This is a genomic window from Leclercia sp. EC_58 (genome assembly GCF_019584355.1).
Taxonomy (GTDB): Bacteria; Pseudomonadota; Gammaproteobacteria; order Enterobacterales; family Enterobacteriaceae; genus Enterobacter.
Map to the genome: position 1 here is coordinate 662,801 of NZ_VDAM01000001.1, position 205,844 is coordinate 868,644.

213 protein-coding genes, 2 tRNA genes, 2 rRNA genes, 4 pseudogenes and 1 other annotated feature are annotated in these 205,844 nt (G+C 55.6%); of the genes and pseudogenes, 63 read left to right on the forward strand and 158 right to left on the reverse strand.

What is annotated here, in order from left to right:
* From FHC51_RS03270 to FHC51_RS03290, 5 genes are all read left to right on the forward strand, one after another.
* Positions 1-96 (forward strand): IS1 family transposase (locus FHC51_RS03270; protein WP_000851394.1); only part of this gene is annotated, 96 nt, incomplete at its 5' end.
* A 57-nt stretch (positions 97-153) separates the two neighbouring features.
* Positions 154-1,179 carry an amino acid ABC transporter substrate-binding protein gene (locus tag FHC51_RS03275; protein ID WP_114316554.1) on the forward strand — a complete coding sequence of 342 codons (1,026 nt, stop codon included), beginning with the start codon at positions 154-156 and terminating at the stop codon, positions 1,177-1,179.
* 68 nt (positions 1,180-1,247) lie between these two features.
* Positions 1,248-2,429: an amino acid ABC transporter permease gene (locus FHC51_RS03280; protein WP_220434892.1), complete on the forward strand. Its 1,182-nt coding sequence runs from the start codon at positions 1,248-1,250 to the stop codon at positions 2,427-2,429.
* A gap of 9 nt (positions 2,430-2,438) precedes the next feature.
* On the forward strand, positions 2,439-3,542 hold the full coding sequence (locus FHC51_RS03285; protein WP_220434893.1) for an amino acid ABC transporter permease: 1,104 nt from the start codon (positions 2,439-2,441) through the stop codon (positions 3,540-3,542).
* A 7-nt stretch (positions 3,543-3,549) separates the two neighbouring features.
* Positions 3,550-4,308, forward strand: a complete 759-nt coding sequence (locus FHC51_RS03290) for an amino acid ABC transporter ATP-binding protein (protein ID WP_156239843.1) — start codon at positions 3,550-3,552, stop codon at positions 4,306-4,308.
* A 101-nt stretch (positions 4,309-4,409) separates the two neighbouring features.
* On the opposite strand, the gene rrf (FHC51_RS03295) is transcribed toward FHC51_RS03290, so the two are convergent.
* The 4 genes from rrf (FHC51_RS03295) to FHC51_RS03310 all read right to left on the reverse strand — a co-directional run bounded on the left by rrf (FHC51_RS03295) (position 4,410) and on the right by FHC51_RS03310 (position 5,014).
* Positions 4,410-4,525, reverse strand: a 5S ribosomal RNA gene (gene rrf, locus FHC51_RS03295).
* A gap of 43 nt (positions 4,526-4,568) precedes the next feature.
* A tRNA-Thr gene (locus FHC51_RS03300) sits at positions 4,569-4,644 on the reverse strand.
* A gap of 14 nt (positions 4,645-4,658) precedes the next feature.
* Positions 4,659-4,774 (reverse strand): 5S ribosomal RNA (gene rrf / locus FHC51_RS03305).
* A 164-nt stretch (positions 4,775-4,938) separates the two neighbouring features.
* Positions 4,939-5,014 (reverse strand) — tRNA-Ala (locus FHC51_RS03310).
* 152 nt (positions 5,015-5,166) lie between these two features.
* Positions 5,167-5,677 (reverse strand) — a sequence feature (16S ribosomal RNA rRNA prediction is too short).
* Positions 5,678-6,154: 477 nt separating this feature from the next.
* Here FHC51_RS03310 and FHC51_RS03315 point away from each other — a divergent pair.
* Positions 6,155-6,709 (forward strand): gamma carbonic anhydrase family protein, encoded by a 555-nt coding sequence (locus FHC51_RS03315; RefSeq protein WP_220434894.1) that lies wholly within the window; start codon positions 6,155-6,157, stop codon positions 6,707-6,709.
* Here FHC51_RS03315 and FHC51_RS03320 read toward each other — a convergent pair.
* From FHC51_RS03320 to dprA, 6 genes are read right to left on the reverse strand one after another with little or no spacing between them, the layout of a single operon-like run.
* Positions 6,685-6,933 carry a DUF1488 domain-containing protein gene (locus FHC51_RS03320; RefSeq protein ID WP_103177254.1) on the reverse strand — a complete coding sequence of 83 codons (249 nt, stop codon included), beginning with the start codon at positions 6,931-6,933 and terminating at the stop codon, positions 6,685-6,687. The two genes, FHC51_RS03315 and FHC51_RS03320, sit on opposite strands and share 25 nt — an antisense overlap.
* Positions 6,930-7,748: a shikimate dehydrogenase gene (gene aroE, locus FHC51_RS03325; RefSeq protein ID WP_220434895.1), complete on the reverse strand. Its 819-nt coding sequence runs from the start codon at positions 7,746-7,748 to the stop codon at positions 6,930-6,932. The genes FHC51_RS03320 and aroE overlap by 4 nt, the downstream gene beginning before the upstream one ends.
* Before the next feature lie 4 nt (positions 7,749-7,752).
* On the reverse strand, positions 7,753-8,325 hold the full coding sequence (gene tsaC / locus FHC51_RS03330; protein ID WP_103825486.1) for an L-threonylcarbamoyladenylate synthase type 1 TsaC: 573 nt from the start codon (positions 8,323-8,325) through the stop codon (positions 7,753-7,755).
* A gap of 4 nt (positions 8,326-8,329) precedes the next feature.
* The gene (locus FHC51_RS03335) at positions 8,330-8,872 is read right to left on the reverse strand and encodes a type I DNA topoisomerase (protein ID WP_103177257.1); all 543 of its coding nucleotides are present in this window, start codon (positions 8,870-8,872) and stop codon (positions 8,330-8,332) included.
* 26 nt (positions 8,873-8,898) lie between these two features.
* Positions 8,899-9,372 (reverse strand): DUF494 family protein Smg, encoded by a 474-nt coding sequence (gene smg / locus FHC51_RS03340; protein ID WP_039032055.1) that lies wholly within the window; start codon positions 9,370-9,372, stop codon positions 8,899-8,901.
* Complete coding sequence (dprA, locus tag FHC51_RS03345; RefSeq protein WP_220434896.1) at positions 9,344-10,468, reverse strand: DNA-protecting protein DprA; 1,125 nt, start codon at positions 10,466-10,468, stop codon at positions 9,344-9,346. Before dprA ends, smg begins: the two co-directional genes overlap by 29 nt.
* Positions 10,469-10,595: 127 nt before the next feature.
* Here dprA and def point away from each other — a divergent pair, with 127 nt between their 5' ends.
* The 5 genes from def (at position 10,596) to mscL (ending at position 15,381) form a co-directional block, all read left to right on the forward strand.
* A complete protein-coding gene (gene def / locus FHC51_RS03350) occupies positions 10,596-11,105 on the forward strand; it encodes a peptide deformylase (protein WP_220434897.1) in 510 nt (169 codons plus the stop codon).
* Between the two features lie 25 nt (positions 11,106-11,130).
* The gene (gene fmt / locus FHC51_RS03355) at positions 11,131-12,078 is read left to right on the forward strand and encodes a methionyl-tRNA formyltransferase (protein ID WP_114385634.1); all 948 of its coding nucleotides are present in this window, start codon (positions 11,131-11,133) and stop codon (positions 12,076-12,078) included.
* Between the two features lie 52 nt (positions 12,079-12,130).
* Positions 12,131-13,417: a 16S rRNA (cytosine(967)-C(5))-methyltransferase RsmB gene (gene rsmB, locus FHC51_RS03360; RefSeq protein ID WP_220434898.1), complete on the forward strand. Its 1,287-nt coding sequence runs from the start codon at positions 12,131-12,133 to the stop codon at positions 13,415-13,417.
* A 22-nt stretch (positions 13,418-13,439) separates the two neighbouring features.
* The gene (trkA, locus tag FHC51_RS03365; protein WP_103177260.1) at positions 13,440-14,816 is read left to right on the forward strand and encodes a Trk system potassium transporter TrkA; all 1,377 of its coding nucleotides are present in this window, start codon (positions 13,440-13,442) and stop codon (positions 14,814-14,816) included.
* Positions 14,817-14,964: 148 nt separating this feature from the next.
* Positions 14,965-15,381, forward strand: coding sequence for a large-conductance mechanosensitive channel protein MscL (mscL, locus tag FHC51_RS03370; protein WP_103177261.1), 417 nt, complete (start codon positions 14,965-14,967; stop codon positions 15,379-15,381).
* Here the strand turns inward: mscL and FHC51_RS03375 are convergent.
* The 31 genes from FHC51_RS03375 to rpsJ form a co-directional block, all read right to left on the reverse strand.
* Positions 15,349-15,594, reverse strand: coding sequence for an alternative ribosome-rescue factor A (locus FHC51_RS03375; protein WP_220434899.1), 246 nt, complete (start codon positions 15,592-15,594; stop codon positions 15,349-15,351). The two genes, mscL and FHC51_RS03375, sit on opposite strands and share 33 nt — an antisense overlap.
* Before the next feature lie 55 nt (positions 15,595-15,649).
* The gene (gene zntR / locus FHC51_RS03380) at positions 15,650-16,075 is read right to left on the reverse strand and encodes a Zn(2+)-responsive transcriptional regulator (protein WP_103825482.1); all 426 of its coding nucleotides are present in this window, start codon (positions 16,073-16,075) and stop codon (positions 15,650-15,652) included.
* A 2-nt stretch (positions 16,076-16,077) separates the two neighbouring features.
* Complete coding sequence (locus tag FHC51_RS03385) at positions 16,078-16,446, reverse strand: DUF1992 domain-containing protein (protein ID WP_114316547.1); 369 nt, start codon at positions 16,444-16,446, stop codon at positions 16,078-16,080.
* 105 nt (positions 16,447-16,551) lie between these two features.
* Positions 16,552-16,935 carry a 50S ribosomal protein L17 gene (gene rplQ / locus FHC51_RS03390; protein WP_001216368.1) on the reverse strand — a complete coding sequence of 128 codons (384 nt, stop codon included), beginning with the start codon at positions 16,933-16,935 and terminating at the stop codon, positions 16,552-16,554.
* A gap of 40 nt (positions 16,936-16,975) precedes the next feature.
* Positions 16,976-17,965 carry a DNA-directed RNA polymerase subunit alpha gene (locus FHC51_RS03395; protein WP_002919219.1) on the reverse strand — a complete coding sequence of 330 codons (990 nt, stop codon included), beginning with the start codon at positions 17,963-17,965 and terminating at the stop codon, positions 16,976-16,978.
* A 25-nt stretch (positions 17,966-17,990) separates the two neighbouring features.
* Positions 17,991-18,611, reverse strand: a complete 621-nt coding sequence (gene rpsD, locus FHC51_RS03400) for a 30S ribosomal protein S4 (protein WP_032614687.1) — start codon at positions 18,609-18,611, stop codon at positions 17,991-17,993.
* A 34-nt stretch (positions 18,612-18,645) separates the two neighbouring features.
* Positions 18,646-19,035, reverse strand: coding sequence for a 30S ribosomal protein S11 (rpsK, locus tag FHC51_RS03405; RefSeq protein WP_003863312.1), 390 nt, complete (start codon positions 19,033-19,035; stop codon positions 18,646-18,648).
* Positions 19,036-19,051: 16 nt separating this feature from the next.
* Positions 19,052-19,408, reverse strand: a complete 357-nt coding sequence (gene rpsM / locus FHC51_RS03410) for a 30S ribosomal protein S13 (RefSeq protein WP_003031135.1) — start codon at positions 19,406-19,408, stop codon at positions 19,052-19,054.
* Between the two features lie 146 nt (positions 19,409-19,554).
* Positions 19,555-19,671, reverse strand: a complete 117-nt coding sequence (gene rpmJ / locus FHC51_RS03415) for a 50S ribosomal protein L36 (protein ID WP_000868187.1) — start codon at positions 19,669-19,671, stop codon at positions 19,555-19,557.
* 31 nt (positions 19,672-19,702) lie between these two features.
* Positions 19,703-21,034 carry a preprotein translocase subunit SecY gene (secY, locus tag FHC51_RS03420; protein ID WP_103177265.1) on the reverse strand — a complete coding sequence of 444 codons (1,332 nt, stop codon included), beginning with the start codon at positions 21,032-21,034 and terminating at the stop codon, positions 19,703-19,705.
* Between the two features lie 7 nt (positions 21,035-21,041).
* Positions 21,042-21,476 (reverse strand): 50S ribosomal protein L15, encoded by a 435-nt coding sequence (rplO, locus tag FHC51_RS03425; RefSeq protein ID WP_039032065.1) that lies wholly within the window; start codon positions 21,474-21,476, stop codon positions 21,042-21,044.
* 3 nt (positions 21,477-21,479) lie between these two features.
* Entirely contained in the window at positions 21,480-21,659 is a 180-nt protein-coding gene (gene rpmD / locus FHC51_RS03430; RefSeq protein WP_003863301.1) for a 50S ribosomal protein L30, read from the reverse strand.
* A gap of 6 nt (positions 21,660-21,665) precedes the next feature.
* Entirely contained in the window at positions 21,666-22,166 is a 501-nt protein-coding gene (gene rpsE, locus FHC51_RS03435; protein ID WP_007369821.1) for a 30S ribosomal protein S5, read from the reverse strand.
* Between the two features lie 14 nt (positions 22,167-22,180).
* On the reverse strand, positions 22,181-22,534 hold the full coding sequence (gene rplR, locus FHC51_RS03440) for a 50S ribosomal protein L18 (RefSeq protein WP_039076817.1): 354 nt from the start codon (positions 22,532-22,534) through the stop codon (positions 22,181-22,183).
* A gap of 9 nt (positions 22,535-22,543) precedes the next feature.
* Positions 22,544-23,077 (reverse strand): 50S ribosomal protein L6, encoded by a 534-nt coding sequence (rplF, locus tag FHC51_RS03445; RefSeq protein ID WP_103177266.1) that lies wholly within the window; start codon positions 23,075-23,077, stop codon positions 22,544-22,546.
* A 12-nt stretch (positions 23,078-23,089) separates the two neighbouring features.
* Entirely contained in the window at positions 23,090-23,482 is a 393-nt protein-coding gene (gene rpsH / locus FHC51_RS03450; protein ID WP_003031127.1) for a 30S ribosomal protein S8, read from the reverse strand.
* 33 nt (positions 23,483-23,515) lie between these two features.
* Positions 23,516-23,821: a 30S ribosomal protein S14 gene (gene rpsN / locus FHC51_RS03455; protein ID WP_042396030.1), complete on the reverse strand. Its 306-nt coding sequence runs from the start codon at positions 23,819-23,821 to the stop codon at positions 23,516-23,518.
* A 14-nt stretch (positions 23,822-23,835) separates the two neighbouring features.
* Complete coding sequence (rplE, locus tag FHC51_RS03460) at positions 23,836-24,375, reverse strand: 50S ribosomal protein L5 (protein ID WP_007702494.1); 540 nt, start codon at positions 24,373-24,375, stop codon at positions 23,836-23,838.
* A 14-nt stretch (positions 24,376-24,389) separates the two neighbouring features.
* Complete coding sequence (rplX, locus tag FHC51_RS03465; protein WP_000729185.1) at positions 24,390-24,704, reverse strand: 50S ribosomal protein L24; 315 nt, start codon at positions 24,702-24,704, stop codon at positions 24,390-24,392.
* 10 nt (positions 24,705-24,714) lie between these two features.
* The gene (gene rplN, locus FHC51_RS03470) at positions 24,715-25,086 is read right to left on the reverse strand and encodes a 50S ribosomal protein L14 (protein ID WP_002919748.1); all 372 of its coding nucleotides are present in this window, start codon (positions 25,084-25,086) and stop codon (positions 24,715-24,717) included.
* 165 nt (positions 25,087-25,251) lie between these two features.
* Complete coding sequence (gene rpsQ, locus FHC51_RS03475; RefSeq protein WP_008457160.1) at positions 25,252-25,506, reverse strand: 30S ribosomal protein S17; 255 nt, start codon at positions 25,504-25,506, stop codon at positions 25,252-25,254.
* A complete protein-coding gene (rpmC, locus tag FHC51_RS03480; RefSeq protein WP_032614707.1) occupies positions 25,506-25,697 on the reverse strand; it encodes a 50S ribosomal protein L29 in 192 nt (63 codons plus the stop codon). The genes rpsQ and rpmC overlap by 1 nt, the downstream gene beginning before the upstream one ends.
* Positions 25,697-26,107 (reverse strand): 50S ribosomal protein L16, encoded by a 411-nt coding sequence (gene rplP / locus FHC51_RS03485; RefSeq protein WP_002919759.1) that lies wholly within the window; start codon positions 26,105-26,107, stop codon positions 25,697-25,699. The genes rpmC and rplP overlap by 1 nt, the downstream gene beginning before the upstream one ends.
* A 12-nt stretch (positions 26,108-26,119) precedes the next feature.
* A complete protein-coding gene (gene rpsC, locus FHC51_RS03490) occupies positions 26,120-26,821 on the reverse strand; it encodes a 30S ribosomal protein S3 (protein ID WP_000529945.1) in 702 nt (233 codons plus the stop codon).
* A 17-nt stretch (positions 26,822-26,838) separates the two neighbouring features.
* Positions 26,839-27,171 (reverse strand): 50S ribosomal protein L22, encoded by a 333-nt coding sequence (rplV, locus tag FHC51_RS03495; RefSeq protein ID WP_002919773.1) that lies wholly within the window; start codon positions 27,169-27,171, stop codon positions 26,839-26,841.
* Positions 27,172-27,185: 14 nt separating this feature from the next.
* The gene (gene rpsS / locus FHC51_RS03500; RefSeq protein WP_001138115.1) at positions 27,186-27,464 is read right to left on the reverse strand and encodes a 30S ribosomal protein S19; all 279 of its coding nucleotides are present in this window, start codon (positions 27,462-27,464) and stop codon (positions 27,186-27,188) included.
* A 16-nt stretch (positions 27,465-27,480) separates the two neighbouring features.
* Positions 27,481-28,302, reverse strand: coding sequence for a 50S ribosomal protein L2 (gene rplB / locus FHC51_RS03505; RefSeq protein WP_000301859.1), 822 nt, complete (start codon positions 28,300-28,302; stop codon positions 27,481-27,483).
* Positions 28,303-28,319: 17 nt separating this feature from the next.
* Positions 28,320-28,622 (reverse strand): 50S ribosomal protein L23, encoded by a 303-nt coding sequence (gene rplW, locus FHC51_RS03510; protein ID WP_000617546.1) that lies wholly within the window; start codon positions 28,620-28,622, stop codon positions 28,320-28,322.
* Positions 28,619-29,224 (reverse strand): 50S ribosomal protein L4, encoded by a 606-nt coding sequence (gene rplD, locus FHC51_RS03515; RefSeq protein WP_003031119.1) that lies wholly within the window; start codon positions 29,222-29,224, stop codon positions 28,619-28,621. Before rplD ends, rplW begins: the two co-directional genes overlap by 4 nt.
* Positions 29,225-29,234: 10 nt before the next feature.
* Positions 29,235-29,864, reverse strand: a complete 630-nt coding sequence (gene rplC, locus FHC51_RS03520) for a 50S ribosomal protein L3 (protein WP_006817279.1) — start codon at positions 29,862-29,864, stop codon at positions 29,235-29,237.
* A 32-nt stretch (positions 29,865-29,896) separates the two neighbouring features.
* Positions 29,897-30,208 (reverse strand): 30S ribosomal protein S10, encoded by a 312-nt coding sequence (rpsJ, locus tag FHC51_RS03525; protein WP_001181005.1) that lies wholly within the window; start codon positions 30,206-30,208, stop codon positions 29,897-29,899.
* Positions 30,209-30,596: 388 nt separating this feature from the next.
* Between rpsJ and FHC51_RS03530 the strand changes: the two genes are divergently transcribed.
* On the forward strand, positions 30,597-31,070 hold the full coding sequence (locus FHC51_RS03530) for an A24 family peptidase (RefSeq protein ID WP_220436644.1): 474 nt from the start codon (positions 30,597-30,599) through the stop codon (positions 31,068-31,070).
* On the opposite strand, the gene bfr is transcribed toward FHC51_RS03530, so the two are convergent.
* The 11 genes from bfr to fkpA all read right to left on the reverse strand — a co-directional run bounded on the left by bfr (position 31,054) and on the right by fkpA (position 39,247).
* Positions 31,054-31,530, reverse strand: a complete 477-nt coding sequence (bfr, locus tag FHC51_RS03535; protein ID WP_103177268.1) for a bacterioferritin — start codon at positions 31,528-31,530, stop codon at positions 31,054-31,056. The two genes, FHC51_RS03530 and bfr, sit on opposite strands and share 17 nt — an antisense overlap.
* Before the next feature lie 71 nt (positions 31,531-31,601).
* Positions 31,602-31,796 carry a bacterioferritin-associated ferredoxin gene (bfd, locus tag FHC51_RS03540; protein ID WP_059180778.1) on the reverse strand — a complete coding sequence of 65 codons (195 nt, stop codon included), beginning with the start codon at positions 31,794-31,796 and terminating at the stop codon, positions 31,602-31,604.
* Positions 31,797-31,972: 176 nt separating this feature from the next.
* Complete coding sequence (gene tuf, locus FHC51_RS03545) at positions 31,973-33,157, reverse strand: elongation factor Tu (protein WP_114316183.1); 1,185 nt, start codon at positions 33,155-33,157, stop codon at positions 31,973-31,975.
* Positions 33,158-33,224: 67 nt separating this feature from the next.
* The gene (gene fusA / locus FHC51_RS03550) at positions 33,225-35,339 is read right to left on the reverse strand and encodes an elongation factor G (protein ID WP_103824850.1); all 2,115 of its coding nucleotides are present in this window, start codon (positions 35,337-35,339) and stop codon (positions 33,225-33,227) included.
* Between the two features lie 96 nt (positions 35,340-35,435).
* Positions 35,436-35,906, reverse strand: coding sequence for a 30S ribosomal protein S7 (gene rpsG, locus FHC51_RS03555; protein ID WP_004106370.1), 471 nt, complete (start codon positions 35,904-35,906; stop codon positions 35,436-35,438).
* Between the two features lie 96 nt (positions 35,907-36,002).
* On the reverse strand, positions 36,003-36,377 hold the full coding sequence (rpsL, locus tag FHC51_RS03560) for a 30S ribosomal protein S12 (RefSeq protein WP_003023654.1): 375 nt from the start codon (positions 36,375-36,377) through the stop codon (positions 36,003-36,005).
* Between the two features lie 124 nt (positions 36,378-36,501).
* Complete coding sequence (gene tusB / locus FHC51_RS03565; RefSeq protein WP_220434900.1) at positions 36,502-36,789, reverse strand: sulfurtransferase complex subunit TusB; 288 nt, start codon at positions 36,787-36,789, stop codon at positions 36,502-36,504.
* A gap of 7 nt (positions 36,790-36,796) precedes the next feature.
* Positions 36,797-37,156 carry a sulfurtransferase complex subunit TusC gene (gene tusC, locus FHC51_RS03570; protein WP_220434901.1) on the reverse strand — a complete coding sequence of 120 codons (360 nt, stop codon included), beginning with the start codon at positions 37,154-37,156 and terminating at the stop codon, positions 36,797-36,799.
* A complete protein-coding gene (gene tusD / locus FHC51_RS03575; RefSeq protein WP_220434902.1) occupies positions 37,156-37,542 on the reverse strand; it encodes a sulfurtransferase complex subunit TusD in 387 nt (128 codons plus the stop codon). Before tusD ends, tusC begins: the two co-directional genes overlap by 1 nt.
* Positions 37,542-38,264, reverse strand: a complete 723-nt coding sequence (locus FHC51_RS03580; protein ID WP_103824847.1) for a transcriptional regulator — start codon at positions 38,262-38,264, stop codon at positions 37,542-37,544. The genes tusD and FHC51_RS03580 overlap by 1 nt, the downstream gene beginning before the upstream one ends.
* Positions 38,265-38,428: 164 nt before the next feature.
* Entirely contained in the window at positions 38,429-39,247 is an 819-nt protein-coding gene (gene fkpA, locus FHC51_RS03585) for an FKBP-type peptidyl-prolyl cis-trans isomerase (RefSeq protein ID WP_103824846.1), read from the reverse strand.
* Positions 39,248-39,483: 236 nt separating this feature from the next.
* Between fkpA and FHC51_RS03590 the strand changes: the two genes are divergently transcribed.
* Positions 39,484-39,702, forward strand: a complete 219-nt coding sequence (locus FHC51_RS03590; RefSeq protein ID WP_103177275.1) for a protein SlyX — start codon at positions 39,484-39,486, stop codon at positions 39,700-39,702.
* Positions 39,703-39,754: 52 nt separating this feature from the next.
* On the opposite strand, the gene slyD is transcribed toward FHC51_RS03590, so the two are convergent.
* The 4 genes from slyD to kefG all read right to left on the reverse strand — a co-directional run bounded on the left by slyD (position 39,755) and on the right by kefG (position 43,008).
* Positions 39,755-40,342 carry a peptidylprolyl isomerase gene (gene slyD, locus FHC51_RS03595; RefSeq protein WP_103177276.1) on the reverse strand — a complete coding sequence of 196 codons (588 nt, stop codon included), beginning with the start codon at positions 40,340-40,342 and terminating at the stop codon, positions 39,755-39,757.
* Between the two features lie 94 nt (positions 40,343-40,436).
* On the reverse strand, positions 40,437-40,637 hold the full coding sequence (locus tag FHC51_RS03600; RefSeq protein WP_220434903.1) for a YheV family putative zinc ribbon protein: 201 nt from the start codon (positions 40,635-40,637) through the stop codon (positions 40,437-40,439).
* A gap of 11 nt (positions 40,638-40,648) precedes the next feature.
* Entirely contained in the window at positions 40,649-42,454 is a 1,806-nt protein-coding gene (kefB, locus tag FHC51_RS03605) for a glutathione-regulated potassium-efflux system protein KefB (protein ID WP_103824845.1), read from the reverse strand.
* Positions 42,454-43,008 (reverse strand): glutathione-regulated potassium-efflux system ancillary protein KefG, encoded by a 555-nt coding sequence (gene kefG / locus FHC51_RS03610; protein ID WP_114385629.1) that lies wholly within the window; start codon positions 43,006-43,008, stop codon positions 42,454-42,456. The genes kefB and kefG overlap by 1 nt, the downstream gene beginning before the upstream one ends.
* 121 nt (positions 43,009-43,129) lie before the next feature.
* Between kefG and FHC51_RS03615 the strand changes: the two genes are divergently transcribed.
* A complete protein-coding gene (locus FHC51_RS03615) occupies positions 43,130-45,034 on the forward strand; it encodes an ABC transporter ATP-binding protein (protein WP_220434904.1) in 1,905 nt (634 codons plus the stop codon).
* A 20-nt stretch (positions 45,035-45,054) separates the two neighbouring features.
* A complete protein-coding gene (locus FHC51_RS03620) occupies positions 45,055-45,981 on the forward strand; it encodes a LysR family transcriptional regulator (RefSeq protein ID WP_255584978.1) in 927 nt (308 codons plus the stop codon).
* On the opposite strand, the gene mdcH is transcribed toward FHC51_RS03620, so the two are convergent.
* From mdcH to mdcA, 8 genes are all read right to left on the reverse strand, one after another.
* Entirely contained in the window at positions 45,971-46,870 is a 900-nt protein-coding gene (gene mdcH, locus FHC51_RS03625) for a malonate decarboxylase subunit epsilon (RefSeq protein ID WP_220434906.1), read from the reverse strand. The genes FHC51_RS03620 and mdcH overlap by 11 nt on opposite strands.
* A complete protein-coding gene (locus FHC51_RS03630; protein WP_220434907.1) occupies positions 46,867-47,487 on the reverse strand; it encodes a malonate decarboxylase holo-ACP synthase in 621 nt (206 codons plus the stop codon). The genes mdcH and FHC51_RS03630 overlap by 4 nt, the downstream gene beginning before the upstream one ends.
* Before the next feature lie 2 nt (positions 47,488-47,489).
* The gene (locus FHC51_RS03635) at positions 47,490-48,449 is read right to left on the reverse strand and encodes an AEC family transporter (RefSeq protein ID WP_220434908.1); all 960 of its coding nucleotides are present in this window, start codon (positions 48,447-48,449) and stop codon (positions 47,490-47,492) included.
* Between the two features lie 128 nt (positions 48,450-48,577).
* Complete coding sequence (mdcE, locus tag FHC51_RS03640) at positions 48,578-49,378, reverse strand: biotin-independent malonate decarboxylase subunit gamma (protein WP_220436645.1); 801 nt, start codon at positions 49,376-49,378, stop codon at positions 48,578-48,580.
* Positions 49,378-50,211 carry a biotin-independent malonate decarboxylase subunit beta gene (locus FHC51_RS03645; RefSeq protein WP_103824838.1) on the reverse strand — a complete coding sequence of 278 codons (834 nt, stop codon included), beginning with the start codon at positions 50,209-50,211 and terminating at the stop codon, positions 49,378-49,380. Before FHC51_RS03645 ends, mdcE begins: the two co-directional genes overlap by 1 nt.
* Positions 50,204-50,503 carry a malonate decarboxylase acyl carrier protein gene (gene mdcC, locus FHC51_RS03650; protein ID WP_103824837.1) on the reverse strand — a complete coding sequence of 100 codons (300 nt, stop codon included), beginning with the start codon at positions 50,501-50,503 and terminating at the stop codon, positions 50,204-50,206. Before mdcC ends, FHC51_RS03645 begins: the two co-directional genes overlap by 8 nt.
* 9 nt (positions 50,504-50,512) lie before the next feature.
* The gene (locus tag FHC51_RS03655; protein ID WP_220434909.1) at positions 50,513-51,370 is read right to left on the reverse strand and encodes a triphosphoribosyl-dephospho-CoA synthase; all 858 of its coding nucleotides are present in this window, start codon (positions 51,368-51,370) and stop codon (positions 50,513-50,515) included.
* The gene (gene mdcA, locus FHC51_RS03660) at positions 51,370-53,025 is read right to left on the reverse strand and encodes a malonate decarboxylase subunit alpha (protein WP_220434910.1); all 1,656 of its coding nucleotides are present in this window, start codon (positions 53,023-53,025) and stop codon (positions 51,370-51,372) included. The genes FHC51_RS03655 and mdcA overlap by 1 nt, the downstream gene beginning before the upstream one ends.
* Positions 53,026-53,312: 287 nt before the next feature.
* Between mdcA and FHC51_RS03665 the strand changes: the two are divergent.
* The 3 genes and pseudogenes from FHC51_RS03665 (at position 53,313) to FHC51_RS03675 (ending at position 55,451) form a co-directional block, all read left to right on the forward strand.
* Positions 53,313-54,330 (forward strand): annotated as a pseudogene (locus FHC51_RS03665) (hydrolase).
* Positions 54,331-54,332: 2 nt separating this feature from the next.
* Entirely contained in the window at positions 54,333-54,551 is a 219-nt protein-coding gene (locus FHC51_RS03670) for a YheU family protein (RefSeq protein ID WP_103824833.1), read from the forward strand.
* 30 nt (positions 54,552-54,581) lie between these two features.
* Positions 54,582-55,451: a phosphoribulokinase gene (locus FHC51_RS03675; protein ID WP_103824832.1), complete on the forward strand. Its 870-nt coding sequence runs from the start codon at positions 54,582-54,584 to the stop codon at positions 55,449-55,451.
* Positions 55,452-55,541: 90 nt separating this feature from the next.
* On the opposite strand, the gene FHC51_RS03680 is transcribed toward FHC51_RS03675, so the two are convergent.
* Positions 55,542-55,946 (reverse strand): OsmC family protein, encoded by a 405-nt coding sequence (locus FHC51_RS03680; protein WP_103824831.1) that lies wholly within the window; start codon positions 55,944-55,946, stop codon positions 55,542-55,544.
* Positions 55,947-56,255: 309 nt separating this feature from the next.
* Here FHC51_RS03680 and crp point away from each other — a divergent pair, with 309 nt between their 5' ends.
* The gene (gene crp, locus FHC51_RS03685; RefSeq protein WP_000242758.1) at positions 56,256-56,888 is read left to right on the forward strand and encodes a cAMP-activated global transcriptional regulator CRP; all 633 of its coding nucleotides are present in this window, start codon (positions 56,256-56,258) and stop codon (positions 56,886-56,888) included.
* 57 nt (positions 56,889-56,945) lie between these two features.
* Positions 56,946-59,033, forward strand: a complete 2,088-nt coding sequence (locus FHC51_RS03690; protein WP_103824830.1) for a YccS/YhfK family putative transporter — start codon at positions 56,946-56,948, stop codon at positions 59,031-59,033.
* A gap of 76 nt (positions 59,034-59,109) precedes the next feature.
* Here FHC51_RS03690 and FHC51_RS03695 read toward each other — a convergent pair whose 3' ends face one another.
* From FHC51_RS03695 to ppiA, 5 genes are all read right to left on the reverse strand, one after another.
* On the reverse strand, positions 59,110-60,330 hold the full coding sequence (locus FHC51_RS03695; protein WP_220434911.1) for an aspartate aminotransferase family protein: 1,221 nt from the start codon (positions 60,328-60,330) through the stop codon (positions 59,110-59,112).
* 87 nt (positions 60,331-60,417) lie between these two features.
* A complete protein-coding gene (pabA, locus tag FHC51_RS03700) occupies positions 60,418-60,981 on the reverse strand; it encodes an aminodeoxychorismate synthase component 2 (RefSeq protein ID WP_220434912.1) in 564 nt (187 codons plus the stop codon).
* 30 nt (positions 60,982-61,011) lie between these two features.
* A complete protein-coding gene (locus FHC51_RS03705; protein ID WP_220434913.1) occupies positions 61,012-61,614 on the reverse strand; it encodes a putative adenosine monophosphate-protein transferase Fic in 603 nt (200 codons plus the stop codon).
* On the reverse strand, positions 61,604-61,771 hold the full coding sequence (locus tag FHC51_RS03710; RefSeq protein ID WP_103177289.1) for a YhfG family protein: 168 nt from the start codon (positions 61,769-61,771) through the stop codon (positions 61,604-61,606). Before FHC51_RS03710 ends, FHC51_RS03705 begins: the two co-directional genes overlap by 11 nt.
* Before the next feature lie 108 nt (positions 61,772-61,879).
* Positions 61,880-62,452, reverse strand: coding sequence for a peptidylprolyl isomerase A (ppiA, locus tag FHC51_RS03715; RefSeq protein ID WP_220434914.1), 573 nt, complete (start codon positions 62,450-62,452; stop codon positions 61,880-61,882).
* Positions 62,453-62,730: 278 nt separating this feature from the next.
* On the opposite strand from ppiA, the gene tsgA reads away from it, so the two are divergent.
* Positions 62,731-63,915 carry an MFS transporter TsgA gene (gene tsgA / locus FHC51_RS03720; RefSeq protein WP_220434915.1) on the forward strand — a complete coding sequence of 395 codons (1,185 nt, stop codon included), beginning with the start codon at positions 62,731-62,733 and terminating at the stop codon, positions 63,913-63,915.
* A gap of 3 nt (positions 63,916-63,918) precedes the next feature.
* Here the strand turns inward: tsgA and FHC51_RS03725 are convergent, their stop codons facing one another.
* Complete coding sequence (locus tag FHC51_RS03725) at positions 63,919-65,235, reverse strand: cytosine deaminase (RefSeq protein WP_220434916.1); 1,317 nt, start codon at positions 65,233-65,235, stop codon at positions 63,919-63,921.
* Positions 65,236-65,475: 240 nt separating this feature from the next.
* On the opposite strand from FHC51_RS03725, the gene nirB reads away from it, so the two are divergent.
* From nirB to FHC51_RS03750, 5 genes are all read left to right on the forward strand, one after another.
* Positions 65,476-68,019: a nitrite reductase large subunit NirB gene (nirB, locus tag FHC51_RS03730; protein ID WP_103177293.1), complete on the forward strand. Its 2,544-nt coding sequence runs from the start codon at positions 65,476-65,478 to the stop codon at positions 68,017-68,019.
* Positions 68,016-68,342, forward strand: a complete 327-nt coding sequence (nirD, locus tag FHC51_RS03735) for a nitrite reductase small subunit NirD (RefSeq protein WP_103177294.1) — start codon at positions 68,016-68,018, stop codon at positions 68,340-68,342. Before nirB ends, nirD begins: the two co-directional genes overlap by 4 nt.
* A gap of 159 nt (positions 68,343-68,501) precedes the next feature.
* Positions 68,502-69,311, forward strand: coding sequence for a nitrite transporter NirC (gene nirC / locus FHC51_RS03740; protein WP_103177295.1), 810 nt, complete (start codon positions 68,502-68,504; stop codon positions 69,309-69,311).
* Between the two features lie 11 nt (positions 69,312-69,322).
* A complete protein-coding gene (gene cysG, locus FHC51_RS03745) occupies positions 69,323-70,696 on the forward strand; it encodes a siroheme synthase CysG (protein ID WP_220434917.1) in 1,374 nt (457 codons plus the stop codon).
* 134 nt (positions 70,697-70,830) lie between these two features.
* Entirely contained in the window at positions 70,831-71,001 is a 171-nt protein-coding gene (locus FHC51_RS03750) for a YhfL family protein (protein WP_032614785.1), read from the forward strand.
* Positions 71,002-71,093: 92 nt separating this feature from the next.
* Here FHC51_RS03750 and trpS read toward each other — a convergent pair whose 3' ends face one another.
* From trpS to FHC51_RS03810, 12 genes are all read right to left on the reverse strand, one after another.
* On the reverse strand, positions 71,094-72,098 hold the full coding sequence (trpS, locus tag FHC51_RS03755; RefSeq protein WP_103824821.1) for a tryptophan--tRNA ligase: 1,005 nt from the start codon (positions 72,096-72,098) through the stop codon (positions 71,094-71,096).
* Positions 72,091-72,852, reverse strand: coding sequence for a phosphoglycolate phosphatase (gene gph, locus FHC51_RS03760; RefSeq protein ID WP_103824820.1), 762 nt, complete (start codon positions 72,850-72,852; stop codon positions 72,091-72,093). Before gph ends, trpS begins: the two co-directional genes overlap by 8 nt.
* Complete coding sequence (rpe, locus tag FHC51_RS03765) at positions 72,845-73,522, reverse strand: ribulose-phosphate 3-epimerase (protein WP_103824819.1); 678 nt, start codon at positions 73,520-73,522, stop codon at positions 72,845-72,847. The genes gph and rpe overlap by 8 nt, the downstream gene beginning before the upstream one ends.
* 41 nt (positions 73,523-73,563) lie before the next feature.
* Positions 73,564-74,376: an adenine-specific DNA-methyltransferase gene (gene dam / locus FHC51_RS03770; RefSeq protein ID WP_114316525.1), complete on the reverse strand. Its 813-nt coding sequence runs from the start codon at positions 74,374-74,376 to the stop codon at positions 73,564-73,566.
* Between the two features lie 67 nt (positions 74,377-74,443).
* Positions 74,444-75,712, reverse strand: a complete 1,269-nt coding sequence (gene damX / locus FHC51_RS03775) for a cell division protein DamX (protein ID WP_220434918.1) — start codon at positions 75,710-75,712, stop codon at positions 74,444-74,446.
* Between the two features lie 92 nt (positions 75,713-75,804).
* Positions 75,805-76,893: a 3-dehydroquinate synthase gene (aroB, locus tag FHC51_RS03780; RefSeq protein WP_103177302.1), complete on the reverse strand. Its 1,089-nt coding sequence runs from the start codon at positions 76,891-76,893 to the stop codon at positions 75,805-75,807.
* Positions 76,894-76,951: 58 nt separating this feature from the next.
* Positions 76,952-77,473 (reverse strand): shikimate kinase AroK, encoded by a 522-nt coding sequence (gene aroK / locus FHC51_RS03785; protein ID WP_003861630.1) that lies wholly within the window; start codon positions 77,471-77,473, stop codon positions 76,952-76,954.
* 296 nt (positions 77,474-77,769) lie between these two features.
* Positions 77,770-78,993 carry a DNA uptake porin HofQ gene (gene hofQ, locus FHC51_RS03790; RefSeq protein WP_375373804.1) on the reverse strand — a complete coding sequence of 408 codons (1,224 nt, stop codon included), beginning with the start codon at positions 78,991-78,993 and terminating at the stop codon, positions 77,770-77,772.
* A complete protein-coding gene (locus FHC51_RS03795; RefSeq protein ID WP_220434920.1) occupies positions 78,920-79,315 on the reverse strand; it encodes a HofP DNA utilization family protein in 396 nt (131 codons plus the stop codon). Before FHC51_RS03795 ends, hofQ begins: the two co-directional genes overlap by 74 nt.
* Positions 79,305-79,766 carry a HofO gene (locus FHC51_RS03800; protein WP_220434921.1) on the reverse strand — a complete coding sequence of 154 codons (462 nt, stop codon included), beginning with the start codon at positions 79,764-79,766 and terminating at the stop codon, positions 79,305-79,307. The genes FHC51_RS03795 and FHC51_RS03800 overlap by 11 nt, the downstream gene beginning before the upstream one ends.
* The gene (locus FHC51_RS03805; RefSeq protein WP_220434922.1) at positions 79,750-80,289 is read right to left on the reverse strand and encodes a PilN domain-containing protein; all 540 of its coding nucleotides are present in this window, start codon (positions 80,287-80,289) and stop codon (positions 79,750-79,752) included. Before FHC51_RS03805 ends, FHC51_RS03800 begins: the two co-directional genes overlap by 17 nt.
* Positions 80,286-81,074 carry a DNA utilization protein HofM gene (locus FHC51_RS03810; RefSeq protein WP_220434923.1) on the reverse strand — a complete coding sequence of 263 codons (789 nt, stop codon included), beginning with the start codon at positions 81,072-81,074 and terminating at the stop codon, positions 80,286-80,288. Before FHC51_RS03810 ends, FHC51_RS03805 begins: the two co-directional genes overlap by 4 nt.
* 120 nt (positions 81,075-81,194) lie before the next feature.
* Between FHC51_RS03810 and mrcA the strand changes: the two genes are divergently transcribed.
* Complete coding sequence (mrcA, locus tag FHC51_RS03815; RefSeq protein WP_220434924.1) at positions 81,195-83,747, forward strand: peptidoglycan glycosyltransferase/peptidoglycan DD-transpeptidase MrcA; 2,553 nt, start codon at positions 81,195-81,197, stop codon at positions 83,745-83,747.
* 39 nt (positions 83,748-83,786) lie between these two features.
* On the opposite strand, the gene nudE is transcribed toward mrcA, so the two are convergent.
* Positions 83,787-84,347, reverse strand: a complete 561-nt coding sequence (gene nudE, locus FHC51_RS03820) for an ADP compounds hydrolase NudE (protein WP_039031517.1) — start codon at positions 84,345-84,347, stop codon at positions 83,787-83,789.
* 322 nt (positions 84,348-84,669) lie between these two features.
* Between nudE and FHC51_RS03825 the strand changes: the two genes are divergently transcribed.
* The 5 genes from FHC51_RS03825 (at position 84,670) to pckA (ending at position 90,847) form a co-directional block, all read left to right on the forward strand.
* A complete protein-coding gene (locus FHC51_RS03825) occupies positions 84,670-86,805 on the forward strand; it encodes an intracellular growth attenuator family protein (RefSeq protein WP_220434925.1) in 2,136 nt (711 codons plus the stop codon).
* 63 nt (positions 86,806-86,868) lie between these two features.
* Positions 86,869-87,552: a GMP/IMP nucleotidase gene (yrfG, locus tag FHC51_RS03830; RefSeq protein ID WP_114385612.1), complete on the forward strand. Its 684-nt coding sequence runs from the start codon at positions 86,869-86,871 to the stop codon at positions 87,550-87,552.
* Positions 87,549-87,950, forward strand: coding sequence for a ribosome-associated heat shock protein Hsp15 (gene hslR, locus FHC51_RS03835; protein ID WP_103824808.1), 402 nt, complete (start codon positions 87,549-87,551; stop codon positions 87,948-87,950). The genes yrfG and hslR overlap by 4 nt, the downstream gene beginning before the upstream one ends.
* A gap of 23 nt (positions 87,951-87,973) precedes the next feature.
* Positions 87,974-88,852, forward strand: a complete 879-nt coding sequence (gene hslO, locus FHC51_RS03840; RefSeq protein ID WP_103177312.1) for an Hsp33 family molecular chaperone HslO — start codon at positions 87,974-87,976, stop codon at positions 88,850-88,852.
* Positions 88,853-89,227: 375 nt separating this feature from the next.
* Entirely contained in the window at positions 89,228-90,847 is a 1,620-nt protein-coding gene (pckA, locus tag FHC51_RS03845; RefSeq protein ID WP_220434926.1) for a phosphoenolpyruvate carboxykinase (ATP), read from the forward strand.
* An 81-nt stretch (positions 90,848-90,928) separates the two neighbouring features.
* On the opposite strand, the gene envZ is transcribed toward pckA, so the two are convergent.
* Together envZ and ompR are read right to left on the reverse strand one after the other, a co-directional pair.
* Positions 90,929-92,275: a two-component system sensor histidine kinase EnvZ gene (gene envZ, locus FHC51_RS03850; RefSeq protein WP_103824805.1), complete on the reverse strand. Its 1,347-nt coding sequence runs from the start codon at positions 92,273-92,275 to the stop codon at positions 90,929-90,931.
* Positions 92,272-92,991 (reverse strand): two-component system response regulator OmpR, encoded by a 720-nt coding sequence (ompR, locus tag FHC51_RS03855; RefSeq protein WP_001157751.1) that lies wholly within the window; start codon positions 92,989-92,991, stop codon positions 92,272-92,274. The genes envZ and ompR overlap by 4 nt, the downstream gene beginning before the upstream one ends.
* A 226-nt stretch (positions 92,992-93,217) precedes the next feature.
* Here ompR and greB point away from each other — a divergent pair, with 226 nt between their 5' ends.
* From greB to feoC, 5 genes are all read left to right on the forward strand, one after another.
* The gene (gene greB, locus FHC51_RS03860) at positions 93,218-93,691 is read left to right on the forward strand and encodes a transcription elongation factor GreB (protein ID WP_103177315.1); all 474 of its coding nucleotides are present in this window, start codon (positions 93,218-93,220) and stop codon (positions 93,689-93,691) included.
* An 86-nt stretch (positions 93,692-93,777) separates the two neighbouring features.
* Entirely contained in the window at positions 93,778-96,099 is a 2,322-nt protein-coding gene (locus FHC51_RS03865; RefSeq protein WP_220434927.1) for a Tex family protein, read from the forward strand.
* 260 nt (positions 96,100-96,359) lie between these two features.
* On the forward strand, positions 96,360-96,587 hold the full coding sequence (feoA, locus tag FHC51_RS03870) for a ferrous iron transporter A (RefSeq protein ID WP_103824803.1): 228 nt from the start codon (positions 96,360-96,362) through the stop codon (positions 96,585-96,587).
* A gap of 30 nt (positions 96,588-96,617) precedes the next feature.
* The gene (gene feoB / locus FHC51_RS03875) at positions 96,618-98,936 is read left to right on the forward strand and encodes a Fe(2+) transporter permease subunit FeoB (protein WP_220434928.1); all 2,319 of its coding nucleotides are present in this window, start codon (positions 96,618-96,620) and stop codon (positions 98,934-98,936) included.
* 8 nt (positions 98,937-98,944) lie between these two features.
* Positions 98,945-99,181, forward strand: a complete 237-nt coding sequence (feoC, locus tag FHC51_RS03880) for a [Fe-S]-dependent transcriptional repressor FeoC (protein WP_103177319.1) — start codon at positions 98,945-98,947, stop codon at positions 99,179-99,181.
* A gap of 40 nt (positions 99,182-99,221) precedes the next feature.
* Here the strand turns inward: feoC and FHC51_RS03885 are convergent, their stop codons facing one another.
* Both FHC51_RS03885 and bioH read right to left on the reverse strand, forming a co-directional pair.
* A complete protein-coding gene (locus tag FHC51_RS03885) occupies positions 99,222-99,491 on the reverse strand; it encodes a YdgH/BhsA/McbA-like domain containing protein (RefSeq protein WP_103177320.1) in 270 nt (89 codons plus the stop codon).
* 114 nt (positions 99,492-99,605) lie between these two features.
* A complete protein-coding gene (gene bioH / locus FHC51_RS03890; RefSeq protein WP_220434929.1) occupies positions 99,606-100,379 on the reverse strand; it encodes a pimeloyl-ACP methyl ester esterase BioH in 774 nt (257 codons plus the stop codon).
* A gap of 36 nt (positions 100,380-100,415) precedes the next feature.
* Between bioH and gntX the strand changes: the two genes are divergently transcribed.
* The 3 genes from gntX to gntT all read left to right on the forward strand — a co-directional run bounded on the left by gntX (position 100,416) and on the right by gntT (position 103,357).
* On the forward strand, positions 100,416-101,099 hold the full coding sequence (gene gntX, locus FHC51_RS03895; protein ID WP_220434930.1) for a DNA utilization protein GntX: 684 nt from the start codon (positions 100,416-100,418) through the stop codon (positions 101,097-101,099).
* A 58-nt stretch (positions 101,100-101,157) separates the two neighbouring features.
* Complete coding sequence (gene nfuA / locus FHC51_RS03900; protein WP_103824797.1) at positions 101,158-101,733, forward strand: Fe-S biogenesis protein NfuA; 576 nt, start codon at positions 101,158-101,160, stop codon at positions 101,731-101,733.
* Between the two features lie 307 nt (positions 101,734-102,040).
* On the forward strand, positions 102,041-103,357 hold the full coding sequence (gene gntT, locus FHC51_RS03905; protein ID WP_103824796.1) for a gluconate transporter: 1,317 nt from the start codon (positions 102,041-102,043) through the stop codon (positions 103,355-103,357).
* Positions 103,358-103,483: 126 nt separating this feature from the next.
* Here gntT and malQ read toward each other — a convergent pair whose 3' ends face one another.
* Both malQ and malP read right to left on the reverse strand, forming a co-directional pair.
* Entirely contained in the window at positions 103,484-105,568 is a 2,085-nt protein-coding gene (malQ, locus tag FHC51_RS03910; protein WP_220434931.1) for a 4-alpha-glucanotransferase, read from the reverse strand.
* Between the two features lie 9 nt (positions 105,569-105,577).
* Positions 105,578-107,971 (reverse strand): maltodextrin phosphorylase, encoded by a 2,394-nt coding sequence (malP, locus tag FHC51_RS03915; protein ID WP_220434932.1) that lies wholly within the window; start codon positions 107,969-107,971, stop codon positions 105,578-105,580.
* A 584-nt stretch (positions 107,972-108,555) separates the two neighbouring features.
* On the opposite strand from malP, the gene malT reads away from it, so the two are divergent.
* Positions 108,556-111,261, forward strand: coding sequence for an HTH-type transcriptional regulator MalT (gene malT / locus FHC51_RS03920; RefSeq protein ID WP_220434933.1), 2,706 nt, complete (start codon positions 108,556-108,558; stop codon positions 111,259-111,261).
* 129 nt (positions 111,262-111,390) lie between these two features.
* Here the strand turns inward: malT and FHC51_RS03925 are convergent, their stop codons facing one another.
* The 3 genes from FHC51_RS03925 to glpE are packed head-to-tail and all read right to left on the reverse strand — an operon-like array spanning position 111,391 to position 113,372.
* Complete coding sequence (locus FHC51_RS03925) at positions 111,391-112,149, reverse strand: DeoR/GlpR family transcriptional regulator (RefSeq protein ID WP_103824792.1); 759 nt, start codon at positions 112,147-112,149, stop codon at positions 111,391-111,393.
* A gap of 18 nt (positions 112,150-112,167) precedes the next feature.
* Positions 112,168-112,998 carry a rhomboid family intramembrane serine protease GlpG gene (gene glpG, locus FHC51_RS03930; protein WP_103824791.1) on the reverse strand — a complete coding sequence of 277 codons (831 nt, stop codon included), beginning with the start codon at positions 112,996-112,998 and terminating at the stop codon, positions 112,168-112,170.
* Between the two features lie 44 nt (positions 112,999-113,042).
* Complete coding sequence (gene glpE, locus FHC51_RS03935; RefSeq protein ID WP_103177330.1) at positions 113,043-113,372, reverse strand: thiosulfate sulfurtransferase GlpE; 330 nt, start codon at positions 113,370-113,372, stop codon at positions 113,043-113,045.
* A 206-nt stretch (positions 113,373-113,578) separates the two neighbouring features.
* Here glpE and glpD point away from each other — a divergent pair, with 206 nt between their 5' ends.
* Entirely contained in the window at positions 113,579-115,087 is a 1,509-nt protein-coding gene (gene glpD, locus FHC51_RS03940) for a glycerol-3-phosphate dehydrogenase (protein WP_220434934.1), read from the forward strand.
* Between the two features lie 139 nt (positions 115,088-115,226).
* On the opposite strand, the gene glgP is transcribed toward glpD, so the two are convergent.
* From glgP to asd, 6 genes are all read right to left on the reverse strand, one after another.
* On the reverse strand, positions 115,227-117,674 hold the full coding sequence (gene glgP / locus FHC51_RS03945; RefSeq protein ID WP_103824789.1) for a glycogen phosphorylase: 2,448 nt from the start codon (positions 117,672-117,674) through the stop codon (positions 115,227-115,229).
* 19 nt (positions 117,675-117,693) lie between these two features.
* The gene (glgA, locus tag FHC51_RS03950; RefSeq protein WP_103177333.1) at positions 117,694-119,127 is read right to left on the reverse strand and encodes a glycogen synthase GlgA; all 1,434 of its coding nucleotides are present in this window, start codon (positions 119,125-119,127) and stop codon (positions 117,694-117,696) included.
* The gene (gene glgC / locus FHC51_RS03955; protein WP_103177334.1) at positions 119,127-120,422 is read right to left on the reverse strand and encodes a glucose-1-phosphate adenylyltransferase; all 1,296 of its coding nucleotides are present in this window, start codon (positions 120,420-120,422) and stop codon (positions 119,127-119,129) included. The genes glgA and glgC overlap by 1 nt, the downstream gene beginning before the upstream one ends.
* An 18-nt stretch (positions 120,423-120,440) precedes the next feature.
* Positions 120,441-122,414, reverse strand: a complete 1,974-nt coding sequence (gene glgX, locus FHC51_RS03960; RefSeq protein ID WP_220434935.1) for a glycogen debranching protein GlgX — start codon at positions 122,412-122,414, stop codon at positions 120,441-120,443.
* Complete coding sequence (glgB, locus tag FHC51_RS03965; protein ID WP_103824787.1) at positions 122,411-124,597, reverse strand: 1,4-alpha-glucan branching enzyme; 2,187 nt, start codon at positions 124,595-124,597, stop codon at positions 122,411-122,413. The genes glgX and glgB overlap by 4 nt, the downstream gene beginning before the upstream one ends.
* 250 nt (positions 124,598-124,847) lie before the next feature.
* On the reverse strand, positions 124,848-125,951 hold the full coding sequence (asd, locus tag FHC51_RS03970; RefSeq protein ID WP_103824786.1) for an aspartate-semialdehyde dehydrogenase: 1,104 nt from the start codon (positions 125,949-125,951) through the stop codon (positions 124,848-124,850).
* A 177-nt stretch (positions 125,952-126,128) separates the two neighbouring features.
* On the opposite strand from asd, the gene yhgN reads away from it, so the two are divergent.
* Positions 126,129-126,722 carry an NAAT family transporter YhgN gene (gene yhgN, locus FHC51_RS03975; RefSeq protein WP_103177338.1) on the forward strand — a complete coding sequence of 198 codons (594 nt, stop codon included), beginning with the start codon at positions 126,129-126,131 and terminating at the stop codon, positions 126,720-126,722.
* A 1,390-nt stretch (positions 126,723-128,112) separates the two neighbouring features.
* Here yhgN and gntU read toward each other — a convergent pair.
* The 5 genes from gntU to FHC51_RS04000 form a co-directional block, all read right to left on the reverse strand.
* Positions 128,113-129,453 (reverse strand): gluconate transporter, encoded by a 1,341-nt coding sequence (gntU, locus tag FHC51_RS03980; protein WP_220434936.1) that lies wholly within the window; start codon positions 129,451-129,453, stop codon positions 128,113-128,115.
* A gap of 3 nt (positions 129,454-129,456) precedes the next feature.
* Entirely contained in the window at positions 129,457-129,984 is a 528-nt protein-coding gene (gene gntK, locus FHC51_RS03985; RefSeq protein ID WP_103824781.1) for a gluconokinase, read from the reverse strand.
* 126 nt (positions 129,985-130,110) lie between these two features.
* The gene (gntR, locus tag FHC51_RS03990) at positions 130,111-131,106 is read right to left on the reverse strand and encodes a gluconate operon transcriptional repressor GntR (protein WP_103177342.1); all 996 of its coding nucleotides are present in this window, start codon (positions 131,104-131,106) and stop codon (positions 130,111-130,113) included.
* Positions 131,107-131,196: 90 nt separating this feature from the next.
* Positions 131,197-131,892 (reverse strand): pirin family protein, encoded by a 696-nt coding sequence (locus tag FHC51_RS03995; RefSeq protein WP_103824780.1) that lies wholly within the window; start codon positions 131,890-131,892, stop codon positions 131,197-131,199.
* Between the two features lie 123 nt (positions 131,893-132,015).
* Positions 132,016-133,053, reverse strand: coding sequence for an oxidoreductase (locus FHC51_RS04000; RefSeq protein ID WP_159340211.1), 1,038 nt, complete (start codon positions 133,051-133,053; stop codon positions 132,016-132,018).
* Between the two features lie 225 nt (positions 133,054-133,278).
* Here FHC51_RS04000 and FHC51_RS04005 point away from each other — a divergent pair, with 225 nt between their 5' ends.
* Together FHC51_RS04005 and yhhY are read left to right on the forward strand one after the other, a co-directional pair.
* The gene (locus FHC51_RS04005; protein ID WP_114385599.1) at positions 133,279-133,926 is read left to right on the forward strand and encodes a polymer-forming cytoskeletal protein; all 648 of its coding nucleotides are present in this window, start codon (positions 133,279-133,281) and stop codon (positions 133,924-133,926) included.
* 217 nt (positions 133,927-134,143) lie between these two features.
* Positions 134,144-134,632 (forward strand): N-acetyltransferase, encoded by a 489-nt coding sequence (yhhY, locus tag FHC51_RS04010; RefSeq protein WP_220434937.1) that lies wholly within the window; start codon positions 134,144-134,146, stop codon positions 134,630-134,632.
* Positions 134,633-134,713: 81 nt separating this feature from the next.
* On the opposite strand, the gene ggt is transcribed toward yhhY, so the two are convergent.
* Positions 134,714-136,459 (reverse strand): gamma-glutamyltransferase, encoded by a 1,746-nt coding sequence (gene ggt / locus FHC51_RS04015; protein ID WP_168194445.1) that lies wholly within the window; start codon positions 136,457-136,459, stop codon positions 134,714-134,716.
* A 122-nt stretch (positions 136,460-136,581) separates the two neighbouring features.
* Here ggt and FHC51_RS04020 point away from each other — a divergent pair, with 122 nt between their 5' ends.
* Positions 136,582-136,962, forward strand: coding sequence for a DUF2756 family protein (locus tag FHC51_RS04020; RefSeq protein WP_220434938.1), 381 nt, complete (start codon positions 136,582-136,584; stop codon positions 136,960-136,962).
* Here the strand turns inward: FHC51_RS04020 and ugpQ are convergent.
* From ugpQ to livK, 12 genes and pseudogenes are all read right to left on the reverse strand, one after another.
* Complete coding sequence (ugpQ, locus tag FHC51_RS04025) at positions 136,959-137,699, reverse strand: glycerophosphodiester phosphodiesterase (protein ID WP_156239909.1); 741 nt, start codon at positions 137,697-137,699, stop codon at positions 136,959-136,961. The genes FHC51_RS04020 and ugpQ overlap by 4 nt on opposite strands.
* The gene (locus tag FHC51_RS04030; protein ID WP_220434939.1) at positions 137,696-138,766 is read right to left on the reverse strand and encodes a sn-glycerol-3-phosphate import ATP-binding protein UgpC; all 1,071 of its coding nucleotides are present in this window, start codon (positions 138,764-138,766) and stop codon (positions 137,696-137,698) included. Before FHC51_RS04030 ends, ugpQ begins: the two co-directional genes overlap by 4 nt.
* Position 138,767: 1 nt before the next feature.
* Entirely contained in the window at positions 138,768-139,613 is an 846-nt protein-coding gene (ugpE, locus tag FHC51_RS04035) for a sn-glycerol-3-phosphate ABC transporter permease UgpE (RefSeq protein WP_220434940.1), read from the reverse strand.
* Complete coding sequence (ugpA, locus tag FHC51_RS04040) at positions 139,610-140,497, reverse strand: sn-glycerol-3-phosphate ABC transporter permease UgpA (RefSeq protein ID WP_103824773.1); 888 nt, start codon at positions 140,495-140,497, stop codon at positions 139,610-139,612. The genes ugpE and ugpA overlap by 4 nt, the downstream gene beginning before the upstream one ends.
* A 96-nt stretch (positions 140,498-140,593) precedes the next feature.
* Entirely contained in the window at positions 140,594-141,910 is a 1,317-nt protein-coding gene (ugpB, locus tag FHC51_RS04045) for a sn-glycerol-3-phosphate ABC transporter substrate-binding protein UgpB (protein ID WP_114385596.1), read from the reverse strand.
* Positions 141,911-142,059: 149 nt separating this feature from the next.
* Positions 142,060-142,428 carry a type II toxin-antitoxin system death-on-curing family toxin gene (locus FHC51_RS04050; RefSeq protein WP_103824771.1) on the reverse strand — a complete coding sequence of 123 codons (369 nt, stop codon included), beginning with the start codon at positions 142,426-142,428 and terminating at the stop codon, positions 142,060-142,062.
* Positions 142,425-142,646 (reverse strand): type II toxin-antitoxin system Phd/YefM family antitoxin, encoded by a 222-nt coding sequence (locus tag FHC51_RS04055; protein ID WP_156239917.1) that lies wholly within the window; start codon positions 142,644-142,646, stop codon positions 142,425-142,427. Before FHC51_RS04055 ends, FHC51_RS04050 begins: the two co-directional genes overlap by 4 nt.
* 136 nt (positions 142,647-142,782) lie before the next feature.
* A complete protein-coding gene (gene livF / locus FHC51_RS04060) occupies positions 142,783-143,496 on the reverse strand; it encodes a high-affinity branched-chain amino acid ABC transporter ATP-binding protein LivF (protein ID WP_103177352.1) in 714 nt (237 codons plus the stop codon).
* A 1-nt stretch (position 143,497) separates the two neighbouring features.
* Positions 143,498-144,265 (reverse strand): high-affinity branched-chain amino acid ABC transporter ATP-binding protein LivG, encoded by a 768-nt coding sequence (livG, locus tag FHC51_RS04065; protein WP_039032512.1) that lies wholly within the window; start codon positions 144,263-144,265, stop codon positions 143,498-143,500.
* Entirely contained in the window at positions 144,262-145,539 is a 1,278-nt protein-coding gene (livM, locus tag FHC51_RS04070; RefSeq protein WP_103177354.1) for a branched chain amino acid ABC transporter permease LivM, read from the reverse strand. The genes livG and livM overlap by 4 nt, the downstream gene beginning before the upstream one ends.
* Complete coding sequence (livH, locus tag FHC51_RS04075) at positions 145,536-146,462, reverse strand: high-affinity branched-chain amino acid ABC transporter permease LivH (RefSeq protein ID WP_013099131.1); 927 nt, start codon at positions 146,460-146,462, stop codon at positions 145,536-145,538. Before livH ends, livM begins: the two co-directional genes overlap by 4 nt.
* A gap of 47 nt (positions 146,463-146,509) precedes the next feature.
* Positions 146,510-147,618: pseudogene (gene livK, locus FHC51_RS04080) on the reverse strand (high-affinity branched-chain amino acid ABC transporter substrate-binding protein LivK).
* 423 nt (positions 147,619-148,041) lie between these two features.
* Here livK and panM point away from each other — a divergent pair.
* Entirely contained in the window at positions 148,042-148,434 is a 393-nt protein-coding gene (gene panM / locus FHC51_RS04085; RefSeq protein ID WP_103824769.1) for an aspartate 1-decarboxylase autocleavage activator PanM, read from the forward strand.
* Between the two features lie 9 nt (positions 148,435-148,443).
* Here panM and FHC51_RS04090 read toward each other — a convergent pair whose 3' ends face one another.
* From FHC51_RS04090 to ftsY, 10 genes are all read right to left on the reverse strand, one after another.
* Positions 148,444-149,154, reverse strand: coding sequence for a GntR family transcriptional regulator (locus tag FHC51_RS04090; protein ID WP_103177357.1), 711 nt, complete (start codon positions 149,152-149,154; stop codon positions 148,444-148,446).
* Positions 149,155-149,219: 65 nt separating this feature from the next.
* On the reverse strand, positions 149,220-150,071 hold the full coding sequence (locus FHC51_RS04095; protein ID WP_220434941.1) for a hypothetical protein: 852 nt from the start codon (positions 150,069-150,071) through the stop codon (positions 149,220-149,222).
* Positions 150,072-150,075: 4 nt separating this feature from the next.
* Positions 150,076-151,110: an oxidoreductase gene (locus tag FHC51_RS04100; protein WP_220434942.1), complete on the reverse strand. Its 1,035-nt coding sequence runs from the start codon at positions 151,108-151,110 to the stop codon at positions 150,076-150,078.
* A 9-nt stretch (positions 151,111-151,119) separates the two neighbouring features.
* Positions 151,120-152,820: a PTS transporter subunit EIIC gene (locus FHC51_RS04105; protein WP_220434943.1), complete on the reverse strand. Its 1,701-nt coding sequence runs from the start codon at positions 152,818-152,820 to the stop codon at positions 151,120-151,122.
* Positions 152,817-152,990, reverse strand: coding sequence for a PTS lactose/cellobiose transporter subunit IIA (locus FHC51_RS04110; protein ID WP_220434944.1), 174 nt, complete (start codon positions 152,988-152,990; stop codon positions 152,817-152,819). The genes FHC51_RS04105 and FHC51_RS04110 overlap by 4 nt, the downstream gene beginning before the upstream one ends.
* A 499-nt stretch (positions 152,991-153,489) precedes the next feature.
* Positions 153,490-154,587 (reverse strand): branched-chain amino acid ABC transporter substrate-binding protein, encoded by a 1,098-nt coding sequence (locus FHC51_RS04115; RefSeq protein WP_103824763.1) that lies wholly within the window; start codon positions 154,585-154,587, stop codon positions 153,490-153,492.
* A gap of 291 nt (positions 154,588-154,878) precedes the next feature.
* Positions 154,879-155,736: an RNA polymerase sigma factor RpoH gene (gene rpoH / locus FHC51_RS04120; RefSeq protein WP_032614938.1), complete on the reverse strand. Its 858-nt coding sequence runs from the start codon at positions 155,734-155,736 to the stop codon at positions 154,879-154,881.
* Positions 155,737-155,989: 253 nt separating this feature from the next.
* Entirely contained in the window at positions 155,990-157,048 is a 1,059-nt protein-coding gene (gene ftsX / locus FHC51_RS04125) for a permease-like cell division protein FtsX (RefSeq protein WP_156239929.1), read from the reverse strand.
* The gene (gene ftsE / locus FHC51_RS04130) at positions 157,041-157,706 is read right to left on the reverse strand and encodes a cell division ATP-binding protein FtsE (protein WP_103177363.1); all 666 of its coding nucleotides are present in this window, start codon (positions 157,704-157,706) and stop codon (positions 157,041-157,043) included. The genes ftsX and ftsE overlap by 8 nt, the downstream gene beginning before the upstream one ends.
* Positions 157,707-157,708: 2 nt before the next feature.
* The gene (gene ftsY, locus FHC51_RS04135) at positions 157,709-159,205 is read right to left on the reverse strand and encodes a signal recognition particle-docking protein FtsY (RefSeq protein ID WP_220434945.1); all 1,497 of its coding nucleotides are present in this window, start codon (positions 159,203-159,205) and stop codon (positions 157,709-157,711) included.
* 137 nt (positions 159,206-159,342) lie between these two features.
* Between ftsY and rsmD the strand changes: the two genes are divergently transcribed.
* Positions 159,343-159,945 (forward strand): 16S rRNA (guanine(966)-N(2))-methyltransferase, encoded by a 603-nt coding sequence (rsmD, locus tag FHC51_RS04140; protein ID WP_220434946.1) that lies wholly within the window; start codon positions 159,343-159,345, stop codon positions 159,943-159,945.
* Positions 159,929-160,210: a DUF1145 family protein gene (locus tag FHC51_RS04145; protein ID WP_103824760.1), complete on the forward strand. Its 282-nt coding sequence runs from the start codon at positions 159,929-159,931 to the stop codon at positions 160,208-160,210. Before rsmD ends, FHC51_RS04145 begins: the two co-directional genes overlap by 17 nt.
* Before the next feature lie 63 nt (positions 160,211-160,273).
* On the opposite strand, the gene FHC51_RS04150 is transcribed toward FHC51_RS04145, so the two are convergent.
* On the reverse strand, positions 160,274-160,633 hold the full coding sequence (locus FHC51_RS04150) for a DUF2500 domain-containing protein (RefSeq protein WP_220434947.1): 360 nt from the start codon (positions 160,631-160,633) through the stop codon (positions 160,274-160,276).
* Positions 160,634-160,760: 127 nt separating this feature from the next.
* Here FHC51_RS04150 and FHC51_RS04155 point away from each other — a divergent pair, with 127 nt between their 5' ends.
* Together FHC51_RS04155 and zntA are read left to right on the forward strand one after the other, a co-directional pair.
* The gene (locus tag FHC51_RS04155) at positions 160,761-161,387 is read left to right on the forward strand and encodes a lysoplasmalogenase (protein ID WP_114316485.1); all 627 of its coding nucleotides are present in this window, start codon (positions 160,761-160,763) and stop codon (positions 161,385-161,387) included.
* A gap of 72 nt (positions 161,388-161,459) precedes the next feature.
* Entirely contained in the window at positions 161,460-163,646 is a 2,187-nt protein-coding gene (gene zntA / locus FHC51_RS04160) for a Zn(II)/Cd(II)/Pb(II) translocating P-type ATPase ZntA (protein ID WP_220434948.1), read from the forward strand.
* Positions 163,647-163,727: 81 nt separating this feature from the next.
* On the opposite strand, the gene FHC51_RS04165 is transcribed toward zntA, so the two are convergent.
* The 4 genes from FHC51_RS04165 to tusA all read right to left on the reverse strand — a co-directional run bounded on the left by FHC51_RS04165 (position 163,728) and on the right by tusA (position 166,995).
* On the reverse strand, positions 163,728-165,014 hold the full coding sequence (locus FHC51_RS04165; protein ID WP_220434949.1) for a TRAP transporter large permease: 1,287 nt from the start codon (positions 165,012-165,014) through the stop codon (positions 163,728-163,730).
* Positions 165,015-165,024: 10 nt separating this feature from the next.
* The gene (locus FHC51_RS04170) at positions 165,025-165,534 is read right to left on the reverse strand and encodes a TRAP transporter small permease (protein ID WP_220434950.1); all 510 of its coding nucleotides are present in this window, start codon (positions 165,532-165,534) and stop codon (positions 165,025-165,027) included.
* Between the two features lie 12 nt (positions 165,535-165,546).
* Positions 165,547-166,518, reverse strand: coding sequence for a TRAP transporter substrate-binding protein (locus FHC51_RS04175; RefSeq protein ID WP_114316482.1), 972 nt, complete (start codon positions 166,516-166,518; stop codon positions 165,547-165,549).
* Between the two features lie 234 nt (positions 166,519-166,752).
* Positions 166,753-166,995, reverse strand: coding sequence for a sulfurtransferase TusA (tusA, locus tag FHC51_RS04180; protein ID WP_114316481.1), 243 nt, complete (start codon positions 166,993-166,995; stop codon positions 166,753-166,755).
* Positions 166,996-167,162: 167 nt separating this feature from the next.
* On the opposite strand from tusA, the gene FHC51_RS04185 reads away from it, so the two are divergent.
* Together FHC51_RS04185 and FHC51_RS04190 are read left to right on the forward strand one after the other, a co-directional pair.
* Positions 167,163-167,828: a 7-cyano-7-deazaguanine/7-aminomethyl-7-deazaguanine transporter gene (locus tag FHC51_RS04185; RefSeq protein WP_114385585.1), complete on the forward strand. Its 666-nt coding sequence runs from the start codon at positions 167,163-167,165 to the stop codon at positions 167,826-167,828.
* 72 nt (positions 167,829-167,900) lie between these two features.
* The gene (locus FHC51_RS04190) at positions 167,901-168,458 is read left to right on the forward strand and encodes a DcrB family lipoprotein (protein WP_103824753.1); all 558 of its coding nucleotides are present in this window, start codon (positions 167,901-167,903) and stop codon (positions 168,456-168,458) included.
* Between the two features lie 3 nt (positions 168,459-168,461).
* Here the strand turns inward: FHC51_RS04190 and FHC51_RS04195 are convergent.
* Positions 168,462-169,701, reverse strand: a pseudogene (locus FHC51_RS04195) (MFS transporter).
* A gap of 108 nt (positions 169,702-169,809) precedes the next feature.
* On the opposite strand from FHC51_RS04195, the gene FHC51_RS04200 reads away from it, so the two are divergent.
* From FHC51_RS04200 to acpT, 3 genes and pseudogenes are all read left to right on the forward strand, one after another.
* A complete protein-coding gene (locus FHC51_RS04200) occupies positions 169,810-170,883 on the forward strand; it encodes an AI-2E family transporter (RefSeq protein ID WP_114316479.1) in 1,074 nt (357 codons plus the stop codon).
* 19 nt (positions 170,884-170,902) lie between these two features.
* Positions 170,903-171,073: pseudogene (locus FHC51_RS04205) on the forward strand (beta-ketoacyl-ACP synthase); the annotation flags it as partial.
* Between the two features lie 2 nt (positions 171,074-171,075).
* Positions 171,076-171,657 (forward strand): 4'-phosphopantetheinyl transferase AcpT, encoded by a 582-nt coding sequence (acpT, locus tag FHC51_RS04210; protein WP_220434952.1) that lies wholly within the window; start codon positions 171,076-171,078, stop codon positions 171,655-171,657.
* A gap of 5 nt (positions 171,658-171,662) precedes the next feature.
* On the opposite strand, the gene FHC51_RS04215 is transcribed toward acpT, so the two are convergent.
* Positions 171,663-172,169, reverse strand: a complete 507-nt coding sequence (locus FHC51_RS04215) for a phenolic acid decarboxylase (RefSeq protein WP_103177379.1) — start codon at positions 172,167-172,169, stop codon at positions 171,663-171,665.
* Positions 172,170-172,268: 99 nt separating this feature from the next.
* Here FHC51_RS04215 and FHC51_RS04220 point away from each other — a divergent pair, with 99 nt between their 5' ends.
* From FHC51_RS04220 to FHC51_RS04230, 3 genes are all read left to right on the forward strand, one after another.
* Positions 172,269-173,135 (forward strand): LysR family transcriptional regulator, encoded by an 867-nt coding sequence (locus FHC51_RS04220; RefSeq protein WP_220434953.1) that lies wholly within the window; start codon positions 172,269-172,271, stop codon positions 173,133-173,135.
* Positions 173,136-173,183: 48 nt separating this feature from the next.
* Positions 173,184-173,978, forward strand: a complete 795-nt coding sequence (locus FHC51_RS04225; protein WP_114385581.1) for an SDR family NAD(P)-dependent oxidoreductase — start codon at positions 173,184-173,186, stop codon at positions 173,976-173,978.
* A gap of 94 nt (positions 173,979-174,072) precedes the next feature.
* Complete coding sequence (locus FHC51_RS04230) at positions 174,073-174,735, forward strand: HAD family hydrolase (protein WP_103824746.1); 663 nt, start codon at positions 174,073-174,075, stop codon at positions 174,733-174,735.
* An 82-nt stretch (positions 174,736-174,817) separates the two neighbouring features.
* On the opposite strand, the gene FHC51_RS04235 is transcribed toward FHC51_RS04230, so the two are convergent.
* From FHC51_RS04235 to FHC51_RS04245, 3 genes are all read right to left on the reverse strand, one after another.
* Positions 174,818-175,843: a TerC/Alx family metal homeostasis membrane protein gene (locus tag FHC51_RS04235; protein WP_103177383.1), complete on the reverse strand. Its 1,026-nt coding sequence runs from the start codon at positions 175,841-175,843 to the stop codon at positions 174,818-174,820.
* A gap of 156 nt (positions 175,844-175,999) precedes the next feature.
* A complete protein-coding gene (locus tag FHC51_RS04240) occupies positions 176,000-176,398 on the reverse strand; it encodes an ion channel (protein WP_220434954.1) in 399 nt (132 codons plus the stop codon).
* 126 nt (positions 176,399-176,524) lie between these two features.
* Positions 176,525-177,718 (reverse strand): NAD(P)/FAD-dependent oxidoreductase, encoded by a 1,194-nt coding sequence (locus FHC51_RS04245; protein ID WP_220434955.1) that lies wholly within the window; start codon positions 177,716-177,718, stop codon positions 176,525-176,527.
* Between the two features lie 230 nt (positions 177,719-177,948).
* Here FHC51_RS04245 and pitA point away from each other — a divergent pair, with 230 nt between their 5' ends.
* The gene (gene pitA, locus FHC51_RS04250; RefSeq protein WP_220434956.1) at positions 177,949-179,445 is read left to right on the forward strand and encodes an inorganic phosphate transporter PitA; all 1,497 of its coding nucleotides are present in this window, start codon (positions 177,949-177,951) and stop codon (positions 179,443-179,445) included.
* Positions 179,446-179,501: 56 nt separating this feature from the next.
* Here the strand turns inward: pitA and uspB are convergent, their stop codons facing one another.
* Positions 179,502-179,837: a universal stress protein UspB gene (gene uspB, locus FHC51_RS04255; protein ID WP_032615027.1), complete on the reverse strand. Its 336-nt coding sequence runs from the start codon at positions 179,835-179,837 to the stop codon at positions 179,502-179,504.
* A 285-nt stretch (positions 179,838-180,122) separates the two neighbouring features.
* Here uspB and uspA point away from each other — a divergent pair, with 285 nt between their 5' ends.
* Entirely contained in the window at positions 180,123-180,560 is a 438-nt protein-coding gene (uspA, locus tag FHC51_RS04260) for a universal stress protein UspA (protein ID WP_103177386.1), read from the forward strand.
* Positions 180,561-180,614: 54 nt separating this feature from the next.
* On the opposite strand, the gene rsmJ is transcribed toward uspA, so the two are convergent.
* Entirely contained in the window at positions 180,615-181,367 is a 753-nt protein-coding gene (gene rsmJ / locus FHC51_RS04265; protein ID WP_220434957.1) for a 16S rRNA (guanine(1516)-N(2))-methyltransferase RsmJ, read from the reverse strand.
* 7 nt (positions 181,368-181,374) lie between these two features.
* The gene (gene prlC / locus FHC51_RS04270) at positions 181,375-183,417 is read right to left on the reverse strand and encodes an oligopeptidase A (protein ID WP_220434958.1); all 2,043 of its coding nucleotides are present in this window, start codon (positions 183,415-183,417) and stop codon (positions 181,375-181,377) included.
* A gap of 205 nt (positions 183,418-183,622) precedes the next feature.
* Between prlC and FHC51_RS04275 the strand changes: the two genes are divergently transcribed.
* Together FHC51_RS04275 and gorA are read left to right on the forward strand one after the other, a co-directional pair.
* Positions 183,623-184,465: a 23S rRNA (adenine(2030)-N(6))-methyltransferase RlmJ gene (locus FHC51_RS04275; RefSeq protein ID WP_103824741.1), complete on the forward strand. Its 843-nt coding sequence runs from the start codon at positions 183,623-183,625 to the stop codon at positions 184,463-184,465.
* A gap of 70 nt (positions 184,466-184,535) precedes the next feature.
* Entirely contained in the window at positions 184,536-185,888 is a 1,353-nt protein-coding gene (gene gorA / locus FHC51_RS04280; RefSeq protein WP_220434959.1) for a glutathione-disulfide reductase, read from the forward strand.
* A 99-nt stretch (positions 185,889-185,987) separates the two neighbouring features.
* Here gorA and FHC51_RS04285 read toward each other — a convergent pair whose 3' ends face one another.
* The 18 genes from FHC51_RS04285 to FHC51_RS04370 form a co-directional block, all read right to left on the reverse strand.
* Positions 185,988-186,647, reverse strand: coding sequence for a LuxR C-terminal-related transcriptional regulator (locus tag FHC51_RS04285; protein ID WP_220434960.1), 660 nt, complete (start codon positions 186,645-186,647; stop codon positions 185,988-185,990).
* A 72-nt stretch (positions 186,648-186,719) separates the two neighbouring features.
* The gene (locus FHC51_RS04290) at positions 186,720-187,427 is read right to left on the reverse strand and encodes a response regulator transcription factor (protein ID WP_255584744.1); all 708 of its coding nucleotides are present in this window, start codon (positions 187,425-187,427) and stop codon (positions 186,720-186,722) included.
* Between the two features lie 103 nt (positions 187,428-187,530).
* The gene (locus FHC51_RS04295) at positions 187,531-188,076 is read right to left on the reverse strand and encodes a fimbrial protein (protein ID WP_114316470.1); all 546 of its coding nucleotides are present in this window, start codon (positions 188,074-188,076) and stop codon (positions 187,531-187,533) included.
* 28 nt (positions 188,077-188,104) lie between these two features.
* On the reverse strand, positions 188,105-189,190 hold the full coding sequence (locus FHC51_RS04300) for a fimbrial protein (RefSeq protein ID WP_220434961.1): 1,086 nt from the start codon (positions 189,188-189,190) through the stop codon (positions 188,105-188,107).
* A gap of 14 nt (positions 189,191-189,204) precedes the next feature.
* Positions 189,205-191,751 carry a fimbria/pilus outer membrane usher protein gene (locus FHC51_RS04305; RefSeq protein ID WP_220434962.1) on the reverse strand — a complete coding sequence of 849 codons (2,547 nt, stop codon included), beginning with the start codon at positions 191,749-191,751 and terminating at the stop codon, positions 189,205-189,207.
* Positions 191,752-191,854: 103 nt separating this feature from the next.
* Positions 191,855-192,529, reverse strand: coding sequence for a molecular chaperone (locus FHC51_RS04310; RefSeq protein WP_220434963.1), 675 nt, complete (start codon positions 192,527-192,529; stop codon positions 191,855-191,857).
* Between the two features lie 77 nt (positions 192,530-192,606).
* The gene (locus FHC51_RS04315; protein ID WP_220434964.1) at positions 192,607-193,128 is read right to left on the reverse strand and encodes a fimbrial protein; all 522 of its coding nucleotides are present in this window, start codon (positions 193,126-193,128) and stop codon (positions 192,607-192,609) included.
* 1,064 nt (positions 193,129-194,192) lie between these two features.
* On the reverse strand, positions 194,193-194,927 hold the full coding sequence (locus FHC51_RS04320; protein ID WP_220434965.1) for an SDR family NAD(P)-dependent oxidoreductase: 735 nt from the start codon (positions 194,925-194,927) through the stop codon (positions 194,193-194,195).
* A 2-nt stretch (positions 194,928-194,929) separates the two neighbouring features.
* Positions 194,930-195,178, reverse strand: coding sequence for an acyl carrier protein (locus FHC51_RS04325; protein ID WP_103824732.1), 249 nt, complete (start codon positions 195,176-195,178; stop codon positions 194,930-194,932).
* Positions 195,179-195,250: 72 nt separating this feature from the next.
* Positions 195,251-196,063: a MaoC/PaaZ C-terminal domain-containing protein gene (locus tag FHC51_RS04330; protein ID WP_220434966.1), complete on the reverse strand. Its 813-nt coding sequence runs from the start codon at positions 196,061-196,063 to the stop codon at positions 195,251-195,253.
* Positions 196,063-197,325 (reverse strand): beta-ketoacyl synthase, encoded by a 1,263-nt coding sequence (locus FHC51_RS04335; protein WP_220436647.1) that lies wholly within the window; start codon positions 197,323-197,325, stop codon positions 196,063-196,065. Before FHC51_RS04335 ends, FHC51_RS04330 begins: the two co-directional genes overlap by 1 nt.
* Before the next feature lie 9 nt (positions 197,326-197,334).
* Positions 197,335-198,726 carry an efflux transporter outer membrane subunit gene (locus tag FHC51_RS04340; RefSeq protein ID WP_255584745.1) on the reverse strand — a complete coding sequence of 464 codons (1,392 nt, stop codon included), beginning with the start codon at positions 198,724-198,726 and terminating at the stop codon, positions 197,335-197,337.
* The gene (locus FHC51_RS04345) at positions 198,723-200,669 is read right to left on the reverse strand and encodes an ABC transporter permease (protein ID WP_220434967.1); all 1,947 of its coding nucleotides are present in this window, start codon (positions 200,667-200,669) and stop codon (positions 198,723-198,725) included. Before FHC51_RS04345 ends, FHC51_RS04340 begins: the two co-directional genes overlap by 4 nt.
* Positions 200,662-201,822, reverse strand: a complete 1,161-nt coding sequence (locus FHC51_RS04350; RefSeq protein WP_220436649.1) for an efflux RND transporter periplasmic adaptor subunit — start codon at positions 201,820-201,822, stop codon at positions 200,662-200,664. The genes FHC51_RS04345 and FHC51_RS04350 overlap by 8 nt, the downstream gene beginning before the upstream one ends.
* 26 nt (positions 201,823-201,848) lie before the next feature.
* Entirely contained in the window at positions 201,849-203,987 is a 2,139-nt protein-coding gene (locus FHC51_RS04355; protein ID WP_220434968.1) for a peptidase domain-containing ABC transporter, read from the reverse strand.
* A 70-nt stretch (positions 203,988-204,057) separates the two neighbouring features.
* Positions 204,058-205,005, reverse strand: coding sequence for an ABC transporter (locus tag FHC51_RS04360; protein ID WP_220434969.1), 948 nt, complete (start codon positions 205,003-205,005; stop codon positions 204,058-204,060).
* A 2-nt stretch (positions 205,006-205,007) separates the two neighbouring features.
* The gene (locus FHC51_RS04365) at positions 205,008-205,679 is read right to left on the reverse strand and encodes a DsbA family protein (protein ID WP_220434970.1); all 672 of its coding nucleotides are present in this window, start codon (positions 205,677-205,679) and stop codon (positions 205,008-205,010) included.
* 65 nt (positions 205,680-205,744) lie between these two features.
* Positions 205,745-205,844, reverse strand: a 100-nt coding sequence (locus FHC51_RS04370; protein ID WP_000641146.1) for an IS1 family transposase, incomplete at its 5' end; no start/stop codon positions are given.

The following is a 205,844-nucleotide window of genomic DNA, read 5'->3' on the forward strand; positions in this document are numbered from 1 at the left end:
GCAAGGCTGGGACGGAAGTCACTGTCGTTCTCAAAATCGGTGGAGCTGCATGACAAGGTCATCGGGCATTATCTGAACATAAAACACTATCAGTAAGTTGGAGTCATTACCCGCCTCACTATAACGATAATTTTTCGCTACACAGGATGCATTATGAAAAAGATGATGATGGCCAGCCTCGCCGCTGCAGGTGTGCTCATTGCAATGACCGGCCAGGCTCAGGCGGGTGCCACTCTGGATGCAGTTAAACAAAAAGGGTTTGTGCAATGCGGGATCAGTGACGGTCTGCCTGGTTTCTCTTACGCCGACGCCAACGGTAAGTTCTCCGGTATTGATGTTGACGTGTGCCGTGGCGTTGCCGCTGCGGTATTCGGCGACGACACCAAAGTGAAATATACCCCGCTGACGGCGAAAGAGCGCTTTACTGCCCTGCAATCCGGCGAAGTGGATATGCTTTCGCGTAATACCACCTGGACCTCATCCCGTGATACCGGGATGGGAATGACCTTCACCGGTGTGACCTATTACGACGGCATTGGTTTCCTGACGCACAATAAAGCGGGTCTCAAAAGTGCGAAAGAGCTGGATGGTGCCACCGTCTGTATCCAGGCGGGTACGGATACTGAACTGAACGTCGCCGACTATTTCAAAGCCAACAACATGAAATATACGCCAGTGACCTTTGACCGCTCTGACGAATCCGCCAAAGCGCTGGAGTCCGGCCGCTGCGATACCCTGGCCTCGGATCAGTCTCAGCTTTATGCGCTGCGGATCAAGCTGAGTAATCCGGCGGAATGGATCGTCCTGCCAGAAGTGATCTCCAAAGAGCCGCTGGGGCCGGTCGTCCGTCGCGGGGATGATGAATGGAACGCTGTCGTTCGCTGGACGCTGTTCGCCATGCTCAACGCGGAAGAGATGGGTGTCAACTCGAAGAACGTCGATGAGAAGGCAGCTAATCCGGCCACGCCTGATATGGCCCATCTGCTGGGCAAAGAAGGAGATTACGGCAAGGATCTGAAGCTGGATAACAAATGGGCGTACAACATCATTAAAAAGGTGGGTAACTACGCGGAGATCTTCGAGCGTAACGTTGGATCTGAGAGCGCGCTGAAGATCAGCCGTGGGCAGAACAACCTCTGGAACAATGGCGGCATTCAATACGCGCCGCCAGTACGCTAAGCATCTTGCTGTAACGGGCACTGCCAGCGCAGTGCCCAGTCCAGAGTCATGGTTACCCGAGGTTTTATATGTTCCATCGCCGCTTAGCCCTGAAAGGAGCTCTCTCCTTTTCTAATCCTGCGGTTCGCGCCTGGCTGTTTCAGATCCTCGCTGTTCTCGCTGTCCTGGCCGTCGCGATCTACCTGTTCCACAACACTGTTACCAACCTCAGCACACGCGGCATTACGTCGGGCTTTGCCTTCCTTGACCGTAGTGCAGGGTTTGGCATTGTTCAGCACTTAATTGATTACGGTGAAGGCGATACCTATGGCCGCGTATTCCTTGTCGGCCTGATGAATACCCTGCTGGTTTCAGCGTTATGCATTGTGTTTGCTTCTCTGCTGGGCTTTTTCCTCGGGCTCGCGCGTCTCTCGGATAACTGGCTGCTGCGTAAGCTCTCCACGTTTTATATCGAGACCTTCCGTAACATTCCCCCGCTGCTGCAGATCTTCTTCTGGTATTTCGCCGTCCTGCGCAACCTGCCTGGCCCCCGTCAGGCGGTGGATGCGTTCGATCTGGCCTTTTTAAGCAACCGCGGCCTCTATATCCCCGCGCCGCAGATTGCCGAAGGGATGCTGGCATTGCTGGCCGCGTTGGCGTGCGTAATTGGCGTTTCGGTTGCGCTGTTTCGCTACAACCGCATGCATCAGATTAAAACCGGGCAGCTACGGCGCACCTGGCCCGTCACCCTGGCTTTAGTGGTGATCCTGCCGTGGCTGACGCATACAATAGCCGGCCCGGCAATGCACTGGGATGTTCCGCAGCTGAAGGGGTTTAACTTCCGCGGCGGCATGGTATTGATCCCGGAACTGGCCGCCCTGACGCTGGCGCTTTCCATCTATACCTCGGCCTTTATCGCAGAGATTATTCGCGCCGGTATTCAGGCCGTTCCCCATGGTCAGCATGAGGCTGCTCGCTCCCTTGGGCTTCCCAATCCGGTCACTCTGCGCCAGGTCATCATCCCCCAGGCCTTGCGGGTGATCATCCCTCCGCTGACCAGCCAGTATCTCAACATCGTGAAAAACTCCTCTCTCGCGGCGGCGATCGGCTATCCCGATATGGTCTCGTTGTTTGCCGGAACCGTTCTTAACCAGACCGGCCAGGCAATAGAAACCATTGCCATTACGATGTCGGTCTACCTGATTATTAGCCTGACCATTTCACTGTTGATGAATATCTACAACCGTCGTATCGCGCTGGTTGAACGCTAAGGAACCATGATGACAAAAGCGGTCTTGTCTCACCCTGCGCGTCCGGCCACAACCGGCAACGGACGCATCATTAACTGGGCTCGTAAAAACCTGTTCTCCAGCTGGAGCAACAGTTTGCTCACCCTGTTCTGCTTCTGGCTGATGTGGGAGCTTATCCCGCCGCTCATTAACTGGGCATTTTTGCAGGCTAACTGGATCGGTACCACCCGCGCCGATTGCACAAAAGAGGGAGCCTGCTGGGTCTTTATTCATCAGCGCTTCGGCCAGTTTATGTATGGGCTCTATCCCCACGATCAGCGTTGGCGCATTAACCTTGCGCTGGTTATCGGGCTGCTTTCTGTCGTTCCCATGTTCTGGAAGAGGTTACCCCATCGGGGACGATACATCGTCTGTTGGGCGGTGATCTATCCCCTGCTCGTCTGGGGGCTGTTGTATGGCGGCGTGCTGGGGCTGGATCGCGTTGAAACCCGCCAGTGGGGCGGTCTGACGCTGACGCTGATTATCGCCTCGGTAGGGATTGCCGGCGCATTGCCATTAGGGATTTTACTGGCACTAGGCCGCCGCTCAACCATGCCGGTCGTGCGCGTCCTCTCGGTAATTTTTATTGAGTTCTGGCGCGGCGTTCCGCTTATCACCGTGCTCTTTATGTCTTCCGTGATGCTACCGCTGTTTATGGCGGAAGGCACTACCATCGACAAGCTGATCCGCGCCCTGGTTGGCGTCATTCTGTTCCAGTCTGCTTATGTTGCCGAGGTCGTGCGCGGCGGATTGCAGGCGCTCCCCAAGGGCCAGTATGAAGCAGCCGAATCGCTGGCGCTGGGTTACTGGAAAACGCAGGGACTGGTAATCCTTCCCCAGGCGCTGAAGCTGGTGATCCCGGGCCTGGTGAACACCATCATTGCGCTGTTTAAGGACACCAGTCTGGTGATCATTATTGGATTATTCGATCTATTCAGTAGCGTGCAGCAGGCTACCGTCGACCCGGCGTGGCTGGGCATGTCGACAGAAGGCTACGTTTTTGCAGCACTTATCTACTGGATTTTCTGTTTTAGCATGTCGCGCTACAGCCAGCATCTGGAAAAGCGCTTTAACACCGGGCGTACACCGCACTGAGGAACCTATGAGCCAGATAACTATGACCCCCGCTGACGCGATGATTACGCTGGATAACGTGAATAAGTGGTACGGGCAATTTCATGTGCTGAAAAATATTAACCTGAAGGTGAAACAAGGCGAGCGTATTGTCCTTTGTGGGCCTTCAGGCTCGGGTAAATCAACAACGATCCGCTGCATCAATCATCTGGAAGAGCATCAGCAAGGCCGGATTGTGGTGGATGGGATCGAGCTGAATGACGACATCCGCAACGTTGAGCGTGTTCGCCAGGAGGTGGGCATGGTCTTCCAGCATTTTAATTTATTCCCTCATCTGACCGTTCTGCAAAACTGTACTCTCGCACCCATCTGGGTACGTAAAATGCCGAAAAAAGAAGCTGAGGCACTTGCTATGCACTATCTGGAGCGGGTACGCATTGCTGAACACGCTCATAAGTTTCCGGGGCAGATCTCAGGCGGGCAGCAGCAACGCGTGGCCATCGCCCGCTCTCTGTGCATGAAACCTAAAATTATGCTGTTTGATGAGCCGACTTCAGCGCTCGATCCCGAGATGGTGAAAGAGGTTCTGGATACGATGATAGGCCTGGCGGAATCGGGAATGACCATGCTCTGCGTCACGCACGAGATGGGCTTCGCCAGAACCGTGGCGGACCGGGTGATCTTTATGGATCGCGGAGAAATTGTCGAGCAGGCACCGCCGGAAGAATTTTTCTCTAACCCAAAATCAGAACGTACGCGCGCGTTTTTGTCACAGGTTATTCACTAACGTTGATCGGCCCGGCGGCGCTGTACGCGTCGGGCCCTGGTTTTTGTGACGCAGAAATGCAAAAAGGCCATCCTTTCGGATGGCCTTTTCACTTAATTGATGTCTGGCAGTTCCCTACTCTCGCATGGGGAGACCCCACACTACCATCGGCGCTACGGCGTTTCACTTCTGAGTTCGGCATGGGGTCAGGTGGGACCACCGCGCTACAGCCGCCAGACAAATTCTTTTACTTCTTGCCGAACTTTAACCTAAGTATAAAGTGGTGCTGATACCCAGAGTCGAACTGGGGACCTCACCCTTACCAAGGGTGCGCTCTACCAACTGAGCCATATCAGCACGCTAAATTTGATGCCTGGCAGTTCCCTACTCTCGCATGGGGAGGCCCCACACTACCATCGGCGCTACGGCGTTTCACTTCTGAGTTCGGCATGGGGTCAGGTGGGACCACCGCGCTACATTAACCTCACAACCCGAAGCTGTTTCACTTCGCGTTGTGAAAATTTGAGAGACTCGAACACACTTAACGTGTGTCGTTTCAATTTTCAGCTTGATCCAGATTTTTAAAGAGCAAAACTTCGCAGCGCACCCTTGCAGGTACACTCTGAAGTTTTCAGGTTTTCGCAGTAAATATGGTGGAGCTATGCGGGATCGAACCGCAGACCTCCTGCGTGCAAGGCAGGCGCTCTCCCAGCTGAGCTATAGCCCCATCGTGGTCAATCTCTTCAACCGTAATTCCTGTTGAGGCAAGGCGTGGTGACACGAAGCATACTGAAGTATGTGAGTGTCGCCGCAACGCAGCATCAGCAGGAATTTGGTAGGCCTGAGTGGACTTGAACCACCGACCTCACCCTTATCAGGGGTGCGCTCTAACCACCTGAGCTACAAGCCTGCAGAGATTTTTTACTGCTAATTTTCATCAGACATGCCTTCCTCCTCGCTGAAAGTACTTTACAACCCGAAGGCCTTCTTCATACACGCGGCATGGCTGCATCAGGCTTGCGCCCATTGTGCAATATTCCCCACTGCTGCCTCCCGTAGGAGTCTGGACCGTGTCTCAGTTCCAGTGTGGCTGGTCATCCTCTCAGACCAGCTAGGGATCGTCGCCTAGGTGAGCCATTACCCCACCTACTAGCTAATCCCATCTGGGCACATCCGATGGCAAGAGGCCCGAAGGTCCCCCTCTTTGGTCTTGCGACGTTATGCGGTATTAGCTACCGTTTCCAGTAGTTATCCCCCTCCATCAGGCAGTTTCCCAGACATTACTCACCCGTCCGCCACTCGTCACCCGAGAGCAAGCTCTCTGTGCTACCGTTCGACTTGCATGTGTTAGGCCTGCCGCCAGCGTTCAATCTGAGCCATGATCAAACTCTTCAATTTAAGTTTGATGCTCGTGAATTAAACTTCGTAATGAATTACGTGTTCACTCAGAGACTTGGTATTCATTTATTGTCCGAGGACATTAAGAATCCATGTCACTTTGAGTGCCCACACAGATTGTCTGATAAATTGTTAAAGAGCAGTGCAACGCGGCTTTCGCTCACCGTTGCGAGGTGGCGTATATTACGCTTTCCTCTTTCAGAGTCAAGCGATTATTTTCGCTTTTCTCTTCAACCGGCCCGGCTGTCTGTGTGAAGTGATTCACATCCGCCGTGTCGATGGAGGCGCATTATAGGGATCCCAGTTTTTAGCACAAGCATTTTTTCGATCTTTTCTTCTGACTGTTCTTTTTTCGTTCTTTCCGCTGAAATCCCATCCGATATGCTCAAATAATGACGTAATTGGCCCTTGATCAAGCTACGTATTAGGATCAAAGTCATCAAAAGAATGCACATCAGTCGAGGTTGATATGTCTGCAGTACTCCGTCCCTATAAAGATCTTTTCCCAAAACAAGGCGATCGCGTCATGATCGACAGCAGTAGCGTGGTCATTGGCGATGTCCGGCTGGGTGATGATGTCAGTATCTGGCCGCTGGTTGCCATTCGTGGAGATGTGAATTACGTCGCTATCGGCGCCCGTACCAATATTCAGGATGGCAGCGTGTTGCATGTCACCCATAAATCTTCTTATAACCCTGCAGGTAATCCCCTGATCGTTGGTGAGGAGGTTACTGTCGGTCATAAAGTGATGTTGCACGGCTGCACGATCGGCAATCGCGTTCTGGTCGGCATGGGATCGATTTTGCTGGATGGTGTGGTAGTAGAAGATGACGTAATGATTGGTGCTGGCAGCCTGGTTCCGCAAAACAAGCGGCTCGAGAGCGGCTTTCTCTATTTAGGAAGTCCGGTAAAACAGATCCGCCCCCTGACGGAAGCGGAAATAGAAGGGTTAAAGTACTCAGCCAATAACTACGTTAAATGGAAGAATGACTATCTGGATCAGGAAAGCCAGAACCACCCTTGATCGTCCTCGTCCCCCTTGCGGATCGCATCGCTGGCTTCTTCTTCCAGATCCCAGCGATGTTCACGAAACATCTCAATTGGCAGGCCATCGCCAAAACGACGCGCCAGCGTTCTTCCTTCAATGGCACACATCATTTGCATGCCATTTACCAGCGCGGGAAAACAGACTGCCTGTTTATCTTCATCCCAGCTTTCTCGATCCGGGAACTGGATCGCCTGGTTCATGCCGATAGCTCCAGTTTGAGTTTTTCAATGACCGGCTCCACTTCCGGCAGCACGCCGTGCCAGAGCATCACCGCATGCGCGGCCTGCCCCACCAGCATCCCCAATCCATCAGCCACTCGTTTTGCGCCTTGCCGTTCACACCAACTCAGAAAAGGCGTTTTGCCTTTCTGATAGAACATGTCATAGCAATTAACCTGTCCATTGATCAATGACGCCGGAATGGCGGGAATATCGCCGCCAATGCCGCTTGAGGTCGCATTAACGATCAGATCAAACTCATGACCGCTTAGCGCGTCCATGGCAACCGCATGAATGCTGCCAGTGTGGGCAAACAGAGCGGCCAACTCTTCTGCCCGGGAGTAGGTACGATTCGTAATGGTTACTGCGCAATCCAGGGAGAGCAGAGGTAAAATCACACCTCGCGCCGCGCCGCCCGCGCCAATCAAAAGAATACGCGCGCCAGGTTTGATAAATGACAGACGTTCCAGATCGCTCAGCAGGCCAATGCCATCAGTGTTGTCTCCTAGAATTCGGCCATCTTCAAGCCGCTTGAGCGTATTCACAGCTCCCGCAAGAGAGGCGCGCTCGGTTAACTCATCGGCGCGCCCGAATGCCTCTTCTTTAAAAGGTACGGTGACATTCGCCCCTTTTCCGCCACCAGCGAAAAAAGCATCCAGCGTCGTCACAAAGGCATCAACGGGTGCAAGCACACGGCCATAAGGGTGATCGATATGCAACTGCTGTGCGAACTGTTGGTGAATAAACGGCGATTTGCTATGCGCAACTGGATTACCAAAAACGGCGTACGCTTCCATCTGATTACCCCTGGCGAAAAAGTTCGCCGGTCAAAGCATCACGAATTTCTGACGGGTTCAGGCGACCACTGGTTTCACCGATGACCACCGGGAACTCACTGCCAAACTGCGCTGACACCTCTTCTGCAGTGCGGCAAGGAGGCAATCCCGTCAGATTGGCGCTGGTAGAGACCAGCGGTTTACCAAAGCGATTACATAGCTCGATAACTAATGGATGGTCCGTCACGCGAACAGCAAGGGAGTCAAAACGCCCCGTCAGCCATCGAGGCGTTGTCGGCAGCGCCGGAAACACAAACGTTACCGGCCCGGGCCAGGAGGAGAAAATGGTTTCACGCTGCGCTGACGTCAACATGGAATCATCTATATAAGGTTTAAGCTGTTCAAAACTGGCGGCGATGAGAATCAGCCCTTTTTCTACCGGGCGCTGTTTAAGCGTTAAGAGACGTGTTACGGCTACTTCGCTGTCGGGATCGCATCCCACCCCAAAAACCGCTTCTGTTGGATAGGCGATGACTTCTTCATTTTTCAGCACATCCACTGCATGCGCAACGGAGCCTGACTGCAGGTTATTCTTCACTTTTTTATTCCGCCGAAACCGGCTTTCCACATTGTTTACTGGCGCAGAAGCGCTTCATACCTTGCGCCGTTTTTTTCTCGATAAGTAGCGGGTAATGACACTCAGGACAGCTGCCCGCCACTGGTTTGAAATTGGTAACAAACTGACATTCAGGATAACGATCGCAGGAGTGGAATGTCTTACCATAGCGTGAACGGCGTTGCACGAGATGACCGCTGCCGCATTGCGGGCAGGCTACGGCTGTTTCATCAGGTTTATCGATTTGTTCGGTGTGATGACATTCGGGATAGCGACTGCAGCCAATAAACATGCCAAAACGCCCCTGACGCAGCGCCAGATCCCCGCCGCATTGCGGGCAGGCTTGTCCCTCCAGAATCTTAACAATATGCCCGTCCGCCTGATTTTTCAGGGGACGGACATAATCACATTCTGGATAGTGTGAACAACCGAGAAACGGCCCGTGTTTACCGGACCGGATAACAAGTTCTGCCCCACACTGCGGGCAGGACTCATGTTTACGCACCGTAAATAGTGCTGATTTGGCCATAACAACTCTTGGTGCTGCACAATGAATTAGTGCAGCATACCTTCATTCACTTCAAAGAGTAATTCTTCCATTTGCTGATAGGCATTTTCACACCCTGGAATATTGAACAGAACCATCAGAATGACCCACTTCAGGTCCTCCAGCTCAAATTCTGCGGTATCCAGCGCCATGACGCGCTCTATCACCATTTCTCGTGTTTCGAGGTTCAGCACCTGAATCTGCTCAAGGAATAAGATAAATCCCCGGCAACTGGCATCCAGCCTTTCACACTCTTCAGCCGTATAGATGCGTACAGACAGTGGATCGGAAACTAACTGCATCGGTTCGGCAAGGCCTTCCTGATAATCAGCCAGTTTTTCCAGCCATATTAACGCGTTGTAGATATCTTCCCGTTCGAAACCTGCATCGGTGAGATCGCGTGTGAGTTTGTCCTGATCCACGCGTGCTTCAGCTTCGTTATGGATGTAAGTCTCAAACAAATACATGAGTACGTCGAACATGGCTTGCCCTCCTTAATCGGACATAGCCGCCGGGTACAGCTGCGATCCATCCTGCTAACTCCAGTTCGAGTAGCTGTGCTACCGTTACTGGCACAGGTTGGCCGGCACGTTCAGCGACAACGTCAACAGGTGTTACCTCATCTCCTACGTTAGCCAGGAGCTCAGGAAATGGCAATGCTACCTGGTCCTGATCTGAAGAATAAAGCCAATTTTTGGGATCCTCTGGCAGCCAGCTCAGTCCGTTTTGCAACGTTTCCAGAATATCTTCTGCCGTTGTCACGGGAGTCGCCCCTTGCTTTATTAACCAGTGAGGACCTTCACTCCCCGGGTTGCCAATGGCTCCCGGTAATGCAAAGACCTCACGCCCCTGCTCAAGGGCGCATTTGGCGGTAACGAGAGAACCGCTTCTTATCATCGCTTCGATAACGAACACCCCCTGACTGAGGCCGCTAATGATGCGGTTACGTCGCGGGAAATTACCCGGCCAGGGAGGTGTCGCGAGTGAAAACTCAGAGATCACTGCACCGCCGCTTTCAACAAGACGCATGGCCAGCGACGAATGGCGACGGGGATAGACATCAGCCAGACCGTTGCCCAGCACCGCGACGCTTTTGCCTTTAACGTTGAGCGCAGCGCGATGCGCTATACCATCGATGCCGCAGGCCAGCCCGCTGGTAATCGTCAGGCCCGCCTGGGCTAGCTGCTCACAAAGCGCTTTGCCCCAACGCTCTCCATACCAGGAGTGGGATCGGCTGCCGACCACGGCAAGTTGCAGACTCGACAGCACGGAGGGCTCCCCCTTAACAAACAAAGCCCCAGGGTAATCGGCAATAGCGCGAAGCTGCTCAGGATAGAGGGCATTATCCGCACATATCAGATGATGCCCCTGCCCGGCCAGCCAGGCCATACTGCGGTCGAGTTCCCGCGGTGAAAACAATAAAAACTTCTCCTTTTGCCTGTGGGTGAGCCCCCTTTCCACCAGCAGAGCACCATCAATATAGGGTTCGCGCTGCAGCTGCTGCGCTATCGCCACCATCTTGTCGCCGTACAACTCTCCTGTGCTTATCAGGCGTAGCCAAATCTCTGTGGATGTCATCCTTTCCCCTGCCAGAAGCCGCTATAGCAATCTTTGCGATTGGTCACTGATGCTGTCAATCAGAGGGGGTTTTGTCTAGAATAGAGGTTATATTCTTATCAACTCCTGAATACGACTCTGGAAATATATGGCAGTTTTGCAAGTGTTACATATTCCGGACGAGCGCCTTCGCAAAGTCGCCGAGCCGGTTAAAGAAGTGAATGCAGACACTCAACGTATCATTGATGATATGTTCGATACGATGTACGCCGAAGAAGGCATCGGTCTCGCGGCGACTCAGGTGGATATTCACCAGCGCATCATTGTGATCGACGTTTCTGAGAACCGCGACGGGCGCCTGGTATTAATCAACCCGGAGCTTCTGGAAAAAAGCGGTGAAACCGGTATCGAAGAAGGCTGCCTCTCTATCCCTGAGCAGCGAGCACTGGTACCGCGTGCAGAAAAGGTCAAAATCCGCGCGCTTGATCGCGACGGTAAGCCGTTCGAACTGGAAGCGGATGATCTGCTGGCCATCTGCATTCAGCATGAGATGGATCATCTGGTCGGTAAACTGTTTATCGATTATCTCTCTCCACTGAAGCAGCAGCGTATTCGTCAGAAAGTAGAGAAACTGGATCGCATGCGCGCTCGCGCTTAATGTGACCCCGGATACAAGGAATAACGTGTCTACATCACTACGTATCATCTTTGCAGGAACACCTGACTTCGCAGCGCGTCATCTCGACGCGCTGTTGTCGTCTGGTCATAAGGTTGTTGGCGTGTTTACTCAGCCCGATCGTCCGGCAGGCCGTGGTAAAAAATTGATGCCGAGCCCGGTTAAAGTCCTGGCTGAAGAGCACGGTTTACCGGTCTTTCAACCTGCTTCGTTACGGCCGCAGGAAAATCAGCAGTTGGTTGCTCAGTTAAATGCAGATGTCATGGTGGTTGTGGCGTATGGCCTCATCCTGCCGAAAGCGGTGCTTGATATGCCGCGTCTGGGCTGCATTAATGTCCACGGTTCACTTCTCCCACGCTGGCGTGGCGCAGCGCCGATCCAGCGTTCGTTGTGGGCTGGCGATGCCGATACTGGCGTGACGATTATGCAAATGGACGTAGGGCTGGATACTGGCGATATGCTGCATAAGCTCTCTTGTCCTATTACCGCCGAAGATACCAGTGCCACCCTGTATGACAAACTGGCAGAGCTTGGGCCAAAAGGGCTGATTGATACACTGCAACAGCTTGCAGAGAATCGGGCTCAACCAGAAGTTCAGGACGAAGCATTAGTGACCCATGCTGAAAAGCTCAGCAAAGAAGAGGCCCGCCTCGACTGGACTCTCCCTGCTGCTCAGCTTGAACGCTGCATTCGGGCTTTCAATCCATGGCCAATGAGCTGGCTTGAGATAGACGGACAGCCGGTGAAGGTATGGAAGGCCTCCGTGATTGATGGCCAAACTCACGCTGCACCTGGAACAATCATTGAAGCCAGTAAACAGGGTATTCAGGTCGCGACAGTTGAAGGGATCCTTAATCTGGAATCCTTACAACCAGCAGGTAAAAAAGCCATGAGCGCGCAGGACCTTCTTAACTCCCGCCGTGAATGGTTTACCCCTGGCAACAGTCTCGCCTGAGATCATCTCAAATTAAGGCCCGGTGTTTCCGGGCATTTTTATTTTTGCGGTTATGAAAAAACAAAATTTACGCAGCCTGGCAGCACAGGCGATTGAGCAAGTGGTCGAGCAGGGTCAGTCCCTGAGCAATGTCCTGCCACCGTTACAGCAAAAGGTTTCCGATAAAGATAAGTCGCTGCTTCAGGAGTTGTGCTTTGGTGTTCTGCGCACGTTACCCCAGATGGAGTGGCTGATCGGAAAACTTATGGCGCGCCCGATGGCGGGCAAGCAACGCGTCATTCACTACCTGATCATGGTCGGCTTCTATCAGCTGCTGCATACCCGCATTCCACCTCATGCCGCACTGGCAGAGACCGTAGAAGGCGCGGTTGCGGTAAAACGCCCGCAGCTGAAAGGGTTGATCAACGGCGTGTTGCGACAGTTCCAACGTCAGCAAGATGAATTACTGGCTGAGTTTGCCCGCACGGAAAAACGTTTCCTGCATCCTGACTGGTTATTAAAGCGTCTGCAAAAAGACTATCCTGAGCAGTGGGAAGCGCTAATTAATGCCAATAACCAGCGTCCACCTATGTGGCTACGCGTTAACCGCAATCACCACACCCGGGATGCCTGGCTGGCATTACTGGAAGAGGCCGGGATGACCGGGTTCCCTCATCCTGAATACAGCGATGCAGTGCGCCTGGCGGCCCCTGCACCGGTACATGCTCTGCCTGGCTTTGAACAGGGCTGGGTTACCGTTCAGGACGCTTCAGCCCAGGGTTGCATGACCTGGCTTGAGCCGCAGAATGGCGAGCGGATCCTCGATCTTTGCGCCGCGCCAGGCGGTAAGACAACGCATATCCTGGAAGTCGCACCACAGGCGAACGTGATGGCTGTCGACGTTGACGAACAGCGTCTTTCGCGTGTCTACGATAATCTCAAACGTCTGGGTATGAAGGCGGAGGTTAAGCAGGGTGACGGACGTACGCCTGGGCAGTGGTGCGGGGATGAGCAGTTCGATCGCATTTTACTGGATGCCCCTTGCTCAGCGACCGGCGTTATCCGCCGCCATCCGGATATCAAATGGTTGCGCCGCGACCGGGATATCAACGAACTGGCACAGTTGCAGTCAGAGATCCTCGACGCTATCTGGCCGCATCTGAAAACAGGCGGGACGCTGGTTTATGCCACCTGTTCTGTTCTGCCGGAAGAGAATAGCCAGCAGATCGCTGCGTTCCTGAAGCGCACACCTGATGCCCGCCTGCATCTGACCGGCACACCAGAACTGCCCGGCAAGCAAAACCTGCCAGGGGCAGAAGAAGGCGACGGTTTCTTTTACGCTAAGCTAATCAAAGAGTGATGTTGATAACGGGTCACAAGATATGAAGATAATCATTCTGGGCGCGGGGCAGGTAGGCGGTACGCTGGCAGAAAACCTGGTCGGTGAGAATAACGACATCACTATCGTTGATACTAATGGCGATCGTCTGCGCGGCCTGCAGGATAAATTCGATCTGCGGGTGGTACAGGGGCATGGCTCTCATCCACGCGTGTTGCGTGAAGCCGGAGCGGACGACGCAGACATGCTGGTTGCTGTCACCAGTTCTGATGAAACGAATATGGTGGCCTGTCAGGTGGCCTATTCGTTATTTAATACCCCAAACCGAATCGCGCGTATACGTTCGCCGGATTACGTTCGTGACGCCGATAAGTTGTTTCAGTCCGATGCGGTGCCAATCGACCACTTAATCGCGCCGGAACAGCTGGTTATCGACAGTATTTATCGCCTGATTGAATACCCGGGCGCACTGCAGGTAGTGAATTTCGCAGAGGGCAAGGTCAGTCTTGCGGTGGTGAAAGCCTACTATGGCGGCCCGCTGATCGGTAACGCACTCTCTACGATGCGCGAACATATGCCGCACATCGATACGCGCGTCGCCGCGATTTTCCGTCATGACCGCCCTATTCGTCCACAAGGCTCTACCATTGTCGAAGCCGGTGACGAGGTTTTCTTTATCGCCGCGTCACAGCACATCCGTGCGGTAATGAGCGAGCTTCAGCGACTGGAAAAACCCTATAAGCGCATCATGCTGGTCGGGGGCGGTAATATCGGCGCTGGCCTGGCCCGGCAGCTGGAAAAAGATTATAGCGTGAAATTGATCGAACGGGATCAACAGCGCGCCGCTGAACTGGCAGAAAAACTGCAAAATACGATCGTTTTTTATGGCGATGCGTCGGATCAGGAGCTGCTTGCCGAAGAGCATATCGATCAGGTTGATCTTTTCATTGCGGTTACCAACGACGACGAAGCCAACATCATGTCAGCGATGCTGGCAAAACGGATGGGTGCGAAAAAGGTTATGGTGCTTATCCAGCGCAAAGCCTATGTCGATCTGGTGCAGGGAAGCGTTATCGATATTGCGATTTCGCCGCAACAGGCCACTATCTCTGCCCTTCTGAGTCACGTGCGAAAAGCGGATATCGTTGGCGTGTCTTCCCTCCGTCGTGGAGTGGCAGAAGCTATCGAAGCCGTGGCGCATGGCGACGAGAGCACCTCCCGTGTGGTTGGGCGTACCATCGATGAGATTAAGCTCCCGCCGGGCACTATCATTGGTGCAGTAGTGCGGGGTAACGATGTCATGATCGCTAATGACAATCTACGCATTGAGCAGGGCGATCACGTTATTATGTTCCTGACAGACAAAAAGTTTATTACCGACGTCGAGCGCTTATTCCAGCCAAGTCCTTTCTTCCTCTGACGCTTGCAAAGGTGCTGTTTTCAGCACCTTTTCTTTTTAACCCAATAATATGTAAGGGTTATATTTCTGTGACGTACGTCTCTCTTCAATGGCAATCCGCTAATGATTTGTTAGACTTGTATTTGTCAGCTGGCACAAGGAGAACAAAATGAGTTTTATTAAAGAATTTCGCGAATTTGCGATGCGCGGAAACGTAGTGGATTTGGCTGTGGGTGTGATTATTGGTGCGGCGTTTGGCAAGATCGTTTCATCACTGGTTGCAGATATCATCATGCCACCACTGGGCCTTTTAATTGGCGGAATAGATTTCAAGCAATTCGCCATAACGCTGCGGGAAGCGCAAGGTGATGTCCCTGCGGTGGTAATGCACTATGGCGTGTTTATTCAAAACGTATTTGATTTCATGATTGTTGCTTTCGCCATCTTTATGGCCATTAAGCTCATCAACAAATTAAACCGTAAGAAAAAAGAAGAACCGGCTGCGCCGCCAGCCCCATCGAAAGAAGAAGTGCTGCTTACTGAAATTCGTGACTTACTGAAAGCGCAGAACAACCGCACTTTGTAAGCCACTCAAAGCAAGAAGGCCAGTGGTAAGTAAGCGATTCGCTTGCTTGCCACTGGCCTCCCAGTTACCCCGTTTTGCATGTTTAGTTTTGCGCAGATAACTTCCTTTCCCTTTCTTGTTCTTCTCGATCCGCTGTCTGAATAAAGGATCATGCAGTAACGCCTCAATGGCATTGTTGTTGATCTGACCTTTCTTGTGTTGATAATGGCTCATACTTTCTCCAGTGTTCAAAATATCGACGCAAGTGTAGAAGGTGCTGACAATAAAATCAACACCCGCGAGACTCACCATTCGCCCCTTGTTCAAGGGTTTCCAGAATAGAACAGTAAACGCTGCTATGTGCAGTACCGCAACAGGCATCGTTCAACCGCTGTAAAGAGAGCCGCATGGTTTGAAGCTCTTCGATACGCGCTTCGACTTCACTCAATCTCGCCTGCACAATACTTTTTGATTCCTGGCAGGTGTGATGCTCGGGATCGATACGGATCGACAGTAGCTCGCGGATCGATTCCAGGGTAAACCCCAGCTGTCGCGCATGACGAATAAACTTAAGGCGCTGAAGATCCCGGTCGGTATAAAGCCGGAAGCCCCCTTCAGTGCGAATCTCATGCTCCATCATCTGCTGCTTTTCGTAATAACGAATAGTATCAGGGGTAACCTCAGCCAGCTTCGCAAGCTCACCAATACGATACATCGCTACTCCTCCTTCATTTTTTGCATTAGACGTTCAGCATAATCCCCGCGCAGAAACTCCGTACTCGCTCCCGCCTGGCGCAGCTTTAGTTCCAGAAGGGCGAGACGGCGAGCGTAATCCGCATGCGCTGCAGTGCCCTCTTTGACTGTGGTGAGCAAATGAGACAGCTCGATCGCCTCTTTACGCTGTTCAAGTTCAGGAGGGAGGCAACCCGCATTTTTTAACATGCGGTAGGCTGCTCTAAGCTCTGGGGGGACATGTGAATCATCATCCAGTTTCAGCGGCTGGCCACTGCCGGGCAGGTCATCGAATTCACCCTGGCGCTGGGCATCCAGAATGTGTCGTTCTGCCCATTGGTCCAATAACCACATAGCAAAACTCCAGAAAGAAGGAAAAGAATAAGAGTAGTGTAGAAAATGGGGATTCAGCAGATATAAAAAAACCCGCCGGGGCGGGTTTTTTTACGTTACTGCAGATTACTCTGCAGCAGCTTCTGCTTTCTCTGAACGATCAACCAGCTCGATGTAAGCCATCGGCGCGTTGTCGCCTGCACGGAAGCCACACTTCAGAATGCGAGTGTAACCACCGGCACGGCTCGCGAAACGCGGGCCCAGTTCGTTAAACAGTTTTGCCACGATCTCGTTATCACGAGTACGGGCGAATGCCAGACGACGATTAGCAACGCTGTCAGTCTTGGCAAGAGTAATCAGCGGCTCAACTACGCGACGCAGCTCTTTCGCTTTAGGCAGGGTCGTCTTGATGATTTCATGACGAACCAGTGAACCTGCCATGTTGCGGAACATAGCCTGGCGATGGCTGCTGTTGCGGTTCAGTTGACGACCACTCTTACGATGGCGCATGACCTTATCCTTCTCAGTAAAACCTTAACCTGTGATCCGGTTACTCGTCAGCAATGCTTGCTGGTGGCCAGTTTTCCAGGCGCATGCCCAGAGACAGACCACGTGAAGCCAGCACGTCTTTAATCTCAGTAAGAGATTTTTTACCCAGGTTCGGCGTTTTCAGCAACTCAACCTCGGTACGCTGTACCAGATCACCGATATAGTGGATAGCTTCTGCCTTGAGGCAGTTAGCAGAGCGGACAGTCAATTCCAGATCGTCAACAGGGCGCAGCAGGATCGGATCGAATTCTGGTTTCTCTTCTTTCACTTCCGGCTGACGTACATCACGTAAGTCAACGAAAGCTTCCAGTTGTTCTGCCAGGATGGTTGCCGCACGACGAATCGCCTCTTCAGGATCGATTGTGCCGTTGGTTTCCATTTCGATGACCAGCTTGTCCAGGTCGGTACGCTGTTCTACACGCGCTGCTTCAACATTGTAGGCAATACGCTCTACAGGGCTGTAGCATGCGTCGACCAGCAGACGGCCGATTGGGCGCTCATCTTCTTCCGAATGAATTCGGGCAGAAGCCGGCACATAACCACGACCGCGCTGAACTTTGATACGCATGCTAATAGCTGCGTTCTCATCGGTCAGGTGGCAGATCACGTGCTGCGGCTTGACGATTTCAACATCACCGTCGTGGGTGATGTCGGCTGCAGTCACAGGGCCAATGCCAGATTTATTCAGAGTAAGAATAACTTCATCTTTACCCTGAACTCTCACCGCCAGCCCTTTCAGGTTGAGCAGGATTTCAAGGATATCTTCCTGAACGCCTTCTTTGGTGCTGTACTCATGAAGTACACCATCAATCTCAACCTCGGTCACCGCGCAACCCGGCATCGATGAGAGCAGAATACGGCGCAGTGCGTTACCCAGAGTATGGCCAAAGCCACGCTCTAAAGGCTCAAGGGTCACCTTGGCGTGCGTCGAACTCACTTGCTCGATATCTACCAGGCGCGGTTTTAGAAACTCTGTCACAGAACCCTGCATTGTGTCCTCTCTTTGGTACTAAGCTTTACTTGGAGTAAAGCTCGACGATCAGGTGTTCGTTAATGTCCGCAGACAGATCAGAACGTTCTGGCTGACGCTTGAACGTACCTTCCATCTTGCCAGCATCAACTTCCAGCCAGGTTGGCTTTTCACGCTGCTCAGCCAGCTCCAGAGCGGCTTTCACGCGAGATTGCTTTTTCGCTTTCTCACGAATGCTAACAACGTCATTCGCTTTAACCTGATAAGAAGCGATGTTAACAACACGACCGTTTACCATGATTGCTTTATGGCTAACCATCTGACGTGCTTCAGCACGAGTGGCGCCAAAGCCCATACGGTATACAACGTTGTCCAGACGACCTTCCAGCAGAGCCAACAGGTTTTCACCGGTGTTGCCTTTCAGACGTGCTGCTTCTTTATAGTAGTTACGGAACTGACGCTCCAGCACACCGTACATACGGCGAACTTTTTGCTTTTCACGCAACTGCACACCATAGTCAGACAGACGCGGTTTACGCGCACCGTGCTGGCCAGGAGCTTGTTCAATTTTACACTTGGTATCGATCGCGCGAACGCCAGACTTAAGGAATAAGTCGGTGCCCTCACGACGGCTCAGCTTGAGCTTAGGACCCAAATATCTTGCCATTTTCTATCTCCAACAAACCTGGAAAACGAACGCGTTATACGCGACGTTTTTTCGGCGGACGACAACCGTTATGAGGGATCGGAGTCACATCAGTAATATTAGTGATGCGGAAACCAGCGGCGTTCAGAGCACGAACGGTAGATTCGCGACCCGGACCCGGACCTTTTACCATAACTTCCAGATTCTTGATGCCGTATTCTTTTACGGCTTCAGCGCAACGCTCTGCTGCAACCTGAGCTGCGAACGGAGTGGATTTGCGAGAACCACGGAAACCGGAACCACCGGCTGTTGCCCAACCCAGCGCGTTACCCTGACGATCAGTAATAGTAACGATGGTGTTGTTGAAAGAAGCATGGATATGAGCCACGCCGTCAGAGACTTGTTTTCTTACACGCTTACGTGCACGAACTGGTGCCTTTGCCATTATTCAATCACCCCGATTATTTCTTGATCGGTTTGCGCGGACCCTTACGGGTACGTGCGTTGGTCTTAGTACGCTGACCGCGCACTGGCAGACCACGACGATGACGCAAACCGCGATAGCAACCAAGATCCATCAGGCGCTTGATGCTCATGCTAACTTCACGGCGCAGATCACCTTCAACGACAAATTTGGCAACTTCGTCACGCAGCGTGTCGATTTGTTCTTCAGACAGCTCACTGATCTTAACATCTTCAGCGATACCCGCTGCAGCCAGAATGGCTTTAGAACGGGTCTTGCCGACGCCATAGATCGAAGTTAATGCGATCACAGCATGTTTCTGATCAGGAATGTTAATGCCTGCTATACGGGCCACTATGCACTCCTACTATTTAATATGTACGCACCATGCTGAAAAGCCCGTTTTCAGGATACTCAAATGGAAACGTACAGACATACAAAAGATTGGCTGGCTAATCTAGCCAGCTCAACCCAACTTTGCAAGAAAAATATGCGAAATAATCAGCCTTGGCGCTGTTTATGCTTCGGCTCGGCACTGCAAATCACACGGATGACACCATCACGCTTAACGATTTTGCAGTTACGGCATAATTTCTTGACGGAAGCACGAACTTTCATTTTTACTCTCCGTAACTTCTCGGGCGACCTATTAGCGGCCGTAGCCTTTCAGGTTCGCCTTCTTCAATGCAGACTCGTACTGACTTGACATCATTAGAGTTTGCACTTGAGCCATAAAGTCCATAATCACGACAACAACGATAAGCAGTGAGGTCCCACCGAAGTAGAACGGTACTTTCATTGCATCACGCATGAACTCCGGGATCAGGCAGATAAAGGTAATATAAAGCGCACCAACCAGAGTCAGGCGGGTCATTACTTTATCGATATACTTCGCCGTTTGCTCTCCCGGACGAATTCCTGGTACAAATGCACCGGACTTCTTCAGGTTATCTGCTGTTTCACGCGGGTTGAAGACCAACGCCGTGTAGAAGAAACAGAAGAAGATGATCGCAGACGCATAGAGTAACACATAAAGCGGTTGCCCAGGCTGCAAATACAGCGAAATTGTTGTCAGCCAGTTCCAACCAGTCCCGCCCCCGAACCATGACGCGATGGTCGCCGGGAACAGAATAATACTGGAAGCAAAGATTGCCGGGATTACCCCTGCCATATTCACTTTCAGCGGTAAATGTGTGCTCTGTGCAGCATAGACACGACGGCCTTGCTGACGTTTCGCGTAGTTTACCACAATGCGGCGTTGACCACGTTCAACGAAAATAACAAAGAACGTCACTGCAAATACTAATACTGCAACCAACAGCAACAGGAGGAAGTGCAGGTCGCCTTGACGCGCTTGCTCGATAGTATGGGCAATGGCTGGCGGGAGTCCCGCAACAATACCGGCGAAAATAATGATCGAAATACCGTTACCGATACCACGTTCAGTAATTTGTTCGCCGAGCCACATCAGGAACATTGTTCCTGAAACCAGACTTACAACAGCGGTGAAATAGAATGCAAAGCCTGGGTTAATAACCAGGCCCTGCATACCAGGCATATTCGGTAGACCGGTAGCAATACCGATCGACTGGAATATTGCCAGCACCAGAGTACCGTAGCGGGTGTACTGGCTGATCTTACGACGACCAGACTCCCCTTCTTTCTTCAGTTCTGCCAGGGCCGGATGAACGACCGTCAGCAGCTGGATAATAATCGATGCCGAAATATAAGGCATGATACCCAGAGCAAAGATAGAAGCACGGCTGAGAGCACCACCAGAGAACATGTTAAACATTTCAATGATGGTGCCACGCTGTTGCTCAAGCAGTTTGGCAAGTACAGCGGCATCAATACCAGGGATCGGAATAAAAGAGCCAATACGGAAAACAATCAGCGCACCGATCACAAACAAAAGTCTGCGTTTCAGTTCGCCAAGCCCACCTTTGGCACTTTGAAAATCTAATCCCGGTTGTTTAGCCATCTGCTACTTATTCCTCAATTTTACCGCCAGCAGCTTCGATAGCAGCACGAGCACCTTTAGTAACACGCAGGCCACGAACAGTTACCGGGGTAGAAACTTCACCAGACAGGATCACTTTCGCGAACTCGATCTGAATACCGATAATGTTTGCTGCTTTCAGCGTGTTCAGGTCTACAACGCCGCCTTCAACTTTCGCCAGGTCAGACAGACGAACTTCGGCTGTGATCGCTGATTTGCGAGAGGTGAAGCCGAACTTCGGCAGACGACGGTACAGTGGCATCTGGCCACCCTCGAAACCGCGACGTACGCCACCGCCAGAACGAGAGTTCTGACCTTTGTGACCACGACCACCGGTTTTGCCGAGGCCAGAACCGATACCACGACCCAGGCGTTTACCCGCCTTTTTAGAGCCTTCGGCCGGAGACAGAGTATTTAAACGCATCTCTTACTCCTCAACTTTAACCATGAAGTAAACCGCGTTGACCATACCACGTACAGCAGGAGTATCCTCGCGCTCAACGGTATGACCAATACGACGCAGACCCAGGCCAAGCAGCGTTGCCTTGTGTTTCGGCAGACGTCCGATTGCACTGCGGGTTTGTGTAATTTTAATAGTCTTTGCCATGGTCAATTACCCCAGAATTTCTTCAACGGATTTACCACGCTTGGCAGCGACCATTTCTGGAGATTTCATATTTTCCAGGCCATCAATAGTTGCACGAACCACGTTGATCGGGTTGGTGGAACCGTATGCTTTAGCCAGAACGTTATGAACCCCAGCGACTTCCAGAACGGCGCGCATTGCACCACCGGCGATGATACCGGTACCTTCGGAAGCCGGCTGCATGAAGACACGAGAACCCGTGTGAGTACCCTTAACTGGGTGCTGCAGGGTGCCGTGGTTCAGCGCGACGTTAATCATATTGCGACGGGCTTTTTCCATCGCTTTCTGGATCGCTGCTGGAACTTCACGCGCTTTACCGTAACCAAAACCAACGCGACCGTTACCATCGCCAACTACAGTCAGAGCTGTGAAGGAGAAAATACGACCACCTTTAACGGTTTTAGATACGCGGTTAACCGCGATCAGCTTTTCCTGCAGTTCGCCAGCTTGTTTTTCGATGTGAGCCATCTTACACCTCTACCTTAGAACTGAAGGCCAGCTTCACGGGCAGCATCTGCCAGTGCCTGGACACGACCATGATATTGGAACCCGGAACGGTCAAAGGAAACATCTTTGATGCCTTTTTCCAGAGCGCGTTCAGCAACAGCTTTACCTACAGCTGCAGCGGCGTCTTTGTTACCGGTGTACTTCAATTGTTCAGAGATAGCTTTTTCTACAGTAGAAGCAGCTACCAGAACTTCAGAACCGTTCGGTGCAATTACCTGTGCGTAAATGTGACGCGGGGTACGATGTACCACCAGGCGAGTTGCACCCAGCTCTTTGAGCTTGCGGCGTGCGCGGGTCGCACGACGGATACGAGCAGATTTCTTATCCATAGTGTTACCTTACTTCTTCTTAGCCTCTTTGGTACGCACGACTTCGTCGGCGTAACGAACACCCTTGCCTTTGTAAGGCTCAGGACGACGGTAGGCGCGCAGATCTGCTGCAACCTGACCGATCAGCTGTTTATCAGCGCCTTTCAGCACGATTTCAGTCTGAGACGGGCATTCTGCAGTAATACCTGCTGGCAGCGCGTGTTCAACAGGGTGAGAGAAGCCCAGAGCCAGGCTTACTGCGTTCCCTTTGATCGCTGCACGATAACCTACACCAACCAGCTGCAGCTTCTTAGTGAAGCCTTCGGTAACACCGATAACCATTGAGTTCAGCAGGGCACGCGCGGTACCAGCCTGAGCCCAGCCATCAACGTAACCAGTACGTGGGCCGAAAGTCAGAGCGTTATCTGCATGAGTAACTTCAACAGCATCGTTGAGAGTACGAGTCAGCTCGCCGTTTTTACCTTTGATCGTAATAACCTGACCGTTGATTTTTACATCAACGCCGGCAGGAACAACGACCGGTGCTTTAGCAACACGAGACATTTTTTCCTCCGATTAGGCTACGTAGCAGATAATTTCGCCACCAAGACCAGCCTGGCGCGCTGCACGATCAGTCATAACACCTTTAGAGGTAGAAACAACTGCGATACCCATGCCGGCCATAACTTTTGGCAGCTCATCTTTACGTTTGTAGATGCGCAGACCTGGGCGGCTGACACGCTGAATGCTTTCTACAACAGCCTTGCCCTGGAAATACTTAAGAGTAAGTTCCAGTTCAGGCTTGGTGTCGCCTTCAACTTTAAAATCTTCGATAAAACCTTCTTCCTTCAGCACGTTGGCGATTGCCACTTTCAGCTTGGAGGAAGGCATGGTGACCGCAGCTTTGTTCGCGGCCTGACCGTTACGGATACGGGTCAGCATATCCGCGATCGGATCTTGCATGCTCATCTGTCTTTACTCCCGTGATTCAATTGGTGACAATTACCAGCTAGCCTTTTTCAGACCCGGGATTTCACCGCGCATTGCGGCTTCACGGACCTTGATACGGCTCAACCCGAACTTCCGCAGGAAAGCGTGCGGACGACCAGTTTGACGGCAGCGGTTACGCTGACGAGACGGGCTGGAATCACGCGGCAGAGTCTGCAGCTTGAGAACTGCATTCCAACGATCTTCGTCGGAAGCGTTCACATCAGAAATGATCGCTTTCAGTTCAGCGCGTTTAGCGAAGAATTTATCAGCTAAAGCTACGCGCTTTACTTCGCGTGCTTTCATTGATTGCTTAGCCATTCAGTAACCCTACCTTACTTGCGGAACGGGAAGTCAAAGGCAGCCAGCAGAGCACGGCCTTCTTCGTCAGATTTCGCAGTAGTGGTAATGGTAATATCCAAACCACGCACGCGGTCGACTTTATCGTAGTCGATTTCTGGGAAGATGATCTGCTCACGGACACCCATGCTGTAGTTACCACGACCGTCGAAAGACTTAGCGGACAAGCCACGGAAGTCACGGATACGAGGTACAGCAATAGTGATCAGGCGCTCAAAGAACTCCCACATGCGTTCGCCACGCAGAGTTACTTTACAGCCGATCGGATAGCCCTGACGGATTTTGAAGCCTGCAACAGATTTGCGTGCTTTGGTGATCAACGGTTTTTGACCGGAGATAGCTGCCAGGTCAGCTGCTGCGTTATCCAGCAGTTTCTTGTCAGCGATCGCTTCACCAACACCCATGTTCAGGGTGATCTTCTCGACCCGAGGGACTTGCATGACAGAATTGTAGTTAAACTCAGTCATGAGCTTATTAACTACTTCGTCTTTGTAGTAATCATGCAGTTTCGCCATCGTACTACTCCAAATTACTTGATAGTTTCGCTGTTAGACTTGAAGAAACGGACTTTTTTGCCGTCTTCGAATCTAAAGCCTACACGGTCAGCCTTGCCGGTTGCCGCATTGAAGATTGCAACGTTAGAAACCTGAATAGCAGCTTCTTTTTCAACGATGCCACCTGGCTGGTTCAGGGCCGGAACCGGCTTCTGATGTTTCTTAACCAGGTTGATACCTTCAACAATGACCTTGCCGGAAGACAGGACATTTTTTACTTTACCGCGTTTACCTTTATCTTTACCGGTTAACACGATAACTTCGTCATCACGACGGATTTTCGCTGCCATGATTCGCTCCTTAGAGTACTTCTGGTGCCAGAGAGATAATTTTCATGAACTTCTCAGTACGAAGTTCACGAGTTACCGGCCCAAAGATACGCGTGCCGATAGGCTGCTCGCTGTTATTGTTTAAAATAACGCATGCATTACCATCGAAGCGAATGACAGAACCGTCAGGGCGACGAACACCCTTCTTGGTGCGCACCACTACCGCTTTCAGCACATCACCTTTCTTGACCTTACCACGTGGAATTGCTTCTTTGATGGTGATCTTGATGATGTCGCCTACGCCTGCGTAGCGACGGTGCGAGCCACCCAGAACCTTGATACACATTACGCGACGTGCACCGGAGTTGTCGGCGACGTTCAGCATAGTCTGTTCTTGGATCATTTTAGTGCTCCGCTAATGTCAACTACTACCTGAGACTCTAAAATCAGAGCCGTTAAAAAGCCCCATATCGAGGGCGCGGCATTATAACACCGCTTCTGCAATATGGGTAGAAAAAATAAACGGCTCATCGCTGAGCCGTTTATTCGTATCGAGAAGGCTACTCTATTACAGAACCGCTTTCTCTACAACGCGAACCAGCGTCCAGGACTTAGTCTTGGACAGTGGACGGCATTCGCGGATTTCTACCACGTCACCGATACCACATTCGTTGTTCTCGTCATGTACGTGCAGTTTGGTCGTACGCTTGATGAATTTACCGTAGATCGGGTGTTTCACAACGCGCTCGATAGCAACAACGATGGATTTCTCCATTTTGTCGCTAACAACACGACCTTGCAGAGTACGGATTTTATCGGTCATTACGCACCCGCCTTCTGAGTCAGTAAAGTCTTAACGCGTGCAACATCACGACGCACTTGCTTCAGCAGGTGAGTCTGTTGCAGCTGGCCACTTGCAGCCTGCATACGCAGGTTGAACTGCTCACGCAGCAGGTTCAGCAGCTCAGCGTTCAGCTCTTCTACGCTTTTTTCACGCAGCTCATTTGCTTTCATTACATCACCGTCTTAGTTACAAAGGTGGTTTTGATAGGCAGTTTCGCTGCTGCCAGGCCGAAGGCTTCACGGGCCAGCTCTTCCGGAACACCGTCCATTTCATAAAGGACTTTGCCCGGCTGAATCAAGGCAACCCAGTACTCCACGTTACCTTTACCTTTACCCATACGAACTTCCAGCGGCTTCTCGGTAATTGGTTTGTCCGGGAATACACGGATCCAAATTTTACCTTGACGCTTAACTGCACGGGTCATAGCACGACGTGCTGCTTCGATCTGACGTGCAGTCAGACGACCACGGCCAACAGCTTTCAGACCGAAAGTGCCGAAGCTAACATCCGTACCCTGCGCCAGACCACGGTTGCGGCCTTTGTGCACTTTACGGAATTTTGTACGCTTTGGTTGTAACATCAGCGACGCTCCTTATTTACGGCCTTTACGCTGCTGCTTTTTAGGTTGCGCAGCCGGTTTTTCCGGTTGTTCAACAGCAGCCATACCACCCAGGATCTCACCTTTGAAGATCCATACCTTAACGCCGATTACACCGTAAGTGGTGTGCGCTTCAGAGGTGTTGTAGTCGATGTCAGCACGCAGAGTGTGCAGCGGTACGCGACCTTCGCGGTACCATTCGGTACGTGCGATTTCCGCGCCGCCCAGACGGCCGCTAACTTCAACTTTGATACCTTTAGCGCCCAGACGCATTGCATTCTGTACAGCACGCTTCATAGCACGACGGAACATAACACGACGTTCCAGCTGAGAAGTGATGCTGTCAGCAACCAGTTTTGCGTCCAGTTCAGGCTTACGAACTTCAGCGATATTGATCTGTGCAGGAACGCCAGCGATATCCGCTACGACCTTGCGCAGTTTTTCTACGTCTTCGCCTTTCTTACCGATAACGATGCCAGGACGAGCAGTGTGAATGGTTACACGGATGCTCTTAGCCGGACGCTCGATTACGATACGAGATACGGACGCTTTAGCCAGTTCCTTAGTCAGGTACTGACGTACTTTAAAATCGCTGTCCAGGTTGTCAGCGAATTCTTTGGTGTTCGCAAACCAGGTTGAGTTCCATGGTTTTACAATACCCAGGCGAATACCATTAGGATGTACTTTCTGACCCATTGCTAGTCTCCAGAGTCTCAGCGATCGGACACAACCACAGTAATGTGGCTGGTGCGCTTCAGGATGCGATCTGCACGACCTTTCGCACGCGGCATAATGCGCTTCATGCTCGGGCCTTCGTCTACGAAAATTTTCGCAACTTTCAGATCGTCAATGTCAGCGCCATCGTTGTGTTCAGCGTTAGCAATGGCAGATTCCAGAACTTTCTTGACCAGTACAGCCGCTTTCTTATTGGTGTAGGTCAGAATATCCAGGGCCTGCGACACTTTCTTACCGCGAATCAGGTCAGCAACAAGGCGAACCTTCTGAGCAGAAGAACGAGCATGGCGATGTTGAGCTAAAGTTTCCATCTCTTCCTCCTACCTTATTTCTTCTTCGCTTTTTTATCAGCAGCGTGGCCGCGATAAGTACGAGTCGGTGCGAATTCACCCAGTTTGTGACCGACCATTTCATCGGAAACGAATACTGGAACGTGCTGACGACCATTATGGACAGCGATGGTCAAACCGATCATGTTAGGAAAGATCGTTGAACGACGGGACCAAGTGCGCAGGGGCTTCTTGTCTCCGCTTTCCACCGCTTTCTCTACCTTCTTCAGCAAGTGCAGGTCAATAAAAGGACCTTTCTTGAGAGAACGTGGCATGGCTTATCCTCTAATATTATTTGCTACGGCGACGTACGATAAATTTATCAGTACGCTTGTTGCTGCGGGTCTTCTTACCTTTGGTCTGAACGCCCCACGGAGTTACCGGGTGCTTACCAAAGTTACGACCTTCACCACCACCATGTGGGTGGTCGACTGGGTTCATCGCAGTACCGCGAACGGTAGGACGAACACCACGCCAGCGTGCAGCACCTGCTTTACCCAGAACGCGCAGCATATGCTCAGCATTGCCAACTTCGCCCAGGGTAGCGCGGCAGTCTGCTTCGACTTTACGCATTTCACCAGAACGCAGACGCAGGGTGACATAAGCACCATCACGCGCAACGATCTGAACGTAAGTACCAGCGGAACGTGCCAGCTGACCGCCTTTACCTGGTTTCATTTCTACGTTATGAACGGTAGAACCAACCGGGATATTGCGCATCGGCAGGGTGTTACCTGCTTTGATTGCAGCATCAACGCCAGACTGAATCTGGTCGCCAGCTTTCAGGCCTTTAGGGGCCAGGATGTAACGGCGTTCGCCATCTTTGTACAGAACCAGCGCGATGTTCGCGGAACGGTTCGGATCGTACTCAAGACGCTCAACAACTGCTGGGATACCGTCTTTGTTGCGTTTAAAGTCAACAATACGATAAGCCTGCTTGTGGCCACCACCGATGTGACGAGTGGTGATACGGCCATTGTTGTTACGACCACCGGATTTGCTGTTCTTTTCCAGCAACGGAGCAAAAGGCTTGCCCTTGTGCAGCTCAGGGTTAACCACTTTAACAACGTGGCGACGACCCGGAGATGTCGGTTTACATTTAACAACTGCCATTGTATTACTCCTCCGACTTACTCAGCGCCGCCAACGAAGTCCAGATTCTGGCCTTCTTTCAGGGTGACGTAAGCTTTTTTCCAGTCGCTACGACGACCGATACGCTGTCCGTGACGTTTAACTTTCCCTTTAACTACCAGGGTGTTAACGACTTCGACTTCGACTTCAAACAGTTTCTGCACAGCAGCTTTGATTTCTGCTTTGGTCGCGTCTTTAGCAACTTTGAGAACGATGGTGTTAGTTTTTTCCATCGCAGTAGACGCTTTTTCAGAAACGTGCGGTGCGCGCAGCACCTTCAGCAGACGTTCTTCACGAATCATGCCAGCATCTCCTCAACTTGCTTAACAGCATCAGCAGTCATTACGACTTTGTCGAAGGCGATCAGGCTAACCGGGTCGATACCAGTCGCATCGCGTACGTCAACCTTGTGCAGGTTACGTGCGGCCAGGAACAGGTTCTCGTCCAGCTCACCGGTGATGATCAGCACATCTTCCAGAGCCATGTCTTTCAGTTTCTGTGCCAGCAGCTTAGTTTTAGGCGCTTCTACAGAGAAAGATTCGACAACGATCAGACGATCCTGACGTACCAGCTCGGACAGGATGCTTTTCAGCGCGCCGCGGTACATCTTTTTATTAACTTTTTGACTGTGGTCCTGCGGGCGAGCAGCGAAGGTCACGCCACCGGAACGCCAGATCGGGCTCTTGATAGAACCTGAACGCGCACGGCCAGTACCTTTCTGGCGCCACGGCTTTTTGCCGGAACCAGTTACTTCAGCACGAGTCTTCTGAGCACGAGTACCCTGACGAGCACCAGCTGCATAAGCAACAACAACCTGGTGAACCAGCGCTTCGTTGAAATCACGACCGAAGGTAGTTTCGGAAACAGTCAGCGCGCTCTGCGCGTCTTTCAATACTAATTCCATTGCTATCCCCTTACGCCTTCACAGCTGGTTTAACGATCAGGTCGCTACCGGTTGCACCCGGGACCGCACCTTTAACCAGCAGCAGGTTGCGCTCAGCGTCAACACGTACTACGTCCAGGCTCTGAACGGTTACACGTTCGTTACCCAGCTGACCTGCCATTTTCTTGCCTTTGAACACTTTGCCCGGAGTCTGGTTCTGACCGATAGAACCCGGAACGCGGTGAGACAAGGAGTTACCGTGAGTAGCGTCCTGGGTACGGAAGTTCCAGCGCTTAACGGTACCAGCAAAACCTTTACCTTTAGAGGTACCGGTTACGTCAACTTTTTTAACTTCAGCAAACAGTTCAACGCTAATGTCCTGACCTACGGTGAACTCTTCGCCTTCAGCCAGGCGGAATTCCCACAGACCACGGCCAGCTTCTACGCCAGCTTTAGCGAAGTGACCCGCTTCTGGCTTGGTTACACGGTTAGCTTTTTTAGCACCAGTGGTAACCTGAATAGCGCGGTAGCCATCGTTAGCCAGATCTTTAACCTGAGTAACGCGGTTTGCTTCAACTTCGATTACGGTTACTGGGATAGAAACGCCATCTTCAGTGAAGATGCGGGTCATACCCACTTTTTTACCGACTAAACCAATCATTGTATCAACCTCTCAATCGCTCGATGACCTGATTAACCCAGGCTGATCTGCACGTCTACACCGGCAGCCAGATCCAGACGCATCAGAGCATCAACGGTTTTCTCAGTTGGCTCAACGATGTCAACCAGACGCTTGTGAGTGCGGATCTCGTACTGATCACGCGCGTCTTTGTTAACGTGCGGGGAGATCAGAACGGTAAAGCGCTCTTTGCGGGTCGGCAGCGGGATCGGACCACGGACTTGCGCACCAGTGCGCTTAGCAGTCTCGACGATTTCCGCGGTTGATTGATCGATCAGACGATGATCAAACGCTTTAAGGCGGATACGGATTCTTTGGTTCTGCATGAGACCAGAGCTCCAATTATTTTATAAACGAAAATGATCACTACTCAGACCCATTACGATTGATGGGAGAGTGTAACCGTTCTTACGTAGCTCCCCGATTGGGAGCATTGTTAGGCAACTGAAAAAGATTGTTGCCCGGGGTTCAGATTGAACCAGCTGTCAATTACGACAAGCCCGCGCATTATACGTAAATCTGGGCAGGACGCAAGCCCAGTTTAGAAAATAGACGGCAGAGCTCAATTTTGCGTGACCCCTCGTAAATACGATGCAATCGTACATTGTCGTGATAACAGGCAGGAAGGCGTCTCGCAGCGTTTTAGTTTGCCGTTTGTTTCACCTTTGGGGTGCATGGAATATGGAGGCAAACATTCTATTGAGGTTTACGCCAATGCTTACTCTCCTCCCCTTCTTGTTTGCCTACGTGGGATTAACAGCACTGTTAGTTCGCGAGGATATCCGCTCACATCTGCTTCCGGACCGATATCTCTGCCCGCTACTATGGGTTGGTCTGCTTTATCACCTCTGTCTTCAACCCGAGCGGCTGCCTGCCGCCGTCGCAGGGGCCATAGCGGGGTACACAGGATTCGCGATTATTTATTGGGGTTACAGGCTGCTACGTAAGCGTGAAGGGCTGGGTTACGGTGACGTAAAGTATCTGGGTGCGCTGGGCGCATGGCATGGATGGTGCGTACTTCCTGTGCTGGCATTATCAGCAGCTTTGCTGGCTACGCTTTATCTTCTCATACTGGCGATGTGTAAACCCGGGGAACAGATATTAAAAAACCCACTGCCATTTGGACCTTTCATGGCGGCAGCGGGTTTAATGATGAGCGGGCAAAGCCTGATCAGCTTTCCACTTTAATTTGCGACTGGAGGTAATTTTGCAGCCCAATTTTACTGATAAGATCCAGTTCTGTTTCCAGCCAGTCGATGTGCCCTTCTTCATCGGCCAGAATCTCAATCATCATATCGCGGCTGACGTAGTCATGAACGCTGTCTGCATAAGCAATAGCTTCACGCAGATCTTTCGCCCCTTCGAGCTCCAGCGTCAGATCCGAACGCAATATCTCTTCGACATCTTCGCCGATACCCAGCTTGCCGAGATCCTGCAGGTTGGGGATACCCTCGAGGAACAGAATACGCTCGATGTACTTATCAGCGTGCTTCATCTCATCGATGGACTCATGGTATTCAATATCGTTGAGGCGAGTCAGACCCCAGTTTTTGAACATTCTCGCATGGAGAAAGTATTGGTTGATTGCGACAAGCTCATTTCCCAATAATTTATTGAGATAACTTATGATTTTGATATCACCTTTCATTATAGTCCCTCCGCTTCCACTCATTGAAGCGTAGATGGGGCTACAGGGATGTCAAAAGAAAAGTATGAGCCTCAGGCAATCTCTTTGTATTCCGGGATCTGCATCAATTCGTCCTGCATAATCTCGCGGGCAGCGCGAACGCACTTACCGCATTGATTTCCAACCGGAACAAACTTACGCAGCTGCTGAAAAGATTGAGGATGAAACTGGCGAACGGCCTGACGAATTTTTTTATCACTCACACCGTTACATAAACAAACGTACATAACCACTCCCGTTCAAAATATGTGCAAAGTGTAAGTGAGAATAATTATGATTACAATAGCACAAGCATGAAGATGCGGGGCGGGAGCGAACAAAAAATACGAAAATTTGTGACAGCCATAAACGCTGAAAACAAAAAAGGACGCCGAAGCGTCCTTTTTAATTCAGGGATAATTAATTAGCCCAGAACTTTAGCAACAACACCCGCGCCAACGGTACGGCCGCCTTCGCGGATTGCGAAACGCAGACCATCGTCCATTGCGATTGGGTGGATCAGGGTAACAACCATTTTGATGTTGTCGCCTGGCATTACCATCTCAACGCCTTCTGGCAGTTCGATGGTACCGGTCACGTCAGTAGTACGGAAGTAGAACTGTGGACGGTAGCCTTTGAAGAACGGAGTATGACGGCCGCCTTCGTCTTTGGACAGGATGTACACTTCAGATTCGAACTTGGTGTGTGGCTTGATTGAGCCTGGCTTCGCCAGAACCTGACCACGTTCGATTTCTTCACGCTTGATACCACGCAGCAGAACACCAACGTTCTCACCAGCACGGCCTTCGTCCAGCAGTTTGCGGAACATTTCAACGCCAGTACAGGTAGACTTAGCAGTCTCTTTGATACCAACGATTTCAACTTCTTCACCAACTTTGATGATACCGCGCTCTACACGACCGGTAACAACGGTACCACGACCGGAGATGGAGAATACGTCTTCGATTGGCAGCAGGAACGGCTTGTCGATAGCACGCTCTGGTTCCGGGATGTAAGAATCCAGGTAGCCAGCCAGTTCGATGATTTTCTCTTCCCACTCAGCTTCGCCTTCCAGCGCTTTCAGAGCAGAACCACGAACGATTGGGGTATCGTCGCCTGGGAAATCGTACTGGGACAGAAGTTCACGAACTTCCATCTCTACCAGTTCCAGCAGCTCTTCGTCATCAACCATGTCGCATTTGTTCAGGAACACGATGATGAAAGGAACGCCTACCTGACGACCCAGCAGGATGTGCTCACGGGTCTGAGGCATTGGGCCGTCAGTCGCAGCAACAACCAGGATCGCGCCGTCCATCTGCGCAGCACCGGTGATCATGTTTTTAACATAGTCGGCGTGGCCTGGGCAGTCTACGTGTGCGTAGTGGCGAGTCGGGGTGTCGTATTCAACGTGAGAAGTGTTGATGGTGATACCACGAGCTTTTTCTTCTGGTGCGTTATCGATCTGGTCGAATGCACGAGCAGAACCACCGTAGGTTTTAGCCAGAACGGTAGTGATTGCAGCGGTCAGGGTAGTTTTACCGTGGTCAACGTGGCCGATAGTACCAACGTTGACGTGCGGTTTTGTACGTTCAAATTTTTCTTTAGACACGGCTATATTCCTTACTATAGTGCCCCCTCACCGAGGGGGCACGGGACTTAGATTTTAACCCTACGGCTTATTTACCACGGGCTTCAATTACGGCCTGAGCAACGTTGTTCGGCGCATCATCATACTTCAGGAACTCCATGGAGTAAGAAGCACGACCTTTGGTCAGAGAACGCAGCTGAGTTGCATATCCGAACATTTCAGACAGCGGAACTTCAGCGTGGATCACAACGCCAGTAACGTTAGTTTCCTGACCACGCAGCATACCACGACGACGGCTCAAGTCACCGATGACGTCACCGGTGTTCTCTTCAGGCGTTTCTACTTCAACCTTCATGATTGGCTCAAGCAGAACTGGTTTCGCTTTCTTAAAGCCTTCTTTAAAGGCGATAGAAGCAGCCAGTTTAAACGCCAGTTCAGAGGAGTCAACGTCATGGTAAGAACCGAAGTGCAGACGAATACCCATGTCTACTACCGGGTAACCAGCCAGCGGACCAGACTTCAGCTGCTCCTGGATGCCTTTATCAACGGCAGGGATGTATTCGCCAGGAATTACACCACCTTTAATGTCGTTGATGAACTCGTAACCTTTCGGGTTAGAGCCCGGCTCCAGTGGGTACATGTCGATCACAACGTGACCGTACTGACCACGACCACCAGACTGCTTAGCGTGTTTACCTTCAACATCGGTAACTTTCTGGCGAATTGCTTCGCGGTAAGCAACCTGAGGTTTACCCACGTTAGCTTCAACGTTGAATTCACGCTTCATACGGTCAACGATGATGTCCAGGTGCAGTTCACCCATACCAGCGATGATGGTCTGGTTAGATTCTTCATCAGTCCATACGCGGAATGATGGGTCTTCTTTAGCCAGACGGCCCAGAGCCAGACCCATTTTTTCCTGGTCAGCTTTGGTTTTTGGTTCAACGGCGATAGAGATTACTGGCTCTGGGAACTCCATGCGCTCCAGAATGATCGGGTGATCTGGGTTACACAGGGTATCACCAGTAGTCACGTCTTTCAGACCGATAGCAGCAGCGATGTCACCCGCGCGAACTTCTTTGATCTCTTCACGTTTGTTCGCGTGCATCTGTACGATACGACCGAAACGCTCACGTGCAGCTTTCACGGAGTTCAGGATGGTGTCACCGGAGTTAACCACACCAGAGTACACGCGGAAGAACGTCAGGTTACCCACGAACGGGTCGGTAGCGATTTTGAACGCCAGAGCAGCAAACGGCTCGTCATCACTTGCGTGACGCTCAGCCGGCGTGTCTTTACCGTCGTCCAGGATACCGTTGATCGCAGGAACGTCTACCGGGGATGGCAGGTAGTCAACTACCGCATCCAGCATCGCCTGAACACCTTTGTTCTTGAACGCAGAACCACAGGTTACCAGGATGATTTCGTTGTTCAGAACACGCTGACGCAGAGCTTTTTTGATCTCTTCTTCAGACAGTTCTTCACCACCCAGGTATTTCTCCATCAGGTCTTCTGAAGCTTCTGCAGCGGACTCGATCAGGTTCTGGTGCCATTCGTCAGCCAGGTCCTGCATGTCAGCCGGAATATCTTCATAAGTGAAGGTTACGCCTGCGTCTTCTTCATTCCAGTTGATGGCTTTCATTTTCACCAGGTCAACAACACCGGTGAAACCTTCTTCAGCACCAATCGCCAGCTGCAGCGGAACAGGGTTCGCGCCCAGACGGGTTTTGATCTGACCAACAACTTTCAGGAAGTTCGCACCCATACGGTCCATTTTGTTAACGAACGCAATGCGTGGAACTTTATATTTGTTTGCCTGACGCCATACGGTTTCAGACTGTGGCTGAACACCACCAACTGCGCAGTAAACCATTACCGCACCATCAAGAACACGCATGGAACGTTCTACTTCGATGGTGAAGTCAACGTGGCCCGGGGTGTCGATGATGTTTACGCGGTGTGGTTCATACTGCTTAGCCATACCAGACCAGAATGCAGTAGTCGCTGCGGAGGTGATGGTAATACCACGCTCCTGCTCCTGCTCCATCCAGTCCATGGTTGCGGCGCCGTCATGAACTTCACCGATTTTATGGTTTACACCGGTGTAGAACAGAATACGTTCGGTGGTAGTGGTTTTACCGGCGTCGATGTGCGCACTGATACCGATGTTACGGTAGCGTGCGATGGGTGTTGTACGAGCCATTTGATTCCTCGTTTATCTTTTTAGGCGTTCAGTTAAGTAACCCAAAGCGGGCTGCTTCGCTGAAGCGCCCGCCTGGTGACTAATACTCCGAAGGGATTACCAACGGTAGTGTGCGAACGCCTTGTTGGCTTCTGCCATACGGTGAACGTCTTCACGTTTCTTAACTGCAGTACCTTTGTTGTCTGCAGCGTCAGAAAGTTCGTTCGCCAGACGCAGAGCCATGGATTTATCACCGCGTTTACGAGCAGCTTCAACGATCCAACGCATTGCCAGAGCATTACGACGGACCGGACGGACTTCAACTGGTACCTGATAAGTAGAACCACCAACGCGGCGAGACTTAACTTCTACAGTCGGGCGTACGTTGTCGAGAGCTACTTCGAAAGCTTCCAGTTCATTTTTACCAGAACGCTGAGCCAGGGTCTCCAGCGCGCTGTATACGATTGCTTCTGCAGTAGATTTTTTACCATCTACCATCAGGATATTTACAAATTTTGCCAGCAGTTCTGATCCGAATTTCGGATCTGGAAGAATTTTACGCTGACCAATGACGCGACGACGTGGCATGGGAATACTCCGTTGTTAATTCAGGATTGTCCAAAACTCTAAGAGTTTAGTGTGACATTAAGATAAATCAGTTTGGCCTTACTTAACGGAGAACCATTAAGCCTTAGGACGTTTCACGCCGTATTTGGAGCGAGATTGCTTACGGTCTTTAACGCCGGAGCAGTCAAGCGCACCACGAACGGTGTGGTAACGAACACCCGGAAGGTCTTTTACACGACCGCCACGGATCAGGATCACGGAGTGTTCCTGCAGGTTGTGACCTTCACCACCGATGTAGGAAGTCACTTCAAAACCGTTAGTCAAACGCACACGGCATACTTTACGCAGTGCGGAGTTTGGTTTTTTAGGAGTGGTAGTATATACACGAGTACATACGCCACGTTTCTGCGGGCAGGCTTCCAGCGCAGGCACGTTGCTTTTTGCAACTTTGCGTGCACGTGGTTTGCGTACCAGCTGGTTAACTGTTGCCATTAAATAGCTCCTGGTTTTAGCTTTTGCTTCGTAAACACGTAATAAAACGCCCTCATACAATATGAGGACGCGAAATTTTAGGGCTACGTCGAAAAGGTGTCAAGAATTATACAGCGATCTCAGATCACCAGTTCATTTGGCCGGTGTGCTGGATGGCCAGATTGACGAAATCAGTATAGCTAACCACGTCAATTTTGGTTGAAATTTGACCAATAAGGCCGCGAGCCTCGATATCATCTTTTAGCGCTGAGACAGAGATGGGGGCATTACAGAGAATATCAACAAAGCGGCTGCCTTCTACTGCCGCCAGAACGCCATCCTGGATCAGCAGCACAGTATCGCCCTCACGCAGCATGCTTAACAGGCTTTCGATGTCGCAACGCCAGGGGGAACGGCTCAGGGTATGGAGCATGCGCGCCTCAGAATGTCAGGATTGTGTCGTAGTGGGAAAGCTGTTCCCGCAGTGATGCCGGTGCAAGTACGGTCGCGTCCAGAATAAAGGGGGTATCCTCTTTCAGGCCGCGGGCTTGCAGTGAAGCTGCACAGACGTAGAACGTCTCGATGTCATACAACGGCAGGACTTTAAAGGTCGAGATGTAATCCCGCGCCAGCACCGCCTGCGGCTGCTGACCGGCAAGCAGCTGGAATACCCCGTCTCCGATAAAGAACACACCGATCTCTTCCGTCAGCGCAGAAGTTGCCAGTAACGCATCCAGCCCTTCCCTTCCGGCGGCACTGCCATGTGGGGCAGAATGAAATACAAACGCAACGCGGTTCATCAGAATTGCACCATACGATCGCAGGTTAAGGCAGCCTGTGCCAGTGCCCCAAGACCACTAAGGGAGAAGCCCTCGTTAAGATTCGCGGCAGGCAAACCGAGACGTTGCGCTTCATTCGCATCGCTTACCCCCCGACGCAGAGCCGCCGCCACGCAGATATGCAAGGCAACGCCATGCTCCTGGTTCAGCGACTGCCAGGCCCGGACCAGATCGAACTCGTCTGATGCCGGAGAGGTCAGCTGGTTCGCGTTATACACCCCTTCCCGATAAAAAAAGACGCTGACCAGCTCATGGCCGGCCGCCAGCAGTGCACGGGCAAACTTCAACGCGCTGCTGGCCTGCTGTGTACCGTATGCCGGGCCTGTCACCATTAATGCAAAACGCATTACTTCTCTTGCCCCAGGAAATCGCCGCTTTTGAATTGACGAATGTAGAGATAGACCGTGTGCTTGGAGATGTTGAGGCGATCGGCCACCTGGTTAATGGCGTCTTTAATATCAAAAATGCCTTTCTCGTAGAGGTTAAGCACGATCTGACGATTCTTGGCATTGTTGGAGACGTTGCGATCGGCATTAACTTCTTCAATGGTGAATTCCAGCGTCTGGGTCACGAGGTCTTCAACGGAAGAGGCAAAGTTTACGGAGGAGCCGACATCCGGTGTTTCTGGCGGAATGAAGGTGTTCATGATCTGGGAGAACGGCACATCAAGGTTCATGTTGATGCACAGCAAACCAATCACACGATGATCGCGGTTGCGGATCGCGATGGTGACGGACTTCATGAGAACACCGCTCTTCGCGCGGGTGAAATAACATTTGGAGACGCTGCTGTCCGCGCCGGTCATGTCGTGCAGCATACGCAGTGCAAGATCAGTGATTGGCGAGCCGATTTTACGGCCAGTATGCTCACCATTGGCGATACGGATGGCAGAACATTTCAGATCTTGCAGGGAGTGCAAAACGATTTCGCAGTGGGACCCAATGAGCATCGCTAACCCGTCCACTACCGCTTCGTAGGATTTCAGAATATCGAAATCGGTCTGATCGAAAGGACGTTGATCCAGCAAATCAAGTTCGCTGGTTTCGTTGGTTAAAAGCGACCTGGTCATGAAAAAAACACTCCTTTTCAGGAGCCTGTCGGTAGGTTTTCAGGGCAGGCTCATTATTTACACGGGCAATTAAGTTAATACAGCGTAGGTAGCGCTTCCAGTGTTAATTATATCTACACCCCAATAAAAAAACCGCCGCTTCTGAGGCGGCGGTTTTAACCGGTTTACTTCTTGGTGGCTTCTGCCGGCGCTTCCGGCTTCGCGTCTGGCTTAGCATCCGCTTTCGGCGCTGGCTTGATGTCCAGCAGCTCTACGTCGAATACCAGCGTGGAGTTAGCCGGGATACCCGGGACGCCCGTTTTGCCATAAGCCAGCTCCGGTGGGATGACCAGCTTGATTTTACCGCCTTTCTTGATGTTCTTCAGGCCTTCAGTCCAGCCAGGGATAACACCATCCAGACGGAAGGAGAGCGGCTCACCGCGGGTGTAAGAGTTATCGAACTCTTTACCGTCGGTCAGCGTACCTTTGTAGTTCACAACGACGGTATCGCTGTCTTTCGGTGCCTCGCCAGTCCCTTCTTTCTCTACTTTGTAGACCAGGCCAGTAGGAGAGGTTTTCGCGCCTTTCTCTTTAGCGAAAGCCTCACGGTAGGTTTTGCCTTTCGTTTCGTTCTCAGCCGCGTCTTTCTCCATCTTCTCCTGCGCTGCGCCTTTCACGCGTGCTTCGAAAGCCTGCAGAGTTTGCTCGATTTCCTGGTCAGACAGTTTGCTCTTGTCTGCAAACGCATCCTGAACGCCTGCGATCAGCTGAGCCTGGTCCAGTTTGATGCCCAGTTTTTCTTGCTCTTTCAGAGAGTTTTCCATGTAACGGCCCAGAGATGCGCCCAGCGCGTAGGCTGATTTCTGGTCGTCATTTTTGAACGCTGCATTGCTGTCAGCAGTCGCAGCAGGTTTCGCAGCGGTATCAGCAGCGAAAGTCAGCGGCGCATGCAAAGCGACAGCCATCGTGGTCGCCAGCAGCGTTACTTTAAACAGTGATTTCATCCATTTCTCCAGGGCCGGGGACTCTCACCCCGTATTAAGCGTAAATGAGTAGCGTACTATAAAACGTTGAGGAACAAATCTACAGGTAGACACCCCTGATTAGCACCACATTTCAGACTATTTTTGTTTAAATTAGTTTCGCAGCAAGGGGATGTTTACTGCGCGCAAGGATAATCTCAGGTAAAATTCGCCGCCGCCAGCCCCGGACGGGTTTAACGAAACAAACGAGGTGAATCATGCAGAATAGAGAGATGGAAGCACGTCTGGCTGAGCTTGAAAGCCGCCTGGCTTTTCAGGAGATCACCATCGATGAGCTGAATCAGACCGTCACTGCCCACGAGCTGGAGATGGCAAAGCTGCGGGATCTGATGCGTCTGTTAACTGAAAAAGTAAAAGCCTCCCAGGCATCGCACATCGCGTCGCAGTCGGAAGAGACGCCGCCACCCCATTATTAAGACGTAAAAAAAGCGGGAATATCCCGCTTTTTTGTGCCTTAAGGCGTAACGCTTAGTGGCAACCGCAGCCGCCGTTACCGCCGCAACCGCCTTTACCGTGCTCGTGACCATGGTCGTGATCGTGGCCGTGACCACCGCAGCAGCCATCGTGACCGTGATCGTGGTCATGACCGTGCGCACCATGAACGTGGCCGTGAGCCAGCTCTTCTTCAGTGGCTTCGCGGATCGCAACCACTTCAACGTTGAACTTCAGGTTCTGGCCAGCCAGCATATGGTTGCCGTCAACCACAACGTGGTCGTCTTCAACTTCCGTAATTTCTACTGGAACCGGACCCTGGTCAGTTTCAGCCAGGAAACGCATGCCAACCTGCAGCTCATCAACGCCCATGAAGACGTCTTTAGGAACACGCTGAACCAGGTTTTCATCGTACTGACCGTAAGCGTCGTTTGCGCCTACAGCAACGTCAAATTTGTCACCAACTTCATGACCGTCCAGCGCGTTTTCCAGGCCGGAGATCAGGGAACCGTGACCGTGCAGGTAGTCCAGCGGCGCACTCACCGGAGACTCATCAACCAACACACCGTCTTCTGTACGTACCTGATAGGCCAGGCTGACCACCAGGTCTTTTGCTACTTTCATGATATCTCCTGAGCGTGGGAAAATTGCTGGCGCAGATTGTAGCCGAATTCTGCACCCGTGTACCCTTTAGCTTAAAAAAACTCGGGACATATCGCTAGTCCGGATGAAAAATGCCGATCACTTGTTCTTCTTTGCGAACGTGATCGCGCACTTCTTTATCGGCTTCCCGCATCTGGTGACCGCACTTAACACACTCAACAATATCGATATTGTTCTCTCGCCACATGGCCAGTGAATCCTGAGCCTGGCAGGCCGGGCATTTCGCGCCGGCGATAAAACGTTTACGTATCGCCATTCTTTACCTCGTTATTCATATTCATCCCAGCCGTCCGGCTGCCGACGCTCCTGCTGCATCTCACGCTGGAAGATCTCTTCCAGCTCGCGACGCGCCTCCCGTACGCGGGAAATCTGCACCGTATCGGTGTGGACCGGCATCAACTCGCGCAGCATGCGCATATCAAGACGACGGAAATGTAACTGTGCGCGCTGGGCCTGATGAGGATGCATACCCAGCGTCACTAATGCTTTACGCCCCAGCTCCAGCGCACTGGAGAAGGTCTCGCGGGTAAAATACTTTACCCCAGCCTGAAGCAGCTCATGTGCCTCAACACGCCCTCGCGCCCGGGCCAGGATGTGCAGATGGGGAAAATGCTGCTGGCAGATCTCCACCAGCTTCAGGGTGTCTTCCGGATCATTACAGGTGATAACAATCGACTCCGCCGCCTCTGCGCCTGCAGAGCGCAGCAGTTCGACCTGTGTGGCATCGCCGTAATAGACCTTATAACCGTACTTGCGCATCAGGTTTACCGCGCTGATGTCGCGCTCAAGCACCGTCACGCGCATTTTATTTGCCATCAGCAGACGCCCGATCACCTGCCCAAACCGCCCGAAGCCCACCACAATCACCTGCGGTTTATCGTCCTCCACAAAGGGCGCTTCATGCTCATCTTCCGGGGCATTCATCCGGCGAGACAGCTGCTTATCGATAAGCTTCATGAGCAGCGGCGTGGTCATCATCGACAGCGTCACGGTCACTAACAGCAGCGCCATCTGGTCATCCTGAAACAATCTCTGGGACGATGCTGTGGAGAAGAGCACAAAAGCGAATTCGCCCCCCTGGCTCAGCACCCCGGCAAGCTGCGCCTTTTCCGCCTGACGCAGGCCGTAAACCCGCGCTAGTCCATACAGCACCGCCATTTTAACCGTGACCAGCACGGCAACGCTCATCACCACCCACAGGATATGGGTGTAGAGCACGCCGAGATTCAGCGCCATGCCGACAGAGATAAAGAACAGCCCTAACAGCAGCCCCTTAAAGGGATCGATGGCAATTTCCAGTTCATGCCGGTACTCACTCTCCGCCAGCAGCACACCCGCGATAAAGGTACCGAGCGCCATCGACAGGCCCAGCGCATCCATAAACAGGGCCGATCCCAGCACCAGCAGCAGCGTCGCGGCGGTAAACACCTCGCGTACGCCGGAGGCGGCAATAAACCGGAACACCGGGCGGAGCAGATAGCGCCCTCCCACCAGCATGCCGGCAAAAGCCAGCACCTTCATGCCGATCTTCATCCAGTCGAAATGTTCCTCTCCCGATCCTGCCAGCAGTGGAACCAGGGCCAGCGCGGGGATCACCGCCAGATCCTGAAACAACAGGATCGAGAAGCCCAGCTGCCCCGCTTCGTTGCGGTTCATGCCCTTATCGCGCATCAGCTGTAACGCCATTGCCGTAGAGGACATCGCCAGACCAATCCCGCCAACCACCGCAGCCTGCCATGAGAAGTGGGTGAGCATCAGGAGTCCGCCGAGGATCACCGCGCTGCACAACACCTGCGCGGCACCTACGCCAAAGATCGAGCGCCGTAGTTGCCAGAGCTTCGTCGGGTTGAGCTCAAGGCCGATAATAAACATCAGAAAGACGACGCCCAGCTCCGAGAAGTGCAGGATTTCGTCCACATCGCTGATGAATCCCAGCCCCCACGGGCCGATGGCGATGCCCGCCAGCAGATAGCCGAGCACCGCGCCAATCCCCAGACGCGAAGCCAACGGCACCGCCACCACGGCGGCGAACAGGAACAACACGCCTGCGAGTAAAAGATCTGAGCCTTCCATCAGTGACCTCCTGTCAGATTTGGCGCCGCCAGCCACTCACCGTACGCGCGGGCATGGCTGGCCAGCTCATCCTGATGCTGGCGACGAGCCCAGTAGATAATGATCGGACTCAGCCATTGCATGCGGCACATGGCCGCCGTCAGCTCGAACGGGCGTAAGATCTCGTTCATCGAGTAGCGGTTAAGCCCATCGTGGCGATACGCACTCTCCGGCTCGCCGGTGGTAATGACGCTCCGCCAGGACTTTCCCGCCAGCTGGTTTCCTCCCACCCCACTGGCAAATCCACGGCTCAGCACGCGATCCAGCCACTCTTTCAGCAGCGCCGGGCAGCTGTAGGTGTAAAGCGGATGCTGGAACACGATGACGTCGTGCTGGCGCAGCAGCTCCTGCTCATAGGGAATATCAATAAAAAAATCGGGGTAGTGCGCGTAAAGATCGTGCACTGTTACATTACTTAGCTGTAATGCCGGTTGTAGCAAAACCCGGTTAGCGACCGAGTCCTGAGACTCCGGATGGGCATACAGCAGCAGCACTTTGGCTGTCTGGGACATCATTCCTCTCCCGGGTCGTCATCACTGTTGTTTTGGGCTACCATGGCACACCCACGCGGCGCGTGGCGGCACATTTAACCTGATTATAATGACAACTTAACATAGTCGGAACATACGGCGCTCTATGATTGTTTTCTCCTCATTACAAATTCGTCGCGGCGTACGTGTCCTGCTGGACAACGCTACAGCCACCATTAACCCGGGCCAGAAAGTGGGCCTGGTGGGCAAAAACGGCTGCGGTAAATCCACGTTACTGTCATTGCTGAAAAACGAAATCAGTGCCGACGGCGGTAATTTTACCTACCCCGGCAACTGGCAGCTGGCCTGGGTAAACCAGGAGACGCCAGCCCTGAGCGTACCGGCGATGGATTATGTTATCGACGGCGATCGGGAATACCGCAAGCTGGAAGCGGAGCTGTATGCCGCCAACGAACGCAACGACGGCCATGCGATTGCCACCGTGCACGGCAAACTCGACGCCATTGATGCCTGGACTATTCGCTCCCGCGCCGCCAGCCTGTTGCACGGCCTCGGGTTCAGCAACGAGCAACTGGAACGCCCGGTCAGCGACTTCTCCGGCGGCTGGCGCATGCGCCTTAACCTGGCCCAGGCGCTGATCTGCCGTTCTGACCTGCTGCTACTCGATGAACCGACCAACCACCTTGATCTCGATGCGGTGATCTGGCTGGAGAAGTGGCTGAAGAGCTATCAGGGCACGCTGATCCTGATCTCCCACGACCGTGACTTCCTTGACCCGGTGGTGGATAAAATTATTCATATCGAACAGGAAACGATGTTCGAGTACACCGGCAACTATAGCTCGTTTGAGCGCCAGCGCGCGGTACGTCTCTCCCAGCAGCAGGCGATGTACGAAAGCCAGCAGCAGCGCGTGGCGCACCTGCAGAGCTTTGTCGATCGCTTCAAGGCGAAGGCGTCAAAAGCCAAACAGGCCCAGAGCCGCATTAAGATGCTGGAACGCATGGAGATGATCGCCCCGGCGCACGTCGACAACCCTTTCCACTTTAGCTTCCGCGCGCCGGAAAGCCTCCCCAACCCCCTGCTGAAAATGGAAAAAGTCAGCGCGGGCTATGGCGAGCGCATCATCCTGGATTCCATCAAACTTAATCTGGTGCCGGGTTCCCGTATCGGTCTGCTCGGGCGTAATGGCGCCGGTAAATCGACGCTGATTAAGCTGCTGGCGGGCGAGCTTGCGCCTGTGCGTGGCGATATTGGTCTGGCGAAGGGCATCAAGCTGGGCTATTTCGCACAGCATCAGCTGGAATTTTTACGCGCTGACGAATCGCCGCTGCAGCACCTGGCGCGTCTGGCCCCGCAGGAGATGGAGCAGAAGCTGCGGGATTATCTGGGCGGCTTCGGCTTCCAGGGCGATAAAGTGACCGAGAATACTGAGCGCTTCTCCGGCGGCGAAAAAGCGCGCCTGGTGCTGGCCCTCATCGTCTGGCAGCGCCCGAACCTGCTGCTGCTCGATGAACCGACTAACCACCTGGATCTCGACATGCGCCAGGCGCTGACCGAAGCGCTGTTTGAGTTCGAAGGCGCGCTGGTGGTCGTATCCCACGATCGTCACCTGATCCGCTCCACCACCGACGATCTCTACCTGGTGCACGACAGTAAAGTAGAGCCTTTCGACGGCGATCTGGAAGATTACCAGCAGTGGCTGACGGACGTGCAGAAGCAGGAAAACCAGCCGGAAGAGGCAGCGAAAGAGAACGCCAACAGCGCCCAGGCGCGTAAAGATCAGAAGCGCCGTGAAGCAGAGCTGCGCACTCAGACCCAGCCGCTGCGTAAAGAGATTACCCGTCTGGAAAAAGAGATGGAGAAGCTCAACGCCACGCTTGCCACCGTGGAAGAGAAGCTGGGCGACAGCGGCCTGTATGACCAGACGCGTAAAGCCGAGCTAACCGAGTGCCTGCAGGTGCAGGCTAAAACCAAATCCAGCCTTGAGGAGTGCGAAATGGCCTGGCTGGAGGCGCAGGAACAGCTCGAAGAGATGCTCCAGAGCGACTAACCCGGGAGGGGCGATGATACCTGACCAGCGAAATTACATTCCGCAAACTGAGCATCTTCATGACCTTCATGGAGACGGGCAATATCGCCCGTGCCGCTGAGGTGCTGAACCTCAGCGGAGTCAGCGTCCATCGTGCCCTGCACACCCTGGAAGAGAACGTCCGCTGCCCGCTGTTTACACATAAAGGCCGTAATTTGATCGCCCTGCCCGCCGCCTGGACGCTGCTTGAGTATTGTCAGGAGGTGATGCAGGTGATGGAGCGCGGGCTGGAAGAGGCGCGTAAAACGGCCGGCGTCGGCCAGGGCCGTCTGCGGGTGGGGACACTCTACTCTCTGACGCTTGAGACCGTTCCGCAGCTCATTATGGGCATGAAACTGCGCCGTCCGGATCTGGAGATGGATCTCACCATGGGATCCAACGACACCCTGCTGCATCTGCTGGATGAAGGCGCGCTCGATGCCATTCTCATCTCCATCTCGGAGAGTGAGATTGATCGCAACAACCTCGAGGTGCTGCCCCTGTTCCACGATGACATCTTTCTGGCCGCCCCCGCTTCGGCGCAGCTCAATACCAACGCGCTGGCGGACTTACGCGACTACAAAGACCAGAAGTTTGTCGCCCTGGCAGAGGGCTTCGCCACCTATGCCGGTTTCCAGGAAGCGTTTCATATCGCTGGCTTTGAGCCGGAAATCGTCACCCGGGTCAATGATATTTTTTCAATGCTGAGTCTGGTGCAGGCAGGTGTCGGCTTTACACTGATGCCGGGCAGGATGAAAAAAGTGTACGAAAACTCGGTGCAGCTGTTAAAGCTGGCCCAGCCGTATCAAATGCAGCAGTTGATCGCCATCGTCTTTGCCCGCAACCGCGAGCAGGATCCGAGCCTGCGGGCGCTGGCGGCGGAAGGCCGCATGTACGCCCGCCGCCTTGAGCAGAACGCTACGCCTTAAGACGCCGGGCGAGATGCACCGCGACATCCATGCCGCTCCTTTCCAGAGAGACCGACTCCCCTTCCCAGGCTGCCTGACGCGTCAGGCAGGTGAGCACGCCGCCGGGAGGCATCTCTATCGCCAGCCGCGCTTCGCGTTCGTTAGCGGCAATCACCGCCTCCTGCCAGCGCACCGTCCGGGCCATGTTCATCGCCAGATCGTCGGCAATTTTTTCCGGCTGCCAGAGTACGCGCCCGGTGCTGCCACTCAGGTAGGCGCAGCGGGGACGAGAGAGCGTGACCCGGCTAAAGGCCTCGACCAGTTTTTGCGCCGGCTCGACCAGCAGTTCGCAGTGCGACGGGACGCTCACCGCCAGACGTCGGGCTTTGTTGGCTCCTTTCGCCAGCGCGCGCGCCGCCACTTCTGCCATCCCCTCGTCGGTTCCCGCAATCACAATCTGCATCTCCGCGTTCAGGTTGGCAACGTAGGTGCCGGTGCCTTCCATCAGGGTTTCTACCTGCGCAAGGGTTAACCCCATAATGGCCGTCAGGCCGTAGCCGTGTGGATAAGCCTGCTCCATCAGATCGCCCCGCAGGGCCACCAGCGTCAGGGCATCAGCAAAATCGAGCGCCCCGGAGAGCACTGCCGCAGGATACGCGCCGATAGAGAGGCCGCTGACGATATCCGGCGCCGCGCCGCGACGCGCCAGTTCCCGCGCCCAGGCGACACCCGCGATCAGCAGCGAGAGCTGCACCGCGCGGGTATGCTCTAGCGCCGCCGGGGAGTCCAGCGCATCCACTTCACTGGCGCCCAGCACTTCACGCGCCTGCGCCAGCTCGGTTCCCGGCAGGTTTTGCAGCATACCGGGATGCTGCGTCCCCTGCCCCGGAAAGGTAAACAGGATCTTCATTGTTCCTCCCATGCCCAGGGGTTCGCCGTCAGGCGCGGCCCCCGGTCGGTTTTCAGCAACGTTTTTCCATCACGTAGCCATTCGTTGAGCGCAAAGCCGCCCAGCGGCGTCTCGACCTGGGTATCGGCCCGGCAGAGCGCCCCCTCAAGCTGTGACTGCCAGCTGAGTAAATCCGTGCGGGAAAGCGGCTGCGGGGCGCGGATCAGCAGATCGAGATCGCTTGCGGCGTGGATCACCGCAATACCGGTCGCCAGCGCATAGCCGGTGCTACCGGTAATGCCCCACGTCCAGGGCCAGGAGATGCGGGAAAGCTGTACGGCCACCTGAACCGGCGGCTGAGTGATAAACGGCGAGCGCAGCAGACTGTCTTCTGCGCTCAGCTGTTCGGGGGAGACCACGCGGGCAATCTGGTGAGGGTTAACCCAGCCCGCCGCGCGCTGCTCGCGCTTAAGGCCGCGTACCCCGACCGGAATACGCCCGCTACCCTCAACATCACGCCGCACCACCACCGGCAACCCGGTATGCCAGGCTGCATCCACCCAGGGCTCCTGGATATCCTCCAGCGCATCCCTTGTGGTAAGCCAGATTAAGTCGTGCGGGCGTAATGTTGTGGTCATGATTACATTCCTGAAGTCAGCGAGATAAACAGCGGCAGCGACAGGATACACAGGACGGAGCTTAACAGCAGCACTGCTTCCGCATCCGGCGACTGCACGCCAAAGCGGTTACCAAACACCACGCCGAAGAAACCGGCGGACAGAGCAATCATCAGGATAGCGGTGATAGCCACGGAACCGTGCAGACCGAAGAGTAAAACGATACCCCACGCAATGGCTGGTTGAATCAGCAGTTTGGCGATCGTCGCGCTAATGACCATCGTGTTGATCTGCAGCTTACGGGCCGACAGGATCATCCCGGTCAGGAACAGCGCCGCAGCGGTGGCGGAGAGCCCCAGCGGTTTAATCGCCGCCAGAACCAGTTCCGGCATTTTGATACCGATGGCAGAGAGAATGACACCCAGCAGCGGGCCCATCACAATCGGTTTCTTAATGGAGCGCCACATCAGCACCGGCAGCATGGAGAGCGTTGAACCTGAGTTATTGCCCTCGGCGCGCGCTTTCTCACGCTCCAGGATCAGCAGGCAGAACGGCGTCATCAGTACGGAGCCGCAGGCAATGGAGACCGCTACCGAGAGCGAGGTCGCCGGGCTTTCACCCAACACGCTGCCCAGAATCGGCAGGCCCAGCGCCGCATAGTTCGGCAGCGCCACGGTCAGCGTCAGCACGGCGGCATCCTGCGGGGACTTTTTAAAGACTTTCGTGGCGAGGAAGTAGATGGCCGCATAGGTGATCCACATCGCCAGGGTCAGAACCAGGATCAGCGGCGACTGGGCAATGATACCTGTCCAGGACGTTTGCACCGTGGCGCTGAACAGCGCGGCGGGCAGCGCAAAATCCATCACGAAGATATTAAGCAGAGAGACATTTTTGTTGTCCACCATTTTGGCTTTACCGGCCCAGAAGCCGAGCAGCATGATGACAAAAATGGGGGCAAGGGCATGAACAATCACATAAGTCATAAATCACCTGTAAAAAAGAAGTTTAAGCACTGACGCGATGGTTATTATTTTCAGGATGCAGGTTCCCACGCGGGCGCAACGGGTGCGCCCACGGGGCGTGCATCTGGCAGGTCTTTTATTTTTTGGTATTACCAGCTAGCTCGCATACGTTCGCGTACAAGAGCGGAGCTATGGCGATTGTCGGCACCCAGACGGCTTTTCAGCGTCGGATCCCGGCGAGCGTCATCAATGGCCTGTTGCAACGTGGTTTTCACCAGCGCCAGATCGATGGATGAAGGTGCGTCCGGATTGCTGATATCCAGCAGGTTCTCCAGCAGCCCCAGGGTAGCGTAGTTACTGATGTCATAGGCCATAGGCGGAATGGTCGCCGCCAGTTTTTCCAGCGCCTCAACGGTACGCAGCGTGATGCGGGCGGCAGACTCTTTGCCCATCGCGTGGATCAGCACGCCCTTGTCGTTGAAGGCGATCAGCCGGTTGGCCTGATAGCCGTGGGCCAGAAACGCCCCGGACATCGCTTTCCCGACGATCAGACCAATCACCGGATGGCCCGCCAGACGCGCGTTAGCATAGGCCGCAGCAGCACCGGCCAGCGCCTGATGAATACCAAAGCCCTCTTCACGGCGACCATAGGCCTGGCTCGGCACGTCGATCACCGCCACAATCGGGCGTTTCACGGCGTTATCGGCGTCGGCGGCAACGGTTTCGCTCACCACTTTCGCCAGCGTCCAGCCCTCCAGCAGACCGACTTCGCCTCGTGCCGCACGCGGATAGTGGTTGTTTGCATCCGGCACCACCGCCACAAAGCGTACCGCTTCGCCATTCAGCTCGCCGTCCGCCGCCTGAACCGACGGGCAGAGCCCTTCCAGACGACGGGCATTCGGCGCAAGGGTTTCCAGCCAGAGTTCACCACGGCTAATTGAAGTACTCATCATTTCACCTCCCGGGCAAAGAGCGCGTGAATCTGTTCGGTATCCGCCTGTTTGCGCGTGTCGAAGTGACTCAGGCGTTCGAGATACCAGTCATAGTTGTCGGTGCGGTGTTTTGCCGGCACGCCTTTCGCAATCGCGTCGTTCATCGCCGCTTTCACCGCGTTCACGCCGTCGCCCACCAGGGCATCCACCAGCCCGCTTTGATAGCGAATTTCGCCCCCGGTCATGCTCCAGATAAACGGACGGTCGCGGGAGTCGTACTCTTCAATGCCCGCTTCCTGCTCGATAACCTGCGGGCCGTTCAGACCGAGACGCGCTTCGCGGGTCACAATCAGATAGCTGCACAGCGCTGCGGCAATGGACATCCCGCCGAAGCAACCAACGGTACCGGCGACAATGCCGATGACCGGGGTATAGCGACGCAGATCGACGATGGCCGCGTGGATATCGGCAATCGCCGCCAGGCCAAGGTTAGCCTCCTGCAGACGTACGCCGCCGGTTTCGAGGCTCAGTACCGCCTGGGTTGGAATGCCGTTACGGTTATCTTCCGCCGCCAGCTCCAGCGCGGCCGCCATTTTGGCGCCGGAGACTTCGCCCATGCTGCCACCCTGGAACGCGCCTTCGATCGCCACGACCACGGCGGGTTTACCGTTGATGGTGCCTTTTGCCACCACCATGCCGTCATCGGCCTGCGGCACAATGCCCTGCGGCCCCAGCCACGGAGAGATAATCCCTTCAAACGGATCCAGCAGTTCGCGGTAGCTGCCCTCGTCGAGCAGCGCCTGCGCACGCTGGCGCGCTTTCAATTCAATAAAGCTGCTGTCATCACGCATGGCTCACCCCCTCAAAGACCTGTTCGATACGAATGCGCGCCACGCCCGGCGTTGCGCCAAAGTCGTGAATGGTTAGCTTGCCAGCCGGCAGGCTGCTGACGGTTTGCAGTCTGTTAAACAGCGCGTCCCAGCGGCCACGGCTGTTATCGACGGAGGTGGTGATCTCGACTGTTAATGTCTGGCCCTGGTCGGCGGTAAATAACACCTCCATATCCCCGGAGCCCACAACGCCTGCCAGCGCTTTGCCGTTCAGGGCACGGCTGGCGGGCAGTGTTAATGTGATTTTTTCCATAACATCCTCTTAATTCGCTAAATAAGGCGTCTCTATGCGGTCAAGGAACAGCGTGGCGGCCAGCAGGTCGGCCGCGCCGCCCGGTGAGGCATTGAGCAAGAGCATCTGTTTGTCTAATACCGCGAGCGCACGTTGCCCCTCAGGCTGTGCGGTGCCGCCAGCGGCTAATACCGCCCGGGCCCCGTGCTGCATGGCATCTAACCCCTCCATTCCGGCGCGGGAAAGCACGCAGGTATCGGTTAATGAGGTCATGATCGCCATCAGCGCATCGAGCCGGGCATGGGCTTCGCTACTGCCGTTAAGACGGCTCAGGCGAAGCTGCGGCAACGCCCGCTGCATAATGTGCGGAAACGCCTGCCGCGCCTCTTCGCGCGCGCCCGGCACCCGATAACGGTGGGTGGCGCGCAGCCCTTTGCTGAACACTTTCGGCGCGGCGTCATCCGGCAGTTTCGCCAGCTGCGCGGCGGTGTCGGCGACCGACTGCGCTGTTGCGCTGCCGCCATGCATCGCCACGGCGCTGACTAACAATCCCAGCGCCCAGATAGCGCCACGGTGGGTATTCACCCCGCCGGTGGCGGCCATCATCTGCTGCTCGCCTTCGCGCCCCAGCCGACCCACGGTCTGCCGTAGCGCGATATCGGCCGGACGCTGCCAGCTTTGCAGCGCCAGCGCCTGAAACGTAGGGGTCAGGCTGTGCGCCGAGCGCTCCATCAGCGCGAGCGAGAGATCGTGGTGCGCGCCGTTCCCCCGACTGTCCACCAGACCGGGTTTCGGGCTAAGTCGCGCTTCGTCAATGAGACACTGCGTGGCGGTTCGCGCCAGCCATTCGGCACCGCCTTCAACCTGGATCCGGGGCAGAAGTTTCATTACCAGCTCCGGAATTTCGCAGGTGGGTTGTAGAGACCGCCGGACCATTCAACCAGGTCAGAGACGCTGCCCGCCGCCAGCAGCGAGCGGGTGGCGTCGGTGCGGCGAATGCCCATATCTTCCGGGTAGAGCACTTTGCCGCTCTGGCGCAGCTCGGCGACGCGTTTAGCGTCCACACCCAGGCCGATATCGGTGATACCTGCGACCGCGGCGACCATGGCGCGACGCTCTTCCAGATCTTTCGCCCGGTAGAGGTAAGCAATCCCCTCTTCCGTCAGCACGTGGGTGACGTCATCGCCGTAGATCATGACCGGTGCCAGCGGCATACCGGAGGCTTTCGCCACATCAACCGCATCGAGTTTTTCGACGAAGGTCGGCTTCACGCCTGCCTGGAAGGTTTCGACCATCTGCACGACCAGTTTCTTACCGCGCTGCATCGGGTCGGGCTCGGTGATCATGTTCAGCCAGGCCGGGGTGGCATGACGGCGACCGTGCGGGTCATGGCCCATGTTGGGCGCCCCGCCGAAGCCGGAAAGACGGCCGCGGGTCACGGTAGAGGAGTTGGCGTAACCATCCACCTGCAGGGTTGAGCCGATAAACATATCGACCGCGTACTGGCCTGCCAGCTGACAGAAGGCGCGGTTAGAGCGCATGGAGCCATCGGCACCGGTAAAGAAGATATCCAGACGGGCACGAATGTACTCTTCCATCCCCAGCTCACCGCCGAAGCAGTGCACGCTCTCCACCCAGCCGCTCTCAATCGCCGGGATCAGCGTCGGATGCGGGTTCAGGGTCCAGTGTTTACAGATTTTGCCTTTGAGTCCGAGCTGTTCGCCGTAGGTAGGCAGAAGCAGCTCAATCGCCGCGGTGTTGAAGCCAATCCCGTGGTTCAGGGACTGCACCTGGTGTTCCGCATAAATGCCCTTGATGGCCATCATCGCCATCAGGATATGTTCCTGTTTGATCAGGCGTGGGTCACGGGTGAAGAGCGGTTCGATGAAGAACGGCTTGTCGGCGACGACCACGAAATCAATCCAGGAGCCGGGGATATCCACGCGCGGCAGGTCACACTCGTCGTCCACCAGTTCGTTCACCTGGGCGATGACGATGCCGTCGTGGAAGGCGGCGGCTTCTACCAGCGCCGGGGTATCTTCGGTTCTGGCACCGGTGTAGAGATTACCTTTACGATCCGCTTTAAACCCGGCAATCAGCGCCACGTTCGGCGACAGATCGACATAGAGGCGGGAGTAGAGTTCGATGTAGGTATGGATCGCACCGATCTCCAGCTGTCCATCCTCCAGCAGCTGCGAAATACGCAGGCTCTGGGTACCGGAGAAGGAGAAGTCGAGCTTGCGGGCGATGCCTTTTTCAAAGATATCCAGGTGTTCGCTGCGGCCCACGCTCGGCATAATCATATGCAGATCGTGAACGACCTGAGGATTCACCTCGGCCAGCGAGCGGGAAAGGAAATCCGCCTGCTTCTGGTTATTGCCTTCCAGTACGACTTTGTCGCCTGGGGCGATCAGTTTTTCCAGCATAGCGACGAGGTCGCCTGTTGGCAGTACCTTGCCCTGCACCGGGACGGAAGCCAGGCGGCGCGCTTTTTCAGTGCGACGCGTATTCCAGTTCCGGGCTGGCGTTTGCCCTGATAACATTGTTAACCTCCTGATTCAGCACATCTTTAGATTTGCTTAACGTTGAGTTAAGTCTGCACCCTGGTGATAAAGGCATCAATTAAGCTTGGAATAGAATCGTTAGCCTGAGAGTAATAAAGAAGGCAATTAATTGTGATCGGGATCATTTGACGTTGTGAAACAACAGGCTACGGGTCAAAAAAGGGCGCTGTGAGGAGAGGCGATCGCGCAATCGCGTGGCTTTTTATAAACAGGAGCCGATTCGGAAGGTATAGTGAACGATTGAGAAGAATTAACATCACACCGTTATGACGCAGACAATCCCATCTGAATTTAACTTTACGCCCGACGAGAGCGCGACCTTTGTCCCCATGCGGGGCCTGTCGAACCGCCATCTGCAAACCATGCTGCCGCGTCTCATCCGCCGTAAAGTGCTTTTTACCCCCGTCTGGCAGCGACTCGACCTGCCGGATGATGACTTTGTGGATCTGGCATGGAGTGAAGATCCCTCTAAGGCACAGCACAAACCCCGGCTGGTGGTCTTTCATGGTCTGGAGGGCAGCCTGCACAGCCCCTATGCTCACGGCCTGATTCAGGCGGCAAAAGCGCGCGGCTGGCTGGGCGTGGTGATGCATTTCAGAGGCTGTAGCGGCGAACCCAATCGCCAGAAACGCATCTATCACTCCGGCGAAACAGAGGATGGCACATGGTTCCTGCGCTGGCTGGCGGAGACCCACGGCCCGGCCCCCACCGCTGCGGTGGGTTATTCGCTGGGGGGAAACATGCTCGCCTGCCTGCTGGCGAAAGAGGGGGATACGATCCCGCTGGATGCCGCCGTCATCGTCTCTGCCCCGTTTATGCTGGAACAGTGCAGCTATCATATGGATAAGGGCTTTTCGCGCGTGTATCAGCGCTACCTGCTTAACCTGTTGAAAGGCAACGCCTCACGAAAACTGAAGGCCTATCCGGGCTCGCTGCCGATAAACCTTGAGCAGCTCAAGCGCATGCGGCGCATTCGTGAATTTGACGATCTGATCACCGCGAAAATTCACGGTTTTGCCGATGCGATTGACTACTATCGTCAGTGCAGCGCCATGCCATTGCTGAATCAAATCACCCGGCCTACGCATGATCATTCATGCGAAAGACGATCCGTTTATGGATCATCATTCGATTCCGGCGCCGGAACATTTACCGGCAAACGTACAGTATCAGCTGACCGAACATGGCGGACACGTGGGCTTTATCAGCGGAACGCTGCGCCGACCGCAGATGTGGCTGGAGACACGTATCCCGGACTGGCTGACTCCCTATCTGGAAAAATAAACATGATTATTCCCTGGCAAGATCTGGCTCCCGAAACGCTGGATAATCTGATTGAAAGTTTTGTGTTACGCGAAGGCACCGATTATGGTGAAGAGGAACGTTCGCTTGAGCAGAAGGTCGCTGATGTCAGGCGCCAGCTGCAAAGCGGTGAGGTGCTGGTCGTATGGTCCGAGCTGCACGAAACCGTCAACATCATGCCTCGCAATCAATTTCGCGGTTAACCGCGACATCTTTCCACTCAGGGAGTTGCTATGTCCGCCAGACATCCGGTTATCGCCGTCACAGGATCGAGTGGTGCGGGTACCACCACCACCAGCCTCGCCTTTCGTAAGATCTTCTCGCAACTGCATCTGCGTGCCGCGGAAGTGGAAGGCGACAGCTTTCACCGCTACACCCGCCCTGAGATGGATATGGCCATCCGCAAGGCCCGTGATTTAGGCAAACATATCAGCTACTTTGGCCCGGATGCTAACGACTTTGGCCTGCTGGAGCAGACCTTTGCAGAGTACGGTCGAAGCGGCACCGGCCAGTCGCGCAAATACCTGCATACCTATGATGAAGCGGTACCCTGGAACCAGGTGCCGGGCACTTTCACTCCCTGGCAGCCGCTGCCAGAACCCACGGATGTGCTGTTTTATGAAGGTCTGCACGGCGGGGTCGTTACGCCGCACCATGACGTGGCGCGCCATGTCGATCTGCTGGTGGGCGTCGTACCCATTGTAAACCTGGAGTGGATCCAGAAGCTGACGCGGGATACCAGCGAGCGCGGCCATTCCCGCGAGGCGGTGATGGATTCGGTGGTTCGCTCCATGGAGGATTACATCAACTTCCTGACGCCGCAGTTTTCCCGCACCCATATTAATTTCCAGCGCGTCCCGACCGTGGACACCTCTAACCCCTTTGCCGCTAAAGGCATCCCGTCGCTGGATGAGAGCTTTGTGGTGATCCATTTCCGCAATCTGGACAATATCGATTACCCCTGGCTGCTGGCGATGCTGCAGGGTTCGTTTATTTCACACATCAATACGCTGGTGGTGCCGGGTGGGAAGATGGGGCTGGCGATGGAGTTAATCATGACACCGCTGGTGCAGCGGTTAATGGAAGGGAAGAAGATCGATTGAGGCGTGTTGCCCGGTGGCGCTACGCTTACCGGGCCTACAAGGTTCTGTAGGCCGGGCAAACGAAGTGCTGCCCGGCGTTTGATCCAGGCCTTACGCCTCGATCACTTCATACGAATGGGTAATATTGACCGCTTTCTCCAGCATCAGCGCCACGGAGCAGTACTTCTCTGCAGAGAGATCTACCGCGCGGGAGACCGCAGCATCTTTCAGCGCTTTGCCGGTCACCACGAAATGCAGGTTGATATGGGTGAAGAGACGCGGTGCTTCATCCCGACGCTCTGAGGTCAGTTTCACTTCGCAGTCGGTCACATCGTGACGCCCTTTTTGCAGAATCGATACCACGTCGATAGCGCTGCATCCACCCGCCGCCATCAGAACCACTTCCATCGGGCTGGGTGCTTTATCACCGGAGTTGCCATCCATCAGAATCTGGTGCCCCGACGCGGACTCACCGAGAAACGTTAAACCTTCAACCCATTTCACACGTGCTTGCATTTTAACTCACTCCAGGATTGCATTTTTCTTGTCAGATTACGCGCCAGTAACAATTCTGGCAACGGAAGTCGACCTGCATCAAGCTGAAGCGAGACACCAGGAGACACGCGGCAAAAGCTATGCTAAAACAGTCGAGATGCTACAGTAATACATTGACGTTGCACATGTATGCAGAGGACATCACACATTACAGGCTGCTAATCATTGTGACAGCCAGACCCCAGGCAGGGGAAAGAATACGATTGCAACCCCAGAGTACAGGTACAGAGCCAGACTCTGGAGCCAGCTTATAACAGAGGATAACAGCGCATGGTGCTTGGCAAACCGCAAACAGACCCGACTCTCGAATGGTTCTTGTCTCATTGCCACATTCATAAGTACCCATCGAAGAGCACGCTGATTCACCAGGGTGAAAAAGCGGAAACGTTGTATTACATCGTCAAAGGCTCAGTGGCAGTGCTGATCAAAGATGAAGAAGGCAAAGAGATGATCCTCTCTTACCTGAATCAGGGAGACTTTATCGGTGAACTGGGCCTGTTTGAAGAAGGTCAGGAGCGTAGCGCCTGGGTCCGTGCGAAAACCGCGTGTGAAGTGGCTGAGATCTCTTATAAAAAGTTCCGCCAGCTGATCCAGGTTAACCCGGATATCCTGATGCGCCTCTCTTCGCAGATGGCTCGCCGTCTGCAAGTTACTTCCGAGAAAGTGGGCAACCTCGCCTTCCTGGACGTAACGGGCCGTATTGCTCAGACGCTGCTGAACCTGGCGAAACAGCCAGACGCCATGACCCACCCGGACGGTATGCAAATTAAAATTACCCGTCAGGAAATTGGTCAGATCGTCGGTTGTTCCCGTGAGACAGTGGGCCGTATTTTGAAAATGCTGGAAGATCAGAACCTGATTTCCGCCCACGGTAAAACCATCGTGGTTTACGGAACACGTTAATTCCGCTCAGACGGCGTGGCATCGCATGATGACACTCCGTTTTTGTCTCTCTCACCCATGTGGCGCAGGCTCATTTACCACCCGGAAGTTAACTACGCACTGCGGCAAACCCTGGTGCTGTGTCTCCCTGTGGCTGTGGGTTTAGTTCTCGGTTACCTGCAATACGGCCTTCTGTTTTCTCTCGTTCCCGCCTGCTGCAACATTGCGGGTCTCGACACGCCCCATAAACGCTTTTTTAAACGCCTGATGATTGGCGGCTGCCTGTTTGCTGGCTGTAGTCTTGCGGTGCAATTGCTGCTGGCGCGTGATATTCCGCTGCCCCTCATTCTGACCGCCCTGGCGATGACGCTGGGCGTCACGGCGGAGATCAGCGCCCTGCACGCCCGCCTGCTGCCCGCCTCGCTGATTGCGGCCATCTTTACCCTCAGTCTGGCGGGGAATATGCCGATCTGGGCGCCGCTGCTGATCTACGCCCTGGGGACACTCTGGTACGGTCTGTTTAACTGGTTCTGGTTCTGGCTGTGGCGGGAGCAGCCGCTGCGTGAATCCCTGAGCGTGCTCTACCGCCAGCTGGCCGATTACTGCGAAGCGAAATACACCCTGCTGACCCAGCATACCGACCCGGAAAAATCGCTGCCGCCGCTGCTGGCACGCCAGCAGAAGGTGGTGGACCTGATTAGTCAGTGCTACCAGCAGCTGCATATGCTGGCGGCGAACAGGAATCATGAATACAAACGCCTGCTGCGTACCTTCCAGGTGGGGCTGGATCTGCAGGAGCATATCTCCGTCAGCCTGCATCATCCGCAGGAGGTGCAAAAGCTGGTGGAACGCAGCCACGCCGAAGCGGTGATCCGCTGGAACGCACAGACCGTCGCCGCCCGGCTGCGGGTGCTGGCTGACGACATTCTCTATCATCGCTACCCCACCCGTTTCACCATGGACAAGCAGCTCGGCGCGCTGGAGAAGATCGCCCGTCAGCATCCGGATAACCCGGTGGGCCAGTTCTGCGCCTGGCACTTCAGCCGTATTGCCCGGGTGCTGCGCACCCAGCGCCCGCTCTACCCCCGCGACCTGATGGCAGACAAGCAGAAACGCCTGCCGCTGATCCCCGCCCTGAGAAGCTATCTGTCGCTGAAGTCTGCCGCCCTGCGCAATGCGGCCCGCATCAGCGTGATGCTGAGTATCGCCAGCCTGATGGGGATGGCGCTGCATCTGCCTAAGCCTTACTGGATCTTAATGACCGTGCTGCTGGTGACGCAAAACGGCTACAGCGCCACGCGGGTGCGCATCCTCCACCGGGCGGGCGGCACGATGGCGGGGCTGATTATTGCGGGGATCACCCTGCACTTACACGTCCCGGAAGGCTATACCCTGGCCGGTATGCTGTTGGTGACGCTGGTAAGCTACCTGATCATTCGCAAGAGCTACGGCTGGGCGACGGTGGGCTTTACGCTGACCGCCGTGTACAGCCTGCAACTGATTACGCTCAACGGTGAGCAGTTTATTATCGCCCGGCTGGCCGATACGCTGATTGGCTGCCTGATTGCCTTTGGCGGCATGGTCTGGCTGTGGCCGCAGTGGCAGAGCGGATTGTTGCGGCAGAATGCTCACGACGCGCTGGAGGCCGATCAGGAAGCCATCCGCCTGATCCTCAGCGACGATCCGCAACCCACGCCGCTGGCCTGGCAGCGCATGAAGGTCAATCAGGCGCACAATGCGCTGTTCAACTCCCTCAATCAGGCGATGCAGGAGCCGGGCTTCAATTCGGCATATCTGGCGGATATGAAACTCTGGGTGACGCACAGCCAGTTTATCGTCGAGCATATCAACGCAATGACGACCCTGGCGCGGGAGCATACGATGCTGACGCCAGACCTGGCGCAGCGTTATCTGCAGTCGTGTGAAATCGCCCTTCAGCGCTGTCAGCAGCGTCTGGAGTATGACGAGCCGGGTGAGAGTGGGGACAGCAATATTCTGGAAGCGCCAGAGACCCTGACGCAAGGCCCCATGAGTACGCTGGAACAACATCTGCAGCGCACCCTGGGGCATCTGAATACCATGCACACCATTTCGTCGGTGGCGTGGCGCCAGCGTCCGCATCATGGCATCTGGTTGATACGGCGTTTGAAACGCACACCGTATTAAACGCCGGGTGGCGCTGCGCTTACCCGGCCTACGGTCTTGTAGGCCCGTGCAAGCGTAGCGCCGCCGGGCTACACAGCTACTGCTGAACCACCCGCTTCACCGCCTGCGCAAAGCGGGTCATCCCCTCTTCGATATCCGCGCTTTCCACCAGCAGCGATGGCGCAAAGCGCATCACGTCCGGCCCGGCGTTGAGCACCATCGCCCCTTCACTGGCGGCGGCGTAGAGGAAATCGCGCGCCCGGCCTTTGTATTGCGGCTTCAGTTCGGCGCCAATCAACAGCCCCATGCCACGGATATCGCTGAAGACATCGTACTGCGCATCGATCTGCTGAAGATGCTTCACAAACTGCTCGCGCTTTGTATTGACGCCGCTCAGCACTTCCGGGGTATTGATGATATCGAACGCCGCCCCGGCAACCGCGCACGCCAGCGGGTTGCCGCCGTAGGTCGAGCCGTGAGAGCCCACGTGGAATGCCGACGCGATATCCTGCGTGGTGAGCACGGCGCTCACCGGGAAGCCACCCCCGAGCGCTTTGGCGCTGGTCAGGATGTCCGGCGTCACGCCGTAGTGCATATAAGCAAACAGATCCCCGGTGCGCCCCATGCCGCTCTGCACTTCGTCAAAGACCAGCAGGGCCTGGTGCTGATCGCACAGATCGCGCAGCCCCTGCAGGAATTCTGGCGTTGCCGCCATCACGCCGCCTTCACCCTGGATCGGCTCAACCACCACCGCGCAGGTGTGATCGTCCATCACCGCTTTTACCGCATGCAGATCGTTAAACGGCACGTGGATGATGTCGGCCGGTTTCGGGCCAAAACCATCGGAATATTTTGGCTGACCGCCCACGGTCACGGTAAACAGCGAACGGCCATGAAACGCATTGTGGAAGGCGATGATTTTGGTTTTAAACGGGCTGTGGCGGGTGGAGGCGTAATAGCGGGCCAGCTTAAAAGCGGTTTCGTTGGCTTCGGTGCCGGAGTTCATAAACAGCACGCGCTCGGCAAAGGTGGCGTCAATGATTTTGCGGCCCAGGCGCAGCGCCGGTTCGTTGGTAAAGACGTTGCTGGTGTGCCACAGGGTTTCGCCTTGGGTTTTGAGCGCCTCGACCAGCGCCGGGTGGCAGTGACCTAACGCCGTTACCGCAATGCCGCCCGCAAAATCAATGTACTCTTTGCCCTGTTGATCCCAGACGCGGCTGCCTTTCCCCTTCACCGGGATAAACTCAGCCGGTGCATAAATTGGCAGTATCACCTCATCGAATGTTGCGCGCGTAATTGCAGATTGTTCAGTTGCCATGTAACCCCACCCTTTTTTAAGCAAAAAGCAGAAGTGAAAATATAATCACGAAATATGCTTAAAAAATCACTTCATGGCAACTAAAAATCAACGTTTGAGGAAATTAGCCAGCAGCTGGTGGCCCTGTTCGCTGAGAATGCTTTCGGGATGGAACTGCACCCCTTCCAGATCCCATTCACGGTGACGGATACCCATGATCTCCTGCGTTTCGCTCCAGGCGGTCACCTCAAAGCAGTCGGGTAAGGTGGGCGGATCGATGATGAGAGAGTGATAGCGGGTGACGGTAAGGGGATTATTCAGGCCGCAGAACACCCCGGCACCGTTGTGCGTCACCGGGGAGGTTTTGCCGTGCATCACTTTCGCGGCCCGCACAATGGTCGCACCAAAGACCTGGGCGATGGCCTGATGCCCGAGGCAGACGCCGAGGATCGGCACTTTACCGGCATAGCGCTGGATCACCGCCAGCGAGATGCCGGACTCATCCGGGGTGCAGGGGCCGGGGGAGATAACGATTTTTTGCGGATTGAGCGCGGCGACATCCTCCAGAGAGAGTGCGTCGTTGCGCCGGACCACCACCTCCGCCCCCAGCTCGCAAAAATACTGGTAGAGGTTCCAGGTGAAGGAATCGTAGTTATCAATCAGCAGAATCATGGCGGCTCCTGAAAAAATGGCCGCCCTATTCTACTCAGTTTCCCCGGCTTCGCTTACCACTTTACGGAAGATTGCGTTCAACGCGCTCAGATCCCCCATCGCACCGCTCTGGTTGGCCTGCGCCCACTCTTCCGGGTCGATACCGCGCCAGTAAAGCTGATAGCCCGCATGGATCGCCAGCTGCTCAAAGAAGATGCGCTGAACAATACCGTTGCCGATGCGGAACGGATGCAGGACGTTAATCTCGCAATAGTAGTGGCTGAGGCGGTTAATGATATCCTCTCTCTCCAGCCCGACGAGATATCCCTCCTCCTCCAGATCCTGCATCAGGGCATTGCCCTCTTTTTCGATGTAGGCGAAGTGGCAGAAGCGGGTATCGCCCTGATAAATATCCATCTCACGAATATCACCCGCCCAGTCGAAGATATCCTGATAGATATGCTGATGAATGGCGCACAGATGCGGCAGGCCGCGCAGCAGCGGTCCCAGCCCCAGGGTTGCCGCTCGCAGCGCGGTGAATTCATACGCCGCCTGCGCCAGACGCTCCGCCTGGCGGATGCCCAGCCGGTTACGCATGACATTCAGCCCGGGATAGAGATAGGGATCGCGATCGTTGCCGTATTTATCGCTCATACTGCCTCCTGAGCTCCTCAAGACGCAGTTCTGCCTCGTCGGCATTGAGCGTGACTAATGGACTATCGACGCCTTCAAGTCGGCGACTGGCCTGAAAATTCGCGTTTCGCTGCTGTTCCCAAAGACGGGATTTTTGCTTATCAGTGAGTTTTTTCACCTTTTTCCTCCCTGCTTGTGCCCGTGTTGCCACAAGTATAAGCAGCAAACTGCGGTTTCGCAGGGAGGTAAAGGTAACGCGGGCAAAACTTGCCCGCGCCATTACGCATTAAGGCAGGACTTTCGCAGAGAGGATAACTATCGGTTTTGACGGCACATTCTGATAAGGACCGACGTCGTGCGTCTGTACCTGAGAAATTTTATCGGCCACATCCATGCCTTTCACAACTTTACCAAACACCGCATAGCCAAAATCACGCTGGCCATGGTCGAGGAAGGCGTTATCCGCCACGTTGAGGAAGAACTGACTGGTTGCGCTGTCTTTATCGGCGGTACGCGCCATGGAGATGGTGCCGCGGGTGTTACGCAGGCCGTTATCCGCTTCGTTCTTGATTGGCGGGTTTGGCTGCTTCTGCTGCATCTGCTCGTTGAAGCCGCCGCCCTGCACCATAAAGCCCGGGATCACACGGTGGAACGTGGTGCCGTTATAAAAACCGCTGTTGACATAATCGAGGAAGTTTTTCACAGAAACGGGAGCTTTCTGGCTGTTCAGTTCCAGCTCAATGTTGCCGGCAGAGGTGGTCAACAGAACGTGCGGGTCTCCTTTCGCTGCCAGCGCAGCAGGAGAGAGGGCTGAAAGAGCGAGTACAGCCGCGACAGCCACCAGGGTTGATTTGAGCATGAGAATTCCTTAACAAAGCGCAGTAAAGAAAGCGAATGGCTTGATTCTAAAGAGCAGTATGAACGTAGGCCAGCCCTTTACCTAATTTTACCTATTTGAAACAGATGTAACCGCCCGGCAAAGTCATGCCAGCGACCTTAACGTGATTAATATCACTCTTTTTTATGCAATGAATGATTAATTTGTCCTAAAAGATTTGATTAGATCACATTCACGATTAAAATCTGGCCGCTCGCAGCGCCGTCAATGCGCTTTACACTTCTATTCACAGGCCAGTCATGACTAACAGCAATCGTATCAAGCTCACATGGATCAGCTTCTTCTCCTACGCCCTCACCGGTGCGTTGGTAATTGTCACCGGGATGGTGATGGGAAATATCGCAGACTATTTCAACCTGCCCGTTTCCAGCATGAGTAACACCTTCACCTTTCTTAACGCCGGGATCCTGATCTCCATTTTTCTCAATGCCTGGCTGATGGAAATCGTCCCGCTGAAAACGCAGCTGCGTTTTGGCTTTGTGTTGATGGTCCTTGCCGTGGCGGGTCTGATGCTCAGCCACAGCATCGCCTTGTTCTCCGCCGCCATGTTTGTGCTGGGTCTGGTCAGCGGCATCACCATGTCCATCGGGACATTCCTCATCACCCACATGTATGAAGGCCGCCAGCGCGGCGCGCGACTACTCTTCACCGACTCCTTCTTCAGCATGGCAGGGATGATCTTCCCGATTGTGGCCGCCGCGCTGCTGGCCCGCAGCATTGAGTGGTACTGGGTCTACGCCTGCATTGGTCTGGTCTATGTGGCGATCTTTATTCTGACCTTCGGCTGTGACTTCCCGGTTCTGGGCAAAAAAGCGCAGACCACCAGCGAGCCGGTGGTAAAAGAAAAATGGGGGATTGGCGTCCTGTTCCTCTCTGTCGCCGCCCTCTGCTACATCCTGGGCCAGTTGGGCTTTATCTCCTGGGTACCGGAGTATGCCAAAGGTCTGGGGATGAGCCTGAACGATGCCGGTAAGCTGGTGAGTGACTTCTGGATGTCCTACATGTTCGGCATGTGGGCGTTCAGCTTTATCCTGCGCTTCTTCGATCTGCAGCGGATCCTCACCGTGCTGGCGGGCGTCGCCACCGTGCTGATGTACCTCTTTATCAACGGCTCCCCGGAGCAGATGCCGTGGTTTATCCTGACGCTCGGCTTCTTCTCCAGCGCCATTTACACCTCGATCATCACCCTGGGCTCCCTGCAGACCAAAGTGGCCTCGCCGAAGCTGGTTAACTTCGTGCTGACCTGCGGCACCATCGGCACCATGCTGACCTTCGTGGTGACCGGCCCGATTGTGGCGCATAAGGGCCCGCTGGCAGCGTTACACACCGCCAATGGTCTTTATGCCGTGGTATTTGTGATGTGCCTCGTGCTGGGCTTCGTCACCCGCCACCGCCAGCATAACGCGGCGGCAGTGACGCACTAATCCTTACGCCCCTTTGCGCTCAGTGAAGGGGCTGTTTTTGGTAAAGCATACCTCTTCCCCACCGTTGTCCATCTGCACCCAGGTCTGGGCTAACTGCGTGGCGGCAATGACTCTGCCCTGACGAATCGACCAGCGCACCGGCACCTGACAACGCACCGCCTCAAAGCCACTTTCCGCGGGCAGAATCACCAGATTCGCCGGATTCCCCGTCTCAATGCCGTAATCGCTCAGCCCAAACGTTCTGGCGCTGTTATGGGTGATCAGGTTAAGTCCGCTATCGATTTGCTGATACCCCATCATCTGACAGACATGCAGCCCCATATGCAGCACCTGCAACATGTTGCCGGTGCCCAGCGGATACCACGGATCAAACACGTCGTCATGGCCGAAGCAGACGTTGATGCCCGCCTCAAGCAGCTCCTTCACGCGGGTAATGCCGCGCCGCTTCGGATAATCATCAAAGCGCCCCTGCAGATGGATATTCACCAGCGGATTGGCCACAAAGTTAATTCCGGAGAGCTTCAGCAGGCGGAACAGCCGCGAAGTGTAAGCCCCGTTGTAAGAGTGCATGGCGGTGGTGTGGCTGGCAGTGACGCGCGGGCCGATCCCGGCCTCATACGCCAGCGTCGCCACCGTTTCGACAAACCGAGACTGTTCGTCGTCGATTTCATCGCAGTGAATATCCAGCGGCCGGTCGTACTTCTTCGCCAGTTCAAAGGCGATATGCAGGGACTGGACGCCATACTCCCGGGTGAATTCGAAGTGCGGGATGGCGCCCACCACATCCGCCCCCAGCTTTAAGACCTCTTCCAGCAGCGCCGCGCCATTCGGGTAAGAGAGAATCCCTTCCTGCGGGAAGGCCACAATCTGCAGCGTCACCCACGGGGCGACCTCCTGCTTCACCTCCAGCATCGCTTTCAGGGCGGTCAGCGTCGGGTCGGAGACATCCACATGGGTGCGCACAAACTGGATGCCGTTGGCGATCTGCCACTTCAGGGTTTTCCAGGCCCGGGCTTTAACATCCTCATGGCTGAGCAACGCCTTGCGCTCTGCCCAACGCTCTATGCCTTCAAACAGCGTCCCGGACTGATTCCAGTTCGGCTCACCTGCGGTCTGGGTGGTATCCAGGTGGATATGCGGTTCGATAAAAGGCGGGATGGCTAACCCTCCGCGGGCATTCAACACTTCATCGCTCTCAACCTGCTTTTCGCCCGTCGGGGTGATCTCGCCAAAACGACCGTTCTCAATAGCCAGCTGCCAAAAGCCGTCACGGCCCGGTAAACGAACGTTCTGAATAAGCCAAAGCGGTGCTGTAGACATCATATTCTCCCTAAGATGGGGGCTGAAATTCAGGAGTAGCTGAAATTAAAAATTAGCCTCCTGATTTGTACACATAATCATCGATTATGAAAAGCCTGCGATTTCCACGACTTATAAAAAACCTGACAAATCAGTCATCTACCCACTAAGGAGTAGTTGAAGGCGTATTTGATTTGCATCAATAAGCGCCGTTGCTGAATCGTTAAGGTAGGCAGTAATAGAAAAGAAATCGAGGCAAAAATGAGCAAAGTCAGACTCGCTATTATCGGTAACGGCATGGTCGGTCACCGCTTTATTGAGGATCTTCTCGATAAAGCCGATGCCGCCCAGTTCGACATTACCGTGTTCTGTGAAGAACCCCGTAAGGCGTACGACCGCGTGCACCTCTCCTCCTATTTCTCTCACCACACTGCCGAAGAACTCTCTCTGGTGCGCGAAGGTTTTTACGAGAAACATGGCGTGAAGGTGCTGGTGGGCGAGCGCGCTATCACCATCAACCGTCAGGAAAAAGTGATTCATTCCAGTGCGGGACGCACGGTTTTTTACGACAAGCTGATCATGGCGACTGGCTCCTATCCGTGGATCCCGCCGATCAAAGGCTCGGAAACCCAGGACTGCTTCGTCTATCGCACCATTGAAGATCTTAACGCTATCGAATCCTGCGCCCGTCGCAGTAAACGCGGGGCGGTGGTCGGCGGCGGCCTGCTCGGCCTCGAAGCCGCTGGCGCACTGAAGAACTTAGGCGTTGAAACCCACGTCATCGAATTTGCCCCGATGCTGATGGCAGAGCAGCTTGACCACATGGGTGGCGAGCAGCTCAAACGCAAAATTGAGAGCATGGGTGTGAAAGTTCACACCAGCAAAAATACCAAAGAGATCGTGCAGGAAGGTACCGAGGCGCGTAAAACCATGCGCTTCGCCGACGGTAGCGAGCTGGAAGTCGACTTTATTGTCTTCTCTACCGGTATTCGTCCGCGCGACAAGCTGGCTACCCAGTGCGGCCTGGCGGTTGCCCAACGCGGCGGGATCATGATCAACTCTACCTGCCAGACCTCCGATCCGGATATCTACGCCATCGGCGAGTGCGCCAGCTGGGAAAACCACGTCTACGGTCTGGTCGCCCCTGGCTACAAAATGGCGCAGGTCGCCGTTGACCATATCCTCGGCAATGAAAACGCCTTCGAAGGCGCGGACATGAGCGCCAAGCTGAAACTGCTGGGCGTGGACGTAGGCGGTATCGGCGATGCGCATGGCCGTACGCCAAACTCCCGCAGCTACGTCTATCTCGACGAAAGCAAAGAGGTCTATAAACGTCTTATCGTCAGCGAAGATAACAAAACCCTGCTCGGCGCGGTGCTGGTGGGCGACACCAGCGATTTCGGCAACCTGCTGCAGCTGGTGCTGAACGCTATCGAACTGCCGGAGAACCCGGATGCGCTGATCCTGCCTGCTCATGCGGCCAGCGGCAAACCTTCTATCGGTGTCGATAAGCTGCCCGACAGCGCGCAGATTTGCTCCTGCTTCGATGTCACCAAAGGCATGCTGATTTCTGCCATCAACAAAGGCTGCCACACCGTGGCGGCGCTGAAAGCGGAAACCAAAGCCGGTACCGGCTGCGGCGGCTGTATCCCCCTGGTGACCCAGGTGCTCAACGCCGAGCTGGCGAAACAGGGTATCGAAGTGAACAACAACCTGTGCGAGCACTTCGCTTACTCTCGCCAGGAGCTGTACCACCTGATCCGCGTGGAAGGCATTAAATCTTTCGACGAGCTGCTGCAGAAACATGGCCAGGGTTACGGCTGTGAAGTGTGTAAACCGACCGTCGGTTCTCTGCTGGCCTCCTGCTGGAATGAGTATGTGCTCAAACCACAGCACACGCCGCTGCAGGACACTAACGACAACTTCCTGGCGAACATCCAGAAAGACGGTACCTACTCGGTGATCCCACGCTCTGCCGGTGGCGAAATCACCCCGGAAGGGCTGGTGGCGGTGGGCCGCATCGCCCGCGAATTTAACCTCTACACCAAAATCACCGGCTCCCAGCGTATCGGTCTGTTCGGTGCGCAGAAAGATGACCTGCCGGAAATCTGGCGTCAGCTGATTGAAGCGGGCTTCGAAACCGGTCACGCCTATGCCAAAGCGCTGCGTATGGCGAAAACCTGCGTCGGCAGCACCTGGTGCCGTTACGGCGTGGGCGACAGCGTCGGCTTCGGCGTCGAGCTGGAAAACCGCTACAAAGGCATTCGTACCCCGCACAAAATGAAGTTCGGCGTCTCCGGCTGTACCCGTGAATGTGCCGAAGCGCAGGGTAAAGATGTGGGTATCATCGCCACTGAGAAAGGCTGGAACCTGTACGTCTGCGGTAACGGCGGGATGAAACCACGCCATGCAGATCTGCTGGCGGCGGATATCGACCGTGAAACGCTGATCAAATACCTCGACCGCTTCATGATGTTCTACATCCGTACCGCGGACAAACTGACCCGTACCGCGCCGTGGCTGGATAACCTGGAAGGCGGCATCGACTACCTGAAGTCCGTCATCATCGACGACAAACTCGGCCTGAACGCGACGCTGGAAGAAGAGATGGCTCGCCTGCGCGACGCCGTGATTTGCGAATGGACTGAAACTGTCAACACCCCGTCGGCGCAGGTTCGCTTCAAACACTTTATCAACAGCAACCAGCGCGATCCGAGCGTGCAGGTCGTGCCTGAGCGCGAGCAACATCGCCCGGCAACGCCATATGAACGTATTCCGGTCATGCTGGTGGAGGAAAACGTATGAGCCAGTGGGTCAATATCTGCAACATCGACGAGATCCTGCCTGCCACCGGTGTGTGTGCGCTGTTAGGTCATGAACAGGTTGCCATTTTCCGTCCGCGCCACGACGAACAGGTTTTTGCCATCAGCAATATCGACCCGTTCTTTGAGGCCAGCGTGCTTTCCCGTGGGATTATCGCTGAGCATCAGGGCGAGCTGTGGGTTGCCAGCCCGCTGAAAAAGCAGCGTTTCCGCCTGAGCGACGGCCACTGTATGGAAGACGAAACCCGCTCCGTGAAGCACTATGACGTTCGCGTGAAGGACGGCAAGGTGCAGCTGAGAGGCTGATTGAAACGGGGGCGCAATGCCCCCGCTATTTGTTTTGATTTTGATGTTGTAGGCCCGGCAAGCGCTGCGCCGCCGGGCAGTTGCCGGGTGGCGGAGCAGGCTCCTTATCCGGCCTACAACGTATTTATTCTTTCTTTCATTACTATTCTGGATAATCAAATGTTTACAGACACCATCAATAAGTGTGCGGCTAACGCTGCCCGGATTGCACGCCTCAGTAAAAACAGTCCTCTCGGTTTCTGGATCAGCTCCGCCATGGCGGGCGCCTATGTCGGCCTGGGGATCATTTTAATTTTCACTCTTGGTAACCTCGTCGACCCGTCTGTGCGTCCGCTGGTGATGGGCGCCACCTTCGGGATCGCATTAACCCTGGTCATCATCGCTGGCTCTGAACTGTTCACCGGTCACACCATGTTCCTGACGCTCGGCGTAAAAGCGGGCACCATCACTCAGGGCCAGATGTGGGGCATTCTGCCGCAGACCTGGCTCGGTAACCTGGTGGGCTCGGTGTTTGTCGCGCTGCTGTATAGCTGGGGCGGCGGAAGCCTGCTACCGGTCGATACCAGCCTCGTGCACACCGTCGCGCTGGCAAAAACTACCGCCCCGGCAATGGTGCTCTTCTTTAAAGGCGCGCTCTGTAACTGGCTGGTTTGCCTGGCTATCTGGATGGCAATCCGTACTGACGGCGCCGCGAAGTTCATCGCGATCTGGTGGTGTCTGCTGGCCTTTATCGCCTCTGGCTACGAACACTCCATCGCCAACATGACGCTATTTGCCCTCTCCTGGTTCGGTCACCACAGCGAAGCGTACACCCTGTCAGGTATTGGCCATAACCTGTTGTGGGTAACGCTTGGCAATACCCTTTCCGGGGTTGTATTTATGGGTTGGGGTTACTGGTATGCTACCCCTAAAGCGGAGCGTCCGACTCCTGCAACCATCGCAACCGTTCAGGCGAAAGCCAACCAGTAAGAGGTAATGTCGTGGATCACCTGCCAATATTCTGTCAATTACGCAATCGTGACTGCCTGCTTGTAGGTGGTGGCGATGTGGCTGAACGCAAAGCCCGCCTGCTGTTAGACGCAGGTGCCCGACTTACCGTCAATGCCCTCGACTTCGCCCCGCAATTCACCGTGTGGGCGCAGGAAGGGATGCTCACACTCGTGGAGGGTGAGTTCAACGAAACGCTGCTCGATACCTGCTGGCTGACCATCGCCGCCACCGACGACGATGCGGTTAACCAGCGCGTCAGCGACGCCTGTGAAATTCGCCGAATCTTCTGCAACGTGGTGGATGCGCCGAAAGAGGCGAGCTTTATCATGCCGTCGATTATCGACCGCTCGCCGCTGATGGTCGCCGTCTCCTCCGGCGGCACCTCGCCGGTGCTTGCGCGCCTGCTGCGCGAAAAGCTGGAAGCCATTCTGCCGCAGCATTTAGGCCAGGTGGCCCACTATGCGGGGCAGCTGCGAAGCCGTGTGAAAAAGCAGTTTGCCACCGTAGGCGAACGTCGCCGCTTCTGGGAAAAATTCTTTGTGAACGACCGGCTGGCGCAGTCGCTGGCAAATCAGGATCAAAAGGCCGTGGATGAAACCACCGAGCAACTGATCAATGCCCCGCTCGATCACCGGGGCGAAGTGGTACTGGTGGGTGCCGGTCCGGGTGATGCCGGCCTGTTAACCCTGAAAGGGCTACAGCAGATCCAGCAGGCGGATATCGTGGTCTATGACCGCCTGGTCTCTGACGACATTATGAACCTGGTGCGTCGGGATGCCGATCGGGTGTTTGTCGGCAAGCGCGCCGGTTATCACTGCGTTCCGCAGGAAGAGATTAACCAGATCCTGCTGCGTGAAGCCCAGAAGGGTAAACGCGTGGTGCGGCTGAAAGGCGGTGATCCCTTTATCTTCGGGCGCGGCGGCGAGGAGCTGGAGACGCTGTGCGAAGCGGGCATTCCCTTCTCGGTGGTGCCGGGTATTACCGCTGCCTCCGGTTGCTCCGCCTATTCCGGCATTCCGCTGACCCATCGCGATTACGCCCAGAGCGTGCGTCTGGTGACCGGCCACCTGAAAACCGGCAGTGAACTGGACTGGCACAACCTGGCCGCAGAGAAACAGACTCTGGTCTTCTATATGGGGCTGAACCAGGCGGCGACCATTCAGGCGAAACTGCTGGAACATGGCATGGATGCGGAAATGCCGGTTGCGCTGGTGGAAAACGGCACATCGATTAAACAGCGCGTGGTCAGCGGCGTGTTAACCCAGCTGGGCGAGCTGGCGCAGCAGGTTGAAAGCCCGGCGCTGATCGTGTTGGGTCGCGTGGTGGCGCTGCGTGACAAACTCAACTGGTTTTCGAACCACTAAGCCAGGCTGAACATATTCCCCGCTAAATGAGTAGTCCTGTAATGGACTACTCCTCTCCTGACGCTGCCGATAACATACCTTCCGCGAAAGCACATTTTCTATATATTCCCTCAAGTTACAGACAAGGAAGCGTTATGTTCAAACTGGCAAAGATTGCCCTGGTTGCAGGCATCTTAACAACCCTGACGGCGTGCACTGGCCACGTGCAAAACACCAAAAATAACTGCAGCTACGATTATCTGCTGCACCCGGCGATCTCTATTTCCAAGATCATCGGTGGCTGCGGCCCGGCTGCAAACCAGTAACCGTTTCGCAGGCAATAAAAAAACCGGGAAATTCCCGGTTTTTTTATTGCCCGTAGGCCGGGTAAGGCGAAGCCGCCACCCGGCAAACAAGCTTAAGGTTTCGCCACAAATCCAATCGCTTCGTAGACCGCTTTCAGCGTTTCAGAGGCACGTGCGCTGGCTTTCTCGGCGCCCTCTTTCATCACCTTCTGCAGGAAGGCTTCGTCATTGCGGAACTGGTGATAGCGCGTCTGCAGTTCGGTCAGCATGCCGGAGACCGCATCCGCCACTTCGCCTTTCAGATGGCCGTACATTTTGCCTTCGAAGTGCTGCTCCAGCTCCGGAATGGTGCGGCCCGTTACGCCAGAGAGGATATCCAGCAAGTTAGAGACGCCCGCTTTGTTCTGCACGTCATAACGCACCACAGGCGGCTCATCTGAGTCAGTAACCGCACGTTTGAGCTTTTTAACCACCGATTTCGGATCTTCCAGCAGACCGATAACGTTATTGCGGTTATCGTCCGACTTGGACATCTTTTTAGTCGGCTCCAGCAGGGACATCACGCGGGCACCGGACTTCGGAATAAACGGCTCCGGCACTTTGAAGACATCACCATACAGCGCGTTAAAGCGCTGGGCGATATCACGACTCAGCTCCAGATGCTGCTTCTGATCTTCACCCACCGGCACCTGGTTGGTCTGGTACAGCAGAATGTCAGCGGCCATCAGCACCGGGTAATCAAACAGACCGGCGTTGATGTTTTCAGAATAGCGGGCCGATTTGTCCTTGAACTGGGTCATGCGGCTCAGTTCGCCAAAGTAGGTGTAGCAGTTCAGGGCCCAGCCCAGCTGCGCATGCTCCGGCACGTGAGACTGAACGAAAATGGTGCTTTTCTGCGGGTCGATACCGCAGGCCAGATAGAGCGCCAGCGTATCCAGCGTTGCCTTACGCAGTTTCTCAGGATCCTGACGCGCGGTGATAGCATGCAGATCCACGATGCAATAAATGCAGTGGTAATCATCCTGCATGCCAACCCACTGACGCAGCGCACCCATATAGTTGCCAATGGTCAGTTCACCTGAGGGCTGTGCGCCACTAAATACGATGGGCTTAGTCATTTTTCAATTCCTGATTTTCACTGTGCGAAAGCCCGAGAACGGGCAACAAATCTTTGAAGTGGTCGAAGACAAAATCCGGCTCACTCAGCGTAATGGATTCACCATAGTTATAACCATAGGTCAGGCCAACGGAAGGGCAGCCTGCAGCCCTGGCAGCCAGAATATCATTACGCGAATCCCCCACAAAGAGTAGCGCTTCAGGCGTTAAGGATAATTTTCCTGCCACCAGCAGCAGCGGTTCGGGATGCGGCTTCTTGTTCTGCACATCGTCGCCGCCGACAATAACCGAGAAATAGCGAGCGATATCCAGCGCTTCCAGCAGTGGGGCGACGAACGCCGTCGGCTTGTTGGTCACCAGCGCCAGCGGCAGACCCTGAGCATGCAGCGCGCTCAGCGTAGCGGCCACATCCGGGAACAGGAAGCTGCCCTCTTCCACCGTCTCTTCATAAAAACGGTTAAACAGCTTACGCAGGATACGCACCTGCTCTTCCTGGGGGATGTCTGCATCATCGACACTCGGTTTGCCCTGCGCCGCACGTTGAACAGCACGCTCCTGACGCGCCCAGGTCAGCGCGCGCTCCATCAGCACGTCGGCCCCGTTACCGATCCACGTCACCACACGTTCTTCGCCTGCCACCGGCAGTTCCAGCGCGTACAGCGCCTGATCGACCGCCGCGGTTAAACCCGGTGCGCTGTCCACCAGCGTACCGTCGAGGTCAAATGCAACGCCCCGAATTGCCTGCAAATTATCCATGACTTACCTTCGCCAGTTCACTGCGCATTTCATCAATGACTTTTTTGTAGTCCGGCTGATCGAAAATAGCCGAACCCGCGACAAACATATCTGCCCCCGCCGCCGCGATTTCGCCGATATTGCTCACCTTCACGCCGCCATCCACTTCGAGGCGGATATCAAAGCCAGACTCGTCGATACGGCGACGTACTTCCCGCAGTTTATCCAGCGTATGCGGAATGAAAGACTGCCCGCCAAAGCCCGGGTTAACGGACATCAGCAGGATCACGTCCAGCTTGTCCATGACGTAATCCAGGTAGCTCAGCGGCGTGGCCGGATTGAAGACCAGGCCCGCCTTACAGCCGTGCTCTTTGATCAGCTGTAGCGTACGGTCAACGTGTTCGGAGGCTTCAGGATGGAAGGTGATGATGCTGGCACCTGCGGCGGCAAAATCCGGCACGATGCGATCGACCGGTTTCACCATCAGGTGCACGTCAATAGGTGCGGTCACGCCATAATTGCGCAGCGCCTTCAGGACCATCGGGCCGATGGTCAGGTTAGGCACGTAGTGGTTATCCATAACGTCGAAATGAACGACATCCGCACCGGCAGCCAGTGCTTTCGCGGTGTCTTCGCCCAGCCGGGCAAAATCAGCCGAAAGAATTGAGGGTGCAATCAAATACTGTTTCATCCGCATCTCCTTGAACTTTGTTTAACGGCGGGCGAAACGGCTCAGGGCAGATAGAGAGCCAGCAGTTCGTCCACCTTTTTACGTGTGCCGCCGTTGCTGCTGATGCTGCGCCGGACTTTGACCTGAAAATGCTTCGCGGCCTTGTACCATTCGCGCGTATCGGGCGTATCGTGATTCGAAATTAATACCGGGATACTTTTGCTGACCAGCTTTTCCGCCATCCCCGCCAGATGCGCCTGCTCGGCAGGGCTAAAGCTGTTGGTGTGATAAGCGGTAAAGTTCGCCGTAGCAGACAGAGGTGCGTACGGTGGATCACAGTAAACCACCGAATTGGCGTCAGCAAGGTTCATGCACTCTTCATACGAGAGGCAATGGAACTCCGCATTCTGCGCTTTTTCAGCAAAGTGATACAGCTCGGCCTGAGGGAAATAGGGGCGCTTGTAGCGTCCAAACGGCACGTTAAATTCACCACGCAGGTTATACCGGCACAAGCCGTTGTAGCCGTGGCGATTAAGATAGAGGAACAGCAGCGCACGGCGGAACTTATCCTGGCACTGATTAAACTCAGCGCGATGCTGATAGTAAACGTCCGGGGTGTTGTTCTCTGGCGTAAAGAGCTTGCGCGCCTCATCAACGTACTCATCGGTACGCTCTTTTACGATTTCGTAAAGACTGATCAGGTCGCTGTTGATATCCGCAAGGATGTAGCGGGTGTAGTTGGTATTGAGAAATACCGAGCCCGCACCCACAAAGGGTTCGACAAGACACTCGCCGTCTGGCAGGTGTTTTTGAATATCATCGAGCAGGGGGTATTTCCCCCCTGCCCATTTCAAAAAAGCGCGATTTTTTTTCATGCTGACTAACTGATTACACCTTCTCCGGCTGTGGAGAAAGCTCCGACAGCATCCTGCGCTTCACAGATTACTTCAAATCGGACTGAACCTGACGGATCGGCTTCGCCCACGGATTTTTCGCCTGAACGTCGGCTGGCAGTGTGGCAACCGCGCGTTTTGCTTCGTCTTTCGATGAGTACACACCGCTTACCAGCACATACCATGGCTGACCGTTACGGGTGGTCTCGTAGACAACAAAGTTTTTCAGGTTCGATTTTTTCGCCCAGCCGTTGAGGTTGTCATAGTTGGAAGAGCTGCTCAGCTGCAACGTGTAGTTGGTGGACGGCGCAGACTTCAGAGAACTTACATTCCCTGTCGATTTACCGGTGCTGGCAGAAGCCGCCGGGGCGCTCGCCGCTGGCGTCGATGCTGTTGCGGTCGGCGCTGGTGTTGCTTTCGGTGCCGTCGCGGTTGTCGCAGGCGCTTTCGCCGGGGCGCTGGTTGCCGTTTCAGTGTGCTTCGGCTGCGCGGCTGCTTTTGGCGCTTCTGCTTTCGCAACAGGCTGCGGCTTCACTTCACGCTTCGGCTCAATCACCGCCTGCTTACGCTCCTGATGCTGCGCAGGTTTAGTCTGACGCGGCGCAGATTCTGCGGCCGCCGTCTGCTGTTGCCCGTTAGCACCACGGATTGGCGCCACGGTCGCAGGCTCGGTCGGCAGGGTGGAGTTCACCACCACGCTGTTAACCTGCTGCTCGCTCTGCGGCTGCGTCAGGGCGTTATTCAGATCGCCCTGAACCTCAACGCGCTGCTGGCCTTCAGGAGTAGCCGGAGACTGGCCCTGAGTCGGCGTGGAGGCAACAGGCGGCAGAGAGATCTCCTGCTGCGTATTCTCCGCGGAGGTAGCGCCTGGCGCTGGCTGCGAGCCATTTGCCTGGTCGGCAGCGCTGCCGGAAAGATCGATACTCTTCTCGCCGGAAGCAGTTTGTTCAGCAGGCGAGGTGGACGGGGCTTTCAGTGCGGAGCCGACACCGATAATCAGCAGCAGCAGGACCAGCACACCCAGGCCCATCATAATATACTGGCGGGAAGCGGGCTTCGCCGCAGCGGCCTTACGCTTGCGCGGGCGACGCTGTACGGGCGCTTCGTCCATTGAATCATCTTCGGACTCATAATCCTCTTCTTCACGCTCGTCGCGGGCGGCGCGGCCACGCGAAGGACGAGGATCGTCATTGTCCAGATCGACCTCATCAAAGTTGATTTGCGGCTCGTTATCACGTTCTGAAGATTGGCGAGTACGACCAGTACGACGATCGCTGGGATCGGGTTTCAGCTCGTCTTCTGGTTTGAATTCATCCATTTAACACCCCACTAAAAGGCTTATGCCTACGACTTTGCACATCACCTGAAGCAAAATGGCTACGTATTACCGCAGCCGGACCTTTCTAATAGTTACGCTTGCTGGCAATCAGCAATAGCGCCAAGAACGACATCGTGCGGCACACCGCCACGAACTTCACTCTTTCCGATTGCAAGCGGGAGTACCAGACGCATCTCGCCTGCTAATACTTTTTTATCACGCATCATGTGCGGCAAATAGGCCTGCGCTGACATCTCGCGCGGTCCCGTCACCGGTAACCCGGCACGCTCAAGCAACGTGATAATGCGTTGTGTATCCGCCTTGCTGAACTGACCCAGACGCTCCGAGGTGCGAGCGGCCATCACCATCCCTGCCGCCACGGCCTCGCCATGCAGCCAGTTACCGTAGCCCATTTCGGCTTCGATAGCATGGCCATAGGTGTGCCCCAGATTCAGTAAAGCACGTAAGCCTGTTTCGCGCTCGTCTGCGGCAACCACTTCTGCTTTCAGCTCACAACAACGGCGAATACAGTACGCCATCGCCTGACCATCCAGGCGCAATAAGGCGTCCATATTCTCTTCAAGCCAGCTAAAGAACTCGCCATCCAGAATAATGCCGTACTTGATCACTTCCGCCAGACCCGAAGCCAGCTCGCGCTTAGGCAGCGTTTGCAGACAGTCGAGATCCACCACCACCGACGCGGGCTGATAGAACGCGCCAATCATGTTTTTGCCAAGCGGATGGTTTACGGCGGTTTTGCCGCCAACAGAAGAGTCAACCTGCGACAACAGCGTGGTCGGAATCTGAATAAAACGAACGCCACGCTGATAGCTTGCCGCCGCAAACCCCGTCAGATCGCCAACAACACCGCCGCCTAATGCCAGCAGTGTTGTGTCGCGACCGTGTGGTTTTTGCAGTAATGCGGTGAAGACGGTATCAAGTACCGTCAGGCTTTTATACTGCTCGCCATCAGGCAGAATCACACTGTCGACCTTCACGCCAGCCTGTTCAAGCAGCTGACGTACGCGGTCGAGATAAAGCGGAGCCAGCGTCTCATTGGTGACCAGCATTGCCTGATCACCCGCTTTCAGTGGTAAGAAGGAAGCTGGGTCGTTAAACAAACCAGCCGCGATAGTGATAGGGTAACTCCGTTCACCGAGAGTGACTGTAATCCTCTCCATAGCGCGACATCCACCTTAAATACTTTTTACCCGCAGGCGAGTATATATAAAGCCAGAATCAGTTGCTTTCCAGCATATGAATAATCTGGTTTGCGACCACTTTAGCGCTCTGATCGTCTGTGCGAATGGTGACGTCAGCAATCTCTTCATACAGGGGATTGCGTTCATCAGCCAGCGCTTCCAGAACTTCACGTGGAGGCGTCTCAACCTGCAGCAACGGGCGTTTTTTATCACGCTGCGTACGCGCCAGTTGTTTTTCGATGGTCGTTTCGAGATAGACCACGACACCGCGGGCGGAGAGACGGTTGCGAGTTTCGCGAGATTTTACAGAGCCGCCGCCGGTAGCCAGCACAATGCCCTGTTTTTCCGTAAGTTCATTGATAACTTTTTCTTCTCGGTCACGGAAACCCTCTTCGCCTTCTACATCGAAGACCCAGCCCACATCAGCTCCGGTTCGTTTCTCAATCTCTTGATCAGAATCGTAAAATTCCATATTGAGTTGTTGAGCTAACTGGCGCCCAATAGTGCTTTTGCCGGCACCCATAGGCCCAACCAGAAAGATATTGCGTTTCTCTGCCATTTTTTCGGTACTACTAAGACTATTCGTTAATGGTAAACCCGCTTCGCCGACACCTGGCGTAACAGGACATGAACTGAAACCTCATATGCGATAGAGCGAGAGTCAGACTAAAAATTATCTCAATACTCCAGCTTGTTTGGCAACAGAATAAATCACCCTGCTTGCCGCTTAAGTTGTTAAGGTGTGAGATTGAGTAGGCTGATTCTCAAATCGGTACTCCTTGTATGCTAATTAATGCCCCACGTCAAACATCTGCAACAAACAGAATGCAAAATCACGTGGGGCGTTGCCGCATATCAGGAGGTCGTAACCAGACGAGGGGTGATAAAAACCACTAATTCCCGGCGCTCGTTGTCTTTACCCTGATAGCGAAAAAACTGCCCCAGGATGGGGATACGGCTCAAGCCTGGCACATTTTCACTCCCGCTTTTATGTCTCTGAGAAAAAATTCCGCCTAAGGCCAGCGTTTCACCACTTTTGACCTCTACCTGGGTTTCGATCTCCTGTTTGTCTATCGTCATGGTTTCACTGTCGGCCTGCTTTAGCACCTGGCCCGGGCTGTTCTCGCTGATGCGCAGCTTCAGGCGTACACGTCCATTGGCCAGCACCACCGGGGTCACCTCCATGCCCAGCACCGCCTCTTTAAATTCCACCGACGTCGCGCCGCTCTCTCCGCTGGAGACCTGATAGGGAATTTCACTCCCCTGTTTAATGCTGGCAGGCTGCATGTGCGACGCCAGCAGACGCGGGCTGGCGATAATATCCACTTGCTGTTTTTGTTCCAGGGCGGAAAGCTCAATGTCCAGCAACCGGCCATTAATCCGGCCGATAGTGAAACCCACCTGCGTAGTGGCGTTGGTCACCGCAAGATCGCTGTTGAGTATCGTCAGCTCTCCGGGCTTACCAGGCTGCTGCGCCTGCGCCAGGCTCCACTTCACGCCCAGCTCCCGCAGGCTTTTTTCACTCATGCTGACAATGTGTGCCGCCAACTCGACCTGGGCTACCGGCAGATCCATTTGCCCCACCCAGTGCTGTAACGCATCCAGCGCAGCCCGGCTGTCGCGCACCAGCAGACGGTTAGTGCGTTTGTCCACCGCAAGGCTGCCTTTTGGGCTGAGGAGCTTTTCGGCAGCCTGCCTGAGATCGCCCGCATCCGCATAGGAGAGAGAAAAACTGCGCGCCTCCAGCGGCACACTGAGCTGACGCTTAGCGCGCTCCGCCTCTTTTCTGGCCTGCTGTTGCTGTTGCCAGGCGGCGCTGTGGATATAAAAGATGCCCTCCTGCTGGCGCATCACCAGCCCGGCGCTGGTCACCACCGTCTGTATCGCCTGTAACCAGGGCACCTTTTGCAGACGCAAAGAGACATTGCCGCTCACGTCTGGTGCGATAATCATATTGCGGTTCTCCTGCTCCGCCAGGGCCTGCAGAAGCTGGGCGACCGGCACATCATCCACGACCAGATTCACGGCCAACGGTTCCGCTGCCAGCGTCTGGCCGCCGATCAGCAGTAATGCCAACATCCCTTTTTTCATCCTGTTTCGTTCCTTGTCGTTGCCATCGCCATAACGGCGGTTCACACGCCTCAGACGTGTCGATGACCAACTCCTTTTCATTCAGCACCCTTACCTGCCAGCCCTGGGGCAGCGTGTCGCCGCGACGCACCCGCAACCAGCGGGACTTTTCATCCCTGACGATGCCCACCGGCACCGCGCCGGATACCAGCCCGGCATAACGCCACTGGCTCAGGGCTGCGTTGGGGCAGCGTGACACCGGCGCCTGAAACGGATCGCGCATACCGAGAAGAAGCGGCAGTAGAAGCAGTACGCCACCGCTAACCCGCATTCTGGCGCTCCAGTTGCAGGGTGAGGCGCAGCTTTTGCTGTTCTGGCTGGAGCGTAAAACGCGCCACCGCCACATCGCGTTGGGCGAGAGTGGCAAACAGCCCGGGTATCTGCCCCCATACCGCCTCGACCACCAGTTCGCCTCCCGCATTGACGGGCTGCCAGCGCACCATGCGTAGCTCACCGGTATCGAACTCCAGCGGTGAAAAGGGGCGCAGCACCACGGACGATGGCGCCTCCTCAACGGGCGAGAGCTTACGCACCGCGGTCCATAAGCGGCCGTTGATCGCCGCGTCACGCGCGTGCTGAGCCTGGTACGTGGCGAGCTGTTGCTGCTGCATGCGTAGCTGCCCCCCGAGCACACAGAGCAGCATCAGCCCTGAGCTGAGGCCCCAGCACAGCCAGCGCCAGCGCGGGGACAACCCGTACCAGATGTCAGGAGGGATCCGCATCAGCCTCCTCCTTGCGGGTCAGCGCCCAGCTAAATTGCCAGCGCCCCTGTGCGTCCTGGCGCATCTCGCCGGGCGTGGTAGGAGTAAACCCCGGCAGCTGGTGTAGCGCCGTCTCCAGCGCCGCAAGCGCCGGTAACGTGGCGGCGTATCCACTCAGGGAGAGCGTGGAGTGCTGGAAACGAAGCTGCGCCAGCCATGCCTGCTCCGGCAGGGCGCGGGCCAGGGCGATGAGGATCGTCTGCCAGGCCTCCGTCTGCGCTTTTTTTTGCGCCCAAATCTGCTGTTGCTGGCGCTGAACAATACGCGCCGTCCACTGCTTTTGCCGCTGCGCCAGCGCCTGCCTCAGCGCCACATCGCTGGCCTGTCGCTGCGCGAAAACCTGCGCCTGCAGCGGGGCGTCGGCCCGCCGGGCGGTCCAGAGCCCCAGCGTTACCAGCAGCGAGCCGGTGAACAGCAAGCCCCAGAAGCGCAGGCAGTGGCGTTTTTGTTGCTGACGCCACGGCAGCAGGTTGGCCGCGCTCATCGCGCATAGCCTTCCGTCGCCAGCGCTAACGCCAGTGCGACGCTAAAATCCGCGCCATTTTCAGGCAGCGGCGGTTGCCGGTGGGACAACACGTTCCAGGGGTCGAAACTGCGCATATCGCAGCAGGCGATCTCCTCCACCCCTAGCGCCAGCAGGGCTGCAAGGCTTTCAACATCGGGCGCCTCCGCCAGCCCACGCCTGCCCCACTGGTGACGCATCGCCCATAGCCATTGATCCCGATCGCGCCAGGCAACGCACTGGGCAGGCGCGTGTACAAAAGGCAGAAAATGGGCCAGCGCCCCGGCATCGGGTGTGATCGCAGTCAGCCGCAGACGCAACACCCGGGCCAACTCCAGCAGCGTGGCGATCTCTTTATTTTGTGCCGCGGTAACCTGATACCCCTGGCTGAACGTATCTTCCGCATAATCAAAACGCAGGGCATCGGGTGCCATCTCCAGCTCGCGGCTCAAGGCCGCGCCAATCCAGGCCGTCTCTTCGCTGTCGCGCAGGGTTATCGCCGGGCGCGGAAAGGTGCGTTGCAGGGTGCGTGCGGCCGGAAAGGCAAGAAGTACCTGATGCTGGTAAGGCAGCCATTGCCGCCACTCGCGCAGCGCCGCAGCCAGTTGTTCGGGCTGAAGAATTTGCCCGTCGCGGATAATGCCCTCCGCCAGGGGGAGCTGCCACCAGCGGCGCAGCCCCCAGCCCGACTTTCTGCGTACCAGCGCGACGGCCAGCACCTTATCCTGTTGAATATGAACGCCTGTTCGCCATGTTTTAAATACCATGTTTCACGATCTCCTTATCGTCCGGGGGGATAACGGCTATATCAATGCTACAGGCTTGCCTTTATACTACCGCGCGATTGTTTAGAAACTGCCCAGTTCAAACTAAATGGGAAATCTCCAGTGAAGTTCGTAAAGTATTTATTGATCCTTGCAGTCTGTTGCATTCTGCTTGGAGCAGGCTCGATTTTTGGTTTGTACAAATATATTGAGCCGCAACTGCCTGATGTCGCTACGCTTCGTGACGTACGCCTTCAGATCCCGATGCAGGTTTATAGCGCCGATGGCGAGCTGATTGCCCAGTACGGCGAAAAGCGGCGTATCCCGCTGACGCTGAATCAAATTCCGCCAGTAATGGTGAAAGCCTTTATTGCCACAGAAGATAGCCGCTTTTATGAGCACCACGGCGTCGACCCGGTGGGGATTTTCCGTGCCGCAAGCGTGGCGCTCTTCTCCGGCCATGCTTCGCAGGGTGCGAGTACCATTACCCAGCAGCTGGCGCGTAACTTCTTCCTGAGCCCTGAAAAAACGCTGATGCGTAAGATTAAGGAAGTGTTCCTGGCGATCCGCATTGAGCAACTGCTGAATAAAGATGAGATCCTTGAGCTTTACCTCAACAAGATCTATCTCGGCTACCGCGCCTATGGCGTGGGTGCGGCGGCGCAGGTCTATTTCGGTAAATCCATCGAACAGCTGACCCTGAGTGAAATGGCGACCATCGCCGGTCTGCCGAAGGCACCTTCTACCTTCAACCCGCTCTACTCGCTGGATCGCGCTACCGCACGTCGCAATGTGGTGCTGTCGCGTATGCTGAGCGAGGGCTATATCAGCCAGACGCAGTACGATCAGGCGCGCAGTGAGGTGATTGATGCCAACTATCACGCGCCGGAAATTGCCTTCTCCGCCCCTTATCTCAGCGAGATGGTTCGCCAGGAGATGGTCTCCCGCTACGGCGAACAGGCCTACGAGGATGGTTACCGCGTTTACACCACCATCAGCCGCAACATCCAGCAGGGCGCGCAGCAGGCGGTGCGTAACAATGTAATAGATTACGATATGCGCCACGGCTACCGCGGCCCGTCAAACGTGCTGTGGAAGGTAGGTGAATCCGCCTGGAGCAGTAAAAAAATCACCGACACCCTGAAGCCGCTTCCGGGCTATGGGCCCTTCGTGGCGGCGGTGGTGACCCAGGCCAATCCGCAGGAAGCTACGGCGATGCTCGCCGACGGCACCTCCGTGCCGCTGCGGATGGAAGGGGTACGCTGGGCACGTCCGTATCGCTCTGATACACAGCAGGGCGCGACGCCACGCAAAGTGACCGACGTCGTACAGGTGGGCCAGCAAATCTGGGTGCGCCAGGTTAACGACGCCTGGTGGCTGGGGCAGATCCCGGACGTTAACTCGGCGCTGGTCTCCATCGACCCGCATAACGGTGCGGTTCTGGCGCTGGTGGGCGGCTTCGACTTCAATCAGAGCAAGTTTAACCGTGCCACTCAGGCGCTGCGTCAGGTCGGTTCCAATATCAAACCGTTCCTCTACACCGCGGCAATGGACAAGGGTCTGACCCTCGCCAGTATTCTCAATGACGTGCCGATCTCCCGCTGGGATGCCGGGGCCGGTTCCGACTGGCGGCCAAAAAACTCACCGGCAGAGTACGCCGGTCCGATTCGTCTGCGTCAGGGACTGGGGCAGTCGAAGAACGTGGTGATGGTGCGTGCCATGCGTGCCATGGGCGTCGATTATGCGGCGGAGTATCTGCAGCGCTTCGGCTTCCCGGCGCAGAATATCGTGCATACCGAGTCGCTGGCGCTGGGTTCCGCGTCGTTTACCCCGCTACAGGTGGCCCGCGGTTATGCGGTGATGGCCAACGGCGGCTTCCTGGTCGATCCATTCTTCATCAGCAAAATCGAGAACGATCAGGGCGGCGTACTGTTTGAGGCCAAGCCGAAGATAGCCTGCGCCGAGTGTGATATTCCCGTCATCTATGGCGATACGCCTAAGTCAGACGCGCTGAACAACCAGGACATGGAAGATGTCGCGATCTCGCAGGAGCGGCAAAATGCGGCGGTGCCGATGCCGCAGCTCCAGCAGGCGAACCAGGCGCTGGTCGCCCAGACTGGCGCTCAGGAGTACGCCCCGCACGTGATTAACACTCCGCTGGCGTTCCTGATCAAGAGCGCGCTGAACAGCAACATCTTTGGTGAACCGGGCTGGCAGGGTACAGGCTGGCGTGCCGGTCGTGATTTGCAGCGCAAGGATATTGGCGGCAAAACCGGCACCACCAACAGCTCCAAAGATGCCTGGTTCTCGGGTTATGGCCCGGGTGCGGTCACCTCGGTGTGGATCGGCTTTGACGATCACCGTCGTGATTTAGGGCGTACCACAGCCTCCGGGGCGATTAAAGATCAGATCTCCGGTTACGAGGGCGGAGCCAAAAGCGCGCAGCCCGCGTGGGATGCCTTTATGAAGATCGTTCTTGATGGCGTACCGGAAGAACCGCTTACGCCACCGCCGGGCATCGTAACGGTCAATATCGATCGCTACAGCGGTCAGCTCGCTAACGGTGGTAACAGTCGTGAGGAGTATTTCATCGAAGGTACGCAGCCAACGCATCAGGTGGTGCATGAGGTGGGTACAACGTTGATAGATAACGGCGAAACGCAAGAGCTCTTCTGATATGTCTCCCCCCTTCCCGGTGGAGGGGGGAATTTTCCGCTACAGTCTTCCCTGCCCTTTCAGCCACTCCCGCACCAGAAACAGTGCGCTCACGTTCCGGGCTTCGTTAAAATCGGGCTCTTCCAGCAGATCCATCAGATGCGCCAGCGGCCAGCGTACCTGCGGCAGCGGCTCAGGTTCATCACCTTCCAGCGATTCAGGGTAGAGATCTTCCGCCAGCACGATATTCATTTTGCTGGAGAAATAGGAAGGGGCCATGCTGAGCTTTTTCAGGAAGGTAAGCTCCTTCGCACCAAAGCCCACCTCTTCTTTCAGTTCACGGTTGGCGGCTTCATAAACCGACTCGCCGGGATCGATAAGTCCCTTGGAGAAGCCCAGCTCGTAAGATTCCGTTCCCACCGCGTATTCACGGATCAGGATCAGATGCTCGTCGACAATAGGCACAATCATGACGGCTTCGCGTGTGGAGGGACGCATACGCTCGTAGACGCGGCGCACGCCGTTACTGAACTCCAGATCCACGCTCTCAACGTTAAACAGCCGCGATTTGGCGACAGTCTCAACATTCAGGATGGTGGGCTTTTGTAAGGGTTTGCTCATTTTGACGGGTCTTTGCTGGGTGAACAGACCTCATTGTGCGATATGCCGCACGGTTTCGGCAATGTCCTTCGCGGTTTATTTACATTTATGCAACTTAATCAGATTCATTACGCATTTCAACACAAAAGTCAATAGGTTGAAATTATTCCAGGAATTTGCTGATATTCCGCCACGGTTGCCTTTGCTATCATCAGCGAACACTGGGATGCGCTTCAAATTGCTCAAGTTCAACGCCTTACATGCCGATAGCCAACCACAGACACGCATTCACTGTTAAAGGTGCTACTGACTACACCTGTAAGAAAAGTAAGATGGGGAAAGCATGAGCACCATTTTAATAATTATCGCTGCTATGCTGGCCTGCGCATTAATTGCAGGGTGGTGGTTCAGACGTCGATCGCAGCGTCGATATCGCCTGCCTTATCTCAACGCCTTTACCGGGGCGAGCACACGCAAACTCACCGCAGAAGAACGTAGCGCGATTGAGCAATATCTCGAGTCGTTTAACCGCATCCAGCAAATGCCTGCAACAGGCGCCAGCGCGGCTCCGGTCTCGTTAAGCCTGAACGCCGAGAGCAATACCGTGCTCTGCCTGACGCGCTCCATTACCCGCTATGGCATTACCACAGACGATCCCAATAAATGGCGCTACTACCTCGACTCCGTCGAAGTGCATCTGCCGCCGTTCTGGGAGCAATACATCAATGACGAAAACAGCGTTGAGCTGATCCACACCGACGCTATCCCGCTGGTGATTGCCCTTAACGGCCACTCCATCGCCGAGTATGTCCAGGAAGCGCCGCATCTGGCGCTGGAACACGTCAGCTCAACCCAGGCGTCGATTCGTGGCGAAGAGACAGAGCAGATCGAACTGCTGAATATTCGTCAGGAGACCCACGAAGAGTATGCCCTCAGCCGCCCGGATGGCATTCGTGAAGCGCTGCTGATTGTCGCCGCCTTCCTGCTGTTCTTCTTCTGCCTGCTAAGCCCGGATGTGTTTGTCCCCTGGCTTGCCGGTGGCGGCGTGCTGCTGCTGGCGGCGGGTTTATGGGGATTATTTGCCCCGCCAGCGAAAAACGCGCTGCGTGAGATCCACTGCCTGCGCGGGACGCCAAAGCGCTGGGGTCTCTTTGGCGAGAACGATCAGGATCACGTCAACAACATCTCAATGGGCATTATTGACCTGATATACCCGCGCCACTGGCAGCCGTGGCTGGCCCAGGATTTAGGGCAAAAGACCGATGTTGATATCTATCTGGACAGGCATGTGGTGCGCCAGGGACGTTATTTATCCCTGCATGACGAGGTGAAAAACTTCCCGCTGCAGCACTGGTTGCGCAGCACGGTGATTGCCGGTGGCGCTGGGCTGGTGCTGGCAATGCTGATATTCCTCGTACCGCTGGATATGCCGATCAAATTTACCCTGTCGTGGATCAAAGGCGCCCAGACCATCGAGGCTACCAGCGTTGGGGAGCTTGAAAACGCCGGGGTGCGCGTCGGCGATACGCTGAATCTGAAGGGAACGGGGATGTGTAATATCCACGCGCCGGGCAACTGGAACGCCCGTCAGAGCTCGCCTTTTGCCCCCTTTGACTGCTCGCAGCTGATCTGGAATGACGCAGCCCCGCTGCCGCTGCCGGAATCAGACATTGTTAACAAAGCCACGGCGCTGACCCAGGCCCTGAGCCGCCAGCTCCATCCTCAACCGGAAGATGTTACGCGCGTCAGCCCGGCGTTACGCTCCGCCATTCAGAAATCGGGCATGATCCTGCTGGATGATTTTGGCGATATCGTACTGAAGACCCAGGAGCTGTGCGCGGAGGCGGATGAGTGCGTCAGGCTGAAGAACGCGCTGGTGAACCTCGGCAACAGCAAAGACTGGGAAGCGCTGGTGAAACGTGCCACGACTGGTCGTCTTGATGGTGTTAACGTCCTGCTGCGTCCGGTGAGCGCCGAGTCGCTGGAAAACCTGGTCGCCACTTCTACCGCGCCATTCGTTATGCGCGAAACCTCACGTGCCGCGCAGGCGCTTAACAGCCCGGCGCCCGGCGGCTTTGTGATCGTCAGCGATGAAGGCAGCGATCTGGTCGATCAGCCCTACCCGCCAGTGGCGCTGTATGACTACCCGGCGCAGGAGCAGTGGGGCGAGTTTCAGCGACTGGCGCAGATGCTGATGCGCACGCCGTTCAGCGCCGAAGGAATTGTGACGAGCATCTTTACCGATGCCAATGGCACCCGCCATATCGAGCTGCACCGCATACCGGATAGCGCCGTTTTATGGCGTTACATTGCCACCTCACTGCTGATGCTGGCGATGGTGGTGTGCATTATCTGGAACGGCGTGATGGCGTTACGCCGCTACCAGCGCTCGCGCACCCGCCTGGCGGAGATCCAGCAGTACTACGAAAATTGCCTCAATCCTAAGCTGGTTCCTACCCCTGAGAGCCTGATCGGATAACCTCTGTGCGCGACCAGATATGCTACCCTGTCGCGCACGTTTTTTCTGGCTGGAGTATTCCCCATGCATCTTGATATCGCCTGGCAGGAGGTTGATACCGTCCTGCTGGATATGGACGGCACGTTGCTGGACCTCGCGTTTGATAACTACTTCTGGCAAACACTGGTACCGGAAACCTACGGCGAGCAGCAAGGGATCACCCCGCTGGAGGCGCAGGAATTCATACGCCAGCAATATACCGCCGTACAACATACGCTAAACTGGTACTGTCTGGACTACTGGAGCGAACGTCTTGGTCTGGATATTTGTGCCATGACCACCGCTCAGGGCCCGCGCGCCGTTTTGCGTGAAGATACCGTCCCCTTTCTGGACGCGCTCAAAGCCAGCGGCAAGCGGCGCATTTTGCTGACCAACGCACACCCGCATAATCTGGCGGTGAAGCTGGAACATACCGGACTGGGTTCACACCTTGATTTATTACTGTCCACCCACACATTTGGTTATCCGAAAGAGGATCAGCGTTTGTGGCAGGCGGTGGCAGAAGAGACCGGCCTGCAGCCAGAAAGAACGTTGTTCATTGATGACAGCGAACCCATTCTGGATGCGGCGGCAAAATTTGGCATTCGTTATTGCCTTGGCGTGACCAATCCTGATTCTGGCCTGGCTGAAAAAAGCTATCTGCGACATCCGGGGCTGAACGACTACCGCCGGATGATCCCCTCCCTCACCGTGAAGGAGAAGCCATGAAAGAGAAACCCTCCGAAGGAGTAAGACTGGATAAATGGTTATGGGCTGCCCGCTTTTACAAAACGCGCGCCCTCGCCCGCGAAATGATTGAAGGCGGCAAGGTGCATTACAACGGGCAGCGCAGCAAACCGAGCAAGCTCGTGGAGCTGAACGCCACCCTGACCCTGCGTCAGGGCAACGATGAACGAACGGTGATCGTGAAAAACATCACCGAACAACGTCGCCCGGCAGTGGAAGCCAGCACCCTGTACGAAGAGACGGCAGAAAGCGTGGAGAAACGCGAAAAGATGGCGCAGGCGCGAAAGCTGAATGCCCTGACCATGCCGCATCCCGACAGACGCCCTGACAAGAAAGAACGTCGCGATCTGATTAAATTTAAAAATGGCGAGAATGAGTGATTCTTGCTGAACGAGAGATGACTATGGCCCAACACGACCAATTACACCGCTATCTGTTTGAACAATTTGCCGTTCGCGGCGAGCTGGTTACCGTATCCGAAACCTGGAAACAGATCCTGGAAAACCACAACTACCCGCTGCCGGTGAAAACCGTGCTGGGCGAGCTGCTGGTCGCGACCAGCCTGCTGACTGCGACCCTGAAATTTGCCGGTGACATCACCGTGCAGCTGCAGGGTGATGGCCCGATGAGCCTGGCGGTAATCAACGGCAACAACCAGCAGCAGATGCGCGGCGTGGCGCGCGTACAGGGCGATATCCCTGAAAACGCAGACCTGAAAACGCTGGTGGGCAATGGCTACCTGGTCATCACCATCTCCCCGGAAGAGGGCGAGCGCTATCAGGGGGTCGTCGGTCTGGAAGGCGACACGCTGGCAGCCTGCCTGGAAGACTACTTCCTGCGCTCCGAACAGCTGCCGACGCGTCTGTTCATCCGTACCGGTGAAGTCGACGGCCAGCCGTGTGCCGGCGGGATGCTGCTGCAGGTGCTGCCAGCCCAGAACGCGCAGGCAGATGATTTCGATCACCTGGCCACTCTGACCGAAACCATCAAAGCCGAAGAGCTGTTCACCTTACCGGCGAACGAAGTGCTGTGGCGTCTGTATCACGAAGAAGAGGTAACGCTCTACGATCCGCAGGATGTTGAGTTCAAGTGCACCTGTTCCCGTGAACGCTGCGCGGGCGCCCTGAAAACACTGCCGGATGAAGAGATTGACAGCATCCTGGCGGAAGATGGCGAAATCGACATGAACTGCGACTACTGCGGTTCTCACTACGTCTTTAACGCAATGGACATTGCCGAGATCCGCAACAACGCCTCCCCGGCCGATCCGCAGCTGCACTAAGTTCTGCCGTTAACTGCCCTCTTGAGGGGGCAGTTAACCTTTTCCCCTCCCCTACTCATTAATTTCATTCACTATTTACCCCAATCTGCTGAATCGTTATCAGTAATGTAAGACTTTCGTAATTTTCTTTCATGTATGCGCTTACATTCACATTCTCGCAGTTTAATTTATCGCTCATTAACCTTTTCGGAACATTTTCCCCAACCGAAAAGTGATTCCTGCCATAATCTGCACCGCAAAGTGACAGGAGTCACAGCGTTTTCCGTCATAAAGGGTTTTTGTCCAGATACGCAAATCTATGAGCCCGGTCGCGGTTAACATTCGAAGAAAACCCCTACAATTTCAGGCAGTATAAATTGGCTAAGGAGCAGTGATATGCGTGTTAATGGTTTAACCCCGCAAGATCTCAAGGCTTATGGTATCAACGACGCTCGCGATATCGTCTATAACCCTGATTACGATACGCTTTATCAGGAAGAGCTCAATCCAGCACTCGAAGGATACGAGCGCGGTATATTGACGACGACCGGCGCTATCGCTGTCGACACCGGTATCTTTACCGGCCGTTCGCCGAAAGATAAGTATATTGTTCGTGACGACACCACCTGCGACACCCTGTGGTGGGCCGATCACGGCAAAGGGAAGAACGACAACAAAGCGATCTCCCCTGAAATCTGGCAGCATCTGAAATCCCTCGTCACCCAACAACTTTCCGGTAAACGTCTGTTCATCATCGACGCTTACTGCGGTGCCAACGCCGATACCCGCCTTTCCGTTCGTTTTATCACTGAAGTCGCCTGGCAGGCCCATTTCGTGAAGAACATGTTCATTCGCCCGACCGAAGAAGAGTTACAGAGCTTCGAGCCTGACTTTGTGGTGATGAACGGTGCGAAATGCACCAACCCGCAGTGGAAAGAGCAGGGACTGAACTCGGAAAACTTTGTCGCCTTTAACCTGACGGAGCGTATCCAGCTTATCGGCGGTACCTGGTACGGCGGCGAAATGAAGAAAGGGATGTTCTCGGTGATGAACTACCTGCTGCCGCTAAAAGGCATTGCCTCCATGCACTGTTCGGCGAACGTCGGCGAGAAAGGCGACGTGGCGGTCTTCTTTGGCCTCTCCGGCACCGGTAAAACCACCCTCTCCACCGATCCGAAACGCCGCCTGATTGGCGATGACGAGCACGGCTGGGATGACGACGGCGTGTTTAACTTCGAAGGCGGTTGCTACGCCAAGACCATTCGTCTGTCAGCTGAGGCGGAGCCGGATATCTTCCAGGCGATCCGTCGTGATGCGTTGCTGGAGAACGTGACGGTACGTGCTGACGGCACGGTCGATTTTGACGATGCGTCAAAAACGGAAAACACCCGCGTCAGCTACCCGATCTACCACATCGATAATATCGTTAAGCCGGTTTCAAAAGCGGGCCACGCGACCAAGGTGATCTTCCTCACCGCCGACGCGTTTGGTGTGCTGCCGCCGGTTTCACGCCTCACCGCCAGCCAGACGCAGTATCACTTCCTCTCCGGGTTTACCGCCAAGCTGGCCGGTACCGAACGGGGTGTGACTGAGCCGACGCCAACCTTCTCCGCCTGCTTTGGCGCAGCCTTCCTGTCGCTGCACCCGACGCAGTACGCCGAAGTGCTGGTGAAACGCATGCAGGCCTCTGGCGCCCAGGCGTATCTGGTCAACACCGGCTGGAACGGCACTGGCAAACGTATCTCCATCAAAGATACCCGCGCCATTATCGACGCCATTCTGGACGGTTCCCTGGACGATGCGGAAACCTTCACCCTGCCGATGTTCGATCTGGCAATCCCGACCGAACTGCCGGGCGTGGACAGCCATATCCTCGACCCACGCAACACCTACGCGTCGCCGGAGCAGTGGCAGGAAAAAGCCACCACGCTTGCGAAGCTGTTTGTGCAAAACTTTGAGAAGTACACCGATACGCCAGCGGGTGCGGCGTTGGTGAGTGCGGGACCGAAGCTGTAAAAATTGTGCCGGGTGGCGCTTCGCTTACCCGGCCTACCATAATCCATGCCGGGTAAGGCGAAGCCGCCACCCGGCATTTTTTTAACTCTCTTTCACCTGCCCGCGCGGAAACGGAACCGGTAGCCAGGCGCGGATACTCAACCCACCCCGTTCGCTGGTGCCAATCTCCAGCAGACCGTTATGGTTATCCACAATACGCTGCACAATCGCCAGCCCTAAACCGGTGCCGCTGGTGCTGCGCGCGCTGTCGCCGCGCACAAACGGCTGGAACAGATGTTTACGCTGCTCCGGTTTGATCCCCGGGCCGTCATCTTCCACCTGGAACCAGGCGCGACTCAGCTCGGAGCCGCTGCTGACCTTGATCCAGCCGTTGCCGTAACGGGCGGCATTGACCACCATATTCGCCACGGCGCGCTTAATGGAGAGCGGGTGCATCCGTACGGTGATATCGCCCGGCTGCAGATCGGTTTCGATCTCACGCTCGTAGCCGCTTTCGGCCGCCACCACTTCACCCAGCACCGCGTTCAGATCTGCCATCTCCATCGGCATCTCCTGCCCGGTACGCAGGTAGTCGATGAACTGCTCGATAATGGCGTTGCACTCTTCGATGTCCTTGTTGATGGACTCCGCCAGATAGCCATCTTCCTCGCCCATCATTTCGGTCGCCAGACGAATACGCGTTAACGGGGTGCGCAGATCATGACTGACGCCAGCCATCAGCAGGGTACGGTCATCCGCCAGTTGTTTCACCCCCGCCGCCATATGGTTGAATGCGCGGGTAACGGACCGCACTTCCGACGCGCCATATTCGCGCAGCGGAGGCGGAATAATCCCTTTACCGACCTGGAGCGCCGCATGCTCCAGGTCGACCAGCGGTCGGTTCTGGATGCGGATAAACAGCCACGCCCCGCCTATCGCCAGCAGCATGATCGCCAGGGTGTAGCGGAACAGCGGCGAGAAGTCGCCCTGATGGATTTCGGTGAGGGGTACGCGCACCCAGATATTGGGTGAGAGCCAGGTTTTCAGCCAGACCACCGGCGAGCTTTTGTTGACCTCAACGCGCACTTCCGTTGGGCCGCCCAGCTGCTGCGCCATCTGCTGGCTTAAAAATTCATAGTGTTGTGCCCAACGCAGGCCTGCGTCTTCCGCCGCTTCGTTAGAGTAGAGCGATATCCCCAGCTCACGGTAGATTTCACGGCGAAACGCAGGAGGAACCACCAGCTGCGTGCCATCTTCCAGCTGCAGTTTATCGGTCATCAGCATACGCACTTCGTAGGCCAGGACCTTATTAAACTGCTGGAGGCTCGGTAGGATCGCAAAGTTCAGCACCACCAGATAGGTCGTCACCAGGCTGACAAACAGCAGGGTGACGATCAGTAACAGGGTGCGGGCAAACGAGCTTCGCGGCGAAAAACGCATTCGCCTCATGCTTTAGAGCCGTCCGGGACAAACACGTAGCCCAGACCCCAGACGGTCTGGATATAGCGCGGATGCGCCGGATCCTCTTCCACCATGCGGCGCAGGCGGGAGATCTGTACGTCGATGGAACGCTCCATCGCGGAGTATTCACGGCCACGGGCCAGGTTCATCAGCTTATCGCGAGACAGCGGCTCGCGCGGGTGGCTGACCAGCGCTTTCAGGACCGCGAACTCACCGCTGGTGAGCGGCATCGGCTCATCTTCGCGGAACATCTCGCGGGTGCCGAGATTCAGCTTGAACTTACCGAAGGCGATCACCGCCTCTTCCTGCGACGGTGCGCCAGGCAGTTCGTTCGCCTGACGGCGCAGTACGGCACGGATACGCGCCAGCAGCTCACGCGGGTTAAACGGTTTTGGAATGTAGTCGTCGGCCCCAATTTCCAGACCCACGATACGGTCAACTTCTTCCCCTTTCGCCGTCACCATAATGATCGGCATTGGGTTGCTTTGGCTGCGCAGACGACGGCAGATAGAGAGGCCATCTTCGCCCGGCAGCATCAGATCCAGCACCATCAGGTGGAAGGATTCACGGGTCAGCAGGCGATCCATCTGTTCGGCGTTAGCCACGCTACGAACCTGGAAGCCCTGCTCGGTCAGATAACGCTCAAGGAGCGCACGCAGGCGCATGTCGTCATCCACCACCAGAATCTTATAATTCTCTTGCATTGTCAGTACTCCCAAAGGTTCGGATAATCTTGAACAGCGTATTCTAAAAAAGTGCGCGTCCACGACCAGCTAATTCTGGTATAAATTCTAGTCGAAATTGTTACAAAGCATATTTAACAGCAGCTTATATGTACATTCCATCACATAACTCATTATTAATCCTCTCTGTTAAGATAAGTGATACGTAATGTGCGCAAGGTAAGCAACCTCGTCGTAAGGCAAAAGAATGAAAACGCCCCTGATCACCCGCGAAGGGTATGAAAATCTGAAGAAAGAGCTGGACACCCTGTGGCGGGAAGAGCGCCCGGAAGTGACGAAAAAAGTGACCTGGGCGGCAAGTCTCGGCGACCGCAGTGAGAATGCCGACTACCAGTACAACAAAAAGCGGCTGCGTGAAATCGACCGTCGGGTGCGTTATCTGACCAAATGCCTCGAGAACCTGAAAATCGTCGACTATTCCCCGCAGCAGGAGGGCAAGGTCTTTTTCGGCGCATGGGTGGAAATTGAAAACGACGACGGCGATCTCAAGCGCTTTCGTATCGTCGGCTACGATGAAATTTTTGGTCGTAAGGATTACATCTCCATCGATTCCCCTATGGCCCGCGCGCTGCTGAAAAAAGAGGTAGGCGATCTGGCTATCGTCCAGACCCCGGCGGGAGAAGCCAGCTGGTATGTAAATGAAATCGAGTACGTAAAATAGTCCTGGAGCGCCCTCCGCGACTGGCATTTTGCTGTGCCAGTCCGTATAACTATCCCCTGATTTTTGACCCACAAGATGAAATAGCCATGATGAAAGATTCGCTCTGCCGCATTATTGCGGGTGAACTTCAGGCAAGGGCTGAACAGGTAGAAGCTGCCGTTCGCCTGCTTGATGAAGGGAACACCGTGCCGTTTATTGCACGTTATCGTAAGGAAGTCACCGGCGGTCTGGATGATACGCAGCTGCGTAACCTGGAGACCCGCCTTGGCTATCTCCGTGAGCTGGAAGAGAGGCGCCAGGCGATTCTGAAATCCATCGGCGAACAGGGCAAGCTGACCAGCGATCTGGAAAAAGCCATTAATGGCACCCTGAGCAAAACCGAGCTGGAAGACCTCTATCTTCCCTACAAACCCAAGCGCCGTACCCGCGGGCAGATTGCCATCGAAGCAGGCCTGGAGCCGCTGGCCGATCTGCTGTGGAATGAGCCCTCACACGACCCGGAAACCGAAGCCGCGAAATTTATCGATGCCGATAAAGGCGTGGCCGACACCAAAGCCGCCCTTGATGGCGCACGCTACATCCTGATGGAGCGCTTCGCCGAAGATGCTGCCCTGCTGGCAAAAGTGCGTGATTACCTGTGGAAGAACGCCCATATCGTCTCCACCGTGGTCAGCGGCAAAGAGGAAGAAGGGGCGAAATTCCGCGACTACTTCGATCACCATGAACCGATTTCAACCGTGCCTTCTCACCGTGCGCTGGCGATGTTCCGCGGTCGCAACGAAGGCATTTTGCAGCTCTCCCTGAACGCCGACCCGCAGTTCGATGAGCCGCCGAAAGAGAGCCACGGCGAGCAGATCATCACCGATCATCTCGGTCTGCGCCTGAACAACGCCCCGGCAGACAGCTGGCGCAAAGGGGTGGTGAGTTGGACCTGGCGTATCAAGGTGCTGATGCATCTCGAAACCGAACTGATGGGCACCGTGCGCGAACGCGCCGAAGACGAGGCGATTAACGTCTTTGCCCGTAACCTGCACGACCTGCTGATGGCTGCCCCTGCCGGCCTGCGCGCCACCATGGGTCTCGATCCGGGTCTGCGTACCGGCGTGAAGGTTGCCGTGGTGGATGGCACCGGCAAGCTGGTGGCCACCGATACCATTTATCCGCATACCGGTCAGGCGGCAAAAGCGGCGACGGTGGTTGCGGCGCTGTGCGAAAAGCACAATGTGGAGCTGGTGGCGATCGGTAACGGCACCGCCTCCCGCGAAACCGAGCGTTTCTTCCTCGATCTGCAAAAGCAATTCCCGAAAGTGACCGCCCAGAAGGTGATTGTCAGCGAAGCGGGTGCATCCGTGTACTCGGCCTCCGAGCTGGCGGCACAGGAGTTCCCGGATCTCGATGTTTCCCTGCGTGGGGCGGTCTCTATCGCTCGCCGCCTGCAGGATCCGCTGGCGGAGCTGGTGAAGATCGACCCGAAATCCATCGGGGTGGGCCAGTACCAGCATGACGTCAGTCAGACCCAGCTGGCGCGTAAGCTGGACGCGGTGGTGGAAGACTGCGTGAACGCCGTGGGCGTTGACCTGAACACTGCCTCCGTTCCTCTGCTGACCCGCGTGGCGGGCTTAACCCGTATGATGGCGCAGAACATCGTCGCCTGGCGTGATGAGAACGGTCAGTTCCAGAACCGCCAGCAGCTGCTGAAGGTGAGTCGTCTGGGGCCAAAAGCGTTCGAGCAGTGCGCGGGCTTCCTGCGCATCAACCACGGTGACAACCCGCTGGATGCCTCCACCGTTCACCCGGAAGCCTACCCGGTGGTCGAGCGCATTCTGGCAGCTACCCAGCAGGCGCTGAAGACGCTGATGGGCAACAGCAGCGAGCTGCGTAACCTGAAAGCCGTTGACTTCACCGACGAGAAATTCGGTGTGCCGACCGTGACCGACATCATCAAAGAGCTGGAAAAACCTGGCCGCGACCCGCGTCCGGAGTTCAAAACCGCGCAGTTTGCGGAAGGCGTCGAGACGATGAACGACCTGCTACCGGGCATGGTGCTGGAAGGCGCAGTCACCAACGTCACCAACTTTGGCGCGTTTGTGGACATCGGCGTGCATCAGGACGGCCTGGTGCATATCTCCTCCCTGGCCGACAAGTTCGTGGAAGATCCGCATACCGTGGTGAAAGCTGGCGACATCGTGAAGGTGAAAGTGCTGGAGGTGGATCTGCAGCGCAAGCGTATCGCCCTCACCATGCGTCTGGACGAGCAGCCTGGCGAAACCGACGCTCGTCGTGGCGGCGGTAACAGCGAGGCACGTCAGCAGCGTCCGGCGGCGAAACCGCGCGGGCGTGAAGCACAACCCTCCGGCAACAGCGCGATGATGGATGCGCTGGCGGCGGCGATGGGTAAAAAGCGTTAATTGTTGTGCCCTCTCCTCTTTGGGGAGAGGGTTTATTATTTGTTATTTTTATTTTCATTAAGCAGCAAATATAAAACTCCTCATCAGCACTTTATTAACAAATAATCCACCCGCCTCCGCCGTAAATATTGAGCAAGGTCAACCAAGCTGCAAATTAATAGTGCCATGCACATTCCGTCACATATTTAATATTGATGATAGAAACCATTCTCATTACCATTGTGCCTGTTGATTATTTAACCTCTCGTTAAGTAGGCACTATGCAATTCACTCCAGACAGCGCGTGGAAGATCACCGGCTTCACCCGCGAAATCAGCCCGGCCTATCGCCAGAAGCTGCTCTCTTTAGGGCTACTTCCCGGCTCCGCATTCCACGTTGTGCGCGTGGCCCCGCTGGGCGATCCGGTACATATCGAAACCCGACGGGTGAATCTGGTTCTGCGTAAGAAAGATCTCGCATTAATAGAAGTTGAAGCTCTGTCTCAATAAAACGCCAGCTCTCGTAGCGAGTCTGAAAAAATGAAAAAATTAACCATTGGCTTAATTGGCAATCCCAATTCCGGCAAGACAACGTTATTTAACCAGCTTACCGGCGCTCGTCAGCGCGTCGGTAACTGGGCGGGCGTCACGGTCGAGCGTAAAGAGGGTCAGTTTACGACCATCGACAATCAGGTCACCCTCGTCGATCTGCCCGGCACCTACTCGTTAACCACTATCTCCTCCCAAACCTCGCTCGATGAGCAGATCGCCTGCCACTATATTTTGAGCGGCGACGCCGACCTGCTGATCAACGTGGTGGACGCCTCGAACCTCGAGCGAAACCTCTACCTGACGCTGCAACTGCTGGAGCTGGGTATTCCCTGCGTGGTGGCGCTGAACATGCTTGATATTGCGGAAAAACAGCAGATCCGCATCGACGTCGACGCGCTTTCCGCCCGTCTGGGTTGCCCGGTAGTGCCGCTGATCTCAACCCGCGCCCGCGGAATCGACGCCCTGAAGATCGCCATTGACCGCCACAGCCGTAACGCTGAGGTGGAGCTGGTGCACTACGCCCAGCCGCTCCTGCGTGAAGCCGGGATCCTCGCAAAGGCAATGGCGCACAGCATGCCGTTCAGGCTGCGCCACTGGCTCGGCCTGCAAATGCTGGAAGGCGATATCTACAGCCGCGCCTATGCCGGTGATGCCGCCCACCAGCTGGATGCCTCTCTGGCACGGTTGAATGACGAGCTGGACGACCCTGCCCTGCACATTGCCGATGCCCGCTATCAGAGCATTGCCGCCATTTGCGACGTGGTCAGCAATGCCCTCACCGCCGAGCCAAGCCGCTTTACCCGGGCGATGGACACGGTGATCCTCAACCGCTTCCTCGGCCTGCCGGTCTTCCTGCTGGTGATGTATGTGATGTTCTTGCTGGCCATCAACATTGGCGGCGCGCTGCAGCCGCTGTTTGACGTCGGCTCCGTCGCCATCTTTATTCACGGCATTCAGTGGCTGGGCTATACGCTGCATCTGCCGGAATGGCTGACTATCTTCCTCGCCCAGGGGCTGGGCGGCGGGATCAACACCGTCCTGCCGCTGGTGCCGCAGATCGGCATGATGTATCTGTTCCTCTCTTTCCTGGAAGACTCCGGCTACATGGCCCGCGCGGCCTTCGTGATGGATCGTCTGATGCAGGCCCTCGGTCTGCCGGGCAAATCGTTCGTGCCGCTGATTGTCGGCTTCGGCTGCAACGTGCCGTCAGTAATGGGGGCGCGCACGCTGGATGCGCCCCGCGAACGGCTGATGACCATCATGATGGCGCCGTTTATGTCCTGCGGCGCACGGCTGGCGATCTTCGCGGTGTTTGCCGCCGCCTTCTTCGGTCAGGAGGGGGCGCTGGCGGTCTTCTCGCTCTACGTGCTGGGCATTGTAATGGCGATCCTCACCGGCCTGATGCTCAAGCACACCATCATGCGTGGTGAGGCGACCCCGTTCGTGATGGAGCTGCCGGTCTACCACGTTCCGCACCTGAAAAGCCTGCTGATCCAGACCTGGCAGCGGCTGAAGGGCTTTGTGCTGCGGGCGGGTAAAGTGATTGTTGTGGTCAGCATCTTCCTCAGCGCGTTCAACAGCTTCTCCCTGAACGGCAAGGCGGTAGACAACATTGACGACTCCGCCCTGGCCTCCGTCAGCCGCGTTATCACCCCGCTGTTCAAGCCGATTGGCGTACACGAGGACAACTGGCAGGCTACCGTCGGGCTGTTCACTGGCGCAATGGCGAAAGAGGTGGTGGTGGGTACGCTGAACACCCTCTATACCGCCGAAAATATTCAGGAAGCCGCATTTAACCCGGCCGATTTCCACCTCGGCGACGAACTGGTTAGCGCCGTGGATGAAACCTGGCAGAGCCTGAAAGAGACCTTCAGCCTGAGCGTTCTGGCGAACCCGATCGAAGCCAGCAAAGGCGACGGGGAGATGGCGAGCGGCGCCATGGGCGTGATGAGCGAGAAGTTTGGCTGCGCCTCGGCGGCCTACAGCTACCTGATCTTCGTTCTGCTTTACATTCCGTGCATTTCGGTCATGGGGGCCATCGCCCGCGAATCAAGCCGCGGCTGGATGGGCTTTTCGGTGCTGTGGGGGCTGAACATCGCCTACTCGCTGGCGACGGTCTACTACCAGACGGTCAATTTCAATCAGCATCCGCAGTACAGCCTGGTCTGCATCCTGGCAGTGGTGCTGTTTAACGTGGTGGTAATCGGGCTGTTACGCCGGGCCCGCAGCCGTGTGGACGTTAATCTGCTGGCGAAAGGCAAAACCGCGGCGGCCTGCTGTGAAAGTCCGGTAAGCGACTGTCATTAGGAGGCGGCATGGCATCGTTAATTGAAGTACGTGATTTACTGGCGCTACAGGGAAGAATGGAGGCCACCCAGCTTAGCCAGATGCTGCATACCCCGCAGGCGATGATCGAGGCCATGCTGCAACGTCTTGAGGCGATGGGCAAAGCGAAGCGGATTCAGGAAGATGCCGACGGCTGCTTAACCGGCAGCTGTAAAAGCTGCCCCGAAGGAAAAGCCTGCCTCAGGGAGTGGTGGGCGCTGCGTTAAGCGTGAATAAAGCCGGGCAAGTCTGCCCGGCTTTGTGCAATTATTTGTAGACTTCTGCGGTCGCGCGGATGTCTTTCGAATCTTTGTTGGCGCTGGTGACGACAAAGTATTTACCGCCCATCTCATCCGCTTTCTGTGAAAGCTCTTTTCGCGCATCCATTGGCGCGGTGGTGTCAGACGTAGAGATATGGCCAACTTTCGTCAAATTCATCTCTTTGACTTTGTCTTTCTGGATCTCTTCCGCCGCCATAACACCAAAAGAGAGTGATCCAATAACCAGAGAAGCAACAATACCTGTGACAAGTTTCATAGTCATGACTCCCAAAGATGATTGTAATTTTGATTATCGAACGCGGGATAACCGCAACGATATATTGAGTATTGTTGCGGTACGTCACTTTTTCCAGCTGAAATGAAAAAATAATCAGTTTAAACGATGACTTAAGGCGATCAACGCCGCGCAAAACTCGTCGGAGTGTGAGATGAAGGGCGCATGCGCCGCTTTGGCGATGATCAGGGCTTCGCTCTGCGGCCATTGCTCATCCAGCAGCGGCACGATCTTGCGCGGCACCAGCCCGTCCAGATAGCCATACATACGCAGATGCGGCAGCGAAAGCGACGCCAGCGGCGTGCGCAGATCGGCCGTTTTCAGGATCTCCAGCCCACCATTCAGCACCTCCACCTCCGGCATCGGCAATGACAGCACCGTGGTTTTCAGCGTGCGGGCATCCTGGCGTGCCGTTTCTGTGCCCATGGTTTGCAGGGCAAGAAAACGCTCCACCGTGCGCTGGAAATCATTGCTCAGCTGCTGCTGGAAACCGGCCAGCACCTCAGGTTTGATCCCCGGCCACTCCCCCTGGGCGCTAAAACAAGGGGATGACGCCACGGTGACCAGGGCCTGCACCCGCTCCGGGTGAGTCAGGGCAACCTGGCTCGCCACCAGTCCGCCCAGGCTCCAGCCGAGCCAGATCGCCCGATCCGGGGCCTGAGCCAGCACCTGCTCCGCCATCTCCTCAAGCGTCATCGCGCCAAAATCCCGGCTGCGGCCAAAGCCCGGCAGATCCACCAGGTGCAGCGTAAAATGCGAGGCCAGTTCCTCACTGACGCAACGCCATACTTCGGCATTCAGCCCCCATCCGTGCAGCAGCACAAGATGACAATTTCCTGTCCCGACGGTCTGCCACCAAAGGTTGTTCATCGATTACTGTTCTCTTTTTTCACAAGGAGGTTGTCTATGCTAACAGTGCCCGGCTTGTGCTGGCTATGCCGGATGCCGCTGACCCTCGGCCATTGGGGAGTCTGTTCCGTATGTGAAAGGGGAATTGCCCCGCGGGGGAGTTGTTGTCCCCGGTGCGGCTTGCCGGCCATTCACCCTCACCTGCCCTGTGGGCGCTGCCTGCGTAAACCGCCGCCGTGGCAGGCACTGGTGGCGGTGTGCGGTTACAGGCCGCCGGTAAGTCTGCTTGTCCATCAGCTAAAATTTTCCCGCCGCAGCCAGCTGGCCCAGCCGCTGGCGAGGCTGTTACTGTTGGCGCTGTTGCGGGCCAGGCGCAGCCACGGTTTACCGCGTGTCGATATGATGGTCAGCGTGCCGCTCTGGTCCCGGCGGCACTGGCGGCGCGGTTTTAACCAGAGTGACCTGCTCTGTCGCCCGCTGGCCCGCTGGTTAAACTGCCGCTATGTTCCCGACGCCCTTCGCCGCACCCGTGCGACCCCGGCCCAGCATCTGCTCAGCGCGCGACTGCGTAAACGCAACCTGCAGCATGCCTTTGCGCTTGAATTCCCGGTGGCAGGACGCCATATCGCTCTGGTGGATGATGTCGTGACAACAGGCGCTACCGTCGCGGAGCTCTCCCGCCTGCTTTTGCGAAGCGGCGCGGCGTCGGTTCAGGTATGGTGTCTGTGTCGAACCTTGTAGCGCCCTCAGGTTGGGCGTATTATACCCAGGTAATTTAGTCAACTATTAGGCCAATTCTATGATCCGTATTTCCGATGCTGCACAAGCGCACTTTGCCAAACTGCTGGCAAATCAGGAAGAAGGGACCCAGATCCGCGTATTCGTGATCAACCCGGGCACCCCGAATGCAGAATGCGGCGTCTCTTATTGCCCACCGGATGCTGTGGAAGCAACTGACACCGCCCTGAAATTTGAGCAGCTCACTGCCTATGTCGATGAGCTGAGCGCCCCGTATCTGGAAGATGCGGAAATTGATTTTGTCACCGACCAGCTGGGCTCGCAGTTAACCCTGAAAGCACCAAACGCCAAAATGCGTAAAGTGGGCGATGACGCTCCGCTGATGGAGCGCGTTGAGTATCTGCTGCAGTCCCAGATCAACCCGCAGCTGGCGGGTCACGGTGGTCGCGTCTCCCTGATGGAGATCACCGAAGACGGTCTGGCGATTCTGCAGTTTGGCGGCGGCTGTAACGGCTGTTCCATGGTCGACGTCACCCTGAAAGAGGGGATCGAGAAGCAGCTGCTGAACGAGTTCCCGGAGCTGAAAGGCGTGCGCGATCTTACCGAACACCAGCGCGGCGAACACTCCTACTACTGATTGCCCGTTTGCTTGCCCGGTGGCGCTACGCTTACCGGGCCTACAAACACATCCCCTCTTCCCTTGCCTCATAACATGACCTGCGTCTCAGAATTCACATTTTGACCACCGGGGTCATTCTCAAGCTACACATGTTACCCGTATCATTCTCACGGGCACTAAAACAGCTTTACGCCGACCGACTAAACTAAAGATTTAGAAGGCAGCCTCTCTGTGTGCCATCAGTTAGCCGTTCCCAGTTGGGGCAACATTAGTATGTCGTTGAAATAATGACGTTACCCATAACAATTTTTAAGGCCAGATAATCATGCCATTAGTCATTGTCGCTATCGGTGTAATCCTGTTACTGCTCTTGATGATCCGTTTCAAAATGAACGGTTTTATCGCCCTTGTTCTGGTGGCACTTGCTGTCGGCCTGATGCAGGGTATGCCGCTGGTAAAAGTTATCAGCTCCATTAAAGCTGGCGTGGGCGGTACGCTCGGTAGCCTCGCGCTGATCATGGGCTTCGGCGCCATGCTCGGTAAAATGCTGGCTGACTGCGGTGGCGCACAGCGCATCGCAACCACGCTGATTGCTAAATTCGGCAAAAACAACATTCAGTGGGCGGTGGTTTTAACCGGCTTTACCGTTGGTTTCGCGCTGTTCTACGAAGTGGGCTTCGTGCTGATGCTGCCGCTGGTGTTCACCATCGCCGCTTCTGCCAGCATCCCGCTGCTCTATGTCGGTGTGCCGATGGCCGCTGCACTGTCGGTGACCCACGGCTTCCTGCCGCCGCACCCGGGCCCGACCGCTATCGCCACCATTTTCCATGCTGATATGGGTAAAACCCTGCTGTTCGGTACCATCCTTGCGATCCCGACCGTTATCCTGGCAGGCCCGGTATTTGCCCGTTGCCTGAAAGGTATCGACAAGCCGATCCCGGAAGGGCTGTACAACGCCAAAACCTTTACTGAAGCCGAGATGCCAAGCTTTGCCGTCAGCGTCTGGACCTCTCTGGTACCGGTTGTGCTAATGGCCATGCGCGCCGTCTGTGAAATGGTGCTGCCGAAAGGCCATCCGGTTCTGGGCGTGGCTGAGTTCCTGGGCGACCCGGTAATGGCGACGCTGATCGCGGTTCTGATTGCGCTTTTCACCTTTGGTCTGAACCGTGGCCGCTCCATGGATCAGATTAACGACACCCTGGGCTCCTCGATCAAAATCATCGCCATGATGCTGCTGATCATCGGTGGTGGCGGTGCGTTCAAACAGGTTCTGGTGGATAGCGGCGTGGACAAGTACATCGCCTCCATGATGCATGAAACCAACATCTCTCCTATCCTGATGGCCTGGTCTATCGCCGCGGTCCTGCGTATCGCACTGGGATCTGCCACCGTGGCCGCTATCACTGCGGGCGGTATCGTGGCGCCACTGATTGCCACCACCGGCGTCAGCCCTGAGCTGATGGTTATCGCGGTCGGTTCCGGTAGCGTGATCTTCTCTCACGTCAACGATCCGGGCTTCTGGCTGTTCAAGGAGTACTTCAACCTGACCATCGGTGAGACCATCAAGTCCTGGTCAATGCTGGAGACCATCATCTCCGTCTGCGGCCTGATTGGGTGTCTGCTGCTGGGTATGGTGGTGTGATGTGACAGCGCCGGGTGGCGGCTGCGCCTTACCCGGCCTACAAAAGCAGAGCATGCTCATTCCGTAGGCCCGGATCGCTACGCGTCACCGGGCAATAAAAAACCCGCCATCCGGCGGGTTTTTTTATCACTTCTTCGCAGCCGCTTTTCGCCGCTTATCCAAATCTTTAATCAGCTTATTCACCCCATCATCGGCAAACATCGCTTCAAGAGACGTAGAGAGCTTGCGACGCCAGTTCTTGTACTGGTAGCTGGTGCCCGGAATGTTAACCGGCTCCGCCATACCCAGCCAGTCTTCCGGCTGCAACCCCAGCAGCGCACTGTTGCTGTCGGCAATGTAGCGCTGTAACCCGCGGTTGAGCGTCGGGGTCATCGACATCAACGACGCCTTATGCCCGGTGCGTTTTGGCAGGCAGCCGTGCTCATGCAACGCATCCAGCAGCCCCTGCTTCGACAGCTCACGATCCTGATAAAGCCCGCGGAGCATCACTTCGTCAGGGTAGAGACCCAGCGTCTTGCCCAGGGTAAGGTCGCCGCTGTCCCACCAGCCCCGAAGCGTAGGAAGGTCATGCGTCGTCGCGACTGCCATTGATTGTTCTGGATACGCCTCCGGCGCGCGGAAGTTCTTTTCAAGGTCGTTTTCAAAATAGAGCACCTTGTAGGAGTACACGCCGCTGTCACGCAGCTTGCTGACAATTTCTACCGGTACGGTACCGAGATCTTCACCGATTACCATACAGTTATGGCGCTTACTCTCCAGCGCAAGGATAGAGAGCAGATCGTCCACCGGATAATGCACGTAGGCGCCGTGGTCGGCGGTTTCGCCGTAGGGGATCCACCACAGACGCAACACCGACATCACATGGTCGATACGCAGCGCACCGCAGTTCTGCATGTTGGCGCGCAGCAGCTCGATAAAGGGCTCATAAGCGCGAGCCGCAATCACGTGCGGGTCCATCGGCGGCAGACCCCAGTTCTGGCCGAGTGGGCCAAGAATATCCGGTGGCGCACCGACCGAGGCTTTCAGGCAGTAAAGCTCGCGATCGCACCAGGTCTCCGCCCCGCCTTCGGCCACACCCACCGCCAGGTCACGGTAGAGACCAATCGGCATGTCGTAACCCTGGCTCTCCTGCCAGCAGGCTGCGAACTGGCTGTAGGCCAGCCACTGCAGCCAGAGGTAAAAATCGACCTCGTCGGCATGTTCGTCGCAAAACGCTTTCACTGCCGGGGAGTCGACGGACTGATACTGCTCAGGCCAGACCGGCCAGCCCCAGCGCATTTCATCCTCTTTCACCTGATGCGCATGCAGCGCGTCGAACGCCGCCTGCCAGTAGAGGCTCTCCCCTTCACGGGCAACAAACGCCCGGAAGGCCGCCATCTGTTCGTCGTCACGCTGTGTAAAGCCTTTCCACGCCATACGCAGCGCGGCCATCTTCAGCGCGGTGACGGAAGCATAATCGACCCACTCGGCATCGCGGGCGCGTTGCAGCGACTGGCGGGTAGTCTCCATCTTCCACCAGGCCTGCGCCTCGTCGCTGTTGCGAAAATCCTCAACGGCATTCACGTCGATATAAATCACGTTCAGCCAGCGACGGGACGACGGGCTGTACGGGCTGGCGCTCTCCGGGTTAGCCGGATAGAGCGCATGGATCGGGTTAAGGCCGATAAAGGCCCCGCCGCGCTTGCCGACATCCGCCAGCATCTTTTTCAGATCGCCGAAATCGCCGATCCCCCAGTTATTCTCCGAGCGCAGCGTGTAGAGCTGCACACAGGCACCCCACAGCTTTTTGCCCTCTTTCAGCGCCTGCGGCTCGTAGCAGCGTTTTGGCGCCACAATCACCCGGCAGTGCCAGCGCTGGCCGTCCTGGGTGAGCGTCAGCGTGTGGTAGCCCTCCGGCAGTTTTGCCGGAAGGTTAAGGTTTTTGCCGCCCGTGGCGTGGCCCTTATGCTGATGTCCCTCTTCGGTGGTCAGCAGCCAGCTAAAGTCGCCGCTGCCTTCGATCGTCAGCGGCATCTTTTTCCCGGCGGTGTAGACCATCACGTTCGGGACGGGGGTAACCGCCGCTTTCGCGACGGGTTTGGCTTTATGCATGGCATCCAGCAAACGCCTCTTGGTTTCAGCACCAATAGACTGCGGTTTACCATGAGCATTGATGTAGCTGGGGCTGATGCCCGCCGCCAGTGCGGCATTATCGAGACGTTTACTTTCCATCGCGCTTCCTTAGCGTTTTGCCTGCCAGATGCGGGTCTGGTAGTCGCGGATTGAACGGTCAGAGCTGAACATGCCGCAGCGCGCGGTGTTCAGAATGCACGCCCGGGTCCATGCTTCCTGGTCGCGATACAGAACATCGACCTGTTTCTGCGCCTCAACGTAGCCCGCAAAGTCCGCCATCAGCAGGTACGGGTCGCCGCCCTCTTTGCCGATGCTGTGCAGCATCTGGTCGAACGCGTGCTTGTCGCCGTCGCTGTATTTGCCGCTCTCCAGCTCTTTCAGTACCGCATCCAGCAGTTTGTCTTTTTTACGCCATTTCACCGGGTCGTAACCTTTGGCTTTAATGGCTTTCACCTCTTCTACAGTATGGCCGAAGATAAAGATGTTCTCGTCGCCCACCTGCTCGGCAATCTCAACGTTCGCCCCGTCCAGAGTACCCACAGTCAGCGCGCCGTTCAGAGCCAGCTTCATGTTACCGGTGCCGGAGGCCTCTTTACCGGCGGTAGAAATCTGCTCAGAAACGTCCGCCGCCGGGATTAACAGCTCGGCCGCCGAGACGCAGTAATCCGGCAGGAAGACCACCTTCAGCTTGTCGCCCACTTTCGGATCGTTGTTCACCGCGTCGGCCACTTTATTGATAGCGAAGATAATGTTTTTTGCCAGGTAGTAGCCCGGCGCCGCTTTCGCGCCAAACAGGAACACGCGTGGCACGCGGTCGGCCTGCGGGTTCTCACGGATCTCTTTGTACAGCGCCAGAATGTGCAGCAGGTTCAGGTGCTGACGCTTGTACTCGTGCAGACGCTTAATCTGGATATCAAACAGCGCGTTCGGGTTGATCTCAATCCCGGTACGGGCTTTGACGTACGCCGCCAGGCGCACTTTGTTGTCCTGCTTGATGGTGCGGTAAGTCTCGCGGAACGCCGCATCGTCGGCATACTTCTCGAGGTTAATCAGCTGGTCGAGATCGTTGGCCCACTCTTTATCCAGCGATGAATCCAGCAGCGCGGAGAGTGCCGGGTTGCACTGCTTGATCCAGCGACGCGGGGTGATGCCGTTGGTCACGTTGTGGAACTTGTTCGGCCACAGCTGGTGATATTCCGGGAACAGATCTTTCACCACCAGGTCGGAGTGCAGCGCAGCCACGCCGTTTACCGCAAAACCGCTCACCACGCAGAGGTTAGCCATGCGCACCTGTTTATCGAACACTACCGCCAGCTTCGCCCATACTGCTTTATCGCCCGGCCAGGTTTTATCGACCTGCTTTTTGAAGCGGTTGTTGATTTCGGTGATGATCTGCATATGACGAGGCAGCAGGGTTTTAATCAGCTTCTCGTCCCAGCACTCCAGCGCCTCTGGCATCAGGGTGTGGTTGGTGTAGGCGAAGGTCTTGCTGGTAATCGCCCAGGCGTCATCCCAGCTCAGCTGATGCTCGTCGATCAGCACGCGCAGCAGTTCCGGAATGGCAATGGTTGGGTGGGTGTCGTTCAGCTGGATCACTTCGTAATCTGCCAGCTCCGCCAGCTTGCGGCCCGCCAGGTGATGACGACGCAGAATATCGGCCACGGAGCAGGCGCACTGGAAGTACTGCTGCATCAGACGCAGCTTTTTGCCCGCCAGATGGTTGTCGTTCGGGTAGAGAACCTTGGTCAGCTTGTCGGCGTCGATCCCCTGCTGCTCAGCACGCAGGAAATCACCGTCGTTGAATTTGGTCAGGTTGAACGGATGGGCATGGGTCGCCTGCCACAGACGCAGCGGCTGGGCCACGCCGTTACGGTAGCCCAGCACCGGCAGATCCCAGGCCTGGCCGGTGATGGTGAAGCCCGGCTCCCACTGACCCGCTTTCGTCACTTTACCGCCAATGCCCACCTGCACATCCAGCGCTTCGTTGTGGCGGAACCACGGGTAGCTGCCACGATGCCAGTCATCCGGGGCTTCCATCTGCTGGCCGTCGGCAAAGGACTGACGGAACAGGCCATACTGATAGTTCAGACCATAGCCGATCGCCGACTGGCCTACCGTCGCCATGGAGTCGAGGAAACAGGCCGCCAGGCGACCCAGACCGCCGTTGCCGAGCGCCGGGTCGATCTCCTCTTCCAGCAGGTCGGTCAGGTTAACGTTGTGCGCGTTCAGCACATCGCTCACCTCCTGATACCAGCCCAGGTTAAGCAGATTGTTGCCGGTCAGACGGCCAATCAGGAATTCCATTGAGATGTAGTTAACGTGGCGCTGATCTTTCGCCGGTTCTACTGCGGGTTGGGCGCTCAGTAACTCGGCGAGCGCTCCACTGACGGCCTGCCACCACTGGCGGGAGGTCATCTCTTCAGCGGCATGTAAACCAAAACGCTGCCACTGACGCGTCAGGGCAGCCTGGAATTGAGCTTTGTTGAAAGTAGGCTGTGACATAGGGAATCTGCATCCTGTAGAGAGAAAATAAAACGTTGGCGCTAGTGTGCCTGGCTACTTATGGCTCTTCCTCCTCCTGCCAGGGATTAGGCGGGGAGGAGTAGCGGGGATGAGCGATAAAGTGTGATCGCGGCCACTTTCCGCAGCCAGAGTGTGGGGCATTGCAGACGAGATTACCGGGAAGAGTGTCAAAAAATGAAACAGGTTTTCAGAAGAAATATATGAGCGCAGTAATAATTACTTACCTGAAATAATAACTGTAGGATTTTACTGCATCGCAGAGGGTTATTTTACCAGGGTAACCATCCCAGGACTTTATTAACTTTTCACAGCCTTTACGATTCTATATTCCTTTTTATGCTTAACGTTCCGCATACGCGCCAAACCAGTATCCATGCGCTTTCGAGGCCCATCGGAAAAGTTCCCGCACCCCAGCATATATTTTTGTGACCGAGTGCAAATTAAGGGATATAAAACCCGGACATAACTTGCAATAAAGAGGTTTCTGACCGACCTTATATGCATTAATTACGAAGCGCAAAAAAAATCAAAAATCTCGATTTCCACACAGTGAAGTGAAAACTATGTTGATTCCGTCAAAATTAAGTCGCCCGGTTCGTCTTGACCATACTGTGGTCCGCGAACGCTTGCTGGCGAAACTTTCCGGCGCGAACAATTTTCGACTGGCGCTGGTAACGAGCCCTGCCGGGTACGGCAAAACCACGCTCATTTCGCAGTGGGCATCCGGCAAGACCGATCTTGGCTGGTACTCCCTTGATGAGGGCGATAACCAGCAGGAGCGTTTCGCCAGTTATCTTATCGCCGCCATTCAGCAGGCGACCAACGGACACTGCGTAACCAGCGAAAGCATGGTGCAAAAGCGGCAGTACGCCAGCCTCTCTTCACTGTTTTCCCAACTCTTTATCGAGCTGGCCGAATGGCATCGCCCGCTCTATCTGGTCATTGACGATTATCATCTGATCACCAACCCGGTGATCCATGAGTCGATGCGCTTTTTCCTGCGTCATCAGCCGGAAAACCTGACCCTGGTGGTACTGTCACGCAACCTGCCGCAGCTGGGTATTGCCAACCTGCGCGTGCGCGATCAGCTGCTGGAAATCGGCAGCCAGCAGCTCTCCTTTACCCATCAGGAGGCGAAGCAGTTCTTTGACTGCCGCCTGAAATCCCCTATCGAGGTGGCGGAAAGCAGCCGACTGTGCGACGACGTGGCAGGCTGGGCGACCGCCCTGCAGTTGATTGCCCTGTCGGCGCGGCATAACAACAGCCCGACGCAGCAGTCCGCCCGTCGTCTGTCGGGGATCAATGCCAGCCACCTCTCCGATTACCTGGTGGATGAGGTGCTCAACAGTGTCGATCAATCCACCCGTCAGTTCCTGCTGAAAAGCTCCCTGCTGCGCTCGATGAACGATGCGCTGATTGTGCGCGTCACCGGCGAAGACAACGGCCAGATGCGCCTGGAAGAGATTGAGCGTCAGGGGTTGTTCCTGCAGCGCATGGATGACTCCGGGGAGTGGTTCAGCTACCACCCGCTGTTTGGCAGCTTCCTGCGCCAGCGCTGTCAGTGGGAGCTGGCAACCGAATTACCGGAAATCCACCGCGCCGCCGCCGAGAGCTGGATGGCGCAGGGCTTCCCGAGCGAGGCGATTCATCACGCGCTGGCAGCGGGCGATGCCCATATGCTGCGCGATATCCTGCTCAACCACGCCTGGAGCCTGTTTAATCACAGCGAGCTGGCCCTGCTGGAAGAGTCGCTGCGCGCCCTGCCGTGGGAGAGCCTGCTGGAAAATCCACGCCTGGTGCTGCTCCAGGCCTGGCTGATGCAAAGCCAGCATCGCTACAGCGAAGTAAACACCCTGCTGGCCCGCGCCGAGCAGGAGATGAAGGGCGAGATGGATGCTGCCCTGCACGGCGAGTTTAACGCCCTGCGCGCGCAGGTGGCGATCAATGACGGCGACCAGGAAGAGGCCCAGCGCCTGTCGATGGTCGCGCTGGAAGAGCTGCCCCTGGCGAACTTCTACAGCCGTATCGTTGCCACCTCGGTGCATGGGGAAGTATTGCACTGTAAAGGCGATCTCACCCGTTCCCTGTCGCTGATGCAGCAGACCGAACAGATGGCGCGCCGCCACGATGTCTGGCACTACGCGCTGTGGAGCCTGATCCAGCAGAGCGAAATTTTGTTTGCCCAGGGCTTCCTGCAGGCCGCCTGGGAGACGCAGGAAAAAGCGTTCAATCTGATCCGCGATCAGCATCTGGAACAGCTGCCAATGCATGAGTTCCTGCTGCGCATTCGCGCCCAGCTTCTGTGGGCGTGGGCACGTCTGGACGAAGCCGAAAGCACCGCCCGTCTTGGGGTCAATGTGCTCTCCACCTATCAGCCGCAGCAGCAGTTGCAGTGTCTGGGCCTGCTGGTGCAGTGCTCGCTGGCGCGCGGCGATCTCGACAACGCCCGGAACCATCTCAACCGCCTGGAAAACCTGCTCGGCAACGGTCAGTACCACAGCGACTGGGTATCCAACGCCGATAAGGTGCGGGTGATCTACTGGCAGATGACTGGCGACAAGAAATCGGCGGCCAACTGGCTGCGCCAGACGCCGAAGCCGGCGTTCGCCAATAACCACTTCCTGCAGAGCCAGTGGCGCAACATTGCCCGGGCGCAGATCCTGTTAGGCGAATTTGAAACGGCAGAGATGGTACTGGAAGAGCTGAACGAAAATGCCCGCAGCTTGCGTCTGATGAGCGATCTCAACCGCAACCTGCTGCTGCAAAACCAGCTTTACTGGCAGTCAGGCCGTAAGAATGACGCCCAGCGCGTACTGCTGGAAGCGTTACAGCTGGCTAATCGCACCGGCTTTATCAGCCACTTTGTGATTGAAGGCGAGACCATGGCGCAGCAGCTGCGCCAGCTTATTCAGCTGAACACGCTGCCGGAGCTGGATCAGCACCGTGCCCAGCGCATTCTGCGTGAGATTAACCAGCATCATCGCCACAAGTTTGCCCACTTCGACGAGACCTTTGTGGAGCGTCTGCTGAATCACCCGGAAGTGCCGGAGCTGATCCGCACCAGTCCGCTGACCCAGCGCGAATGGCAGGTTCTGGGGCTGATTTACTCAGGCTACAGCAACGAGCAGATTGCCGGTGAGCTGGCGGTGGCGGCCACCACCATTAAAACGCATATCCGGAACCTGTATCAGAAGCTGGGCGTCGCCCACCGTCAGGACGCGGTGCAGCATGCGCAGCAGCTGTTGAAGATGATGGGGTACGGCGTGTAGGGCATTGCCCGGCGGCGCTGCGCTTGCGCGGGCCTACGGTTTTGTTGCCATTTATTGCCCGGCGGCGCTGCGCTTGCGCGGGCCTACGGTTTTGTAGGTCGGGTAAGCGCAGCGCCACCCGACATGAATTCAGCACAGCTCTAACTGCAAGTTATTATCTTTAATGACCTTCAACACACCCGCTGGCGGCATCACGTCGGTGTAAACCGCATTCACCATACTTATGCTGCCCATGTTCACCATCGCGTTACGGCCAAACTTGGAGTGATCCACCACCAGCATGACATGGCGCGAGTTCTCAATGATCGCCCGCTTGGTGCGCACTTCGTGGTAGTCAAACTCCAGCAGCGAGCCGTCGGTATCAATGCCGCTGATGCCGAGAATGCCAAAGTCGAGGCGGAACTGGGAGATGAAGTCGAGGGTCGCCTCGCCAATAATGCCGCCGTCACGGCTGCGCAGCTCGCCGCCCGCCAGAATGATGCGAAAGTCCTCTTTCTGCATCAGGGTGGTGGCGACGTTGAGGTTGTTGGTCACAATACGCAAATTTTCATGGCCGAGCAGGGCATGCGCCACCGCCTCCGGCGTGGTGCCGATGTCGATAAACAGCGTCGCGCCGTTGGGGATCTGACTGGCGACCTTACGGGCGATACGCTCCTTTTCCGAGGTCTGCGTCGCCTTGCGGTCATGCCAGGGGGTGTTGACCGAACTGGAGGGCAGCGCCGCGCCGCCGTGGTGGCGCAGGATACGGTTCTGATCGGCCAGGTCGTTGAGGTCGCGGCGGATGGTCTGCGGGCTGACGGCAAACTGCTCCACCAGCTCTTCGGTACTGACGTATCCCTGCTTTTTCACCAGGTCAATAATGGCATCATGACGTTGTGTTTGTTTCATCGGAGTTCCCTGCCAGATTTATGTTCGTTTTCGCGCATTGAGCGTATCGGCAAACGCCATCGCCAGCCCGACCGCCAGCCCGGCGACGTGAGCACCGTTGGCAATCGCCATACCAAACAGATCAAACCATCCGGCAATAATCCAGATTAATGCAAAGGTCATCAACCCGCGCTGCAGGTAGATACCGCTCTCTGGATCGCGCTCGCCGCGCAGCCAGACATAGCCCATCAGCGCGTAGACCACGCCGGAAAGGCCACCAAACCACGGGCCGCCGAACTTATGCTGGATAAAGCCGCTGAGCAGCGCGCTGATAAGGGTGAGCACGATGAGCTTGCCGCTGCCGAGCCGTTTCTCCACCGCCCCGCCGAGATACCACCACCACAGCAGGTTAAAGAGAATATGCAGGAACGAGAAGTGCATCAGCGCGTGGGTGAAGTAGCGCCAGAATTCGAACTCTAACGAGGCGTCATAGGGCCAGGCCAGCAGCAGCATGATCTGCTGATCACCCACCACGCTCATCATAATGAAGACCAGAATGCAGGCCGCCATTAACCCCAGGGTAAACGGCCCCGCGCGTTCGCGCAGGGTCGCAAGGAAAGGAAAGCGCTGATAACGCAGGCCGCTACCGGTATGGCCGGACTGCCAGCTCGCCGCCAGATAGCGTGCATCGCCGGGATTTTCCAGAAAACGCGCCAGCTCCGCCTCAACCCGGGCAGCCTGGCTCTCATCCGCCAGCCAGACGTCGGTTTGCGTATGTTGTTGAATGGTAAGAATGACACCCTGCGTCGCCATGTAGTCGACAAACGCCTGGGCGACGCGCGGGTTGTTAAAAGAGGTGATCAGTAGCATCGGCGGCAGTCGCTTATTCCACACAAAAGGGGACAGTATATACCCTAAATGCCCGCGTGCTCGACTTCTGCCGGGAAATGACGGTGCCAGGCATCGAAGCCGCCGTCCACGCTGTAAACCGAGTCATAGCCCTGTTGCAGCAGATATTGCGCCGCCCCCTTACTGCTGTTGCCGTGATAGCACATCACCATCACCGGGGTGTCGAAATCGTTGTCACGCATAAACTCGGCGAGCGAGGCATTGGTCAGATGGAATGCGCCCGGGGTGTGGCCCATCGCAAAACTTTGCGGATCGCGAATATCCACCAGCACTGCGGTGCCCTGGTGCATCTTCTGATGGGCTTCTTCTACGTTAATACATTCAAATTGTTCCATGGTGCTCTCTGTTGTCTGTTCACGTGCCGTGCGGCCTGGGACCGCACTATTTTAACGGTTAGTGTACGTCGTGGCGGCGGGTAAACGCCATTATGTTAGCTCTATCACTCAAAAATGTTTTTTTGATGTTACTAAAATCCATTTCCTTTGCTAATATGAGCGATATCGAACATTTTTGAGCTTTAACGAAAGTGCGTGAGGATGCAATGGAAACTAAAGATCTGATTGTAATAGGTGGCGGTATCAACGGTGCAGGTATTGCGGCTGATGCGGCCGGGCGCGGGTTATCTGTCCTGATGCTGGAAGCGCAGGATCTCGCCTGTGCCACCTCCTCCGCCAGCTCCAAACTGATCCACGGTGGCCTGCGTTACCTGGAACACTATGAGTTCCGCCTGGTGAGTGAAGCGCTGGCGGAACGTGAAGTGCTGCTGAAAATGGCGCCCCATATCGCCACGCCGATGCGTTTTCGTCTGCCGCACCGCCCGCATCTGCGCCCGGCATGGATGATCCGCATTGGTCTGTTTATGTACGACCACCTGGGTAAACGCACCAGCCTGCCCGCCTCTGCCGGTGTGCGTTTTGGCACAGACTCGGTGCTGAAGCCTGAAATCGTGCGCGGATTCGAATATTCCGACTGCTGGGTGGACGATGCCCGCCTGGTGCTGGCCAACGCGCAAATGGTTGAACGCAAAGGCGGCGAGGTGAAAACCCGTACCCGCGCGGTCTCGGCGCGCCGGGAAAAGGGGCTGTGGATTGTCGAAGCGGAAGATATCGATACCGGCGAGCGCTTCAGCTGGCAGGCACGCGGGCTGGTGAACGCCACCGGCCCATGGGTGAAGCAGTTCTTTGACCAGGGGATGCAGCTGCCGTCACCGTATGGCATCCGCCTGATCAAAGGTAGCCACATTGTGGTGCCGCGCGTCCATACCCAGAAGCAGGCCTATATTCTGCAAAACGAAGACAAGCGCATCGTGTTTGTGATCCCGTGGATGGATGAGTTCTCCATCATTGGCACCACCGACGTGGAGTACAAAGGCGATCCGAAGAACGTTGAGATCGACGAGAGCGAAGTCAGCTATCTGCTGGAGGTCTATAACGCGCACTTTAAAAAGACGCTGACGCGTGAGGATGTGGTCTGGAGCTACTCTGGCGTGCGTCCGCTGTGCGATGACGAATCCGATTCACCGCAGGCCATCACCCGCGACTACACGCTTGATATTCACGACGATCACGGCAAAGCGCCGCTGCTGTCGGTGTTTGGCGGCAAGCTCACCACCTACCGTAAGCTGGCGGAACATGCGATGGAAAAACTGGCCCCCTACTACCAGGGTATCGGCCCGGCATGGACCAAAGGCGCGGTACTGCCTGGAGGTGATATCGGCGGCAACCGCGATGACTACGCGGCAAAACTGCGCCGTCGCTATCCGTTTATCAGCGAATCCATGGCCCGCCACTTTGCCCGCACCTACGGCAGCAACAGCGAGTTGATCCTGAACGGGGCGAAGGATCTGACCGATCTGGGCGAACATTTTGGCCACGAGTTTTACGAGGCGGAACTGCGCTACTTAGCCGACCACGAGTGGGTACGCCGCGCAGACGATGCGCTCTGGCGTCGCACCAAAGAGGGGATGTGGCTCAATGCGGAGCAACAGTCGCGCGTGGCGCTGTGGCTGGCGCAGCGTATGGGAAAGCGTGAGCTGTCGTTAGCATCATAAAAAATGCCCGGTGGCGCTAACGCTTACCGGGCCTACAGGTTTCGTGCGGGCTTCGTGCCCGGTGGCGCTGGCGCTTACCGGACCTACAAAAGACAAAAGTACGTAGGCCGGGTAAGGCGCAGCCGCCACCCGGCATTTTTTACAACCGCACCGGTTTGATATGCCAGATGTTCTCGGCATACTCCTGGATGGTGCGATCCGACGAGAAGTAGCCCATATTGGCGATGTTGTGCATCGCTTTGGTGGCCCACTCTTCCGGCTTGCGGTACAGCTCGTCGACCTTGTCCTGACAATCCACATAGCTGCGGTAGTCAGCCAGCACTTGGTAGTGGTCACCGAAGTTAATCAGCGAATCCACCAGGTCGCGGTAGCGGCCAGGCTCGTCCGGGTTAAATACCCCGGTGCCGATCTGGGTCAGCACCTGACGCAACTCTTCATCCTGCTCGTAATAATCACGCGGCGAGTAGCCCTTAGCACGCAGCGCCTCCACCTCTTCCGTGGTGTTACCGAAGATAAAGATGTTCTCTTCACCCACGTGCTCCAGCATTTCAACATTGGCGCCATCCAGCGTGCCGATGGTCAGCGCGCCGTTGAGGGCAAACTTCATGTTACTGGTGCCAGAGGCTTCGGTGCCTGCGGTCGAGATCTGCTCCGAGAGATCGGCGGCCGGAATGATCAGCTGGGCCAGACTCACGCTGTAGTTCGGGATAAAGACGACCTTCAGCTTGTCGCCAATCTGCGGATCGTTATTGATCACCTTCGCCACGTCGTTGATCAGATGAATAATGTGCTTCGCCATGTAATATGCCGAGGCGGCTTTACCGGCGAAGATGTTCACGCGTGGCACCCAGTCCGCATCCGGGTCGGCCTTGATGCGGTTGTAGCGGGTTATCACGTGCAGCACGTTCATCAGCTGACGCTTGTACTCGTGGATACGTTTGATCTGCACGTCGAACAGCGCTTTCGGGTTAGCCACCACGTTAAGATGCAGCGCCATCCATACCGCCAGCCGCTTTTTATTGAGCAGCTTGGCATCACGCACCGCTTTATTCACCGTCGGGAAGTCAGCATGCTGCTCGAGCTCGCTCAGCTGGCTTAAATCGGTCCGCCAGGTGCGGCCAATGTTCTCGTCGAGCACATCAGAGAGCGGCTGGTTCGCCAGCGCCAACCAGCGGCGTGGCGTCACCCCGTTGGTGACGTTGCAGAAACGCATCGGGAAGATTTTCGCAAAGTCTGCGAACAGCGACTGCACCATCAGGTTCGAGTGCAGCTCAGACACGCCGTTGACCTTGTGGCTGATCACCACCGCCAGCCACGCCATGCGCACCCGGCGGCCATTGGATTCATCAATGATCGAGGTGCGGCTCAGCAGGCCGGTGTCGTGCGGATACTGCTCCTGCAACGTTCTCAGGAAGAAGTCGTTAATCTCGAAGATAATCTGCAGGTGGCGCGGCAGGATTTTGCCGAGCATATCTACTGGCCAGGTTTCCAGCGCTTCGCTCATCAACGTGTGGTTGGTGTAGGAGAAGACCTGGCAGGTCACCTCAAACGCCTCGTCCCAGCTGAACTTGTGCTCGTCAATCAGCAAGCGCATCAGCTCAGGGATCGACAACACCGGGTGGGTGTCATTCAGGTGAATTGCGATCTTATCCGCCAGATTGGCGTAGGTTTTGTGCAGCTGGTAGTGACGGCTCAGGATATCCTGAATGGTCGCGGAGACCAGGAAGTACTCCTGACGCAGGCGCAGCTCGCGCCCGGAGTAGGTGGAATCATCCGGATAGAGCACCCGGGAGACGTTCTCGGAGTGGTTTTTATCTTCCACCGCCGCGAAGTAGTCGCCCTGGTTGAACTTACCGAGGTTAATCTCGCTACTGGCCTGGGCGTTCCACAGGCGCAGCGTATTGGTGGCGTCAGTGTCGTAGCCGGGAATGATCTGATCGTAAGCCACAGCCAGGATCTCTTCGGTTTCGACCCAGCGGCTCTTCTTGCCTTCCTGCTGAATACGGCCACCGAAGCGGACTTTATAGCGGGTATTGTGGCGCTTGAACTCCCAAGGATTGCCATACTCCAGCCAGTAGTCCGGAGACTCTTTTTGTCGGCCATCGACAATGTTCTGTTTGAACATGCCGTAATCGTAGCGGATACCGTAGCCACGCCCTGGCAGGGCGAGGGTCGCCAGCGAATCGAGGAAGCAGGCCGCCAGACGGCCCAGACCACCGTTGCCGAGGCCAGGGTCGTTCTCTTCATCAATCAGCTCTTCTAAATCTAACCCCATCTCTTCCAGCGCAGTTTTGACGTCGTCATAGATACCCAGCGACAACAGCGCGTTGGAAAGGGTGCGGCCAATCAAAAACTCCATCGACAGATAGTAAACCTGGCGAGTCTCCTGTGAGAGCTGGGCGCGGTTGGAGCGCAGCCAGCGCTCAACCAGCCGGTCACGCACCGCAAACAGGGTGGCGTTGAGCCATTCGTGTTTGTTGGCGATGACCGGGTCTTTGCCAATGGTGAACATCAGCTTGTAAGCAATGGAGTGCTTTAACGCCTCAATGCTTACCGTGGGAGACGCATAGGAAAAGGGTGCATTCATATCTCTGATTCCAGCATTGTTACATCAAGCGTTGATAAAGATCGCGGTAGGACTGCGCCGCAACTTGCCAGCTAAAATCCATGGCCATCGCCTGGCGTTGAACAAAACGCCATAAAGAAGGACGTGACCACAACACGAAAGCACGACGAATCGCGCGTAACAGCGACCAGGCATTACTGTCTTCAAAGACAAATCCGGTGGCGATCCCATCCGCCAGATTCTCCAGCGAGGTGTCGGATACGGTATCCGCCAGCCCGCCAGTACGCCGCACCAGTGGCAGCGTGCCGTACTTCAGACCATACAGCTGGGTTAAGCCGCAGGGCTCAAAACGGCTCGGCACCAGAATAACGTCTGCGCCCGCCATGATGCGGTGCGAAAACGCTTCGTGATAGCCAATCTGCACACCCACCTGTCCCGGATGTTCGGCGGCGGCGGCGAGGAAGCCCTCCTGCAGTACCGGATCGCCCGCACCCAGCAGCGCCAGCTGTCCGCCCTGCTCCAGCAGGCCCGGCAGCGCCTCGAGCACCAGATCGAGTCCTTTCTGGCTGGTCAGACGGCTTACCACCGCAAACAGCGGCACCTTGTCGTTGACCTTCAGTCCCATGGCAACTTGCAGCTGACGTTTGTTCTCGGCCTTATCTTCCACGGAGTCGCGGTTATAGCGCGCCCCCAGCAGCAGATCGGTTTCCGGACTCCAGATTTTTTCATCCACGCCGTTGAGAATGCCCGACAGTCGGCCTTCGCGATGGCGCTGGCTGAGCAGCCCCTCCATCCCGTAGCCAAACTGCGCTTCGGTGATCTCCCGCGCGTAGGTTGGACTGACGGCGGTGATGTGATCGGCGTAGTAAAGCCCGGCCTTGAGGAAGGAGATCTGCCCCTTAAACTCCAGCCCGTGCATATTAAAGAATGACCATGGCAAATCGATGTCATCCATATGTTTGGCGAAATACATGCCCTGGTACGCCAGGTTATGCACGGTAAAGACCGACTTCGCCGGATGGCCACGTGCCGCCAGATAGGCTGGCGCTAACCCGGCGTGCCAGTCGTGGGCATGCACCACGTCCGGACGCCAGAACGGATCCAGCCCACAGGCCATCTCCGCACCTACCCAGCCGAGCAGCGCGAAACGCAGCACGTTATCGGTATAGGCAAACAGGTTAGTGTCGTGGTACGGGCTCCCTGGGCGATCATAAAGATGCGGCGCGTCAATCAGGTAGATACCCACGCCGTTGTAATGGCCAAACAGTAATGTGATGCGCCCGGCAAAGGTCTCGCGGCGGCTGACGATCTGCGCGTCAGGCACGCCGCGACGAATATCTGGAAAAGCGGGTAATAGCACGCGGGTATCAACCCCACCTGCAATTTGCGCCGCCGGTAACGCCCCTATCACATCCGCCAACCCGCCAGTTTTGAGCAACGGGAACATTTCAGAACAAACGTGTAAAACCTGCATCATCGCTCCTGTTTGATCTGCAGTTTACGCAGCATTTCCCGCGTAACCAGCACGATACCTTCTTCTGAGCGGTAGAAACGGCGCGCGTCCTCTTCCGCATTTTCTCCAATTACCATGCCTTCCGGAATGACGCAGGCACGGTCGATAACGCAACGACGCAGGCGGCACGAGCGGCCCACCCAGACGTCGGGTAACAGCACTGACGAATCAATATTGCAGAAGGAGTTCACCCGCACGCGCGGGAACAATACCGACTGCACCACCACCGAGCCGGAGATAATGCACCCGCCGGAAACCAGCGAGTTCAGCGTCATGCCGTGGCTGCCCGAACGGTCCTGGACAAATTTTGCCGGCGGCAGAGACTCCATATGGGTGCGGATCGGCCAGTTATGGTCGTACATATCCAGCTCCGGCGTGACAGAGGCCAGATCGAGGTTAGCCTTCCAGTACGCTTCCAGGGTTCCTACATCGCGCCAGTACGGTTCTGAATTCGGATCGGACTGCACGCAGGAGAGCGGGAAAGGATGTGCATAGGCCATGCCAGATTTGGTGATTTTCGGGATGATGTCTTTGCCGAAGTCATGGCTGGATTTTTCATCCTTGTCATCCTCTTCCAGCAGCTGGTAAAGGTAATCTGCATCAAAGACATAGATACCCATGCTGGCAAGCGCTTTAGTGTCATCGCCCGGCATTGAAGGTGGATTCGCCGGTTTTTCCACGAAATCGATCACCTTGTCGTTTTCGTCCACCGCCATGACGCCAAACGCCGTCGCCTCGGCAACGGGCACCGGCAAACAGGCTACGGTGCAGCGCGCCCCTTTTTCGACATGGTCGATAAGCATGCGCGAGTAGTCCTGCTTGTAGATATGGTCCCCGGCGAGGATCACCACGTATTCGGCGTTATAACGGCGAATGATATCGAGGTTCTGCGTAACCGCATCGGCGGTGCCGCGGTACCAGTTTTCACCATGGACGCGCTGCTGGGCAGGCAACAGGTCGACAAACTCGTTCATCTCCTCACTGAAGAACGACCAGCCGCGCTGAATGTGCTGCACCAGAGTGTGTGACTGATACTGGGTAATGACGCCAATACGGCGAATGCCTGAGTTGAGGCAATTGGACAGAGCAAAATCGATAATACGGAATTTACCGCCGAAGTGGACGGCGGGTTTGGCGCGCTTGATCGTTAAATCTTTTAATCGGGTACCGCGGCCGCCAGCAAGAATCAGGGCAACAGACTTCAATGGCAGCTGACGCGCCAACATTAGAGGGTCGTTCTTATCTAACCTAACCATGATCAACTCCTTTTATTATCATCTCTGGAATACACATACACCGTGCGCAGGCCCATGCCAGACAGTCATAACGACCGGATTATCCTCTCCGGCAAATGGGGGGATAGCCCGCCACTCCCCTTCAGGTAAAATAATTTCTGCGACCTCATCTGTGGCATTGAGGGTGATGAGCCAGCAATCCGAAAGCAGGATTTGCAGGCGCGGCACCCCGTTCTGCCACTCGTGCGCACCTAACGGTTGCGCCATTTTATTTAACCAGCGAACGTTGCCGTCGCCCTCTTCCCACCACCGATCCTCGGTGAGCGCCGGGATCTGCTTACGCAGATGGACCAACGCGGCAGTAAAAGCGACGAGTCCCTCGTTTGCCTGCTGCCAGTCAAGCCAGGTTAACGCGTTATCCTGGCAATAAGCATTGTTGTTGCCGCGCTGACTGTGGCCATGTTCATCGCCTGCCAGCAGCATCGGCGTACCCTGTGACAGTAAAAGCGTCGTCAGCAGCGCATGCACGCTGGCGCGGCGCCGCTCGATCACATCCAGATTGCCACTTAACCCTTCAATACCATGATTAAAACTGTGGTTATTGGAGGTGCCGTCACGGTTTTCTTCGCCGTTTGCTTCATTGTGTTTCTGATTGAAACAAACGCAGTCACGCAGGGTAAAACCGTCGTGCGCCGTCAACAGGTTGATCGACGCGGAAGGCAAACGCCCGTTGCGTTTAAATACATCGCTGGAAGCGGCGAAACGTCCGGCAAATGTTCCTAAAGAGAGATCGCGCGTCAGCCAGAAGCGGCGCGCCGCATCACGATAGTGATCGTTCCATTCCGCGAACAGCGGCGGGAAATTTCCCACCTGGTAGCCGCCCGGGCCGATATCCCAGGGCTCTGCAATCAGCTTCACACCTGAGAGCAGCGGGCAGTTTTTTATCGCCTCAAACAGCGGCGACTGCTGGCTGAATTCCGGCGTGCGTCCAATCACCGACGCAAGATCAAAACGAAAACCGTCGATATGGAAGGTTTCAACCCAGTACTTCAGGCAGGCATACGCATAGTCTGTCACTGCCGGATGGCTGAGATTGAGAGTGTTACCGCAACCGGTCCAGTTGTGATAATCACCATCCTCTCTTAACCAATAATAGCTAGGGTTATCAATTCCGCGCAGGGAGAACGTCGGCCCCTCAAGATCCAGCTCGGCGCTGTGGTTGAGGACGATATCCAGAATGACCTCGATACCCGCTTCGTGCAGCGCCTTCACCGCGTCACGAAACTCATCTCTTGCCCGGTCGGGATGCGAGGCATAGCGCGGCTCAAGGGCAAACATCGCCATCGGGTTATAGCCCCAGTAGTTACTGAGGCCGAGGCGTTGCAGGCGCGGCTCGCTGGCAAAATGGGCCACCGGTAATAATTCCAGGGTGGTGATACCGAGGCGCTTAAAATAAGCAATCATCACCGGGTGGCTGAGTGCTTTGTAGGTGCCCCGGATATCTTCCGGGATGTCAGGATGCAGCCAGGTCAGCCCTTTGACGTGGGCTTCATAGATGACCGTTTTGCCCCACGGTATATTGGGCGGGGCGTCCTCTTCCCAGTCGTAATGATCGCTGACCACGACGCTTTTTGGCGCCACCGCCGCGCTGTCACGGTGATCCGGAGTATCTGTGCCGCTGTGCAGCAGGGGATCATCATTCAGCGTGCCTTCGACCTGATACGCGCACGGGTCAAGCAGCAATTTTGCCGGGTTAAAGCGCAGCCCCTTTGCGGGATCCCACGGGCCATAAACCCGAAAACCATAGCGCATGCCGGGGCGGGCATGTTCCAGATAGCCATGCCAGATATCGCCGCTGCGCGCCACCATATCGTACCGATGTTCAATGCCTTTGCCGTCAAACACGCAGAGTTCAACCCGATCCGCGTGGGCGGAAAAGAGAGTGAAATTCACCCCTTTTCCGTCATAGCATGCGCCGAGCGGAGCGGGTTTACCTGCGGCGAGTTGCGTCATTCCCCCTCCCGGACCAGCCAGATAGTGGCTAACGGCGGCAACGTAATGCTCAGGGATTGTGGGCGGCCATGGCTCTCCTGTTCATCGCTCTGTACCAGCCCCCCGTTACCCGCGTTGCTGCCGTGATAGTGCATGGAGTCGGTATTCAGCACTTCACGCCATTTGCCAGGCTGATTGATGCCGAAACGGTAGTGATGGCGCGTCACCGGGGTGAAGTTACTGGCGACGATAATTTCGTTACCCGCCTTGTCGCGACGGACAAAGATCAGCACCGAGCGCTCGTGGTCATCCACCACCAGCCACTCAAAGCCGTAATCATCAAAGTCGAGCTCGTGCAGGGCTTTGTGGTGACGGTAGGTATGGTTGAGGTCGCGAACCAGGCGCTGAACGCCGTGGTGCCAGTTGTCGCCCCCTTCCAGCAGATGCCAGTCGAGACTGGTGTCGTGGTTCCATTCGCGTCCCTGGGCGAACTCGTTACCCATAAACAGCAGCTTTTTGCCCGGGAAGGCGAACATCCAGCCGTAGTAAGCGCGCAGGTTGGCAAATTTCTGCCACGCGTCTCCTGGCATGCGGTCGAGAATCGATTTTTTGCCGTGTACTACTTCATCGTGGGAGAGCGGCAGGACAAAGTTCTCGGTGCTGTTATAGAGCATGCCGAAGGTCAGTTTGTCGTGATGATACTGACGATGCACCGGATCCAGCTTCATGTAATCCAGGGTGTCGTGCATCCAACCCAGGTTCCACTTGTACCAAAAGCCCAGCCCGCCCATTGACGGCGGACGGGAGACGCCCGGGAAGTCGGTGGACTCTTCAGCCATCGTTACCGCCCCTGGCGCCTGTTCGCCAAGAATGCGGTTGGTGCTGCGCAGAAACTCAATCGCTTCCAGGTTTTCACGTCCGCCGAACTCGTTCGGGATCCACTCACCCTCTTTGCGGCTGTAGTCGCGGTAGATCATTGAGGCGACGGCGTCCACGCGCAGGGCATCAATGCCGAAACGCTCGATCCAGTAGAGGGCGTTGCCCACCAGGTAGTTGGTCACTTCCCGACGGCCATAGTTGTAGATCAGGGTATTCCAGTCCTGGTGATAGCCTTCCCGCGGGTCGCTGTGTTCATACAGGCTAGTGCCGTCAAATTGGGCGAGGCCAAAGTCATCGGACGGGAAGTGGCCCGGCACCCAGTCGAGGATCACGTTCAGTCCGGCGGCGTGCGCGGCGTTGATAAAATAGCGGAAGTCGTCGCGGGTGCCGAAACGGCGGGTCGGGGCATACATCCCGGTAGGCTGGTAGCCCCAGCTGCCGTCAAACGGATGCTCGTTAATGGGCAGCAGCTCCAGATGGGTAAAGCCCATCCACTTCACATAGGGGATCAGCTGGTCGGCCAGCTCCCGGTAGCTGAGCCAGAAGTTGTTGTCGGTATGACGACGCCAGGAGCCAAGATGGACTTCATAAATAGAGATTGGCATATCGAACTGGTTCGCCCGAATACGCTCTTCGCTCTGGGCGACTTTATCCGGCAGGCCGCAAATGAGTGACGCCGTTTCCGGGCGCATCTGCGCTTCGAAGGCATAGGGGTCGGCTTTGATACGCAGATTACCCTGCGCATCGATCATCTCATATTTGTAGAGCTGGCCGTTCAGTGCGCCAGGGATAAAGAGTTCCCAGATGCCGGTTTCACGCCGCAGACGCATCGGATGGCGACGGCCATCCCAGTAGTTGAACTGCCCCACCACGGAGACACGCTGGGCATTTGGCGCCCAGACGGTAAAACGGGTGCCGGTGACGCCATCCATAGTGTCGGCATGGGCGCCAAGCGTCTCATAAGGACGCAGGTGCGTACCTTCAGACAGTAGCCAGGCATCCATCTCCTGCAACAGCGGACCAAAGCGATAGGGATCATCGATCAGATTCTGTTGTCCATGCCAGATCACAGCGAGCTGGTAGCGGAAGAAGTTTTTACGGCGGGCCATCACGCCAGCGAAAAAGCCGCGTGAATCGAGACATTCGAGTTTCCCGACCTTGCGGCCGGTTTTAGGTTCAATCACCCACACTTCCGTTGCGTCAGGTAACAGTGCACGGACTTCCAGGCCGGCATCAGTGCGGTGCATGCCAAGTACAGAAAACGGATCCGCAAAGTGACCCGTAATAAGCGCATTAATCACGTCTCTATCAATACGAACGGACATGGTATTCATCCTGTTTTTTTAGTTGCCGCCCCTTTCGCGCGCCGGGTACGACCTTGATGTGACCTGAACGAAACCGCACATTGTGCATCCTCTCTGTTCCGTTCAACCTCCAGGCGGAATATGTGACATCCCGCATAAAGCATAGCCAACGCTTTATATGACTCCTGAAAAATTATGGACCATTTGGCGTTTACTCCATGTAGTACGCAAAAAAAGGGGTGATAAATCACCCCTTAGTATTAAGTATTTATTACGCCAGCTGGCGCAGCATCCTGCGCAGCGGTTCGGCGGCACCCCATAACAGCTGGTCGCCGACGGTAAAGGCGGAAAGGTACTCCGGCCCCATATTTAGTTTACGCAGACGGCCTACCGGGGTAGATAATGTGCCGGTGACCGCAGCTGGGGTCAGTTCGCGCATGGTGATGTCGCGGTCGTTTGGCACCACTTTCGCCCACGCATTGTGTGATGCGAGCAGTTCTTCCACGGTCGGGATAGACACATCTTTTTTCAGTTTAATGGTGAATGCCTGGCTGTGGCAGCGCAGCGCGCCGATGCGCACGCACAGGCCATCAACCGGGATCACGGAAGCGGTGCGCAGGATTTTGTTGGTCTCTGCCTGGCCTTTCCACTCTTCGCGGGTCTGGCCGTTATCCAGCTGTTTGTCGATCCACGGGATCAGGCCACCGGCCAGCGGTACGCCGAAGTTATCCACCGGCAGCTCGCCGCTGCGGGTCAGCTGAGTTACTTTGCGTTCGATATCGAGAATAGCAGACGCCGGGTTTGCCAGCTCATCAGCAACGCTGTGGTGCAGTTGGCCCATCTGGGTCAGCAGTTCGCGCATATGGCGCGCGCCGCCGCCGGAGGCCGCCTGGTAGGTTGCCACAGAGACCCACTCCACCAGATCCTGAGCAAACAGGCCGCCCAGCGACATCAGCATCAGGCTGACGGTACAGTTGCCGCCCACGAAGGTCTTCACGCCCTTGTTCAGGCCGTCGGTAATGACATCCTGGTTAACCGGGTCAAGAATAATAATGGCGTCGTCTTTCATGCGCAGCGAAGAGGCCGCGTCAATCCAGTAGCCCTGCCAGCCGCTTTCACGAAGCTTTGGATAAATTTCGTTGGTATAATCGCCGCCCTGGCAGGTGACAATAATATCCAGCGCCTTCAACGCTTCCAGATCGTAAGCATCCTGCAACGTGCCTGTGGTACCCCCAAAGGACGGTGCAGCCTGGCCGAGCTGGGAAGTGGAGAAGAAGACCGGACGGATAGCGTCGAAATCGCGCTCTTCAACCATGCGTTGCATGAGTACAGAGCCGACCATACCGCGCCAGCCGATAAAACCAACGTTTTTCATAGCATTTTTTTCCTGCAGAGGGTGTGTGCTGTTTGTGCAAGCCAGTATTGAACTGGGATATGCTTCACATTACAAAATGCTGCCAAAGTCGCAAGCGAAATTAATCGATGATTGCCCGCCGATCAGAAAAAGAGCTAATCATCGGGGAAACCATACAAGTATCAGGGATAATGTACGATGAGTGAAATCATTTCCGCCGCTGTTTTATTGATCCTAATTATGGATCCACTCGGAAACCTGCCTATTTTCATGTCGGTGTTGAAGCACACCGAGCCGAAGCGTCGTCGGGCCATCATGATCCGCGAGCTGCTCATCGCTCTGCTGGTGATGTTTATCTTCCTGTTTGCCGGCGAGAAAATCCTCGCGTTCCTGAACTTACGCGCTGAAACGGTCTCCATTTCCGGCGGGATTATTCTGTTCCTGATTGCCATCAAAATGATTTTCCCGAGCACCGAAGGCAACAGCAGCGGCCTGCCGGCGGGTGAAGAGCCGTTTATTGTGCCGCTGGCGATCCCACTGGTCGCCGGGCCGACCATTCTGGCGACGCTGATGCTGCTGTCACATCAGTATCCGAACCAGATGAGCCACCTGGTGATTGCCCTGCTGATTGCCTGGGGCGGAACGTTCATCATTCTGCTGCAGTCGTCGCTGTTTTTGCGCCTGCTGGGGGAGAAAGGGGTGAATGCGCTGGAGCGGCTGATGGGATTGATTCTGGTGATGATGGCGACACAGATGTTCCTGGATGGGATTCGGGCGTGGATGAAGGGGTGACGTTGGTTTGACGTTATGGAGTGAGAACATGCGGCTGTGGCGGCTACGCCTTACCCGGCCTACATCCCTGCCCACATAACCCGAAATTAAATCTCCAGCGACGAAAAGAGTCAGATAAGCAAAATACCCACAGCGGCTCCCTGGTCCGGCTGAAAATCGCTGAGGCGTTGACTGGAGGCCGGGGCGAGGCGCAGGGACGCGCCGAGAGGGGGCGACCTACAGGGATGTAGGATCGCCCCCGACCCGACAGCCGCAAGTCATAAGCCGAAGGGACCGCAACGCGGCGATTTTCCTGGCCGGGAGCCGGGGTGGTCAGGGGGGCGGCGGCGAGCCCCCCTGACACGTTCACGGGTGACGTGGCATACAGAGCAGCATTGAACGTAAAGTGAACGGAACCACCACCGTTGCCACATGTTCACCGCCGGGTGGCGGCTATGCCTTACCCGGCCTACGTTTCCTGCACGCACAAAAAAGCCGGGTGGCGGCTACGCCTTACCCGGCCTACATCCCTGCCCACATAACCCGAAATTAAATCTCCAGCGGCGAAAAGAGTCAGGTAAGCAAAACACCCACAGCGGCTCCCTGGTCCGGCTGAAAATCGCTGAGGCGTTGACTGGAGGCCGGGGCGAGGCGCAGGGACGCGCCGAGAGGGGGCGACCTACAGGGATGTAGGATCGCCCCCGACCCGACAGCCGCAAGTCATAAGCCGAAGGCACCGCAACGCGGCGATTTTCCTGGCCGGGAGCCGGGGTGGTCAGGGGGGCGGCGGCGAGCCCCCTGACACGTTCACGGGTGACGTGGCATACAGAGCAGCATTGAACGTAAAGTGAACGGAACCACTCCCGTTGCCACATGTTCACCGCCGGGTGGCGGCTATGCCTTACCCGGCCTACGTTTCCTGCACACACAAAAAAGCCGGGTGGCGGCTACGCCTTACCCGACCTACATCCCTGCCCCCATAACCCGAAATTAAATCTCCAGCGACGAAAAGAGTCAGGTAAGCAAAACACCCACAGCGGCTCCCTGGTCCGGCTGAAAATCGCTGAGGCGTTGACTGGAGGCCGGGTCGAGGCGCAGGGACCGCCGAGAGGGGGCGACCTACAGGGATGTAGGATCGCCCCCGACCCGACAGCCGCAAGTCATAAGCCGAAGGGACCGCAACGCGGCGATTTTCCTGGCCGGGAGCCGGGGTGGTCAGGGGGGCGGCGGCGAGCCCCCCTGACACGTTCACGGGTGACATGGCATACAGAGCAGCATTGAACGTAAAGTGAACGGAACCACCACCGTTGCCACATGTTCACCGCCGGGTGGCGGACGCATACGTTTCCTGCACGCACAAAAAAGCCGGGTGGCGGCTACGCCTTACCCGGCCTACGGTTTACGGTAGCTGCTAGCTCAACAACGTAAACGCAATCATCCCGACAATCGCCCCGGTCGTCCCGAGGATAGTTTCCATCATCGTCCAGGTCTTCAGCGTCTGCGCTTCCGTCGCCCCGGTAAATTTACCGAACAGCCAGAACCCCGCGTCGTTCACATGAGAGACCACAATAGATCCCCCCGCGATACAGATAGAGAGCGCCGCCATCTGCGCGCCGGAGTAGTTCAGCTGTTCAATCACCGGCATCACCAGCCCGACGGCGGTCAAACATGCCACAGTAGCGGAGCCCTGAATGATACGCACCGCCGCAGCCAGCACGAAGCAGGTCACCGCAATCGGCAGCCCCATACCGGTAAGCGCCCCACCTAACGCCGGGCCAACGCCAGAATCCACCAGCACCTGCTTGAACACGCCGCCCGCACCGATCACCAACAGAATAATACCCGCCGGCTGCAGCGCTGCACCGCAGATCTCCATCACGCGGTCTTTCGCCATGCCCTGGCGCATCGCCAGACCATAGATCGCCACCAGACAGGCCACTAGGATCGCCGTGAACGGGTGACCGATAAACTCAAACCATTCGTAGGCACTCGATCCCTCCGGCACAAAGCGCGCGGCGATGGTTTTGAGCCCGACCAGCACCAGCGGCAGCAGGATCAGGGCGAGGCTAAAGCCGAAGGAGGGCATTTTGTTTTCGCCCAGATGCGGCTCGGTGATGTCGTCAGGAATGTGCAACTCAACGTAACGGCTGATGAAGTTGCCCCACAGCGGACCGGCAATGAGCATGCCCGGGATTGCCGCGCACAGGCCGATGAGGATCATCCAGCCAAAGTCAGCATGCATCTGCGAGGCCAGCAGCATCGGCGCGGGGCCAGGCAGCAGGAACGCTGCGGCGGCGGCGACACCGGCAAACAGCGGAATAACAAGCTTCACGAGGTTGGTGCCGGTGTGGCGCGCCATCGAAAACGCCACGCTAATCAGCAGCACTACCGCCACTTCAAAAAACAGCGGCAGGGCGCAGATCAGACCGGCCAGACCGATGGCGTAATGCGCCCGGCTGTGACCGAAGGATTTTAGCATCTTGACGGCGATCTGATCGACCGCGCCGGTTTCATGCAGGATTTTGCCAAACATCGCGCCAAGCGCGACCACAATCGCCAGGAAGCCCAGCGTGCCTCCCATCCCTTTTTCCATGGTCGCAGCGATTTTGTCGAGCGGCATGCCGGAAAAGAGACCTGCACCAATAGATACCACCATCAAAGCCACGAAGGCGTGCATACGGGCCTTCATGACCAAAAACAGCAGTAGCAGCACGGAGCCTACTGCTGTTAAAACAAGCGTTAACGTACTCAAAACTTACTGCCTTTTGTTGATGACCTCAATGGTGCTTGCAACAACACCGTCCAGCGGCTGATCGATATCCACGACCAGTACATCGCTTTCATCCGCGCCTGGCTCTTGCAGGGTTTCAAACTGCGTCACCAGCATCTGGGTCTTAAAGAAGTGCCCTTTGCGCGCTTTCAGACGGGTTTCAATCACGTCGAAATCGCCCTTCAGGTAGATAAATGAGAGGTTAGCGTTACCTTCGCGCAGCTGGTCGCGGTAGCTCTTTTTCAGCGCAGAGCAGACGATCAGCGAGACTTTGTTGGTGCGCTGCATGGCAAACGCCGCATCGTTCAGGGCCTGCAGCCACGGTTTACGATCGTCGTCGTTCAGCGGCTCACCTGAGGCCATTTTGTTGATGTTGCTGCGCGGATGGAGAAAATCACCATCAAGAAACGCAGCATGGATTTGATGTGCCACTTCGCTGGCAACGGCGGACTTACCGCTACCGGAAACGCCCATCAGGACATAAACGTGGTGATCTGGATTTGTGGTGCTCAAAGTATGTCCCTCAGTCGATTGTTACGGGTAACAGTTATCGGTAACATTGTCCTGCCGGGGCTGACGAGAAGCAATATCCAAACGTGCGCGAAGTGAATAAGTGTGAGCTAGTTCAAACTTGTCACGCTAAATAGATCCACCCGGTGACAGAGTGAAACCTAAATCTAACATTTTAGGCGACACCGCTTCACCACGAATGCGCGCCAGCAGGCGTTCCGCACCGATACGGCCCATGCGCTCACGCGGCGTCAGGACACTCGCCAGGCGCGGCTCCATGACCTGGCCGATGTCGTGACCGTGGAAACCGGCAATCGCCATATCCTGCGGGATTTTCAGGCCCAGACGCTGGCATTCAAAAGCGGCGCCCACCGCGAGGTCATCGTTAGTACAGAAGATGCCATCAAGCTGCGGATATTCACGACGCGCCTGACGCATCAACTCAATGCCGGAGGTGTAGGAGGAGGACTGCTCTACCATCACACTGTAGGGCGTTAAGTTCGCGTCGAGCATCGCCTGCTCGTACCCCTTCTGTTTGATGATAGTACGTTCATCCAGACGTGCGCCAAGATAGGCGACATGACGATGGCCGCGGGCGATGATCGCCGCCGTCATCTGCCGGGCCGCTTCGAAGTTGTCGAACCCGACCGCGATATCCAGGCACGGCGACTGGCTATCCATCAGCTCCACCACCGGAATACCCGCCACTTCGATCATCTTCAGCGTGCGTGGGGTGTGGGTGCGTTCGGTGAGGATCAGGCCATCAATGTTCCAGGAAAGCATGGATTCCAGACGCTCCTCTTCCAGCTCCGGCTTGTAACCGTAGTGGGCGAGCATAGTCTGATAGCCAAAGGCGTCGGTGACGCTTTCGATGCCGCGAAGCACCTCGGCGAAGACCTGGTTGGTTAAAGAGGGAAGCAGGACGCCCACCGCACGGCTGGTCGCATTGGAGAGAATGTCGGGTGCACGGTTGGGGATATAACCCAGTTCATCGAGAGCAGCCGCAATCTTGCCACGTAATGCCACGGAAACTTGTTCCGGGTTACGTAAAAAACGGCTGACCGTCATTTTGGTCACACCGACGCGATCGGCGACATCCTGAAGTACGGGGCGTTTCTTTTTCATCGTCCTGAGAAATCATGAGTGAGAGATTTTCTCAGTTTATCACGGACAAAGCGCAACCTTCCCCGTTTAAAGGGAAGGTTGCGTAATTATTTAGACCGGCGGCAGGTCGAACAGCAGGATTTCAGCAGCGCTGTCAGCATGGACAGAGATCGCCTGCTCATCCCAGATGGCCAGGCCATCGCTGGTGGTCGCTTTGGTGCCATTGATGGTCACGTCGCCTTTCACCACCTGGATCCACACTTTGCGGTTGGCGGCAATCTGGTGCACAGACTGCTCATCTTTCGCCAGCGCCCAGCGGTAAAGCTCCATATCTTGATGCACTTTCAGCGAGCCGTCACGGGCATCCGGTGACAGTACCAGCTGTTTACCCTGCTGCGCGTCAAAGCGGCGTTGCTCGTAGCGCGGGGTGATGCCTTTCGCTTCCGGAATGATCCAGATCTGGTACAGACGCAGACGGTCAGTTTTGCTTGGGTTGTATTCGGAATGACGTACCCCGGTACCTGCACTCATAATCTGGAACTCACCCGCCGGCACCTGCTCTTTATTACCCATGCTGTCCTGATGCTCCACCGCCCCTTCCAGCACGTAAGTCAGGATTTCCATATCTTTGTGCGGGTGGGTACCGAAGCCCTGGCCTGCGTCAATCACGTCATCGTTAATCACGCGCAGTGCCGAGAAGCCCATAAAATTCGGGTCATAATAATCGGCGAACGAGAAACTGTGCCATGAGTCCAGCCAGCCATGATTTGCGTGTCCACGGTCGTTTGCTTTGCGTAAGAAGATCATTGTTTTTACCCTCAGTTCGTTTCGATGGAGTAAGTGTGGACGCAATCGACCTGGGATCATAGAGGGTGAAAATTGACTCCTCTGTTCAAAATATCTGAACAAGGACAGAGGAGTCATTCAGGCTTATCGGGCAAGGGTTATCGTGGCAGGTGATGCCTGTTCGAAGGCGCGTTCAAGGATTTCCAGGTTGGTCATCACTTCAATTTCCTTGACGTAATTTGGCGCGCCGCAAGTGAGGGTCTGGTACAGCGCATCGTAGACCTGACCATAGTCGCCGGTGCCCGGTTTGATCTCCTCTTTCACCGTCACACCCGCGTCGTTAACGTACTCCAGCACGCCCACGGAATCGTCCGCCGCAAACCCTGGTTCACCCGGCATGATATTAGCCTTCAGGCTGGTCTCCTGCTGGTCGATACCGTATTTGATAAACGAGCCTTTGGTGCCGTGAACGATAAATTTCGGGTAATCGGTCTTTACCAGATGGCTGGTTTTGACGATCGCTTTCAGGTCGCCGTAGAAGAGCTGCGCTTCAAAGGTATCGTCCGGGTTGGCTTTATTACGCAGGCTGCGGATGTCATAGGCCACATGGTCCGGACGGCCAAACAGGCTGATTATCTGGTCCATGGTATGGACGCCAAGGCCGTAGAACGAACCATCCTGCGGCAGGCCGGGTTTGGTCTCCGCCACCGGACGGTAGTAATCGAAGTGGCTTTCGATTTCGACAATCTCGCCCAGCTTGCCGCTCTCGATGGCCTGCTTCGCGGTAAGGAAGCAGGTGTCAAAGCGACGGTTCTGATAGGGCGTGACGGTCAGCCCTTTGCTGCGCGCCAGCTCGAACAGCGTTTTCGCCTCGGCCATCGTCGGAGTAAATGGCTTCTCCACCAGCACGTTTTTACCCGCTTCCAGGGCGCGTTTCGCGTACTCAAAATGGCTGTCGGCATGGGTACAGACGATCACCAGCTTCACTTCGGGATCGTTCAATACCTCGTCGAGATCGCTGGTGAAGTGAATATGGGAGTACTGCGGAGACTGCTCTTCCGGTTTCGGGTGGCGGCGGAAGATATGCGCCACATGCCAGCTGGCTTTACGGGTAAGAACATAGGGAAGGTGATAGCGGGTGGTACTTTTGCCAAATCCAATAAATGCGCAGTGTAGTGTCATGATGTTGTTCCTGGCTAAGGTCTCTGCCTTCAACCATAGCGCAACCTGCTGGCGAATTTAACCCCATCAATCTTTTAGGCTTATTCCGGCGGGAAAACCGTGCCGTGAATATATTGCTATATCGAATCCGAAAATAACGGGCATAACCTTGACCCTGCCTCTGAATCCCAGGATAAGAGGGCAGACAAATTAACATGCTCGCGAAAGGAGTCGCGCTCATTTTCTATGGACAGAAAATACCTCGCGTTAAATAGCGCACTTCTCTTCTGGCTGCTCGCCCTGGTCGCCTGGTGCTTCAATGCCCCCTCCCTGACGTGGCTGTTCGCGGCATTAACCCTAATGGCCTTTGGTCTCCCTCTTCTATCTAATCAGGTTAACCTCATGTTTAAGAAACAAAAAAAAACCGAAACTGACAAGCAAGAAATTCTCCCTCCGGCACCGGTCATTGAAAAAGAACCCACCGCGGTGGAGAAGCATGGCACCACCGTAATCGCCAGCGATGTGCATTTTGAAGGCAATATCGTTTCCGGCGGGCACGTCTATGTTCACGGCAAGCTGAACGGCAATATCGACTCTAAAGAGAGCCTGATAAAAATCATGCGTGGGGGCTATGTAGAGGGAAACATCACCTGCCGGGAGTTGATCGTGGACGGTAAGGTCATCGGTCAGTGCAGCAGCGAGGCCATTGAAATCTGCGAAAATGGCCAGATTACCGGCACCCTGCTCTACCGGACCCTGGCGATCAAAAAAGGCGGCGTCTTTTCCGGCCAGGCGGAGGTCTTACCGGCTGTCGCGGAGAAGAACAACGTGGTGGGCATGATAAAAGAGAACCCGGCTGATATACCGGATCGCCTGCATTCGCAAAAGCTGTAAACAAAAAAAAGCCAGCGAGACGCTGGCTAAAATAATACTGGAAGCAATGTGAGCAATGTCGTGCTTTCAGGTTTCCGTCGCGGACTCCCTGAATGCAAGACAATAATAATCATTCTCATTCGCACTTGTCTACTGATTTTTTGCAAAAAATGCTTGTTGACTCACATTTCAAACTGACGGATGTTGGAAAGGAACCTAACTAACTGAGGAAGAAGGAATGAGTGAGATAGTGATACGCCACGTTGAAGCCGCCGATGCCGAAGCATTACGCCTGCTTAATACCCATCCGGGGGTGTATCACCAGACACTACAACTTCCTCATCCGTCGATGGAGATGTGGCAAGAACGGGTAATGAAAAAGCCGGGCAGACGCCATCTGGTGGCCTGCCTGGACGGTAACGTTGTTGGTCATCTGGCGCTGGACGTGATGGACAATCCCCGACGCAGCCACGTGGCGACCTTTGGTATCAGCGTCTCTGCTGACGTGCAGGGGCGCGGGGCGGGCAGCGCGTTGATGCGGGAGATGATCAACCTGTGCGACAACTGGCTGCGCATCGAACGTATCGAACTGACGGTGTTTGCCGACAACGCGCCTGCCATTGCCCTGTACCGCAAGTACGGCTTTGTGGTGGAAGGCACCGGGAAGCGATTCGCCCTGCGTGACGGCGAATTTGTCGATGCGCTCTATATGGCGCGCATCAAGTAAGCATTGCCGGGTGGCGGCTTCGCCTTACCCGGCCTACAGGATCCGTAGGCCGGGCAAACGCAGTGCCGCCCGGCAACCCACTCAATACCCCGCCGTCAAATCGCCTGGCGAGCGCGGATCCGATGCCCCATACAGTGCGCCGTCCGGCCCGACCATAATGCTCTGGGTGCTGCCCATCGCCTCTTTCACCGCCACTTTTTGCCCGCGCTGCTCCAGCAGTTTCAGCGTATCCGGGCTAAAGCCCTTTTCCACCCGCAGCTCATCCGGCAGCCACTGGTGATGGAAGCGCGGGGCGTTGGTCGCTTCCGCCACGTTCATCCCGAAATCGATGCTGTTGACTACCATCTGCAGTACGGTGGTGATAATCCGGCTGCCGCCCGGGCTGCCGGTCACCAGCCAGGTTTTGCCATCTTTCACCACAATCGTCGGCGACATTGACGACAGCGGACGCTTCTTCGGCCCTACGGCGTTGGCATCCCCGCCCACCAGTCCGTAGACGTTCGGCACGCCCGGTTTGGCGGAGAAGTCGTCCATCTCGTTGTTGAGCAGAATGCCGCTGTTGCCCGCCACGATCCCGGTACCAAAGGTGGTGTTGAGGGTATAGGTCACCGCCACCGCGTTACCATCTTTATCCACCACCGAGAAGTGGGTGGTCTGGTTGCTCTCGTACGGCGCCAGTTTGCCGGGGCGGATCTCGCTCGACGGTCTGGCCTTGTTGATATCGATCTGATCGGCCAGGGATTTGGCGTAGGCTTTATTGGTCAACGCCTGCCATGGCACCTTGACGAAGTCCGGGTCGCCCAGATACTCCGAGCGGTCGGCGTAGGCATATTTTTCCGCCTCGGCCATCACCTGCAATGTGTCTGCACTGCCGAAACCAAACTTATGCAGATCGAAGTTTTCGAGGATATTGAGGATCTGCACGATGTGGATCCCGCCGGATGACGGTGGCGGCATGGAGTAGACCTGATACCCGCGGTAGTCGCCGCTAATCGGCGTGCGCTCCACCGCCTTGTACTCCGCCAGATCCGCTTTGGTGATCAGCCCGCCGTTCTTACTCATCTCTTCGGCAATCTGGTCGGCGATCGCCCCTTTATAGAAGGCGTCCGGGCCGTTCTCCGCAATCATCTCCAGGCTTTTGGCGAGGTTCGTCTGCACCAGCTTATCGCCCTTCTTCAGCGGCTCGCCCTCCTTCCAGAAGATCGCTTTGCTGTTCTCATGGTTGGGGATCACTTCGCTGCCGTAGGTTTTTAGATCGTCCGCCAGCGCGTCGTTGACCTCAAAGCCGTCCCGCGCCAGTTTGATGGCGGGTTGCACCACCTTGTTCAGCGGCAGGGTGCCGTACTTATCCAGCGCCAGCGAGAAGCCCGCTACGGTGCCCGGCGTACCGGTCGCCAGATGGGAGGTAAGCGATTTTTTACTGTCGGCATTGCCCTGGTCATCAAGGAACATGTCCCGCGTGGCCTGGTTCGGCGCCATTTCACGGAAGTCGATTGCCGTGGTGGTGCCATCTTTGGTGCGCAGCATCATAAAGCCGCCACCGCCGAGGTTGCCCGCCTGCGGGTGGGTCACCGCCAGCGCATAGCCCACCGCCACCGCCGCATCCACCGCATTACCGCCCTGTTTGAGAATATCCACCCCCACCTGAGTAGCGAGGGCATCCACTGAGGAGACCATCCCCTTCTGCGCCCGCACGGGATGGAACACATCCTCTTCCACACCATAGGAGACCGGCGGTGCCGCCGGCGGATTCGCTGCCACGCAAAACGTACCGCCTGCCGTCAGGGCAGCAATCGCCACCCAGCGTAAAAACGTTGGTTTCATCATTGTTATTCTCCAGGTACAGGGACTCATGCTCCCGCTTAAGCCTGGTTCATAACTCTTAAAAAATCATCGTAATGGCGGATTCGAGATAAACTTACAGAAGGCTTCAGATGGAGGGAATGACCATGAAACGTCTCATTCTTGTGGCGGCGTTACTGCCGTTTGCCGTATTCGCGCAGCCTATCAACACCCTGAATAACCCCAATCAGCCGGGCTATCAGAACCCCAGCCAGCAGCGAATGCAAAATCAGATGATGATGCAGCAGCAACAGCAAACAGGGATGCTAAACCAGCAGCTGCAAACGCAAACCCGCGTTCAGCAGCAGCACCTGCAAACGCAGATGGATAACAACACCCAGCGGATTCAGCAGAGCCAGCCGGGGGTGCAGGTTCTGCCTAATACCAACGGCGGGATGCTCAGCGGCGGCAGTATCGACTCCGGCGGCGTGCAGCAGCAACATATGCTGCCGCAGCGGCAGAATGGCGACATGCTCAATAACCCTTAGGGCTGAAAGTCCGGGCCGATAAGGGCAATCGCATCGGTACAGATACAATCGACGCCCCAGCGCAGCAGTTCCGCTGCTCGCTGGGGCTGATTGACGGTATAGACCAGGATATGCAGGCCGGCGGCCTTAATCGCCTTCACCCGCGCTTCATCCAGCAGGCGATGGTTCAGGTGAATGGATACGCACTCCAGTCGACTGGTCAGCTCGCGCCAGTCATCACGCCAGGCATCCAGCAATAACCCACGCGGTAATTCAGGCGCAGCAGCCTGCGCGGCTTCCAGCGCGTCAATCTCAAACGACGACAGCAGCGGTGGAGTCATTCCTGCCCACAGCTCACGCGCCGCCAGGGCAATGACTTTGCCGGTGAGTGGCCCAGTACCGGTGGTCGGTTTGATTTCGATATTGGCCATCATCCCGTGTTGACGACAGCGGTCAGCCACCTCAGTCAGCAGCGGCAGCGGCTCGCCTTTAAACTCCCCGCTAAACCAGCTTCCGGCGTCCACCTTCAGCAGATCGCGCCACGGCAGATCACCCGCCACGCCCCAGCCGTTGCTGGTGCGCTCAAGGTTATCGTCATGCAGGAGGAAGATCTCCCCGTCTTTCGACAGCTTGGCATCGAACTCAATCATGGTATGACCGTAACGCGCGCCAACGTCAATGGCCGCCAGGGTATTTTCCGGTGCCAGTTTACCGCCGCCACGGTGGGCGACGATGCGGGGATAAGGCCAGTTACTCATATGCGTTGTCCTGTTTCACCATCAAATAAGTGCAGATGATTTTCCGGCAGATGCAGCCATAGCGTGCTGCCCGCTTTTGGGCGCTCCTCGTGCGACATACGCACCACCAGCTTCTGCTCGCCCCAGCGTCCGTGCGCCAGGTTGTCGGCCCCCAGCATCTCCAGGGTGTCCATCACCAGCGGTACGCCGCCTTCCGCCTGCGAGCTTAGCGCAATATGTTCCGGGCGGATACCCAGGGTCATCTTACGCCCGGCGTAGCCGCGATAGTACCAGTTGATCGGCAGCGCCATGCCGCTCTCCAGTTCAAAATGGGTACCCGCAGTGCTGATGCGTCCTTCCAGCAGGTTCATCGCCGGGCTGCCGATAAAGCTCGCCACAAAGCGGCTGGCGGGCTTTTCATACACCTCCACCGGGGTGCCAATCTGCTCGGCCACCCCTTTGTTCATCACCATCACCCGCTGGGCGAGGGTCATCGCCTCCACCTGATCGTGGGTAACATACAGAGAGGTGGTGTTCAGTCGTCGGTGCAGCTGTTGTAGCTCAAGACGCATCTGCACGCGCAGCTTGGCATCGAGGTTGGAGAGCGGTTCATCGAAGAGGAATACCGCCGGGTCACGCACGATGGCGCGGCCCATCGCCACGCGCTGGCGCTGGCCGCCGGAGAGCTCGCGCGGGCGGCGCTTCAGCAGGCCATCCAGCTCCAGAATGCGCGCCGCCTCTTTGACGCGCTCGGCGATGTGGCTTTTGCCCATGCCACGAATTTTCAGCCCCCAGGCCATGTTCTCTTCCACGCTCATGTGCGGATAGAGGGCGTAGTTCTGAAACACCATCGCGATGCCGCGATCTTTGGGTTCCATCTCGGTCACGCGCTGGCGGTCAATCCAGATATCGCCCGAGGTGACGCGCTCGAGCCCCGCCACCATGCGCAGCAGGGTGGATTTGCCGCAGCCCGACGGGCCAACCATCACGATAAATTCGCCGTCCGCCACGTCGAGGGTCAGCGGCTGAATCACCTGGGTCTTGCCATCCCAGCTTTTGGTCACTGCCTGTAATTTTAAACCTGCCATCTTATTTCTCACTGTCCACTAAACCACGCACGAACGCGCGCTGCATGGCTAAAACAATAACGACCGGGGGGATAAGGGTGAGCAGCATCGCCGCCATCACCTGGTTCCAGAGGGTGGTGCCTTCGCCGGTGGCGATCATGCCTTTGATGCCCGCCACGGCGGTGCCGAGATTGACGTCCTGAACGATCAGCAGCGGCCACAGGTACTGGTTCCAGCCGTAGATAAAGGTGATGACAAAGAGCGCCGCGAGGTTGGTTCTCGACAGCGGCAGCACGATGTCGCGGAAAAAGCGCATCGGCGAGGCGCCGTCGATCCGCGCGGCCTCAATCAGCTCGTCCGGCAGGGTCATAAAGAACTGGCGGAACAGGAAGGTGGCGGTGGCTGAGGCCATCAGCGGCAGGGTTAAGCCCGCATAGCTGTCGAGCATCCCGAGGTTGGCGATCACCTCTACCGTCGGGAAGATACGCACCTCCACCGGCAGCATCAGGGTGATGAAGATCATCCAGAAGAAGAGGTTACGCAGCGGAAAGCGGAACCAGACGATGGCAAATGCCGAGAGCATCGACACCGTGATTTTGCCCACGGTAATGCCGAACGCCATGATGAAGCTGTTGAGCATCATCAGCCAGAACGGGGCGCTGTTGACCCCCACGCCTTGGGTCCAGATGGTCGCCATGTTCTCGAAGAGATGCGAACCCGGCACCAGGGTCATTGGGGTTTCAAAGATGGCGTTTCTGTCCAGCGTGGCGGCGACAAAGGCCACGTACAGCGGGAACAGGATCACCACGATCCCCAGGATCAGCATGGTATGGCTGAAAATCGTCAGCCCGCGACGGTTCTCAATCATTGGTAGCGCACCTTACTTTCAACATAGCGGAACTGCACCACCGTGAGGATGATGACGAGGAACATCAGCACCACCGACTGGGCGGCAGAGGCCGAGAGATCCAGACCGGCAAAGCCTTCGCGGTAGATTTTATAGATCAGCGTGGTAGTGGCCTGTACCGGGCCGCCTGCGGTGGCGGCGTCGATCACCGGGAAGGTGTCGAAGAAGGCGTAGACCAGGTTGACCACCAGCAGGAAGAAACTCACCGGGGCAATCAGCGGCAGCGACAGCCGGAAGAAGCGGCGGATCGGGCCTGCGCCGTCAATCGCGGCGGCTTCCACCAGCGAACGCGGAATGGACTGCAGCGCGGCGAAGAAGAAGAGGAAGTTGTAGCTGATCTGCTTCCACACCGAGGCGAAGACCACCAGGAACATCGCCTGGCCGCTGTGCTGGGCGTGGTTCCAGTCATAGCCGAACTCTGCCAGAAAATGGGTGATGAGCCCGCGCCCGGGGTTAAAAAGGAAGATCCACAGCACCGCGGCGACGGCGGGGGCGACGGCGTAAGGCAGCAGCATCAACGTCTGATACAAGCGGCTGCCGCGCACCACGTAATCCACCAGCGCGGCAAAGAAGAGCGAGGCGAGAAGACCGCTCACCGTCACCAGGGCGCTGAATTTGATCGTCGTCCAGAAGGCGTCGATGTAGTAGCTGTCGTGCCACAGGGCGGCGAAGTTATCCAGGCCAACAAACTGGCTGGAGAGCCCGAACGGATCGACGCTCTGCACCGAGTACCACAGCGCTTCGCCCGCAGGCCAGATAAAGAAGATAACGGTGATGACCAGTTGCGGCGCGACCAGCAGGTACGGCAGCCAACGGGAGCGAAACACCGGACGGGATGAGGACATGAGGGTTGTGTTCCTGAACAGCGCCGGGTGGCGGCTACGCCTTACCCGGCCTACGGTCTTCCAGGCCCGGATCGCTACGCGTCACCGGGCATTTTTTTACGATTTGGTCGACTGCTCGAAGCGGCGCAGTAGCTGGTTTCCGCGCTCGACTGCCGCATCCAGCGCCTGCTGAGGGGTTTTCTTGCCGGTCCAGACGCTTTCCAGCTCTTCATCCACGACGGTACGGATCTGCGGCATGTTGCCCAGACGCAGCCCTTTGGTGTACGGCAACGGTGGCTTGTTCAGCATCTGGCGCGTGGCGATGTCTGCCCCTGGGTTCTTGTCATAGAAGCCCTGCTCGCGGGTCAGGTCATAGGCGGCTTTGGTGATCGGCAGGTAGCCGGTCTTCTGGTGCCATTCGGCGGCGTTTTCCGGCTTCGCCAGGAAGTCGAGGAACTCCGCCACGCCCTTGTAGGTGTCCTTGTCTTTACCCTGCATTACCCACAGGCTGGCCCCGCCGATAATGGCGTTCTGCGGCGCGCCTTTTGAGTCGGCATCGTACGGCATCATCCCCACGCCATAGTTAAATTTGGCGTAGTGACGGATATCCGCCAGCGAGCCGGACGAGGCGGTGGTGATGGCGCAGTCGCCGCTGTAGAACTTCTCGGTTGATTCGTCTTTACGTCCGAAGTAGCTGAAATCGCCCTTCTTGTTCAGATCGGCAAGCAGGGCAATGTGCTTCACCTGCTCCGGCTTGTTGAATTCCAGGACCGCATTGGTGCCGTTGAAACCGTTGTTCTCGGTGGCTACCGGCTGGCCGTGCCAGGCGCTGAAGTTCTCGATCTGGATCCAGCCCTGCCAGCCGCTGGCGTAGCCGCACTTCATGCCGGCCGCTTTCAGTTTGGCGGTGTACTCCGCCAGATCCTGCCAGGTTTTCGGCGGCTGCTCTGGATCTAAACCGGCTTTCTTAAAGGCGTCTTTGTTGTAGTACAGCACCGGGGTAGAGCTGTTAAACGGCTGGGAGAGCAGATGGCCGGATTTAGAATCGGTGTAATAGCCCGCGACGGTTGGCACGAACTGCGATTCATCGAAGTTAATGCCCGCCTCTTTAAACACCTCATAGACCGGCTTGATGGCTTTGGAGGCCATCATGGTGGCCGTGCCCACCTCATAGACCTGCAGCAGCGCCGGGGCGTTACCGGTACGGAACGCGGCAATGCCCGCGCTCAGGCTCTGCTCGTAGTTGCCTTTGTACACCGGCACAATTTTATAATCCGGGTGGCTGTCGTTGAAACGCTGCGCCAGGGAGTCAACCTCTTTACCCAACTCCCCTTCCATGGAATGCCAGAACGGAATAGTGGTGACGGCCATTGCGTTAGCCGCAAAAGCCAGACCCATTGCCAGACCCAAAGCTGTGTGTCGTAACGATGTCATTGTCATCTCTCTTATTGTGCCGGATGCGCGATATCACGCGTTTTGTGCTCGCGAGGTAACATGACATGCTCGAATTACAGAAAAATAACCGTTTGTTTACAGAGATATGACAACAGGGCGTCAGGGGGATGATGGAAATATGAAGGAGACTAGCGGCGTAAACGTTCAACAATCTCTTCAAGCGATAAGCGACCCGCAGCAGCTTCAACCGTCATCGCCACATAATCTGGATTGGCTTTTAGCGAGATGCCGTTGCGTTTGAGAAAAAGCAGGGTGATGAACAGGGCTGTACGTTTATTACCGTCATTGAAGATATGACCGCGGGAAATTGCCAGCAAATGCATCGCCGCCAGAATCCACACATCGGTCACCCCTTCGTATTGATATTTGTTTAATACACGATGGAGCAACGCTTCAGCACGGCCTGGATCTGACATTCCCGCGACGCCAGGCGTGACGCTCAGAAGTTTGTCATGAAACAGGACTATCTCTTCCGCTGAGATAAATTGCAGATTCATTTATCGGCCAGTTCCCTTATTTCGTTCCCATGTATGCCCATAATGGCATCGAACTCAGCGTCCAGTTTTGCCGCCTGATAACGCTCAAACTCTTCCACACTGATAATTACGGCAGGTTTATGGCCACGACGCGTGATCGTCACGGGCGTGCCCGTCGCCGCAGAATCCAGCGCTGAAGCAAGATTCTGCCGTGCTTCGCTATAGTTCATTGTACGCATAGCGCCTCCTTTTAAGTACAAGTGAATTGTACAACTGAAGCGTACAAAAAACAAAAAAGCCAGGGGGCGGCGTCGCCCTACCCGGCTTGATACCGTAGGCCCGGATCGCTACGCGCCACCGGGCAATACAGACGGCTCAACCGCCTAAATACGCGCTCCGCACCGCCTCGTTCGCCAGCAGCGCGTCGCCGGTATCTTCCAGCACCACCCGACCATTCTCCAGCACGTAGCCGCGATCCGCGAGCTTCAGCGCCTGGTTGGCGTTCTGCTCCACGAGGAAGATGGTCATCCCTTCGCTGCGCAACTGCTCGATGGTGTCGAAGATCTGCTGAATGATGATTGGCGCCAGCCCGAGCGAGGGTTCGTCGAGCAGCAGCAGGCGCGGCTGGCTCATCAGCGCGCGGCCAATCGCCAGCATCTGCTGTTCCCCGCCGGACATGGTGCCTGCCCGCTGAATACGGCGCTCAAACAAACGCGGGAAGAGGTCATACACGCGCTTGATGCGGGTCTGGAACTGTTCGCGCTCGGCAAAGAAGCCGCCCATCGCCAGGTTCTCTTCTACCGTCATGCGGGAGAAGACGCGCCGTCCTTCCGGGACAATCGCCACCGCTTCACGCATGATTTTTGCGGTCTGCCAGTCGGTGATGTCTTTACCGTCAAAGACGATACGCCCGCTGGTGGCGCGCGGGTCGCCGCACAGGGTGCCGAGCAGGGTGGTTTTCCCCGCGCCGTTGGCGCCAATCAGGGTGACGATTTCGCCCTGATTGATGTGCAGACTGACGTCGTGCAGAGCCTGGATCTTGCCGTAGTGGGCATTAACCTTGTCAAAAGATAACATCGCTTTTTCCATCTTATGCCTCACCCAGGTAAGCGCGGATCACGTCCGGGTTGTTGCGGATCTCTTCCGGCGTGCCGTTCGCCAGCGGCGTCCCCTGGTTCACCACGTAAATACGATCCGAAATGCCCATCACCAGCTTCATATCGTGCTCAATCAGCAGGATGGTGGTGTCGTGATGGTTACGCAGCTCGACAATCAGTTCGTCCAGCTCTTTGGTCTCTTTCGGGTTCAGCCCTGCCGCCGGCTCATCGAGCATCAGGATCTCCGGCTGGGTCACCATGCAGCGGATAATCTCCAGACGACGCTGATCGCCGTAAGCGAGGTTGCTCGCCTGGCGGTTGGCATGCTGAAGCAGGCCGATACGATCGAGCCAGGTGGCGGCGCGATCTAATGCTTCGTCCTGCGCCCGGCGAAACGCCGGGGTTTTCAGCAGGCCGGAGAAGAGCCCGGTTTTCAGCTGCTGATGCTGGGCTACCAGCAGGTTCTCGATCACCGTCATCTCGCGGAACAGACGCACGTGCTGGAAGGTACGCACCACGCCCATGCGGGCAATCTGCTGACCCGGCAGCCCTTCCAGGTGCTGGTCGCGCAGCATGATGGTGCCGCCCGTCGGCTTGTAGAAACCGGTCAGGCAGTTAAAGACCGTGGTCTTACCGGCACCGTTCGGGCCGATCAGCGACACAATCTCTTTTTGATGCAGATCCAAAGAGACATTGTTGACCGCCAGCAGGCCGCCAAAACGCATCATCAGGCCGTTAACGGATAATAATGGCTGACTCATGCCTGCTCTCCTTTTGTCTGCCCGTTCTTCAGCTTCAGCTGCGGACGGGTCATCGGCAGCAGACCCTGCGGACGCCAGATCATCATCAGCACCATCAAACCACCCAGCATCAGCATGCTGTATTCGTTAAAGTCGCGCATCAATTCACGGGAGACCACCAGCAGGATGGCTGCGAGAATCACCGCGAACTGCGAGCCCATCCCGCCCAGCACCACAATCGCCAGCACGAAGGCGGATTCCGCAAAGGTGAACGACTCCGGGCTGACGAAGCCCTGACGCGCGGCAAATAGCGTTCCGGCAAAACCGGCAAACGCGGCGCTGATGGTAAAGGCAGTCAGCTTGATGCGGGTCGGGTTCAGGCCCAGGGAGCGGCAGGCGATCTCATCTTCACGCAGCGCTTCCCATGCACGCCCCAGCGGCATACGCAGCAGGCGGTTAATCACGAACAGGGTGAGAACCACCAGCAGCAGCGCCACCAGATAGAGCCAGATCACGCGGTCGGACGGGTCGTACTTCACGCCGAAGAAGTTGCTGAAGGTGTCCCAGCCGCCTTCACGGGCGGAACGGCTGAACTCCAGGCCGAAGAAGGTCGGTTTCGGGATCTGGCTGATACCGTTCGGGCCGCCGGTCACTTCGGTATTGTTGAGCAGCAGGATACGGACGATTTCGCCGAAGCCCAAGGTCACAATCGCCAGATAGTCACCGCGCAGGCGCAGCACCGGGAAGCCGAGCAGGAAACCGGCGGCAGCAGAGACCAGCCCCGCCAGCGGCAAACAGGTCCAAAAGCCGAGGCCGTAATAGTGGTTCAGCAGGGCGAAGGTGTAAGCGCCGATGGCGTAGAAACCGCCGTAGCCCAGCACCAGCAGGCCTGACAGACCCACCACCACGTTCAGGCCGAGGCCGAGGATCACGTAAATCATGGTCAGGGTGGCGATATCCACCGTGCCGCGCGAGACCACGAACGGCCACGCTACGGCCGCCACCAGCAGCGCGACCAGGAACAGCTTCTGTTTAACGGTTGAGCCGTCGATAGCTGGCAGGACAAACTTCGGCCCGGAGACGCTTTTCAACGTCTTCTGGAAAACCGGACGCAGCAGCTGGAAGAAGAAGACCACCGCAGTGCCAACAAAGACCCACTGCCAGCGGATATCCGACGCGGAATCCACCACCAGCTTAGTGCCGCTCAGCTCCAGCTGAACGCCCATAAAGACCGCCGCCAGCACGAAGAACATCGCCGCAGAGAGCAGTGCCATAGCAAAATGCATCGGTTTCATACTTTCTCTACCTCCGGACGACCCAGAATACCGGTAGGCATGACCAGCAGAACCAGAATCAGCAGGGCAAACGACACCACATCTTTATATTCGGTACTCAGATAGGCCGAGGAGAGCGCTTCGGCCACGCCCAGGATCAGGCCGCCGATCATCGCGCCCGGAATACTGCCGATACCGCCCAGTACCGCCGCGGTGAAGGCTTTCATCCCGGCCATAAAGCCGATGTACGGGTTGATCACGCCGTAGAACTGGCCGAGCAGCACACCCGCTACTGCCGCCATCGCCGCACCAATCACGAAGGTCAGGGCAATCACCCGGTCGGTATTGATACCGAGCAGGCTCGCCATTTTCAGATCCTCTGCACAGGCGCGGCAGGCGCGGCCCATGCGGGAGTAGCGGATAAATAGCGTCAGGGCCAGCATCGCAATAAAGGTCACAACCCAGATCACCAGCTGCATGGTGGTGATAGAGGCGGAGAAGTTCTCGCTGGCACCGACAATCCACTGACCGTTAAACAGGCTTGGCAGCGCTACGTCGCGCGACCCTTCGGTGAGGCTGACGTAGTTTTGCAGGAAGATGGACATACCAATCGCGGAGATCAGCGCAATCAGACGCTTGGAGCTACGTACCGGGCGATAGGCCACCCGTTCGATACTCCAGCCGTAGGCGCTGGCAATGACAATCGCCCCGACAAATCCGGCGGCCACCAGCAGCCAGCTGCTGTCGATGCCCATCATCATCAGCGCGGCGATAATCATAAAGGAGACATAGCTGCCGATCATATACACCTCGCCGTGAGCGAAGTTGATCATGCCGATAATGCCGTACACCATCGTGTAGCCGATGGCGATCAGTGCATAGGTGCTTCCCAGCGTGACGCCGTTAAACATCTGCTGCAGAAAATAGAGAAACTGCTCGGACATAAGGTAACCTTTCTATTCCCGCCCGGTCCTGCCGGGCGGTGGGATAATTATTTGGCGGCCGAGGATGAACCGTCGGCGTGCCACTTAAAGACACCAAACTCAAATCCCTTCAGATCGCCTTTCTCATCCCAGTTCAGCGGCCCAATCACGGTGTTAGCCCCGTGTGCTTTTAAATCTTTAATCAGATCCTGCGGCGCTTTGCTGCCGGTACGATCCATGGCGGTAGCCAGAGACTGTACGGCGGCATAGGTGATCCAGACGTACGGACCACTCGCGTCTTTCTTCTCGGCTTTCAGCGCGTTAACGATAGCGCTGTTCGCCGGATCCTGGTCATAGCGTTTTGGCATCGTCACCAGCATGCCTTCGCCCGCATCGCCTGCAATGTTCGACAGGGAGGCGTTACCTACCCCTTCCGGCCCCATAAACTGGGTTTTCAGGCCGATTGCGCGCGCCTGGCGCAGCATCTGCCCCATTTCCGGGTAGTACCCGCCGTAGTAGACGAAATCGATGTTCTCTTTTTGCAGACGCGCCAGCAGTGCGGAGAAGTCTTTTTCGCCTGCGGTGATGCCGTCAAAGAAGACCACGTTGGCACCACCTTTTTTCAGGCCATCCTGTACAGAGCGGGCCAGCCTTCGCCGTACTGCTGCTTATCATGGATGATGGCGATACGCTGCGGCTTCACGCTCTCAAGAATGTACTTCGCCGCGGTCGGCCCCTGTGAAGAGTCGAGCCCTGCGGTACGCATGATGTACTGATAGCCGCGCTGGGTCAGTTCAGGGTTAGTGGCGCCAGGCGTGATCATCAGAATGCCTTCATCCTCGTAGATATCGGACGCAGGCTGGGTGGAGGAGGAACAGAGATGGCCAATCACATACTGAATGCCATCGTTCACAATTTTGTTGGCAACGGCCACGGCCTGTTTCGGGTCGCAGGCATCGTCATATTCCACACCGACCAGTTTGTCGCCTTTTATGCCGCCTTTGGCGTTGATGTCTTTAATTGCCTGGCGCGCGCCGTTGAACTCCATATCACCCCACTGGGCAACCGGACCGGACAATGCACCTACCACCGCAACTTTAATATCCTCCGCCATGGCCGCCTGCGAAACTGCCAGTGCAACCATTCCCGCGATCAATGTTTTCGCGTTCCTTTTCATTGGTGAATCCCCATTCGTGACGTGATGTATATATTTTGTTTTATTATGGTTAAAAAGCATTCTGTACTTTTATTAAACAATGCAACTTTTGCTATTGCCTTTAATGGTTTAGCACAGTTTTTTCACAAAAATCAGAGTAAAATCTCTATATTTCAGGTGATTAAGCAAAGATAATATTCTGAAATCAGGCAGAGATAAACAACTAAAAGTAGAGTTTGCAGCATAAAATAACGGCACAAAGAGCGGAATAAAACGCTGCCTTTTAGGTTAATATTCTGCTTATTTTTCGATCCCTACGTTTTATGGCTGTACATTTGGCTGCCAAAAAAGTAATCACCTAAAGAATGGATTGAAAAAGGAGAAGCCGTCAGCAGGATAAATTGAGTACACTGCCTGTACTTTTTTTACGTGGATATGCTGCTAATGAAACTGACTATCGTCCGTCTGGTGACCTTTAGCGACCAGGATCGTATCGATCTTGGCAAAATCTGGCCGGAATACTCCCCCGCCTCCCTCACCGTTGATGATACCCATCGAATTTATGCTGCGCGCTTTAACGAGCGTCTGTTAGGCGCGGTGCGCGTCACGCTGAGCGGGACGGAAGGCGCGCTGGACTCCCTGCGCGTGCGTGAAGTCACGCGTCGTCGCGGCGTAGGGCAATATCTGGTTGAAGAGGTGATGCGCGATAACCCGAGCGTGGCCTCGTGGTGGATGGCGGACGTGGGCGTCGAAGACCGCGGCGTGATGGCGGCCTTTATGCAGGCGCTGGGGTTTGTGGCGCAGCAGGACGGATGGGTCCACCACGGGCAGGAATAAGCCTGCGACTTAATTGTATTTAATAAACTCGGTGGCGAATTTAAACCGGTTATAGCGGTGAGTGGCGACCGAGTATTCAAACAGCTTGCCGTTATCTAAATAGGCGGTCTGCTCAACGTGGATAACCACCTCCGGCTCGGCCAGCTGCAATAGCTGGCTTTGCTGTTCATCTGCTATGGAGGCGGTGATCATCATGTGGCTGCTGTGGATCTGATAGCCCAGCGCGTCGGTAATATAGCTGTATATGGAGTCCGCCACGTTGGCATAGTTGAGGCCTGGAATAACATTCACTGGCATAAAGGTTTTTTCGATAATGGCCGGCACGTCGTTAATAACCCTGACGCGAAGGATCGAATAGACCATCTCATCGCCGCCAAGCTGGAGCTTTTCCTGCACGTCGGCCGGGGCGGGAATGGCGGAAAAAGCAATTACTCGCGTTGTTATTGTCTCGCCTGATTCATCACAGCGCGCTTTGGTGCCCTTCAGATGGCTATTAATTGACGAGGTATTAAACGGTAATTTAACAAAAGAGCCGAGACCTCTTTTTCTGACGACCAGCCCCTCTTTAACCAGAATATCCAGCGCCTTGGTAATAGTCAGTTCGCTACAATCAAAAAGCAGCGCGAATTTCTTTCCTTCCGGCAGCTGGCTATTCTGGGCGTAGTAGCCAGAAAGTATTCTTTTTTTAATCTCTTTATATATAGCAAGATACTTCGGCATTCTGACCACAATACAGACCTATAAACATAGGCCTGTTATACTATAAATACAGGCAGATAGAAATCTCAACGCATTATAGATGAGGCCATCCGAACCCAGGTGTGCCTTTTTCCGCGTACGGCAATCGACAGGCGATAAATCGCTTCCGGGTCGGCTATTCCCGCGCAGCCCGCATCCCCAAAGCTATGGATGTCGCTGCCGCAGCGCTTGCTGGCAAGACCTATCTGGCTCACCGTTGCGCCGTCTGCCCCCTCCTGACTGGTGCTGATGGTAGTAATAGCCAGGGCACCCGCCAGGTGTACGGCATCAACGATCGCGCTCACCTCCCCTTCACGGCTCCCCTGACAGGTTCCCGGTGCGGGGATCACCACCGCGTGGGCGCCCGCCGTCGCGTACTCCGCATATTCCGCCGCCGCCATCAGCCCCCGGGCGCTGAACTTCGCCACCATGATAAAGCCGGGGAAGTGCGCCTTCGCAAGGCTTATCGCCTGAAGCATGCTGAGCCGATCCACCCCCGGCTTGTCGTAGCCGGTCAGGCAGAGGAAATCCGCCCCCTGCACCTGTTCAAGCGCGTGCCGCGACAGGCTGCGCGGGTTATCGGCGTCGTTTTCGGAAGTCACCTCAAGGCTGACGCCCACCAGCCTGCCGGTAAGGGCTTTGACCTGCTCAACTCCCCCCGCCACGGGCGCTCCGGCGACTGCATGGGTGGCGGTATTGTATCCCTTAAGGAGTACCATATCGGCACCGAACGCCGCCACCAGCTCGGCATTGGTGACATCCGGGTAGAGCGGCGGGGTTTCCGCCGCCACTTCAGCGAGCACGACCCGCCCCTCAGAGGCGCGAATGGCCGCCACTAACGCCGCCGCATCAGGCTGGCGCTGAAAATCGGACGCCCGACAATTTAATATCCGTTTCATAGTATTAATCCAAATCGATCACGAAAGGCGTGGCGCGGCTAAAACCGCCCTCAAGTATTTCCAGGTTGGTCAACATATCCTGCTCGCTGACGTAATTGGCGGCGCCGTTCATTATGGTGTCGTAGAGCGCGTCATACACCCGGCCATAATCGCCGCGCACCGCAGGCACCTCGCGCTTAACCGTCTGCTGCTCCTCATTCAGATATTCAATAATGCCCGGCTGGTTATTGGCGCAAAATGTCGGGTGGTCCGGCATGATATTCTCTTTCAGGTAACTCTCCTGACGGTCGATATGCATCTGAATAAAGGAGCCGCGGGTGCCGTGAACAATAAACCGCGGATAGGGCGTCATCACCAGATGGCTGGTTTTAATGATCGCCTTCAGGTCGTCGTAATAGAGCTGGGCTTCAAAGGTATCGTCGGGATTTTGTTTCAGCCGCAGACTGCGGATGTCATAGGCTACCTGGCGCGGCCGGCCAAACAGCGCCAGCATCTGGTCAAGGGTGTGGATCCCAAGGCCATAAAATGCGCCGTTGAAGGGGTGATTAACCTGCGGCTGCGCCTCGGGGCGGAAATAGTCGAAGTGGCTCTCAATTTCCACGATATCCCCGAGCAGGCCGCTCTTAATCACCTGCTGCACGGTCAGGAAACAGGAGTCGAAGCGGCGGTTCTGAAACGGCGTGACGGTGACGCCGTGCTGCTTCGCCAGCGCCAGCAGCGTCTTCGCCTCGTCCAGCGTGGTAGTAAACGGCTTCTCGACCATGACGTTTTTGCCGTGCTCGATGCAGGCCTTTGCCCAGGAATAGTGGCTGTCCGGGTGGGTGCAGATAACCACCAGGCGGATGGTATCATCCGTAAGGATCTCGTTAACGTCACGGGTAAAAGTAATTCCGCGGTATTGCGGCCGGGACTCTATCTCCGGCTTAGCGACAATATCGTAAATCGTCTTCACACGATATTTATCGTTGCGGATCAGGACGTAGGGCAAATGGTAGCGGGTAGCACTTTTACCAAAGCCAATAAATGCGCAATTAATCATATAACTTCCTTATTTTAACAACGTGACGGCATGCTCAATGAGTGCCTGACCATTCATATTTGAAAAATGCTGCGGGTTAACCCGCGCCACGCGGCAGCGATCCCCTGCCGTTTCCCGAACGTTGCTTTCCATATAGGTAAGCTGCGGCGAGAGGAGTATCAGGTCAGCTTTTTGCACGGTTTCTTCGAGGTTGCCGATATGGGTGGCGCTAATCGACGCGGTACAGTGGATACTCTCTGCATATTGCCGCATCTTTTTTGCCACCAGCGAGGTGGACATGCCCTCGTTACACATCAGCACGATGGTTTTATCGTCCAGCGGGTGAGCCTCGCCCTCGCGCAGCGGCTGCGCGATTGCCGGTTCTGGCTCAGGATCTGTTGGCGGCGTCGTGGCGATGGTCTCGATGACCTGCTGCGCTTTTTTCGCGCTGATTGAGCGCTCATAGGCCAGCAGGAAGGGAAGGTAAATCACGACCCCAACGCCAATCAGGATAATTTGCAGCACCACGTTGCGCAGATCGCCCCCCGATCCCAGCCAGCCGGAGAGCAAAGGCGGTACCGACCAGGGTACGTAGGCGACAATATGCGATACCCAGCCCCAGGCGGTAGCGTAATAGGCGATGATAAAGTTTATCTGCGGGTAGAAAATAAACGGGATCATCATCAGCGGGTTGAGGATCACCGGCAGGCCAAAAATCACCGGCTCGTTGATATTAAACACCCCAGGAGCAATCACCGTTCTGGCGAATTTTTTATGGCTGCTCATGCGGCTGCGCAGCAGGATCGCCAGCAGCAGCGCCAGCGTTGAACCCGTTCCGCCCATGTGACCATACAGGTCGCGAAACGGCAGCACGATAATGTGCGGCGGCTGTAGGCCAGCGGCGAAGGCGGCCATGTTCTCCTGCATGGCGACCAGCAGCGGCGGCTCCAGCACCGGGTTGATAATACCCGAGGGGTGGATACCCAGCGAAAAGAGTAAGTTCGTCAGGGTGGTTAAAGTAATAAAGCCCGGCAGGCTGGTGGTCAGATGGACCAGCGGCTTTTGCACCAAGGTCTGGATCAGCGCAAACAGCTCGGTATGCGTCAAACTGGTAATGGCAAAGGTGGCGACGGAGAAAAAAGCCACGGTGATCATGATGGCAGACAGGGCGTTAAACGACTGCTGCACCATAGGAGGCACCTCCTCCCCCAGCGATATCCGCAGCGCCGGGGAGCTGGAGATCTTCAGAAAAATGCTGGTAGAGAGAAAGGCGCACAGAATCGCCAGAAATACCCCACCCGCATTGGTCTGCGCGTAGGGCACCACGCCCGTCACACTCACCGTCTCGCCGGTGGCAGCGGTAACGGAGGCGGTAACCGGCATCAGCACAAAAAAGCAGGCCAGCGAAACCATCGCGGCAATGATCGGGCTTTCGAACTTACGCTTGCTGGCCAGCGAATAGGCCACCAGCACCGCCAGCATAATGGACAAAATGTTCATGGTGCCGTTGAGCGCCCGCTCGCCGATACCCCGCCACTGCACCATGGTGTCGGCAGAGAGCACGTGGCGCATAAAGCCGTTGGTATCGAGAAAGACGTAGTTGACCATAATAAAAAGCCCGGCCAACACTAAAAACGGGATAGCGATAATAAAGCTGTCGCGCAGGCTGCGCAGATGCACCTGGCCAGCCAGTTTTTGCGAAAAACCGGCAATCGTATCTAAAACCGTCATGATGTGCCTTCCGCTCTGTTCTGGTGGACCTTTTTCGCCTCGGCTAACAGACGCTGCACCTGATCATTATCCTGTCGTTTCGCCGCCTGAAGCGCAGCGAAAGCCAGGCTTTTGCAGCTGCCGGCATGGGTAATTAGCCCCGTAATCATTCCTTCGTAATTTTCTGGCATAGGTATTCTCCCTTTATGCAAAACCCCTGTTTTTGTGCAGAGCGGCAATAAGTTATTCGCGGCTAAATGCCATTTGGGCGCAGGCGAGCCAAACGCTATCGGCAAAGCGATATTGCCTATTATCCTCAGCAATTATTTATCGTCGTAATAAGCGGCAAATATAAGGCTTTAGCAGAGATAATATTTAAAGCGCAATTGCACGCCGCAGCGGTCGTTGGAATCATTGCCGTCGCGATGCAGGTTATATACATCGCGTTCTATTAACGAGCTGTATGTATCAAAATAAATATTAAAGGTTATCCATATCTAAAACGTGACCATTTCCCTGCAGTGACGCCATAATAAAACTATATGGTTTTAAAAAATAATGTATATGATCACATTTTTTGAGATTAGCGAAATGGAATAGCGGACGAGCGCGAAACGACGGGGATGATGTCAGAGGAGGGAATTCGAGAAGATAAAAAAAGGGCGAGCGATGAGACGCTCGCCCTGAGGATTATTTGGCGTCGGTCGCCGTACCGTTGGCATGCCAGTCAAACACGCCGAATTCAAAGCCTTTCAGGTCGCCTTTCTCATCCCAGGAGAGCGGCCCCATTACGGTTTCAACGGCGTTCGCTTTCAGCCAGGTAGCAATGTCAGCCGGTTCAGCGGACTGATTCAGGCCCGCCTGCAGGGTTTGCAGCGCAGCGTAGGTGGTCCAGACGAAGGCACCGCTTGGATCCTGTTTCTTCGCCTTGATGGCGTCTACGATCGGTTTGTTGGCAGGAACCTGGTCGTAGTTCTTCGGCTTGGTCACCAGCAGGCCTTCCGCAGATTCACCGGCGATGTTAGAGAGGGAGACGTTCGCCACCCCTTCCGGACCCATGAACTGCGTTTTCAGACCGGCAGCGCGAGACTGACGCAGGATCTGGCCCATCTCCGGGTGATAACCCCCGTAGTAAACGAAATCGATGTTCTCTTTTTTCAGGCGCGCCACCAGAGTAGAGAAATCTTTCTCACCGGCGGTGATACCGTCGAAGAAGACCACGTTAGCGTTCGCTTTTTTCAGGTTGTCCTGCACGGAACGCGCCAGGCCTTCACCGTACTGCTGCTTGTCATGGACAATGGCGATACGCTTCGGCTTCACTTTCTCAACGATATATTTCGCTGCGGTTGGGCCCTGGTCAGAGTCCAGCCCGGTGGTACGCATGACCATCTTATAGCCACGGGAGGTCAGCTCCGGCGCGGTAGCCGCTGGGGTGATCATCAGAATGCCTTCATCTTCGTAGATGTCAGACGCAGGCTGCGTGGAAGAGGAGCAGAGGTGGCCGATAACGTATTTGATGCCGTCATTCACCACTTTGTTGGCAACCGCAACCGCTTGTTTCGGGTCGCAGGCATCATCATATTTTACGATCTGCAGTTTTTCGCCTTTGATGCCGCCCTTGGCATTAATGTCGGCAACCGCCTGCTCTGCACCTGTGAACTCCTGATCGCCGTACTGGGCTACCGGACCGGACATTGCGCCGACAACGGCCACTTTGATATCAGCCTGAGCGGTGCCGAAAGCCAACGCGATACATCCTGCCAGTAAGGCTTTACCCTTCATATTCATCCTGAGAATCCCCATTATGATGGTTATTGTGTTTGTTGTGATGTTGTTTTTTGGCGCTTTATTTCAATTATGCGTCTGCCGTGCGCGCCTTTTCAGCATACTCTGCTAAAACATACCCCATTTTTATCGAATTGGAATAGCTATTTTGTAATGTATATAAGGTAAGCGAGGCTTTAACGAGTCAGCACACGGCGTCAGGTAACTGTTTGCCAGGAGGGGAGTATTTGCGGGCGCTAAAAAAACAAAACCCCCGAATTTGCATTCGAGGGTTATCGGGGAGCTTCGTGAAGATTACGCTTCGATAGCGGCGCGAAGTTTTTTCATGGCGTTCTTTTCCAGCTGACGCACACGTTCAGCGGAGACACCATAGCGGTCGGCCAGCTCCTGCAGGGTGGACTTGTTGTCTTCGTCCAGCCAGCGGGCACGGATGATATCCTGGCTACGCTCGTCAAGGCCTTCCATTGCATAGGTCAGCTTGTTGGCGGCCTGCTCTTCCCAGTTATCATCTTCAATGCCGTCGGCAAAGTTAGATGACTTATCCTGCAGATAGAGGACCGGGGCCATCGGCTGGCTGTCGGAGGCATCGTCGTCAGAGGACATATCAAAGGTCATGTCCTGCGCGGCCATTCGCGATTCCATCTCACGCACATCTTTGCTGGAGACGCCCAGCTCGCGAGCAACCATTTCCACTTCGTCCTGGTTGAACCAGCCCAGACGCTGCTTGGTTTTACGCAGGTTAAAGAACAGTTTACGCTGTGCTTTAGTAGTGGCGACCTTCACGATACGCCAGTTACGCAGCACGTATTCGTGGATTTCCGCTTTGATCCAGTGCACAGCAAAGGAGACCAGACGCACACCCACTTCCGGGTTGAAGCGACGCACCGCCTTCATCAGGCCAATGTTACCTTCCTGGATCAGGTCTGCCTGCGGCAGGCCGTAGCCCGCGTAATTACGAGCAACGTGAACAACAAAGCGCAGGTGAGACAGGATCAGCGTCTTAGCTGCTTCCAGATCGCCCTGGTAATGCAGCTTTTCAGCAAGCTCCTTTTCTTCCTCGGCCGTCAACATCGGCCAGGTGTTAGCGGCCCGGATGTAAGATTCCAGGTTACCAACAGGGGCTAAAGCTAAAGTTTGCATTTCTTTGGTCATTCATTCCTCTCAATCAATTTTTCTGGCGGCGGTTTGTCCCCATCAGGCAACGAACATGCCAGAATTAATGAGCAACGAGAATATCACTCACTCTTTTATCAGACAGTGATTTTATCCACAAGTTCCGAGTGAAACTGTGAATAAATTACGCACAAAATGTGACATGAAGATGATGATGCGGGCCAGAGTCAACGAAAGGCTCTTTCCCTGCACGGTGATTCTCAATGCAGGGAAAGATTATACCAGAGATTTTTTAGTCAGGGGTAAAGTGACGTAAATGTTGCACGGTTGCTAACCAGGCCGCTATCCAGCCGATCATCGAGCAAACCAGCAGCAATAACAGGCACTCGTCGAAGGATAAGCCACTGATATTAAACTTAGTTCCAAAAACCTGCGCCACTTCGGTTACCGCGGCGGAAAGTCGCATCACCAAAATTTCTGACAAAATCAGTGAAAGAAATGCGCCGGCAAAACCGAGCAGTGCGCCGCCATACAGGAACGGACGCAGGATGAAACCGTCGGTGGCGCCGATCAGCTTCTGTACGTTAATGGTGTCGCGACGGGCAAAGATGCTCAGGCGCACGCTGTTGCCGATAACAAGGAACACCGCCGCTACCATCAGCACGCCGATCATCGCCGCAACGCGCCCGACCAGGCCAGTCAGCGCCGTCAGACGGGCGAACCAGCTGTCGTCCATCCGCACCTCATCAATGCCGTGGATACGGGAGACGCGATCGCGCAGGGTGTTTAGCGACTCGGTGCCCTGGAAATCGAGTTTTGGGATCACCACCGCCACCGCTGGCAGAGGGTTCTCTTCCAGCATATCCAGCGCGCCGCCAAACCCGGACCAGTTACGGAACTCGCCCAGCGCGTCTTCCCGCGACAGGTAGTTCACCTTCTCGACCCCCTGCTCGGCCTGCAGCTGACCCACAACCTGGGCAGCGGCGTTATCGTCGAGGGATTTATCGAGATAAACGGTGATCTGCGGAGAAGGATAGTACTGCGACGCCGCCTGATTAACGTTTTTGTAGACCATGTAGCAGACGCTGGGCAGGGTCAGGGAGATGGCGATCACCATGACCGTCAGGAAAGTGGCGAACGGTTTGCTTTTCAGATCCTGCAATGCGCCCTGGAAAGCGTAACGCACCTGCTCGTTAAACACGTTGGTTTTGCGCGAGTTGGGTCTTGGCGCGGATTTGCTGCGCTTCGGCGCATTGCGGTTGCCGTCCCCCGGGCCGCCTGCCGATTTACGAAAACGGTCAAGTTTGCTGCCAAACTGCCGCATCTGGTTCATTGCGTCACGCTTATTCACCGAGGCCTCCGTGCAAATGACCGTCGCTGAGCGTCAGCATGCGGTACGAACGACGAGCAATCAGCCCCATGTCGTGCGTCGCCATCAGTACTGTCACCCCCACGCGGTTAAACTCCTCAAACAGACGCAGGATCCCTTCGGAAAGGGCGTCGTCCAGGTTACCGGTCGGTTCATCCGCCAGCAGCACCGCCGGTTTATTCACCACCGCGCGGGCAATGCCCACGCGCTGCTGTTCACCGCCGGAAAGCTGGATAGGGAAGTTCTTCGCTTTGTCCAGCAGCCCGACCTTATCCAGCGCCGCCGACACGCGACGACGAATATCATCCCCGCTGGCGCCCGCGATAATCAGCGGGATCGCCACGTTGTCGAAGACCGTGCGGTCCATCAGCAGATGGTGATCCTGGAAAATCATGCCGATCTGCCGACGCAGAAACGGCACTTCGCGGTTTTTCAGGCGGCTGATGTCGTGGCCGCTGAACCAGATTTTCCCGGCGCTTGGCCGTTCGATCCCACAGATAAGCTTGAGCAGGGTACTTTTCCCCGCGCCGGAGTGGCCGGTCAGAAATGCCATCTCGCCCGGCTGCAGGTGGAATGTCACTCCCTGCAGCGCTTGTCTCCCACCGAGATAGGCCTTGCTGACGTGTTCAAAGCGAATCATTGTTAATCCTCTCGGGCAAAAAGTGCCTCAATAAAGTCGCCCGATTTAAACGGACGTAAATCTTCGATACGTTCGCCAACACCGATGTAGCGGATAGGAATACCAAATTGATCCGCTACCGAGAAGATCACCCCGCCTTTCGCGGTGCCATCCAGCTTGGTCAGCGTGATCCCGGTCAGCCCTACCGCTTCATGGAACAGCTTCGCCTGACTGATGGCGTTCTGTCCGGTGCTGGCATCAATAGTCAGCATAATTTCATGCGGTGCATCTTCGTCCAGCTTTTTCATCACGCGGACGATCTTCTTCAGCTCTTCCATCAGGTGCGATTTATTCTGCAGACGCCCTGCGGTATCGGCAATCAGGACATCAATATTGCGCGCTTTCGCCGCCTGAATCGCATCGAAAATCACCGATGCGGAGTCTGCGCCGGTGTGCTGGGCAATCACCGGAATATTGTTGCGCTGGCCCCACACCTGCAGCTGCTCAACGGCGGCGGCACGGAAGGTATCCCCCGCGGCCAGCATCACCGATTTACCCTGCTGTTCAAACTGACGCGCCAGCTTGCCGATAGTGGTGGTTTTACCCACGCCGTTTACGCCCACCATCAGAATAACAAAAGGCATTTTGCCTTCAATATTAAGCGGTTCGTCAACTTTTGCGAGGATTTCACCCATCTCTTCTTTCAGCAGGCCGTAGAGCGCTTCGGCGTCGCGCAGCTGTTTACGGCTGGCGCTCTCCGTCAGGCTGCTGATGATTTTGCGGGTAGTTTCCACGCCAACGTCGGCAATCAGGAGCTGTTCTTCCAGCTCTTCAAAGAGATCATCGTCGATTTTTTTACCGCGGAACAGACTGATAAATCCGGAACCGAGGTTCTCTTTGGTTTTAATCAGGCTGCGTTTCAGGCGCGCGAAGAAACCTTCTTTGGTTGGTTTTTCCTGCTCCTGAACAATCTCTTCAACTGGCTCGTTCTCGTCGGCGACCGGGACAACCATCACCGCCTCTTCTGCCGCCTCAGCCGCCAGCGCCTGCGCTTCGAGCTCTTCGTCGCTGATCGTCTCTTCTTCGGTTTCTGGCAGATACTCTTCCGGGATCACCTCTTTACTCTCTTCAGCGATCTCTTCCGGCAGCGGTAATTCTTCATGCTCGACAGCCTGCGGCGGGAGCTCCTCCGCGACCGGCTCGACAATCTCCTCGACCGCGACAGGTTCTGGCTCAATGGCGACAGGCTCCGGTTCAACCGGCTGCGGTTTTTCGCGCTCCTGAACCTGCTCCGTGACCTCAACCACCTCTTCAGCAAAGGCTTCAGTCTCTTGCGGGCTGTGGGTGCGCGTTTCTGCTTCTACGTCAGCGACGGTTTCAACAGGGGTTTCAGGCTGCGGCTGTTCAACCGCTGCGGGCTGTTCTGCGCTCTGTTGTTCTTCGTTCTGCTGCTCGGTTTCCTGCTCTTTTTGACCAAATCCCAGCCAGGAAAAGAAGCCACGTTTTTTCTCTTTTGCCATCTGCGACTACACCCCTCGCGGTTAATTACTGGCGCTATATACATGGAAGCTAAAAAAATGATGAAATAGTTTATCACTTAACTTAACGCACATCACCGCCTGCAAACGCAGGCCGTACGAGTGACCTGAGCAACAATATGAAGAAACCCAACCGTGCTGCCGCGGGCCAAATTCGCATTATCGGTGGCCAGTGGCGTGGCCGTAAACTTCCCGTCCCGGACAGCCCCGGCCTGCGCCCGACCACCGACCGCGTCCGTGAGACGCTGTTTAACTGGCTGGCACCTTCAATGGTAGATGCCCGTTGCCTGGACTGCTTCGCCGGAAGCGGCGCGCTCGGCCTTGAAGCCCTGTCGCGCTACGCCGCCAGCGCCACGCTGCTGGAGATGGATCGCAGCGTCGCCCAGCAGTTACAGCAAAACCTGGTGACGCTGAAAGCGGCGCACGCCCGCGTCGTTAACACCAATACCCTCGCGTTTCTGGCCCAGGCGGGTACCCCGCACGATGTAGTATTTGTCGATCCGCCGTTTCGCAAAGGGCTGCTGGAAGAGACGCTAACGTTGCTGGAAAACAACGGCTGGCTGGCGGATGATGCGCTAATCTACGTCGAGAGCGAGGTAGAAAACGGTTTACCGTCGGTGCCCGCCCACTGGGATCTGCACCGGGAGAAAGTGGCCGGACAGGTCGCCTATCGTCTTTATCACCGTCAATCACAAGGAGAGACTGATGCCGGTACTGATTAATCTGGGTCGTTTGTTGATGCTGGGGGTCTGGGCATTTTTGCTCCTCAACCTCGTACACCCATTCCCACGCCCGATGAACATTTTTGTTAACGTGGCGCTGATTTTCACCTCGTTTATGCATGCCCTGCAGATGGTGATGCTGAAAAATGGCTTACCGAAAGACGGTCCGCAGATGACCGGCTGGCAGCAGGCCCGCGTCTTTATCTTCGGCGTGTTTGAGCTGCTGGTGTGGATGAAGAAGTTTAAGGCGCAGGTGAAGAAGTAACCTGCAGCCTTCTGCCCGGTGGCGCTGCGCTTACCGGGCCTACGGTTCGTGCGGGCTGGCTGACTACGGCGCCGGATCAAACCCCTCAAACCGTGACCCCTTGTAACGCAACGTTCCTTTATCCCCCACCGTCAGCTGATGGTACTGCTTCTCGTCGAGGCGAAAGGTCATCTCCAGACCGCCGCTTTCCGGCTTAAAGCTCGCTTCATAGCGCATGCTGGTGCCGGCAGGCGCAACCTGCTGCTGACGCGAGCGCCTGTCGTTGAGGGCTTTTTCCCGTTTATTGCTCACCACCACCCGCTTTTGCAGCAGCGGCGCGGCGTCGTTATCGGCCTTTTCCCGACGCTGCTGCACAAAGCGAAATGACGCTGCAACGACGATAATTGCCAGAACGATAATAAAAAAGAGCGGCATCTTGCTCATTAGACAATCCTTAAGACCAGGCTGAAATCAGGATAGCGTGCCACGCTGTGCATTGCTATTGGCCCGTCTGCACCACTACACTGAAGTGAAACTGTTTATTCAACAATAACAGATACAGGGACTTAATATGCTTTGGTCATTTATCGCTGTCTGTTTCTCCGCATGGCTGTATGTCGATGCGTCCTACCGCGGCCCTGCCTGGCAGCGCTGGCTGTTTAAACCCGTCACCCTCCTGCTGCTCCTGCTGCTGGCCTGGCAGGCGCCGATGTTTAACGCCGTCAGCTACCTGGTGCTCGCCGGGCTCTGCGCGTCGCTGGTGGGCGATGCCCTGACCCTGCTGCCGCGCCAGCGCCTGCTCTATGCCGTGGGGGCGTTCTTCTTATCGCATCTGCTCTATACCATCTATTTTGCCAGCCAGATGACGCTCTCCTTCTTCTGGCCGCTGCCGCTGGCGCTGCTGGTCGTTGGTGCGGTGCTGATCGCGGTGGTCTGGACGCGTCTGGAGGAGATGCGCTGGCCAATCTGTACGTTTATCGCCATGACGCTGGTGATGGTGTGGCTGGCAGGTGAGCTGTGGTTCTTCCGTCCGACGGCCCCGGCGCTGTCGGCTTTCGTGGGGGCCACGCTCCTGCTGCTTAGCAATATTGTCTGGCTGGGCAGTCATTACCGTCGCCGTTTCCGCGCCGATAATGCCATCGCCGCCGCCTGCTATTTTGCCGGGCACTTCCTGATCGTGCGTTCGCTCTATATTTAACGCTTGACTCTGGAGTCGACTCCAGAGTGTATGCTGCGGTTAATGAGAAAATTATCATTGCCGGAGAGTGCCATGTCGACTCCAGAAACACCGAAAAAAGTGCCGCAGTTCGCGGCGCTTAAACTCGCCCCCCTTCCCGCAAAAGAGGCCTGCTGTAGCGCGAATCACGCTCCACCGCAGGCCGAAACCGTGCTGCCTGTCGAGGGCGAGCGTTACAGCTGGGTGGTCAACGGCATGGACTGCGCCGCCTGCGCGCGCAAAGTGGAAAACGCCGTTCGCCAGGTGGAGGGAGTGAACCATGTCCAGGTGCTGTTTGCCACGCAAAAGCTGCTGGTTGATGCCACAAGCGACGTCAGCGGCCAGGTCGAGGCCGCGGTAGTGAAGGCGGGCTACACGCTGCGCAATGAAAACGCGCCGGTCGAAAAATCCTCCATGCTGCGCGATAACCTCCCGCTCCTCACGCTGACGGTGTTGATGGCCCTGAGCTGGGGTCTGGCGCACTTTAACCCTCCCCTCGGCAATATCGCCTTTATCGCCACCACGCTGGTCGGGCTCTGGCCGGTGGCCCGTCAGGCGCTGCGTCTGATGAAAAGCGGCAACTGGTTCGCCATTGAGACGCTGATGAGCGTGGCCGCCATCGGGGCGCTGTTTATCGGTGCCACGGCGGAAGCGGCGATGGTGCTGCTGCTGTTTTTAATCGGCGAACGGCTGGAGGGTTGGGCGGCGAGCCGGGCGCGTAAAGGGGTAAGCGCGCTGATGGCGCTGAAACCGGAAACCGCCACGCAGATAATCAACGGCGAGCGCAAAACCGTGCCCATTTCCGGGCTGCGTCCGGGGGATGTGATCGAAGTCGCCGCCGGTGGGCGCCTGCCCGCCGACGGGACGCTGCTCACCGCCGCCGCCAGCTTTGACGAAAGCGCCCTCACCGGCGAGTCCATCCCGGTCGATCGCACCGCGGGCGAAAAGGTGCCGGCGGGAGCCACCAGCGTCGATCGTCTGGTCGAGCTGACGGTGCTGTCGGAGCCGGGCGAGAGCGCCATCGACCGCATCCTGAAGCTGATCGAAGAGGCGGAAGCGCGCCGCGCCCCGGTGGAGCGCTTTATCGACCGCTTCAGCCGCCTCTATACCCCGGTGATAATGCTCATCGCCCTGCTGGTTACCGTAGCGCCACCGCTGCTGTTCAGCGCGCCCTGGGAGGGCTGGATCTACAAGGGGCTGACCCTGCTGCTGATTGGCTGTCCGTGCGCGCTGGTGATCTCGACGCCTGCGGCGATCACCTCCGGGCTGGCAGCCGCGGCGCGACGTGGCGCGTTGATTAAGGGCGGCGCGGCGCTGGAGCAACTGGCGCAGGTGCAGCAGGTGGCTTTCGATAAGACCGGTACCCTGACGGTCGGTAAGCCGCAGGTGACGGGCGTTTACCCGCTCGACAGCGGCGAAAACGACCTGCTGGCGCTAGCGGCGGCGGTAGAGCAGGGTTCCACCCACCCGCTGGCGCAGGCAATAGTACGTGAAGCGCAGATTCGCGGGCTGGCTGTTCCGGCGGCTACCGCACAGCGGGCGCTGATGGGCTCCGGCATCAAAGCCGAGGTCGCGGGCAGTAAGGTGCTGATTTGCGCCGCGGATAAATTCCCTGCCCCGCACCTGGCGGCGCAAATCGCTACCCTGGAGCAGGCCGGGCAGACGGTGGTGATGGTGGTTCAGGACGGCGTGGCAAAAGGACTTATTACGCTGCGCGACACCCTGCGGGATGATGCGAAAGAGGCCGTGCAGGCCCTGCATCAGCTGGGGATCAAGGGTGTGATTCTCACCGGGGATAACCCGCGCGCCGCCGCAGCCATTGCCGGCGAACTGGGACTGGATTTCCGGGCGGGGCTGCTGCCCGCCGATAAAGTGCAGGCGGTGACGGCGCTGAATGACACCGCGCCGCTGGCGATGGTAGGAGACGGCATTAACGACGCCCCGGCGATGAAGGCGGCAACCCTTGGCATTGCAATGGGTAGCGGCACCGATGTGGCGCTGGAGACCGCCGACGCGGCGCTCACCCACAACCGCCTGAGCGGGCTGGCGCAGATGATCAGCCTCGCGCGCGCTACCCACGCCAATATCCGGCAGAACATTACTATCGCGCTGGGGTTGAAGGGAATTTTCCTGGTGACCACCCTGCTGGGCATGACGGGATTATGGCTGGCGGTGCTGGCGGATACCGGGGCGACGGTGCTGGTGACGGCCAACGCGCTGCGGTTATTGCGCCACAGGTAAAAAAAAGCCCGGTGGCGGCTGCGCCTTACCGGGCCTACGATTTTCCAGGCCGGGCAAGCGCAGCGCCGCCCGGCCCCATCGTTACTGCATTCCCAACGTGTGCGGCAACCACAGCGAAATCGCCGGAATGTAGGTCACCATTCCGAGCACCAGCAGCAGCATGGCGTAGAACGGCAGCATCTCCTTCACTACGGCTTCGATCTTCTGCTTGCTCACCGCGCTGGCGACAAACAGCACCGATCCTACCGGCGGGGTAATCAGGCCGATCCCGAGGTTAACCATCATGATCATGCCGAAATGCACCGGATCGATGCCCAGGGCGTTAGTCACCGGCAGCAGAACCGGCGTCAGGATCAGGATGATCGGCGCCATGTCCATCAGGGTGCCAATCAGCAGCAGCATGATGTTGAGGTACATCAGAATGACGTACTTGTTATCCGAGAGCGAGGTGAAGAACTCGGTGATGCGCATCGGCAGCTGCATGTAGGTCATCACCGCACCAAAGGCCGCGGCAAAGCCAATCAGGATCATCACGATGGTGACCGTTTTGACCGTGCGGCACATCAGCTTCGGCAGCTCGTTCCACTTGTAGTCGCGATAGATAAACATGGTGACGAAGAAGGCCCACAGGCAGGCGACCGCCGCAGACTCCGTTGCGGTAAAGATACCCGACAGGATCCCGCCGAGAATAATCACCACCGTCATCAGGCCCCACAGCGCGTCCAGCATGGTTTTTAACGCCTGCTTGAACGGAATGCGCTCCCCTTTCGGGTAGCCGCGCTTGCGTGCAAAGCATAAACAGAGCGCCATCAGCCCCATGCCCAGCAGCAAACCCGGCAGTACGCCCGCGATAAACAGCGTGGCGATAGACACCGTACCGCCTGCCGCCAGGGAGTAGATCACCGAGTTATGGCTGGGTGGAATCAGAATCGCCTGCACCGAGCCGCTGGCGGTGACCGCCGCCGCGTATTCACGCGGATAGCCTTTCTTCTCCATCTCCGGGATCATTACGGTCCCGATGGAGGCGGTATCCGCCACCGAGGAGCCGGAAATGGCGCCGAAAAAGGTGGAGGCGACGATATTCACCAGCGACAGCCCACCGCGAATAAAGCCGACAAAGATATAGGCGAAGTTAACCAGCCGCCGGGCAATGCCGCCTTCCGCCATGATCGCCCCCGCGAGGATAAAGAACGGGATCGCCAGCAGGGTAAATTTGTTCACCCCGCTGGTAATTTGGATCATTAATGCTTCAAGCGGCAGGTCAATCCACAGCGCGCCAGCCACGGCGCTTAAGCCGACGGCAAAGGCCACCGGCATCCCCAGCGCCAGCAAAATGGCGAGGGTGAATAACAAAACAAATGCATCCATTGTTCACCCCTTAACTGTGGTTGCCGATCAGCACGACCGGGCGGTTTTCCTGAGAGCCAAACAGCAGGCGCTCAAGCACAAACAGGATCAAAATCGCCGACCCGACCGGCAGCGGCAGATAACTTTCGCCGGAGGTCATAATCGGAAACTCTGCGACCGGCTGGTCCCAGAGCTCAATGCACAGCAGGTAGCTGTACCAGAACATGATGCCGGAGATGACCAGCATCAGCAGATCCACCACCCGTGCGCAGACCGTTTTCAGTGAGTCTGGCAATCTGTCTGTGAGCATGTTCACCGCAATATGTGAGCCGGCGCGGTAGCTCACCGCCGCGCCGATAAAGGTGAACGTCACCATGCAGATAATGGCAATCGGCTCCGGCCACGACTCACCGCGGTTGAGTACGTAGCGCGAAAAGATGCCAATCGGGATAACGATGGTCATCACCAGCAGCGACAGCCCGGCAATGGCCATCGCCAGCAGGTAGAGACGGTCCATCCATTTCAGATAGAGTTCGGACATAAATACTCCGGCTTACTTAACGTCAGCGATGGCTTTCATCAGATCCTGATGTTTTTCACCATACTGGGCGCGCACCGGCTCGGTCGCTTTAACGAACACCGCCTTGTCGATGTCGTGGAACTGCACGCCGCCCGCCTTCATCTTCGCCAGCGCTTCGTCGTTGTAGGCCTGCCACAGCTTACGCTGTTCAAACTGCGCTTCACGGGCCAGGGTCTTAATTTTTTCCTGCTCGTCGGCGCTCAGCTTGTCCCACTTCACTTTGGAGTAGAGCAGCATTTCCGGGGTGATAAAGTGGCCGCTCAGGGTGTAGTTTTTGGCCACCGGCATGTAGTTGTGGGCGATATAGGTCGGTGGGTTATTCTCTGCGCCGTCGATAACGCCGGTCTGCATGCCGCTGTAGACTTCACTTACCCCCATCGCCACCGAGTTGGCGCCCATATCTTTCAACGTCGCCAGCGCCACCGGGCTGCCCTGAACGCGGATTTTCTTACCTTTCAAATCTTCCGGTTTAACAATCGGATCTTTGGTGATCAGGTTACGGGTGCCGGAGTCCATCCAGCCGAGGAAGACGAGCTTCGATTTCGGGTTCGCCGTCAGTTTTTCGCCGATCTGCTTACCGATGTCGCCGTCGATCACTTTGTGCATATGGTCTTCATCGCGGAATACATATGGCAGGGTAAAGACTTCGATATCCGGCAGGATGGCCGCAACCGGCGCCATGGAGACGCGGATCATATCGATGGCGCCCATCTGCGCCTGCTCAATCATCTGCTTTTCATCACCCAGTACGCCGCCAGGGAAGACTTTGATCTCCAGCTTGCCGTCGGTTTGTTGTTTGAGTTTTTCACCCATATGCTCCACCGCCACCACGTTCGGGTAGCCTTCAGGATGCACATCAGCAGCTTTAATGGTTTGAGCAGAGACAGAGGCAGCAAAAGCAGACAGACACAGAGCGGCCAGCAACGGCTTGATGGTCGTTTTCATTGAGTCAACTCCAGGGTATGAGGTAAGCGTTGGAACGGCGTTTTAGTTTTCAGCTTCAAAACTAGCCTAAGGCCTGGAAAACGAGGGTGAAGCGCCTCACAAAAAAGCGCTAAAATTTGAAACAATGGTTCAAATTGGTGATGGAGTTCAAACGAAATGGCCTTTCAGGCCCGAGCAGGGGGGCATGCCGGGTGGTGGCGTCGCCCTACCCGGCCTACAGATTCAAAGGTTTTATCAGCCTTTGCGGATCAGATAACGATACGGCAGCGAGGCGGTATCCTGTGCCAGCAGTTCGTGTTCCATAAAGGTGCAAAAGCCGGGGATATCACGGGTGGTAGCCGGATCGTCGGCAATAATTAGCAGCGTCTCGCCGGTTTGCATCGTGCGCACGGTTTTGCGCACCATCATAACGGGTTCCGGGCAGCGCAGGCCCTGGGCGTCAAGAGTATGGTCTGGGCTGGAAAACAGATCGGTCATCGTCGTCTCGTTCAGATAAAAAACGGCAGTAGTTTACGCCCCAGGCTGGGCAAAGCAAACCAGGTTAACGATTGCGTAAAAATTAGCCGTTGCAAAGCGCAATGAAAGCAGTATGATGCGGCCGGTTTATTGGGTTCCCTCACCCCAACTTCTAAAAAGGTCACAATATGACGCAGTTCTCTCAATCGCAGCGCGTAAAAGCGTTGTTCTGGCTTTCGCTTTTCCATCTGCTGGTGATCACCTCCAGTAACTACCTGGTACAGCTGCCGATCTCCATTTTTGGTTTTCATACCACCTGGGGCGCGTTCAGTTTCCCGTTTATCTTCCTTGCGACCGATCTTACCGTCCGTATCTTTGGCGCACCGCTCGCCCGACGCATTATTTTTGCCGTCATGCTTCCGGCGTTGTTTGTGTCGTACGCGATCTCCTCGCTGTTCTATATGGGAAGCTGGCAGGGCTTTGAGGCGCTGACGCACTTTAACCTGTTTGTCGCCCGTATCGCCGCCGCCAGCTTTATGGCCTATGCGCTGGGGCAGATCCTCGACGTGCATGTCTTTAACCGCCTGCGCCAGAACCATCTCTGGTGGATGGCACCGACCGCCTCCACGCTGTTTGGCAACGTCAGCGATACGCTGGCCTTTTTCTTTATCGCCTTCTGGCGCAGCCCGGATGCGTTTATGGCCGAACACTGGATGGAAATTGCCCTCGTGGATTACGCCTTCAAGGTGCTTATCAGCCTGGTCTTCTTCCTGCCGATGTACGGCGTACTGCTGAATATGTTGCTGAAAAGATTCGAGGATAAATCTGAAATTTCAGCATTACGGGCAGGTTAAAGGTTCCCCTGAACAGTTGTGATAAGATGGATTGATGCGCCGTTATGGCCGTTTATCGAAAGGAAGAATGTAATGCGCAATCTGGTTAAATATGTCGGGATTGGCCTGCTGGTGATGGGGCTGGCCGCTTGTGATAACAGCGACACGAAAACGCCAGCTCAGGCTGCGTCTGCGGAAAGCAACGCCACGGGTCAGCCGGTCAGCCTGATGGATGGCAAACTCAGTTTCTCACTGCCAGCGGATATGACCGATCAGAGCGGCAAGCTGGGCACGCAGGCGAACAATATGCACGTCTATTCCGATGCAACCGGGCAGAAAGCGGTGATTGTGATCGTCGGCGACGACACCAATGAAGACCTGGGCGTGCTGGCGAAACGTCTGGAAGATCAGCAGCGCAGCCGCGACCCGCAGCTGCAGGTGGTCACCAACAAAGCCATCGATCTGAAAGGCCACAACCTGCAACAGCTGGACAGCATTATCTCTGCCAAAGGCCAGACCGCTTACTCCTCCGTGGTGCTGGGCAAAGTGGACAACAAGCTGCTGACCCTGCAGATCACGCTGCCTGCTGACGATCAGCAGAAAGCGCAAACTGCCGCAGAGAACATCATCAATACCCTCGTGATTCAGTAAGCGTCACGATGAGATGGCCTCCTCCGGAGGCCATTTTTTTAGCCGCCACGTCAGCAGTAACGCTATCGCCACCAGCCCCGCCGCCGCCAGATAGATAACCGGCACCCCGGCCCAGGCCATCACCAGCCCGGCCAGCGGCCCGGTCACCCCCAGCGACATATCCATAAACACCGTGTAGGTTGCCAGCGCCGCCCCCTGATTCTGCTGCGGTACCGCTTTGACCGCCACCACCCCCAGCGCCGGGAAGACCAGCGAGAAGCCCGCTCCCGCGAGGAACACCCCGATCCGCGCCATCCACGGCGCCTCAGCGATGCCGGTCAGCAGCAGGCCGAGGATCTCAACGCTAAAGCAGATCATCGCCACGTTCAGTCCACCCAGTCGGTTAATGCCGTTCGGGAACAGCAGGCGGGTGCCGACGAAGGCGCAGCTAAAGAGCGTCAGCGCGAAGGCCGCGCCGTCCCAGCCTTTATCGGCGTAAAAGAGGGTAATAAAGGTGGCGATAACCCCAAAACCCGCCGAACCGAGCGCCAGCGCCATGCCGTAGGGCCAGACGCGCCCCAGCACCGTGCGAAACGGCATCGGCTTGCCTTTGCTGGCCTTCACTTTCGGACGTGGCAGGGCGAAGAGGATCGCCAGCAGCGCCACCCCCATAATGGTCAACGCCAGCCCGCTCAGGCCAGTGTAGCGATAGCAGAGCACGCCAAGCGGCGCGCCCATCGCCATTGCGCCATAGGTGACGATGCCGTTCCAGGAGATCACCCGCCCGATGTGCGATGCCCCTACCACCCCCACGCCCCACAACGTTGAGCCCGTTCCGGCGAGACTTTGTCCGATGCCTAAGATCACCCGGCCAAAACAGAGCAGCGCCAGGCTGACCACCGGCCAGGCGCTGGTCAGCCCGGCCAGGAAATAGCTGACCCCGCTCAGGAAGCAGCCGCACAGCCCCAGCACCACGATGCTCTTTGGCCCGAACAGATCGGCATAGCGTCCGGCATAGGGGCGGCTTAACAGGGTGGCGAAGTATTGCAGGCTGATGACCAGGCCCGCCCAGAAGGCGCTAAAGCCCATGATGTCATGGACATAGCCCGGCAGGACGGCTAGCGGCAGACCGATGGTCAGATAGCTGGCAAAGTTGAAAATCACGACGGAAACAATACGCAGGTTGAGGCGCAATCCACTCAGTGCCGGTTCGGCGGCAGGTTCGGGCATCAGGTTCACCAGAATTTTTACAACAGTGTTTCACTATTACCACGCCAGGGAGAGAAATGCAGCAGCGACTTTAAGATTAACGGCGTCAGCCGAAGCGCTGCGGGCGCACTACACTTAGGAGCATCTTATAAGAGGAATAATCATGATAATCACGCCGCCCGATAAAACGGGTCTTCCACCCGCTGATAAAGCGGGTCTCCATATTTTAATGAAGCTGGCCTGTCTGGTGGTGATCCTGGCTGGTATTCATGCCGCAGCAGATATTCTCGTTCAGCTATTGCTGGCGCTCTTTTTCGCCATCGTCCTTAACCCCCTCGTCACCTGGTTTTTGCGCCGGGGTGTGAGCCGCCCTGTTGCCATCACCATTGTGGTGGTGGTGATGCTGATTGGGCTGACGGCGCTGTTTGGGGTGCTGGCGGCCTCGCTCAATGAATTTGCCGCTATGCTGCCGAAATACAACAAAGAGCTGACGCGCAAAATTGTCGGTCTGCAGCAGATGTTCCCGTTCCTCAACCTGCACTTCTCCCCGGAGCGCATGCTGAGACGGATGGATTCAGAGAAGGTGATGACCTTTGCCACCGCGCTGATGACCCAGCTTTCCGGGGCGATGGCCAGCGTCCTGCTGCTGGTGATGACCGTGGTCTTTATGCTGTTTGAAGTGCGCCACGTGCCGTACAAGATGCGTTTTGCCCTCAATAATCCGCAGATCCACATCGCCGGTTTACACCGCGCGCTAAAAGGTGTGTCGCACTATCTGGCGCTGAAAACGCTGCTGAGTTTGTGGACCGGAGCCATCGTCTGGCTGGGGCTGACGCTGCTGGGCGTGCAGTTTGCCCTGATGTGGGGCGTGCTGGCCTTCCTGCTGAACTATGTGCCTAATATCGGCGCGGTGATCTCCGCCGTACCGCCGATGATCCAGGCCTTCCTGTTCAACGGTTTTTACGAATGCATGATGGTGGGGGCGCTGTTCCTTATCGTCCACATGGTGCTGGGCAATATCGTAGAGCCGCGAATGATGGGCCACCGGCTGGGGATGTCCACCCTGGTGGTATTCCTGTCGTTATTGATCTGGGGCTGGTTGCTCGGCCCGGTGGGGATGTTACTTTCCGTGCCGCTCACCAGCGTCTGTAAGATCTGGATGGAGACCACCCGGGGAGGCAGCAAACTGGCGATCCTGCTTGGCCCAGGCAGACCAAAAAGCAGGCTGCCGGGATAAGAGATGTATGTGCTGGCGGCGTGAGGGCGGGTTCGCGCCGACTACCAATTTAAGACAACCGGATGAGCAATGCGGCGCGTTAGATTATATTATGGGTGAGGCCCGTCACATTGACTGCGAATATCTTCAAAGCAACACCTTCGCGTTCGGCGGCATTAATACTTCCATAATCATTAAACGCTGGGCGTGACTATGTACCAGTTCTTACTGGGAAAAATTTCTACCCTCAGCGCTGACCCTCTGGCGTCAGCGCTTTCTAAGCAGGCGCCGCAGGGCGCGCGCCGACTTCCCTGGCTGGCTGGCCGGGCGCTGCTCGCCCGGGCGTTATCGCCCACCCCGGTACCGGAAATTATCTTCGGTGAACAGGGTAAACCGGCGTTCGTCGATGCCAGACCCTACTGGTTTAACCTGAGCCACAGCGGAGATGATATCGCCCTGCTGTTAAGCGACGAAGGCGAAGTGGGCTGCGACATCGAAGTGATCCGCCCGCGGGATAACTGGCAGGCGCTGGCTAACGCCGTCTTTAGCCTCGCCGAACATGACGAGCTGGAGCGGGAGGCGCCGGAGGCAAAACTGTCGGCCTTCTGGCGCATCTGGACGCGTAAAGAGGCGATCGTCAAACAGCGCGGCGGCAGCGCCTGGCAGATTGTCAGTATCGACAGCACCTTAAGGTCGGCGCTCTGCGTCAGCCACTTTCAGCGCGGCGAACTCAGCCTCGCGGTCTGTACGCCTACGCCCTTCCCCCTCCATAACGGTGCACTTCAGGTTCTGTAACCTGCTTATTTCAAATTATTCGGAAAGTCTGCCGGCAACTCGCTGGCAGCACAGTCAATGACAGCATCGTTATTGGCACCACAGTCGCGCACAAAGGTAATGGTGGCGAACTCATCAATGACCTCGGTTGGGTAGGCCGGGCCCGCCTCGCGATAAGAGACCATCAGCGGAATATGATCGTTCTGGAAGCAGACGGTTTTTTCCGGGTTATTCATCACCCAACGCGGGAAGAAGATGGTGCCGTGGAACAGCTTGTCGCCGAGATTCACAATCAGGCTCACATCGGTACCGGTCGGTTCAGTCCACGAGATTTTATAAATACTTTCGCCCACGCGAACGATATAAGCCTGCTGATCTTTCACCCAACGGTTTGCCACGATCCCGCTATGAATACGGTAGTCGAGCGTCTGCTCGTTTTTGACATAAATCTCGTAGTTCCAGCCGTTATCGTAGGTGTAGACCAAATGTTTGCCGACGAAACCGCTCAAATCATGTTTATCAAACTGGCTCATATACTGTCTCCTCTGTTTCAATGAGCTCATCTTACGCCTGCAAAAATTGGATGAATAACGCTATGATTTAATCAAATTCATTCAAAAATTAGATGAGTTATGCACAAAACTACCCTTGAGCAATGGTCGCTGCTGGAACGCGTCGTCGAGTTGGGCAGCTTTGCCCGCGCCGCAGAGGAGACGCATCGCAGCCAATCTTCCGTCAGTTATAACCTGGCGTTGTTGCAGGAGCGGCTGGGCGTGGCGCTGCTGGTTCAGGCGGGACGTAAGGCGGTGCTGACCCCGGAAGGGGAGCTGCTGTTAAATCAGGTCAAACCGCTGCTAAACGCCTTTACCCTGCTGGAGACGCGCGCCACGACGCTACGCAACGGGATGCGTACCCGACTGGATGTGGTAGTGGACAGCATTTTCCCTCGCCGTCATCTGTTTGCCATTCTGCGCCAGTTTCAACAGCGCTATCCGCAAACCGAGGTGCATCTGACCGAAATACTTGAGAACGCCGGCGAGGCGCTGACCCAGAGCGAAGCCGACGTGATGGTGCTAACCCGCCGCCATGATGTGACCGGGCGCGGCGAGTGGCTGATGAATATCGATTTTGTCGCCGTGGCGCATCGGGAACATCCGCTGTTTGAACTCGATACGCCGCTCACTGATGAAATGCTACGCCCCTGGCCACTCATCCAGATCGCCGGGCAGAACTACGCCGCGCCTCCTGGCGGCGAAGCCTGGACCTTCTCCACCATCGATGCCGCTATCGATGCGGTGATGTATCAGGTGGGGTATGGCTGGCTGCCGGAAGAGCGAATTCAGCAGCAGCTGGAAACCGGTGTGCTGAAAACGGTGCCCCTGAACCACGGTACGCGCCGTGCTACACCGCTGCATCTGATTGTAAAACGCACGCTCGCCCCGCTCGATGAACAGGTGGAAACCTTACTGCACCTCTTCAGCCAACCGTCGCAAAGGTGAACTGCTACGCTTAATGGTCTGAACTTCAAATATGACAAGGAGCATGCCGTGAAAATCGATCTTACGGGAAAAGTGGCGTTAGTGACCGCCTCCACAGGCGGCATTGGTTTCGCCATTGCCAGAGGGCTGGCGGAGAGCGGCGCAGAGGTGATTGTTAACGGACGCAGCGTCGACTCGGTTAACCGGGGCATCCAGCAGTTGCAGCAGCAGATACCGGGCGTTCAGGTGCGGGCCGCCATTGCCGACCTCAGTACGCAGGAAGGGGTGGATGCTCTGCTCCGGGTCGCTTCGGGTGTCGATATCCTCGTCAACAACGCCGGGATCTACGGCCCCCAGGATTTTTACGCCACCGACGACGAGACCTGGAATCACTACTGGCAAACCAACGTGATGTCCGGTGTGCGACTGTCACGTGCCCTGCTGCCCGGCATGGTGCAAAAAGGCTGGGGCCGGGTGGTGTTTATCTCCTCGGAGTCGGCCTGCAATATTCCGGCGGACATGATCCACTATGGAGTCACCAAAACCGCCCAGCTCTCTCTGGCGCGCGGTCTGGCAAAGTTTGTTGCCGGGAGCGGCGTCACCGTGAACAGCGTCCTGCCTGGCCCGACGATGTCAGACGGCTTTGCTGAAATGATGAAAGACGAAATAGAGAAAACCGGCAAATCCCTGGAGACGCTGGCAAAAGAGTTCGTGATGGCAAACCGCCCAAGCTCGGTGATCCAGCGGGCCGCCACGGTAGACGAGGTGGCGAACATGGTGGTTTACGTCTGTTCCCAGCAGGCATCCGCCACCTCCGGCGCGGCGCTGCGCGTGGATGGCGGCGTGGTGGACGATATTATCTAGCGCTGCCGATGGCCGCCTGTCCGCTGGCGGGTGGCATCTGACGCTAAAGCAGGTAAACTGAGGACAGAATGTGAATTTACGCTAAGACACTGTTATGACCAATATGATTGCCGATGAGGCGATGGCAAAATCCAGCGTCCTCTCCGTGTTCGACTTTGATGGCACGCTGACCCATCACGACAGCTTTATCCCCTTCTTACGCTTTGCGTTCGGTAAGCGCTACTTTGCTGGTCGCCTGGTGCGGATGGCCTTGCCCACCCTTCACTGCGTACGCCGCAAGCTGACCCGTGATGAACTGAAAGAGGTGCTGATCAAAACCTTCCTGACCGGCGTGGATGAGCACTGGCTGCGTGAGCAGGCAGAGCGGTTCTGCGAAAAGTACTGGGACAAACTGATGCGCCCGCAGGGGGTGCTGGCGGTGGCGGCGGAAGTCAACTCCGGCGCGGAAGTGACCATCTGCTCTGCCTCCCCGGCGCTGGTGTTGCAGCCGTGGGCGGACAAGCTCGGCATTAAGCTTATCGGCACCCAGCTGGAGGTAAAAGAGGGCAAGCTGACCGGGCGGATCACCGGCCATAACTGCCGCTGTGCGCAGAAGGTGGCCCGGCTGGAGAGCGTGTACGGCAGCCTGACCAACTACCACGTGCGCGCTTGGGGCGATACCCGTGGCGATCATGAGCTGCTGGCGGCGGCGCAGGATCCGCACTGGCGCCATTTCCATCCGCCGCGCGCGCGCCGCAATTCACCGATCAAGCTGTAAACCCTGCCGGGTGGCGGCTTCGCCTTACCCGGCCTACAGGGCTTGTAGGCCCGGCAAGCACAGCGCCGCCGGGCAAAATCCGTCAGGCTTCCCGTTTCCCCGGGAACAGCAGGCTCGCCAGAATCCCCGCCGCCAGCACGCCCAACACCACTAACAGACTCGCCGTGGCGCCGATACCGTAGCCGTGGTGCCAGAAGTGATCCGTGGCGTTCAGACCAAGCTTAAAGGCGACGAAGAAGAGCAGCGCGATCACCGCTTTCTCCAGATGCACCAGATACTGCTTCAGCGCCTCCAGCACGAAGTAGAGGGTACGCAGGCCGAGGATGGCGAACATCATGGCGCTGTAGATAATCAGCGGCTCGCGGCTGACCGCAATGATCGCGGGCACCGAGTCAAAGGCGAACATCACGTCTGACAGCTCCACCACCGCCACACAGAGCAGCAGCGGCGTGGCATAACGCTTCGCCTTCTTCACCCGCCCGACCATCACATCCTGGTTTTCAGGCTTAGCCAGCTCGGCATCCACCTCTTTCTGGCTGAGAAGAAACGCGTTACCAGTAATTTTTGGCCAGATCGGATAGAAGCGTTTTACCGCGCGGTAAGCCAGATGCTGGGAGTAATCCTCAATCTCGTCCTGCTCTTCGCCGCGTTTAAGCATCATTACCGCCGTCCAGGCCACAATCAGGGCGAAGACCACTTCAACGTATGGCCCCAGGCTCAGCAGGCTGGTGCCAATAGCGACGAAGATCCCGCGGAAGACAATCGCGCCAATCACCCCCCAGTAGAGCACCCGGTGACGATACTGATCCGGCACGCCAAACCAGGCGAAGATCGCCATCATCACGAAGAGGTTATCAACGGAGAGCACCTCTTCCAGGGCGTAACCGGTGAGGAACAGGCTCGCCACTTCGGCACCGTGATGCACGTAGAGGAACCCGGCGAACGCCATCGCCATCATCACCCAGAAGAGGGACCAGAGTGAGGCGCTTTTCAGTGAAATTGGTTTGTCATGGCGATGCATGAAGAGGTCGATAAACATCGCCCCGACAGCCATAACCACAAAAACAACAACGGTTTCCGTCGGGAAACCGAGATGAGCAGAGGACATAGACAACCCTTTTTGAAGACAAAATACACACCATGCAGACTGGCGAAGCCAGTAAAGAAAAAGAGGGACCGTTTACCGGCTCTCCTCTTAAAACGCATAACCCTGCGTGAGGGAGTGTACTTTACCTCACAATGCGGAGGTTCTGCCATCGGCGCTTTACTGGCTCATGCCGCGCAGTCGCTGCAGGACGGCCACCAGCACCGCCACTGACCAGCCAACCATCAGCGCGCCAACCAGCCCTTCGACCCCGCCAATCAGTCGCCAGTGCTCCGGCAACGTGACATCGCCGTACCCCACTGTAGCGTAGCTGACCAGCGAGAAATAGAAGCTGGTGTTCCAGTCAGTAAATGCGCCGACGAAGCGATAGAAAACGGCAAACAGGCTGGCTTCAAGCAGATGGGCAAACAGGGCAGTCATGATGATAACGATATTGCGGAACACAACGCGCATCACCGATTCCACATTCAGGTTGATGAATTTCAGGATAATAAACATCCATGTGGAATGAATGATCACCGTCAGGTTGATCAAAATAATAATGCTCACAAGCTGCATATCACACTCTCTGAAAGGTGACGCAATACGCCCTGCTCAACAGAGCAGGACGTAAAATAGCGGAACGTTTGAGATGCAGTGTAGCGGATGGGGGCGAGACCAGGGCGCTATCGTTGCGCCGGAGCACTACCTTCCTGCCAGTGCCTCTGCGCAGGCCCAGGCGCTGGCCCACGCCCACTGGAAGTTATAGCCACCCAGCCAGCCGGTGACGTCCATGACCTCGCCGATAAAATAGAGTCCCGGCACGTTGCGGGCCTCCATGGTGCGTGAAGAGAGTTCGTTGGTGTCCACGCCCCCCAGCGTCACTTCCGCGGTGCGATACCCTTCGGTGCCGTTGGGCTGGACGCGCCAGGCGCTTAAGGTCTCCACCAGCGTCTGCTGGTCACGGCTGTTGAGCTGCTTCAGCGACACATCAGGAATTTGCCCCAGCAGCTGCAGGCACTCCACCAGCCGCTTCGGCAGCTGCATTGCCAGGGTGTTTTTCAGGCTCTGGTTAGGGTGCACCGCCCGCTGCTCATTGAGGAAGCTCTCCAGATCGCAATCCGGCACTAAATTGATGGTGACGAACTCGCCCGGCTGCCAGTAGCTGGAGATTTGCAGTACCGCCGGACCGGAGAGGCCGCGATGGGTGAACAGCAGATTCTCACGAAACACCGTACCGTCTTCGGCGGTAATCACCGACGGCACCGAGACGCCGGAGAGCGTTTGCAGCTGCTCCAGCAACGGCTTATGCAGGGTAAATGGCACCAGGCCGGCACGGGTCGGGAGCACCTTCAGGCCAAACTGCTCGGCAATTTTATAGCCAAACGGTGTGGCACCCAGCCCCGGCATTGAGAGCCCGCCGCTGGCGATCACCAGTTTTTCTGCGCTCACGGTTTCGCCATTAAGCTGCAGCGTGTACCCCGCGTCGTCACGCGCTACATCCAGCACTTCGCTGCGAAGTCGCAGGGTAACCTGGCCTTTTTCACACTCCGCCACCAGCATATCGACGATTTGTTGCGCGGAATCGTCGCAAAATAATTGCCCCAGCGTTTTCTCATGCCAGGCGATCCCATGTTTACCCACGAGGTCGATGAAGTCCCACTGGGTGTAGCGCGCTAACGCAGATTTGCAAAAATGACGGTTCTGGCTCAGATAGGCCGCAGGTTCGATATAAAGATTAGTAAAGTTACAGCGGCCCCCACCAGACATCAGGATTTTACGACCTGGTTTTTTGCCGTTATCGAGCAGCAGAACCCGGCGTCCTGCCTGTCCGGCCATCGCCGCACAGAATAAACCCGCCGCACCTGCGCCAATAATGATGGCATCGTACTTTTCCACGTCTCGATCCTCCTGGTTTTCAGGGCGCGAATTGTAAAGTTTCCTCAAGAAACGCACCAGCGTAAAAATCTGTAATTTCATGCATTTCGTTGAAATTTAAAAAGTAATTCTTTTGCTGCTACGCTTATGTCAGTAAGCAAATCAAAAAAAGGCTATATTTCACTTTGCCCGTTGCGCATTTGTCCTGGATAATGCGCCGCGTTCATGTCCTCAAAATGGCGTAACGTCCTATGTTACATTTGTTTGCTGGCCTGGATTTCCATACCGGGCTTTTACTTTTGCTTGCTCTGGCCTTTGTGTTGTTCTACGAAGCGATTAACGGCTTCCACGATACTGCAAACGCAGTGGCAACGGTTATCTACACCCGGGCATTACGATCGCAAGTTGCGGTGGTGATGGCTGCAGTGTTTAACTTCTTTGGCGTTCTTCTTGGAGGTCTGAGCGTAGCCTACGCCATTGTGCATATGCTGCCAACGGATCTGCTGTTGAACGTCAGCTCTGGTCATGGCCTCGCTATGGTCTTCTCCCTGCTGTTTGCTGCAATTATCTGGAACCTCGGTACCTGGTATTTCGGCCTGCCAGCATCCAGTTCCCACACGCTGATCGGCGCTATCATCGGTATTGGTTTAACCAATGCGCTGATGACCGGTACGTCTGTGGTGGACGCACTGAACATCCCTAAAGTTCTGGGTATTTTCGGTTCACTGATTATCTCCCCGATTGTCGGTCTGGTTGTGGCGGGTGGCTTGATCTTCCTGCTGCGTCGTTACTGGAGCGGTACGAAAAAACGTGCCCGTATCCACCTGACGCCAGCCGAGCGTGAAAAGAAAGACGGCAAGAAGAAGCCGCCGTTCTGGACGCGTATCGCTCTGATCATCTCTGCTATCGGCGTGGCTTTCTCGCACGGCGCTAACGACGGTCAGAAAGGCATTGGTCTGGTGATGCTGGTGCTGATCGGCGTGGCCCCGGCGGGCTTCGTGGTGAATATGAATGCTTCCGGTTACGAAATTACCCGTACCCGTGATGCCATCAACAACGTTGAAACCTATTTCCAGCAGCATCCTGACCTGCTGAAAAAAGCGACCGGCGTTGACCAGCTGATCCCTTCTCCGGAAGCGGGCGCGACCCAACCGGCGGAGTTCCATTGCCACCCGGCTAATGCGATCAGCGCCCTAGAGCGCGCAAAAGGCATGCTGACGGACGTTGAAAGCTACGACAAGCTCTCCGTAGAGCAGCGTGGCCAGATGCGCCGCATCATGCTGTGCATCTCCGACGTCACCGATAAAGTGGCTAAGCTGCCTGAAGTCTCTGCCGACGACAAACGTCTGCTGAAGAAGCTGAAAGTCGACATGCTGAACACCATTGAGTACGCGCCGATCTGGATCATCATGGCGGTCGCGCTGGCTCTGGGTCTCGGTACGATGATTGGCTGGCGTCGCGTAGCAACAACCATCGGCGAGAAGATTGGTAAGAAAGGCATGACCTATGCCCAGGGGATGTCCGCTCAGATGACGGCGGCAGTCTCTATCGGTCTGGCCAGCTACACCGGTATGCCGGTATCCACTACCCACGTTCTCTCTTCGTCCGTGGCGGGTACCATGCTGGTTGATGGCGGTGGTCTGCAACGCAAAACCGTGACCAGCATTCTGATGGCCTGGGTATTTACCCTGCCGGCATCGATTCTGCTGTCTGGCGGTCTGTACTGGATCTCCCTGCAATTCCTGTAATCGCAGGCAGGTTACGCGAAGAGCGGGTCAGGTAACTGGCCCGCTTTTTTTTGCGCTCAATGCCAGATGAGGAGAGCTATCATGCTCACCACCACCAGGCCGCACAGTGCGCTGGTCAGGATGAACTGACGACGCAGGCGCTCACAGCGACGGATAAACTCATCATCATGATGATCGCGATAACGCTGGGCGTAGATATACCACACCAGGCGCATCTGTTTGCTGGGCTGCCCGTGCGAGGTAAAGAATCCCCCGCCGTCCACATATTGATAAAGCAACGGATCGCAGCCACGCAGTACCACTAATAGCGCGCGCAAGGATGAGAAATAACGCGCCATATTCACAATGCAAACCACACATAACGCCCAAAACAATGCGACGGTGCTAATCATACTTCCTCCCCGGCGTCCGCCCTCGAAGCAACGCTTCGGGACTACCGCACCCCAATGCCCTGACAGACGGTTCAGTGATAGAGAGACTCAAAAGCCGATCGGCTTCACATTTTATTATCCGAACGGCTTATTCAATAGTGTAGGAGATCCGTTAATTTTTTTGCCACAAGGTTAATCGTTATCAACACCAATGCTTGAAAATTTTGTTTAACTGGGCCGTAATGAAAGCAGGTAGACGACTGCTACACGCATTGGTCATCGATAACTTAAGGAAGGAGTAACACTATGGCTTATAAACATATTCTGATCGCTGTTGACCTCTCCCCGGAGAGCAAAGTGCTGGTTGATAAAGCGGTATCCATGGCGCGTCCGTACAATGCGAAAGTTTCCTTAATTCATGTGGACGTTAACTACTCCGATCTCTATACCGGCCTGATCGATGTGAATCTGGGGGACATGCAGAAGCGTATCTCTGAAGAGACCCACCATGCGCTGACCGAACTTTCCACCAACGCGGGCTATCCGATCACCGAAACCCTGAGCGGCAGCGGCGACCTGGGCCAGGTTCTGGTCGATGCGATTAAGAAATACGATATGGATCTGGTGGTCTGCGGCCATCACCAGGATTTCTGGAGCAAGCTGATGTCGTCAGCCCGTCAGCTGATTAACACTGTACACGTTGATATGTTAATTGTGCCGCTGCGCGACGAAGACGACGAGTAAAGCGGGACTGCCTGAATGTAGGCCGGGTAAGGCGAAGCCGCCACCCGGCTTTTTTTATTCCGGGGTGCCGGAATAGATATCAAACCGATGCCCTTTGGTGGTCACCGCATTGGTCGTCGCAACGTCCGCCAGCGGCGGCGCATAGTCAGGACGTTTCACCACCACCCGCTTCGTGGCCAGCAGACGCGCAGGCGCCAGCAGGCCATCCGCATCCAGATCCGGCCCCACCAACGACTGAAACACCCGCATCTCTTTCTTCACCAGCGCGCTTTTCTGCTTATGCGGGAACATCGGGTCGAGATAAACCACCTGCGGGCGTGGGGTGATATCGGTCAGCGCCGTCAGGCTTGAGGCGTGGATTAGCTGTAACCGCTCCTGCAACCAGCCGCCGATTTCCGGATCGGCATAGCCGCGGGCCAGGCCGTCATCCAGCAGCGCGGCCACCACCGGATTGCGCTCCAGCATCCGCACCCGACAGCCCACCGAGGCCAGCACAAAAGCGTCGCGCCCGAGTCCCGCCGTGGCATCCACCACGTCCGGCAGGTAGCTGCCCTTAATCCCGACCGCTTTGGCCACCGCTTCGCCGCGTCCGCCGCCGAACTTGCGCCGGTGCGCCATCGCCCCACCGACAAAATCGACGAAAATGCCACCGAGTTTGGGCTCGTCGCGCTTGCGCAGCTCCAGATGGTCCGGGGTCATCACCAGCGCCATCAGGTTTTCTTCATCGTGTTCCAGCCCCCAGCGGGCGGCAAGAACAGATAAGGCGCCGTCTCCGGCGCCTGTTTCATCAACTAAGTGAATCTTCACGAATCAACTAACCCTTGATGCCGTAATGCTCAAGCATCGCGTCCAGCTGAGGCTCGCGGCCACGGAAGCGTTTGAACAGCTCCATTGGTTCTTCAGAGCCGCCACGGGTCAGGATGTTATCCAGGAACGACTGGCCGGTTTCGCGGTTGAAAATTCCCTCTTCCTCGAAGCGGGAGTAAGCGTCTGCCGCCAGCACGTCTGCCCACAGGTAGCTGTAGTAACCCGCCGCATAACCGCCCGCAAAGATATGGCTGAACGCGTGCGGGAAGCGACCCCAGGCCGGACCTGGAATAAGGGCAACCTGCTTCTTGATCTCCGCCAGGGTTTCGAGGACTTTCGCCCCCTGCTCCGGGCTGAACTCCGCATGCAGACGGAAATCGAACAGGCCGAACTCCAGCTGACGCAGGATAAACATCGCCGCCTGGTAGTTTTTCGCTTCCAGCATCTTATCCAGCAGCGCTTTTGGCAGCGGCTCGCCGGTCTCGTAGTGGCCGGAGATAAACGCCAGCGCGTCCGGCTCCCAGCACCAGTTTTCCATAAACTGGCTCGGCAGCTCCACTGCATCCCACGGTACACCGCTGATACCGGCAACGCCTGCCGCTTCAATGCGGGTCAGCATGTGGTGCAGACCATGGCCGAACTCGTGGAACAGAGTGATCACTTCGTCATGGGTGAACAGCGCAGGTTTGCCGTTAACCGGACGGTTGAAGTTACAGGTCAGATAAGCAACCGGCTTTTGCAGCGAGCCGTCGGCTTTACGCATCTGCCCTACGCAGTCATCCATCCAGGCGCCGCCGCGTTTATTTTCGCGGGCGTAGAGGTCAAGATAGAAGCTGCCGCGCAGTTCGTTCTGGTCGTCATACAGCTCGAAGAAACGCACGTCTTCGTGCCACACTTCCACATCGTTGCGCTCTTTAGCAGTGATGCCGTAAATGCGTTTCACCACTTCGAACAGGCCGTTAACGGCTTTGTTTTCCGGGAAATACGGACGCAGCTGCTCATCGCTGATGCTGTAAAGATGCTGCTTCTGTTTTTCGCTGTAATAGGCGATATCCCACGGCTGCAACTCATCGACGCCGAACTCCGCTTTCGCAAAGGCGCGCAGCTGGGCCAGCTCTTTCTCGCCCTGAGGACGGGCGCGTTTGGCCAGATCGGTTAAGAAATCGAGTACCTGCTGCGGGTTCTCAGCCATTTTGGTAGCAAGAGATTTATCCGCGTAGCTGTCAAAGCCCAACAGCTGCGCCAGCTCGTGACGCAGGGCAAGAATTTCCGCCATCACCGGAGTGTTATCCCACTTACCGGCGTTCGGGCCCTGATCGGATGCGCGGGTGCTGTAGGCGCGATACATCTCTTCACGCAGGGCCTGGTTGTCGCAGTAGGTCATGACCGGCAGATAGCTCGGGATATCCAGCGTCAACAGATAACCTTTCTGCTCTTTCGCTTCGGCTTGCGCTTTTGCCGCCGCCAGCGCGCTTTCCGGCATACCAGCCAGCTCCGCTTCGTCGGTAATCAGCTTCGTCCAGCCCATGGTGGCATCCAGCACGTTGTTGCTGTACTGGTTGCCCAGCTCAGACAGGCGCGTCGCGATTTCGCCGTAGCGCTGCTGCTTCTCTTTTGCCAGACCGATGCCCGACAGTTCAAAATCGCGCAGCGCGTTATCAACAGCCTTTTTCTGCGCGATATTCAGCGTCGCATAGTGATCGCCATCGCGCAGGTCGCGGTACGCTTTGTAGAGTCCTTCGTGTTGCCCGACCCAGGTGCTGTATTCCGACAGCAGCGGCAGAGTTTGTTCGTAGGCTTCACGCAGTTCCGGACTGTTTTTCACCGAGTTGAGGTGGCTGACCGGGGAGAAGATGCGGCCAAGCACATCATCCACTTCCGCCAGCGGCTGACACAGGTTTTCCCAGGTGTAGGGAGCGCCGTTCGCCACCACGCTCTCCACTGCACTACGGCAATCGTCCAGCGCTTTAGTGACCGCAGGGACAACATGTTCAGGCCGAATGGAGGAGAACGGTGGCAACGAAAAAGGCGTCAGTAATGGGTTGGTCATAAGCACTGTCCTGTTAAATGAGTGAATGAAGCGCACATCCTGCGCGAGCATAATGTTTCCAGGATGGGGTTAAGTGTAGTGAATTTCAATGGCTGCGGTGACAGAAAAAGCGTGGACCCGACGGCGCTTTCCGGGCCTGCGAGTATTCTGTGTCGTTCTGCGGTAAACTGTGGAAAATCGTTTACTCAGTGGAATTCATCTACCCATGCTCAGTTATCGCCACAGCTTTCACGCGGGCAACCACGCCGACGTCCTTAAACACACCGTTCAGAGCCTGATTATCGAAGCGCTAAAAGAGAAAGATAAGCCTTTTCTCTATCTGGACACCCATGCTGGCGCGGGCCGCTATCAGCTGAGCGGCGAGCATGCCGAGCGCACCGGGGAGTACCTCGAAGGCATCGCCCGCATCTGGCAGCAGGATGACCTGCCGGCGGAGCTTGAGCCGTATATCGGCGTGATCAACCATTTTAACCGCAGCGGCCAGTTACGTTATTACCCGGGCTCGCCGCTGATCGCCCGCCAGCTGCTGCGCGAGCAGGACAGCATTCAGCTGACCGAACTGCACCCGAGCGATTACCCGCTGCTGCGCTCTGAATTCCAGAAAGACAGCCGCGCGCGTGTGGAAAAGTCGGACGGCTACCAGCAGCTGAAAGCGAAGTTACCGCCGGTGTCCCGTCGTGGTCTGGTGCTGATCGACCCGCCATACGAAATCAAAAGCGACTACCAGGCGGTGGTTACCGGCATCAACGAGGGCTACAAACGCTTTGCCACTGGCACCTATGCGCTGTGGTATCCGGTGGTGCTGCGTTCGCAGATCAAGCGCATGATCAAGGATCTGGAGGCAACCGGCATCCGTAAGATCCTGCAAATTGAGCTGGCGGTTCTCCCGGACAGCGATCGACGCGGTATGACTGCCTCCGGCATGATTGTGATTAACCCGCCCTGGAAGCTTGAAGCGCAGATGAATAACGTCCTGCCGTGGCTGCACAAAAAGCTGGTCCCGGCCGGTACTGGCCATACTACCGTTAGCTGGATCGTGCCAGAGTAATTGCAGTCATCGATGGAAACTATTGATTTCAGGTATACAATCGCGGCAATTAACGATTAAGGATAAGACCATGACTAAGCATTATGACTACATCGCTATCGGCGGCGGCAGCGGCGGTATCGCCTCGATTAACCGTGCGGCCATGTATGGCCAGAAGTGCGCGCTGATTGAAGCAAAAGATCTCGGCGGCACCTGCGTTAACGTTGGTTGTGTACCGAAAAAAGTGATGTGGCATGCAGCGCAGATCCGCGAGGCCATCCACCTGTATGGCCCGGATTACGGTTTTGATACCACCATTAACAACTTCGACTGGGATCGCCTGATCGCCAGCCGTACCGCCTACATCGACCGTATTCACACCTCCTACGATAACGTACTGGGTAAGAACAACGTCGATGTGATCCGCGGTTTTGCCCGCTTTGTCGATGCGAAGACGATCGAAGTCAACGGTGAAACGATCACTGCCGATCATATCCTGATCGCCACCGGTGGCCGCCCGAGCCATCCGGCTATTCCGGGTGCGGAATATGGTATCGACTCCGACGGTTTCTTTGAGCTGCCTGCTCTGCCGAAACGCGTTGCCATCGTTGGCGCGGGTTACATCGCCGTGGAGCTGGCGGGCGTGATTAACGGCCTCGGTGCCGAAGCGCACCTGTTTGTGCGTAAACACGCCCCGCTGCGCAACTTCGACCCGCTGATCGTCGATACGCTGGTGGAAGTGATGAATGCCGAAGGCCCGCATCTGCATACGGAAGCCATTCCGAAAGCGGTTGTGAAAAACGCTGACGGTAGCCTGACCCTTGAGCTGGAAGATGACCGCAGCCAGACCGTGGATTGCCTGATCTGGGCCATTGGCCGTGAACCCGCAAACGACAGCTTCAACCTGGCCGTCACGGGTGTCAAAACCAATGAGAAAGGCTATATCGTTGTCGATAAGTTCCAGAACACCAGCGTACCGGGCATCTATGCCGTGGGCGATAATACCGGCGCCGTTGAACTGACCCCGGTGGCTGTCGCCGCGGGTCGTCGTCTTTCCGAGCGTCTGTTTAACAACAAACCGGACGAGCACCTGGACTACAACAACATCCCGACCGTGGTCTTCAGCCACCCACCAATCGGTACTGTTGGTTTAACCGAACCTCAGGCGCGCGCGCACTATGGCGACGACCAGGTGAAAGTGTATAAATCCGCCTTCACCGCCATGTATACCGCGGTAACGTCTCACCGTCAGCCGTGCCGCATGAAGTTAGTCTGCGTCGGCCCGGATGAGAAGATTGTCGGCATTCACGGTATCGGCTTTGGTATGGATGAGATCCTGCAGGGCTTTGCGGTCGCGCTGAAAATGGGTGCGACCAAGAAAGACTTCGATAATACCGTGGCTATTCACCCAACGGCGGCAGAAGAGTTCGTGACCATGCGTTAATGCATGTAAATACTCGCTTTAAACCCCTCTGAAAAACTGGCAATACAGCGCCAGTTTTTCAGCTTTTATATGACATCAGAAAGATGAATCATATGCGTTCTATTTTTGATGGAAAACATCATTTAGCAGTACAAATAATTCTGCGTCAGTTTCTACGCCGAGTTTTCGCATCGCATTACATTTATGCGCGCTAACGGTTTTAATACTTAGCGCCTTCATTTTCGCAATGTGTTGTAAATCCATACCATTGAGTAAATGCTTTAATACATCCATTTCACTTCGCGTCAGACTGGATATCATTCTGTCATTTTTATCATTGATATGAGAGAGAGCAGTGTAGATTTTTGGACTTAACACCCGCCTCTGAGCAAACGCTTTTTTGAAGTAATTCTCAGTGTCTGCCATCGACTCTCCACGTGCGATCAAGCTGATATTTTGCTGATTAAATAATTTCCATAATTCTTTACTGTCATGACAAAAGGTATACACAACCATATTCAGGTTGGGAAATTGCGAACCCAGGTGTAACAAAGTATCCACCCCTTCCTGCAGACTTTCCTCTACGCTTTGCAGGTCGGTAATGAGAATATCGACCGACTGATACATCAATGCTTCTGAAATTTTACTCAGACTCGTCTCTTTAATCAGAATATTACATGTTGGCGCAATGGATTGAATGAGTGTCGACAGACCAAAAAGTGCCAGAGGGTGGCTGTCCATCAATGCGGCTGTTTGAGGCCAGAGGGAGATTAAGTTCATAGCGCTGCTGTTCCATGCTGTTTGGGAATTGCGCCCCGATACTTATCTTTATGCAATCCCATCCTTGGTATCTTACAAACGGGCGGCAGGGCCTGTTTTTGCCATCCACGTACATTGAGCATAAAGTTCACTGTCATTGTGATAGCCCAGTTTTATCATCGCATTACGCTTATGCGTACTCACGGTACGGACATTGCGATAGAGAGTCTTCGCTATACGGGAAACACTCAAGCCTGAAAACAGATATGCAAGCACATCCAGCTCGCGGGCGGTCAGCGGAGTGCTTGACGGGCCACTCTTAGAGAGCAACCGTTTCGCTTTAGGACTTACCCACTGCCGCTCCCCTGACATGACGGCGGAAACACACTGTGTTAATGCCAGCACTGGCTCGTGTTTGAGTAAGATGCCGTTGGCATGCGATGACACTAGCAGCTCAAGAATACGATGATCGCTAAAATCAGTGCATATTATAACCTTCATCGACGGATGAGATTCGTGCAGATGTGCCAACAACCGCAGCCCATCAAGCATCAATTCATTTTCACCGCAAATGTCCATGATAAGTAGCGCTGGCAATGTACTGGCAATAGCAGAGGGAATAGAGGCAAGGTTTTGTACGGCACCGATGGGTTCGACGATCCCGCACGACTCCGTTAATACGCGCTTAATGCCCAGAGCAGTAACCGGGCTGGCGTCCATAATCAACACGCCCTCGCCCACGGAGACGGCGGGAGAAGGGCTTAATGGGACATGAGGTACAGGATTATTGATTTTATTCATCTACCTTCCTTGTATTCTCAGTAACGCCCCCTGCCGGGAACGTTACTGAGTCAGACGTATTTATTTACTCGCAGATTCTTCCTGAAGCCACGGTTATTGCTGGTTACTGATAAGTAAAGGTAAGCTGCACTACGCCAAGGATCGACCCCGGTGTTGCGTTACCCTTAGAGCTGTACGCCCGCGCCTGCATATTGAAGGTCGTGCCTTTGCTGGTAGATTCTACGTCCTGAACCAGAGTTGAGGCATTACCCAGCGCCTGACCTGACGCTGTATTTTGCAGTTGGATTTGCACTTGTTCTGCTGTTCCGTTGTTCTTGTACATATCAGGCTCGTCCGTATCCGCCGTGCCGCTCAGCGCCATGGTAACTTTAGACGTGGTGGAAGGGCATTCGCTCACCGCAATGGCAATAGGTTTCCATTCAGTTGCCGATTTAGCCTCAGACAGGTCCCCCGCCATGATATTCTGCCCCAAATCCACGTTCACCCCGCCTGCAGGCACGTCGATTTTGCACGGCGAGGCCTTGATGGTACCGGTGATATTCAGTACCGTATCAGCATTTGCAGAATAGGACAGCATGCCCGCAGCCAGACACAGCAGCAACGCAGGGGCTTTTCTCTTTTGATGTATTGAAAAAATTGAATCCTTCATTATTTTCCCTTACCGGTAGCGTCCGGAATTATTGTATTTCAGCACGAATGGTGGCTGTTGCGGTAAAGTCACCCGTTTCAGGCATTTTACCGGTGGTATTAAATGGAAATAAGTTAATCGCCGATGTTGCTATCTGGCTGGTATAATCCATATTTAACGGCAATTCCCCCCCATTCGGATCGAGGTTATTTCCCTTTGGATCGTTAATTCTGACACCCACATCTTTATTGGTTGTCGATAAGGCAGTCGGATCATTCATATCCGGCGTTCCAGAGAAAGAGAGGCTGACCTTCACCCCTTCGGAAATATTGGAGCATTTCACATTCAACTTGAGGTTGTATGGCGTGAAATTTTTAGCCATTTCGCCTTTCGTCGTAATATCGCCAGCCATAATATCGCCGAAAGGCACTTTAATAGTGCCCCCGCCATTAATCACGCATGATTGCGGTACTGTAACTTTTCCGCTCATCCAAACCGTTGACACCGGCTCGCTGGACTGAGTCGTGTTATCAGTAGCGATATAAACATCGGTAACCTTAGTTACCGGAATGATTTGCTCACCCACAAAGGGCCGCCGGAAATAGAGGGAAATATTACCTTTCGAGCCGGTACCATAGAGAAAAGTCTTGCACCGGACCTTTGTGTTTTCATTGCTCTTGGGTCCGAAAGGCGTCGGGAAATTTTTCTCCCTATGTCCTGCGATCCATACCTCGCTGGCCACGGCCAGATAGTCATTAATGGCGTAAAATTTCAGCTCACCGTCAGTATGTACCAGCTCTCTATCAGGTACTTTTGCGGTAATCCAGGCAGGCCCGTATTCTCCGGTACAGTCACAGCTCACGTAGTAGATGCTGCCAAGGTTCCATTGATAGGCACCGTTAATCGTCCTTCCGGCCACGTTCTCGGAAGGATCTTTTAACGTGTAATCCATCAGAAAGTCATAGCGTTGCGTCCCGCTGTCTGATCTGCATGCGGCCGCCTGTACGGAGGTGCTCAGCATCCAACCCGCCAATGCCAGGCCGAATAATGCGCTGCTTTTTTTACCGGCGATACGACGCCATGGAATGTGGCGTGAAGTCTTATCTGTGACAAATGTCATCGTGAGTTCGGTCATGTCCATATCCCGCCTTACCGGCAGTCTCCATTAATAATTTGAATCCCCGCCGTGGCCGATTGCGAAGGTAACGTATAACTCACCCGACAGGTCTGCGCCTCTGCGTTACCCCATTTCGCCATAAGCGTTCCGGCATCGGCCATACCCGACAGATAAACCTGACCGCCATCGCCGACAATGCTGCCATCGTCTTTTGTGCCATCCACCTTGCTCACCGTTGCACCGAAAGGCACCGGTTCGCCATTGGCACGGAGCAGCGTCATTAGCACACGTTGTCCGACACTCGGGTTAAAGTCTGCGCGCACGACGGCACCGCGGGTAGGAATGACTGACGCACTGGTCAGCGTCATATCCACATCTTCAGGCAAGGTTAAGGTATCAAGATAAATCTGGTTACGTCGGTATGCCGTGGCGTAAGGCACCACCGCATAGCCGCGCCAGTCGGTTGTCACACCAGTGTTGTTCGAGATGGTTACACCGTCCGCGCCCGGCGCTTTTACCAGCACCACGGTTTCATTGAGCGGCTGTGAAAGCGTTAAGCCGTTTTCATGCAAGACAATGCCGCCTTGCAAGCCATAATCCAGACGGCGCTGGCTTTTATCGTAACCATAACCCGCGTTAATTTCCCCGTATCCACCTCTGTAATCCGCGCTGGCGTAGCCGTTCGCCCCTTCTCCCTGAGAGGTATAACCCTGGGAGAGGCTGTAACTCAGGTTGTTATCAGCAAGCGCCGTACCGTTGAGACCAACGTTATTTGAGGTAGTACCATTTTTGCTGCTGTTAAGGTTGTAGGTTGCGTAGCTGTTCGGTAGCCACTGACTCAATGGAACACTGACGTTCACGGCCACGATCTGATCGGTATAGTACGTCCGCTTTTTGTGCTGATCCTGACCATTGCGGCTATAGGTGTAGTTGATCCCGTAGGAGATCCCTTTCCAGGAGTTGTTATACCCAACACCAACCGATTCGGTAGAACGGTTGTTATTCCAGTAATCTTCTCTTACCAGATTAAGAGAGAACGCACCGGCCTTGTCCCCCAGGTTTTGACTCAAAACCAGCTCGGCACGGCTTTTCTTATGATCGTTAAACTGACCATTATTTCCGGTGTAGCTATCCAGCGCCTCCTGTAGCGTGTAAAAACCCGCGGTGGAATAGCGGTAGCTGGCAAGGCTGAAGTTGGTGCCGGTTTCAGCGAAACTTTTACCGTAGCGCAGACGGTACGACTGGCCGCTGTCTTTCTCTGCGTGTTCCAGTTTGGTCCATGCCTGCATAACGTCAGCAGAAAGCGCCCCGAAGCGGCCCAGGTTTTGCCCGATCCCCACAGCCAGCGACTGATATTTGCTCGCCGCCTGCATGCCGCCATACAGCGTCGCGCCGAACGGTAATCCGTACATGGCAGTGAGCTGCGAGAATAACGTCTTATCAACGTCGTCGTTATATGAGCGGTACTGACCACTGGTGACGCTATACTTCAGACGGCCTTCACGCTGGAGCACAGGTACGGAAGCAAAAGGTACAATCATTGTTCGCTCGGTACCGTCAGCTTCTTTAATGATCACGTTCAGATCGCCACTGCCCGCCGTCGGATAGAGGTCAGTGATGGCGAACGGGCCAGCTGGTACATAGCTCTGGTAAATGACGTAACCATTCTGGTAAATCGTTACCTGCGCATTGCTGCTTGCAATACCGCGTACCACCGGCGAATAGCCTTTCAGGCTGTCCGGCAGCATGTCTTCATCGGAAGCCAACTGTATACCGCGAAACGGCACGGAATCGAAGATTTCACTGGGTGAGGTACTGTCGCCCAGGGTGAGCTGGCTTCTAAGAATATGAATGTCGCGTTGCAGATAAGTGCTGATAGATTCCCAGCGCTCGTTTCCATCACTGTCGCGGTTCCAGGTCGAATAGTTACGTAGACGCCAGGCCCCCAGATTCGCTCCAGAACGCAAGTTCAGGTAATAGTTATCTGAGTTTCTACTGTCGCCATTCCGCGCCTCGGTATTTGCGCCGCTGAAGCTATAATTTACGAGTAATGCTGGAATGCCCTGATCCCACTTATCCGGAGAAACGTAACCACGAGCCTCGGCATTAAGCGCTATCTGCGGTATGCTCAATTCAAGGCGTTGTTGATCGAATCGAAATTTTGCCGAAGATTGCGCTATCGCACCGGTAAAGTTGGCGCATTCATCTGTGACCTTAATACCGGGGAACATACCAATTTTCACGCCTATTTCCTGCAATAGCTCTCCACTCAAACAGGGATAAAGGCTCTGATTACCGGCAGCGTCAACAACAAGGGTAAATTTAATGTCACGGGTAACTACTTCTGATCCGTTAAGATAGATATCAACACGATAGGTGCCTGGTGCCTGTAAGTCGCCATCTTCGAAAATTGATAAATCCGCTTTTCCCTGGCCAGGATTATCGATTTCGAGTAACGCAGGATTAAAATATTCCGCTGCGTGCGTAAGGGCAGCCCCGCCCATTAAAAATGTTAACAAGCAGGCAAGACGAGTACGTGAAAAATGGTTCGAAGTATGGCTCTTCGTAATTTTATTCATATTATTTTCCCATATACAAACGCAGTCATTTGATAATGAAATTGATGACTAACGTTCTTCACTTCCATGCTCAATCAACGCAGCGACACTCTGGTGATTGAGTTCAAATACCAACAGTGAGAATTTTGCTAGTGCCGCCATAATCGTTAATAAACTGCCAGTTCAGCGAATTTCCTGAAACGTTGCCCGGCAAATCGAAGCTGGCCTCTGATTGCGGCGCAACCATAGTGGCGTTTTTTACTTCAATCCCATTGATATTAACTTTGAAAAAATTAATATAATTTGGGGATGGGTTAGTGACCTTCAACTGATTACCCATTCGTTTCCAGGTCAGGCTTTTGGCGGACTCTTCAAGGGAATTATTAACGCCAGCGGGACGAAAAATGAGCTTAATACGCGTTTTTACTGCAATCTGCAGCGTATTTTCTTGCGATTTATTAGCAGAAGGGATCGATTTAATATTGAGCCAGAACATCGACTCTTTATTCTGTGGCAGATTTCCGCCCGCACGCACGATACGCAAAATGTTTTGCTGATTGCTGTCCAGTCGGAATAAAGGAGGAGTAACAATAAACGGTGCTTTATCAGTTTTTCCTGCGCCATCTACCCATGACTGAATGAGATAGACATTGTTGTCAGGGTTACTGACATTAATGGAACTTTCTTTTTTTGCGCCGTCATAAATTACCCGTGTACCTCCTACCACCACGCCCGCCTGCGCCGTCGTGACTAAGGTCATTAATAATGCAGCCCCCCCTGTAGCGCGCCATCTATTCATGCTATCCCTGCCTGTCTCGAATGTTCAAAAAGACCAGAGGCATACCTTGCCTCCAGTCTGATTTAGATCAGTGAAAATTACTGATATACGATAGTGAACTGAGCAACAGCGTTTGCTTCACCCACAGTGACTTTATCAGACAGGGCGATATAACCTGCGCGGAAGTTCAGGGTGTTAGGACCAGTGCTGGTCAGGCTGTAAACAGATGAGTCGGTGTACAGTGGAACGACTTTATTCTGAGCGTCAGTAATCTGAATACCGACTTCTTTAGCGGTCTTTTCACCTGCGGTCAGCGCCAGAATGCCGTTGTCACCCACTGCCTGCTCACCGTCGAAACGAACAACTGCACCTTTTACAGTATCCGGGCAATTTTTCAGTACCAGCTGGAATCCTTTAGTACCAGAGATATCGCCAGCAGCTTTGAATGCATTGCGGCTAATGTTACCCAGAATCACTGACTGATTCAGAGAATCCGCATCAACAGTACAAGCTGCATCGGTAATAGTACCGGTGAAGTTAACTGCACCATCAGCAGCGATTGCTGAAGTAGCGAAAACGGAGGTAGCCATCAGAGCAACTGCCAGAAGATTTTTTTTCATTAATTTGTCCCTATTAAATATGTTACACGACAACGCTATGTCATTTCCTTTATTTAGTTCCTGAAGTCTCCACCGCAGTAAATAAAACGTTGGATGGGTTCCCCCTAAATCCCAACGATTCATGTCGAACTAAATTGGAGCACAATTTAATGAGATGGTAATTTCATGTCAATACTGATTCCCTTACTCGGCTTTTATTTATGTTTAACTTTCTATTTCAGTACTTTACGCTATAAACCGTTGTTTTTATCCTAATTATCGGGATCGGTTTTTTCTTGTATTCACGAAACTTCTTATAATGACGGGAAATAAACAACAGAAAAATGAATCGCGCTAAAATTTATTACTGCTCATTCCACGATATTTTACGCTGCGGCATAGCGATATATTAGTTTTAAGAGCCAAAAAAGTCACCTTAGTTTAACACCATCTCTTTTAAAGATTTTTTCACACCAGATTCACAACATTTATTTAAAACTTCCAGTATTACGCGTAGGACACAACAAATCTGCATCCTGAACAGTGCGGCACCCTGACTGATTTTTGATGAATCACGTATCGCTTCCCCGAGCAACCTTTACTAAAGCAGACCTGCGCCTTAACATTTGAGGCGCTACATTCACTGTCATCCTGACGGCCTCAAATAAGTTTCTCTGAAGTAATTGAGTTCGCTAATCGATACGGGGAAAGATAATTTATTTAAATGGCGAGCTAATAATTTATATTTTTTATGTATAGAAAACGACATTTGATAAGATACAGCCACACTTAAATCATACTTTAAAAGAATAGCTGTTGTTTTCTCCGGCTGGAACTATGCGTTTACACTATGATTTTATCCTGCTGTCAGTTGTCGGCACCATAGGTTATTTCTTAGATTTTTGGCGTGCTTTTTGTGATGAAAAAGACGCTATTTTTTGGAATAGTGAGAAATATCTCAAATTTATACGATTTCAGACTTATTGATCAGTAAAATAAACCTGACAGGAGACTGCCTTTTACGTGAATAAAAAAACAGGACGCCTTGCGTCCTGTTTGAAGTGAATCGAATGTTGTCATTCTGATCAGGCGGAAAGGCCGCCATCCAGAATAAGGGTTTGCCCGGTCATATAAGTGCTATCGTCGCTCACTAGCCATGCCACCGCCCCAGCGACTTCGTTTACTGTACCGAAGCGTTTCATCGGAATGGTTTTGTGCAGCGCAGTCAGTTTTTCTTTGGGGATATTGGCCAGAATATCGGTGTCGATATAGCCGGGTAACAAACAATTGACCCTGACGTTAAAACGCCCTAACTCCACTGATAGCGTCCGTGCAAGGCCAATCATTGCCGCTTTACTCGCTGCATAGGCACTTTGCCCACTATTGCCCTTCACGCCGGTAACTGACGACATCATGACTATAGAACCGCCACCTTCTATCAACATCGGCTTAAGCAGATGCTGGTTAAAATAGAAGACAGCATTTAAGTTCGTATCCATCACCTTACGCCAGTTATCCGGGTTTTGGTGAATGTGCAATTCATCAAGCGTGATACCGGCATTGTGCACTACGCCGTGGGGCGCACCGTAACGCGTCAGTAAATCAGTGGCGACACGCGCCACAGCCTGCTCATCACTTCCGTCACATTGATAGCTTTCAACCTTACCCGGCAGCGCTGCGCAGGCCTGTTCAACCTCCCGAGCCGCGCTTTCACCCTGATTCCAGGTAAATATCACATTATATTCTTTCGCCAGACGCAGCACCGTAGCACGTCCGATCCCACGGCTTCCGCCGGTGACTAATATCCATTTCCTCTGCATAGTTAAAGACTTTTTTCGCTGAGATACTGACACAGCTCGCGAAGCGTAATGTTAACATTATTTGTGAACAGTTCGGCTTCAATGGTGACGCCAAATTCTTTCTTTGCCAGCACCATAAGTTCCACATAATCCAGGCTATCGAGCTTTAGCTGATACAGAGGCATGTCCGGATCCAGATCTTCCATTTCCATGTCTTTTGCATCGCACAACATCTCACAAACTTTGCTATAAACTTCATCAAAAGGTGTCATGATTTATTCCTTTAATTCAGACTGTTGAATGTTATTTAGGGTTAATTGCTCTTTTTTATCAGCAATCACCTGTCAGCCAGCCAGCGATCCGGTTTTCAATGTTACCGTGACAGACATCAACGGCTCATTGACACGCCACGCCTGAATGCCCGCCACTAAAACCAGTCCAGCATGTTTATTGCCCATTACCAGCGTCGGCAGGATCGCATAATCGATAGCGTCAAAACGCTGACCACTCTCATTTTGCCGTAACAACCGGGGTGAAAAATGCGTGTCATGGTGCGTCTGAACAACCTGCACCAGGCTGAAAACATCGCGCAGGCTATTGGCCTTATGCTCAGGGATAATGCTATGCACCGTCTCGAGCGTTGCCGGTGCATTGACTAACTGGCGGAACAATATCGCATCAAGGAAAATCCACAGCGGAGCAACATGCCCGACATGAGTCAGAAACTGGGTATACAGCACCGCCAGCTCTTCCCCTTCAAGCGTATTCACCTGAGCGGCAGGTGATAACGTCAATGAGTTAGCGCCAGTGATTTTACTACTGATACTGGTCTTCTGTGTCTGAAAATTCACCAAATTTCCGCTCACCTGCATCTGCTCACGACGCACCACTTCTTTTACAGGCAGCTCATAGGGTATTTCACACATCACCGGCTCGCGAAGACGACTGCTGAATACCAGGCCTTCCAGTGACGATGCATGTTTTTCCACGGCAGCACTGAGCGCGGATTTTACATCCAGCAGCGCGCGCATGCCGTGTACGCATAATCCGTCCATCCCCAGACGCTTCGCCTCGCCAACGTCAAAATGAATGGGATTATAGTCACCCGAAAAGGCCGCCCAGCGTTCGGCATGTTCCAGGCTGTAGCTTAGCGACATCATTTCCCCCTGCCGATCACCAGCGCCGCGTTCGCGCCGCCAAACCCGAAGCTGAGGTTGAGGGTTGTGTTCAGCGCTGCCGGGCGATGGGTATTAGGTACATAATCCAGATCGCATGCCGGATCGGGCGTAGCGAGATGACAGGTCGCAGGCATCACCTGATGTTCAAGGGCCTGCAAACAAACGATCGATTCAAAGCTGCCAGCGGCAGCAATAAGATGGCCAGTATAGGATTTCGTACTTGAGCAAGGCGTAGTGTAAGCCGCCTCGCCCAGTGCAATCTTCATCGCCTCGGTTTCATTAAGGTCGTTGAGCGGCGTAGACGTGCCATGGGCGTTGATATAATCCAGATCCCGGGCGGTCACGCCAGCCTGCTTAAGGGCATGGCGGATAGTTTGCACCCGGGCAATTTTGTCTTCGGCCGGCGCAGTAAAATCACTGGCATCGGAGAAATTACCGTACCCGAGAATTTCGCCAAGAATAGTCGCACCACGCGCAATAGCAGATTCACGCTCTTCGAGACACAGCACCGCCGCCCCTTCGCTTAGCACAAAGCCATTACGATGCAGGCTGAACGGACAACAGGCGCGCGTGATCTCTTCCTGCTCGCTGGCCAGCGCGCCAAGCACGTCAATATTCCATACCGCTGAATCAGAACGCAGCGATTCTCCGGCCCCCGCCAGCATCATGTTTGCACGACCATGTCGGATAAGTTCAAACGCATCGCCTATCGCGATGGTCCCCGTCGCGCAGGCTGCTATCGGTGTATTTTGATAGCCACGGAGCCCCCACAGCAGGCTGACTGCCGCCGTGGCCGAGCTGGGCATCGAGAAAAAGCAGCCAAAAGGGGAGCCCACCCCGGTACGCATATAATCTTCGTAATAAACCTGGGTTTCGTCCTGACCTGCCCAGCCGGTGCCCATGATGGCGCCGCAATCGCGCAGATCGTAATAGTGCTCAGGCTTTTCCTCGCCAAACGACATCTGCATGGCCTCTCGCGCAGCGGCCAGCGTAAGCCGTGCATAACGTGGCAAGCGGCGTCGGATGGCGGCAGGCACGCCTTTGAGTGAAGGCTCCTCATCGATCAGGCCATAAAAACGGGATTTGATCCCGGCGGCAGATTTGTCGCAATAACGGTAGCCGAGTTTGTAATCCATGATGGCTGCCCAGCTTTCAGCGGCATTCATCCCCAGCGGTGTTACTGCCCCATAACCCGTAACCACTACCCGACGCGGCGCGTCCATCGTCTGTAAAGTGTCCATTGTCATGGCTTATCCTTGTTTATTCATCGTATTGTCTTCCCCGCCCCCTAGCGCCAACCAGAGTTTCATCGTGGAATACAGGTAGTTGTACTGGTTTGTTACCAGCGCGTTTTCGCTGACCAGCAGCGCATTCTGCGCATCAAGTAACGCCTGATAACTCACCGAACCGTGGTGATACTGGCTTTCCACCAGCACCAGCCGCTGTTGGCTCAGCGCCAAGTCGTTCAATAAATGCTGTTTTTCCTGCTGCCAGGTCAGGCGCTGCGACATGGCGTTATCGATATCCTGCAGCGCACTGTAGGAGGCGTGACGAAACTGAATCGCCGCACTCTGGACATCCAGACCGGACTGGTCGACGGTCAGTTGCACTTTGTTCCACTGGATGAAAGGCAGATCGACCGCTGATCCCAGCGTTCGGGCCGGGTTGCTGAACCATTGCTGAAACACAGCAGCACCGGCATTCAACGAGGCACTGAGCGACAGCGAGGGATAAAAACTCAATCGCGCAACGTCTAAACCCGCCAGCGCGGCACGCAGTTTCAGTTCGGCGGACTGCACGTCCGGCCTTTTGGCGATGGTTTCCAGTGGCAGGCGCTGCGCCACCGGTACACGCTGATGGAGATCCAGCGTCTGACGTTCGGCAGGGTACTGTCCTGGCGGGCGGCTGAGTAGAATCGCCAACGCATTACGGCTTTCATCGCGCTGCTGGAGTAAATCACGCAGACTAATTTCTCGGCTCAACACCGTCTGCTGCGCCTGCAAATAATCGAGCTGGCCCAGATCACCCGCCTTCCAGCGGGAGGTCACCATGCGCAGAGTTTCTCTGGCAATCTCCAGACTCTGCCGGACATTGCCGATCTGCTGATTCAGGCTGGCAATCTGCCAGTAAAGCTGAGACGTTGTGCCAATGAGCGACAGCGCAGTAGCCTGTAAATCCTGCTCCGATGCTTTTGCCAGCCAGTCGGACTGCTCCCGGATACGCGCCAGTTTTCCCCAGAGATCCAGCTCGTATGACGCTGAAAGAGCGTTGCTGTAGCTTTCCGTCGGCGTAGTGTCGTGGTGCAGAGACTTTGTATTACTGGCTATTCCGCCTGCGGTGACGTCAGGCGTCAGATTAAGATCCGATATCCCAGCCGCCAGTCGCGCCTGGCGAAGCTTGATCCCTGCCAGCGCCAGATCGTTATTGCTCTGCAACATGGAAACGATCAGGCGTGACAGCTGCGGATCGCCAAAATTATCCCACCAGTGCGGGGAAAATTTCGCTACGCCCTCGCCAGTATCCTTCACACGCCAGGCGTCAGGTACTGACAGCATGGGTCTTTGATAGTCGCTTTTCAGCGCCTGACCACAGCCAAACAGCGTCAGCGTCATGGCGGCAATGATGAATGGGTTCAGTTTCATTCGCGGGCCAGCGCCTCCGTGGGATGCAGGCGGGCCGCATTGCGCGCCGGGAAAAAGCCAAAGCCAAGCCCGATCAGCGCGGAGAAGCCACAGGCCAAAAGGATGGGCGGCCAGGTGAAAATCATGGTGAATTCCTGCGTAACCAAAGAAAAAATCAGCCCCGCCAGACCCGAGCCGATAATGCCAATCAGGCCGCCGAGGGAACAAATCACCATCGCCTCAATCAGGAACTGACGCATGATGTCCGCAGGCCGGGCACCGACCGAGAGGCGAATGCCAATCTCATGGGTCCTTTCCGTTACCGACACCAGCATAATGTTCATCACCCCGACGCCACCTACCAGCAGAGAAATTCCGGCAATCGCGGTGATCAGCAGGGTCATCGACTCCGACGTTTTACGAATCGTCTTCGTCATCTGATCGTTGGTCATAGTGAAGAAATCCCGCCTGCCGTGCACCGAATCCAGCAGTTGCTCGACATCTCGCTGAGCAGCATCGAGTGGATAATCGTCGGCGATACGCAGGGTAATGGACTGCAACGGCGTATCACCCGACATCCGCTCCAGCAGCGAGGTATAGGGGATCCATGCGCCGAGTTGCTCGCCGAAATATTTCGGCCCTTTTTTCTCCGCTACGCCGATCACCCGGTAAGGCACGCCGGAAAGTTGAATAATTTCGCCCAGCGGATCCTGCCCGCCAGGGAATAGCGTGCTGCGCACGTTCGGATCGATGATGACCACCGGCTCACGTTCATCCAGATCGCGTGCCGTGAAACGGTTCCCATTAACAAAGTTCAGACCCTGCACACGAAAGAAACCGTTACTGACGCCCGACAACGAAACAACAACTTGCTTACCGCCCCGGACCGCCATAGCGGTTTTATTCACTATCGGCGACAGGCTGTCGATGTATGGCTGTTTGCCGAGCAAATCCACATCGTCCAGCGTCAATGCCCGTTCAAAATCGGGCCGCAGTTTGTCCCAGCCGAGACCGGGGCGAATTTCGATCGAGCTGCTACCTAACTGGCTTATCTGACTGAGAATGCTTTGCCGCGCGCCCTCACCGACCGCCATAGAAGAGACAACAGAAGAGATGCCGATAATGATGCCCAGCATGGAAAGAAAAGCGCGGATCCGATGCCCAAGCAGGGAGCGCCATGCCATGCGCACCGCTTCCTTGATGCTCTGCCAGACAGGCGTTCGCCCGGTGGCGGCTATGGCCGGAAGGTCATGGGATGTCACCTTCGGCATAACCGGATTGACCCGGTCAGCCACAATCTGTCCGTCGTGGATTTCGACAATGCGCTGGCACTGTTCGGCGATACGCCGGTCATGGGTGACGATAATAAGCGTATGCCCGGCCTGATGAAGCCCATGCAAAATGGCCATCAGCTCCTGGCCACTGGTACTGTCGAGCGCCCCCGTGGGCTCATCCGCCAGAATCACCGGCGCGCCGTTCATCAGGGCTCGGGCGATACTGACGCGTTGCTGCTGTCCGCCGGAGAGCTGTGCAGGCCGGTAATTCATGCGTTCACTAAGTCCCAGGCGAGTCAACAGATACTCAGCCCGTGTCCGACGTTCAGGGGCAGGCATATCAGTATACAGTGCCGGAATGGTGACGTTTTCGATGGCCGTCAGATAGGGCATCAGGTGATAGCGCTGAAAGATAAAGCCCAGATACTGGCTGCGCAGCTCTGCGAGTTGTTCGCTGCTGGCCACCTGCGCAGGGATATCCATAATGCGCATTTCGCCTTCCGACGGTTTATCCAGACAGCCAATGATATTCATCAGCGTGGATTTCCCGGAACCCGATGCACCGATAATGGCGACCATCTCCCCCGCCTCAACGCGCAGGGAGATATCCTTCAGCACAGTTACCGCAGCGCTGCCCGAGCCAAAATGGCGGGAGATATGTGAAAGTTCGATAACCGGCGCGTTAGCCATGCGCAGCTCCGGTCTCATTTTGCACAATTACAACGCGCTCGCCTTCGCTCAGCCCCTCTTTCACCTCAACGAACTGACGGTCGTTGATGCCCACTCGCACCTGCCGCAGTTCGAGCTTATCGCCCTTCATTACCTGCACCTGATAGCGATCTTTCCCCTGCGGCTGACCCAGTGCCATCAGCGGCAGGCGCAGCACATTTTTAACCTGATCGGTGATGATGAACACCTGTGCCGTCATGGAGGTACGTAGCAGATGGTCGGGGTTCGGTACGCTGAATACGCCATCGTAATAGACGGCGGAGGCTTGTTGCCCCTGGGGACGGGCACTGTCATCCTGTAAAGCGTCACTCGGCGCATCCTGAAGCGTGCCCATCACACTTTGGTATCGACGCTTAGGATCGGCCACAACGGAAAACCACAGCGGCTGGCCGGGACGGACTTTCAGAATGTCTGTTTCTGAAATACGCGTGTGTACCGTCATGGTATCAACGTCAGCCAGCACCAGAATGGTCGGCGCGGTCTGCGAGGAGACAACGGTCTGTCCTTCCCGGGTAACGATACCCAACACCTGTCCGTCCACCGGCGCCATAATTTGCGTATAGCCCAGATTGGCTTTTGCCGTTTCCAGCGCCATCCACGCCTGTACGATCTGCGCTTCATTGACTAACAACTGCGCCTTCTGCGTATCGAACCTGGCCTGCGCCTCCTCGAGATTGCTCTTCGTGCCGGATCCGTCGCGATCCATCCGCAACTGGCGCTTAAGCTCAAGATCATACTGTTTGAGCGTGACCTGGGCGGCCTCTTTCTGGGCGATGGCAATATCCAGCGCCGCCTCAGATTTACGCAGCTCGCTTTGTTGCAACGCCGGGTCAATTTCAGCCAGCAGTTGACCTTTAGTGACGCGATCGCCGGCACGAACGTGCAGTTTTTTTAACTGACCATTGACCTGCGCACCGACATTCACCTGTACAGAAGGTTTGAGGATGCCAGTCGCCAGGACGGTCTTCTGAATATCACCGCGTTCAATTACCTGCGTAGCGATCGGCACCTCGGTCCCGGACCACATACGTTGCACAGCCAGCACACCGACAATCACCAGCGCCACGGCCAACACGCCCAGGGCATAAAAGGTCTTGCGGTTTCTGCTCGCCATAGCGAGTAGTCGTTTGATCGCAACTTTCACACCAGCTCTCCTTCAGGGAGAATGGTGGACACAGAGGTGTTTCCCACCGCTTCTATATGGCCTTTTCTCATTGCACAGAGGCGGTCGAACAGGTGTAGCGTCGTTTCACTGTGCGTTACGACGATCAGCGTTTTTTCATATTCACGGCAATGATCGATAAGGGTTTGCATCACCTGGTGAGCGGTCTGTTCGTCAAGATTGGCGGTCGGCTCATCCAGCACCATCACCGGCCGATCGCTGTACATTGCACGGGCCAGCATCAGACGCTGACGTTGCCCAAGCGACAGTGCAGGATGGCTCTCGCGAATAAGGGCGTTCTGTTTTCCCGGGAGACGATCAATCACGTCGGTCAGGTTCAGCCCGTGCAGGGATTTATTGATGCGCGCCTGTTTTTTGGCATCGTACTCGCGATCAAACAGCGTGATGTTCTGCAATACGCTGGTATTGAAAAGGATATCTTCCTGGCTTTGCAGGAAGAACAGTTTCTGCGCCTGACGACTGTTTACCGGCTGCCCGTCGGCGAGGATCTCCCCGGACTGAGGTTCAATAAGCCCGGTAATGACTTTGAGCAACGTACTTTTTCCCGCGCCAGACTCGCCGATAATCGCCAGTGATTCACCCCGACGCAGCACTATCGACACATTATCGAGCACCGGTTTGCCCGGATCGTACGCATACTGCAGCTCACGATAGTGAAGCTGATGATTAAACGCCACCAGCGGCAGTAGTGCGTCGTGACGCTCTTCTTTCACCTTTGGGAACAGATCGGCGGCACGGGTATCGATCACGTGCAGTTGGTTTTTGCGCAGAACAGAGAAGAAAATCTGGGTGATATAGGCGGTAAAAATCTGGCGCACAAAGCTATAGGCAAAAAACTCACCCAGCGAGATGCTGTTATTTTTCAGCAGCGGCAACGCCAGCAGCATAAAAAAGACCATCTCAAGACTGCCAATCAGCTGATACAGGCTGCCCTTTACCTGCTCATATATTTTCTGTTTCTGCCGACAGTCAAACAGGGAGATAACATAATTCGCGAATGCAGCCTGACGCTGGCTGGTCAAGCCAGCCGATTTCAGCGTCGCAAATCCCTGAATGGTCTCCAGCAGAAAATCGCTTTGCTCCGCGCTCTTCACCTGCATCTGTTGCGTAAAATAGCGGTCCCGGAAAATAGCCCAAACGCTGACCAGCCCCATCAGCGTTACGCCAGCGGCAGAAATGGCGGCCAACAGTGGGCTGATGTAGCACATGACCCCCAGCGCAATGACTCCCACCACCCAGTCTATTCGCAGGCCGTTATCCAGCTCGATTTTTTGGGCTGCCGCCATTTGCCAGTTGGAGAAGCGGCTGAAGATTTCCCCTGGGCTGCGTTTTTCGAAGAAGGCGAGTGAGTTCGTCAGAAGATGGGCAAAACCGCTGACGCTCTGCATCACCACAAAGCGTTTGATAAACCGCTCGGTCACGCTGCGCACAAAGAAAGCCAGCAGAGTTGAGACGACAAAGGCCAGCAGGTAATAGAAATATGGAAATTCAGTTCTACCGCCAGAGGAGAAAACGTTGTTAATAGCAGAGCTGACCATTACCGGCATGATAAACAAGGTCAGTGAAATCAAAAACGCCAGCAGCATCAGTCGATAAATGCCGGGGATCGCCGCAGTCTGTTTTAAACTCATGCACTCCAGAGCACGAAAGCGTCGCGTGCGTTTGTGTTTTTCTACCGACGGTGCGGCACTTTCCGCTTCCTGGTCAAGAACCAGGGCATAACCGCTGATTTCAGATTTCAGCGCGGCGATGGGTAAAAGCTGCTCGCCAATCGCCGGATTCATCACGCAAACATAACTTCCCTGGCGGTAGGCCAGCAGCACATAGTGGCTCGCACCGTAATGCAAAATGGCAGGTAACGGGAGTTCTGCGAGTTCATTCAAATCGAAGGCGACCGGATAAACGGGGATCGCCAGTTCGGTCAGGATATCGCACATAGTTGAGAGCGCGGTGCCGTGGGCAGACGCCGGAAAGCGCTCGCGTAACTCATCAAGAGGCGCATCGACGCCCTGTGTTTCCGCCAGCATGGAAACACAGGCCAGCGCGCATTCGTTTGTTTCTGCCTGATAAACCATTTCGGGAATGATATGTTCCATAATTGACACCTTTGAACGTCCTGTTCTCATCTGTAATATCACTAGCGCCGCGCTGTAAACTTATTCACTTTCAACCATTAATGAAGAATAAAGAGTGTGAATGCCATAGCATCCAGTCGGTGGAATACTCGCGAATACTCTGTTCAATAATTCCCGGCATTTCATCTTTCAATTTTTTTGCCGGAACCGGATCATGAATGCGAATTTTCAATCCGTTATCGTAATAAAGATGATAAAAAACCACTTTCGCTGACATCATTCTTGCCAGCCGGATAATGCCGCTGTGTAACGTAGCCGGGCGGTCGAACAACCGGCATTTTAATTTCCCGGCTTTGTCTTTACTGGCAAATTGCGTAAAGTCAGGCGTAATATCGGGGAATAAAATAATATTCCGCTGGTTACTCGCAGCATCCATTACCGAGGTCATCAGCGTTCCCGCAATGTTTTTATTATCCTCGTGTATAGAACAATACGTAAGATCCAGGCCACCCATTTGCCGTTCGGCTGCGGAATAGACATCGGCACTGCGTGACGTAATCACCGTCGCCTTGCCAGGGTACACCGTACCGCCGATCATGGTGCTGAGTATGTCCGAGACCATATGTAATGGGGCGAGGATCACCGACTGGCCTGCGCGCTGCAACGGTTCGACGACAGCATTGAGTTGTGCCGTACAGGCTGCAAGCTCCTGCAAGGCCCAGCGATTTTGCCCGTAAGTGACGGCCTGGACCAGTAGCTCACGCCGCTGCGTCAGCCAGATATAGTCAAATGCCTTGTTATCATGAAGCAGGCACTGACGGTTAGATTGCGCGACAACGGCCCGCAATTTTACATCTCGCCGCGTCAGCCCCAGGAAGCGGCTTACATGCGAGAAAGCGAAGATGACGCGATAGTGCATGCGCCGGAATAATAAGCAATGTGCCCTGTAGCTGATCAGCACGAGCTTATATAATGCCAGCTGATATTTGACGGCGAGGTTTTTCCACACCAGCGCACACCACAGGGCAAAAAATTTCATTATTACTCCGCCGCGCGATTGGTTTCTAATAGCGTGATTAATTTGTTCGCGAAAGATGAGAAATCACCTTCCTGAAGCGCGACCCATTTTTTATTAACAATAAATGACGGCGTTGCATTGATATTATAATGCTGAGTAACGCGAACCATATAATCCATACGCGCTTTTACTTCAGCGGACTGGCTGACAGTATTATATTTATCCACGTTAATATTATTCTTTTCCAGCCATGCAGTGCGTTGCGCTGGATCGCCTAAATCAACCTTATCCTTGATCACCGCCTGATAGGCGCTTTCACGGTGCGCTTCTTCGAGCCCCATCACCTGTAGGGTGGCGAACACCGGCGCAAAGCGCGCTAGCCCACCTTGCTTATCGAGATTGAAATGAAGACGTACCAGTTTCTTACCTGCGGGCAGGCGTTTTTCCAACTCAGACACATTTTTTTCATTTACCGCACAGAAATGGCAACCATATGAAAAAATTTCAATAATATCCTCTCCGTCAGCGATTGGGCTTTTCGCTACTTTATCAGCTGACAGCGAGACCAATGCTTGCTGTCCGCTATTATCGGCGTTATTGAATACGAAATAATGGAACCAGGCAGTCGTAATCAACGATGAAATGACGGCGATAAAAATGGTGTAAGCCAGAATAAGAAGAATTCTTTTTTTCATGGGAGGCTTTTCATCCTGAAAATAAAAGTAGGAGAAGCTCTAAGGGGGCGGGTAATGACTCCAACTTACTGATAGTGTTTTATGTTCAGATAATGCCCGATGACCTTGTCATGCAGCTCCACCGATTTTGAGAACGACAGTGACTTCCGTCCCAGCCTTGCCAGA

Coding starts and splice junctions, on each gene's coding strand:
- FHC51_RS03275 (WP_114316554.1), top strand. CDS start 154: ATGAAAAAGATGATGATGGCCAGCCTCGCCGCTGCAGGTGTGCTCATT.
- FHC51_RS03280 (WP_220434892.1), top strand. CDS start 1,248: ATGTTCCATCGCCGCTTAGCCCTGAAAGGAGCTCTCTCCTTTTCTAAT.
- FHC51_RS03285 (WP_220434893.1), top strand. CDS start 2,439: ATGACAAAAGCGGTCTTGTCTCACCCTGCGCGTCCGGCCACAACCGGC.
- FHC51_RS03290 (WP_156239843.1), top strand. CDS start 3,550: ATGAGCCAGATAACTATGACCCCCGCTGACGCGATGATTACGCTGGAT.
- FHC51_RS03315 (WP_220434894.1), top strand. CDS start 6,155: ATGTCTGCAGTACTCCGTCCCTATAAAGATCTTTTCCCAAAACAAGGC.
- FHC51_RS03320 (WP_103177254.1), bottom strand. CDS start 6,933: ATGAACCAGGCGATCCAGTTCCCGGATCGAGAAAGCTGGGATGAAGAT.
- aroE (WP_220434895.1), bottom strand. CDS start 7,748: ATGGAAGCGTACGCCGTTTTTGGTAATCCAGTTGCGCATAGCAAATCG.
- FHC51_RS03335 (WP_103177257.1), bottom strand. CDS start 8,872: ATGGCCAAATCAGCACTATTTACGGTGCGTAAACATGAGTCCTGCCCG.
- smg (WP_039032055.1), bottom strand. CDS start 9,372: ATGTTCGACGTACTCATGTATTTGTTTGAGACTTACATCCATAACGAA.
- dprA (WP_220434896.1), bottom strand. CDS start 10,468: ATGACATCCACAGAGATTTGGCTACGCCTGATAAGCACAGGAGAGTTG.
- def (WP_220434897.1), top strand. CDS start 10,596: ATGGCAGTTTTGCAAGTGTTACATATTCCGGACGAGCGCCTTCGCAAA.
- rsmB (WP_220434898.1), top strand. CDS start 12,131: ATGAAAAAACAAAATTTACGCAGCCTGGCAGCACAGGCGATTGAGCAA.
- trkA (WP_103177260.1), top strand. CDS start 13,440: ATGAAGATAATCATTCTGGGCGCGGGGCAGGTAGGCGGTACGCTGGCA.
- mscL (WP_103177261.1), top strand. CDS start 14,965: ATGAGTTTTATTAAAGAATTTCGCGAATTTGCGATGCGCGGAAACGTA.
- FHC51_RS03375 (WP_220434899.1), bottom strand. CDS start 15,594: ATGAGCCATTATCAACACAAGAAAGGTCAGATCAACAACAATGCCATT.
- zntR (WP_103825482.1), bottom strand. CDS start 16,075: ATGTATCGTATTGGTGAGCTTGCGAAGCTGGCTGAGGTTACCCCTGAT.
- FHC51_RS03385 (WP_114316547.1), bottom strand. CDS start 16,446: ATGTGGTTATTGGACCAATGGGCAGAACGACACATTCTGGATGCCCAG.
- rplQ (WP_001216368.1), bottom strand. CDS start 16,935: ATGCGCCATCGTAAGAGTGGTCGTCAACTGAACCGCAACAGCAGCCAT.
- FHC51_RS03395 (WP_002919219.1), bottom strand. CDS start 17,965: ATGCAGGGTTCTGTGACAGAGTTTCTAAAACCGCGCCTGGTAGATATC.
- rpsD (WP_032614687.1), bottom strand. CDS start 18,611: ATGGCAAGATATTTGGGTCCTAAGCTCAAGCTGAGCCGTCGTGAGGGC.
- rpsK (WP_003863312.1), bottom strand. CDS start 19,035: ATGGCAAAGGCACCAGTTCGTGCACGTAAGCGTGTAAGAAAACAAGTC.
- rpmJ (WP_000868187.1), bottom strand. CDS start 19,671: ATGAAAGTTCGTGCTTCCGTCAAGAAATTATGCCGTAACTGCAAAATC.
- secY (WP_103177265.1), bottom strand. CDS start 21,034: ATGGCTAAACAACCGGGATTAGATTTTCAAAGTGCCAAAGGTGGGCTT.
- rplO (WP_039032065.1), bottom strand. CDS start 21,476: ATGCGTTTAAATACTCTGTCTCCGGCCGAAGGCTCTAAAAAGGCGGGT.
- rpmD (WP_003863301.1), bottom strand. CDS start 21,659: ATGGCAAAGACTATTAAAATTACACAAACCCGCAGTGCAATCGGACGT.
- rpsE (WP_007369821.1), bottom strand. CDS start 22,166: ATGGCTCACATCGAAAAACAAGCTGGCGAACTGCAGGAAAAGCTGATC.
- rplR (WP_039076817.1), bottom strand. CDS start 22,534: ATGGATAAGAAATCTGCTCGTATCCGTCGTGCGACCCGCGCACGCCGC.
- rplF (WP_103177266.1), bottom strand. CDS start 23,077: ATGTCTCGTGTTGCTAAAGCACCGGTCGTTGTTCCTGCCGGCGTTGAT.
- rpsH (WP_003031127.1), bottom strand. CDS start 23,482: ATGAGCATGCAAGATCCGATCGCGGATATGCTGACCCGTATCCGTAAC.
- rpsN (WP_042396030.1), bottom strand. CDS start 23,821: ATGGCTAAGCAATCAATGAAAGCACGCGAAGTAAAGCGCGTAGCTTTA.
- rplE (WP_007702494.1), bottom strand. CDS start 24,375: ATGGCGAAACTGCATGATTACTACAAAGACGAAGTAGTTAATAAGCTC.
- rplX (WP_000729185.1), bottom strand. CDS start 24,704: ATGGCAGCGAAAATCCGTCGTGATGACGAAGTTATCGTGTTAACCGGT.
- rplN (WP_002919748.1), bottom strand. CDS start 25,086: ATGATCCAAGAACAGACTATGCTGAACGTCGCCGACAACTCCGGTGCA.
- rpsQ (WP_008457160.1), bottom strand. CDS start 25,506: ATGACCGATAAAATCCGTACTCTGCAAGGTCGTGTTGTTAGCGACAAA.
- rpmC (WP_032614707.1), bottom strand. CDS start 25,697: ATGAAAGCAAATGAGCTGCGTGAAAAAAGCGTAGAAGAGCTGAACGCT.
- rplP (WP_002919759.1), bottom strand. CDS start 26,107: ATGTTACAACCAAAGCGTACAAAATTCCGTAAAGTGCACAAAGGCCGC.
- rpsC (WP_000529945.1), bottom strand. CDS start 26,821: ATGGGTCAGAAAGTACATCCTAATGGTATTCGCCTGGGTATTGTAAAA.
- rplV (WP_002919773.1), bottom strand. CDS start 27,171: ATGGAAACTTTAGCTCAACATCGCCATGCTCGTTCTTCTGCTCAGAAG.
- rpsS (WP_001138115.1), bottom strand. CDS start 27,464: ATGCCACGTTCTCTCAAGAAAGGTCCTTTTATTGACCTGCACTTGCTG.
- rplB (WP_000301859.1), bottom strand. CDS start 28,302: ATGGCAGTTGTTAAATGTAAACCGACATCTCCGGGTCGTCGCCACGTT.
- rplW (WP_000617546.1), bottom strand. CDS start 28,622: ATGATTCGTGAAGAACGTCTGCTGAAGGTGCTGCGCGCACCGCACGTT.
- rplD (WP_003031119.1), bottom strand. CDS start 29,224: ATGGAATTAGTATTGAAAGACGCGCAGAGCGCGCTGACTGTTTCCGAA.
- rplC (WP_006817279.1), bottom strand. CDS start 29,864: ATGATTGGTTTAGTCGGTAAAAAAGTGGGTATGACCCGCATCTTCACT.
- rpsJ (WP_001181005.1), bottom strand. CDS start 30,208: ATGCAGAACCAAAGAATCCGTATCCGCCTTAAAGCGTTTGATCATCGT.
- FHC51_RS03530 (WP_220436644.1), top strand. CDS start 30,597: ATGCTTACTCTCCTCCCCTTCTTGTTTGCCTACGTGGGATTAACAGCA.
- bfr (WP_103177268.1), bottom strand. CDS start 31,530: ATGAAAGGTGATATCAAAATCATAAGTTATCTCAATAAATTATTGGGA.
- bfd (WP_059180778.1), bottom strand. CDS start 31,796: ATGTACGTTTGTTTATGTAACGGTGTGAGTGATAAAAAAATTCGTCAG.
- fusA (WP_103824850.1), bottom strand. CDS start 35,339: ATGGCTCGTACAACACCCATCGCACGCTACCGTAACATCGGTATCAGT.
- rpsG (WP_004106370.1), bottom strand. CDS start 35,906: ATGCCACGTCGTCGCGTCATTGGTCAGCGTAAAATTCTTCCAGATCCG.
- rpsL (WP_003023654.1), bottom strand. CDS start 36,377: ATGGCAACAGTTAACCAGCTGGTACGCAAACCACGTGCACGCAAAGTT.
- tusB (WP_220434900.1), bottom strand. CDS start 36,789: ATGCTCCATACCCTGAGCCGTTCCCCCTGGCGTTGCGACATCGAAAGC.
- tusC (WP_220434901.1), bottom strand. CDS start 37,156: ATGAACCGCGTTGCGTTTGTATTTCATTCTGCCCCACATGGCAGTGCC.
- tusD (WP_220434902.1), bottom strand. CDS start 37,542: ATGCGTTTTGCATTAATGGTGACAGGCCCGGCATACGGTACACAGCAG.
- FHC51_RS03580 (WP_103824847.1), bottom strand. CDS start 38,264: ATGACCAGGTCGCTTTTAACCAACGAAACCAGCGAACTTGATTTGCTG.
- fkpA (WP_103824846.1), bottom strand. CDS start 39,247: ATGAAATCACTGTTTAAAGTAACGCTGCTGGCGACCACGATGGCTGTC.
- FHC51_RS03590 (WP_103177275.1), top strand. CDS start 39,484: ATGCAGAATAGAGAGATGGAAGCACGTCTGGCTGAGCTTGAAAGCCGC.
- slyD (WP_103177276.1), bottom strand. CDS start 40,342: ATGAAAGTAGCAAAAGACCTGGTGGTCAGCCTGGCCTATCAGGTACGT.
- FHC51_RS03600 (WP_220434903.1), bottom strand. CDS start 40,637: ATGGCGATACGTAAACGTTTTATCGCCGGCGCGAAATGCCCGGCCTGC.
- kefB (WP_103824845.1), bottom strand. CDS start 42,454: ATGGAAGGCTCAGATCTTTTACTCGCAGGCGTGTTGTTCCTGTTCGCC.
- kefG (WP_114385629.1), bottom strand. CDS start 43,008: ATGATGTCCCAGACAGCCAAAGTGCTGCTGCTGTATGCCCATCCGGAG.
- FHC51_RS03615 (WP_220434904.1), top strand. CDS start 43,130: ATGATTGTTTTCTCCTCATTACAAATTCGTCGCGGCGTACGTGTCCTG.
- mdcH (WP_220434906.1), bottom strand. CDS start 46,870: ATGAAGATCCTGTTTACCTTTCCGGGGCAGGGGACGCAGCATCCCGGT.
- FHC51_RS03630 (WP_220434907.1), bottom strand. CDS start 47,487: ATGACCACAACATTACGCCCGCACGACTTAATCTGGCTTACCACAAGG.
- FHC51_RS03635 (WP_220434908.1), bottom strand. CDS start 48,449: ATGACTTATGTGATTGTTCATGCCCTTGCCCCCATTTTTGTCATCATG.
- mdcE (WP_220436645.1), bottom strand. CDS start 49,378: ATGAGTACTTCAATTAGCCGTGGTGAACTCTGGCTGGAAACCCTTGCG.
- FHC51_RS03645 (WP_103824838.1), bottom strand. CDS start 50,211: ATGCGTGATGACAGCAGCTTTATTGAATTGAAAGCGCGCCAGCGTGCG.
- mdcC (WP_103824837.1), bottom strand. CDS start 50,503: ATGGAAAAAATCACATTAACACTGCCCGCCAGCCGTGCCCTGAACGGC.
- FHC51_RS03655 (WP_220434909.1), bottom strand. CDS start 51,370: ATGAAACTTCTGCCCCGGATCCAGGTTGAAGGCGGTGCCGAATGGCTG.
- mdcA (WP_220434910.1), bottom strand. CDS start 53,025: ATGTTATCAGGGCAAACGCCAGCCCGGAACTGGAATACGCGTCGCACT.
- FHC51_RS03670 (WP_103824833.1), top strand. CDS start 54,333: ATGATTATTCCCTGGCAAGATCTGGCTCCCGAAACGCTGGATAATCTG.
- FHC51_RS03675 (WP_103824832.1), top strand. CDS start 54,582: ATGTCCGCCAGACATCCGGTTATCGCCGTCACAGGATCGAGTGGTGCG.
- FHC51_RS03680 (WP_103824831.1), bottom strand. CDS start 55,946: ATGCAAGCACGTGTGAAATGGGTTGAAGGTTTAACGTTTCTCGGTGAG.
- crp (WP_000242758.1), top strand. CDS start 56,256: ATGGTGCTTGGCAAACCGCAAACAGACCCGACTCTCGAATGGTTCTTG.
- FHC51_RS03690 (WP_103824830.1), top strand. CDS start 56,946: ATGTGGCGCAGGCTCATTTACCACCCGGAAGTTAACTACGCACTGCGG.
- FHC51_RS03695 (WP_220434911.1), bottom strand. CDS start 60,330: ATGGCAACTGAACAATCTGCAATTACGCGCGCAACATTCGATGAGGTG.
- pabA (WP_220434912.1), bottom strand. CDS start 60,981: ATGATTCTGCTGATTGATAACTACGATTCCTTCACCTGGAACCTCTAC.
- FHC51_RS03705 (WP_220434913.1), bottom strand. CDS start 61,614: ATGAGCGATAAATACGGCAACGATCGCGATCCCTATCTCTATCCCGGG.
- ppiA (WP_220434914.1), bottom strand. CDS start 62,452: ATGCTCAAATCAACCCTGGTGGCTGTCGCGGCTGTACTCGCTCTTTCA.
- tsgA (WP_220434915.1), top strand. CDS start 62,731: ATGACTAACAGCAATCGTATCAAGCTCACATGGATCAGCTTCTTCTCC.
- FHC51_RS03725 (WP_220434916.1), bottom strand. CDS start 65,235: ATGTCTACAGCACCGCTTTGGCTTATTCAGAACGTTCGTTTACCGGGC.
- nirB (WP_103177293.1), top strand. CDS start 65,476: ATGAGCAAAGTCAGACTCGCTATTATCGGTAACGGCATGGTCGGTCAC.
- nirD (WP_103177294.1), top strand. CDS start 68,016: ATGAGCCAGTGGGTCAATATCTGCAACATCGACGAGATCCTGCCTGCC.
- nirC (WP_103177295.1), top strand. CDS start 68,502: ATGTTTACAGACACCATCAATAAGTGTGCGGCTAACGCTGCCCGGATT.
- FHC51_RS03750 (WP_032614785.1), top strand. CDS start 70,831: ATGTTCAAACTGGCAAAGATTGCCCTGGTTGCAGGCATCTTAACAACC.
- trpS (WP_103824821.1), bottom strand. CDS start 72,098: ATGACTAAGCCCATCGTATTTAGTGGCGCACAGCCCTCAGGTGAACTG.
- gph (WP_103824820.1), bottom strand. CDS start 72,852: ATGGATAATTTGCAGGCAATTCGGGGCGTTGCATTTGACCTCGACGGT.
- rpe (WP_103824819.1), bottom strand. CDS start 73,522: ATGAAACAGTATTTGATTGCACCCTCAATTCTTTCGGCTGATTTTGCC.
- dam (WP_114316525.1), bottom strand. CDS start 74,376: ATGAAAAAAAATCGCGCTTTTTTGAAATGGGCAGGGGGGAAATACCCC.
- damX (WP_220434918.1), bottom strand. CDS start 75,712: ATGGATGAATTCAAACCAGAAGACGAGCTGAAACCCGATCCCAGCGAT.
- aroB (WP_103177302.1), bottom strand. CDS start 76,893: ATGGAGAGGATTACAGTCACTCTCGGTGAACGGAGTTACCCTATCACT.
- aroK (WP_003861630.1), bottom strand. CDS start 77,473: ATGGCAGAGAAACGCAATATCTTTCTGGTTGGGCCTATGGGTGCCGGC.
- hofQ (WP_375373804.1), bottom strand. CDS start 78,993: ATGTTGGCATTACTGCTGATCGGCGGCCAGACGCTGGCAGCGGAACCG.
- FHC51_RS03795 (WP_220434920.1), bottom strand. CDS start 79,315: ATGCGGGTTAGCGGTGGCGTACTGCTTCTACTGCCGCTTCTTCTCGGT.
- FHC51_RS03800 (WP_220434921.1), bottom strand. CDS start 79,766: ATGCGGATCCCTCCTGACATCTGGTACGGGTTGTCCCCGCGCTGGCGC.
- FHC51_RS03805 (WP_220434922.1), bottom strand. CDS start 80,289: ATGAGCGCGGCCAACCTGCTGCCGTGGCGTCAGCAACAAAAACGCCAC.
- FHC51_RS03810 (WP_220434923.1), bottom strand. CDS start 81,074: ATGGTATTTAAAACATGGCGAACAGGCGTTCATATTCAACAGGATAAG.
- nudE (WP_039031517.1), bottom strand. CDS start 84,347: ATGAGCAAACCCTTACAAAAGCCCACCATCCTGAATGTTGAGACTGTC.
- FHC51_RS03825 (WP_220434925.1), top strand. CDS start 84,670: ATGAGCACCATTTTAATAATTATCGCTGCTATGCTGGCCTGCGCATTA.
- yrfG (WP_114385612.1), top strand. CDS start 86,869: ATGCATCTTGATATCGCCTGGCAGGAGGTTGATACCGTCCTGCTGGAT.
- hslR (WP_103824808.1), top strand. CDS start 87,549: ATGAAAGAGAAACCCTCCGAAGGAGTAAGACTGGATAAATGGTTATGG.
- hslO (WP_103177312.1), top strand. CDS start 87,974: ATGGCCCAACACGACCAATTACACCGCTATCTGTTTGAACAATTTGCC.
- pckA (WP_220434926.1), top strand. CDS start 89,228: ATGCGTGTTAATGGTTTAACCCCGCAAGATCTCAAGGCTTATGGTATC.
- envZ (WP_103824805.1), bottom strand. CDS start 92,275: ATGAGGCGAATGCGTTTTTCGCCGCGAAGCTCGTTTGCCCGCACCCTG.
- ompR (WP_001157751.1), bottom strand. CDS start 92,991: ATGCAAGAGAATTATAAGATTCTGGTGGTGGATGACGACATGCGCCTG.
- greB (WP_103177315.1), top strand. CDS start 93,218: ATGAAAACGCCCCTGATCACCCGCGAAGGGTATGAAAATCTGAAGAAA.
- FHC51_RS03865 (WP_220434927.1), top strand. CDS start 93,778: ATGATGAAAGATTCGCTCTGCCGCATTATTGCGGGTGAACTTCAGGCA.
- feoA (WP_103824803.1), top strand. CDS start 96,360: ATGCAATTCACTCCAGACAGCGCGTGGAAGATCACCGGCTTCACCCGC.
- feoB (WP_220434928.1), top strand. CDS start 96,618: ATGAAAAAATTAACCATTGGCTTAATTGGCAATCCCAATTCCGGCAAG.
- feoC (WP_103177319.1), top strand. CDS start 98,945: ATGGCATCGTTAATTGAAGTACGTGATTTACTGGCGCTACAGGGAAGA.
- FHC51_RS03885 (WP_103177320.1), bottom strand. CDS start 99,491: ATGAAACTTGTCACAGGTATTGTTGCTTCTCTGGTTATTGGATCACTC.
- bioH (WP_220434929.1), bottom strand. CDS start 100,379: ATGAACAACCTTTGGTGGCAGACCGTCGGGACAGGAAATTGTCATCTT.
- gntX (WP_220434930.1), top strand. CDS start 100,416: ATGCTAACAGTGCCCGGCTTGTGCTGGCTATGCCGGATGCCGCTGACC.
- nfuA (WP_103824797.1), top strand. CDS start 101,158: ATGATCCGTATTTCCGATGCTGCACAAGCGCACTTTGCCAAACTGCTG.
- gntT (WP_103824796.1), top strand. CDS start 102,041: ATGCCATTAGTCATTGTCGCTATCGGTGTAATCCTGTTACTGCTCTTG.
- malQ (WP_220434931.1), bottom strand. CDS start 105,568: ATGGAAAGTAAACGTCTCGATAATGCCGCACTGGCGGCGGGCATCAGC.
- malP (WP_220434932.1), bottom strand. CDS start 107,971: ATGTCACAGCCTACTTTCAACAAAGCTCAATTCCAGGCTGCCCTGACG.
- malT (WP_220434933.1), top strand. CDS start 108,556: ATGTTGATTCCGTCAAAATTAAGTCGCCCGGTTCGTCTTGACCATACT.
- FHC51_RS03925 (WP_103824792.1), bottom strand. CDS start 112,149: ATGAAACAAACACAACGTCATGATGCCATTATTGACCTGGTGAAAAAG.
- glpG (WP_103824791.1), bottom strand. CDS start 112,998: ATGCTACTGATCACCTCTTTTAACAACCCGCGCGTCGCCCAGGCGTTT.
- glpE (WP_103177330.1), bottom strand. CDS start 113,372: ATGGAACAATTTGAATGTATTAACGTAGAAGAAGCCCATCAGAAGATG.
- glpD (WP_220434934.1), top strand. CDS start 113,579: ATGGAAACTAAAGATCTGATTGTAATAGGTGGCGGTATCAACGGTGCA.
- glgP (WP_103824789.1), bottom strand. CDS start 117,674: ATGAATGCACCCTTTTCCTATGCGTCTCCCACGGTAAGCATTGAGGCG.
- glgA (WP_103177333.1), bottom strand. CDS start 119,127: ATGCAGGTTTTACACGTTTGTTCTGAAATGTTCCCGTTGCTCAAAACT.
- glgC (WP_103177334.1), bottom strand. CDS start 120,422: ATGGTTAGGTTAGATAAGAACGACCCTCTAATGTTGGCGCGTCAGCTG.
- glgX (WP_220434935.1), bottom strand. CDS start 122,414: ATGACGCAACTCGCCGCAGGTAAACCCGCTCCGCTCGGCGCATGCTAT.
- glgB (WP_103824787.1), bottom strand. CDS start 124,597: ATGTCCGTTCGTATTGATAGAGACGTGATTAATGCGCTTATTACGGGT.
- asd (WP_103824786.1), bottom strand. CDS start 125,951: ATGAAAAACGTTGGTTTTATCGGCTGGCGCGGTATGGTCGGCTCTGTA.
- yhgN (WP_103177338.1), top strand. CDS start 126,129: ATGAGTGAAATCATTTCCGCCGCTGTTTTATTGATCCTAATTATGGAT.
- gntR (WP_103177342.1), bottom strand. CDS start 131,106: ATGAAAAAGAAACGCCCCGTACTTCAGGATGTCGCCGATCGCGTCGGT.
- FHC51_RS03995 (WP_103824780.1), bottom strand. CDS start 131,892: ATGATCTTCTTACGCAAAGCAAACGACCGTGGACACGCAAATCATGGC.
- FHC51_RS04000 (WP_159340211.1), bottom strand. CDS start 133,053: ATGACACTACACTGCGCATTTATTGGATTTGGCAAAAGTACCACCCGC.
- FHC51_RS04005 (WP_114385599.1), top strand. CDS start 133,279: ATGGACAGAAAATACCTCGCGTTAAATAGCGCACTTCTCTTCTGGCTG.
- yhhY (WP_220434937.1), top strand. CDS start 134,144: ATGAGTGAGATAGTGATACGCCACGTTGAAGCCGCCGATGCCGAAGCA.
- ggt (WP_168194445.1), bottom strand. CDS start 136,459: ATGATGAAACCAACGTTTTTACGCTGGGTGGCGATTGCTGCCCTGACG.
- FHC51_RS04020 (WP_220434938.1), top strand. CDS start 136,582: ATGAAACGTCTCATTCTTGTGGCGGCGTTACTGCCGTTTGCCGTATTC.
- ugpQ (WP_156239909.1), bottom strand. CDS start 137,699: ATGAGTAACTGGCCTTATCCCCGCATCGTCGCCCACCGTGGCGGCGGT.
- FHC51_RS04030 (WP_220434939.1), bottom strand. CDS start 138,766: ATGGCAGGTTTAAAATTACAGGCAGTGACCAAAAGCTGGGATGGCAAG.
- ugpE (WP_220434940.1), bottom strand. CDS start 139,613: ATGATTGAGAACCGTCGCGGGCTGACGATTTTCAGCCATACCATGCTG.
- ugpA (WP_103824773.1), bottom strand. CDS start 140,497: ATGTCCTCATCCCGTCCGGTGTTTCGCTCCCGTTGGCTGCCGTACCTG.
- ugpB (WP_114385596.1), bottom strand. CDS start 141,910: ATGACATCGTTACGACACACAGCTTTGGGTCTGGCAATGGGTCTGGCT.
- FHC51_RS04050 (WP_103824771.1), bottom strand. CDS start 142,428: ATGAATCTGCAATTTATCTCAGCGGAAGAGATAGTCCTGTTTCATGAC.
- FHC51_RS04055 (WP_156239917.1), bottom strand. CDS start 142,646: ATGCGTACAATGAACTATAGCGAAGCACGGCAGAATCTTGCTTCAGCG.
- livF (WP_103177352.1), bottom strand. CDS start 143,496: ATGGAAAAAGCGATGTTATCTTTTGACAAGGTTAATGCCCACTACGGC.
- livG (WP_039032512.1), bottom strand. CDS start 144,265: ATGAGTCAGCCATTATTATCCGTTAACGGCCTGATGATGCGTTTTGGC.
- livM (WP_103177354.1), bottom strand. CDS start 145,539: ATGAAACCGATGCATTTTGCTATGGCACTGCTCTCTGCGGCGATGTTC.
- livH (WP_013099131.1), bottom strand. CDS start 146,462: ATGTCCGAGCAGTTTCTCTATTTTCTGCAGCAGATGTTTAACGGCGTC.
- panM (WP_103824769.1), top strand. CDS start 148,042: ATGAAACTGACTATCGTCCGTCTGGTGACCTTTAGCGACCAGGATCGT.
- FHC51_RS04090 (WP_103177357.1), bottom strand. CDS start 149,154: ATGCCGAAGTATCTTGCTATATATAAAGAGATTAAAAAAAGAATACTT.
- FHC51_RS04095 (WP_220434941.1), bottom strand. CDS start 150,071: ATGAAACGGATATTAAATTGTCGGGCGTCCGATTTTCAGCGCCAGCCT.
- FHC51_RS04100 (WP_220434942.1), bottom strand. CDS start 151,110: ATGATTAATTGCGCATTTATTGGCTTTGGTAAAAGTGCTACCCGCTAC.
- FHC51_RS04105 (WP_220434943.1), bottom strand. CDS start 152,820: ATGACGGTTTTAGATACGATTGCCGGTTTTTCGCAAAAACTGGCTGGC.
- FHC51_RS04110 (WP_220434944.1), bottom strand. CDS start 152,990: ATGCCAGAAAATTACGAAGGAATGATTACGGGGCTAATTACCCATGCC.
- FHC51_RS04115 (WP_103824763.1), bottom strand. CDS start 154,587: ATGAATATGAAGGGTAAAGCCTTACTGGCAGGATGTATCGCGTTGGCT.
- rpoH (WP_032614938.1), bottom strand. CDS start 155,736: ATGACCAAAGAAATGCAAACTTTAGCTTTAGCCCCTGTTGGTAACCTG.
- ftsE (WP_103177363.1), bottom strand. CDS start 157,706: ATGATTCGCTTTGAACACGTCAGCAAGGCCTATCTCGGTGGGAGACAA.
- ftsY (WP_220434945.1), bottom strand. CDS start 159,205: ATGGCAAAAGAGAAAAAACGTGGCTTCTTTTCCTGGCTGGGATTTGGT.
- rsmD (WP_220434946.1), top strand. CDS start 159,343: ATGAAGAAACCCAACCGTGCTGCCGCGGGCCAAATTCGCATTATCGGT.
- FHC51_RS04145 (WP_103824760.1), top strand. CDS start 159,929: ATGCCGGTACTGATTAATCTGGGTCGTTTGTTGATGCTGGGGGTCTGG.
- FHC51_RS04150 (WP_220434947.1), bottom strand. CDS start 160,633: ATGAGCAAGATGCCGCTCTTTTTTATTATCGTTCTGGCAATTATCGTC.
- FHC51_RS04155 (WP_114316485.1), top strand. CDS start 160,761: ATGCTTTGGTCATTTATCGCTGTCTGTTTCTCCGCATGGCTGTATGTC.
- zntA (WP_220434948.1), top strand. CDS start 161,460: ATGTCGACTCCAGAAACACCGAAAAAAGTGCCGCAGTTCGCGGCGCTT.
- FHC51_RS04165 (WP_220434949.1), bottom strand. CDS start 165,014: ATGGATGCATTTGTTTTGTTATTCACCCTCGCCATTTTGCTGGCGCTG.
- FHC51_RS04170 (WP_220434950.1), bottom strand. CDS start 165,534: ATGTCCGAACTCTATCTGAAATGGATGGACCGTCTCTACCTGCTGGCG.
- FHC51_RS04175 (WP_114316482.1), bottom strand. CDS start 166,518: ATGAAAACGACCATCAAGCCGTTGCTGGCCGCTCTGTGTCTGTCTGCT.
- tusA (WP_114316481.1), bottom strand. CDS start 166,995: ATGACCGATCTGTTTTCCAGCCCAGACCATACTCTTGACGCCCAGGGC.
- FHC51_RS04185 (WP_114385585.1), top strand. CDS start 167,163: ATGACGCAGTTCTCTCAATCGCAGCGCGTAAAAGCGTTGTTCTGGCTT.
- FHC51_RS04190 (WP_103824753.1), top strand. CDS start 167,901: ATGCGCAATCTGGTTAAATATGTCGGGATTGGCCTGCTGGTGATGGGG.
- FHC51_RS04200 (WP_114316479.1), top strand. CDS start 169,810: ATGATAATCACGCCGCCCGATAAAACGGGTCTTCCACCCGCTGATAAA.
- acpT (WP_220434952.1), top strand. CDS start 171,076: ATGTACCAGTTCTTACTGGGAAAAATTTCTACCCTCAGCGCTGACCCT.
- FHC51_RS04215 (WP_103177379.1), bottom strand. CDS start 172,169: ATGAGCCAGTTTGATAAACATGATTTGAGCGGTTTCGTCGGCAAACAT.
- FHC51_RS04220 (WP_220434953.1), top strand. CDS start 172,269: ATGCACAAAACTACCCTTGAGCAATGGTCGCTGCTGGAACGCGTCGTC.
- FHC51_RS04230 (WP_103824746.1), top strand. CDS start 174,073: ATGACCAATATGATTGCCGATGAGGCGATGGCAAAATCCAGCGTCCTC.
- FHC51_RS04235 (WP_103177383.1), bottom strand. CDS start 175,843: ATGTCCTCTGCTCATCTCGGTTTCCCGACGGAAACCGTTGTTGTTTTT.
- FHC51_RS04240 (WP_220434954.1), bottom strand. CDS start 176,398: ATGCAGCTTGTGAGCATTATTATTTTGATCAACCTGACGGTGATCATT.
- pitA (WP_220434956.1), top strand. CDS start 177,949: ATGTTACATTTGTTTGCTGGCCTGGATTTCCATACCGGGCTTTTACTT.
- uspB (WP_032615027.1), bottom strand. CDS start 179,837: ATGATTAGCACCGTCGCATTGTTTTGGGCGTTATGTGTGGTTTGCATT.
- uspA (WP_103177386.1), top strand. CDS start 180,123: ATGGCTTATAAACATATTCTGATCGCTGTTGACCTCTCCCCGGAGAGC.
- prlC (WP_220434958.1), bottom strand. CDS start 183,417: ATGACCAACCCATTACTGACGCCTTTTTCGTTGCCACCGTTCTCCTCC.
- FHC51_RS04275 (WP_103824741.1), top strand. CDS start 183,623: ATGCTCAGTTATCGCCACAGCTTTCACGCGGGCAACCACGCCGACGTC.
- gorA (WP_220434959.1), top strand. CDS start 184,536: ATGACTAAGCATTATGACTACATCGCTATCGGCGGCGGCAGCGGCGGT.
- FHC51_RS04285 (WP_220434960.1), bottom strand. CDS start 186,647: ATGAACTTAATCTCCCTCTGGCCTCAAACAGCCGCATTGATGGACAGC.
- FHC51_RS04290 (WP_255584744.1), bottom strand. CDS start 187,427: ATGAATAAAATCAATAATCCTGTACCTCATGTCCCATTAAGCCCTTCT.
- FHC51_RS04295 (WP_114316470.1), bottom strand. CDS start 188,076: ATGAAGGATTCAATTTTTTCAATACATCAAAAGAGAAAAGCCCCTGCG.
- FHC51_RS04300 (WP_220434961.1), bottom strand. CDS start 189,190: ATGACCGAACTCACGATGACATTTGTCACAGATAAGACTTCACGCCAC.
- FHC51_RS04305 (WP_220434962.1), bottom strand. CDS start 191,751: ATGAATAAAATTACGAAGAGCCATACTTCGAACCATTTTTCACGTACT.
- FHC51_RS04310 (WP_220434963.1), bottom strand. CDS start 192,529: ATGAATAGATGGCGCGCTACAGGGGGGGCTGCATTATTAATGACCTTA.
- FHC51_RS04315 (WP_220434964.1), bottom strand. CDS start 193,128: ATGAAAAAAAATCTTCTGGCAGTTGCTCTGATGGCTACCTCCGTTTTC.
- FHC51_RS04320 (WP_220434965.1), bottom strand. CDS start 194,927: ATGCAGAGGAAATGGATATTAGTCACCGGCGGAAGCCGTGGGATCGGA.
- FHC51_RS04325 (WP_103824732.1), bottom strand. CDS start 195,178: ATGACACCTTTTGATGAAGTTTATAGCAAAGTTTGTGAGATGTTGTGC.
- FHC51_RS04330 (WP_220434966.1), bottom strand. CDS start 196,063: ATGTCGCTAAGCTACAGCCTGGAACATGCCGAACGCTGGGCGGCCTTT.
- FHC51_RS04335 (WP_220436647.1), bottom strand. CDS start 197,325: ATGGACACTTTACAGACGATGGACGCGCCGCGTCGGGTAGTGGTTACG.
- FHC51_RS04340 (WP_255584745.1), bottom strand. CDS start 198,726: ATGAAACTGAACCCATTCATCATTGCCGCCATGACGCTGACGCTGTTT.
- FHC51_RS04345 (WP_220434967.1), bottom strand. CDS start 200,669: ATGGCTAACGCGCCGGTTATCGAACTTTCACATATCTCCCGCCATTTT.
- FHC51_RS04350 (WP_220436649.1), bottom strand. CDS start 201,822: ATGGCGAGCAGAAACCGCAAGACCTTTTATGCCCTGGGCGTGTTGGCC.
- FHC51_RS04355 (WP_220434968.1), bottom strand. CDS start 203,987: ATGGAACATATCATTCCCGAAATGGTTTATCAGGCAGAAACAAACGAA.
- FHC51_RS04360 (WP_220434969.1), bottom strand. CDS start 205,005: ATGAAATTTTTTGCCCTGTGGTGTGCGCTGGTGTGGAAAAACCTCGCC.
- FHC51_RS04365 (WP_220434970.1), bottom strand. CDS start 205,679: ATGAAAAAAAGAATTCTTCTTATTCTGGCTTACACCATTTTTATCGCC.